The organism is Stutzerimonas kunmingensis (genome assembly GCF_002929225.1).
In the GTDB taxonomy this organism is placed as follows: Bacteria; Pseudomonadota; Gammaproteobacteria; order Pseudomonadales; family Pseudomonadaceae; genus Stutzerimonas.
The window spans coordinates 509,586-738,966 of sequence record NZ_PISM01000014.1 but is presented as its reverse complement, the minus strand read 5'-3'; the positions used below and the strand labels follow the sequence as shown (position 1 = coordinate 738,966).

The 229,381-nt window shown below is 62.9% G+C and carries 196 protein-coding genes, 1 rRNA gene and 4 pseudogenes (2 of these 201 only partly in view); 95 read left to right on the top strand and 106 right to left on the bottom strand.

Features of this window, described 5'->3' with window-relative positions; translation table 11 throughout:
• Nucleotides 1-698 carry the 5' portion of an NAD(P)H-dependent oxidoreductase gene (locus CW305_RS10010; RefSeq protein ID WP_104097796.1) on the bottom strand. The gene continues 85 nt to the left of window position 1, outside the view, so 698 of the gene's 783 nt are visible here — the first part of the coding sequence; it begins with the start codon at nt 696-698; its stop codon lies beyond the left edge, outside the window.
• A gap of 84 nt (nt 699-782) precedes the next feature.
• Here CW305_RS10010 and CW305_RS10005 point away from each other — a divergent pair, with 84 nt between their 5' ends.
• Entirely contained in the window at nt 783-1,673 is an 891-nt protein-coding gene (locus tag CW305_RS10005) for a LysR family transcriptional regulator (protein ID WP_181063876.1), read from the top strand.
• Here CW305_RS10005 and CW305_RS10000 read toward each other — a convergent pair.
• Nucleotides 1,670-2,053 carry a winged helix-turn-helix transcriptional regulator gene (locus CW305_RS10000; protein WP_046621758.1) on the bottom strand — a complete coding sequence of 128 codons (384 nt, stop codon included), beginning with the start codon at nt 2,051-2,053 and terminating at the stop codon, nt 1,670-1,672. The genes CW305_RS10005 and CW305_RS10000 overlap by 4 nt on opposite strands.
• An 88-nt stretch (nt 2,054-2,141) precedes the next feature.
• Between CW305_RS10000 and CW305_RS09995 the strand changes: the two genes are divergently transcribed.
• From CW305_RS09995 to CW305_RS09985, 3 genes are all read left to right on the top strand, one after another.
• Nucleotides 2,142-3,200 carry an SDR family oxidoreductase gene (locus CW305_RS09995; protein WP_104097794.1) on the top strand — a complete coding sequence of 353 codons (1,059 nt, stop codon included), beginning with the start codon at nt 2,142-2,144 and terminating at the stop codon, nt 3,198-3,200.
• A gap of 78 nt (nt 3,201-3,278) precedes the next feature.
• Nucleotides 3,279-3,746, top strand: coding sequence for an RNA methyltransferase (locus tag CW305_RS09990; protein WP_003281467.1), 468 nt, complete (start codon nt 3,279-3,281; stop codon nt 3,744-3,746).
• 136 nt (nt 3,747-3,882) lie between these two features.
• Nucleotides 3,883-4,305, top strand: a complete 423-nt coding sequence (locus CW305_RS09985) for a DUF2141 domain-containing protein (protein ID WP_042928039.1) — start codon at nt 3,883-3,885, stop codon at nt 4,303-4,305.
• 81 nt (nt 4,306-4,386) lie between these two features.
• Here CW305_RS09985 and CW305_RS09980 read toward each other — a convergent pair whose 3' ends face one another.
• The 4 genes from CW305_RS09980 to CW305_RS09975 form a co-directional block, all read right to left on the bottom strand.
• A complete protein-coding gene (locus tag CW305_RS09980) occupies nt 4,387-4,635 on the bottom strand; it encodes an FmdB family zinc ribbon protein (protein ID WP_023445531.1) in 249 nt (82 codons plus the stop codon).
• 142 nt (nt 4,636-4,777) lie between these two features.
• Nucleotides 4,778-4,906: a hypothetical protein gene (locus tag CW305_RS23890; RefSeq protein ID WP_023445530.1), complete on the bottom strand. Its 129-nt coding sequence runs from the start codon at nt 4,904-4,906 to the stop codon at nt 4,778-4,780.
• 130 nt (nt 4,907-5,036) lie between these two features.
• On the bottom strand, nt 5,037-5,180 hold the full coding sequence (locus CW305_RS23410; protein ID WP_181063875.1) for a hypothetical protein: 144 nt from the start codon (nt 5,178-5,180) through the stop codon (nt 5,037-5,039).
• A 129-nt stretch (nt 5,181-5,309) separates the two neighbouring features.
• Nucleotides 5,310-5,711: a MerR family transcriptional regulator gene (locus CW305_RS09975; RefSeq protein WP_014819972.1), complete on the bottom strand. Its 402-nt coding sequence runs from the start codon at nt 5,709-5,711 to the stop codon at nt 5,310-5,312.
• A 62-nt stretch (nt 5,712-5,773) separates the two neighbouring features.
• Between CW305_RS09975 and CW305_RS09970 the strand changes: the two genes are divergently transcribed.
• Nucleotides 5,774-6,421: a cation efflux transmembrane domain-containing protein gene (locus CW305_RS09970; RefSeq protein WP_104097793.1), complete on the top strand. Its 648-nt coding sequence runs from the start codon at nt 5,774-5,776 to the stop codon at nt 6,419-6,421.
• Between the two features lie 17 nt (nt 6,422-6,438).
• Here CW305_RS09970 and CW305_RS09965 read toward each other — a convergent pair whose 3' ends face one another.
• Nucleotides 6,439-8,349 carry a metallophosphoesterase family protein gene (locus CW305_RS09965; RefSeq protein WP_104097792.1) on the bottom strand — a complete coding sequence of 637 codons (1,911 nt, stop codon included), beginning with the start codon at nt 8,347-8,349 and terminating at the stop codon, nt 6,439-6,441.
• A gap of 142 nt (nt 8,350-8,491) precedes the next feature.
• Nucleotides 8,492-9,328 (bottom strand): CAP domain-containing protein, encoded by an 837-nt coding sequence (locus CW305_RS09960; RefSeq protein ID WP_104097791.1) that lies wholly within the window; start codon nt 9,326-9,328, stop codon nt 8,492-8,494.
• 153 nt (nt 9,329-9,481) lie between these two features.
• Here CW305_RS09960 and CW305_RS09955 point away from each other — a divergent pair, with 153 nt between their 5' ends.
• The 4 genes from CW305_RS09955 (at nt 9,482) to CW305_RS09940 (ending at nt 21,810) form a co-directional block, all read left to right on the top strand.
• The gene (locus tag CW305_RS09955; protein WP_014819968.1) at nt 9,482-9,883 is read left to right on the top strand and encodes a hypothetical protein; all 402 of its coding nucleotides are present in this window, start codon (nt 9,482-9,484) and stop codon (nt 9,881-9,883) included.
• A gap of 376 nt (nt 9,884-10,259) precedes the next feature.
• Entirely contained in the window at nt 10,260-18,809 is an 8,550-nt protein-coding gene (locus tag CW305_RS09950; protein ID WP_104097790.1) for a GH36-type glycosyl hydrolase domain-containing protein, read from the top strand.
• A gap of 247 nt (nt 18,810-19,056) precedes the next feature.
• A complete protein-coding gene (locus CW305_RS09945; RefSeq protein WP_104097789.1) occupies nt 19,057-21,057 on the top strand; it encodes a peptidase U32 family protein in 2,001 nt (666 codons plus the stop codon).
• A gap of 27 nt (nt 21,058-21,084) precedes the next feature.
• A complete protein-coding gene (locus CW305_RS09940; RefSeq protein ID WP_104097788.1) occupies nt 21,085-21,810 on the top strand; it encodes a hypothetical protein in 726 nt (241 codons plus the stop codon).
• Nucleotides 21,811-21,890: 80 nt separating this feature from the next.
• Here the strand turns inward: CW305_RS09940 and CW305_RS09935 are convergent, their stop codons facing one another.
• Nucleotides 21,891-23,081 carry a sugar transporter gene (locus CW305_RS09935; RefSeq protein WP_104097787.1) on the bottom strand — a complete coding sequence of 397 codons (1,191 nt, stop codon included), beginning with the start codon at nt 23,079-23,081 and terminating at the stop codon, nt 21,891-21,893.
• 361 nt (nt 23,082-23,442) lie between these two features.
• Here CW305_RS09935 and CW305_RS09930 point away from each other — a divergent pair, with 361 nt between their 5' ends.
• Together CW305_RS09930 and CW305_RS09925 are read left to right on the top strand one after the other, a co-directional pair.
• On the top strand, nt 23,443-24,306 hold the full coding sequence (locus tag CW305_RS09930; protein WP_023445519.1) for an SDR family oxidoreductase: 864 nt from the start codon (nt 23,443-23,445) through the stop codon (nt 24,304-24,306).
• A 179-nt stretch (nt 24,307-24,485) separates the two neighbouring features.
• Complete coding sequence (locus CW305_RS09925; RefSeq protein ID WP_102833062.1) at nt 24,486-25,082, top strand: hypothetical protein; 597 nt, start codon at nt 24,486-24,488, stop codon at nt 25,080-25,082.
• On the opposite strand, the gene CW305_RS09920 is transcribed toward CW305_RS09925, so the two are convergent.
• Nucleotides 25,079-25,828, bottom strand: coding sequence for a DUF72 domain-containing protein (locus CW305_RS09920; protein WP_104097786.1), 750 nt, complete (start codon nt 25,826-25,828; stop codon nt 25,079-25,081). The genes CW305_RS09925 and CW305_RS09920 overlap by 4 nt on opposite strands.
• Before the next feature lie 87 nt (nt 25,829-25,915).
• Between CW305_RS09920 and CW305_RS09915 the strand changes: the two genes are divergently transcribed.
• The 7 genes from CW305_RS09915 (at nt 25,916) to glpD (ending at nt 35,332) form a co-directional block, all read left to right on the top strand.
• Nucleotides 25,916-26,704, top strand: a complete 789-nt coding sequence (locus CW305_RS09915) for an ion transporter (RefSeq protein ID WP_090518962.1) — start codon at nt 25,916-25,918, stop codon at nt 26,702-26,704.
• 94 nt (nt 26,705-26,798) lie between these two features.
• Nucleotides 26,799-29,159, top strand: a complete 2,361-nt coding sequence (locus tag CW305_RS09910; protein WP_104097785.1) for an SUV3 family DEAD/DEAH box RNA helicase — start codon at nt 26,799-26,801, stop codon at nt 29,157-29,159.
• A 75-nt stretch (nt 29,160-29,234) separates the two neighbouring features.
• Nucleotides 29,235-29,999: a YoaK family protein gene (locus CW305_RS09905; RefSeq protein ID WP_104097784.1), complete on the top strand. Its 765-nt coding sequence runs from the start codon at nt 29,235-29,237 to the stop codon at nt 29,997-29,999.
• A gap of 233 nt (nt 30,000-30,232) precedes the next feature.
• Complete coding sequence (locus tag CW305_RS09900; RefSeq protein ID WP_104097783.1) at nt 30,233-31,114, top strand: MIP/aquaporin family protein; 882 nt, start codon at nt 30,233-30,235, stop codon at nt 31,112-31,114.
• Nucleotides 31,115-31,126: 12 nt separating this feature from the next.
• Nucleotides 31,127-32,635 carry a glycerol kinase GlpK gene (glpK, locus tag CW305_RS09895; RefSeq protein ID WP_104097782.1) on the top strand — a complete coding sequence of 503 codons (1,509 nt, stop codon included), beginning with the start codon at nt 31,127-31,129 and terminating at the stop codon, nt 32,633-32,635.
• A 133-nt stretch (nt 32,636-32,768) separates the two neighbouring features.
• Nucleotides 32,769-33,527, top strand: coding sequence for a DeoR family transcriptional regulator (locus CW305_RS09890; protein ID WP_104097781.1), 759 nt, complete (start codon nt 32,769-32,771; stop codon nt 33,525-33,527).
• A 269-nt stretch (nt 33,528-33,796) separates the two neighbouring features.
• On the top strand, nt 33,797-35,332 hold the full coding sequence (glpD, locus tag CW305_RS09885; RefSeq protein WP_104097780.1) for a glycerol-3-phosphate dehydrogenase: 1,536 nt from the start codon (nt 33,797-33,799) through the stop codon (nt 35,330-35,332).
• A gap of 9 nt (nt 35,333-35,341) precedes the next feature.
• Here the strand turns inward: glpD and CW305_RS09880 are convergent, their stop codons facing one another.
• A complete protein-coding gene (locus CW305_RS09880; RefSeq protein WP_023443783.1) occupies nt 35,342-35,629 on the bottom strand; it encodes a cell division protein ZapA in 288 nt (95 codons plus the stop codon).
• On the bottom strand, nt 35,626-35,853 hold the full coding sequence (locus tag CW305_RS09875; protein ID WP_044314139.1) for a hypothetical protein: 228 nt from the start codon (nt 35,851-35,853) through the stop codon (nt 35,626-35,628). The genes CW305_RS09880 and CW305_RS09875 overlap by 4 nt, the downstream gene beginning before the upstream one ends.
• Before the next feature lie 154 nt (nt 35,854-36,007).
• Between CW305_RS09875 and CW305_RS09870 the strand changes: the two genes are divergently transcribed.
• The gene (locus CW305_RS09870) at nt 36,008-36,289 is read left to right on the top strand and encodes a peptidylprolyl isomerase (RefSeq protein ID WP_104097779.1); all 282 of its coding nucleotides are present in this window, start codon (nt 36,008-36,010) and stop codon (nt 36,287-36,289) included.
• 96 nt (nt 36,290-36,385) lie between these two features.
• Here the strand turns inward: CW305_RS09870 and CW305_RS09865 are convergent, their stop codons facing one another.
• Nucleotides 36,386-37,981, bottom strand: coding sequence for a methyl-accepting chemotaxis protein (locus CW305_RS09865; RefSeq protein WP_104097778.1), 1,596 nt, complete (start codon nt 37,979-37,981; stop codon nt 36,386-36,388).
• Between the two features lie 296 nt (nt 37,982-38,277).
• Between CW305_RS09865 and CW305_RS09860 the strand changes: the two genes are divergently transcribed.
• Nucleotides 38,278-38,646 (top strand): SpoIIAA family protein, encoded by a 369-nt coding sequence (locus CW305_RS09860; protein ID WP_003299292.1) that lies wholly within the window; start codon nt 38,278-38,280, stop codon nt 38,644-38,646.
• Nucleotides 38,647-38,743: 97 nt separating this feature from the next.
• Nucleotides 38,744-39,203, top strand: a pseudogene (locus tag CW305_RS09855) (DUF3597 domain-containing protein).
• A gap of 39 nt (nt 39,204-39,242) precedes the next feature.
• Here CW305_RS09855 and CW305_RS09850 read toward each other — a convergent pair.
• The 3 genes from CW305_RS09850 to CW305_RS09840 form a co-directional block, all read right to left on the bottom strand.
• On the bottom strand, nt 39,243-39,656 hold the full coding sequence (locus tag CW305_RS09850; protein ID WP_014819948.1) for an HPF/RaiA family ribosome-associated protein: 414 nt from the start codon (nt 39,654-39,656) through the stop codon (nt 39,243-39,245).
• 311 nt (nt 39,657-39,967) lie between these two features.
• On the bottom strand, nt 39,968-40,228 hold the full coding sequence (locus CW305_RS09845; protein ID WP_014819947.1) for a hypothetical protein: 261 nt from the start codon (nt 40,226-40,228) through the stop codon (nt 39,968-39,970).
• A 187-nt stretch (nt 40,229-40,415) separates the two neighbouring features.
• On the bottom strand, nt 40,416-41,234 hold the full coding sequence (locus CW305_RS09840) for an inositol monophosphatase family protein (protein ID WP_104097777.1): 819 nt from the start codon (nt 41,232-41,234) through the stop codon (nt 40,416-40,418).
• A gap of 396 nt (nt 41,235-41,630) precedes the next feature.
• Between CW305_RS09840 and CW305_RS09835 the strand changes: the two genes are divergently transcribed.
• Nucleotides 41,631-42,026, top strand: coding sequence for a DUF3597 domain-containing protein (locus CW305_RS09835; RefSeq protein WP_104097776.1), 396 nt, complete (start codon nt 41,631-41,633; stop codon nt 42,024-42,026).
• 56 nt (nt 42,027-42,082) lie between these two features.
• Here the strand turns inward: CW305_RS09835 and CW305_RS09830 are convergent, their stop codons facing one another.
• Nucleotides 42,083-42,319 carry a DUF2789 domain-containing protein gene (locus CW305_RS09830; protein ID WP_014819944.1) on the bottom strand — a complete coding sequence of 79 codons (237 nt, stop codon included), beginning with the start codon at nt 42,317-42,319 and terminating at the stop codon, nt 42,083-42,085.
• Between the two features lie 117 nt (nt 42,320-42,436).
• Here CW305_RS09830 and CW305_RS09825 point away from each other — a divergent pair, with 117 nt between their 5' ends.
• A complete protein-coding gene (locus CW305_RS09825) occupies nt 42,437-43,369 on the top strand; it encodes a 2-hydroxyacid dehydrogenase (RefSeq protein ID WP_104097775.1) in 933 nt (310 codons plus the stop codon).
• Nucleotides 43,370-43,403: 34 nt separating this feature from the next.
• Here the strand turns inward: CW305_RS09825 and CW305_RS09820 are convergent, their stop codons facing one another.
• Nucleotides 43,404-44,612, bottom strand: a complete 1,209-nt coding sequence (locus CW305_RS09820) for an ammonium transporter (RefSeq protein ID WP_041013574.1) — start codon at nt 44,610-44,612, stop codon at nt 43,404-43,406.
• Between the two features lie 280 nt (nt 44,613-44,892).
• Nucleotides 44,893-46,389, bottom strand: a complete 1,497-nt coding sequence (dgt, locus tag CW305_RS09815) for a dGTPase (RefSeq protein ID WP_104097774.1) — start codon at nt 46,387-46,389, stop codon at nt 44,893-44,895.
• Nucleotides 46,390-46,496: 107 nt separating this feature from the next.
• On the opposite strand from dgt, the gene CW305_RS09810 reads away from it, so the two are divergent.
• The 3 genes from CW305_RS09810 (at nt 46,497) to CW305_RS09800 (ending at nt 47,857) form a co-directional block, all read left to right on the top strand.
• Nucleotides 46,497-46,694 carry a hypothetical protein gene (locus CW305_RS09810; RefSeq protein WP_041013572.1) on the top strand — a complete coding sequence of 66 codons (198 nt, stop codon included), beginning with the start codon at nt 46,497-46,499 and terminating at the stop codon, nt 46,692-46,694.
• Entirely contained in the window at nt 46,691-47,404 is a 714-nt protein-coding gene (locus tag CW305_RS09805) for an MOSC domain-containing protein (RefSeq protein ID WP_104097773.1), read from the top strand. The genes CW305_RS09810 and CW305_RS09805 overlap by 4 nt, the downstream gene beginning before the upstream one ends.
• Before the next feature lie 186 nt (nt 47,405-47,590).
• On the top strand, nt 47,591-47,857 hold the full coding sequence (locus CW305_RS09800) for a hypothetical protein (RefSeq protein WP_104097772.1): 267 nt from the start codon (nt 47,591-47,593) through the stop codon (nt 47,855-47,857).
• 38 nt (nt 47,858-47,895) lie between these two features.
• Here CW305_RS09800 and CW305_RS09795 read toward each other — a convergent pair whose 3' ends face one another.
• Nucleotides 47,896-48,780, bottom strand: coding sequence for an EamA family transporter (locus tag CW305_RS09795; protein ID WP_104097771.1), 885 nt, complete (start codon nt 48,778-48,780; stop codon nt 47,896-47,898).
• A gap of 201 nt (nt 48,781-48,981) precedes the next feature.
• Here CW305_RS09795 and CW305_RS09790 point away from each other — a divergent pair, with 201 nt between their 5' ends.
• Nucleotides 48,982-49,680, top strand: a complete 699-nt coding sequence (locus tag CW305_RS09790; RefSeq protein WP_014819936.1) for a YebC/PmpR family DNA-binding transcriptional regulator — start codon at nt 48,982-48,984, stop codon at nt 49,678-49,680.
• 93 nt (nt 49,681-49,773) lie between these two features.
• Nucleotides 49,774-50,118, top strand: a complete 345-nt coding sequence (locus tag CW305_RS09785) for a YajD family HNH nuclease (protein ID WP_003299313.1) — start codon at nt 49,774-49,776, stop codon at nt 50,116-50,118.
• 21 nt (nt 50,119-50,139) lie between these two features.
• Here the strand turns inward: CW305_RS09785 and CW305_RS09780 are convergent, their stop codons facing one another.
• Complete coding sequence (locus tag CW305_RS09780) at nt 50,140-50,571, bottom strand: universal stress protein (protein ID WP_003299314.1); 432 nt, start codon at nt 50,569-50,571, stop codon at nt 50,140-50,142.
• Nucleotides 50,572-50,706: 135 nt separating this feature from the next.
• Between CW305_RS09780 and CW305_RS09775 the strand changes: the two genes are divergently transcribed.
• The 3 genes from CW305_RS09775 to CW305_RS09765 all read left to right on the top strand — a co-directional run bounded on the left by CW305_RS09775 (nt 50,707) and on the right by CW305_RS09765 (nt 52,679).
• On the top strand, nt 50,707-51,147 hold the full coding sequence (locus CW305_RS09775) for a group II truncated hemoglobin (RefSeq protein WP_104097770.1): 441 nt from the start codon (nt 50,707-50,709) through the stop codon (nt 51,145-51,147).
• A gap of 185 nt (nt 51,148-51,332) precedes the next feature.
• Nucleotides 51,333-51,881 (top strand): non-canonical purine NTP pyrophosphatase, encoded by a 549-nt coding sequence (locus CW305_RS09770; protein ID WP_042925699.1) that lies wholly within the window; start codon nt 51,333-51,335, stop codon nt 51,879-51,881.
• A 6-nt stretch (nt 51,882-51,887) separates the two neighbouring features.
• Complete coding sequence (locus tag CW305_RS09765; RefSeq protein WP_104097769.1) at nt 51,888-52,679, top strand: SIR2 family protein; 792 nt, start codon at nt 51,888-51,890, stop codon at nt 52,677-52,679.
• A 113-nt stretch (nt 52,680-52,792) separates the two neighbouring features.
• Here the strand turns inward: CW305_RS09765 and CW305_RS09760 are convergent, their stop codons facing one another.
• Nucleotides 52,793-53,269, bottom strand: a complete 477-nt coding sequence (locus tag CW305_RS09760; protein WP_104097864.1) for a hypothetical protein — start codon at nt 53,267-53,269, stop codon at nt 52,793-52,795.
• An 80-nt stretch (nt 53,270-53,349) separates the two neighbouring features.
• Between CW305_RS09760 and CW305_RS24040 the strand changes: the two are divergent.
• The 5 genes and pseudogenes from CW305_RS24040 to CW305_RS09740 all read left to right on the top strand — a co-directional run.
• Nucleotides 53,350-53,487, top strand: a pseudogene (locus tag CW305_RS24040) (IS5/IS1182 family transposase); the annotation flags it as partial.
• 26 nt (nt 53,488-53,513) lie between these two features.
• Nucleotides 53,514-53,625: ribosomal RNA gene (gene rrf, locus CW305_RS23965) — 5S ribosomal RNA — on the top strand.
• A 335-nt stretch (nt 53,626-53,960) separates the two neighbouring features.
• Complete coding sequence (gene queD / locus CW305_RS09750) at nt 53,961-54,317, top strand: 6-carboxytetrahydropterin synthase QueD (RefSeq protein WP_014820063.1); 357 nt, start codon at nt 53,961-53,963, stop codon at nt 54,315-54,317.
• A 231-nt stretch (nt 54,318-54,548) separates the two neighbouring features.
• Nucleotides 54,549-55,865 (top strand): Na+/H+ antiporter family protein, encoded by a 1,317-nt coding sequence (locus tag CW305_RS09745; protein ID WP_014820064.1) that lies wholly within the window; start codon nt 54,549-54,551, stop codon nt 55,863-55,865.
• Nucleotides 55,866-55,987: 122 nt separating this feature from the next.
• Nucleotides 55,988-57,037, top strand: coding sequence for an AI-2E family transporter (locus CW305_RS09740; RefSeq protein WP_041013682.1), 1,050 nt, complete (start codon nt 55,988-55,990; stop codon nt 57,035-57,037).
• A gap of 53 nt (nt 57,038-57,090) precedes the next feature.
• Here the strand turns inward: CW305_RS09740 and CW305_RS09735 are convergent, their stop codons facing one another.
• The 11 genes from CW305_RS09735 to CW305_RS09685 form a co-directional block, all read right to left on the bottom strand.
• On the bottom strand, nt 57,091-59,085 hold the full coding sequence (locus tag CW305_RS09735; protein WP_104097768.1) for a PhoX family protein: 1,995 nt from the start codon (nt 59,083-59,085) through the stop codon (nt 57,091-57,093).
• A gap of 192 nt (nt 59,086-59,277) precedes the next feature.
• The gene (locus CW305_RS09730) at nt 59,278-60,873 is read right to left on the bottom strand and encodes an isocitrate lyase (protein WP_014820067.1); all 1,596 of its coding nucleotides are present in this window, start codon (nt 60,871-60,873) and stop codon (nt 59,278-59,280) included.
• 483 nt (nt 60,874-61,356) lie between these two features.
• On the bottom strand, nt 61,357-62,166 hold the full coding sequence (locus tag CW305_RS09725) for a secretin N-terminal domain-containing protein (RefSeq protein WP_014820068.1): 810 nt from the start codon (nt 62,164-62,166) through the stop codon (nt 61,357-61,359).
• Complete coding sequence (locus CW305_RS09720) at nt 62,163-62,792, bottom strand: DUF7931 domain-containing protein (RefSeq protein ID WP_044313935.1); 630 nt, start codon at nt 62,790-62,792, stop codon at nt 62,163-62,165. The genes CW305_RS09725 and CW305_RS09720 overlap by 4 nt, the downstream gene beginning before the upstream one ends.
• 6 nt (nt 62,793-62,798) lie before the next feature.
• A complete protein-coding gene (locus tag CW305_RS09715) occupies nt 62,799-63,224 on the bottom strand; it encodes a GNAT family N-acetyltransferase (RefSeq protein WP_014820070.1) in 426 nt (141 codons plus the stop codon).
• Nucleotides 63,217-64,383 carry a ribosomal protein uL16 3-hydroxylase gene (locus tag CW305_RS09710; RefSeq protein ID WP_023446961.1) on the bottom strand — a complete coding sequence of 389 codons (1,167 nt, stop codon included), beginning with the start codon at nt 64,381-64,383 and terminating at the stop codon, nt 63,217-63,219. Before CW305_RS09710 ends, CW305_RS09715 begins: the two co-directional genes overlap by 8 nt.
• A 76-nt stretch (nt 64,384-64,459) precedes the next feature.
• Nucleotides 64,460-65,830: an adenylosuccinate lyase gene (gene purB / locus CW305_RS09705; RefSeq protein ID WP_014820072.1), complete on the bottom strand. Its 1,371-nt coding sequence runs from the start codon at nt 65,828-65,830 to the stop codon at nt 64,460-64,462.
• 87 nt (nt 65,831-65,917) lie between these two features.
• Entirely contained in the window at nt 65,918-66,556 is a 639-nt protein-coding gene (gene hflD, locus CW305_RS09700; RefSeq protein ID WP_102831876.1) for a high frequency lysogenization protein HflD, read from the bottom strand.
• Nucleotides 66,553-67,680 carry a tRNA 2-thiouridine(34) synthase MnmA gene (gene mnmA, locus CW305_RS09695; protein WP_146067143.1) on the bottom strand — a complete coding sequence of 376 codons (1,128 nt, stop codon included), beginning with the start codon at nt 67,678-67,680 and terminating at the stop codon, nt 66,553-66,555. The genes hflD and mnmA overlap by 4 nt, the downstream gene beginning before the upstream one ends.
• Nucleotides 67,681-67,749: 69 nt before the next feature.
• Complete coding sequence (locus CW305_RS09690) at nt 67,750-68,190, bottom strand: NUDIX hydrolase (RefSeq protein ID WP_046618908.1); 441 nt, start codon at nt 68,188-68,190, stop codon at nt 67,750-67,752.
• A gap of 104 nt (nt 68,191-68,294) precedes the next feature.
• A complete protein-coding gene (locus CW305_RS09685) occupies nt 68,295-70,523 on the bottom strand; it encodes an NADP-dependent isocitrate dehydrogenase (RefSeq protein WP_023446958.1) in 2,229 nt (742 codons plus the stop codon).
• A gap of 362 nt (nt 70,524-70,885) precedes the next feature.
• Between CW305_RS09685 and icd the strand changes: the two genes are divergently transcribed.
• Complete coding sequence (gene icd, locus CW305_RS09680; RefSeq protein WP_014820077.1) at nt 70,886-72,142, top strand: NADP-dependent isocitrate dehydrogenase; 1,257 nt, start codon at nt 70,886-70,888, stop codon at nt 72,140-72,142.
• A gap of 60 nt (nt 72,143-72,202) precedes the next feature.
• Here icd and cspD read toward each other — a convergent pair whose 3' ends face one another.
• Entirely contained in the window at nt 72,203-72,466 is a 264-nt protein-coding gene (gene cspD, locus CW305_RS09675; RefSeq protein ID WP_003298830.1) for a cold shock domain-containing protein CspD, read from the bottom strand.
• A gap of 218 nt (nt 72,467-72,684) precedes the next feature.
• Here cspD and clpS point away from each other — a divergent pair, with 218 nt between their 5' ends.
• Together clpS and clpA are read left to right on the top strand one after the other, a co-directional pair.
• Nucleotides 72,685-73,047: an ATP-dependent Clp protease adapter ClpS gene (clpS, locus tag CW305_RS09670; RefSeq protein ID WP_003298832.1), complete on the top strand. Its 363-nt coding sequence runs from the start codon at nt 72,685-72,687 to the stop codon at nt 73,045-73,047.
• Nucleotides 73,048-73,076: 29 nt separating this feature from the next.
• Entirely contained in the window at nt 73,077-75,347 is a 2,271-nt protein-coding gene (gene clpA, locus CW305_RS09665) for an ATP-dependent Clp protease ATP-binding subunit ClpA (RefSeq protein WP_104097766.1), read from the top strand.
• A 131-nt stretch (nt 75,348-75,478) separates the two neighbouring features.
• Here the strand turns inward: clpA and infA are convergent, their stop codons facing one another.
• The 4 genes from infA to trxB all read right to left on the bottom strand — a co-directional run bounded on the left by infA (nt 75,479) and on the right by trxB (nt 78,237).
• Nucleotides 75,479-75,697 carry a translation initiation factor IF-1 gene (gene infA / locus CW305_RS09660; RefSeq protein ID WP_002553999.1) on the bottom strand — a complete coding sequence of 73 codons (219 nt, stop codon included), beginning with the start codon at nt 75,695-75,697 and terminating at the stop codon, nt 75,479-75,481.
• A gap of 100 nt (nt 75,698-75,797) precedes the next feature.
• A complete protein-coding gene (locus CW305_RS09655; protein ID WP_042928864.1) occupies nt 75,798-76,505 on the bottom strand; it encodes an arginyltransferase in 708 nt (235 codons plus the stop codon).
• A gap of 52 nt (nt 76,506-76,557) precedes the next feature.
• The gene (aat, locus tag CW305_RS09650) at nt 76,558-77,238 is read right to left on the bottom strand and encodes a leucyl/phenylalanyl-tRNA--protein transferase (protein WP_045665570.1); all 681 of its coding nucleotides are present in this window, start codon (nt 77,236-77,238) and stop codon (nt 76,558-76,560) included.
• Between the two features lie 51 nt (nt 77,239-77,289).
• Nucleotides 77,290-78,237, bottom strand: coding sequence for a thioredoxin-disulfide reductase (gene trxB / locus CW305_RS09645; RefSeq protein ID WP_041013688.1), 948 nt, complete (start codon nt 78,235-78,237; stop codon nt 77,290-77,292).
• Nucleotides 78,238-78,398: 161 nt separating this feature from the next.
• Between trxB and ftsK the strand changes: the two genes are divergently transcribed.
• From ftsK to cysG, 6 genes are all read left to right on the top strand, one after another.
• Entirely contained in the window at nt 78,399-80,852 is a 2,454-nt protein-coding gene (ftsK, locus tag CW305_RS09640; RefSeq protein WP_181063883.1) for a DNA translocase FtsK, read from the top strand.
• Between the two features lie 17 nt (nt 80,853-80,869).
• Complete coding sequence (lolA, locus tag CW305_RS09635; RefSeq protein WP_014820083.1) at nt 80,870-81,496, top strand: outer membrane lipoprotein periplasmic chaperone LolA; 627 nt, start codon at nt 80,870-80,872, stop codon at nt 81,494-81,496.
• 70 nt (nt 81,497-81,566) lie between these two features.
• Nucleotides 81,567-82,892 (top strand): replication-associated recombination protein A, encoded by a 1,326-nt coding sequence (locus tag CW305_RS09630; protein ID WP_104097764.1) that lies wholly within the window; start codon nt 81,567-81,569, stop codon nt 82,890-82,892.
• Nucleotides 82,889-83,263 (top strand): fluoride efflux transporter CrcB, encoded by a 375-nt coding sequence (gene crcB / locus CW305_RS09625; protein WP_044313925.1) that lies wholly within the window; start codon nt 82,889-82,891, stop codon nt 83,261-83,263. Before CW305_RS09630 ends, crcB begins: the two co-directional genes overlap by 4 nt.
• A 72-nt stretch (nt 83,264-83,335) precedes the next feature.
• A complete protein-coding gene (serS, locus tag CW305_RS09620) occupies nt 83,336-84,616 on the top strand; it encodes a serine--tRNA ligase (RefSeq protein ID WP_104097763.1) in 1,281 nt (426 codons plus the stop codon).
• A gap of 110 nt (nt 84,617-84,726) precedes the next feature.
• The gene (gene cysG / locus CW305_RS09615; RefSeq protein WP_104097762.1) at nt 84,727-86,121 is read left to right on the top strand and encodes a siroheme synthase CysG; all 1,395 of its coding nucleotides are present in this window, start codon (nt 84,727-84,729) and stop codon (nt 86,119-86,121) included.
• A 28-nt stretch (nt 86,122-86,149) separates the two neighbouring features.
• Here cysG and CW305_RS09610 read toward each other — a convergent pair whose 3' ends face one another.
• From CW305_RS09610 to CW305_RS09575, 8 genes and pseudogenes are all read right to left on the bottom strand, one after another.
• Complete coding sequence (locus tag CW305_RS09610) at nt 86,150-86,815, bottom strand: response regulator transcription factor (protein ID WP_104097761.1); 666 nt, start codon at nt 86,813-86,815, stop codon at nt 86,150-86,152.
• 53 nt (nt 86,816-86,868) lie between these two features.
• Nucleotides 86,869-87,432, bottom strand: coding sequence for a PQQ-dependent catabolism-associated CXXCW motif protein (locus CW305_RS09605; protein WP_014820089.1), 564 nt, complete (start codon nt 87,430-87,432; stop codon nt 86,869-86,871).
• 103 nt (nt 87,433-87,535) lie between these two features.
• Nucleotides 87,536-88,327 carry an ABC transporter permease gene (locus CW305_RS09600; protein WP_041013693.1) on the bottom strand — a complete coding sequence of 264 codons (792 nt, stop codon included), beginning with the start codon at nt 88,325-88,327 and terminating at the stop codon, nt 87,536-87,538.
• On the bottom strand, nt 88,324-89,181 hold the full coding sequence (locus tag CW305_RS09595; RefSeq protein ID WP_104097760.1) for an ABC transporter ATP-binding protein: 858 nt from the start codon (nt 89,179-89,181) through the stop codon (nt 88,324-88,326). Before CW305_RS09595 ends, CW305_RS09600 begins: the two co-directional genes overlap by 4 nt.
• A complete protein-coding gene (locus CW305_RS09590; RefSeq protein ID WP_014820092.1) occupies nt 89,178-90,149 on the bottom strand; it encodes a YVTN family beta-propeller repeat protein in 972 nt (323 codons plus the stop codon). The genes CW305_RS09595 and CW305_RS09590 overlap by 4 nt, the downstream gene beginning before the upstream one ends.
• Nucleotides 90,150-90,167: 18 nt before the next feature.
• Nucleotides 90,168-90,656 (bottom strand): tetratricopeptide repeat protein, encoded by a 489-nt coding sequence (locus tag CW305_RS09585; RefSeq protein ID WP_104097759.1) that lies wholly within the window; start codon nt 90,654-90,656, stop codon nt 90,168-90,170.
• Nucleotides 90,653-91,840, bottom strand: a complete 1,188-nt coding sequence (locus CW305_RS09580) for an ABC transporter substrate-binding protein (RefSeq protein WP_104097758.1) — start codon at nt 91,838-91,840, stop codon at nt 90,653-90,655. The genes CW305_RS09585 and CW305_RS09580 overlap by 4 nt, the downstream gene beginning before the upstream one ends.
• Nucleotides 91,841-91,978: 138 nt before the next feature.
• A pseudogene (locus CW305_RS09575) lies at nt 91,979-94,133 on the bottom strand (methyl-accepting chemotaxis protein).
• Nucleotides 94,134-94,522: 389 nt separating this feature from the next.
• Here CW305_RS09575 and CW305_RS09570 point away from each other — a divergent pair.
• The 5 genes from CW305_RS09570 to CW305_RS09550 all read left to right on the top strand — a co-directional run bounded on the left by CW305_RS09570 (nt 94,523) and on the right by CW305_RS09550 (nt 100,993).
• Nucleotides 94,523-94,960, top strand: a complete 438-nt coding sequence (locus CW305_RS09570; protein ID WP_014820096.1) for a cupredoxin domain-containing protein — start codon at nt 94,523-94,525, stop codon at nt 94,958-94,960.
• Between the two features lie 41 nt (nt 94,961-95,001).
• Nucleotides 95,002-96,267 carry a HAMP domain-containing sensor histidine kinase gene (locus tag CW305_RS09565; RefSeq protein WP_104097757.1) on the top strand — a complete coding sequence of 422 codons (1,266 nt, stop codon included), beginning with the start codon at nt 95,002-95,004 and terminating at the stop codon, nt 96,265-96,267.
• Complete coding sequence (locus tag CW305_RS09560) at nt 96,264-96,923, top strand: response regulator transcription factor (protein ID WP_023446938.1); 660 nt, start codon at nt 96,264-96,266, stop codon at nt 96,921-96,923. Before CW305_RS09565 ends, CW305_RS09560 begins: the two co-directional genes overlap by 4 nt.
• 367 nt (nt 96,924-97,290) lie before the next feature.
• On the top strand, nt 97,291-99,591 hold the full coding sequence (locus CW305_RS09555; RefSeq protein ID WP_104097756.1) for a TonB-dependent receptor: 2,301 nt from the start codon (nt 97,291-97,293) through the stop codon (nt 99,589-99,591).
• Between the two features lie 238 nt (nt 99,592-99,829).
• Nucleotides 99,830-100,993: an MFS transporter gene (locus CW305_RS09550; protein ID WP_104097755.1), complete on the top strand. Its 1,164-nt coding sequence runs from the start codon at nt 99,830-99,832 to the stop codon at nt 100,991-100,993.
• A 30-nt stretch (nt 100,994-101,023) separates the two neighbouring features.
• Here CW305_RS09550 and CW305_RS09545 read toward each other — a convergent pair whose 3' ends face one another.
• The 4 genes from CW305_RS09545 to exaA form a co-directional block, all read right to left on the bottom strand.
• Nucleotides 101,024-101,659, bottom strand: a complete 636-nt coding sequence (locus CW305_RS09545; protein WP_104097754.1) for a 3'-5' exonuclease — start codon at nt 101,657-101,659, stop codon at nt 101,024-101,026.
• Between the two features lie 106 nt (nt 101,660-101,765).
• Nucleotides 101,766-103,082, bottom strand: a complete 1,317-nt coding sequence (locus CW305_RS09540; RefSeq protein ID WP_104097753.1) for a methyl-accepting chemotaxis protein — start codon at nt 103,080-103,082, stop codon at nt 101,766-101,768.
• Nucleotides 103,083-103,204: 122 nt separating this feature from the next.
• Nucleotides 103,205-103,858 carry a pentapeptide repeat-containing protein gene (locus tag CW305_RS09535; RefSeq protein WP_104097752.1) on the bottom strand — a complete coding sequence of 218 codons (654 nt, stop codon included), beginning with the start codon at nt 103,856-103,858 and terminating at the stop codon, nt 103,205-103,207.
• 163 nt (nt 103,859-104,021) lie between these two features.
• A complete protein-coding gene (gene exaA / locus CW305_RS09530; protein ID WP_104097751.1) occupies nt 104,022-105,893 on the bottom strand; it encodes a quinoprotein ethanol dehydrogenase in 1,872 nt (623 codons plus the stop codon).
• 309 nt (nt 105,894-106,202) lie between these two features.
• On the opposite strand from exaA, the gene pedF reads away from it, so the two are divergent.
• Genes pedF through CW305_RS09510 form a run of 4 tightly spaced genes read left to right on the top strand, consistent with a single transcriptional unit; the run spans nt 106,203 to nt 109,334 of the window.
• The gene (gene pedF / locus CW305_RS09525; protein ID WP_023445273.1) at nt 106,203-106,640 is read left to right on the top strand and encodes a cytochrome c-550 PedF; all 438 of its coding nucleotides are present in this window, start codon (nt 106,203-106,205) and stop codon (nt 106,638-106,640) included.
• Nucleotides 106,640-107,554 (top strand): substrate-binding periplasmic protein, encoded by a 915-nt coding sequence (locus CW305_RS09520; protein ID WP_104097750.1) that lies wholly within the window; start codon nt 106,640-106,642, stop codon nt 107,552-107,554. Before pedF ends, CW305_RS09520 begins: the two co-directional genes overlap by 1 nt.
• 50 nt (nt 107,555-107,604) lie before the next feature.
• Nucleotides 107,605-108,351: a quinoprotein dehydrogenase-associated SoxYZ-like carrier gene (locus CW305_RS09515; RefSeq protein WP_104097749.1), complete on the top strand. Its 747-nt coding sequence runs from the start codon at nt 107,605-107,607 to the stop codon at nt 108,349-108,351.
• Between the two features lie 53 nt (nt 108,352-108,404).
• A complete protein-coding gene (locus CW305_RS09510) occupies nt 108,405-109,334 on the top strand; it encodes a quinoprotein relay system zinc metallohydrolase 1 (RefSeq protein WP_104097748.1) in 930 nt (309 codons plus the stop codon).
• 52 nt (nt 109,335-109,386) lie between these two features.
• Here the strand turns inward: CW305_RS09510 and CW305_RS09505 are convergent, their stop codons facing one another.
• Nucleotides 109,387-110,625 (bottom strand): substrate-binding protein, encoded by a 1,239-nt coding sequence (locus CW305_RS09505; protein ID WP_104097747.1) that lies wholly within the window; start codon nt 110,623-110,625, stop codon nt 109,387-109,389.
• 279 nt (nt 110,626-110,904) lie between these two features.
• Here CW305_RS09505 and CW305_RS09500 point away from each other — a divergent pair, with 279 nt between their 5' ends.
• The gene (locus CW305_RS09500) at nt 110,905-112,680 is read left to right on the top strand and encodes a PQQ-dependent methanol/ethanol family dehydrogenase (protein WP_104097746.1); all 1,776 of its coding nucleotides are present in this window, start codon (nt 110,905-110,907) and stop codon (nt 112,678-112,680) included.
• 102 nt (nt 112,681-112,782) lie between these two features.
• On the opposite strand, the gene CW305_RS09495 is transcribed toward CW305_RS09500, so the two are convergent.
• Nucleotides 112,783-113,652 carry a helix-turn-helix domain-containing protein gene (locus CW305_RS09495; RefSeq protein WP_090520435.1) on the bottom strand — a complete coding sequence of 290 codons (870 nt, stop codon included), beginning with the start codon at nt 113,650-113,652 and terminating at the stop codon, nt 112,783-112,785.
• Between the two features lie 251 nt (nt 113,653-113,903).
• Between CW305_RS09495 and CW305_RS09490 the strand changes: the two genes are divergently transcribed.
• Nucleotides 113,904-114,668: an SDR family NAD(P)-dependent oxidoreductase gene (locus tag CW305_RS09490; RefSeq protein ID WP_104097745.1), complete on the top strand. Its 765-nt coding sequence runs from the start codon at nt 113,904-113,906 to the stop codon at nt 114,666-114,668.
• Nucleotides 114,669-114,735: 67 nt separating this feature from the next.
• Here CW305_RS09490 and fabI read toward each other — a convergent pair whose 3' ends face one another.
• The 6 genes from fabI to CW305_RS09460 are packed head-to-tail and all read right to left on the bottom strand — an operon-like array spanning nt 114,736 to nt 122,983.
• Nucleotides 114,736-115,530, bottom strand: coding sequence for an enoyl-ACP reductase FabI (gene fabI / locus CW305_RS09485; protein WP_003282073.1), 795 nt, complete (start codon nt 115,528-115,530; stop codon nt 114,736-114,738).
• Nucleotides 115,511-117,172 carry an ABC transporter ATP-binding protein gene (locus CW305_RS09480; RefSeq protein ID WP_104097744.1) on the bottom strand — a complete coding sequence of 554 codons (1,662 nt, stop codon included), beginning with the start codon at nt 117,170-117,172 and terminating at the stop codon, nt 115,511-115,513. The genes fabI and CW305_RS09480 overlap by 20 nt, the downstream gene beginning before the upstream one ends.
• A gap of 1 nt (nt 117,173) precedes the next feature.
• Nucleotides 117,174-118,193 (bottom strand): ABC transporter permease, encoded by a 1,020-nt coding sequence (locus tag CW305_RS09475; RefSeq protein ID WP_003298887.1) that lies wholly within the window; start codon nt 118,191-118,193, stop codon nt 117,174-117,176.
• Nucleotide 118,194: 1 nt separating this feature from the next.
• Nucleotides 118,195-119,268, bottom strand: a complete 1,074-nt coding sequence (locus CW305_RS09470; protein ID WP_014820115.1) for a microcin C ABC transporter permease YejB — start codon at nt 119,266-119,268, stop codon at nt 118,195-118,197.
• 2 nt (nt 119,269-119,270) lie between these two features.
• A complete protein-coding gene (locus CW305_RS09465; RefSeq protein WP_104097743.1) occupies nt 119,271-121,157 on the bottom strand; it encodes an extracellular solute-binding protein in 1,887 nt (628 codons plus the stop codon).
• A complete protein-coding gene (locus tag CW305_RS09460; RefSeq protein WP_104097742.1) occupies nt 121,154-122,983 on the bottom strand; it encodes an extracellular solute-binding protein in 1,830 nt (609 codons plus the stop codon). Before CW305_RS09460 ends, CW305_RS09465 begins: the two co-directional genes overlap by 4 nt.
• A 139-nt stretch (nt 122,984-123,122) precedes the next feature.
• On the opposite strand from CW305_RS09460, the gene CW305_RS09455 reads away from it, so the two are divergent.
• Nucleotides 123,123-124,574, top strand: a complete 1,452-nt coding sequence (locus CW305_RS09455) for an HDOD domain-containing protein (RefSeq protein WP_046618956.1) — start codon at nt 123,123-123,125, stop codon at nt 124,572-124,574.
• An 11-nt stretch (nt 124,575-124,585) separates the two neighbouring features.
• Here CW305_RS09455 and CW305_RS09450 read toward each other — a convergent pair whose 3' ends face one another.
• Both CW305_RS09450 and gloB read right to left on the bottom strand, forming a co-directional pair.
• Entirely contained in the window at nt 124,586-126,142 is a 1,557-nt protein-coding gene (locus CW305_RS09450; protein WP_181063874.1) for a lytic transglycosylase domain-containing protein, read from the bottom strand.
• 100 nt (nt 126,143-126,242) lie between these two features.
• The gene (gloB, locus tag CW305_RS09445) at nt 126,243-127,022 is read right to left on the bottom strand and encodes a hydroxyacylglutathione hydrolase (RefSeq protein ID WP_104097740.1); all 780 of its coding nucleotides are present in this window, start codon (nt 127,020-127,022) and stop codon (nt 126,243-126,245) included.
• Nucleotides 127,023-127,131: 109 nt separating this feature from the next.
• Between gloB and CW305_RS09440 the strand changes: the two genes are divergently transcribed.
• The 7 genes from CW305_RS09440 (at nt 127,132) to nudC (ending at nt 135,048) form a co-directional block, all read left to right on the top strand.
• Complete coding sequence (locus tag CW305_RS09440) at nt 127,132-127,902, top strand: class I SAM-dependent methyltransferase (protein ID WP_023445286.1); 771 nt, start codon at nt 127,132-127,134, stop codon at nt 127,900-127,902.
• 38 nt (nt 127,903-127,940) lie between these two features.
• Complete coding sequence (gene rnhA / locus CW305_RS09435; RefSeq protein WP_014820122.1) at nt 127,941-128,396, top strand: ribonuclease HI; 456 nt, start codon at nt 127,941-127,943, stop codon at nt 128,394-128,396.
• A gap of 14 nt (nt 128,397-128,410) precedes the next feature.
• Nucleotides 128,411-129,136 (top strand): DNA polymerase III subunit epsilon, encoded by a 726-nt coding sequence (dnaQ, locus tag CW305_RS09430; protein ID WP_023445288.1) that lies wholly within the window; start codon nt 128,411-128,413, stop codon nt 129,134-129,136.
• A gap of 116 nt (nt 129,137-129,252) precedes the next feature.
• Entirely contained in the window at nt 129,253-131,505 is a 2,253-nt protein-coding gene (locus tag CW305_RS09425) for an Orn/Lys/Arg family decarboxylase (RefSeq protein ID WP_104097739.1), read from the top strand.
• A 180-nt stretch (nt 131,506-131,685) separates the two neighbouring features.
• Nucleotides 131,686-132,498, top strand: coding sequence for a crotonase/enoyl-CoA hydratase family protein (locus tag CW305_RS09420; RefSeq protein WP_014820125.1), 813 nt, complete (start codon nt 131,686-131,688; stop codon nt 132,496-132,498).
• Between the two features lie 37 nt (nt 132,499-132,535).
• Nucleotides 132,536-134,218, top strand: coding sequence for a FimL-related protein (locus CW305_RS09415; protein WP_104097738.1), 1,683 nt, complete (start codon nt 132,536-132,538; stop codon nt 134,216-134,218).
• On the top strand, nt 134,218-135,048 hold the full coding sequence (nudC, locus tag CW305_RS09410; RefSeq protein WP_104097737.1) for an NAD(+) diphosphatase: 831 nt from the start codon (nt 134,218-134,220) through the stop codon (nt 135,046-135,048). The genes CW305_RS09415 and nudC overlap by 1 nt, the downstream gene beginning before the upstream one ends.
• Here the strand turns inward: nudC and CW305_RS09405 are convergent.
• The gene (locus tag CW305_RS09405) at nt 135,016-135,801 is read right to left on the bottom strand and encodes a TSUP family transporter (RefSeq protein ID WP_104097736.1); all 786 of its coding nucleotides are present in this window, start codon (nt 135,799-135,801) and stop codon (nt 135,016-135,018) included. The genes nudC and CW305_RS09405 overlap by 33 nt on opposite strands.
• A 194-nt stretch (nt 135,802-135,995) precedes the next feature.
• Between CW305_RS09405 and CW305_RS09400 the strand changes: the two genes are divergently transcribed.
• On the top strand, nt 135,996-136,643 hold the full coding sequence (locus CW305_RS09400) for a hypothetical protein (RefSeq protein ID WP_104097735.1): 648 nt from the start codon (nt 135,996-135,998) through the stop codon (nt 136,641-136,643).
• 55 nt (nt 136,644-136,698) lie between these two features.
• Here CW305_RS09400 and CW305_RS09395 read toward each other — a convergent pair whose 3' ends face one another.
• The 4 genes from CW305_RS09395 to CW305_RS09380 all read right to left on the bottom strand — a co-directional run bounded on the left by CW305_RS09395 (nt 136,699) and on the right by CW305_RS09380 (nt 139,869).
• Nucleotides 136,699-137,466, bottom strand: a complete 768-nt coding sequence (locus CW305_RS09395) for an SDR family oxidoreductase (RefSeq protein ID WP_023445295.1) — start codon at nt 137,464-137,466, stop codon at nt 136,699-136,701.
• A 55-nt stretch (nt 137,467-137,521) separates the two neighbouring features.
• Nucleotides 137,522-138,589, bottom strand: a complete 1,068-nt coding sequence (locus CW305_RS09390; protein ID WP_014820130.1) for a phosphotransferase family protein — start codon at nt 138,587-138,589, stop codon at nt 137,522-137,524.
• Between the two features lie 207 nt (nt 138,590-138,796).
• Nucleotides 138,797-139,111 carry an SCP2 sterol-binding domain-containing protein gene (locus CW305_RS09385; RefSeq protein ID WP_014820131.1) on the bottom strand — a complete coding sequence of 105 codons (315 nt, stop codon included), beginning with the start codon at nt 139,109-139,111 and terminating at the stop codon, nt 138,797-138,799.
• Nucleotides 139,112-139,170: 59 nt separating this feature from the next.
• Nucleotides 139,171-139,869 carry a histidine phosphatase family protein gene (locus CW305_RS09380; RefSeq protein ID WP_104097734.1) on the bottom strand — a complete coding sequence of 233 codons (699 nt, stop codon included), beginning with the start codon at nt 139,867-139,869 and terminating at the stop codon, nt 139,171-139,173.
• A 179-nt stretch (nt 139,870-140,048) separates the two neighbouring features.
• Between CW305_RS09380 and sohB the strand changes: the two genes are divergently transcribed.
• Nucleotides 140,049-141,071: a protease SohB gene (gene sohB / locus CW305_RS09375; RefSeq protein ID WP_104097733.1), complete on the top strand. Its 1,023-nt coding sequence runs from the start codon at nt 140,049-140,051 to the stop codon at nt 141,069-141,071.
• Between the two features lie 13 nt (nt 141,072-141,084).
• Nucleotides 141,085-142,077, top strand: a complete 993-nt coding sequence (locus tag CW305_RS09370) for a YhdH/YhfP family quinone oxidoreductase (protein ID WP_014820134.1) — start codon at nt 141,085-141,087, stop codon at nt 142,075-142,077.
• Between the two features lie 269 nt (nt 142,078-142,346).
• Here CW305_RS09370 and CW305_RS09365 read toward each other — a convergent pair whose 3' ends face one another.
• From CW305_RS09365 to CW305_RS09330, 8 genes are all read right to left on the bottom strand, one after another.
• Complete coding sequence (locus tag CW305_RS09365) at nt 142,347-142,847, bottom strand: DUF934 domain-containing protein (RefSeq protein WP_003279803.1); 501 nt, start codon at nt 142,845-142,847, stop codon at nt 142,347-142,349.
• Nucleotides 142,831-144,489: a nitrite/sulfite reductase gene (locus CW305_RS09360; protein WP_023445300.1), complete on the bottom strand. Its 1,659-nt coding sequence runs from the start codon at nt 144,487-144,489 to the stop codon at nt 142,831-142,833. The genes CW305_RS09365 and CW305_RS09360 overlap by 17 nt, the downstream gene beginning before the upstream one ends.
• Nucleotides 144,490-144,834: 345 nt before the next feature.
• On the bottom strand, nt 144,835-145,050 hold the full coding sequence (locus CW305_RS09355) for a DUF2970 domain-containing protein (RefSeq protein WP_023445301.1): 216 nt from the start codon (nt 145,048-145,050) through the stop codon (nt 144,835-144,837).
• Nucleotides 145,051-145,216: 166 nt separating this feature from the next.
• Complete coding sequence (locus CW305_RS09350) at nt 145,217-145,747, bottom strand: Hsp20/alpha crystallin family protein (RefSeq protein ID WP_104097732.1); 531 nt, start codon at nt 145,745-145,747, stop codon at nt 145,217-145,219.
• 165 nt (nt 145,748-145,912) lie between these two features.
• Complete coding sequence (locus CW305_RS09345) at nt 145,913-146,362, bottom strand: hypothetical protein (RefSeq protein ID WP_014820139.1); 450 nt, start codon at nt 146,360-146,362, stop codon at nt 145,913-145,915.
• A gap of 24 nt (nt 146,363-146,386) precedes the next feature.
• A complete protein-coding gene (locus CW305_RS09340) occupies nt 146,387-147,703 on the bottom strand; it encodes a leucine-rich repeat-containing protein kinase family protein (protein ID WP_104097731.1) in 1,317 nt (438 codons plus the stop codon).
• Nucleotides 147,704-147,785: 82 nt separating this feature from the next.
• Nucleotides 147,786-148,826 carry an RNA methyltransferase gene (locus tag CW305_RS09335; RefSeq protein WP_104097730.1) on the bottom strand — a complete coding sequence of 347 codons (1,041 nt, stop codon included), beginning with the start codon at nt 148,824-148,826 and terminating at the stop codon, nt 147,786-147,788.
• A gap of 22 nt (nt 148,827-148,848) precedes the next feature.
• Complete coding sequence (locus tag CW305_RS09330) at nt 148,849-149,997, bottom strand: MFS transporter (protein WP_104097729.1); 1,149 nt, start codon at nt 149,995-149,997, stop codon at nt 148,849-148,851.
• 331 nt (nt 149,998-150,328) lie between these two features.
• Between CW305_RS09330 and CW305_RS09325 the strand changes: the two genes are divergently transcribed.
• Nucleotides 150,329-150,628: a DUF1883 domain-containing protein gene (locus CW305_RS09325; RefSeq protein ID WP_104097728.1), complete on the top strand. Its 300-nt coding sequence runs from the start codon at nt 150,329-150,331 to the stop codon at nt 150,626-150,628.
• A 41-nt stretch (nt 150,629-150,669) separates the two neighbouring features.
• Nucleotides 150,670-151,644, top strand: a complete 975-nt coding sequence (locus CW305_RS09320; protein ID WP_104097727.1) for a DMT family transporter — start codon at nt 150,670-150,672, stop codon at nt 151,642-151,644.
• A gap of 13 nt (nt 151,645-151,657) precedes the next feature.
• Here the strand turns inward: CW305_RS09320 and CW305_RS09315 are convergent, their stop codons facing one another.
• Both CW305_RS09315 and pnuC read right to left on the bottom strand, forming a co-directional pair.
• Entirely contained in the window at nt 151,658-152,182 is a 525-nt protein-coding gene (locus CW305_RS09315; RefSeq protein ID WP_104097726.1) for an AAA family ATPase, read from the bottom strand.
• The gene (gene pnuC, locus CW305_RS09310; RefSeq protein ID WP_044314525.1) at nt 152,179-152,742 is read right to left on the bottom strand and encodes a nicotinamide riboside transporter PnuC; all 564 of its coding nucleotides are present in this window, start codon (nt 152,740-152,742) and stop codon (nt 152,179-152,181) included. Before pnuC ends, CW305_RS09315 begins: the two co-directional genes overlap by 4 nt.
• 238 nt (nt 152,743-152,980) lie before the next feature.
• Here pnuC and CW305_RS09305 point away from each other — a divergent pair, with 238 nt between their 5' ends.
• On the top strand, nt 152,981-154,093 hold the full coding sequence (locus CW305_RS09305) for an acyltransferase family protein (protein WP_104097725.1): 1,113 nt from the start codon (nt 152,981-152,983) through the stop codon (nt 154,091-154,093).
• Between the two features lie 7 nt (nt 154,094-154,100).
• Here the strand turns inward: CW305_RS09305 and CW305_RS09300 are convergent, their stop codons facing one another.
• Both CW305_RS09300 and metH read right to left on the bottom strand, forming a co-directional pair.
• Nucleotides 154,101-154,427, bottom strand: coding sequence for a DUF5629 family protein (locus tag CW305_RS09300; RefSeq protein ID WP_104097724.1), 327 nt, complete (start codon nt 154,425-154,427; stop codon nt 154,101-154,103).
• Nucleotides 154,428-154,484: 57 nt separating this feature from the next.
• Nucleotides 154,485-158,177 carry a methionine synthase gene (gene metH, locus CW305_RS09295; protein ID WP_104097723.1) on the bottom strand — a complete coding sequence of 1,231 codons (3,693 nt, stop codon included), beginning with the start codon at nt 158,175-158,177 and terminating at the stop codon, nt 154,485-154,487.
• Nucleotides 158,178-158,340: 163 nt separating this feature from the next.
• Between metH and CW305_RS09290 the strand changes: the two genes are divergently transcribed.
• The 4 genes from CW305_RS09290 to CW305_RS09275 all read left to right on the top strand — a co-directional run bounded on the left by CW305_RS09290 (nt 158,341) and on the right by CW305_RS09275 (nt 163,418).
• The gene (locus CW305_RS09290) at nt 158,341-160,620 is read left to right on the top strand and encodes a fatty acid cis/trans isomerase (protein ID WP_104097722.1); all 2,280 of its coding nucleotides are present in this window, start codon (nt 158,341-158,343) and stop codon (nt 160,618-160,620) included.
• Between the two features lie 119 nt (nt 160,621-160,739).
• Nucleotides 160,740-161,324, top strand: coding sequence for a Fe-S biogenesis protein NfuA (gene nfuA, locus CW305_RS09285; RefSeq protein WP_003300421.1), 585 nt, complete (start codon nt 160,740-160,742; stop codon nt 161,322-161,324).
• Between the two features lie 151 nt (nt 161,325-161,475).
• A complete protein-coding gene (locus tag CW305_RS09280) occupies nt 161,476-162,459 on the top strand; it encodes a response regulator (RefSeq protein WP_023445313.1) in 984 nt (327 codons plus the stop codon).
• A 2-nt stretch (nt 162,460-162,461) separates the two neighbouring features.
• Complete coding sequence (locus CW305_RS09275; protein WP_023445314.1) at nt 162,462-163,418, top strand: sensor domain-containing diguanylate cyclase; 957 nt, start codon at nt 162,462-162,464, stop codon at nt 163,416-163,418.
• Here CW305_RS09275 and CW305_RS09270 read toward each other — a convergent pair.
• The 6 genes and pseudogenes from CW305_RS09270 to CW305_RS09250 all read right to left on the bottom strand — a co-directional run bounded on the left by CW305_RS09270 (nt 163,415) and on the right by CW305_RS09250 (nt 168,358).
• On the bottom strand, nt 163,415-164,524 hold the full coding sequence (locus CW305_RS09270) for a DNA topoisomerase IB (protein WP_104097721.1): 1,110 nt from the start codon (nt 164,522-164,524) through the stop codon (nt 163,415-163,417). The two genes, CW305_RS09275 and CW305_RS09270, sit on opposite strands and share 4 nt — an antisense overlap.
• Nucleotides 164,525-164,584: 60 nt before the next feature.
• Nucleotides 164,585-164,749 carry a hypothetical protein gene (locus CW305_RS23405; RefSeq protein ID WP_003300414.1) on the bottom strand — a complete coding sequence of 55 codons (165 nt, stop codon included), beginning with the start codon at nt 164,747-164,749 and terminating at the stop codon, nt 164,585-164,587.
• Between the two features lie 102 nt (nt 164,750-164,851).
• Nucleotides 164,852-165,544 carry a DUF421 domain-containing protein gene (locus CW305_RS09265; RefSeq protein ID WP_014820153.1) on the bottom strand — a complete coding sequence of 231 codons (693 nt, stop codon included), beginning with the start codon at nt 165,542-165,544 and terminating at the stop codon, nt 164,852-164,854.
• A gap of 74 nt (nt 165,545-165,618) precedes the next feature.
• Complete coding sequence (locus tag CW305_RS09260) at nt 165,619-165,900, bottom strand: hypothetical protein (protein WP_104097720.1); 282 nt, start codon at nt 165,898-165,900, stop codon at nt 165,619-165,621.
• A gap of 141 nt (nt 165,901-166,041) precedes the next feature.
• Entirely contained in the window at nt 166,042-166,311 is a 270-nt protein-coding gene (locus tag CW305_RS09255; protein WP_003300411.1) for a hypothetical protein, read from the bottom strand.
• A 403-nt stretch (nt 166,312-166,714) separates the two neighbouring features.
• A pseudogene (locus CW305_RS09250) lies at nt 166,715-168,358 on the bottom strand (methyl-accepting chemotaxis protein).
• Nucleotides 168,359-168,620: 262 nt separating this feature from the next.
• Here CW305_RS09250 and CW305_RS09245 point away from each other — a divergent pair.
• On the top strand, nt 168,621-169,451 hold the full coding sequence (locus CW305_RS09245; protein WP_023445318.1) for an undecaprenyl-diphosphate phosphatase: 831 nt from the start codon (nt 168,621-168,623) through the stop codon (nt 169,449-169,451).
• 93 nt (nt 169,452-169,544) lie between these two features.
• Nucleotides 169,545-170,504: an alpha/beta fold hydrolase gene (locus CW305_RS09240; RefSeq protein WP_104097719.1), complete on the top strand. Its 960-nt coding sequence runs from the start codon at nt 169,545-169,547 to the stop codon at nt 170,502-170,504.
• A gap of 93 nt (nt 170,505-170,597) precedes the next feature.
• On the opposite strand, the gene CW305_RS09235 is transcribed toward CW305_RS09240, so the two are convergent.
• Nucleotides 170,598-172,187, bottom strand: a complete 1,590-nt coding sequence (locus tag CW305_RS09235; protein WP_014820158.1) for an ABC-F family ATPase — start codon at nt 172,185-172,187, stop codon at nt 170,598-170,600.
• 403 nt (nt 172,188-172,590) lie between these two features.
• Between CW305_RS09235 and CW305_RS09230 the strand changes: the two genes are divergently transcribed.
• Nucleotides 172,591-174,651 carry a TonB-dependent siderophore receptor gene (locus CW305_RS09230; RefSeq protein WP_104097718.1) on the top strand — a complete coding sequence of 687 codons (2,061 nt, stop codon included), beginning with the start codon at nt 172,591-172,593 and terminating at the stop codon, nt 174,649-174,651.
• Nucleotides 174,652-174,693: 42 nt separating this feature from the next.
• Here the strand turns inward: CW305_RS09230 and CW305_RS09225 are convergent, their stop codons facing one another.
• The 3 genes from CW305_RS09225 to CW305_RS09215 all read right to left on the bottom strand — a co-directional run bounded on the left by CW305_RS09225 (nt 174,694) and on the right by CW305_RS09215 (nt 177,369).
• On the bottom strand, nt 174,694-175,674 hold the full coding sequence (locus tag CW305_RS09225) for a TAXI family TRAP transporter solute-binding subunit (protein WP_104097717.1): 981 nt from the start codon (nt 175,672-175,674) through the stop codon (nt 174,694-174,696).
• A 75-nt stretch (nt 175,675-175,749) separates the two neighbouring features.
• The gene (locus CW305_RS09220; RefSeq protein WP_104097716.1) at nt 175,750-176,103 is read right to left on the bottom strand and encodes a RidA family protein; all 354 of its coding nucleotides are present in this window, start codon (nt 176,101-176,103) and stop codon (nt 175,750-175,752) included.
• A 21-nt stretch (nt 176,104-176,124) separates the two neighbouring features.
• Nucleotides 176,125-177,369 (bottom strand): D-amino acid dehydrogenase, encoded by a 1,245-nt coding sequence (locus tag CW305_RS09215; protein WP_104097715.1) that lies wholly within the window; start codon nt 177,367-177,369, stop codon nt 176,125-176,127.
• A 121-nt stretch (nt 177,370-177,490) separates the two neighbouring features.
• On the opposite strand from CW305_RS09215, the gene CW305_RS09210 reads away from it, so the two are divergent.
• Nucleotides 177,491-178,399 carry a LysR family transcriptional regulator gene (locus CW305_RS09210; protein WP_104097714.1) on the top strand — a complete coding sequence of 303 codons (909 nt, stop codon included), beginning with the start codon at nt 177,491-177,493 and terminating at the stop codon, nt 178,397-178,399.
• A 41-nt stretch (nt 178,400-178,440) separates the two neighbouring features.
• Nucleotides 178,441-179,550 carry a cell division protein ZapE gene (gene zapE, locus CW305_RS09205; RefSeq protein ID WP_104097713.1) on the top strand — a complete coding sequence of 370 codons (1,110 nt, stop codon included), beginning with the start codon at nt 178,441-178,443 and terminating at the stop codon, nt 179,548-179,550.
• Between the two features lie 8 nt (nt 179,551-179,558).
• On the opposite strand, the gene CW305_RS09200 is transcribed toward zapE, so the two are convergent.
• Nucleotides 179,559-179,837 carry a peptidylprolyl isomerase gene (locus CW305_RS09200; RefSeq protein WP_003285081.1) on the bottom strand — a complete coding sequence of 93 codons (279 nt, stop codon included), beginning with the start codon at nt 179,835-179,837 and terminating at the stop codon, nt 179,559-179,561.
• Between the two features lie 176 nt (nt 179,838-180,013).
• Here CW305_RS09200 and CW305_RS09195 point away from each other — a divergent pair, with 176 nt between their 5' ends.
• The 4 genes from CW305_RS09195 to gntR all read left to right on the top strand — a co-directional run bounded on the left by CW305_RS09195 (nt 180,014) and on the right by gntR (nt 184,629).
• A complete protein-coding gene (locus CW305_RS09195; protein WP_104097712.1) occupies nt 180,014-181,144 on the top strand; it encodes a gluconokinase, GntK/IdnK-type in 1,131 nt (376 codons plus the stop codon).
• A gap of 51 nt (nt 181,145-181,195) precedes the next feature.
• Nucleotides 181,196-182,473 (top strand): TRAP transporter large permease, encoded by a 1,278-nt coding sequence (locus CW305_RS09190; protein WP_023445328.1) that lies wholly within the window; start codon nt 181,196-181,198, stop codon nt 182,471-182,473.
• Nucleotides 182,474-182,534: 61 nt separating this feature from the next.
• On the top strand, nt 182,535-183,551 hold the full coding sequence (locus CW305_RS09185) for a TRAP transporter substrate-binding protein (protein WP_104097711.1): 1,017 nt from the start codon (nt 182,535-182,537) through the stop codon (nt 183,549-183,551).
• Between the two features lie 58 nt (nt 183,552-183,609).
• Nucleotides 183,610-184,629 (top strand): HTH-type transcriptional regulator GntR, encoded by a 1,020-nt coding sequence (gene gntR / locus CW305_RS09180; RefSeq protein WP_104097710.1) that lies wholly within the window; start codon nt 183,610-183,612, stop codon nt 184,627-184,629.
• A 24-nt stretch (nt 184,630-184,653) separates the two neighbouring features.
• Here gntR and CW305_RS09175 read toward each other — a convergent pair whose 3' ends face one another.
• Complete coding sequence (locus tag CW305_RS09175) at nt 184,654-185,565, bottom strand: LysR family transcriptional regulator (RefSeq protein ID WP_011913327.1); 912 nt, start codon at nt 185,563-185,565, stop codon at nt 184,654-184,656.
• A gap of 146 nt (nt 185,566-185,711) precedes the next feature.
• Between CW305_RS09175 and CW305_RS09170 the strand changes: the two genes are divergently transcribed.
• Nucleotides 185,712-186,938, top strand: coding sequence for an acyl-CoA dehydrogenase (locus CW305_RS09170; protein ID WP_003285077.1), 1,227 nt, complete (start codon nt 185,712-185,714; stop codon nt 186,936-186,938).
• 93 nt (nt 186,939-187,031) lie between these two features.
• Here CW305_RS09170 and xylB read toward each other — a convergent pair whose 3' ends face one another.
• The 10 genes from xylB to xthA form a co-directional block, all read right to left on the bottom strand.
• Nucleotides 187,032-188,555 carry a xylulokinase gene (xylB, locus tag CW305_RS09165; protein WP_104097709.1) on the bottom strand — a complete coding sequence of 508 codons (1,524 nt, stop codon included), beginning with the start codon at nt 188,553-188,555 and terminating at the stop codon, nt 187,032-187,034.
• A gap of 11 nt (nt 188,556-188,566) precedes the next feature.
• Nucleotides 188,567-190,045 (bottom strand): mannitol dehydrogenase family protein, encoded by a 1,479-nt coding sequence (locus tag CW305_RS09160; protein ID WP_104097708.1) that lies wholly within the window; start codon nt 190,043-190,045, stop codon nt 188,567-188,569.
• A 105-nt stretch (nt 190,046-190,150) separates the two neighbouring features.
• Nucleotides 190,151-191,254 (bottom strand): ABC transporter ATP-binding protein, encoded by a 1,104-nt coding sequence (locus CW305_RS09155; RefSeq protein ID WP_104097707.1) that lies wholly within the window; start codon nt 191,252-191,254, stop codon nt 190,151-190,153.
• A gap of 38 nt (nt 191,255-191,292) precedes the next feature.
• Nucleotides 191,293-192,126 carry a carbohydrate ABC transporter permease gene (locus tag CW305_RS09150; protein ID WP_104097706.1) on the bottom strand — a complete coding sequence of 278 codons (834 nt, stop codon included), beginning with the start codon at nt 192,124-192,126 and terminating at the stop codon, nt 191,293-191,295.
• 10 nt (nt 192,127-192,136) lie between these two features.
• Nucleotides 192,137-193,081: a carbohydrate ABC transporter permease gene (locus CW305_RS09145; protein WP_104097705.1), complete on the bottom strand. Its 945-nt coding sequence runs from the start codon at nt 193,079-193,081 to the stop codon at nt 192,137-192,139.
• Between the two features lie 96 nt (nt 193,082-193,177).
• Complete coding sequence (locus CW305_RS09140; protein WP_104097704.1) at nt 193,178-194,485, bottom strand: ABC transporter substrate-binding protein; 1,308 nt, start codon at nt 194,483-194,485, stop codon at nt 193,178-193,180.
• Between the two features lie 298 nt (nt 194,486-194,783).
• A complete protein-coding gene (locus tag CW305_RS09135; RefSeq protein ID WP_104097703.1) occupies nt 194,784-195,689 on the bottom strand; it encodes an AraC family transcriptional regulator in 906 nt (301 codons plus the stop codon).
• A 66-nt stretch (nt 195,690-195,755) separates the two neighbouring features.
• A complete protein-coding gene (locus CW305_RS09130; RefSeq protein WP_104097702.1) occupies nt 195,756-196,688 on the bottom strand; it encodes a carbohydrate kinase family protein in 933 nt (310 codons plus the stop codon).
• A 99-nt stretch (nt 196,689-196,787) separates the two neighbouring features.
• Entirely contained in the window at nt 196,788-198,152 is a 1,365-nt protein-coding gene (locus CW305_RS09125) for a substrate-binding domain-containing protein (RefSeq protein ID WP_104097701.1), read from the bottom strand.
• A gap of 95 nt (nt 198,153-198,247) precedes the next feature.
• On the bottom strand, nt 198,248-199,060 hold the full coding sequence (gene xthA, locus CW305_RS09120) for an exodeoxyribonuclease III (protein WP_044314492.1): 813 nt from the start codon (nt 199,058-199,060) through the stop codon (nt 198,248-198,250).
• A gap of 253 nt (nt 199,061-199,313) precedes the next feature.
• Here xthA and CW305_RS09115 point away from each other — a divergent pair, with 253 nt between their 5' ends.
• From CW305_RS09115 to CW305_RS09090, 6 genes are all read left to right on the top strand, one after another.
• On the top strand, nt 199,314-199,949 hold the full coding sequence (locus CW305_RS09115) for a GNAT family N-acetyltransferase (RefSeq protein WP_042928139.1): 636 nt from the start codon (nt 199,314-199,316) through the stop codon (nt 199,947-199,949).
• 195 nt (nt 199,950-200,144) lie between these two features.
• Nucleotides 200,145-201,827 (top strand): autotransporter assembly complex protein TamA, encoded by a 1,683-nt coding sequence (locus CW305_RS09110; RefSeq protein ID WP_181063881.1) that lies wholly within the window; start codon nt 200,145-200,147, stop codon nt 201,825-201,827.
• Complete coding sequence (locus tag CW305_RS09105) at nt 201,827-205,504, top strand: translocation/assembly module TamB domain-containing protein (RefSeq protein ID WP_104097699.1); 3,678 nt, start codon at nt 201,827-201,829, stop codon at nt 205,502-205,504. Before CW305_RS09110 ends, CW305_RS09105 begins: the two co-directional genes overlap by 1 nt.
• Before the next feature lie 502 nt (nt 205,505-206,006).
• Nucleotides 206,007-207,350 carry an alanine/glycine:cation symporter family protein gene (locus CW305_RS09100; protein WP_023445343.1) on the top strand — a complete coding sequence of 448 codons (1,344 nt, stop codon included), beginning with the start codon at nt 206,007-206,009 and terminating at the stop codon, nt 207,348-207,350.
• Nucleotides 207,351-207,490: 140 nt separating this feature from the next.
• Nucleotides 207,491-207,991: a thiol peroxidase gene (gene tpx, locus CW305_RS09095; protein ID WP_023445344.1), complete on the top strand. Its 501-nt coding sequence runs from the start codon at nt 207,491-207,493 to the stop codon at nt 207,989-207,991.
• Between the two features lie 312 nt (nt 207,992-208,303).
• A complete protein-coding gene (locus tag CW305_RS09090) occupies nt 208,304-209,491 on the top strand; it encodes an NAD(P)-dependent oxidoreductase (protein ID WP_044314488.1) in 1,188 nt (395 codons plus the stop codon).
• A 103-nt stretch (nt 209,492-209,594) separates the two neighbouring features.
• Here the strand turns inward: CW305_RS09090 and CW305_RS09085 are convergent, their stop codons facing one another.
• On the bottom strand, nt 209,595-211,061 hold the full coding sequence (locus CW305_RS09085) for a lipid II flippase MurJ (RefSeq protein ID WP_104097698.1): 1,467 nt from the start codon (nt 211,059-211,061) through the stop codon (nt 209,595-209,597).
• A gap of 282 nt (nt 211,062-211,343) precedes the next feature.
• Here CW305_RS09085 and CW305_RS09080 point away from each other — a divergent pair, with 282 nt between their 5' ends.
• From CW305_RS09080 to CW305_RS09065, 4 genes are read left to right on the top strand one after another with little or no spacing between them, the layout of a single operon-like run.
• Nucleotides 211,344-212,585, top strand: a complete 1,242-nt coding sequence (locus CW305_RS09080; protein ID WP_104097697.1) for an MdtA/MuxA family multidrug efflux RND transporter periplasmic adaptor subunit — start codon at nt 211,344-211,346, stop codon at nt 212,583-212,585.
• A complete protein-coding gene (locus CW305_RS09075; RefSeq protein ID WP_104097696.1) occupies nt 212,582-215,662 on the top strand; it encodes an MdtB/MuxB family multidrug efflux RND transporter permease subunit in 3,081 nt (1,026 codons plus the stop codon). Before CW305_RS09080 ends, CW305_RS09075 begins: the two co-directional genes overlap by 4 nt.
• A gap of 28 nt (nt 215,663-215,690) precedes the next feature.
• Nucleotides 215,691-218,795 (top strand): efflux RND transporter permease subunit, encoded by a 3,105-nt coding sequence (locus tag CW305_RS09070; RefSeq protein ID WP_104097695.1) that lies wholly within the window; start codon nt 215,691-215,693, stop codon nt 218,793-218,795.
• Nucleotides 218,792-220,285: an efflux transporter outer membrane subunit gene (locus CW305_RS09065; RefSeq protein WP_104097694.1), complete on the top strand. Its 1,494-nt coding sequence runs from the start codon at nt 218,792-218,794 to the stop codon at nt 220,283-220,285. Before CW305_RS09070 ends, CW305_RS09065 begins: the two co-directional genes overlap by 4 nt.
• A gap of 84 nt (nt 220,286-220,369) precedes the next feature.
• Here CW305_RS09065 and CW305_RS09060 read toward each other — a convergent pair whose 3' ends face one another.
• From CW305_RS09060 to CW305_RS09040, 6 genes are all read right to left on the bottom strand, one after another.
• Nucleotides 220,370-221,362 (bottom strand): TRAP transporter substrate-binding protein, encoded by a 993-nt coding sequence (locus CW305_RS09060; RefSeq protein WP_041013756.1) that lies wholly within the window; start codon nt 221,360-221,362, stop codon nt 220,370-220,372.
• Nucleotides 221,363-221,533: 171 nt separating this feature from the next.
• Nucleotides 221,534-222,916 (bottom strand): efflux transporter outer membrane subunit, encoded by a 1,383-nt coding sequence (locus CW305_RS09055; protein WP_104097693.1) that lies wholly within the window; start codon nt 222,914-222,916, stop codon nt 221,534-221,536.
• On the bottom strand, nt 222,913-226,083 hold the full coding sequence (locus CW305_RS09050) for an efflux RND transporter permease subunit (RefSeq protein ID WP_104097692.1): 3,171 nt from the start codon (nt 226,081-226,083) through the stop codon (nt 222,913-222,915). The genes CW305_RS09055 and CW305_RS09050 overlap by 4 nt, the downstream gene beginning before the upstream one ends.
• A 97-nt stretch (nt 226,084-226,180) precedes the next feature.
• Nucleotides 226,181-227,410 carry a multidrug efflux RND transporter periplasmic adaptor subunit MexE gene (gene mexE / locus CW305_RS09045; protein ID WP_104097691.1) on the bottom strand — a complete coding sequence of 410 codons (1,230 nt, stop codon included), beginning with the start codon at nt 227,408-227,410 and terminating at the stop codon, nt 226,181-226,183.
• A 55-nt stretch (nt 227,411-227,465) separates the two neighbouring features.
• Nucleotides 227,466-227,711, bottom strand: a complete 246-nt coding sequence (locus CW305_RS23190) for a hypothetical protein (protein WP_146067142.1) — start codon at nt 227,709-227,711, stop codon at nt 227,466-227,468.
• Nucleotide 227,712: 1 nt separating this feature from the next.
• The gene (locus CW305_RS09040; protein ID WP_104097690.1) at nt 227,713-228,630 is read right to left on the bottom strand and encodes a LysR family transcriptional regulator; all 918 of its coding nucleotides are present in this window, start codon (nt 228,628-228,630) and stop codon (nt 227,713-227,715) included.
• 253 nt (nt 228,631-228,883) lie between these two features.
• On the opposite strand from CW305_RS09040, the gene CW305_RS09035 reads away from it, so the two are divergent.
• A protein-coding gene (locus tag CW305_RS09035; RefSeq protein WP_104097689.1) for a zinc-dependent alcohol dehydrogenase family protein crosses the window boundary here: on the top strand, nt 228,884-229,381 show its 5' portion. The gene runs 519 nt beyond the window's last position; the window shows 498 of its 1,017 coding nt (coding positions 1-498); the start codon lies at nt 228,884-228,886; the stop codon falls past the right edge of the window.

The window sequence follows — 229,381 nt, the reverse complement described above, 5'->3', positions numbered from 1 at the left end:
CCGCCGTTCTGTTTGCGATAGGCAATGGGCTCAGTGCACCAAAGGTCGTCCAGTCGCTTGCCCAGCTCTTCGCGGAGCGTGTCGAATCGGGCCCGGTCGATGCGGCTGGTGCGGTGCACCAGAAACGGTGGCTGCACATCGAAGCCCGGGTAATGCAGGATGCCGTGATGGATGGGGAACAGCAGGTCCTCGATGGGCCCGTTGATTCCCCGCGGGCTGTAGTGTGATTCCCAGCCGCCGGTAGTCACGATCAGCATCGCCCGTTTGCCGACCATCGAGCCCTCGCCGTAGCGATCGCCCCAGCGCGCATCCGAGTGCTCTCCGACGCCATAGGCGAAACCGTAGGCATATACCCGGTCGACCCAGCCCTTGAGGATCGCCGGCATCGAAAACCACCAGAGAGGGAACTGCAGGATCAGCGCATCCGCCCAGCGCAGCTTGTCCTGCTCAGCCGCAATGTCAGAACTCTGCCGGCCACTGGCGAACGCGCGTCGGGAATCCTCGGAAGCATCGAAACGCGCTTCGGGGTCGCGATCCAGGCTGTCGCCGGCATCGATCACGGCCTTCCAGCCCATGGCATACAAGTCGGAAACCTGGACCTGATGGCCAGCCACCTGCAGACGATGGACGGCAAATTCCTTCAGCGCGCCATTCAACGAGCGCGGTTCGGGATGGGCATAAACAAGCAGAACATTCATGGGAAACCTCCGTAGCGGGACGGCTGCAGAATGTCGCTTGCCCAGGTATGTTTGAAATGAATAACCCACATGCCAGGTATTGCCGTGAATAATCTCAGACGTCTTGATCTGAATCTGCTGGTGACCCTGGACGTGTTGCTGGCTGAGCACAATGTCACCCGCGCCGCAGAGCGCCTGAATTTTTCCCAGCCCTCGGTGAGCGTGCACCTGGCCAAGCTGCGGGACATTTTCGATGATCCTCTGCTGATACCCGGGCCGCGAGGCATGCGCCCGACTGCACGGGCTGAAGCGTTGCGCGAGCCCCTGCGCCTGGCGCTGGAGGCGCTGGAGCAAGCCGTCGCCCCAGCCAGCCCGTTCGACCCTGGCGCCGCGCAGAACGTCTGGCGCATCGCAGCCAGCGACTATGGCGAGTCGGCCATTGTGCTACCCGCTCTGGCAGGCCTGCGGTCCGCGGCACCGGGCACCCGCATCGCCGTGGTCGAGATGCAGCCTTCGCGCATCGCCCGCCAGGCTGAACAGGGTGATATCGACCTCGCCTTGCACACCGTCGACGGATCGCCATCCAGCCTGCGCCGCCGCGTTCTGTTCACCGAGCGCTACGTACTGGCCGGCCGTGCCGGGCATCCGCGCCTGCGGCGACGGCCAACGCTAGAGCAGTTCTGCGCACTGGATCAGGTGATCGTCTCGCCGGATGGCGGCGGCTTTCACGGTGCCACCGACGATGCCCTGGCCACGCATGGCCTGCAACGGCGCGTGGTGCTGTCGGTGCCGCATTTCCTGTTCCTGCGCTCGGTACTGGAAAGCACCGACCTGGTGGCCATGCTGCCCGAAAGGCTGGTTGAAGGCGCTGCACTGCAGGTCGTCGAGGCGCCGCTGGAGATTCCAGGCTACGAAATGGCCATGCTCTGGCATGAACGCGCCCATCGCGACCCGGCCCATCAATGGCTGCGCGAGCAGATCGTCAACGCGATCTAGCCCCGCCTGCGCGACGTGCTTCTGGGCTGCAGCTGATCCAGCGCGCCGGAGTTCTGCCTTGCCCAGTCGTAGATCAGTTCGATGGGTTCAACCATCAGCTGGCCCAGCGGCGAGAGCGCATAGCTCACCGCCGGCGGCACCGAATCAAGCGTGTGGCGCTCGATCAGGCCGCTTTGCTCCAGTTCGCGAAGCGTCTGGATCAGCATTTTCTTGGAGATGCCAGGCAGACTCCGATGCAACGCGCCGCTGCGTGCGGTGCCATCGTGCCGGGCATGCAGCGTGTGCAGAATCATGCTGGTCCACTTGGTGGAGAAGAGCTCGAGCACGCGTCTTGGTGCGCAGTCTTCGCGCCATTGTTCTTCGTCAGAGCCCGGTTGCATGGGGGATGGTCACCATTTGGTGCCGACTTGGATCGGCATTTTCGAGTGGGTAAGGTGCAGGCCTGTTTCGCTTTGTGGGGGTCTGCACATGACAAATCAAGCACTGGTGGTCGGCGCGAGCGGCATTGTCGGCAGCGCGCTGTCGCGCCTGCTGGCCGATGAAGGCTGGAACGTGGCGGGACTGGCTCGCCGGCCGAATACCGAGGTGGGTGTCACGCCGATCAGCGCCGACCTGCTGGACCCCAAGGCGCTCGCCTCGGCGCTGGCCGGCGTTTCACCCACTCACGTCTTTCTCACCACCTGGGCGCGCCAGGCCAGCGAGGCGGAGAATATCCGCGTCAACGCGCAGATGGTACGCAACCTGCTCGAAGCCGTCCGGCCGGCTGGTACGCTGCGCCATGTCGCCCTGGTCACCGGCCTCAAGCACTACCTCGGCCCGTTCGAAGCCTACGGCAAGGGTGCGCTGCCGCAGACGCCGTTCCGCGAGGAACAGGGGCGGCTGGATGTCGAGAACTTCTATTACGCCCAGGAAGATGAGGTGTTCGCCGCGGCGGAGCGCGATGGCTTCAGCTGGAGCGTGCATCGCCCGCACACCATCACCGGCGTCGCGGTCGGCAACGCCATGAACATGGCCACCACGCTGGCCGTGTACGCCTCCATCTGCCGCCATACAGGGCGGCCTTTCCGCTTTCCGGGCTCGGACGTGCAGTGGAACAGCCTGACCGACATGACCGACGCCGCTCAGCTCGCCCGGCACCTGCGCTGGGCCGCCAGCACGCCGGCAGCCGCCAACCAGGCCTTCAACGTCGTCAATGGCGATGTGTTTCGCTGGAAATGGATGTGGTCGCGCATTGCCGAGTGGTTCGGCATCGACGCCGCGCCGTTCGATGGTCCGGCCCCATTGGAGCAGCAGATGGCGGGCGACGCGGCAATCTGGAGCGACATGGCGAAGCAGTTCGGTCTCGCCGAGGCGGACATCGGCAAGCTCATCTCGCCGTGGCACACCGATGCCGATCTGGGCCGCCCGATCGAGGTGGTGACGGATATGTCGAAGAGTCGCAAGCTCGGCTTTCTGGATTACCAGGCCAGCGACGAGGCGTTCTTCGATGTCTTCGCTAGGCTGCAGGCGAGCAAGCTCATTCCCTGACCCGGTCGCGCAGCTAAAAACCCTTTGCCGACCAAACCGTCCCGTATACTCGCGCGTTTTCCGCGCGAGTCCCCTTCCGTGAGCAACAAACGCTATGCCTGCATCGGCCTGAGCAACCCGAAATCGCCGTCCAACGTGGGGGCGATCATGCGTGCCGCAGGCTGCTATGGCGCCGCTTCGGTGTTCTACACCGGCACCCGCTACGACCGCGCCAAGGACTTCGTCACCGACACCAAGAAGGTCCATCAGGACATTCCGCTGATCAACATCGACGACCTGCGCAAGATTCTCCCGCTCGGCTGCGTGCCGGTTGCGGTGGAGCTGGTCGAAGGCGCCCGCTCGCTCCCCGAGTACACGCACCCGGACCGCGCGCTGTACATCTTCGGTGCCGAGGACGGCTCGCTGAGCAAGGAAATCCGCGACTGGTGCGAGGACGTGGTGTACATCCCCACCAACGGCTGCATGAACCTCGCCGCGACGGTGAACGTGGTGCTCTACGACCGCCTGGCCAAGGGCAACAACACCCGCTCCGGGCCGCAGTTCTGATCGAACGATGGATGCGCTACACGCCGCACGTGGACAACGCTTCGCTTGTTCGCTGAAGATGGCGGCGATCGACTCCAAGCGTCGCCGGCCACGTGTGAATCCGGCGATTTCCGCATCTCGACTTCAAGAGCACAGCATGAAAGCACTTCCGATTCTGGGCGCTGCCCTCGCACTCTTGGTCCCCTCGGCCTATGCCGAGGAACTGCAGGTCACCCTCGACGGCCTGCAACACGACAAGGGCCAGGTGGCCGTAGCGGTATATTCCAGCGCGAAAACCTTCCGCAAGGACGACCAGGCGTTCGCCGCGCAGAAGGCCAAGGCCGAGCAAGGCGCCGTGACCCTGGTGTTCAAGGACCTGCCGCCCGGACGCTACGCGGTGCTGGCCTACCATGACGAGAACGGCAACGGCGAGCTGGACCGCCGCTTCGGCATGATCCCAACGGAAGGCTACGGGCTGTCGAACAATCCCAAGGTGATGGGCCCACCGTCCTTCGAGGACAGCGCATTCGAGGTGCCCGCCGGCGAACCGACCCGGGTCACGCTGGAGATGCGTTACTAACCAAACAACCCGGGAAACCGCGTGGAAAAGGCTTCGCCGTTTGCCGCCCTAGCGACGCCGCATCCATGTCCGCGGCTGAACTCAGCGGCAGTTGCCGGCACAGCCGCCGCGGGCACATGCCGGCGCTTCCGGATTCTTCAATACGCGGCTGTTGACCACCCCGGCAGCCGTCATCAGTTTGGTCACCGGCGCGTCGTCCGGAATGTTCGAATCTTCGGCCAGCGCGCCGGCCGCGCGCAGTTCGCCCCAGGTTTTCGGCCGTAGCGCCATGGCATGGCGAACTTCATAAACCTGACCATTGGCTTCGCAGCGGTAGTCGTAGGTCGGCATGGTATTCCTCTCGTGATGATTCGGTGCCGGCAGCCCGCGCGGACAGCCGCGGGCTGTCTGCTGCACACGGGGCGTTATTGTAAGAGCACTGTGCTTTTCAGCAGCGTCGTGAGCCGCTACGGAAACCGCCGGCACGTACTGGCTATGCCGATTTCATCATCACCAGCGCGAAACCCACCACGATGCCAGCCAGGGCAATCAGCCAGCCGATGCGATGGGCGCGGTTCTTCTGGGCTTGGCGGACGGGGTCTACGGGCTTTTTCTTTCTCACGATTCACCTGCTTCTGGACGCTGCTACCGGTTGGCGCCTGCGCCTCCGGGCGCAGCGCGCCTTTTTAGGCCGGGCGGCTCGAATTGTCCAGCGATGCAGCCTTTGCATGACGTCCCGCCGGTGCCGGCGTCTATCCGAGCGGGCTCTGATCGGCTTCCGGCTGGTCGTTCGAATCGGTGCCTGAATCGCTTTCGCCCGAGTCCGGCACATCGCCGTACTCGTCGTAATCCGGCGGGGTCAGGCCGTCCTTGAGCGGGTCGTCTGGATCGATCATGGCAGCTGTCCTCTGGCAACAATGGGCTTTGGTGACATTGCCTTGGAACCCGAAGGCAGACCGTGCGTTTCGTCAGCGCTGGACATCTCGATGTGCGGTGCGTGCGCACCGAGTCGCGCAACCGCGGACCTACGGCCGACGCACTCCCGTCAGGGTTTCGATGATGCGGCACTCGCGGACCGACGATTCGCTGCAGCCCGCCAGGCGCTGCAGCTCCGCTTCGAGCCGCTGCAGATCGGCGATGCGCTGGCGCACTTCGACCAGATGCGTCTGCACCAGGCGATCGACATCGGTGCAGGCATGCTCGGGCTGGTCGGCCAGCTCGACCATGGTGCGGATCTCGTCGAGGGAAAACCCCAGCTCCCGCCCACGCTTGATGAAACGCAGCCGCGCGGCGTCCTGCTCGCTGAAAGTGCGATAGCCGGATTCGGTGCGCGACGGTGCCGCAAGCAGCCCGATGCGCTCGTAATAGCGGATGGTCTCCACGTTCACTGCCGTGGCCTTGCTGAGTTTGCCGATGGTAAGTGGCATCGCTTGACCCTGTAGTGGCTACAGGGTTTAGCGTAGCGCCATCGACAACTGGAGGCGATGTCATGGCGGGAAATTGTTGCAGCGGCGGCTGCGCCACCGCGGCGGCACGCGGACGCTATCGGCGCATTCTCTGGATTGCGCTGCTGATCAACCTGGCGATGTTCGGCGTCGAGATCGGCGCAGGCGTGCGCTCGGGGTCGGTATCGCTGCTGGCGGACTCGCTGGATTTCTTCGGCGATGCGGCCAACTACGGCGTCAGCCTGTTCGTGCTGGGCCTGGGCGTGGTGATGCGGGCGCGGGCGTCGCTGGCCAAGGCGCTGACCATGGGCCTGTTTGGCGTGTTCATCCTGGTGGTCGCGATTGGCAATTTCGTCGATGGCAGCGTGCCGCATGCCTCGACCATGGGCGTCGTCGGCGTGATCGCGCTGCTGGCCAATATCGCGGTGGCCGCCATGCTCTACGCCTACCGCGAAGGCGACAGCAACATGCGCAGCGTCTGGCTATGCAGCCGCAACGATGCGCTCGGCAACCTGGCGGTGATGCTGGCCGCGCTGGGGGTGTTCGGCACCGGTGCCGGCTGGCCCGACCTGATCGTGGCGACGATCATGGCGTTGCTCTCTATCAGCGCGGCGGTACAGATCACCCGCCATGCCCTGGAGGAGTTGCGATCCGAACGGATGGCGGTCAGCGATGTGGAGCGACGCGCGTGATCCCGCGGGGCACGCGGCTACGCCTCGCCACGACGGCGAGCGCGCTCGGCAAGAAAAGCCACTGGTGCCGTGCCATCGGCATTCAACTGGTAGATCTCACGCGGCCTGCCCTGCTCGTCGAGCAGCAGCAGGCCGATACCCGAGCCGTTCCATAGCCGTTCGCCGGCGTTGCTGCGGTCAGGCACGCGCGGCACGACTTCCAGCCGGCGGCGCTTGGTCAGCCAGTTCAGTGGCGACCAGGGCGCGTAGAGCCAGCGGTTGAGGCGATCGAACCAGTCCAGCAGGCGCCGCGGAAACTCGTTCTTCACGCCGCTGCTGGTGATCTGCCACAGCTGGGGCGCCGTATCGCGACCGCGAATGTGCACTTCGTAGACGAAGGAGTAATGCACGTCGCCGGACAGCACCACATAGTTTCCCGGCGTTCGCGTGTGGCGAAAGATGTTCATCATCACGTGGGCGGCGCCGCGATGGGCCATCCAGTTCTCCGCATCGACCAGCAACGGCTGGCCGGCCCAGCTGAACACGCGCTGCACCGCCTCGATCAGCTTGACGCCGAACATCGGTGCCGGCGAGACGATCAGCACCGACGGCTTGTCGAGAATGTTCTGCTGGAATTCGCTCAGCGCTTCCCAATCCATCAGGCCTGACGGGCGACTGAGGTTGCGCTCGCTGCGCCAGCGCCGGGTGCGCGTGTCCAGCACCACCAGCGGCGGATCGGTGGGCAGCTCGTAGCCCCAGCCGTCGAGCCTGAACAGCGTATCGATCAGCTGATCCTGCGCCGCGCAATCCAGCCAGCCATCGCTCGCCGTCGCCAGCAGCTCACGCACCGGCAGCAGCAACTCGGCGAAACGCGTCGGATCGTTGCCCCAGGCCTGACACAGCAGATAGGCGAGCAGCGCGTTGCCAATGATGCGCCGCGACAGCGGATGGCCGTAGGCAGTCTCTTCCCAGCGCGCGGAGAGATTCCAGTCGTCGGTGATGTCGTGGTCATCGAAGATCATCAGCGACGGCATATGAGCCAGGGCGCGGGCCACCTTCGGCAGTCCCGCGATAAAACCTTGCAGGCAGGCCTCTTCACTCCGGTAACGCTCGGCCTCGGCTGGCTCCAGCGCGGGCATCTGCGGGGCGATCAGCGACCAGGGTGTCGGCGACCAGACGAGCAGGTACATCGCCATGACCTCGCCCAGGCTGATCAGATGGTTCTGCCCGTTGGCGGTGGTGAACACCGGCTTTTCCACGCCACCGAAGAAGCGCTCGCGCAACGCCTCGTTAGACTTGAATGCGGGCAACAGCTGCTCGCGACGGTAATAGCTGGCCGGATGGGTCACCAGCTCATCGCTATTGTTCACCACCGCACCTTCGAGCTGTTCGCCATAAAGCCCCAGCCGGCGCACCAATGCGTGGATCGCCACCAGCATCGGCCCGGCGACATCATCGGCATAGACCTGATCGCCCGTCATCAGCAGCACGGCCGGGCGCTCGGCCGGACTGTCCAGCGCGTCACTCAGCCGTTCGTCGACACACAGCAGACCATCTGTCGCGGCGTGGTGCGGCTTGCGGCAGGAACCATGCAGCACGCGATCGAGCCTCGACTTGATGACGAAGCTCGGCCGCGTCGCGCCGTCGTAGAGCAGGTGCGGCGCCCAGCCGGCGATGCCCTGCTCCACTGCACCATCGTGGATGCGCAGGTCGTACTCGATCAGGCAATCGGTGGGTAGCGGTGCGTCCGGCACCAGATGAATCAGGTGTACCACCGCGTGTCTGCCGATGGGCAGGCGCTGGCAGCTCAGCTCGCCGAGCGACACAGATTGTTGCAGTCCGACCGCCGGGCTTTCGAGAATCAGCGACAGCTCGAGCGGCCGCGAGCCAACCAGCCAGAACGTCAGAAGGCCAGGCTCGGTACGCCGCAGCAGCGGGCCCGCCAGCACGGCAGGTAGTTGCTCGGGGGTAGGGATATCGCTCAAGGGCAACCCTGCTGATGGGAACAGGTCTGTCTGACAGCGCGCTCGGCCGGATCGCTCAACAATCCAGCCAACGCCGGCTTTGCGGGGGCGGTCGCTGAACGACTGTTCAAGGCGCGCCGAACATCGCCGTCCAGTAGATGGCCGCGTCGCTCTGCGGATCGACCGCGTAGGCCGCGCCAAGCTCGCTGAACTGCGGATTCATCAGATTGGCGCAATGGCCGGGGCTGGCCAGCCAGCCGTCCAGCACTTTGCGGGTAGTCGGCAGCGCCGCGGCGATGTTTTCGCCGACCTGCCTGCCGGCGTAACCCGCCAGCTCGGCGCGGTCGCCTGGGGTGCGGCCGTCCTCGCTCAGATGACTGAAGAAGTTGCCATTGGCCATGGCCCGGCTGTGGGCTTCGGCGGTACTGCCCAGCGTCTCGTTCCAGCTGAGCGGCCCGGCTGCGGCGAAGTCCTGCTTACCGCAACGGCGGGCGGAGGCGCGGGCCGTGTTGATCTGCTCCAGCAGCTTCTGCCCTTCGGCCTGCCAGTCACCCAGACGACCATCGAGCAACGGCCGCGCCACAACGATGCGCCAGTCACGGTCATTGCGGCTCACACCGATATCGGCGAACTGCGGATCGAGGATCACCCGACAGAAGCTCTCGCGCAGCGCCTGCATCGCGGCCTGGGCATCCCGCGGGCCGGACAGCGTAATCGCCTGCACGGTTACCATCGGATAGCCCGCGCGGGACAGCGCCTGCTGCAAATCACCCGCACTATCGACCGGCAGATTCAGGCGCGAGTCGGCGGTAAGCGGCGGCAGCTCTTCGCTCGCCTTGTCGCCACAGCGCTGCACTTCACCACGGTAGGCATTGATCGCCTCGACCAGGCGGGCCTCCTCGGCCACAGCAGCGCCAGCAACGCACAAGGTTGCGATCAGCAGGACGGATGACAGAACACGCATGACAGTTCTCCAGCTAAATCCCTGACGGAACGAGGCGCACCCGGCGCAGAAATGAAGCGCCATGGTGCGCGACGCTGCCACGCTTGTCATCTCCGCGCAGGCACAACGCCACTGGCTGTGCGCATTGCGCCGGCTTGGCTATGATCGAGAGCCATGAATAGCCTGCCGCCGCTTCGCCCATCCTGCCCGCCCGGCACCTGCACCTGTCGGCGTGACGAGCTGCTGGAAACAGCCGGCGCCGACGTGCGCATTCTCATGCTGACCCGTCACGAGGAACGCCGCCTGCTCGAACGTCTGGAAAACGTGCAGAGCCTGGACGATCTTGAGCGCGTGCAGAAACGCATGCTCGACCAGCTCGGCATCCGCATGACCGTCGCCCCCGGCCACAACGAGGTGCGCAGCATGCGCGGCATCGCCATCGAGTTTGCCGAACAGCCCGGCCTCTGCCGCAAGACCCGCCCCGCCATCGCCGCCGCCGTACGCCGCGGGCTGGAGAAACAGCCGGAAATCGCCTGGCGTCTGCTCGATGCGCACGACCTGCTGGGTGGCCTCTGACAGGGGCAACACAAGCCTCGCCCAAACCGGTCTCGCCCCCTTGATTCGCCAGAGCCGGCATGCCGATCGCGCCTGAGGGCCAGGCGGCGAAGCACCGACAATAAAAGTGCCTATGCTGTATCGTGGAGCAATTGCTGCGACAGCATTCTTCCTGCAAACGGAGTGGCCGAAGGGCCCTCCGCTTTCATGGCGCCGATTCTTGAAGCCTCTGCCATACCGCCACGCGGTCTGGTGCATGCACGAGGCCGTACGGCGATTTGGCAGAAACCGGCAATCGGTTTCCCGTTGTTCCGAAAGCTTGCCGCCGTGGTTCCTCCCGACAGGAGCCGGCGCACTAACGCCTGTTCCCCTATCTCCGCTAGTCGGACAGGCGCTCATGACCTCAGTTTTCCGTCACATCCTCGGGCGCCATCAGCGTTCGCCCGTCTGGAGCGATCTCGCTCCCGTTCGCGACGAGTTGTTCGGCCCGGAGCGGCTCGAGCATCACGCCCGGAGCCTGGCCGCCGCCCAGCCGGTCACCCCTCGCCCTCGGGCTGTGCTGCCGCTGCACGCGCGCTTGAACGACAACGCGACGGTGCTGCTGGCGGCTTACCGCGCCAGCGCCGCCGAGCTGGAAAGTGGTCGCAGCGTGGTACCCGCCGCAGAGTGGCTGCTGGACAACTACCACCTGGTCGAGGCGCAGATCCGCGAGATTCGCGACGACCTGCCGCCAGGCTTCTACCGCCAACTGCCCAAGCTGGCTGACGGGCCTTTTGTGGGCTATCCCCGCATCTTCGGCCTGGCCTGGGCGTTCGTGGCCCATACCGACAGTCATTTCGATCCCGAGACCCTGCGCCGTTTCATCAATGCCTACCAGCAGGTCCAGCCGCTGACGATCGGCGAGCTGTGGGCCGTGGCCATTACCCTGCGCATCGTCCTGATCGAGAACCTGCGTCGTCTGAGCGATCAGATCACCGATGGCCGGGCAACCCGAATGGCCGCCGACGAGATGGCCAACCGGCTGCTCTCGGCCAGCTCGCCGGAAAAGGCGCTGGACGATGAAATTGCCGCGCGTGGCACGGCGCCGTTGTCCGAGGTCTTCGCCGCGGAACTGGCCAAGCGCTTGCGCGACCAGGACCCGCGCACCACGCCGTCACTGGGCTGGCTGGAAGAACAGCTGGGCCGCCAGGACACCTCCATCGAACAGGTGGTACAGCACTCGCAGCAGCGTCAGGGCGCCTCCAACGTCAGCGTGCGTAACGTCATCACCAGCATGCGGTTGATCTCCGATATCGACTGGACCGAGCTGTTCGAAGACGTCAGCCTGGTGGATGAGCGGCTGCGCGGCGGCAGTGCCTTTGCCGCCATGGACTTCCCGACACGCAACCTCTATCGCAGTGCCATCGAGCAACTGGCACGCGGTTCCAGCGCCAGCGAACTGGAGATAGCCGGCGCCGCGCTGGACGCCGCCAACGCCGCCAACGCCGCACCTAGCCGTGACATCGCCGACGACGAGCGCGTGGCCGACCCCGGCTACCACCTGATTGGCGAAGGCCGTCTCGGTCTCGAACGCAGCCTCGGCTTCCGCCCACCACTGGGGCTGCGCCTGAGCCGTTTTCACGTGCAGCTGGGCATCGTCGGCTATGTTGGCGCCATCCTCCTGGTTACCACCCTGCTGCTGTCCCTCGGGCTGCAGGCCATGGGCGGCGCTGGCGTGGGCGCGGGCTGGCTCGCGCTGCTGGCTCTGGTCGCCTTTCTGCCGATCACGGACCTGGCCTCGGCGCTGGTCAACCGCGTGGTCACCTGGCGTTTCGGTGCCAGCACGCTGCCGGGCCTGGACCTCACCGCCGGTGTGCCGCAGTCGATGCGCACCCTGGTCGCGGTGCCGACGCTGCTGACCAATGAAGCGGACCTGCTGGAACAGATCGAGCGAATCGAAGTGCATCACCTGGCCGGCGCCGGGGGCGACCTCACCTTCGCCCTGCTCACCGATGGCCTGGACGCCGACCAGGAAACTCTCGACAGCGACGCCCGGCTGCTGGAGGTCGCGGTCGATGCCATCGCGCGACTCAACCAGCGCTACGGCCCGGCGCCCGGCGGCAGCCGTTTTCTGATTCTGCATCGGCGCCGGCAGTACAACCCCAGCGAAGGCTGCTGGATGGGCTGGGAGCGCAAGCGCGGCAAACTGCATGAGCTGAACCAGCTGTTACGTGGCGCGACCGATACCAGTTACATGCCCCTGGCCGGCTGTACGCAGCGGATTCCCGCGGATGTGCGTTACGTGATCACCCTGGACGCGGACACGCGCCTGCCGCGTGATGCCGCCATGCGCCTGATCGGCAAGATGGCGCACCCGCTGAATCGGCCGCGATTCAGCGTACCCGAACAGCGGGTGATCAATGGCTACGCGATTCTTCAGCCGCGTGTCACGCCGTCGCTGCCCGTGGGCCGCGAAGGCTCCTTCTATCAACGGGTGTTCTCCAGCCCCGGCGGCATGGACCCCTATGCCGCCGCCGTATCCGACGTCTATCAGGATCTGTTTGGCGAAGGCTCTTACACCGGCAAAGGCATCTACGACATTGACGCCTTCGAGGCAGCGCTGGCCGGACGAGTTCCGGAAAACAGCATGCTCAGCCACGATCTGTTCGAGGGTGTGTTTGCCCGCGCGGGACTGGCGACCGACGTCGAGGTGGTGGAAGAGTTTCCCTCGCGCTACGACGTATCGGGCAAGCGCCAGCACCGCTGGACCCGCGGCGACTGGCAGCTGCTGCCGTGGATCTTCGGCGCGCGCCGCGGCCCCCAGGCATTGCCCATCATCGGGCGCTTCAAGATGCTCGACAACCTGCGCCGCTCGCTGCTGGCACCGCTGAGTCTGCTGGCACTGGCCCTGTGCTGGATGCTGTCGCTGCCGGCTGCTCTGATCGGCATCTTGCTGGTGCTCGGAGCGCTGGCGATTCCCGGTTTCCTGCCACTGTGCTTCACGCTGCTGCCGTCTCGCAGTGGCGTCAGTGCGCAAAGCCATCTGCACCGGCTGCTCGGCGACCTGCGCATGGCCGCCTCGCAAACCTTGTTGAACCTGGCGTTTCTGCCGGACCAGGCCTGGCGCATGAGCGATGCCATCATCCGCACCCTCTCACGGCTCTATGCGACTCGCAGCCACCTGCTGGAATGGACCACCGCCGCGCAATCGGCCATCAGTCCGCGGCTGAAACTGAGCGGGTTCTACCGCGGCATGGCCGGCGGCACCGTGCTCGGTGTCGGCGTTGCACTGCTGGCGCTGCTGGTCGCACCGGCGTCATGGCCGCTGGTGCTGCCGTTCGCCCTGCTCTGGCTGGGTGCTCCGGCGCTCGCGCTGTGGGCCAGCCGCTCACCACGCGTCGCCCCCAGTCAGAAGCTGGCTGATGCCGATGCCCAGGAGCTGCGCCTGATTGCACGGCGCACCTGGCGCTTCTTCGAAACCTTCGTCACCGTCGCCGACAACATGCTGCCGCCGGACAATTTCCAGGAAGACCCGAAGCCTGTAGTCGCACGCCGAACCTCGCCCACCAACATGGGGCTGTATCTGCTCTCCACCGTTGCCGCACGTGATTTCGGCTGGGCCGGCACGCTGCAGACGCTCGAGCGAATGGAAACGACGCTGGACAGCATGAGCCGGCTGCAGCGACACCGCGGCCACTTCTTCAACTGGTACGCCACCGAGGACATGCGCGCGCTGGAACCCGCCTATGTCTCGGCCGTGGACAGCGGCAATCTCGCCGGCCACCTGATCGCCCTCGCCAATGCCTGCGAAGAATGGCTCGACCAGCCCCAGGCGCCGCATGCCCGTCAGGGCCTGCACGACAACCTGATCCTGGCGCGTCAGGCCATCGCCGCGCTGCCGGCAGCCAATGGCGAGCGCGGCCAGCCGTTATTCGGCGTGCTCGATGAGATCGCCACGCAAATAGGCGACACGCAAGCCCTCGACACCCGTTCGGCAACACTTCGGCAATTGGCCGAGAAAGCCGCTCGCGTCGCCCAGGAAATCTGCCCATCCGCTACGGATGACGAAGATGCCCAGGCGCTTCACTTCTGGATCAACGCCCTGTGCCAGGCGCTGGCCGAACACGGCCGTGATCGCCAGCAATCCGCCGAGTCGCTGGCTGCAATGCAGGCACGCCTGCGCGGTGTCGCCGCCAACGCGCGGCAGATGGCGCTGGATATGGACTTCGCCTTTCTGCTCGACCCCGAGCGCAAGCTCCTGTCGATCGGCTACGGGCTGGCCGACAACAGCCTGGACCCCAGCTGCTACGACCTGCTGGCCTCCGAAGCACGCCTGGCCAGCCTGTTCGCCATTGCCAAGGGCGATGTCACCACGCGGCACTGGTTCCGCCTGGGCCGCACGGCGACACCGCTGGGTAATGCATCCGCGCTGATTTCCTGGTCGGGCTCGATGTTCGAATACCTGATGCCGTCACTGGTCATGCGTGCCCCGGCGGGCAGCCTGCTGGAGCAGACCAATCGACTGGTCGTGCAGCGCCAGCAGGAATACGGCAATGACCACCACGCGCCCTGGGGCGTTTCGGAATCGGCCTATAACGCCCGCGATATGGAGTTCACCTACCAGTACTCCAACTTCGGCGTGCCGGGCCTGGGCCTCAAGCGGGGGCTGGCAGAAAACCTGGTCATAGCCCCCTACGCCACCGGGCTCGCGACCATGGTCGACGCAACCGGTGCGCAGGCGAACTTCCGGCGCATGACGGAGATGGGTGCGCTCGGGCGCTACGGCTTCTTCGAAGCGCTGGACTTCACCCCGACACGCCTGCCGGATGGCCAGGCGTTCGTCATCGTGCGCAACTACATGGCGCACCATCAGGGCATGACCATCGTCGCCATCGCCAATACCTTGCAAGACGGCCAGATGCGCGCACGCTTCCATCGCGAGCCGATGATCCAGGCCTGCGAACTGCTGCTGCAGGAACGCATGCCGCGCGATGTCGCGATCGCCCACCCGCGTGCCGAAGAAGTGAAGATTCGTGCCGTCGAGGGCGGCGGTGATCCGCAATCACTGCGCCGCCTGAAAGGCTCAGCCGCGAGCGGCGCGCCGGTTACCCATCTGCTCAGCAACGGCCGCTACGCCGTGATGCTCACCGCAGCCGGTGCCGGCTACAGCCGCTGGCGCGACCTCGCGATCACGCGCTGGCGCGAGGACGTCAGCCGGGACGACTACGGCTCCTTCGTCTTCCTGCGCGATACCGAGGACGGCAGGGTCTGGCCCGCAGGCGGACAGCCGCTGGGCAGCGATGCGCTCAGTCACGAGGTGATATTCGGCGAGGATCATGCCGAGTTCATTCGTCACGATCTGGACCTGACCACCACGATGGACGTGCTGGTATCCGGAGAGGACGACAGTGAAGTGCGCCGCGTCTCGCTCGCCAACAGCGGTCGCGAGGCGCGGGACATCGAACTGACGTCCTACAGCGAAGTGGTGCTGACCACCCCCGCCACCGACAACGCGCATCAGGCGTTCGCCAAGCTGTTCGTGGTGACCGAATACCTGCCCGAGTTCGGCGCCTTGACCGCCACCCGCCGCCTGCGCAGCGAGGGCGAGCAGCCGATCTGGGCCGCGCACTTCGCCGTGGTAGAAGGCGAAATCCTATCCGACCCGCAGTATGAGACCGATCGTGCCCGCTTCATCGGCCAGCGACCGAGCGTGGCCGCTGCCGCGGTGGTCGCCGAAGGCCAGCCGCTGTCGAACAGCGTCGGCACCGTGCTCGACCCGATCTTCTCGCTCAAGTACCGGATCAGGGTGGCGCCGGGCAAGGTCGCCCGCGTGGCGTTCTGGACCCTGGTCGCCGACTCGCGTGACGAGCTGCTGAGCCTGATCGAGAAGCACCACGACCGCAGCGCCTACGACCGCGCCAAGACCCTGGCCTGGACGCAAGCGCAGGTGCAGCTGCGCCATCTCGACATCAAACCGGCCGAAGCCGCCGACTTCCAGCGCCTGGCCGCGCCCATTCTCTATGCCGATCCGAAATTCCGCGCGCCGTCGGCTGCGATCATCCAGGGTGCCGGCGCTCAATCCGGCCTGTGGCCGCACGCGATTTCGGGCGATCTGCCGATCGTGCTGCTGCGCATCGACGATATCCAGGACATCGCCCAGGTCCGCCAGTTACTCCGCGCCCATGAGTACTGGCGGATGAAGCGCCTGGCGGTGGACCTGGTGATTCTCAACGAGCACGCCAGTTCCTATCTGCAGGATCTGCAGATCGCCATCGAAACCGCGGTGCGCAGCAGCCAGTCGCGTCCGCGCTTCGGCGCCGAGCTTGCCCAGGGATCGGTGTACATGCTGCGCGCCGACCTGTTGAGCGGCGAGGCACGCGCCCTGCTGCGCAGCGTCGCTCGCGTAGCACTGATAGCCCGCCGCGGGCCGATCGACAAGCAGCTGGCCAACACATTGCTCCTGGGCGACGCCGTGGCAGCGCATTTCGCTACCCCGCCCTCGCGGCCGGTCGTTGCGGCACCGGGCCCTACCGGCAGCGAACTGGCGCAAGGGCTGGAGTTCTTCAACGGCCTCGGCGGTTTCGACAAGGACGGCCGCGAATACGTGACACTGCTGGAGTCGGGCAGCACGACACCAGCGCCGTGGATCAACGTGATCGCCAACCCGCGCTTTGGCTTTCAGGTCTCGGCGCAGGGCAGCGGCTATACCTGGGCGGAAAACAGCCGGGAAAATCAGCTCACGCCCTGGTCCAACGACCCGGTCACCGATCCCTGCGGCGAAGCCTTCTATGTACGCGACGAACGCAGCGGCGCGCTGTTCAGCCCAACCGCCCAACCGATTCGCGATGACGGCCTCTATGTGGCGCGGCACGGCCACGGCTACAGCCGCTTCGAGCACCAGGCCGAAGGCATTGCGCTGGATCTGCTGCAATACGTCGCCCTTGGCGACCCGATCAAGATTTCCCGACTGACGCTGCGCAACCTGTCATCCAAGCCTCGCCGACTGTCGGTCACCAGTTATAGCGAATGGGTGCTCGGCACCGCCCGCGGCACCTCCGGGCCTTTCATCGTCACCCAGCGCGACGCCAGCAGCGGCCTGTTGCTGGCGCACAACCCCTGGAGCAGCGCCTTTCCCGGGCGTATTTCATTCGCCGATCTGGGTGGACGACAAACGGCCTGGACGGCTGATCGCAGTGAATTCCTTGGCCGCAACAGCGGCCCCGCCACGCCGGCGGCGCTGCTTACTGGCAAACCGTTATCCGCCAGCGTCGGCGCAGGCATGGACCCTTGCGCGGCGTTGCAGTGCGGCGTCGAGCTGGCGCCCGGAGAGAGCATCGAGATTGTCGCCTTCCTCGGTCAATGTGCCTCGGCCGATGAGGCGCGCGCGCTGGTCGAGCGCTATCGCCAGGCCGATCTCGATGCAGTGCTGCGCGAAGTCACGGAGCACTGGGACCGCGCCCTTGGCTCGGTGCAGGTGAAAACGCCGGACCGGGCGATGGACATCATGCTCAACGGCTGGCTGCTGTATCAGACCCTCGCCTGCCGCATCTGGGCGCGCTCGGCCTTCTACCAGGCCAGCGGCGCCTATGGCTTTCGCGATCAGCTGCAGGACGGCATGGCACTGACCTTTTCCCAGCCCGAGGCCACCCGCAGCCACATCCTGCGCGCGGCCAGTCGCCAGTTCCCCGAAGGCGACGTGCAGCACTGGTGGCTGCCGCACTCCGGCCAGGGCGTGCGCACGCGCATCTCCGACGACCGTGTCTGGCTGGCGTTCGCCACCGCGACCTACATTCAGGTTTCCGGCGACGCAGCGATTCTCGAAGAGCCGGTGAGCTTTCTCGAAGGACCGTTGCTCAAGCCCGGCGAGCACGATGCCTTCTTCCAGCCGATGATCGCGGACGAGGCTGCCTCACTGTTCGAACACTGCGCCCGCGGACTCGATCAGTGCCTGGAGCTGACCGGCGAACTCGGCCTGCCGCTGATCGGCGGTGGTGACTGGAACGACGGCATGAACCGCGTCGGAGAAGATGGCAAGGGCGAGAGCGTGTGGCTCGGCTGGCTGCTGCTGCGCACCATCGAACTCTTCGCGCCGCTGGCTGAGCAGCGAGGCAGCATGGCTGGCGCCCAGCGCGCCGAACGCTGGCGCGAACACGCCCTGGCACTTGCTGATTCGCTGGAAGAAAAGGCCTGGGATGGCGAGTGGTACCGCCGCGCAACCTTCGACGACGGCACCTGGCTGGGCTCCAAAGACAGCGACGAGTGCCGCATCGACTCCATTGCTCAGTCCTGGGCGGTGTTGTCCGGCGCAGCGGACCCCGCCCGCGCGAAACAGGCCATGGCTTCCGTGCAGCACCACCTGATCCGCGAGCATGACGGTCTGGCCCTGCTGTTCACCCCGCCATTCGACAAGACGCCGAAGGAGCCCGGCTACATCAAGGGATATCCGGCGGGCCTACGCGAGAACGGCGGTCAATACAGCCACGCTGCGATGTGGGCCATGCTCGCCTTTGCCAAGCTCGGTGATGGCGATGCAGCGTGTGGGATGTTCAAGCTGCTGAACCCGATCAATCACGCGCTGACACCGAAAGAAAGCCAGCGCTACAAGGTCGAACCCTACGTGGTCGCGGCGGACGTCTATGGCGTCGCACCGCACAACGGCCGCGGCGGCTGGACCTGGTACACCGGCGCTGCCGGCTGGATGTATCGCGCCGGCGTCGAAGGCATCCTCGGCATCCGCCGCGAAGGTGAATGGCTGATCGTCGATCCGTGCATCAGCAGCCACTGGCCGGCGTTCGAAGCCACCATCACCCTGGGCGAAACGCGCTACGCCATCCGCGTGGAAAACCCAGGCCAGGCCAACCGCGGCATCCAGCACGCGCGGCTGGATGAAGGCCCGCTCGATTGCATGAACGGATACGTACGACTTGCGCTGGATGGAGGGCAACATCAGGTCGTATTGACGCTGTAGAACCAGCCCGGTAGCCGTCCGGGGCTCGTTGCGCTGCTGCCGGGCGGTCAAAGACTGCCATGGCACCAGCGCAAGCCTGCGCAACACCAAGCTGGCGCGCGGATCCGAGCCGTCGGGGTGGGGTAAACCTCACCTCGACACCCTTCCGGCTAACCGGCCATCACGCCCCAACTCGCCCGGCGGCCAGTCCCAAACCGGCCGCAAGCCATTACAATGCGCGACTTTCGATTCAAATCCGGTCCGCGCCATGTCCCTGCCCAAGCACCATCTCGAACTGCTCGCCCCCGCCCGGGATGCAAGCATTGCCCGTGAAGCCATCCTGCATGGCGCCGATGCGGTGTATATCGGCGGCCCGAGCTTCGGTGCGCGGCACAACGCCGAGAACAGCGTGGCGGACATTGCCGAGCTGGTGAAATTCGCCCACCTGTTTCATGCGCGGGTGTTCGTCACCATCAACACCATCCTGCACGACGACGAGCTGGAAACCGCGCGCACGCTGATCCACCAGCTGTACGAGATCGGCGTCGATGCGTTGATCGTGCAGGACATGGGCATCATGGAGCTGGATATTCCGCCCATCGAGATTCATGCCAGCACCCAGACCGACATCCGCACGCTGGAACGGGCCAAGTTCCTCGACAAGGCCGGTTTCTCGCAGTTGGTCCTCGCCCGCGAGTTGAACCTGCAGGAAATCCGCACGATTTACGATGAAGTGGATTCGACGCTGGAGTTCTTCATCCATGGCGCGCTGTGCGTCGCCTTTTCCGGCCAGTGCAATATCAGCCACGCGCAGACCGGGCGCAGCGCCAATCGCGGCGACTGCTCCCAGGCCTGCCGCCTGCCCTACACGCTGAAGGACGATCAGGGCCGCGTGGTGGCCTTCGAAAAGCATCTGCTGTCGATGAAGGACAACAACCAGAGCGCCAACCTTAGCGTCCTGGTCGACGCCGGCGTGCGTTCGTTCAAGATCGAGGGGCGCTACAAGGATGTGAGCTACGTGAAGAACATCACCGCTTACTACCGCCAGCGCCTGGACGGCATCCTCGCCGAACGCCCTGACCTGGCCCGCGCCTCCAGCGGCCGCACCGATCACTTCTTCGTGCCGGACCCGGACAAGACCTTCCACCGCGGCAGCACCGACTACTTCGTTACCGACCGCAAGATCGACATCGGCGCCTTCGATTCGCCGACCTTCACCGGCCTCGCCGTCGGCGAAGTACTCAAGGTCGACAAGCATGATCTGACTGTGCAGACCCGCGAGCCGCTGTCCAACGGTGACGGCCTCAACGTGCTGATCAAGCGCGAGGTGGTGGGTTTCCGCGCCAGCGTGGTCGAGCCGCTGAAGCAGTTCCAGGAGGACGGTCAGTCGCGCTACGAGTACCGCGTCGAACCCAACGAAATGCCCGCCGCCATGCGTCAGGTGCGCCCGAACCATCCACTCAACCGCAACCTGGACCACAACTGGCAGAACGCGCTGCTCAAGACCTCCGCCGAGCGCCGCATCGGCGTACGTTGGCTGGCAAAATTGCGCGCCGATGAGCTGGAGCTGCACGTCACCAGCGAGGAAGGCGCCTATGCCAGCGTGTCGCTGGCCGGCCCGTTCGGCGAAGCGAAGAAGCCCGAGCAGGTGCCCGGCCAGATCGCCGATCTGCTGAGCCAGCTGGGCACCACCATCTACCACGCCGAAGAAGTCGAAGTGGATGCACCGCAGGCCTTCTTCATCCCCAACTCGCAACTCAAGGCGCTGCGCCGCGAAGCCATCGAGGCGCTGGGCGAAGCGCGCGAAGCCATCCGTCCGCGCGGTGGGCGCAAGCCGGTCAGCGTGCCGCCGCCGGTCTACCCGGAGTCGCACCTGTCGTTCCTCGCCAACGTCTACAACGAGAAGGCCCGCGCCTTCTATCACCGTTACGGCGTGCAGCTGATCGATGCGGCCTACGAGGCCCACGAGGAAACCGGCGAGGTGCCGGTGATGATCACCAAGCACTGCCTGCGCTTCTCCTTCAACCTCTGCCCGAAGCAGGCCAAGGGCGTAACCGGGGTGCGCACCAAGGTCGCGCCGATGCAGCTGGTGCACGGCGATGAAGTGCTGACCCTGACCTTCGACTGCAAGCCCTGCGAGATGCACGTGGTGGGCAAGATGAAGGGCCATATCCTCGACCTGCCGTTGCCGGGCAGCGGCAGCAGCGTGGTCGGACACATCACGCCGGACGATCTGATGAAGACAATCCGCAACAAGCCGCACGCCTGACGTCCATACATCCGGGGAGGCGCTGCCGTGACTGTACTTGCGACATGGGCAGAGATCCGCTCGCTCTATCGACAATGCCAACCCGGCGTGTTCACGGCGAGCTTCACGCATGGCGGGCTGCGCATGGTCTGGCCTTCCTGGGCGCTGACGCTCGCTGTCGGCATATTGCTGGTTGGGACCTTGCTCAATAGCCAGTCACCTTTGCAGGGGTTGGCTGCCATGGCCGGCGCACTGCTTGCTCTGTTTGGCATGCTGCTGGCCCGGGAGCGCTATTGCGCGTGGTACTACCGGGATATCTATGCCCGTGAAACGCTGAACCGCTACGGTTTTCTACGCCGCGAAGAACTGCTGCGCTACGCCCTGTTCCGAAATACCCTTGTAGAGCGCGGGCTCAACGCAGCGGACATTCAGGAGTTGGCGCGCATCGCCGAGATCGCCGGCCCGCCATCTCAGGAACGCTGGGTCTCCCAGAATCTCGTCATCGTCATGCTGGTTTCGGCGATCGTCAGTCTGTCGACGGACGTCATCAAGCTGACCGATACCTGGATCGCCGGAAAAGGAATCGTATTCGTGCTGGCGTTAGCCACGGTTACATATGTGGTTCTAGCCCTGTTAGATGGCATCCGCAGCAACCAGCATCGTGACCGGGTAATCGGCCGCTGCCTGGAGCGTGCGGCATTGGATATCGCACGCACCCAGGCCGCCCACAGCACACCGCAGCCATCTTTCGAAAGCACCGCTACGCATGAATAGCCACAGCTTTTCAAGCTAACTCTGCGGAAGCCGATCCCACCGCAACAACCAAGCCCGGCAGCGGATCACACGTAGCCCAGCTACACCGCCGTGCCGCTGGCAGGCCTGGCTAAGCGATAGGTCGCAAGGCTGCAAAGCAACAGGCCGGCGACCGCGAGCAAGCCGGCGGCGACGCCGATCTCACGCAACCCCAGATGGCTGACAACGAGGCTGCCGAGCAAGGCGCCGCCGCCGATTCCGACGTTGTAGATGCCGGAGAACATGGCCATGGCAACGTCGGTCGCGTCCGAAGCCAGGTTCAGTACCTTCGATTGCACGGCCAGGCCGAAGCACATCCCGGCGATACCCCAGATCACCACCACCGCACCGAGCAGCGAACTCTCGCGCGAAGCCGGCAGCAAGAGCAGCAGACAGATCGCCATGACCGCGATCGCCGCGATCAGAAAGCCCCTCGGATAGCGCGCGCTGTATCGGCTGAACAGCAACGAACCTAGCAGACCGGCACCGCCGAAGAGCAACAGCAGGACGGTGGTCATGTCGCCGCTCAGGTGCGCGACGGTTTGCGCAAAGGGCTCGATGTAAGTGTAGGCGGTGAATTGCGCGGTGATGACCAACGCGGTCAGCACATAGGCGGTCAACAGCGCAGGGCGTTTGAACAGCACCGGCAGGCTGCGCAACGAACCGGAATTCTGGCTCGGCAGCGATGGCAGCGCCCGCGCCAGGACGACCAGCACCAGCGCGGCGATCACGCCGATGGCCAGGAAGGTGGTGCGCCAGTCCAGTGCCTCGCCCACCACTCGCCCCAGCGGGATGCCCAGCACCATCGCCAGCGCACTGCCGGTCGCCAGCAGGCCCAGGGCTTGCGCCTGCTTGCCTGCGGGCGCGACACGCACCGCCAGCGATGCGGTGATCGACCAGAACACCGCGTGCGCCAGGGCGATGCCAATCCGGCTGAGCATCAGCATGCCGTAGCTCGATGCCACGCTCGAAACCAGATGGCTGCCGATGAACACCACGAAGACCAAGACGAGCAGTGTGCGCCGCTCGAAATTGCGCGTCAGCAGCATCATCGGCAGTGACATCAAAGCAACCACCCAGGCGTAGATGGTCAGCATCAGCCCGACCTGGGATGGCGGCATGTCGAACGAGCGGCCGATGTCACTTAGCAGCGCCACAGGGACGAACTCGGTGGTGTTGAAGATGAAGGCGGCCAGCGCCAGTGCGATCACGCTGAGCCAGCTCCCGGCCGGGGAGCTTTGCAATTCGTTCATGGAGAAGTGGGTCTGGTATCGATTCAGTCGAAGCAAAGCGCGACGAATGAGGGTGTAAGGGCGACGGTTCCTGCCCGAATGCCATGACACACGCGGCCCGCACGCGCGAAGCGAGCAGGAAGGCAGCGGGAGCGGATGGAGTGAGGGACGGGACAGTCGAAGCGGCGCGGATTCTACGCCCGCCATCCGCTGATGTCAGGTCGCAAACGTGCGCCACGACGAGCGGCCGCAAAGGCGTCGGCGCTGCCGGTGGTTCGTCACTGCGCTCTGCCGCTGCCTGACTTCCGTTCGGCATCCTGGCGAAACTTTCCAGGCGAGCGCCAGCCGTACCTACAGAACCCATTTCAGGACTGGAGTACGTATGGCTTACCCGAAAATTCCCGCTCAGCAGCAGGACCGCCTACCCGGTCGCGAAACCGAAATGCACCCGCAGGCCGAGTTCATCCGCGACAGCTACAAGGGCAGTGGCAAGCTGGCCGGAAAGGTCGCGCTGATCAGTGGCGGCGACAGCGGCATCGGTCGCGCGGCAGCGGTGCACTTCGCCCGTGAAGGTGCGGACGTCGCGATCATGTATCTCGACGAACACGAGGACGCCGAAAACGCCAAGCGGATGGTGGAGGCCGAAGGCCAGCGCTGCCTGTTGATCGCTGGCGACATCCGCGACAGCCGCCACTGCAACGATGCCGTCGAACAAACCGTGAAGGCCTTCGGCCGGCTGGACGTGCTGGTCAACAATGCCGGCCGCCAGGAGGTGCAGACCCGCCTCGAGGACATCACCGACGAGCAGTGGGAGAAGACCTTCGCCACCAACATCCACGGCTACTTCTATCTCACCCGTGCCGCCCTGCCCCATCTGCAGGCCGGCGCCTCGATCATCAACACCACCTCTATCAACTCCTTTATCGGTCACCCGCTGCTGGTCGACTACACCTCGACCAAGGGCGCGATCGACGGGTTCACCCGCGCGCTGTCACAGCAGTTGATCGAGCGCGAGATCCGCGTCAACCAGATCGCGCCAGGCCCGATCTGGACGCCGCTGCAGCCACCGTCGCTCGGCAAGCACGACCCGCAGATGCTCGAAGACTTCGGCAGCCAGATGCCCATGGGCCGCTGCGGCCAGCCTTCCGAACTGGGTCCGGCTTATGTCTATCTGGCCTGCGAGGACTCGTCCTATGTCAGTGGCCAGACCATTCATATCAATGGCGGCAAGGTGGTCAACGGCTAGCCAGCGGCCGGAAGCCGCGCCGGGGTCGAGTCGGGGGCCAGCCCTAAGCGAAGCATCGGGTAATGAGTCCGCACGGAACCATCGTGCGGCTCGCCGCGCCCAACGATCTACCCATGCGTTGACCGCTATCGGTCCAGACGCCCGCCACCGCAGCCTCGCTGCATATGAAAGGTGAAGTCATGACCCAGATTCTAATTGCCGCTTTCGACCGCTATGCCGAAGCAGAGAAAGTGAAAGCCCAACTCGTGAGCGAGGGGGTGTCCAGCGACGACATCCAGATATCGGCATCCTTCAACAGCGACACCGTCGACAGCAGCCGTGTGGAGGTGGTCGGCGAAGAGCCGGGTGAAGACGCAACAGTGGCCGACAAGATCGGCAGTTTCTTTCACAAGGTCTTCGGCGACGGATCGAGCCAGCATGCCGGTCGTTACCCCGAAGCGGCTCGCCGCGGATCGACCATCGTCACCGTAACGCTGGAGGACGACAGCCGGGTTTCCGCAGTCGAGCGTGTCATGGAGCGCAACGGCGCCATCGATATCGACGAGCGCAGCGCCAAGTGGGGCGACGACGATGCCACCCCGGTTACCGCCAGCACCGAGACGCTGACCACCGGCTACCCGGACGCCACCTCGATCAGCGTCGACGAGCGCGAACTGGACGGCAGCTCGACACCGGATCGCGGTGCGGATTTCGGCTCGATTCCCGGCCGCGCGGAAAACGAAAAGGCTGCTCGGCGCGACAACACCGCGGGTCGCGTACGCATCATCCCGCGCTAGGGCGACCAGGCGGTTTCGTCTGCCACCAGCGCCTGCAGTGCCAGCGCATTGCTCACCGCAGCGCCGCTGGCGGTATTGTCGAAGATGCACCAGCACGGCACGTCGGACCGAGCACAAGTCCGCAACTTACCAGCCAGCCGCTCCAGCCATTCGGCCGAGTACGCAGAATGGTAGATGCGTGGCGACCCGTGCAGTCGGTAGTAGCGCATGCCCGACCAGCCGCCCGCCTGCTCTCCTCCTGCAATTGGCGAAGGATCGGCCGCCACCCGTGCGATACGCCAACGCTCGAGCAGCTCACCGGCGTCCAGCCAGCTCGCATGCCGCGGTTCGAGTACCAGCGCACCGTCGTAGCGTGCGCGCATGGCAGCGAAGAAGTCTTCCGCCGTTGAAGGATCGAAGGTCAGCGATGGCGGCAATTGCAGCAACAGGCAGCCGAGCTTTTCAGCCAGCTCGGTCGATTCGTCGAGAAAGCGCTCGAGCGCCTCGTCACACTCGCGCAAGCGCAGCTCATGGCTGATCTGCCTGGGCATCTTCACGCAAAAGCGGAAGTCCTCCGGCACGCTCGCCGCCCACTTGCGATAGGTGGCCGGACGATGCGGTCGGTAGAACGAGCTGTTGATCTCGACCACCGATAGCTCTCCGCTGTAGCGCTGCAGGTGCGTACCTTGCTCAGCGAATGCCGGCCACGCCTCGCGCGGCAAGCTCCAGCCGGCACAGCCGATACCAATCATCTTGCGCACTTCCATCCCCAACATTCCTGCCCATCGTTCCGGCCCGATTACCGCGGTGTGCTTTAAACTCGCGCCCACCTGCCCCACGAACCCGGTTGACTCATGAAGCAGCGCGCCATCACACCCTTTCAGATCTTCATCCTGCTGCTATCGGTCTACGTGATCGGTGCGCTGGTGGCCGATCTGGTGTTCGACTTACCCGACGACGTATCGACTTTGCTCGGGTATCTGGACAACATCGTGTGCTTCTTTTTCTTCATCGATTTCTGGATGCGCCTGCAGGAAGCCGACGACAAGCTGCGCTTCATGCGCTGGGGCTGGATCGACTTGCTGGCCAGCGTACCGGCGGGCGGGTTGCAGGCAGCCAAGCTGTTTCGGGCTTTCCAGATTCTGCGGGTGCTGCGGGCGATCAAGTCGCTGCGGCTGATCTGGCGCATCCTGTTCCGCAACCGCGCCGAAGGCATCGTCGCCTCCGCCGCCACGGCAACCATGCTGCTGGTAGCGTTTGGCGCGCTGACCATGCTGCTGGTGGAAGCGCCGAACCCAGAAAGCTCGATCAACACGCCGGAAGAGGCGCTGTGGTGGGCGTTCGTCACCGTGACCACGGTCGGCTACGGCGACTTCTATCCGGTCACCACCCTGGGCCGTATCGTCGCAGTGCTGCTGATGGTGTCCGGAGTCGGTCTGTTCGGCAGCTTCGCGGCCTACATCGGTTCGCTGTTCGTCGCCGACCGGAACGAGGAAGACAACCGTGACCAGCTGGCCGACCGCGAAACCCTGCAGCGACTACTGGTACAGGTGGAATGCCTGACTGAAGAAGTGCGCAGCCTGAAGCTGCAGCTGGGGGACGATCGCCGTGACGATGGCGATGCCGTAAAGCGAGGGGTTTGATTTGTACGTATCGTCGACCAAGGCGCACAGTCTGGCGAGCAAACGAGCGCAACGCGAGTCGTACAAAGAAGACTGATCAGCAAAGGTGTCGATCATGGCCAAGACCGGGGGCAAGCAGTTCAAATCCATCAGGCTCGAACGTCTGGCGCGCTTCCTCGACTGGGCAACGGCGCGATATCCGGAATTCACCGCGAAGAAGCATCACCAGGAAAAGTGGTTCACCCCGTACGTCGGCTATCCCATCGTCGGATTGGCTCGCGCGGCCAAAGCGTTCTGGTTGGGGCTGCATGGGCAGGCGGTGGATGAACTGCTGGCGGCACCTGCTGCAGACGAGTTGCTCGATCGGGTCGTCAGCCGTGACCTCGGCGAGATCCACTGCAGCGTGGATGTGTTCGGCAGCGAGAAGACCTTCAGCCTGGGCTCGCCGGTCCATCTGCTGGAGCCGGACTGGGCGCTGCGTCTGGACGATAGCCCGCGGCGCGACGATTTCGCCGACAACCTGAAACAGGCCGTGCAGCGCTATGTGCGCAATCGGCTGCAGGTGCTCGAACGGCCCTTCGCCGAAATGGACGAGGACGAGCGGCAGCGGTGTCTGGCGCGCATCCGCCCAGAACTGCCACGGGTCGATGAATTTCTGCCGCACGCCGTCGCCACGCTCAACGAGATCCGCCACGAGCTGCGCTACCTGGTGCCGTTGCAACACGGCAGTCTCGTGGTCGAACTGCAGCGCCGTATCCCGGCCGGTCAGGATCACCTGCTCAGCGTGGCGGAAGTCGAGGCGTGGAAGCGCCAGGATCGCGACGAGCTGCAGGCCACTTTCGAACGCATGCTCGAGCTGGCCGGCGATTTCGACCTGCAGCTGCTCGGTCACAAGCGACTTACCGAACTCCTCACCCTCGAACCCGGCCGCATGCGCAAGGCGATTCGCGCCGCCCGCCGCGAGCATGAGGAGAAGATGGCGTTCGCCGTGCTGCTGGAGAACAACCCGCGCTTCGTCCACTACCACAAGCTCTACCCGGCCCGGCGCCTGACGCGGCGCTGGATCGCCCTGCTCGGCCCGACCAACAGCGGCAAGACGCATCGATCCATCGAGGCGATGGCCGCCGCCGAGCATGGCATCTACCTGTCGCCGCTGCGCCTGATGGCGCTGGAAAATCAGGAGCGTATCGAATCCATGGGCGTGCCCTGCTCGCTGGTCACCGGCGAGGAAGAAATCATCCGCGAAGGCGCCACACACTTCTGCTGCACCGTGGAGGAGTTTGCCCGCTTCCGCCACCAGCACTGGGATGTGGTGGTGGTCGACGAAGTACAGATGATGGCCGACCCGCAACGTGGCTGGGCCTGGGTCGATGCGCTGGTCAGCGCCCATACGCCGAAGCTGATGATGACCGGCCCGGCGCTGATCGAGCCATCGCTGCGCACGCTCTGCGAACTCTGCGAGGACCAGCTGCAGGTGCAGCGCACCAAGCGCCTGTCGCCAGTGGAGGTGGCCAGGCACGCCACCACGCTGGAGCGCCTGGAGCCCGGCTCGCTGCTGGTGGCGTTCAGCCGCAAGCTGGTGCTGGAGCTCAAGGGCATGCTCGAGAGTGCCAGCAAAAGCGTCTCGGTGGTCTACGGTGCGCTCTCACCCGAGGTGCGTCGCGAGCAGGCGCGGCGCTTCCGCGAAGGCGAGGCGGACATCATGGTCGCCACCGACGCGGTGGGCATGGGCCTCAACCTGCCAGCGCACACGCTGTGTTTCTATACCGATGAGAAATTCGACGGCATCCAGAATCGCCAGCTCAAGGTGCAGGAGGTCAAGCAGATCGGCGGCCGCGCCGGGCGCTTCGGTCACCACGACAGCGGCGAGATCACCGCACTCGACCCGCAGACGCTCAAGTCCATCCGCCGCCTGTTCAACAGCCCGGATGCGCCGGTGGACCTGAATCAGTTCCAGGTGCGCCCGTCCATCGATCACCTGTCCGCCATTTCCGAACTGATGGGCGAGCCGAGCCTGCTGCGGTCCTGGCTGACCTTCAACCGCAACATCAACTACGGCGAGGCGTTCATATCGGTACTGCCGGACGAACTGGCCGAGTGGATCGAGCTGATCGACGATCCGAAGATTCCGCTGTGGCTGCGCTGGACCTTCGCCTGCACGCCGATTCGCGGCGGCTTCGACAGCCCGGCCAGCCAGCATGCACAGCGCTGGATCAAACGGGTCGCCGAAGGCCACGCCATCCCGATGCCCAAGCTGCTGCTCGGCAGCGACCTGGCCAGCCTGGAAAGCACCCTGCATGTGGTGGAAACCTACCTGCATCTGGCCCGCAGCCTGCCCGAGCACTTCCCCGAACACGAGGATGGTGAAGACGCCCGCCAGCTGCTCAACGACGCCATCACCCGCGAACTGTCGCGCCAGCGCAAGCCGCGGGCTGCAAGACGTGGTGGCGGGCGCAAAGCGGGACGGCGACGCTGAGCATGGTCGCCGGCGACCATCCCACCCGATCGGGCGCTTTATAATCGCCGCTTTGCTGCCGAGCGCGAGCCTGCCATGCCGATCAACTATGCCCGCCGCCTGACCGACCGTCGTCGGTCCGCCCATGGCAATCGTCAGCTCGGCCTGTGCCTCGCCTTCGTCGCCGGAGCCGCCAATGCCGGCGGGTTCATCGCCGTCCAGCAGTACACCTCGCACATGACCGGTATCGTGTCGGCCATGGCCGACAACCTCGCCCTCGGGGCCATCGATCTGGCGCTGGCTGGCTTCGGCGCCCTGCTCTCGTTCGTCCTTGGCGCCATCTGCTCGACGCTGATGATCAACTTCTCGCGGCGCCGCCGCCTGCACAGCCAGTACGCCCTGCCGCTGGCGCTGGAAGCCTCGCTGTTGCTGCTGTTCGGCATCCTCGGCGCACGGCTGATGACGGTTCCGGGTTTCTTCGTGCCGCTGACCGTGGTGCTGCTGTGCTTCATCATGGGCCTGCAGAACGCGATCATCACCAAGCTTTCCAACGCCGAGGTGCGCACCACCCATATCACCGGCATGGTGACCGACATCGGCATCGAGCTCGGGCGGCTGATTTACTTCAACCGCAAGCATGACGACGACCTGCCCCCAGTTCGGGCCAATCGACAGCGCCTGCGCACCAACCTGCTGATGGTGATGAGCTTCTTCGTTGGCGGCTTGAGCGGCGCCGTCGGCTTCAAGCATTTCGGCTTTCTTGCCACGGTGCCGCTGGCCGCCTTGCTGTTGGCACTGGCGCTGGTGCCAATGGCCGACGATCTGCTGCTCGGCTGGCGTCTCTGGCGGCGTCGGCGCTAAGACACCGACGGTTTCCAACGCCATCCAGGTCGGCAAGGCTTCATCGGTCACGGCGAAGACTCGGGACCGCGGCGACAGCAAGCACCCTCATTTGTTCCCGCAGCTCGCCCGTAAAATGTTCGAATTTTTACTTTGACAGCTGCATTCTTTGCCTCTAAGTTTTCGTTTCCGAACAATTCCGAACCAACGCAGTGCTCGGAATAAAACAAAAACAAACGAACGAGGCTCCGCGCATGAGTACGCCCATCGTCCCGACGCTCAAGGGACAATGCATCGCCGAATTTCTCGGCACTGCCCTGCTTATCTTCTTCGGTACTGGCTGCGTCGCAGCGCTCAAGCTCGGCGGTGCCGACCTGGGGCTGTGGGAAATCAGCATCATCTGGGGCATCGGCGTTTCGATGGCGGTGTACCTGGCCGCCGGCGTCTCCGGTGCCCATCTGAACCCGGCCGTCACTATCGCCCTGTGGCTGTTCGGTACCTTCGAGCGGCACCGCGTTCCGGCCTACATCCTGGCGCAGGTGGCCGGCGCCTTCTGTTCCGCAGCATTGGTCTACGGGCTGTACAGCAGCCTGTTTTTCGATTTCGAACAGGCCCAGCAGATGGTTCGCGGCAGTGTCGAGAGCCTCGAACTCGCGTCGATCTTCTCCACCTACCCGCACGCCTCGCTGTCCTTCGGCCAGGCGTTTCTGGTGGAGGTGGTCATCACTGCCATCCTGCTGGGGATGATCATGGCCATCACCGACGACGGCAACGGCTTGCCAAGCGGCCCGCTGGCTCCCCTGCTGATCGGCCTGCTGATCGCCGTGATCGGCGGCGCAATGGGACCGCTGACCGGCTTTGCGATGAATCCCGCTCGGGATTTTGGGCCTAAACTGATGACCTTCTTTGCCGGCTGGGGTGACGTGGCCTTCACCGGTGGGCGAGACATCCCGTATTTCCTCGTCCCGATCTTCGCCCCGATTCTCGGCGCCTGCCTCGGCGCCGCAGGCTACAAGGCACTTATCTGCCGGCACCTGCCAGGGGTTGGCTCGGCCGCCTGCGATGTACCAGAACCCAAGGAAAAGGCCTCTGCCGAAATGCGCGCAGCCCAGCCCGACATCAGCAAAGTTCGCTAAGGAAACGTCGCCATGAGCAATCAGAACAAGCAATTCGTCGTCGCCCTCGACCAGGGCACCACCAGTTCCCGCGCCATCGTGCTGGACCGCAACGCCAACGTGGTGACCATCGCCCAGCGCGAATTCGCGCAGATCTACCCGCAACCGAGCTGGGTCGAGCACGATCCCATGGAGATCTGGGCGACCCAGAGCGGCGTGTTCGTCGAAGCCCTGGCCCAGGCCGGCATCACCAACGAGCAGGTGGCGGCGATCGGCATCACCAACCAGCGCGAGACCGCCATCGTCTGGGACAAGATCACTGGCCGGCCGATCTATAACGCCATCGTTTGGCAGAGCCGCCAGAGCACGCCGATCTGCGACCAGCTCAAGCGCGACGGGATGAACGATCACATCCGCCAGACCACCGGACTGGTGATCGACCCCTACTTCTCCGGCACAAAGATCAAGTGGATTCTCGATCACGTCGAGGGCAGCCGCGAGCGCGCCCGCCGTGGCGAGCTCCTGTTCGGCACCGTCGACTGCTGGCTGATCTGGAAGATGACCCAGGGCAAGGCCCACGTCACCGACTACACCAACGCCTCGCGCACCATGCTCTTCGACATCCACAAGCTGGACTGGGACCCAGTGATGCTCGAAGCGCTGGATATCCCCCGCGAAATGCTGCCAGAGGTGCGCTCGTCGTCGGAGATCTACGGCCACGCCTACATCGGCTCCGGGCAGAGCACCGGCATTCCCATCGCCGGTATCGCCGGCGACCAGCAGGCCGCGCTGTTCGGCCAGATGTGCGTCGAGCCGGGCCAGGCCAAGAACACCTACGGCACCGGCTGCTTCCTGCTGATGAACACCGGCACCAAGGCGGTGCAATCCGAACATGGCCTGCTGACGACCATCGCCTGCGGACCGCGTGGCGAAGTGAACTACGCACTGGAAGGCGCCATCTTCAATGGTGGCTCCACCGTGCAGTGGCTGCGTGACGAGCTGAAGGTGCTCAACGAGTCGCTGGATTCGGAATACTTCGCCACCAAGGTGCCGAACAGCAACGGCATTTACCTGGTGCCGGCGTTCACCGGCCTTGGCGCGCCCTATTGGGACCCGCGTGCCCGTGGCGCACTGTTTGGCCTGACCCGCGGGGTCAAGGTTGATCACCTGATCCGAGCAGCATTGGAATCCATCGCTTACCAGACCCGCGACGTGCTCGATGCCATGCAGCAGGATGCCGGCGAGCGCCTGCGCGCCCTGCGCGTGGACGGCGGCGCAGTGGCCAACAACTTCCTCATGCAGTTCCAGGCCGACCTGCTCGGCACCCAGGTCGAACGCCCGCAGATGAAGGAAACCACCGCCCTCGGAGCGGCCTACCTGGCCGGGCTGGCGACCGGTTTCTGGAGCGATCTCGACGAGTTGCGCAGCAAGAGCAGCATCGAGCGGGTGTTCGAACCGGCGTGCGGAAGCGAACAGCGCGAAGCGCTCTATCGCGGCTGGCAGAAGGCGGTCGACCGTACGCGCAACTGGGCCGAGGACTGATCCGACGGACAACAGGCCTGCCTCTGGAGGCGTTCGGAGACAGGCCTGGCATGTGCGAATTCGAACAGCCGGCGCTTTAATCGAACGCCAGACTACGGCATGCTTCCCGCACAACAGCGAACAAGGAAGCCTCATGAGCCTGGCGCCCCGACAGCAGAACATTCTGGAACTCGTGCGCGAGCGCGGCTACGTGAGCATCGACGAGCTGGCACGGCACTTCGCCGTCACGCCGCAAACCATCCGCCGCGACATCAACCAGCTCGGCGACGCCGGCCTGCTCCGGCGCTACCACGGCGGCGCGGCCTACGATTCCAGCGTGCAGAACACCGCCTACAGCCAGCGCGCGCACCAGATGCGCGACGAGAAACTGCGTATCGCCGCCGCCATGGCCGCGCGCATCCCCGACCAGGCTTCGCTGTTCATCAATATCGGCACCACCACCGAGGCGATCGCCCGCGCCCTGCTCAACCACCGTGACCTGAAGATCATCACCAATGATCTGCACGTGGCGAGCATTCTCAGCACCAAGGAAGACTTCGATGTGCTGATCGCCGGCGGCAACGTACGCAGCGACGGCGGCGTGGTGGGCCAGGCCACCGCCGATTTCATCAGCCAGTTCAAGGTCGATTTCGCCCTGATCGGCATCAGCGGTATCGACGAGGACGGCACCCTGCTCGACTTCGATTATCAGGAAGTGCGCGTCTCCCAGGCGATCATCCATAACGCGCGCAAGGTCTTCCTCGCCGCGGACTCCAGCAAATTCGGCCGCAGCGCCATGACGCGCCTGGGCTCGCTGGAACAGATCGACTGCCTGTTCACCGACTCGGCACCTTCCGAGGTGTTCGCCGAGCTGCTGTCCCGCCACAAGGTGCAGCTGGAGATAGCCGAGTAGTTGGGCGGCAGTTCGTTTCGCAGACAACTCCGCTTCGATAGTTAAGACAGAACGCTCGTAACGAATTCGAGCCCTTGCGGGCAGGCGAAATCTGACGGCGATCGGGATAACAGCAGCACAACAGTCGAAACAGCGACATTCAATCAGAAACCCAGCGTTCGAATATTTTCCTTTTTATCTATTTTCGAACATTTTTTCTTTCGTACGGATTCTTTTGCGAATAACATGTTCAAAACCGAACATGACCTTTCGTTTTCGAGGAGAAGCCCGTGCCCCATTCCGCTCAGCCCGTCTCCGAGCTTTATGACGTCGCCGTGATCGGCGGCGGTATCAATGGCGTCGGCATCGCTGCCGATGCCGCCGGCCGCGGGCTGTCGGTGTTCCTTTGCGAACGCGACGATCTGGCCAGCCATACGTCGTCGGCCAGCAGCAAGCTCATTCACGGTGGCCTGCGCTATCTGGAGCACTACGAATTCCGCCTCGTCCGCGAGGCGCTGGCCGAGCGTGAAGTGCTGCTGGCCAAGGCGCCGCATATCGTCAAGCCGATGCGCTTCGTCCTACCTCACCGTCCTCACCTGCGTCCGGCGTGGATGATCCGCGCCGGCCTGTTCCTCTACGACAACCTGGGCATGCGCAAGAAGCTGCCAGCTTCGCGGGGCCTGCGTTTCGGCAGTGAGAGCCCCCTGGAGCCAGCCATCACCCGCGGCTTCGAATACTCCGACTGCTGGGTTGACGACGCGCGGCTGGTAGTGCTCAACGCCATGGCGGCGCGGGAGAAAGGCGCGCATATCCATACCCGCACCCAATGCCTGAGCGCCAAGCGTGCTGGCGGCATCTGGCACGTCGAGCTGCAGCGTGAGAACGGCAGCCGCTTCTCACTAAAGGCCAAGGCACTGGTCAATGCGGCCGGTCCCTGGGTCGCACAGTTCATCGGCGAAAACCTGCAGCAGCGCTCACCCTACGGCATACGCCTGATCCAGGGCAGCCACATCATCGTGCCCAAGCTGTATGAAGGTGAGCAGGCCTACATCATGCAGAACGAGGATCGGCGCATCGTTTTCGCCATCCCCTATCTGGACCGTTACACCATGATCGGCACCACCGATCGCGAGTACCGTGGCGACCCGGCCAAGGTGAGCATCAGCGAGGAAGAGGTCGCCTACGTATTGGGCGTGGCCAACACGCATTTTCGCAAGCAACTCGAGCCCAGGGACATCGTGCATACCTTCGCCGGCGTCCGGCCGCTATGCGACGACGAATCGGATAACCCGTCGGCTGTCACCCGCGACTACACCTTGTCGTTGGCGGCGGAAGAAAAGCAGGCACCGCTGCTTTCGGTGTTTGGCGGCAAGCTGACCACCTATCGCAAGCTCGCCGAGTCGGCGATGGCGCAGCTCAAGCCGTTCTTCCCGGCTATGGGTGAAAGCTGGACGGCGCTAGCGGCACTGCCTGGCGGTGAAGGCATGAGCACGGCCGATGCACTCACCGAAGAGCTGGTGGCCAAGGTACAGGGGCTGAAACTGCCGCTGGCCAAGCGCTGGGCAACCCTCTACGGCAATCGGGTATGGCGCATGCTGGGCGAAGCGCGCTCGCTCGATGCACTGGGCGAAGACCTCGGCCAGCAGCTGTATGCGCAGGAAGTCGACTACCTGCGGCGCGAAGAGTGGGCAACCCAGGTGGATGACATCCTCTGGCGCCGCACCAAACTCGGGCTGGCCTTCAGCGAGCCGGAAAAGGCTCGCCTGCAGCGTTACCTGACAGAGCGCCCGGTCAGCGAAACCACGCGCAGCAGCGACGCAGCCTGAGGCAGCCGCTCAGCCCTGCGCCGCGAGCTGCTGATTGATACGGGCGACGCTGGCGGCGATGCGTTGCTCGACATCCTGCATCTGCTCGTTCTGTTGCAGCAGCGGCACGCAGAGATTCAGTGCGGTCAGCACCAGTAGCTTGTCGCCCGTGGCGTTGGGAAACTGCCGCTGGCTGTCGGCCAGATGCTGCTGCAGCAAGGCCGCCGCCTCCTGCAGCAGAGCGTCCTGGCTGGGCGGCGCGCGGAACGAGTATTCGCGGCCGAATACCCTGAGCACCTGAACGCCATCCGCCGTCATGCGGCGCTACTGCCAGCTGCACGTTCCACCAGCGCCTGCAGCCGCGCCAGGGTAGCGCCCTGCCTGTCTTCCTGCTCCAGCGCAGCCAGTTGCAGATTGTCGTTTTCCTCACGCGCCTGCTGCAGCTGCTGCTCGAGCAAGACACAGTGCTCGCTCAGGTTCTGGTTGCGTTGCAGCAGATCATTGATGACGTTTTCAAGTTGCGCAAGGGTGGTATCAAGCATGGAGCGTTTTCCGGGTCCGATGAAAAAGCGCGCGAGAGTACCCGAAAGGAAGGCCGCCGGGGGCCTTCATTAAGCCTTCAATGCCACGCGGTCCGGTCGCCAATGCCACCGGTTTGCGGTAGCCTCGGCAGCCTATTTGAAGAGGAGAGTCCCCATGGCACGCGCTACCGCCCGCCACATCCTGGTTTCCACCGAAGCCAAGTGCAACGAACTGAAAGCCGCTATCGAAGGCGGTGCCGACTTCGCCGAGGTCGCCAAGGAAAACTCCAGCTGCCCATCCAGCCGTCAGGGCGGCGACCTGGGTTCATTCGGCCCGGGTCAGATGGTCATGGAATTCGACACCGTCGTATTCAGCGCCCCGCTCAATCAGGTGCAAGGCCCGGTGAAGACCCAGTTCGGCTATCACCTGCTGGAAGTGACCAGCCGTCAGGACTGATTACCCCCAGTCCCCGCCCCTCATGGGCGGGGATGCCCTAGCGCCGGACAGGCGCCCTCCGCCAGCATTCCCCTCCCCCGATTCACGCCGACCTGATCACGCCTCGAGACGGAAACGCCCGGTCAGTGCCTTGAGGCCTTTCATGCTCTGCATGATGGTATTGCCCGACGCAGCCGTGTCGTGGGTAACCCCGGCAGCCTGATCGGCGACCTGAGCGATGCGCGTCAGCGACTGGTTCATGTCCTCGGCCACCTGCGACTGCTCCTCGGCCGCCGTAGCGATCTGATTGGTCATGCCGCGGATGGTCTGCACCGCGCCGACGATCTGCCCCAGCGCATGCTGCGCCGCTTCGATCTGGGTGAGCGTCACCGAGCTGCTCTGACGCGACGCATCCATGGCCGTACCCGCGCGGGTGGCCTGGCTCTGCAAGCGCTCGACCAGCACGCTGACCTCCTTGGCCGAGCTCTGCGTGCGGCTGGCCAGGCTGCGGACTTCGTCGGCAACCACCGCGAAACCGCGGCCCTGCTCGCCAGCACGCGCCGCCTCGATGGCCGCATTCAGCGCCAGCAGGTTGGTCTGCTCGGCGATCCCGCTGATCACGTTCAGCACCTTGCCGATCTCGTGACTGTCCTGCACCAGCTGCTGCATCACATCGGACAGGCTGTCGACATGACCGCTCAAGGTGCGGATGGCGCCGACCGACTCATTCATCACCGCGCTGCCAGAGTTGGTCTCCTGCTCAGCGACATCTGCGGCATTGGCGGCCTCGACCGTGCTGCGCGCGACTTCCTGGGAGGTGGCGAGCATTTCGTTCATGGCGGTGGCGACCTGATCGATCTCGGCTTGCTGCCCCTCGACGTTGCGCGCGCTGTCCCCGGCCAGATCCGCCATGCGCACGCATTGGCCATCGGCTTCGTCAGCGGCCAGACGCACACCGCGGATCATCTCTCCAACCTGCCCCAGCAGGCGGTTGTACGCCAGGGTGATCATGCCCATCTCGTCATCGGCGTGCCGCACCTGCAGCGGCGCGGAAAAGTCGCCCTGGCTGACCCTCTCCAGACGCCCCCGCAGCTCGTCGATCTGCAGCATCAGCCAGTTCATGCCGGCGACCCGTCCCAGCACGACCATCAGCAGGATGCACAGGGTCGAACCCAGGGCGACCCAGAGCTGCTGCGACGCGCTGCGGTTGGCTTCAGCGGAAATCAGCAGCACCACTTCGTTGGAAGCGGCAAGGATGTCGTTTGAGTCGGTGGCAATGGCGTTCACGTCAGCGCTCTGACCTGCGGCCAGTGCCTGTACGGCGGGCCGATAACGCTGCCAGATCTGATCGACGCGCTGCAGGTGCGGTTGTGCACTAGTCAGCTCCACCGGTGCGATGCCCTGGGCGCGGTCGCCGTTGAGCAGCAGCCGATGCGACTGCTCGAAGCGTTGGATGGTCTTGTCGACGGCGGTCTTGTCGCCGACGCCCTGCGCCGCCAGCAGCGCTTCCTTCATCATCTTCTGGCTGAGCATGCGCTGGGCTCCGGCCATGTCGATCTGGCTGGCGTCTTTGGCGGACATGAACAGCACAGCGGCAGTCAGGGCCGCACACAGGAAGATCAGGCTGTAGGAGAAGAAGAACTGATGGTTGATGGTGCGCAGACCCAGTCCGCGCAAAAGGGACTGAATGACGTTCGCCAAGGTGCTGGTCATGGGGGTATCCACTACAGGGAGAGAAAGCGATGCCAGCGTCGAATGGCGTCGCAGCTAACACTGTTCTCGGCGGCGCCAGGGGCAACTTGATACCGTTTATCAACTATCTGCAAGCCGCGCCATTGCTGGCTTTGCGCGCCTTTGTTGGCGCTCACGCAACGCAGCCCCACGCACTGACGCAGATCAACGAAAACGGCACTTGCGCACCTGTTTTTTTGGCCCGGTCGCGACGCAGCGTCTATGGTCAGGTATGCGGGGTAACTCGCATAAAACACAGATCAATCGAGGGTCTGCGCATGTTTCACGTATCGCGCCGAGGCGAAAACCGCATCGATATCGACTTCTCCGGCAAATTGGACAGTCAGGCCATGCGCGCTGCGCTGGATGACCTGCTGTTTAAATCCGAAGGTATCAGCCATGGCCGCATGCTCTATCGCATCGGCGACTTCGACCTGCCTACGCTCGGCGCCGTCGGCGTGGAGCTGTCACGGCTTCCGCATTTGTTCCGCTTCATACGTCGTTTCGATCGCTGCGCGGTGGTCGCCGGCAAGGAATGGCTGCGCAAGGCCAGCGAGGTGGAAGGCGCGCTGATCCCCGGGCTGACCATCAAGGCCTTCGACCTGCACCAGGAAGCCGAAGCCAGCGCCTGGCTGGAGCACGGCTGAGGGGCCACGCCAGGCCGACAATTACCCGACCTGCGGGAGCGAATGGTCTGTCCTGGGTTGCTGTCGAATATGGACATCAACAGTCAGGAGAACGGACATGGGACTTTTCGATACGATCAAGGCCAAGCTCGGCCTGGGTGATGCTTCCAACGAGGCGCAACAAGGCTGATGCACCACCAGCCGACGCCACCCGCTCGAGCGCCGAGGGCATCACGCTAGGAGAAAGGCCTACCGCCACCGACAACGCGACTATCGCGCCGCACCAGGACTTGAATCAGTCATCAGCCACGACGAGTGGCGTGGATGTGGTGGCACAACTGGAAGCCAAGGCGGCGGCACACCCGGAAGCGCTGAACTGGCGCACCTCGATCGTCGATCTGCTGAAGTTGCTCGGGCTGGACAGCAGCCTGGAAGCACGCCGGGAGCTTGCTACGGAACTAGGCTGCCCGCCGGCAGAGATGGCGGACTCGGCGCAGATGAACATGTGGCTGCACCGGGCGGTGATGAAGAAGCTTGCCGAAAATGGCGGCAGGATTCCGCCGGAATTGCTGCACTAGATGTGTGAAGGGCCTTCCGAGGAAGGCCCTTGCTTACGGTTATGAATTGCGGACCTGCTCGTCCGCGAGGAAATCTTCCTCCAAGAGCGCGTCACGCTCGGCCACCGCGCCATCGATCATCTGCGGCTGGGCTCCGGAGCGCTTGCTACGCAACTTGCCAAACTGGTGAGCGAGCGCATTGTTCAGCTTGTCCACCGCGCCGTCGATCGCCAACTCCAGCGATTCGGCCTTGTGGGTGACGGAGATCGGCTGCAGCCCCTTCGGCCGCGCTTCGATCTGGCAGCGCTTGTCATGGGCGCCGGCCTTGTCACCGTTTTCGTCGTTGAGGTGCACGACGACGCGTGTCAGCTCGTCGTCGAACCGGTCCAGCCTGCTTGCGACACTGGCACTGACCCAATCAGCCAGACGGGCACTGCCTTCGATGTGGTTATCGCTGTGAACCTGGATTTGCATAAGTCGTCCTTACTTCCGCTTATGAGCACCACCGTTTCCGGTGGCTTGGTGATAGCTATGCCACCGTTTCACTTATTAAGCAACGGGCAAAATGCCGCCGAAGCTGTCCTGCCCGTCAGCACTTTTCGCTTTGCTATCCGAAACTTAGCCGGTTCGCCGGCGTTCCTGCCGCAAACGGTACAGATTCGTGCGCTGACAACTGTGAAGAGAATTGTGTGTGCAGGTGACGCATGCTGCACGCCCATCTGACGCGCTCAAGGCATGCGTCGGACGATGGACATCCGACGCATGAAAAGACGCTTCGAGCAGTGCTAGGCGGCCTTCTGGAACAGCTCGCGGCCGTGATCGAGATGCTGATCGACCAGCCACTTGCCATGGGCGATGGACAGTCGCTGGGCCTTTTCCAGCTCATCCATGAACGCATGCTCGAGCGGTAGCGGCATACGGCGAGTCACGTGCCCGGCGGGATCGGTAATCCGGCAACCGCCAGCCCAGGGTGTCGGAGTGCCGGGATATTCCATCACCTCGGCGGTGATGAGGTGGTCGCGGTGGGTGCATTGCATCATGGTCATGATCGTTACCTCGCTTCTCTGCGGGCAGCCATCAGATCACGCAGGTTGGCTCAGGCTGATGGGCCGCCGATTGTTCCCCCCTGATGAACAGGGCCGTTTCGCCGGCCCCAGCGCGTCAGAACGGTATAGCACAGGCTGCCCGACTCGGGTCTGGCAGTGCACGGTCGACTGACGAACGCGCAACGCCTCAGCCATCCAGCGAAGGGCCGATCAGCTCGGCCAGCTGTCGATACACGCCGGGCGCCGCCACCAGATAGGGGTTACCCCTGAGCAGCCCATCGTTGCGGAAGAAATCGTTGCGCAGCCCGCCCGCCTCGGCCACCAGCACCAGCCCGGCCAAGCAATCCCAGCTCTTGAGTTCGGTCTCGTAGTAACCGATCAGTCGCCCTGCGGCGACGTAAGCCGTCATCAGCGCGCCGGAGCCATTGCGGATGAACATGCCGCCTTCGGACAGCAGCTTTTCCAGAAACGGAATGAAATGCTCCTTGCCGCGCGGATGAAAGGTGCCCGCGCCGGTCAGGCCATCACGCACATGGCTGGCGGCGCTGGCCGTGATGGGCGTCTCGTTGACATAGGCACCGCGGCCGAGACAGCCATGGAAGAGTTCGTCATGGTTGGGGTCGGCGATCGCGCCGATGTGGGGTTCCCCGTCGATCAGCAGCCCGATGGAAACGCACCAGTTGTGCAGACCGTTGACGAAACAGGCGGTGCCGTCGATGGGATCGATCACCCACACACAGCGGGCCTTGAGGTCGGCCGAGCCGCTTTCCTCGCCGAGAAAGCCGTCCTGCGGGAAGCGCTCGGCCAGGCGTGCGCGAATGAAGTCTTCGATGTTTTTGTCGGCGATGCTGACCACATCCTGCCGGTCGCTGCCCTTGTGCTCGACATCCAGCGTCTCGCGTTGCCGATAGAAATCCATGCCCAGCTGCGCGGCTTCCAGTGCGAGGCTCCTGGCACAGGCGTAGCGGGCATCGATATCGAGGTCTTGCTGGGTCGACTCGCTCATGATCGGTTCCTGAAACAAAAGCGGCATTCTAGTGGACTGTTTGGTGAGTTGGTTGAGGCAAGTTCGGATGAGCAGGGCTCCGAGACAAGGCGCTGCAACGAGAGTCATAGCGGGGCTATGGCAAGCAGCAACGCAGTATCGGGGGGCATGAGCGCCGGAATTGACCATCTGAACGTGCCAAACAGGCCACTCGAGATGCACCTGTTACAGCACGAGCGATGCAGGGGGGTCGGCTGAGCAAGACCATGAATGACACCAGCCACACAGCCCCCCAAGGCCCAATTCACCCACGCCACTCGCCGGAAAGCCCCGTTCAGTACGGAGGCGACGAATCGATACACGCGCGGTCCTAACCTGCGAGCCACGGCTCATCACTCACGCAGACAGGAGACTCCCATGGGCTTGTTCAACTCGATACTGGAAAAGATCGGCCTCGGCCAGGCGCATGCCGCACCTGACAGCACCGCGCCCACCACACCACCCGAAGCCTCGACAGGCGGTGCCAGCGCACCCACAGGCCCTGCGGTCGACCAGGTGGACGTTGCGGCCAAGCTCGACGGCATGGCGCAGAACCATCCGGAGAAGCTCAACTGGCGCACGTCCATCGTCGATCTGTTGAAGTTGCTCGGCCTGGACAGCAGCCTCACCGTGCGCAAGGAACTGGCCACCGAGCTGGGTTGCCCGGCTGACAAGATGGGGGATTCGGCGCAGATGAACATGTGGTTGCACAAGGCGGTGCTGAACAAACTGGCCGAGAATGGCGGCAACGTACCAGCCGATCTGCTGGACTGATCTGCCTCGAGGGGCGACAGGCGAGCTGCAGCGATTGCGGCAGCTCGCGCTGGTGATCAATGCTCGTGCATGCGCACGTTCAGCTCGTCGACAATCGGCGCCCACTCCGCATCCTCGACCCACTCATCGCGCAGCAGCGCGCGCTGCGACTCGTTCCAGACCGGCGCATCGGCCAGCCGAACGTCTTCCGGCAGGTGCCCATGCTTGCCGATGAATGCATCGATACTCGCCGGGTCTGACGCCAGACCCAGCTGCTCGAACAGAGTACCGAGGTCTTTGTTGGGTAGTTCCATGATGTTCTCCTTAGGCTCGTCAACAGGCTGAAAGGCGCGTCGCGCGTTCCGCTACTTGCCTATTCAGAGACTCTGCGGCTGACTACAGTTCCGCCTGGACCGATGAGGAATGACTGCATGGACATCCTGCTCTGCGGCAGCTTCGACGATAACGAGCGCGACGCCTGGCTCGCAGAGCTGCAGCGCGCCTTGCCGCAAGCCCGCTGGCACCTGTCCGCGACGGCGGAGAACGCGGGGCTGATCACCGCGGCGGTGGTCGCGAACCCACCCGCGGGATTGCTGCAAGGCTTGCCCAACCTGCGGCTGATCCAGTCGCTCTGGGCCGGCGTGGACCGCCTGCTCAGCGACCCGAGCCTGCCGGACGTGCCGGTGGCACGCATGGTCGATCCGGCCATGAGCGCGGCCATGGCCGAAACTGCGTTGTGGGCAACACTCTCGCTGCATCGGGGTTTCTACGATTACGCCCGGCAGCAGCACGCCTGCGATTGGCGGCAACTGCCGCAGCGGCGGGCTGACGAAATCCAGGTGACGCTGCTGGGCATGGGCCAGATGGGCCGGACATGTGCCCAGCGCTTGGTCACCCAGGGCTACCGCGTGACCGGCTGGAAGCTTCGCAGCGGCGCTGCCGAGGGCGTCGCGCTGGAGCACGGTATGGATGCCCTCTGGCCGCTGCTGGCATGCAGCGACATCGTCATCAACCTGCTGCCACTGACGCCACAGACTGGCGATCTGCTGGACCGGCGTTTCTTCGAAGCTCTGCGCCCCGGCGCCGGGCTGGTCAACCTCGCACGGGGCGGGCACCTGGTCGAGGCTGATCTGCTGCAGGCGCTCGAATGTGGCCAGGTCGGCCATGCGGTGCTCGACGTGTTTCGCAGCGAGCCGCTGCCGGCAGAGCATCCGTTCTGGAAGCATCCACAGGTGACCGTGCTGCCCCACATCGCAGCCGCAACGGACATGCGCAGCGCGGCCCGGATCGTCGCCGCTAACCTGCAAGCGCTGCGTGACGGCGAACCGCTGCATGATCTGGTGGAGCGCAGCCGCGGCTACTGAGCGAGACTGCGACAACCCGGCATAAACAAGCGGCTCAATCCTGGCTGAGCGCGCCGATCCGGTGGATGGAAAGATCGGCGCCGTTGAACTCTTCCTCCTGGCTCAGGCGAATACCTGTGGTCAGCTTGAGCAGGCCGTAGACGCCGAAGCCGCCGAGTAGCGCCACCAGCATGCCCATGCCGCTGCCGATCACCTGACTGATCAGGCTCACGCCGCCCAGACCGCCCAGCGCGGACTGGCCGAAGATGCCGCAGGCCACCCCGCCCCAGATCCCGCACAGGCCGTGCAGTGGCCAGACACCCAGCACATCATCGATCTTCCAGCGATTCTGCGTAGCAGTGAACGTCCAGACGAACAATGCTCCGGCGATCGCACCAGTAGCCAGTGCGCCGACCGGATGCATCAGATCGGAGCCGGCACAGACCGCCACCAGGCCAGCCAGCGGGCCGTTGTGCAGGAAGCCCGGGTCGTTGCGCCCGGCGAGCCATGCCGCTGCAGTTCCCCCAACCATCGCCATCAACGAATTCACCGCAACCAGCCCGCTGATACCCTCGATGGTCTGCGCGCTCATGACGTTGAAGCCGAACCAGCCGACGATGAGAATCCACGAGCCCAGCGCCAGGAACGGAATGTTCGACGGCGCGAAGGCCACCAGCCTGCCGTCCCGGTAGCGACCGTTGCGCCGCCCCAGCAGCACTACCGCGCCGAACGCCAGCCAGCCGCCCATGGCGTGCACCACCACGGAGCCGGCGAAATCATGGAAGGACGCACCGAACTGGTGCTCGAGCCAGCCCTGGAAGCCGAAATTGCCGTTCCAGATAAGGCCCTCGAAGAACGGATAGACGAACGCGACGATCAGCAGCGTGGCGCACAGCTGCGGGCCGAACCGCGCGCGCTCGGCGATACCGCCGGAGATGATCGCCGGAATGGCCGCGGCGAAGGTCAGCAGGAAGAAGAACTTCACCAGCGCGTAGCCGTGGTCCACCACCAGCTGATCGGCCGGCTGCATGAAGGTCACGCCATAGGCGACCCAGTAGCCGATGAAGAAATACGCCAGGGTCGACACTGCGAAGTCGGTGATGATCTTCGATAACGCGTTGACCTGATTCTTCAGACGTACCGTACCGACTTCGAGAAAGGCGAAGCCGGCGTGCATGGCCAGCACCATCACCGCGCCCATCAGGATGAACAGGGTATTCGAACCGTGGACCAGGGTTTCCACGGCGCTGTTGAGGTTTTCCATGGGTTACTACAGCCTCAGCGGATAAATCGCACCAAAACGGTTATCTCCGCCAGACGCATGCACCGAGATGCATCACCGCGCCATGTCGGGCCACCGTCACCTGCAGCCGGAGCTTGCTTGCAGCGAGACGCTGAAGCGCCATGAAACCTTTGATATCAACAGGTTAAGGAAACTACCGGAAATCCGTCATGCGCCATTGCGGGGCTCGCACGACGACTGCTGCACCAAGCAAAAGCAAGGCGCGTACCAAGCGCAGCGGCAGTTCTGGTGCAGCGCACCCTCAGAGGGCGGAAAGGGCCCGATACTCGTCCTGAGCCAGTTGGTCGGTCATGCCGCTGATGTAGTCCTGCAGCATCCGGTTGCGGTAGTAGAACTCCCACAGAGGCCAATCCGCCGATTGCTCAGCATGCTCCTTGAGCGCTTCGTGGTAGGCCTTGACCAGCTGGTTGGGCAGGCGTCGAGCCAGCATCTGCAGGTGAGGTTCGCTGCGGCAGGTGCCGAGGCTGAGTGCATCGAACACGGTGGCCGGCACGCGCAGCAGCGGCGCATAGAAGTCGAGCAGGCCCTGGAGAATGCGATAGCCCTGCAGTTGCAACGTTTCCACCTCGCGGTGGCAGAACACGTGCTCCATCGCGACATCCTTGAAGGTCTGCACGATGGCGTTGGGCAGGCTGTCGTCCTCCAGCAACGCGCGATCCAGGGTGCCGTGATAAACCGCGTCGATGTTGTCGATGAACTGCCGCGCAGCGTGCTGCACCAGCGGGTGGATCATGTTCACCCGCAGCCAGATGAAGAACTCGCCGGCCTTGTTGATCGGCTCCTTCTGTGCGCGTTCCAGCGCATAGTTGACCATGCCCCGGAAACTGCGCTCCGGACCCGGCACCGGGGCATCGACCGAACCATGCAGCGCGAACTTGGCGAGCAGCAGCTGCGCCAGCTGTTCGATGCTGAAGATGCCCTTCTCCACCGAATCCTCGATGTCGGCAAGGCAATAGGCGATGTCGTCGGCGGCCTCCATCACGTAGGCCAGCGGGTGACGCCTGCACGGCTGCAGATCGAGCGCCGCCTGCAGCGCACGCACGAAGGGTTCCTCGGACAGATAGAAGCCGGGCTTCTTCAGCAGGTAGGCGCCTGGGGTGCCCTTCGCGGGCTTGGCCTGATAGGCCGGACGGACGTACTTGAGCAGTCCGGCGGTCTGCGTATAGGTCAGGTTGAGGCGTTGCAGCGAGACCACCAGGCGAACCGCCTGGGCATTGCCTTCGAAGTGCTTGAGATCGACCAGCATCCGTTTGCGCAGCTCGGCATCGCCCTGCCCCGGCGTCACGGCGGCCGTGAACAGCGCGTCGAGATTGCGCTCGAACCACTCGCCGATGGCGTACTCGCCGAAATGGCCGAACGGCGGATTGCCGATATCGTGCATCAGGCAGGTCATCTCGACCAGGCTCTGCAACGCCGGCTCGAGTCCGTCCAGGCCGAACTCCGCGGCGCGGTGGCCGAGCTGCTTATACAGGGTGCGAACGATGAAACGGCCGGTCTGCTGCACTTCCAGCGAATGGGTGAGGCGGCTGCGCACCGCGGCATTGCGCTCCAGCGGAAACACCTGCGTCTTCTGCTGCAAGCGGCGCACCGCGGCCGAGTTGATGATGCGCCCGCGATCGCTCTCCAGCTGGTCCAGCACTGCGTCGAGGCTGCCATCGCTGGCCCGCAGGCCCGCCTCGGCCTTGCCATAGGGGCGCTGGCGGGAGATTTTGTGCTTGAAGTTCATGGACACCGGCATGCATCGTTCTCGCGGCGCAAAAAGAATAGCCATCGAGCCTAACGCGAGCGTTCCGGGTTTACCATCGCTGCCCCTTTCATCGCCGAGTACGGCGACGGAGACGATTCGTGAGTCGAGCAGATTTTCATCAGAACAATGCCGAGCGCGCCCGCGCCGAAGCCCAACGCCTGCTGGACCAGCAAGCGGCCCTGGGCTCGCGCTGGCTGGCCTGGGTTGCCACCGAGCTGTATCAGCTCAGCCCACCGGAATACACCGCCATGGTCCGCCGCGAACTGGAACAGCTCAACCGAGCACAGCAGCCGTGACCCAGCAGGCGCCACGCACCTTGCTCGGAGCCTGGACCGTCGACGGCCCATTGCTGTGCCGTCAGTTTTCGCCGCTGCCGGATAGTCGCAGAGCCACCGCCATGGACAAGCAAGCCAGCGACGGCCCGTTGTGGCTGGGCCTGGATGGCCTGCAGGGTGATCGGATCGCCGATCGGCGTTTTCATGGCGGGCCGGATCGCAGCCTCTGCCACTACCCGACCCAGCATTATCAGTATTGGTCGCAGCGCTTCCCGCCGCTGCGCGCGCGGCTTGTTCTCGGCGCCTTCGGTGAGAACCTAGGTAGCCAGGCGCTCGACGAAGAGCAGGTATGCATCGGCGATCTTCTTCGCTGGGGCACCGCGCTGATCGAGATCAGTCAGCCGCGCTCGCCCTGCATCAGGCTGGACAACCGTCACGGTGTGCGTGGCCTGGCACGGGAGCTGTCGGCGAGCGGCCGCACCGGCTGGCTCTATCGGACCATCGAGCCAGGCACCGTGCGCCCTGGTGAAACGTTGCAGTTGCTCGAGCGCCCGCACCCGCAGATCAGCGTCGCGCACCTGTGGCGCTGCTTTCTCGATCAGAACCTGACTGAAGACAACCTGCAGCAACTGGCGAAGCTGCCGCGTCTGGCCATGCATTATCGGGCGATTTTCCGCCAGCGTTACGACGCCCTTCGCGCCCAGCGCGACCAGCACAGCCTGTTCGACTGATACCTCGGGGCTGTTCCCGTTTCGTGCGCGGCAAATGGCGCCATACAGCGTTGTGGGACTTGGCAAGGGAACCACCATTACCTGCGTCCCGCGCCTGCGGAACGCTGTCCGGCCATGGCGCTATTTGGCGCAGCAACGCGGCTTGCGACGAAACGGGAACAGACCCTAAGCAAAGCAGTGCGTGCAATGCAGCCCAGCAGTGCCATACTGCAGCGGTCATGGAAGGCACAGGCCGGAAACAGGCTTCGCTCCAGCAGCGACAGTCAGGCCTTCGCACATCAGGACATGTCCAGCCAGCAATCAGAGGTGAACACCATGAGCAAGGGAATGGACGCAAAGAAGAACGGCAAGAAAAAGCCGATGAAAACGGCGCAAGAAAAACGGATGGCCAAGCGCGACAAGAAGAGTGGCTCGGGCACTACGCTGCTCGGCGCTCACGCCGCCACCCATTGAGCCTTATCGCTGCGACGCCCGGTCTGATGCCGGGCGTTTCAGACCCTGGCCAGACGCAACCGACCGAACAACCAGCTACCGCAAACATTCACCCCCAGGCCGAGCATCACCAGCAACGCCCCACCCAATTGCAGCGTCCCCAGCCGCTCGCCCAGCAACATGCTGGCTGACGTCAGCCCGACCACCGGCACCAGCAGCGAGAACGGGGCCACCTGGCTCGCCGGGTAACGCGACAGCAAGCGACTCCACAGGCCATAGCCGAGAATCGTCGCGCCGAATGCCAGATAGGCCAGCACCAGAATCGTCTGCCAACCAATGCCGCGCAGCGCCGCCTCGATCACCGCCGGCCCCTCGAGCCATAGCGACAGCGCCAGGAATGGCAGCGGCGGCACCAGACTGCCCCATACCACCAGCCCGACCAGGTTCACCTTGCCGACCTTGCGCGTGACAATGTTGCCCAGCGCCCACATCGACGCCGCGCAGATGGTCAGCACGAAACCGCTCAGGGTCATGCCCAGGCCGGTCTGCGCGCCGATCATCGCCAAACCGCAGGCCGCGATGACCAGTCCCAGCAAGTTGGCTACGCGCAATCGCTCGCCGAGAAACAGCGCTGCGAAGAACAGCGTGAAGAACGCCTGCGACTGCAGCACCAACGAGGCCAGTCCGGCCGGCATGCCATGTTTCATCGCGGTGAACAGAAAGGCGAACTGCCCGAGCGAGATGGTCAGTCCATAGGCCAGCATCCAGCGCAACGGCACCTGCGGACGCTTGATGAAGAACACCGCCGGCACGGCCGCCAGCATGAAACGCAACGCACCCAGCAGCATCGGAGGCACGTCGTGCAGGCCGACCATGATCACCACGAAGTTCATGCCCCAGACGACGATGACGACCAGCGCGAGCAGCAGATCCCGAGGCGACATGGCGACGCACCCTGTTGCGTAAAAGATGCATTAAAGACGCCGCTTCCGATGAGCGCTCCATACAGTGATCGCCAAAATGAGCGGCACAGTGCGGAGCAACCGCCCATCGCCCTGGCACGGGCAGCACCGCCATCGGCGACGCAAGGCCGGAATACGCTATAGAATCCGCGCCTGACTTCATCACTTCAGACGGGGACGAGCATGGGCGCACAGTGGAAAGCGAAGCATAAGGAAGCGGCGGCGAACGCCAAGGGCAGGATCTTCGGAAAGCTGTCGAAGGAAATCATGATCGCAGCCCGCAGTGGTGCCGACCCCGACATGAATCCGCGCCTGCGCCTGGTCGTCGAACAGGCGAAGAAGGCCTCGATGCCCAAGGACACCCTGGAGCGCGCCATCAAGAAAGGCGCAGGCCTCAGCGGTGAGGTGGTCCACTACGAACGCACACTCTACGAAGGCTTCGCGCCGCATCAGGTGCCACTGATCGTCGAGTGCCTGACCGACAACGTCAACCGCACCGTTGCCGAAATCCGCGTGCTGTTCCGCAAAGGCCAGTTGGGCTCCTCCGGCTCGGTGAGCTGGGACTTCGACCACGTCGGCATGATCGAAGCCGCGCCTGAAGGCGACGCCGATGCGGAAATGGCCGCGATCGAGGCCGGTGCGCAGGATTTCGAAGCAGCCGACGAAGGCAGCACGCTGTTCATCACCGAACCCACCGATCTCGACGCCGTGTGCAAGGCGCTGCCGGAATTCGGCTTTACCGTGCAGTCCGCACAACTGGGCTATCGTCCGAAGAATCCGGTCAGCCTGTCCGGTGCCGAATTGGAAGAAGTCGAAGCCTTTCTCGAGGCCATCGACGCCCACGATGACGTGCAGAACGTCTACGTCGGCTTGGCGGGCTGACAGCCATCGACTTTACTTGGGGCTGTTCCCGCGCGTGGCGATGCCGACGCGGGGGTGGGCCCTGACGAACAACGAACCCGGCGAGCATTCACCATGAGCAGCAGCAAACCGACCACGCCCTACAGTCAGCGCGAACAAGGCTATCGGGAAAAAGCACTGAAGATGTATCCCTGGGTCTGCGGTCGTTGCGCGCGGGAATTTTCCGGCAAGCGCCTGAGCGAGTTGACGGTCCACCACAAGGACCACAACCACGACAACAACCCCGAGGATGGCTCGAACTGGGAGCTGCTCTGCCTGTACTGCCACGACAACGAGCATTCCCGCTACACCGACAACCAGTACCAGGCCGAAGCCAGGCCGGGCAGCGACCTGGGCCCGAAGGAAACCTTCAAGGCCTTCGCCAACCTGGCCGATCTGCTCAAGGGCAAGCAGGACTGATCGGCCAGACCGACATTCAGCTCACTTGACCAAGAGCACCGGGACCGATACCTCATGGATCACCCGGTTCGCCACCGAGCCCATCAGCATCCCGGTGAAGCTGCCTAGACCACGGGTGCCCATCACCACCGTGTCGCAGCCCAGCCGCTTGACCGCGTCGTTGACCTGCTCGGCAACATTGCCCAGCAGCGCATGGGTTTCGCAGCTCAGGCCGCCGGCCTGCAACACGGCTGCCGCTTCGTCGAGCACGGAGCGCGCCTTGGCCATCAGGCCGTTGTTGAGTTCATCGATCATCGCCGACGTCACGTATTCGCCGTAGATGATCGGTTCGTGCTGAACGTTGACCACATGCACCTGTAGCGCGATCCCGGTATCCCGCGCCAGATCGACGACATACTGCAGGGCGCGCTTGGCGTTGTCCGAACCATCGTATGCAACCAGAAGCCTGCGCATTTCCTGTCTCCGCTGTTGTGTGGACCTTCAGCTTAGACCAGCTGCCTGCGCGTTGCGGGCGCTGCTCGCACTTGTTTTGATCTGGCACAAGCGCGCATCATCTCGCGCCCTTTCAACGAGCCAGAGACGAGTCTGATGAACCCCAATCAAGGTCCCGCGTTCGGCGTCGGCGACGCCTCGTTCCAGGCAGCCGGCGGCGAACCGGGCCTGCAACAGCTGGTCGCGGACTTCTACCAGGTGATGGACCTGGCGCCAGAAGCCGCGGGCGTTCGTGCAATGTATCCGGCAGACGTGAGCGACGCCCGGGACCGGCTGGCGAGCTTTCTGAGCGGCTGGCTGGGTGGCCCGAAGCGATACGCAGAGAAGTATGGCGGCATCAGCATTCCGCAGTTCCATACCCGCTGGCAGGTCGGCGAAGCCGAACGCGATGCCTGGCTGTTCTGCATGCAACAGGCCATCGCCCGTCAGCCATTCACGCCGGAATTCGCCGAGTACCTGCTACGGCAGCTGCGCGTCCCCGCCGAGCGCATCCGTCAGGTGCAGGCAGTCTGCCCGATGCGTCCGGGCCGGAGCTGAAGCGCCCTCCCCGCCAGAGTCTGCAATGTCATTCCTTTAAGACGTGGCGCTGCAACGTCCATAGGCGCGCCTGATCGATTAATCCGCTGGGCAGGAGAACCGAGCCACTCACCTTGCGTCATACAGACAAGGGCGGCCGTCGTGGCGGCAGCATTCATCCGTCGAAACCGGAGCTGGCTCGTTCCATGAAAATCCGCTTCGCGTCCATCAACCCGCAGAAGATCCTCGAGGTTTGCGAGATCCTCCAGCCCAGCGGGATCGAGGTGAAGCCCTTTCCCATCCGTATCGAGGAGCTGCGTACCGAGGACCTGCACCAGCTGGTCAGCGACAAGCTGCTGGTCGCCTTCAAGATGATCGGTAAACCGGTCTTCGTCGAACACACCGGGCTTTTCATCAACAGCCTCAACGGCTTTCCCGGCGGGCTGACGCAGATCTTCTGGGACCGACTGCAGGCCGAGCGATTCTCGGAGCTGATCGGGCGGCTGGACGATCCGGCCGCCGAGGCGCGGACCCTGATCGGCTATTGCGACGGTCGCAAACGGCATTTCTTCGAAGGCGTGGTCGCCGGGCGCATCGCACCGTCGCCAGCCGGGCATGGCGGCTTCGAATGGGACGACGTGTTCATTCCCGAAGGCCAGACCCAGACGTTCGCGCAGCTGGGCACGCAAAAGAACGGCCTTTCCATGCGCCGGCGCGCACTCGACGCCTTCGTCGCCTATCTGCGGGAGTCCTGAGCAACCATGGACCAGCTCCACGAAGCGTACCGGACCAATCGCCTGATCCTTTTTGTCGGTTCCGGCGTATCCGCCAACATTGGCTTGCCGCCGTGGAAGGAGCTGATCGACGAGATCGCCGTGCAGCTCGACTACGACCCGGAGGTGTTCAACACCTACGGTAATTTCCTCGCTCTGGCCGAGTACTACCGGATCAGGAAAGGCAGCATCGGCCCGCTGCGCAGCTGGATGGACCGTGAGTGGCATCGCAACATCGAAGTACGTGACTCGGAAATTCATCGACTGATCGTGCGTGGCCGTTTTCCGGCGATCTATACCACCAACTATGACCGTTGGCTGGAGTACGCCCATGACGCCCATGCGGTGGACTACATCAAGATCGCCAACGCCAGTGACCTGACCAAGGCCCGTGATGGCGTCAGGCAGATCGTCAAGTTCCACGGTGACTTCGATGATGACGCCTCGATCGTGCTTGACGAGACCAGCTACTACCAGCGCCTGCAGTTCGAAACGCCGCTGGATATCAAGTTACGCGCCGACACATTGAGCAAGGCCGTTCTGTTTATCGGATACAGTCTTTCCGATACCAATATACGTCTGCTATTTCACAAGCTGTCGAAGATATGGAACGAACACGAGACGCTCGGTGTCCGGCCCATTTCATATGTGTTCTCACACAAGCCGAACCCGGTTCAGGAAGAAGTGTTGAGGCAATGGGGAATTCGCATGATTGCATCGGAAGACGATGAACCCGGCGTTGCGCTGAAGAACTTCCTGCAGCAACTGGTTGAAACCTGAGAGCCTTTTTCCAAAAACAAGCGAAGCGGCATTAAAACAAGCGAAACGGCACTTTGACGAAGACACAGGCAATTTAGCATGCGCGATGTCGGGTGACATCGCGCATGTCCTGCTCAGTAGTTGAAGCCAACACCGATGCTGTAGAGGAACACTCCGTCATCATATCGATCCTGTGCATCGCTGCCGCTCTTGAACAGGAACTGATATTCCGCCATCGCGGTAATGAACGTCTTGTCCTGAACCCAGTACTTGAAGCCGACTTCCGGCCCCGCCATGAACGTCTCGTCTACCCGGTCACCGTAGACACCACCAATGCTCGCACCTATGAAAGGCCGTGCCTTGCCGGTGCCGAAGTGATAGTCATAGAAGACGCGAGTCGAGCCATCGAACTTGACACTTTCTCCCTCGGTATCACGCGCATTGACAGTCTGCCGGACACCCCAGAGAGAAGATTCGCTTAAATACTGGCCCCAACTTCCCTGTACGGAAAACACAGTATCGTCAAAGTCCTTGTCGCTGCTTCCTGCGCCACCCAATGTGATTTCCTTGTCACCGGTCATGGGAGCCGCACCGGCAACAGCCGGAAGCATGGCGGCGACCATTAAGGAAACTCTGAAGAAGACTTCCAGATTTTGGCAAAATACCCGGATTCCACCCGCTGAGTTTCCCCATGAAGCAGATGACCTTCGCTGACGCCGAGTACGCCGGCAAGCGCAAGCAGACCCGCAAAGAGTTGTTCTTGATCGAAATGGATCGGGTGGTGCCGTGGAAGGGTTTGATTGCCTTGATCGAGCCGCATTATCCCAAGGGTGAAGGCGGTCGTCCGGCCTATCCGCTGATGGCGATGCTGCGCGTGCACCTGATGCAAAACTGACTCAGTAGTGAAACGACGCATCGCCGATGGTAGTGTGGGGTCTCCCCATGTGAGAGTAGGTCATCGTCAAGCTCCTTTCCCAAACCCCCGACCCGCGTAAGCTGGTCGGGGGTTTGCTTTTGGGGCAGAGAAAAGCACAAGGCGCTAAGGCGGTGCTGGAATTGCCGATAGTGCAGCTGAACTGCAGTTATCTTGTGCTGTTTTCGTCTGCCTGGAGCCGGGGGGCGACCAACCACGTAGTCCTTTGCAGTTTTCCGGCTCCGCCGTGTGCCGTTAGTGCTTCAGCACTTCCACAGCCATTCATTCGCTCATCGCCCAGCATCTACAGCTGGTGTAATGCATGTGCCACGCTGTCAAAATGCGTAAAATCGCCCCTCAATCTGGCGACCAGACTGTGAGTCTATCTAGTGGAAATATTCAAAGAGTTTACGTTTGAGTCAGCACATCGTTTGCCGAATGTACCGCAGGGACACAAATGTGGCCGACTGCACGGGCATTCTTTCCGGGTAGCGTTATATATCAGCGGTACGGTGGATCCGCATACGGGCTGGATCCGCGATTTTGGTGAAATCAAGTCTGTCTTCAAGCCGTTGTATGAGCTGCTGGATCACAATTATCTGAACGATATTCCTGGGTTAGAAAACCCCACAAGCGAGAATCTTGCGAAATGGATCTGGACTGAGCTCAAACCGCTTCTGCCTGAGCTTTCGCGCATCCGTATTCATGAAACCTGTACAAGCGGTTGTGAATACTGCGGCGATTAAGCATTGCCCAGCGCGAATCACTAAGTGCGGTCTGATCATTGCTATGCTTGGTATCTATACAGACAAAGGTGGGCTAAGTAGGCATTTGGGTAAAGCATTCTCGTGCAGCGCGTTGCCCAGGTAGATACGTGTAAGTTGCTTATCGTGCAGATCTGCTTTTGACACCCCAGTTCCGTTATTGCAGAGTACGGCGTTTTTTTCGCGACGTTTGTCGTTTGTATGGAGAGTTCAATGAACGCAGTTGTTGCGGCTGTTGGCATCATGCTGATCCTGAGTCTGTGCCGCGTGCATGTAGTGGTCGCGCTCATCGCTGGAGCCATGGCTGGCGGTTTGATTGGTGGCTTGGGAATTGAGGGTAGCTTGGCGGCATTCAACAAGGGGCTAGGCGGTGGCGCAACAGTTGCCTTGTCTTATGCGTTGCTGGGTGCGTTTGCCGTTGCCATTGGAAAAAGCGGGTTGGCTCACGCCCTTGCTGACAAGGCGCTAGCTTTGGTTGGAAAGCAAGGGGCGCAAGGGGGCGGAGCGGTTAAGTGGATGATGATCGGCTTGCTGCTTGCCGTTGCTGTTTCATCACAGAATATCCTTCCTATTCATATCGCATTTATTCCCCTACTGGTTCCCCCGCTGCTTTTTGTGCTGTCGAAGATGAAGATTGATAGGCGTTTGATTGCATGTGTGCTCGCGTTCGGTCTGATTACCCCGTATATGTTTCTCCCGGTCGGGTTCGGCAATATTTTCTTGAACGAGATCTTGCTGGCAAACGTTGCTAAAAGTGGCGTGGATGTAACTGGAATCAAAGTCACGCAGGCAATGCTGATCCCCGCAATCGGGATGCTCGCGGGATTGCTGATTGCTTTTTATAGCTATCGAAAGCCCCGCGAATACGACCTCGTGCGTGTCGAGCAGCTTGAAAAAACTACAGTGACCTACAGTCCCCTCACGCTGCTGGTGGCTGCTGTCGCAGTTGCAGCGGCCTTCGTGATTCAGCTTTGGCTGGACTCGATGATACTTGGCGCGCTTGCTGGGTTCGTGATCTTTTCCGTTTCCGGCGTGGTGCGCTGGCGCGAAGCGGATGACCTGTTCACCGACGGGATGAAGATGATGGCCATGATTGGCTTCATCATGATCGCGGCCGCTGGTTTTGCCGAGGTGATGCGTGAAACGGGCGAGGTCAAGTTGCTGGTAGACGCTTCGACTCAATGGATCGGCGACAGCAAGGCTGTCGGCGCGCTGTTGATGCTCCTGGTGGGATTGCTGGTAACCATCGGAATTGGGTCTTCTTTTTCCACAGTGCCGATCATTGCCGCGATTTTTGTTCCCCTAGGTGTCGAGCTTGGCTTCAGTCCGTTGGCGATCGTCAGTCTGGTCGGGACTGCCGGTGCTCTGGGCGATGGCGGTTCTCCCGCATCGGACTCCACTCTCGGTCCGACCGCCGGGTTGAATGCGGACGGCCAGCACAATCATATCTGGGATACTGTCGTGCCGACGTTTCTACATTACAACCTGCCACTTCTGGCATTTGGTTGGTTGGCGGCAATGACGCTGTAACGCATCAAATTCAGTGTCAGCTGTACGCCTAACCCCGGCCTGACACTGAATCATCTGCCAGACCCGCACTCGTACCGTCGCTCGTTGACTAAACAGAACCAAACGCAGCGACAGGGTCAACAATGGACAATTCGAGGCTCGAGCAGAAGGTCTTTCTTGCGCTGCTGGTGGTGGTGTCTCTGGCTTTTGGCTGGATCCTGCTGCCGTTCTATGGGGCAGTCTTCTGGGCGGTGATACTGGCGATCATCTTCGCCCCCTTGCAGCGCTATCTTTACAGACGGTTTAGCCAGCGACGCAACCTGACAGCTCTGATCACCTTGCTAGTTTCGTTGCTGGTCGCCGTACTGCCGGTGATTCTGATCGCCGGGATGCTGGTTCAAGAGGGTGCGATCCTCTACAAGCAGATCGAAAGTGGCGAGCTGGACATCGGCAGCTGGGTCGTCAACTTCCGCGAGCTCCTGCCTCAATCGATCCAGCTGCAGCTTCAGCGCTTCGGTTTCGGTGACCTCGATTCCATGCGTGAACGGCTGGCCTCTGGGGCGCTCGAGGGAAGTCAATTCCTCGCGACAAAAGCGTTCAGTTTTGGCCAGGGGACGTTCCAGTTTCTGGTCAGCTTCTTTGTCATGCTGTACCTGCTGTTCTTCTTGATTCGCGACGGGCGTGATCTGGTGGCGCGTATCCGGAAGGCCATTCCGCTCAGCGATGCTCAGAAGCGGCGCCTGTTCAGCAAGTTCACGCGAGTCGTACGCGCGACGGTAAAAGGAAACATTGTCGTCGCCGTTACCCAAGGAGCGCTCGGCGGAATCATCTTCGCCGTGCTCGGGATCTCCGGGGCGCTGCTGTGGGGCGTGCTGATGGCATTCCTGTCATTGTTGCCCGCTGTCGGGGCGGGCCTGATATGGACGCCGGTAGCCATCTATTTCCTGATGACCGGCGCGATCTGGCAGGGCGTGATACTCACGCTTTATGGTGTGTTGGTAATCGGCCTGGTGGATAACATCCTCAGACCAATTCTGGTTGGAAAGGATACAAAGATGCCGGACTACGTCGTGCTTATCTCGACGCTGGGGGGGCTGGCATTGTTCGGACTGAATGGTTTCGTGATCGGCCCGCTGGTCGCGGCGCTATTCATATCGACCTGGGGCCTTTTCACCTCACCAGATGAGCCTTGAGTGTGGTCAGTGGATTGATGGGGGGCCAGCCTTGCGGCTTGGCCCCTCCGCAGTTACATCAGGCGCTTTCCGTCGTCCCGCGTGACGATGACGGTTGCTGAGCGGGGTCTGCGACCCGGCCCGTCCGGCCACGTGCTCGTGTAGTTCGTCGCGGTCGAGTCTTCGCCAGGGTGCTGGATGTTGACGAACAGGGTCCGGAAGTCCGGTGTAGCTGTGATTCCGGTTACCTCAGCGCCCTGAGGCCCGACGAGAAACCGTTTGGTCTCACCGGTTCTGGGATCGGAAACCAACATCTGATTGTTACCAAACGGCCCGCTGCGCAGTTGGCTACCGCTCATGTCAGTCTGAATCCACAGTCGACCCTCGTCGTCGAACCACAACCCATCCGGGCTGGCCATGATGTTGCTTTCATCCAGCGCTCGACCCTTCGGCCCTCGGCTGTTGTCCTGTGGCCCGGCAAGCAAATAGATATCCCAGTTGAATCGCGTGCCTGCAAAGTCGCGGCTCGCTTCACGCCAGCGAATGATGTGACCAAATGCGTTTGGTGCTCGCGGATTGGAGGCGTCGGTTTCCGTGCGCCCGCTGTTGTTGGTGAGGGTGAAGTAGACCTCACCGCTATCTGGGTTAACCGCCCCCCATTCTGGGCGGTCCATCTTGGTGGCTCCGACGATGTCGGCGGCCAGACGGGTGTTGATCAGGACTTCACCTTGATCTGCAAATTGAACGCCGGCGGTCTCGCAGGCCCGCTGGAAGGCCGGATCGGCATGATCGAGAGCGAGCCAGTCACCACTGCCGTCGGTGTTGAAACGCGCGACATAGAGAGTCCCCTCGTCCAGCAGCCGCCCATCGCTTCGCTGCGGCCGATAGCGGTCGCGGCTGACGTACTTGTAGATATATTCGTTCTGTGAATCGTCGCCGGAATAACAGACAACGGGGCGGCCCGGCCTGACGGGGGCAAACACCAGTCCTTCGTGGGCGAAACGGCCGAGGGCCGTGTGCTTGACTGGTGTTGAGTTCGGATCGAACGGATCTATCTCGACGATCCAGCCAAAGGTGTTGGGCTCGTTACGATAATCCGCTTGTGGATCGGTCGCGATGCGCGAGGCGTTGAAGCGCTCGAACTCATCGCCGGCAACTGTCTCCCAGCCATAACGACCGCTACCGCGCACACCATAGCGGCTAAGTTCACGAGGTAGGTCGCTGTCGGCGGTGGCGAAGTAACCTGCCCAGTTTTCCTCACAGGTGAGGTAGGTACCCCAAGGCGTATGCCCGTTGGCGCAGTTGTTAAGGGTTCCGCGGGTTGAGGTGCCGCTCGGGCTGTAGCGGGTGCGCATCAGCGCATGGCCGCGCGCGGGGCCTTCAAAGCGCATCGGCGTGGCACCCGTAATGCGGCGGTTACGGGCTGTCGGCAAGACCGACCAATCGCCACGCGGGCCCCGGCGGATTTCTACTACCGAAACGCCGTGGGCGTTGATTTCCTTGCGGACCTCGTCGACATCGACACGCTTACCATCGACCACCGTCGGGCCGTTGGGGTGGAGCAGAGGCGCTTGAATGTATTCGTGATTTAGCACCAGCAAGCCGTGATCGCTCTGGCGCCCGCCGAGTTTTGCGTTCATCGGGAAGAAATGCATTCCGTCGTGATGCATGCCGACTTGTTGAGCCTGGTCTTCGGCGCTATTGCTCGCGTCTTCCATCCAGGTCGGATAGCTACCGGTAATCGGGGTGCCCCATGGAATGAAAGTGGTCGCGGAATAGCCAGCAGGAACGGTAATAGCATCGGCCCGCGTTACCGCCACTGGCGAAAACGGCAGACGGGTACGGCGTCGGAAGGGGAGGTCCTTGAGTCCTTGCGCGGATGGTTCAGCCGCTTGCGCAAGTCCGGGAATAGCCGCACCTAGAAAGGCCATGGCTCCCAGGGCTGCGCCGCCAACCACTACCTTTCGACGGCCAGCAGAGATCACATCCTGAATGTGTGGGTTCGTCGAGTGGTTACTGGGCAACTCGTCCCCGTTGCCAAACAAAATGTCGTTGTTCTCAGTAGTCACGGCGCAGCTCCATTACGATTTTTGTCGGAGCCATGACGCTAAATTCGATATGCGACAACAGAATGACAGGTAGGGGTCGTGCCGACGAAATGTGGCCTCGTCTACGCAGTCTGCTTGCTCGCAAAAAAAAGCCTCGGCAGATGCCGAGGCTTTTTGTTAACACCTGCGGCCGGTGAGGCCGCGAACCGATTTTTAGTGGAACTGGTTCATGGTGTTGTCTTTACCGCTTGCCTTCAGAGCGGCTTCGCCAGCGAAGTACTCCTTGTGGTTGTCGCCGATGTCGGAACCAGCCATGTTCTGGTGCTTGACGCAGGCGATGCCCTGACGCAGTTCCTGACGCTGAACGCCCTTCACGTACGCCAGCATACCCTGGTCGGCGAAGTAGCCCTTGGCCAGGTTGTCGGTGGACAGCGCGGCGGTGTGGTAGGTCGGCAGGGTGATCAGGTGGTGGAAGATGCCGGCGTGAGCTGAACCGTCGCGCTGGAAGGTGCGGATCTTCTCGTCTGCAACCTGGGCCAGTTCGGTTTCGTCATACTCGACGCTCATCAGCTTGGCGCGGTCGTAGGCGGAAACGTCTTTGCCTTCGGCGACGAACGCATCGAAGACCTGCTGACGGAAGTTCAGGGTCCAGTTGAACGACGGACTGTTGTTGTAGACCAGCTTGGCGTTCGGGATGGTCTTGCGGATTTCGTCAACCATGGCCGCGATCTGACCAACGTGCGGCTTCTCGGTTTCGATCCACAGCAGGTCAGCACCGTTCTGCAGCGAGGTGATGCAGTCCAGTACGCAGCGTGCTTCACCGGTGCCAGCGCGGAACTGGAACAGGTTGGACGGCAGACGCTTCGGACGCAGCAGCTTGCCTTCGCGGTTCAGAACCACGTCACCGTTGTTCAGATCGGCAGCGGAGACTTCTTCACAATCCAGGAAGGAGTTGTACAGGTCGCCCAGGTCGCCCGGCTCTTTGGTCACGGCGATCTGCTTGGTCAGGCCGGCACCCAGGGAGTCGGTACGAGCAACGATCACACCGTTGTCGATGCCCAGCTCGAGGAAGGCGTAACGCACAGCTGCGATCTTGGCGAGGAAGTCGGCGTGGGGAACGGTCACTTTACCGTCCTGGTGGCCGCACTGCTTCTCGTCGGAAACCTGGTTCTCGATCTGGATGCAGCAAGCGCCTGCTTCGATCATGCGCTTGGCCAGCAGGTAGGTGGCTTCCGGGTTACCGAAGCCAGCGTCGATATCTGCGATGATCGGTACGATGTGGGTTTCGTAGTTGTCGATCTGGTTCTGGATCTCGGCAGCCTTGGCGCTGTCGCCAGCTTCGCGAGCGGCGTCCAGAGCGGTGAACAGCAGGTCCAGCTCGCGGCTGTCAGCCTGACGCAGGAAGGTGTACAGCTCTTCGATCAGGTCGGAAACGGCAGTCTTCTCGTGCATGGACTGGTCCGGCAGCGGGCCGAACTCGGAGCGCAGAGCAGCAACCATCCAGCCGGACAGGTAGAGGTAACGCTTGTTGGTGGTCTTCAGGTGCTTCTTGATGGAGATCAGCTTCTGCTGACCGATGAAGCCATGCCAGCAACCGAGGGACTGCGTGTAGACGGACGAGTCGGCGTCGTACTCGGCCATGTCCTTGCGCATGATGTCGGCGGTGTACTGAGCAATTTCCAGACCGGTCTTGAAGCGGTTCTGGGCGCGCATGCGAGCGACGGACTCAGGGTTGATGGCGGCCCAGCTGCTGCCGTATTGCTCTTTCAGGGCGGCAACTGCCTTGATGTCGTCTTGATATGCGGACATGTTCAATCCTTCAAAAATGAGTGTGGTTGAGCACCGACTTTTCCCACCGAAACCTACGTGCTATCGCTGATCATTGCGGGCAACACGCGGCAGAGCGTCGAAATATCGACCGGGACGAGGATTGAACCAAGAGAAGGGGGGATACGACCGCCGGGCTGGTTCCGGTTGCTGCGCCCACAGCCGGCGTGGCTGCCGTGTGCGCTACAACAACGAGAAGCTTTCAGTCTGGCTGATGCGTCAATCGCTACCCCGTCCCTCAGGACGACTCGTTCCAGTCGCAACCTCGTCAGTCCGCCTTGTGGGCAGTACAGTCACGGAACGGCTCGGCTGGTTGGCTTGAGCACGCCCCGGAGACCCTTGCCAGGGCCCCTGGTTAGCGGGAGCGGGGCAATAATGCTCCGCTGAAATTGCATCGTCAATCGTTTTGTAGTGTTTTTTTCGGGGCACTACATCGTGGCGTGGCTGTCAGGGACCTGCTGATGTTCAGTCCAGAACATCGACCTTGAGGCGCATCGACAGGTTCTGGCCGCCCTGGGTGGAATAGCGACGTAACGTGCCTTGCTGCTCGGAGCTCGCGCTTTCATCGACGCCGCCGATGGTGATCCATTCACCGATACGACCGCTTACCCGAGTGTCCGCGTTCTGAACCTCCACCACGCCACCACGGCCTTGCGCAAGCCGGTCTCGGGTACTGCTTATGGTGACTTGCACCCGGTCGCCGTGCACTGTGGCGGTGGCGTAGAAGCCGCGGAGAACGTCGCGATATTGCGTCTGCTGGTAGATCTGGCCGTAGCCATCTGTGCCCTGGGTGGTCAGCGGCACACTCTGGCCCACCTGAATCAGCGCCGGATAACCCTCGCTGGCCTGAACCTGCTGAACGCCGCCATCCCTGCTGTTCGTGCTGCGGCGGATGATTCGCACCCGATCACGCCCACCAATCTCTCCGCGTCCGCTTTCAAACTCCACGTCGCCGGAGCGTACCGAGCCGTCCACCTGATAACCGCCTGCGGAGCTGCTGGCCGAGTCCTGAGTATCGACACTGATAAGCAGACGCTTGGGCTCGACGTCCAGCTGATCGATCACCTGCCGCAGTTCGCTGATGAGCGCGTCCGGTGCATTGACGATCAGCTGGCTGCCGTAGGCTGTGACCCGCCCCTGGCCACCGAGCACCGACTCCGCTACGGGAATAACGTCTTCGGCCATGCGGTTGTCGAGCTGAATGACTTCGGTCGCCGCTTGTAACGGAAGACAGATGCTGACAGCAACGGACAGCAGAAAGATTCGAGGGCTCATAGCAGAAAACTCCGCAGGTTTGCATCCGCTAATCCATGTTCCCAGGCCCTGTCGAATTCCGCTTGGCGTATGCGCACCCGGGCGAGGTCGTGGTACAGGGCATAGCCGGCGTATTGGTCAGCCTTGGGGCGTTGCAGCAGACCACAATCATCGGCGATCAGATAGGCGCCGTTCTGCTCGGGATAATCGGGGTTCAGCTTGCGGATATGTACATTGCTGGTCAATCGCCGAGCAAGCTGCAGAAGACGGTGGCCTTCTTTGATCGCTCGTGTCGGGTCGCCGATCAAGATACGCAGGCGGTTGCGCGGGTGGGCCAGCAGTAGGCGAGTGCACGCCTGCTGAACGCTGCTGTGATGATAAAGCCAGGGTTCCAGATCCGTGCTGTAGATGCACAGCGAGCGAGTCGCCTGCTGCAGCATGGCCAAAGCATGCTGGCGAACCTCGTTGGGTTCGCTGAAGCGTTGCAGTTCGGTGTCCTGTCCAAGCTCAAAGGCGGCCGCTCTCCAAGCGAGAGGCTCGGGAAGGTCGGCTTGGGGGTTGTGAACGGCAAAACGCCCCGGAGAGTGAAAGTCTATGGCCGGGAGTTCGGCCTGATCGCTACTTTCGTCAGGGGCGCTGTCGCTCATACGGCCTCAGTGGCTCCGGCGGAGCATGTCGACGTGGGGGATTCCGGCTTCGAGAAACTCATCGCTGACCACTTCAAAACCAAGTCGCTCATAGAAGGCGGTGGCGTGAACCTGCGCAGTCAGTGTCTGCTCCGTCAGGCCCCGGCGCTCCGCCTCCGCAAGGACGGCGCGCATCAGCGCATCGCCCACGTTCATGCCGCGCCAGTCGCGCAGGACTGCTACCCGGCCAATCTGCCCGTCGGCCAGCAACCGTGCGGTACCGATCGGATAGTCGCCCTCGAGGGCGAGAAAATGCACGGCTTCGTTATCGTCGGCATCCCACTCCTGCTCGGGCGGAACGGCCTGCTCGGCAATGAACACGGCCTCCCGAATGCGCCGCAGTTCGGCGTTGTCCTGCTGCCAGTCGGCGATCCGTACCTGAACGCTATTCATCAGCAAACTCCAGACTTCCTTGTTTGACCAGTTCGCACAAAAGCCCCCGGCCATCGTCGTCGCTCAGCCAGTCGCCGATGTTATCGGCGTGCAACGCATCAGCCGAGCAGATCAGTTTCAACAGTTCGCGCAGCTTAGAGGGAAGCAGGCGACTCTGGCCACTGGCGAACAGTAGCAGGCCGATGTCGACTTCGCTCCAGGCCAGGCGTGCCGCCGGGTTGCGGACCAGCAGGGCGCCATCTTCGATTGCCGAGCGCAGATCGATCTCCTCCAGCTCAGGCCCCTCCACCCGCTCCGGATAGCGCGGCTCGGTCATGAACTGGCCGAACCAGGTGAGCAACAAACGCTCGTCGCTCATGTGCTCGGCAAGCAGCGCTTTCAATCGGTCCAGAGCGTCGCTCTGGATCTGGTAGGGGTCGTCGCTCGGTTGTAGATCGGCGTCGCTGTAACGATCCTCGTCCGGCAGGAACTGCGCCAGGAAGTCGGTGAAGTGGGTCAGTACCTCGGCAGCGCTAGGGGCACGGAAACCGACCGAATAGGTCATGCAGGCATCCTCTGCGGTGCCGAAGTGGGCCAGGCGAGGCGGAAGGTAAAGCATGTCACCGGGTTCCAGCACCCATTCATCGGTGCCTTCGAATTCGGCCAGGATGCGTAGATCGCCGTGGCTCAGCATGGGGCTTTCGCTGTCGCACATCTGCCCGATGCGCCAGCGGCGCTGACCATGCGCCTGCAGCAGGAATACGTCGTAGTTGTCGAAATGCGGGCCGACACCGCCGCCCGGTGCGGCATAGCTAATCATCACATCGTCGATCCGCCAGTTGGGAAGGAAGCGGAAGTGCTCGATTAGATCGGCGACTTCCGGTACCAGCTGGTCGACGGCCTGGACCAGCAGGGTCCAGTCACGCTCGGGCAGCTGCTGGTAGGTGTCTTCGGCAAAGGGACCGCGACGCAACTCCCAGGGGCTTTCGCCGTGCTCGATGATCAGGCGGGATTCGACTTCCTCTTCCAGCGAAAGGCCAGCCAGTTCGTCCGGCGAGATGGGGCTCTGAAAGTCTGGGATGGCCTGGCGAATGAGCAGCGGTCTCTTCTGCCAGTAGTCGCGCAGAAATTCCCGGGCGCTGATGCCGCCCAGAATTTGAAGTGGAATATCAGAAGTCATGCGTAACACCTTGCTCTATATACAGAGCTGAAAATAAAAACGCCCGGCACAGCCGGGCGTGCATACATGGTCGAACTCAGATGCGCTTGGCCTGGGCAACGGCGTTGCCGATGTAGTTGGCCGGCGTCAATTTGCGTAGTTCGGCCTTTGCTTCGGCAGGAATATCCAGACCGTCGATGAAAGACTGCAGGGCTTCGGGGGTAATGCCTTTGCCGCGGGTCAGGTCCTTCAGTTTTTCGTAGGCGTTTTCCACGGCGTAGCGGCGCATGACCGTCTGTACCGGTTCGGCCAGCACTTCCCAGCAGGCGTCGAGGTCTTCGGCGATGCGGGCGATGTTGAGCTCCAGCTTGCCGATACCCTTGAGGCTCGCTTCGTAGGCTATGACGCTGTGGGCAAAGCCGACGCCAAGATTGCGCAGCACGGTGGAGTCGGTCAGGTCACGCTGCCAGCGGGAGATCGGGAGCTTGCTGGCCAGGTGCTGGAACAGTGCATTGGCGATACCCAGGTTGCCTTCGGAGTTCTCGAAGTCGATCGGATTGACCTTGTGCGGCATGGTCGACGAGCCGATCTCGCCAGCAACGGTCTTCTGCTTGAAGTAACCGAGCGAGATGTAGCCCCAGACGTCGCGGTCGAAATCGATGAGGATGGTGTTGAACCGGGCGATGGCATCGAACAGTTCGGCAATGTAGTCGTGCGGCTCGATCTGCGTGGTGTAGGGGTTCCATGTCAGGCCGAGGTCGCCTTCGATGAACTCGCGGGCGTTGGCTTCCCAGTCGATCTCAGGATAGGCGCTCAGGTGGGCGTTGTAGTTGCCCACTGCGCCGTTGATCTTGCCCAGCAGCGGAACGGCGGCGACCTGGGCGATCTGGCGCTCCAGCCGGTACACCACGTTCGCCAGCTCCTTGCCGAGCGTCGTCGGCGACGCCGGCTGGCCATGCGTACGCGAGAGCATCGGTACGTCAGCGAATTGCACGGCCAGGCTGCGAATCGATTCGGCAAGTTGGCGCATCAGCGGCAGCAGAACGCTGTCGCGGCCTTCACGCAGCATAAGCGCGTGGGAGAGGTTGTTGATATCTTCGCTGGTGCAGGCGAAGTGGATGAATTCGTTGACCTTGGCCAGTTCCGGCAGCTGCTTGGCCTGCTCCTTGAGCAGGTACTCAACGGCTTTTACGTCGTGGTTGGTGGTTCGCTCGAATTCCTTCACGCGCTCGGCGTGCTCCAGCTGGAAGTTCTCGGCCAGCTGGTTCAGCACCGAGTTGGCTTCGGCGGAGAAGGGGGGGACTTCCGGAATGCCTGGGTGGGCTGCCAGGCGCTGGAGCCAGCGGACTTCGACCTGGACGCGGCAACGAATCAGGCCGAATTCGCTGAAGATCGGGCGCAGGGCGCTGGTTTTGCCGGCGTAGCGGCCGTCGACGGGTGAAACCGCCGTGAGCGAGGAAAGCTGCATAGAGGGCATTCTCGGACAGTCAGGCAACGAAAAGAGGGCGCAGATTATACACGAATGGACCGGGTCGGCCCGGTACATTCGCCACCGTTAGCGGTCGTCATCCTGGGTCGAGCGCAGCCGTGGATAGAGCGCATCGAGCAGCTTGCGGCGGCTGAAGATCATTTGCCAACGGTGCCCGCCGAGCTGGCGCCACAGACGTGCCGAGCGAATTCCGGAGAGCAGCAGGGCGCGAATCTTGGCTGCATTGTCCGTCTGCTGCAGGTGCCGCATGTCGCCTTGAACCTGAATGCGCTGGCGAAATGTGCTCAGGGTGTCCTGGTACAAACCGCCGAACGAGGCCACGACATTTTCGTGGGTGATGCCGAAGTGCTCGACCTGCTGTTGAATCTGATCCAGACGGCTGCCAATGACCTGAAGCATGTCGTCGCGCTTGTCCAGCTGGCGCTCCAGACCGATCATCGCCAGTGCGTAACGCAGTGGTTCTCGCTGCAATGTGCTGCTGTCGCGCTCCAGGGCGCCTACGAGCGCTCGATAGCCGTCACGCAGATTGAGGTCGTCGCCGCCGTAGATTTCCAGCGTGGTTTGCGGATTGCGGGCCAGCAGGCTGCCCAGCATGCAGCCGAGCGAGGCGTTCGGAACCTGGCCGGTGCGAGCGATGCGGTCCACCAGCGTTGCGGCTTCGAACACTGCGCCGAGTGCAATCAGTTGTTCGTCGAGCGCATTCATGCTCGACCCTCGAACCAGGGTTCGGCCTGCTCGATCACGCCGCCGCCAAGGCAGACTTCGCCGTCGTAGAACACGACCGACTGGCCCGGTGTCACCGCCCGTTGTGGCGCTTCGAAGACGGCACGATAGCCGTCTGCCGTCTTTTCCAGCGTGCAGGCCTGATCGCTCTGGCGATAGCGGACCTTGGCGGTCAGCTGGAGCGGAGCGCTGAGGTCGATGGGGTTCACCCAGTAGATTTCCGATGCCAGCAACGCGCGCGAGAACAACCACGGATGATCGTTGCCCTGGCCGACCACCAGCACGTTGCGCTGCAGGTCCTTGCTCAGCACGTACCAGGGCTCGTCGGAAGCATCCTTGAGGCCACCGATGCCCAAGCCCTGGCGTTGACCGATGGTGTGATACATCAAGCCGTGATGACGGCCGATCACTTCACCATCGATGGTTTCGATATTGCCGGGCTGGGCCGGAAGGTATTGCTTGAGAAAGTCGCTGAAGCGCCTTTCGCCGATGAAGCAGATGCCGGTGGAATCCTTTTTCTTCGCCGTGGCAAGCCCGTACTTTTCGGCGATCGCCCGCACTTCGGGCTTTTCCAGCTCGCCGACAGGAAACAGCGTCTTGCTCAGCTGTTCACCGCCGACCGCATGCAGGAAGTAGCTCTGATCCTTGTTCGGGTCCAGCCCTTTGAGCAGCTCGCTACGATCATTCACGTCGTGACGACGCACGTAATGGCCGGTCGCGATGAGGTCCGCCCCCAGCATCAATGCGTAGTCGAGAAAGGCTTTGAACTTGATCTCCCGGTTGCAAAGGATGTCCGGGTTCGGCGTGCGTCCCGCTTTGTATTCGGCAAGGAAGTGTTCGAAGACGTTGTCCCAGTATTCGGCTGCAAAGTTCGCCGTATGCAGCTTGATGCCGATCCGATCGCACACCGCTTGGGCGTCGGCCAAGTCTTCCTTGGCGGTGCAGTATTCCGTGCCGTCGTCCTCTTCCCAGTTCTTCATGAACAGGCCTTCGACCTGATAGCCCTGCTCGAGCAGCAGGAGGGCGGAAACGGAGGAGTCCACTCCGCCGGACATGCCGACGATGACACGTGTTTTTTCCGGGGCAGTGAGGGTGGTTACAGGCATAGGAACACGCTGAGGCTCTGCAAAGGGGCGGAATTCTATCAGGCTGCAGCAGGCATGACGAAGCCGCGTTCAGTTGCGAATCACGTCAAGCGAATGCAGCGGCCCGGTCAGATAATCATCGATGCAGCGGGGCACCAGTTCGCTGCGCCAGCGTTCAGGTTGCGCCTCCAGCTCGTCGCGGCTCAGCCACCGAGCCGCGACAATGCCCTCGTCGAGATGACGCTGCGGATCATGCTGCAGGGCTCTGGCGGCGAAGCATACGCGCTGATAGGTCACGCCATTGCTGGGCGCGGTGTACAGATAAATTCCCACAACGCCAATGAGCTCGACCTCCCAGCCGGTTTCTTCGAGGGTTTCCCGTACAGCCGCCTGGCGCAGATTCTCATTGGCTTCGAGATGCCCAGCAGGCTGATTGAGTACGAGTCGGCCCGCCTTGAGCTCTTCTACCAACAGAAAGCGTCCCTGGTCTTCGATAACGGTCGCGACGGTGATATGCGGTTGCCAGTCCATAAGAGCTGCCTTGTGTAAAGGACGGGATGATAACAGCCACCTCCGTTCAGAAAGCACGAACCCCGGCACCAGGCCGGGGTTCGTGATAACACTCAAGCGTCGATTCAGGCGTTCAGCGCGGCCAGGGCTGCGTTGAAGGTTGCGCTGGGGCGCATCACCTTGCTGGTCAGTTCCGGGTTGGAGCGATAGTAGCCACCGATATCCACCGGCTTGCCTTGCACCTCGGCCAGTTCGGCGACGATGGTTGCTTCCTGCTCGGTCAACTGCTTGGCCAGCGGGGTGAAGTGGGCCTTCAGTTCGGCGTCTTCATCCTGCGCGGCCAGAGCTTGCGCCCAGTACAGAGCCAGGTAGAAGTGGCTGCCGCGGTTGTCCAGCTGACCAACCTTACGCGCCGGTGACTTGTTGTTGTCCAACAGTTTGCCGGTGGCCTGGTCAAGGGTCTTGCCGAGGATCTTGGCCTTGATGTTGTCGGTCTTGATGCCGGTTTCTTCCAGGGACACAGCCAGAGCAAGGAACTCACCCAGGGAATCCCAGCGCAGGTAGTTCTCTTCTACAAGCTGCTGCACGTGCTTTGGTGCGGAGCCGCCGGCGCCGGTTTCGTACATGCCGCCGCCCGCCATCAGCGGAACGATTGAGAGCATCTTGGCCGAAGTGCCCAGTTCCATGATTGGGAACAGGTCGGTCAGGTAATCGCGCAGAACGTTGCCGGTCACCGAAATGGTGTCCTGGCCACGAATCATGCGCTCCATGCTGACGCGGATGGCTTCGTTGTAATCCATGATGCGGATGTCCAGACCGCTCAGGTCGTGATCCTTGAGGTAGGTTTCGACCTTGTTCTGCAACTGACGATCATGGGCGCGCTCCGGGTCAAGCCAGAAGATCGCCGGGGTGTTCGACTGGCGAGCACGGGTCACGGCCAGCTTGACCCAGTCGCGGATCGGAGCGTCCTTGGTCTGGCAAGCACGCCAGATGTCACCTTTCTCGACTTCGTGCTGCATCAGCACGGTGCCGTCGGCCAGAACGACGCGCATGGTGCCGTCGGCCTGCATCTCGAAGGTCTTGTCGTGCGAACCGTATTCCTCGGCTTTCTGTGCCATCAGGCCGACGTTCGGGACGCTACCCATGGTTACCGGGTCGAAGGCGCCGTTGGTCTTGCAGAAGTTGATCATCTCCTGGTAAATGCGGGCATAGGTGCTCTCCGGCATTACCGCTTTGGTGTCCTTCTGCTTGCCGTCCTTGCCCCACATCTGACCGGAGTTACGGATCATCGCCGGCATCGAGGCGTCGACAATTACGTCGCTCGGGATGTGCAGGTTGGTGATGCCCTTGACCGAGTCGACCATCGCCATTTCAGGGCGGTGGCTGTAAACCTCATGGATGTCATGCAGGATTTCTTCCTGCTGCGAGACCGGCAGCGACTTGATCTTGTCGTAGACGCTGCTGATACCGTTGTTCGGGTTGACGCCCAGTTCCTTGAACAGCTCGCCGTACTTGTCGAACACATCCTTGTAGTAAACGCTGACCGCATGACCGAAGACGATCGGGTGCGAGATCTTCATCATGGTGGCCTTGACGTGCAGGGACCACATCACGCCGGTTTCCTTGCAGTCCTGCAGGGTGTCTTCGAAGAAGGCGCGCAGCTTGTTGCAGCTCATGAACATGCCGTCGAGCACTTCGCCTTCCTGCAGAGACAGCTGCTTCTTGACCTCGACCTTGCCGTCCTTGCCGACGAACTCAATGCGCACATCACCAGCTTTGTCCATGGTGATCGACTGCTCGCTGGAGAAGAAGTCGCCACCACGCATGTAGTCGGCATGGGACTGCGAAGCCTTGCTCCACTTGCCCATCGAGTGCGGGTGCTTGCGAGCGTAGGCTTTCACGGCGGCCGGCGCGCGGCGGTCGGAGTTGCCTTCGCGCAGCACGGGGTTCACGGCGCTGCCGAGTACCTTGCCATAGCGGGCGCGGGTATCTTTCTCCGCATCGGTCTGCGGGTCTTCCGGGAAGTTGGGGATGTTGTAGCCCAGGGCCTGCAATTCGGCGATGGCGGCCTTGAGCTGCGGCACGGAAGCGCTGATGTTGGGCAGTTTGATGATGTTGGCATCGGGCTGAACGGTCAGCTCGGCAAGCTTGGCCAGGTCGTCGTCGACTTTCTTGTCAGCGTCGAGCTGGTCGGCAAAGCTCGCAAGAATGCGCCCTGCAAGAGAGATGTCGCGTGTTTCGACGGCTATGTCAGCGGAGGCGGCGAAGGCTTCTACAATAGGAAGAAGCGAATAGGTAGCCAGCGCAGGGGCTTCGTCGGTGAAGGTATAGATGATCTTCGAAGGGGTGGACATTTAGCGATAACTCTCTTCTTGCAGGGCGTGCACAGAATCCCGAGTGCGCCGGGTAGGCGCTCTGGCTCTCCGTCTAGATGAAACCAGAAGGGGGATTCGCCGCGGTGATGATGGATGCACCAATAGAGTGTCGAGCATTTGAACCGCCGAGCCGCGGTAGCGACTCTGAGGTTTCAAGGGGCGGGACTTGTACAAGACAGGTTCGTCCCTTATGACTTGTGAGTCATCGCGGCAGTATACCATCGAGCCAGCCTCGGGCAGAACGGCATTGCGCATACGACGAACGAACATGTAGTTTCAGGCAATTCGAGTGGGTTACCCTCAAAGATGATCGATGTCTAACCACGAAGACGGAGTCCAGCATGGGATACCAAAAGATCCAGGTGCCATCCAGCGGTGACAAAATTACCGTTAATGCCGATAACACCCTGAACGTCCCCGACAACCCGATCATCCCTTATATAGAAGGGGACGGTATCGGCGTCGACATCAGCCCGGTGATGATCAAGGTCGTGGATGCCGCTGTTCAGAAGGCCTATGGCGGCAAGCGCAAGATTGCCTGGATGGAGATCTACGCGGGCGAGAAGGCTACGCAGGTCTACGATCAGGACACCTGGCTGCCGAAGGAAACCCTCGAAGCTGTCCGCGATTACGTCGTGTCGATCAAAGGCCCCCTGACCACTCCGGTCGGCGGTGGCATCCGCTCCTTGAACGTTGCGCTGCGCCAGGAGCTGGATCTCTACGTCTGCCAGCGTCCGGTTCGCTGGTTCACCGGTGTGCCGAGCCCGGTCAAGAAGCCGGGCGACGTGGATATGGTGATCTTCCGGGAGAACTCCGAAGACATCTACGCCGGTGTCGAGTGGAAGGCAGGCTCCCCGGAAGCGGAGAAGGTCATCAAGTTCCTTACCGAGGAAATGGGCGTCAAGAAAATCCGTTTTACCGAAAACTGCGGAATTGGGGTCAAGCCGGTTTCACTGGAAGGTACGAAGCGTCTCGTTCGCAAGGCGTTGCAGTACGCCGTCGACAATGACCGCAGCTCCGTCACCATTGTCCACAAGGGCAACATCATGAAGTTCACCGAGGGTGCCTTCAAGGAGTGGGGCTATGAAGTGGCCCGCGACGAGTTTGGCGCCGAGCTGCTGGATGGCGGGCCCTGGATGCAGTTCAAGAACCCTAACACCGGCAAGAACATAGTAGTCAAGGACGCCATCGCCGATGCCATGCTTCAGCAGATACTGCTGCGCCCGGCCGAGTACGACGTCATCGCAACACTCAACCTGAACGGTGACTACCTGTCCGACGCGCTTGCCGCTGAGGTCGGCGGTATCGGTATTGCCCCCGGGGCAAACCTTTCTGACACGGTCGCCATGTTCGAAGCTACGCACGGTACCGCGCCGAAGTACGCCGGTCAGGACAAGGTCAATCCGGGCTCGCTGATTCTCTCGGCTGAGATGATGCTGCGCCATATGGGTTGGGTGGAAGCGGCAGACCTGATCATCAAGTCGACCGAGAGCGCTATCGCCGCCAAGACCGTCACCTACGACTTCGAGCGTCTCATGGAGGGCGCCCAGTTGATGTCATGCTCGCAATTTGGCGACGCGATGATCAGCCATATGTAAGGTGTGGAATGAAAAAGGCCGATCAGATGATCGGCCTTTTTTGTTTTGTTTCAGGACAAATCAGGCATCTACCGTCGAGACGCCTTGGGCAGCAGCAGGGGTCGTCGCCTCGGACACGGCCTGCTGTGGCCTGATGTCGGTTGCGTGAAGGCCTTTCGGACCCTGCAGGATGTTGAACATGACCGCTTGCCCAGCTTTCAGAGTTCGATAGCCTTCCATCTGGATGGCCGAGTAGTGGGCGAACAGGTCCTCATCGCCGCCGTCTGCTACGATGAACCCGTAGCCTTTGGCGTTGTTGAACCACTTGACCTTACCGCTTAGCATGCTGTTATCCCTCTGCAAAGGAGTCCATTACTGGAGTAACATCCATTTCATTCCGCGCTTATGCAGCCCGAGGCCTCATGTTGCGCAACCCGTTTGCCCTTGTAGGCACATACTGTTTGTATCACCGTTTTGCCGATAGTCAAGGCGACTCGTCAGCTGGCTGCGAAGCTGTCCATATTTATCTGGCCCCCGCGCCACGACCTAGAACCGTTATGCGCATGCATGCATTTGCTCAGATTCGACTAACATTCAATCAGGACCGGCCTCAACGGGACGAAGACGACGCATCTGGTCTCGCTGTCCAGGAGGCCAAGCCGGAATTAAAGGCACCACCGATGTATAAAGTTGTCATGTTCAATGACGACTACACACCGATGGATTTCGTCGTCGAGGTGCTGGAAGGCATTTTCAATCACAGCAGGGAGCAGGCCACCAAGATCATGCTGGCCGTCCATACCGAGGGGCAGGCCGTCTGCGGGCTCTATACGCGCGACGTAGCCGAAACCAAAGCGATGCAAGTGAATCAATATGCAAGGGAATGCCAGCACCCGCTGCTCTGTGAGATCGAGAAGGACGGTTAACTCCGACTGCTGGAGAAGAGGTGAAAGCTATGTTGAACCGTGAGCTCGAAGTCACTCTGAATCTGGCTTTCAAAGAGGCACGTACCAAGCGTCATGAATTCATGACGGTTGAACACCTCCTGTTGGCCCTACTGGACAATGAAGCGGCAGCCACCGTGCTGCGGGCCTGTGGCGCGAGCCTGGACAAGCTGCGCCATGATCTGCAGGAGTTCATTGATTCCACCACTCCACTAATTCCACAGCACGATGAGGAGCGCGAAACCCAGCCTACGCTTGGCTTTCAGCGCGTACTACAGCGTGCCGTATTCCATGTCCAAAGCTCTGGCAAGCGGGAAGTGACCGGGGCAAACGTGCTGGTCGCGATTTTCAGCGAGCAGGAGAGCCAGGCCGTATTCCTTCTCAAGCAGCAGAACGTCGCGCGTATCGACGTCGTCAACTACATTGCTCACGGTATTTCAAAGGTGCCTGGCAATGCTGGTAGCCCGGAGAACGATGCGGAGATGCAGGATGAGGACGGTGGCGAGCCGGGTGCGTCAGGCAATCCTCTGGATGCCTATGCGAGCAATCTGAACGAGCTGGCGCGTCAAGGACGGATCGATCCGCTGGTTGGGCGTGAGAACGAAGTCGAGCGTGTCGCGCAGATTCTCGCGCGTCGGCGTAAGAACAATCCGCTTCTCGTAGGTGAAGCTGGCGTCGGTAAGACCGCTATTGCTGAAGGCCTGGCAAAACGCATAGTGGATAATCAGGTTCCGGACCTGCTCGCTGATAGCGTCGTCTACTCGCTAGATCTGGGTGCGCTGCTGGCGGGTACGAAGTATCGAGGTGATTTCGAGAAGCGCTTCAAGGCGTTGCTCGGAGAGTTGCGCAAGCGGCCGCATGCCATTCTTTTTATTGATGAGATCCATACGATCATCGGTGCCGGAGCTGCGTCTGGCGGCGTGATGGACGCGTCGAACCTGCTCAAGCCCTTGCTTTCTTCCGGTGAAATCCGCTGCATCGGTTCTACGACCTTCCAGGAATTCCGTGGGATCTTCGAGAAGGATCGCGCCCTCGCGCGTCGCTTCCAGAAAGTCGATGTCAGCGAACCTTCAGTCGAAGACACGATCGGCATTCTGCGTGGCCTTAAGGGACGTTTCGAGCAGCATCACAACATCGAATACAGCGATGAGGCGCTTCGTGCCGCGGCAGAACTGGCCTCGCGCTACATCAATGATCGGCATATGCCTGACAAGGCCATCGACGTGATCGATGAGGCGGGCGCCTATCAGCGCCTGCAGCCGGAAGAGCAGCGGGTCAAGTGTATTGATGTCGAACAGGTCGAAGACATCGTGGCAAAGATTGCGCGGATTCCTCCGAAGCACGTCAGCAGTTCGGACAAGGAGCTGCTGCGTAACCTCGAACGCGATCTGAAACTCACGGTTTTTGGCCAGGATGATGCGATCGACTCGCTGTCGACAGCCATCAAGCTTTCACGGGCTGGATTGAAGGCTCCGGACAAGCCGGTTGGATCGTTCCTTTTTGCTGGGCCCACCGGCGTGGGTAAGACAGAGGCTGCACGCCAGCTGGCTCGAGCGCTGGGCGTCGAGCTGATCCGTTTCGACATGTCCGAGTACATGGAGCGTCACACCGTATCTCGTCTGATCGGTGCGCCTCCGGGATACGTTGGGTTCGACCAGGGTGGCTTGTTGACTGAGGCCATCACCAAACAGCCGCATTGCGTGCTGTTGCTGGACGAAATCGAAAAGGCGCACCCTGAGGTCTTCAACCTGCTGCTGCAGGTCATGGATCATGGCACGCTCACGGACAATAACGGTCGCAAGGCCGACTTCCGCAACGTGATCATCATCATGACCACCAATGCTGGTGCGGAAACCGCGGCGCGGGCTTCTATCGGTTTTACCTTGCAGGATCATGCCTCTGACGCGATGGAGGTCATCAAGAAGAGCTTTACGCCAGAGTTTCGCAATCGTTTGGATACCATTATCCAGTTCGGCCGTCTGAGTCACGAAGTCATCAAGAGCATCGTCGACAAGTTCTTGATCGAGCTGCAGGCGCAGCTCGAAGACAAGCATGTGACGTTGGAGGTGTCAGATGCTGCGCGCAGCTGGCTGGCGGAGCATGGCTACGATGCGCAGATGGGTGCTCGGCCGATGGCACGGCTTATTCAGGACAAGATCAAGAGGCCGTTGGCCGAGGAGATCCTGTTCGGTGAGCTGGCCGAACATGGTGGCGTGGTTCACATCGATATTCGGGGCGGCGAGCCGTTCTTCGAATTCGAGACCACTGCAGAGCTGGCCTGACCCTTGATGGTATCGAGCGCCCGGCTTCGGCCGGGCGTTTTTCGTTCCGGCATTACGTGCGGCTGTTTCCGGCTGTTTGCTGCTGCAACAAAAAAGCCCGGCATAAACCGGGCATTTTTCTCGCGGCTCGCTTAGCGGGCGCGGTAGGTGATGCGACCCTTGCTCAGATCGTAGGGGGTCAGTTCCACGCGAACCTTGTCACCGGTAAGAATCCGGATGTAGTTCTTGCGCATCTTTCCGGAGATGTGCGCAGTAACGACGTGCCCGTTTTCCAACTCCACACGAAACATGGTGTTAGGCAGGGTGTCGACGACAGTACCTTCCATTTCGAAGCTGTCTTCTTTCGACATTCAGTAAAGTCCTCGGTGTCCAAATGAGTGACCCGGCGCATGCGTGCGCGGGCAAAAGCGGCAAGCATTGTGCCCGAAATGGGTCGATGAGCCAAGGACTTCAGCTGAGCGTCACCCAGCGCTGGTTGACCAGCAGTTCGATGGGGCGATATTCGGTCTTGTAATTCATCTTCCGGCAGTTCTTGATCCAGTACCCGAGGTACACGGCCTTCAGGCCGAGACGCGCTGCTTCGCCGATCTGCCAGAGAATCGCGTAGCGCCCCAGGCTGCGCCGTTCTTCTTCGGGATCGTAGAAGGTGTAAACGGCGGACAGTCCATTGGGCAGTACATCGGTGACGGCGACTGCGAGCAGTCGTCCATCCAGCCTGAATTCGTAGAATCGACAAAACGGTAGGTCGCGCACGAGGAAGGTATTGAACTGCTCGCGGCTGGGGGGGTACATGTCGCCGTCCGCATGGCGCTTTTCGATGTAGGTCGCGTAGAGCGTGTAGAGCTCCTCGCTGAACGCCGGGCGAACACAACGTACCTGCAGGTCAGCGTTGCGTTTGAGGATTCGTTTCTGTTGCCGGCTGAGCTCTGGCGAGCTTGCCGGAATGCGAGCCGGAATGCAGGCCGAGCACCGCTGGCAATGGGGGCGGTAGAGGTGATCGCCGCTACGCCGGAAGCCCATCTCGGAGAGTTCCGCGTACACCTGCGCGTCCATCGGCTGGCTAGGGTCGAGGAACAGCGTGGTGGCCTGTTCATCGGGCAGATAGCTGCACGCATGGGGCTGTGTGGCGTAGAACTTGAGGCGAGCCAGTGAAGTCATGGTCAACTCTCAGAAATCATGAGCTGAGTGTAGGTCAGCTTGCGGTAGCCGACTAGGCGCGCCAGTCGGCTGCGCTGGGCTGATCCAGATGCTCGGCAAGTGCGGCGGCGAATTGCTCACGCGCAATGCTGCGGGCACCAAAGCTTTCCAGATGACGTGTCGGCATCTGGCAGTCAATCAGGACAAAACCCCAGTCACGCAGCTGTTCCACCAGTGTGACGAATCCAACCTTGGACGCATCGGTAGCGCGACTGAACATCGACTCGCCGAAAAATAGCTTACCGATTGCCAGTCCGTAGAGTCCGCCGACGAGATGCTGCTCCTGCCAGACTTCTACCGAATGCGCGACACCCATTTCGTGCAACTGAACATAGGCTTGCTGCATCGGTGTGGTGATCCAGGTTCCGTCCGAATAGCTACGAGGCCCGGCACAGCCTTGGATCACGTCGGTAAACGCTTGATCGAAGGTCACCTGAAATTCGCCCTGACGGATGCGCTTGCGCAGGCTGCGCGACACATGCAGTTCGTTCGGGAACAGCACAGTTCGCGGATCGGGAGACCACCACAGCAACGGTTGCCCATCCTGGTACCAGGGAAAGCAGCCGTGGCGATAGGCGGCCAGCAGGCGTTCATGGCTAAGGTCACCCCCAGCAGCCAAAAGGCCGTTGGGTTCTCGCAAAGCCGCTTCGAGAGGGGGGAAGCAGAGATCGTCGCGCTTTAGCCAGGTCAGCATGTCGCCACGCAAATGCAGGTAGGGAAGGGCGGGCCGAGGCCCGCCACTAGATCAGTTGTCGAGGTACTTTTCTGCGTCCAGAGCGGCCATGCAGCCGGCACCGGCCGAGGTGATCGCCTGGCGATAGACGTGATCAGCCACATCACCAGCAGCGAAGACGCCAGGGATGCTGGTGCAGGTGGCATCACCCTCGCCGCCACCTCTAATCTTCAGGTAGCCATCCTTCATTTCCAGCTGGCCCTGGAACAGGTCGGTGTTCGGCTTGTGGCCGATGGCGATGAATACGCCGGCGAGGTCCAGCTTGTTCTCTTCGCCGGTGAGAGTGCTCTTCAAGCGGACACCGGTCACGCCGCTGGCATCGCCGAGTACTTCCTCGAGGGTATGGTTCCAGTGCAGGCGGATGTTGCCGTTGGCCGCCTTGTCCATGATCTTGTCCTGCAGGATCTTCTCCGACCGCAGTTTGTCGCGGCGGTGGATCAGGTGGACTTCCTTGGCAATGTTGGACAGGTACAGCGCTTCCTCGACCGCAGTGTTGCCGCCGCCGATCACCGCGACGACCTGGTTGCGATAAAAGAAGCCGTCGCAGGTGGCGCAGGCCGATACACCACGGCCAGCGAACGCCTCTTCAGAGGGCAGGCCGAGGTATTGTGCCGAGGCACCGGTAGCGATGATCAATGCGTCGCAGGTATAGACGCCGCTGTCGCCGCGTAGGGTGAATGGGCGCTGCTGCAACTCTGCGGTATGGATGTGATCGAAGACGATCTCGGTGTCGAAGCGCTCGGCGTGCTTCTGCATGCGGACCATCAGGTCCGGGCCGGTCAGACCTTCGACATCGCCGGGCCAGTTGTCGACTTCGGTGGTGGTGGTCAGCTGACCGCCGGGCTGGATGCCGGTGATCATCAGTGGCTTCAGATTGGCGCGGGCAGCGTATACCGCAGCGGTATATCCGGCCGGGCCGGAGCCGAGGATGATCAGACGCGAATGCTTGACTTCACTCATAAAAAGCCCTCATAAGCCTTTGTTGCAAATAGAGAAGCGTGCTCCAGTCGAGCCGCGTCGGGAAATCGGGCGTTTATGCTACACCGAAGCATCGGCAAAAGCCCAAGCCGCCGCGGAACCTGCATGCCATCGAATCGACAAACCCGTACAATGCCGGGGTTCTGGCTGACTACGGTTCATCGCGCCGCAGGCGCAGGAAAGAAAGCGTTTTGAAGAATTCCTCATCTACCGCGCCGGCAACCGTCTGGCGACAACAATTGCACTATCGCCTCAAGGAAGGCGCGTTGATAGCGCTCGGTGCGCTCTGCGTCTACCTGTGGATGGCGTTGCTTACCTACGATCCGGGCGATCCTGGCTGGACCCACACCAGCAATGTCGATCAGGTCCGCAACGCTGCCGGCCGTGCCGGCGCCTGGTTTGCCGATGTTCTGTTCATGGCGCTGGGCTATTTCGCCTATTTGTTTCCCCTGCTGCTTGGCGTCAAGGCCTGGCAAGTGTTCCGCGCGCGCCATCAGCCCTGGGTGTGGAACGGCTGGCTGTTCTCCTGGCGCCTGATCGGTCTGGTGTTCCTGGTCCTGTCCGGGTCCGCGCTGGCCTATATCCATTTCCAGGCCGCTCCTGGCTTGCCCGCGTCTGCCGGCGGTGCGCTGGGAGAGAGCCTCGGTCAGTTGGCCGTTCTGTCCCTTAACGTACAGGGCAGCACCCTTGCGCTGTTGGCGTTTTTCCTGTTCGGCCTAACGGTGTTCACCGATCTGTCCTGGTTCAAAGTGATGGACATCACCGGCAAGATCACTCTCGACCTCATCGAGCTGATCCAGAGCTTCTTCAGTCGCTGGTGGAGCGCCCGCGCCGAGCGCAAGCAGATGGTCGCCCAGTTGCGAGAAGTCGACGATGTCGTGAGCGAGGTGGCTGCGCCGATGGTGCGCGACCGTCGTGAGCAGGCCAAGGTCAAGGAGCGCATCATCGAACGTGACGAGTCGCTGGCCAGGCACATGAGCGAGCGCGACAAGCGCGTGGCTCCGGTGATCGCTCCGCCTGCTCCTGCCAAAGCCGCCGAACCGAGCAAGCGCGTGCTGAAAGAAAAGCAGGCCAACCTGTTTGTCGATCCGCTGATCGAGGGCAGCCTGCCGCCGATCTCGATACTTGATGCTGCCGAGAAACAGCAGAAGCAATACTCGCCTGAGTCGTTGGAAGCGATGTCGCGGCTGCTGGAGATCAAGCTGAAGGAGTTCGGTGTAGAGGTCATCGTCGAGTCGGTACATCCAGGCCCGGTGATCACCCGCTTCGAAATCCAGCCGGCAGCCGGTGTGAAGGTAAGCCGTATCTCCAATCTGGCCAAAGACCTTGCGCGCTCACTGGCAGTGATCAGCGTGCGGGTGGTCGAAGTGATTCCGGGCAAGACCACTGTAGGCATCGAGATTCCCAACGAGGATCGTCAGATCGTGCGCTTCTCCGAGGTGCTGTCTTCGGCCCCCTACGACGACGCCAAATCACCGGTCACCCTGGCACTCGGCCATGATATCGGCGGTAAGCCGGTCATCGCCGACCTGGCGAAGATGCCGCACCTGCTAGTGGCTGGTACCACTGGTTCCGGTAAGTCGGTGGGCGTTAACGCGATGATTTTGTCGATCCTGTTCAAGTCCACGCCGGAAGAGGCGCGGTTGATCATGATCGATCCCAAGATGCTGGAACTGTCGATCTACGAAGGCATTCCGCACCTGCTTTGTCCCGTCGTCACGGACATGAAGGAGGCGGCCAACGCACTGCGCTGGAGCGTCGCCGAGATGGAGCGGCGCTACAAGCTGATGGCGGCCATGGGCGTGCGTAACCTCGCGGGCTTCAATCGCAAGGTCAAGGAAGCCGAAGAGGCTGGCACACCGCTTACCGATCCGCTGTTCCGTCGTGAGAGCATGGATGACCAGCCGCCGCCGCTGAAATCCCTGCCGACCATCGTCGTGGTGGTGGACGAGTTCGCCGACATGATGATGATCGTCGGCAAGAAGGTCGAAGAGCTGATCGCGCGTATCGCACAGAAGGCACGCGCGGCGGGTATTCACCTGATCCTTGCCACCCAGCGTCCATCGGTGGATGTGATTACCGGCCTGATCAAGGCCAACATTCCCACCCGAATGGCATTCCAGGTATCCAGCAAGATTGATTCGCGCACCATCCTCGACCAAGGTGGTGCCGAGCAGTTGCTGGGGCACGGTGACATGCTCTACCTGCCGCCGGGCACCGGCCTGCCGATTCGTGTCCATGGCGCGTTCGTTTCCGATGAGGAAGTGCACCGGGTGGTCGAGGCCTGGAAGGCCCGTGGCGCGCCTGACTACATTGAAGACATTCTTGCTGGCGCCGAAGAGGCGGGTAGCGGCTTCGATGGTAGCAGTGGCGAAGGCAGCGGAGAGGGCAGCGAAGAAGACCCGTTATACGACGAGGCGGTTCGCTTCGTCACTGAAAGCCGCCGTGCGTCGATTTCCGCCGTGCAGCGCAAACTCAAGATTGGCTATAACCGCGCCGCGCGGATGATCGAGGCCATGGAAATGGCTGGCGTGGTGACATCCATGAACACCAATGGTTCGCGCGAAGTCATCGCGCCGCCGCCTATGCGCGATTGAATCGCTTCGAGGGCTAAATGCAATTGATCCGTTTGCTGTGTGCATCTGTCCTGATGGTTGCCCTGGCCCCGGCACACGCCGACCAGGCTGCATCCACCAAACGACTGACTGATTTGCTGAACCAGGCTGAAACCCTGACCGGCCGCTTCTCGCAGCTGTCGCTCGACGGCAGCGGCACCCAGCTGCAGGAAACCTCCGGTGAACTGGCGCTCAAGCGCCCCGGGCAGTTCCGCTGGCACACCGATGCACCGATGGAGCAGCTGCTGGTCTCCAACGGCGAGAAGGTCTGGCTGTATGACCCCGACCTGGAGCAGGTCACCGTCCAGCAACTCGACCAGCGCTTGACGCATACCCCGGCGCTACTGCTCTCCGGTGACGTATCGACCATCAGCGAGAACTTCGAGGTTTCCCACAAGGAGGCCGGTGAGGTTGTGGATTTCACCCTCAAGCCCAAGGCCAAGGACACGTTGTTCGATAATCTGCGCCTGTCGTTCCGTAGCGGCGTGATCAACGACATGCAGCTGATCGACAGCGTCGGTCAGCGCACCAACATCCTCTTCATGGGCGTGAAGATGAATCAGCCGCTCAAGGCCGACACGTTCACCTTCGAGATTCCTGAGGGTGCCGACGTCATTTCCGAGTGACCCTCATCTGACATTCGTATCAGGCGGCCTGCGCAGCGGCTGGCCGCTGCAATCGAGGTAACCGTCCGCAATGGACCTGTTCAGCCGCGAGCCTGTCGCTCAACCCCTTGCCGCGCGTCTGCGTGCAGCCAGCCTCGACGAGTACGTCGGGCAGGAGCACCTGCTCGCGCGCGGTAAGCCGTTGCGTGAGGCGCTGGAACAGGGCGCGCTGCATTCCATGGTGTTCTGGGGGCCGCCCGGGGTTGGTAAGACCACTCTGGCGCGGCTCCTGGCAAAAGTCTCCGATGCCCATTTCGAGACGGTTTCCGCCGTGCTCGCCGGGGTCAAGGAGATTCGCCAGGCGGTCGAGATCGCCAAGCAGCAGGCCGCCCAGTACGGACGGCGCACCATCCTGTTCGTCGATGAAGTGCATCGTTTCAACAAATCCCAGCAGGACGCCTTCCTGCCTTACGTCGAAGACGGCACGCTGATCTTCATCGGTGCGACCACCGAGAATCCCTCCTTCGAACTCAACAACGCCTTGCTCTCGCGCGCCCGCGTCTACGTGCTGAAAAGTCTCGACGAAGCGGCGCTGCGTAAACTTGTCGCCCGTGCGCTGATTGATCCAAAAGGGCTGGGTGACTTGCATCTGGAGCTGCCGGAAGAGAGCTTCCAGATGCTGCTGGCTGCTGCCGATGGTGACGGTCGTCGGTTGCTCAACCTGCTGGAGAACGCATCGGACCTGGCCGAGGAGGGCGGTAGCATCAGCACCGACCTGCTGCAGGACCTGCTGGGTGATAGCCGACGCCGTTTCGACAAGGGCGGTGAGGCGTTCTACGACCAGATTTCGGCACTGCACAAGTCCGTGCGCGGCTCCAATCCCGACGCGGCACTGTACTGGTTCGCGCGTATGCTCGATGGTGGCTGCGACCCGCTGTACATCGCCCGGCGCGTCGTGCGCATGGCCAGCGAGGAGATCGGCAATGCCGACCCGCGCGCGCTACCGCTGTGTCTGAACGCCTGGGATGTGCAGGAGCGTCTGGGTAGCCCGGAAGGGGAGCTGGCCGTGGCGCAGGCGATCGTCTATCTCGCCTGCGCGCCGAAGAGCAACGCCGTCTACACGGCGTTCAAGGCGGCCATGCGTGATGCCGCCGAGAACGGCTCGCAGGAAGTGCCACTGCATTTGCGTAATGCACCGACCAAGCTGATGAAAGAACTCGGCTACGGCAACGAATACCGCTACGCCCACGACGAACCGGATGCCTATGCTGCAGGCGAGGATTATTTTCCCGAAGCGATGCAGCCGCGGCGTTACTACCATCCGGCCCCGCGCGGGCTGGAAAGCAAGATCCGCGACAAGCTCGAGCACCTTGCCCGGCTCGACCGCGAAAGCCCGAAACAACGGAGAAAGGAATGATCCGCATGGCCTTCGCCGTCGCCTGTGGCGGCGTGATCGGGACTCTGTTGCGCTTTGCCCTGGCTACCTGGGTCAGCAATCAATGGCCACGGCATTTCTATCTGGCCACGTTGGCCGTGAACCTGCTGGGGTGCCTGCTGATCGGCTATCTCTATGCAACCTTTCTCGCCCGACCGGACATTTCACCCGAGCTGCGTGGCGCACTGATCATCGGTTTTCTTGGCGCACTGACGACCTTCTCTAGCTTCTCACTTGACGCACTGCGGCTGCTTGAAAGCGGTCAGCTGGCGACTGCCTTCGCCTATGTCGGCGGCAGCGTGTTCGGTGGCCTGTTGGCGGCCTGGACCGGTCTGGCGCTCGCCAGGTTATGAACCGGCGCGCGTTCACAGTAAACTTCGCTCCCTCTTCGCCCTTCATCCAAGCTTTCACAGACGAGACCCACCATGCTTGATTCGAAACTGGTACGCACTCAGCTACAGGACGTGGCGGCCCGCCTGGCCACCCGTGGCTACCAGCTGGACGTGGCGCGCATCGAAGCGCTGGAAGCTCAGCGCAAGACCGTGCAGACCCGCACCGAACAACTTCAGGCCGAGCGCAACGCGCGCTCCAAATCCATCGGCCAGGCCAAGCAGCGCGGTGAGGACATCGCGCCGTTGCTCGCCGACGTGGATCGCATGGGCTCGGAGCTCGACTCCGGCAAGCAGGAGCTGGACCGCATCCAGAGCGAACTCGACCAGCTGATGCTGAGCATTCCCAACCTGCCGCACGAGTCGGTGCCGGTGGGTGCGGACGAGGATGAGAACGTCGAGGTTCGCCGCTGGGGGACGCCGAAGACTTTCGACTTCGACGTTCAGGATCACGTCGCCCTGGGCGAGCAGCATGGCTGGCTGGACTTCGAGACCGCGGCCAAGCTGTCCGGTGCGCGCTTCGCCCTGATGCGCGGCCCGATTGCCCGCCTGCATCGCGCCCTGGCGCAATTCATGATCGACCTGCACACCCGCGATCACGGCTATGAAGAGGCCTACACGCCGTATCTCGTACAGGCGCCGGCGCTTCAGGGTACCGGTCAGTTGCCGAAATTCGAGGAAGACCTGTTCAAGATCAGCCGTGAAGGCGAAGCGGACTTCTACCTGATTCCGACCGCCGAGGTATCGCTGACCAACATCGTGTCCGGCGAGATTCTCGATGCCAAGCAGCTGCCGCTGAAGTTCGTCGCCCACACGCCGTGTTTCCGCAGCGAGGCGGGTGCGTCGGGCCGCGATACCCGCGGCATGATCCGTCAGCACCAGTTCGACAAGGTCGAGATGGTGCAGATCGTCGAGCCGTCCAGGTCCTTCGAGGCGCTGGAAGAGCTGACCGGCAACGCCGAGAAGGTGCTGCAGTTGCTGGAGTTGCCTTACCGTGTGTTGTCGTTGTGCACCGGTGACATGGGTTTCGGCGCGACCAAGACCTACGACCTGGAAGTCTGGGTGCCGAGCCAGGACAAGTACCGCGAGATTTCTTCCTGCTCCAACTGTGGCGACTTCCAGGCGCGGCGCATGCAGGCGCGTTACCGCAATCTGGAAACCGGCAAGCCGGAGCTCGTGCACACCCTCAATGGCTCCGGCCTGGCGGTCGGTCGTACCCTGGTCGCCGTACTGGAGAATTACCAGCAGGCTGACGGAAGCGTTGTGGTGCCCGACGTACTGAAGCCATACATGGGTGGTATCGAAATCATCGGCTGAGGCTGCAGCAGCGGTTCGGCATCAGGCCGGATCCTTGATATTCGACAAGGGGCATCGCGGCCGTAATGGCTGTCATGCCCATACCACCAACGACCCTCCAGGATTCGCCCATGGAATACCTCCCGCTGTTCCACAACCTCAAAGGCCGCACGGTGTTGATCGTCGGGGGTGGCGAGATTGCGCTGCGCAAGGCTCGGCTGCTGAGCGAAGCTGGAGCAAGGCTGCGGGTGGTGGCGCCGAGCATCGAGGCGCAACTGGCCGAACTGGTAGAAGCGGGCGCTGGCGAATGCCTCGATCGCGGCTATGACCCGCAAGACCTGCAGGGCTGTGTGCTGGCCATCGCCGCCACCGATGACGAGCCGCTGAATGCCGCGGTTTCGCAGCATGCCAACGCGCTGGGTATGCCAGTCAACGTGGTCGACTCGCCGCAGCTGTGCAGCGTGATCTTTCCGGCGATCGTCGACCGCTCGCCGCTGGTGATTGCGGTTTCCAGTGGTGGCGATGCTCCGGTGCTGGCGCGGTTGATCCGCGCGCGTATCGAGACCTGGATTCCAGCGGCCTACGGGCAGCTGGCTGGGCTGGCCAAACAGTTCCGCGCTCAGGTCAAAGCCAAGTTCGCCAATGTTCAGCAGCGGCGGGTGTTCTGGGAGGAGACCTTTCAGGGGCCGATCGCCGAGCAGGCGCTGGCTGGGCGCAGTGCCGAAGCCGCGCGCCTGCTCTCCGAAAAGCTCGCTGGTGCTGCGCCGCGCGCGCTGGGTGAGGTCTATCTGGTAGGTGCCGGCCCAGGCGACCCTGACCTGCTGACCTTCCGCGCCCTGCGCCTGATGCAGCAGGCCGACGTGGTGCTCTACGATCGCCTGGTGGCGCCGGCGATCATCGATCTGTGCCGGCGCGATGCAGACCGCATCTACGTTGGCAAGCAGCGCTCGGAGCATGCAGTGCCGCAGGAGCAGATCAACCAGAAGCTGGTGACCCTGGCCAAGGAAGGCAAGCGCGTTCTGCGGCTCAAGGGTGGTGATCCGTTCATCTTCGGCCGCGGTGGCGAGGAGATCGAGGAGCTGGCAGCCAACGGTGTGCCGTTCCAGGTCGTGCCGGGTATCACTGCCGCCAGCGGCTGTGCAGCCTATGCCGGCATTCCGCTCACTCATCGCGATCATGCGCAGTCGGTGCGTTTTGTCACCGGACATCTGAAAGACGGCAGCTGCGATCTGCCCTGGGCGGAACTCGCCGCGCCGGCACAGACGCTGGTGTTCTACATGGGCCTGGTGGGTTTGCCGGTGATCTGCCAGCAACTGATAGCCCATGGACGTTCGGCGGATACGCCGGCGGCGCTGGTGCAGCAGGGCACCACCACCAATCAGCGTGTCTTCACAGGGACGCTGGAAACCCTCGCCCAGCGTATCGCCCAGGAGCAGGTCCAGGCTCCGACCCTGCTGATCGTCGGTGAAGTGGTTCAGCTACGCGAGAAACTGGCCTGGTTCGAAGGCGCCCAGGCGAGCGCCTAGCAGAAGATCGACGCTATCTGCGCCGTTTTCAGCGGCGCAGATAGGCGGTGAAGTCGATGTCCCCGGCAGAAAGGATCGCCTGTACACAGTTGTGCACGTTGAGCTTGCGCAGAATCGCCGAGACATGTGCCTTCACGGTAGTTTCGGCGATGTCGAGGTTGTAGGCGATCTGCTTGTTGGATTCACCCTTGGTCATGCGCTCCAGTACCAGTAGCTGCTTGCGGGTCAGCGCCTGCAACAGTTCCGGCGGGATCGATTGCTCGTTGTGATGGGAGTGGCGGCTGCTGGGCTTCTGGCTGCGGATGATGTCCGAAGGCAGGTAGACGTTGCCGTTGAGGATCTGCTCGATGGCGTCGGTCATCTGCGCACGCGGCGAGGATTTGGTGATAAAGCCTACGGCGCCGTAGGTAATGGCCTGCAGCACGATCTGCTTGTCCTGCTCGGCCGAGACGATCACCACCGGAATGGTCGGTGCTTCGTTGCGCAGATTGATCAGGCCGTTGAGGCCGTGCATGCCGGGCATGTTCAGGTCCAGCAGCACCAGATCGAGATCGTCGTGTTCCAGGGTCAGCGCCAGCGCGCTGTCGAGGTCGGCAGTTTCTAGGATTTCGCTGTCGGGGAAGCCGTCGCGGATGACGTTATGGATGGCTTCACGGAACAGCGGATGGTCGTCCGCAATCAGGATCTTGTACAAGGCCGGTCACCTCTTTGTTGTGATTATGGTGGGGGCATGCTGGTCAGGTGATGCTACTCATCGCCAGGCAGAGGCTCCGGAGTAGCAGGGTGCAAGGGCAGGCCCGCCTGTTCCCAACCGTCCACCCCATCGCGATACCAGTACAGTCGTTTGTAGCCCAGCGCATGGGCGCGCCTGGTGGCGTTCCAGCCGAGCCAGCAGTCAGACCGGCAGTAGAACACGATTGGCTGCTCGAGATTGCCCTGGCTGGCGCGGGCAAGATTTTCGCTGAGGTAGCTTGCCCATTCGGGTTGCAGATCTCCATCGCCGGTGTTCGCCAGCCAGATGCTGCCGGGCAGGTTTGCATGGGGTTCGCTGTCGATGAAACGGCCGGCGAGCCACTGGCTCCGATACACGTCCACCAGCACCACATCGGATTGTTCTTCCAGCAAAGCCTTTAACGCGGCCGTATCCAGCGTCTGTGCACCGTCGATGGAAGGCGGTGTCGGGCTGCGGTACTGCGTCTGGCGATAGCCGTCGGTGGAGAACAGGGCGAGCTGCTCTTCGGCCGCGGCAATCGTGGGCAGGCAGACCCCAGGCAGCGCGGCGATCAGCAAGGGCAGCAGCGACCTGAACATAGTCCGTATTCCATGGCGTTTCGATAGGTCGATTACAGAGCAAAGGGCCTGTCTTTTAAATCCTACGATGGAGGGGAAAACCGATACCAAAGTAGTAGATCGCTCAGGCTGAGCGGCGCAAGGCCGCATGTTGTGGGTTGAAACTGATTACTGCGAGAAGACTGAACAGCAGCGTCAGTCCGAGGCAAACCATCAGTGCGGTCGGTGCCAGGCGCAGATAAAGCGCATGACGAACCAACTCCACAGCGTGGGTGAAGGGGTTGAGGGCGCAGATCCAGTACAGCCACTCGCTCGCCTCACGCATCTTCCACAGCGGGTAGAGCGCCGACGAGAGAAAGAACATCGGAAAGATCACGAAATTCATCACGCCGGCAAAGTTCTCCAGCTGACGAATGCCGTTGGAGAGCAGCAAACCCAGGGCGCTGAGCAGCAGCGCCACCAGCAGCAGGGCGGGCAGGGCGGCGATCAGCCCAAGCGGTGGAGGCTGTACGCCGTAGAACCAGGCGATGGCGAGAAACGCATAGACCTGCAGCAAGGAGATCAACGCCGTGGCGACGAGCTTGCTGGCCAGCAGAAAGCTGCGCGGCAACGGGCTGGTCAGCAACACGCGCATGCTGCCCATCTCGCGGTCGTAGACCATCGAGAGTGAACCCTGCATGCCGTTGAACAGCAGGATCATGCAGGCCAGCCCCGGCACGATGTAGGTTTCGTAGGTAATGTAGGTGTCGTACGGCTCGATGATCGCGATGCCGAGCGCCGCCCGAAAGCCTGCGGCAAACACCACCAGCCAGAGTAGCGGCCGCACCAGCGCGCTGAAGAAGCGCGAACGCTGTTGCACGAAGCGCAGCCATTCGCGCAGAACGATGCCGCGCAGGCATTCCCAGTAGATGATCATGAACTTTTCCGCCTGGAATCGAGGGTCGCGCGCGTGCCGGGAGCAGCCCCAGGGTTGGAGGCCGGCGTCGCAGACGCCGCGTGCCCGGTTTCGACTGCTCGCGGCGTGCTGTCGAGCAGGGCGCTCTGGTGATCGAGGCCGCTGCCGGTCAGCCGTGCAAAGCTCGCGGCCAGGTCTTCGCCTTTGGTGGCCAGGGTTGCGGCACGCCCCTGAGCCACCAGGCGGCCGCGGTTGAGTATCAGCAGATCGTCGTCGTCTCGAACTTCATCGAGCAGGTGCGTGGTCCACAACACGCTCATACGCTGGTTCTGGCAGAGCATGCGGACATGCTCGTTGAGCGCCTGGCGGCTGGCGGGATCGAGACCGGCGCTGGCCTCATCGAGCAACAGCAGCTCAGGCCGATGCAGCAGGGCGCGGGCGATTTCGACACGGCGACGGTGACCGCCATTGAGTTCGCGCACCTTGCTGCGTCGCCGCTCGCCGAGCTGCTGGCGCTGCAGTTCCAGCTCGATACGTTCGTTCGCCACGGCCCGCGGCATACCATGCAGCGCGGCGTGGTAGCGCAGGTTCTGTTCGACCGTGAGGTCCAGGTCCAGTGTGCTCTGCTGGAACACCACGCCAAGGCGCGCAAGGGCCTTGCGCGGCGTTTCGCGCAGATCGAAGCCGGCGATACGGATCTGCCCCTGCTGCAGGTCGTACAGGCGGGTCAGCAGCGCAATCAGCGTCGATTTGCCGGCTCCGTTCGGACCAAGCAACGCCGTGAAACGCCCCTGCGCTGCGCTAAAGCTCACCCCATCCAGCGCCAGCCGCTCACCATAGGCGAAGGCGACGTCGCTGACCTCCAGTGAGTTCATGGGCTGACCACCACGCCCCAGGGATAGCGGCCGACCTTGATCGACTTGGTGACCTTGAGCTTGTCGACGTCGATCACCGAGACGTCGCCGCTGACACCGTTGGTGGTCAGCAGCAGGCTCTCGTCAGGGTTGAATGCCATGTGCCAGACACGGCGACCCACCAGCAGGTAGTCGAGCACCTCGTAGGTTTTGGCATCGACTACGGCGATGTGATTGGCCGGGCCGAGTGCAACGAAGGCGTACTTGCCGTCGGAGCTGAGTTTGATGCCCACCGGCTGGACCTTGTCCGGGTGCACGCCCTTGATCTTGAACGTCAGGGTCTTGAGGATCTCGCGCTTGTCCACGTCCACCACGCTGACCGTGCCGCCGATCTCGGCCGAGGCCCATAGCTGCTTGCTGTCCCTGGTGAACTCTACGTGGCGGGGGCGCTGGTCGACCAGGGTGTTGTCGACCAGTTCGTTGGTGCTGGTATCGATCCAGTGAAGCATGTTGGTGGTTTCGCTGGTGTTGACCGCCCACTTGCCATCCGGGCTCACCCCCATGCCCTCGGGCTCGACGCCGACGTCGATCTGCGCCAGCACTTCTTCCTTGTCGACGTCGACCACGGTCACCAGCGCGTCGTCCTCATTGGAGATGTACAGCCACTTGTTGTTCGGGTGCAGGGCGAACTGCTCGGGATCTGCTCCCGATGGCAGCTGCTTGATGATCTGCCGCGTGGCCAGGTCCATCACCTGCACGGTGTCCGAGTCGCTGGCGCAGATGTACAGCAGCTTGTTGTCATGGGAGAGCGTGAGGCCGCGCGGGCGCATGCCGACTTCCAGGGTCTCGACGGTTTCCATCGTGTCCAGGTTGATCACGCTGATGCTGTCGTCTTTCTCGTTGGAAACGTAGGCCGTGGCGGCGGCAGCTGAACCTGCGGCAAGGCTGAGGGCAATGGCGATGGCGGAGGCAAGGGCAGTTCTGGGCATGGTTGGGGTCTCTTGTCGTTATTGTGTGATGGGGGCAGTGGTGTCGCTGTGGTCCAGCTGGCGCAGGTATTCTTCGGCTTCTTCCTGGCCGCCGGCGGCTGCTCGCTGCAACCAATGGCGTGCTGCGACGGCATCGGCTTCGACGCCACGCCCTTCGGCCAGAGCGACGCCCCAGTGGTAGCGCGCCAGGCTGACGTAGCTGGCGTCGTCCGGTTGCTCCGCGCCTTTCTTCAGTAGCGCGGCGGATTTGCTCAGATCCGGCTCCATGCCGCTGCCGCTCTCGTACATTTGCGCCAGCGAAATCATCGAGTAGACGTCGTTCCAGCGCGCCACGCAGTCTTCGAAGATGGCTTTGGCGGCATCGAAGTTACCGGTCTTCGCCGTCACGTAGCCGTAGAGGCATTTGATGCGCTTGGGGCTGTCGACATAGGCCTCATAGCCCAGCTCGTCGGCGCTGGCGGGCAGAGTGGCAAGGCCGAGCAGGGTGGCAGCAGCGAGACGGATCATGGGCGCACCTCGCTCAGGCGGCAGCTGCTTTCCGGTGCGTCGAAGCCCAGGGTGTCCAGTTCGCTGGTGGGATGCAGAAAGCCGTCCTGCGGCGAGTTCGATACCAGCGCCCGCGGGTGTACCAGCGGGATCGGCTGGCGTAGCTGGCCATTCCACGGGCGGAAGCTCAGCTTGCGGCCCTTAAAACCATCCAGCGGCAGCTCACCGCTAAGCGACAGCTGACGGATTGCCGCGGCGTCCGTGCTGCGCAAGCGAGTGACCGCCGCTGCAAGGCTGCGTACGCCCATCCAGGCGGCGAAATCGCGGTCGTTCATCCAGCGCTTGGCATGCGCCTCGAAGCGTTTCTGCAATTGGGCGGCGCCGTAGGTTTCCACCGTCTTGTGCCAGCCGGTGGCCGTCAGGCCCTGGGTGCCTGCCACCGGGCGCGGCAACCAGGTGTGATATGGCACGTATTCACCGAAGTCGCCACGTTCGTCGGCCACCAGCACCACGTCGTATTCGGCACCCTGGGTGAACAACGGCATCTCGGCCTGGGCGCTGCGGCGCTGGTCGTTATCGAAGCTCCAGGGCTTCTCCACAACGACGCGGTGACCGAAGCGCTTGGCCGCGCGGCGCAAAGCATCGGCATAGGCCTTATCCTCAGCGGTCGGACCGACGATCAGCATCCAGCGATTCCAGCGGCGTGCCGCGAGGAACTGGCCGAGCGCATCGGCGAGCATGCTGCGGCTGGGCAGGGTGTGCAGGACATTCGCCAGGCAACTCTGGCTGCGCAGTGCATCGTCGGCACTGCCGGCGTTGATCAGCAGCGCTTCCGGCATGGCGTCCGACAGCTGGCGCAGGGACGCAGCCGGAGCGTTGACCACGAACAGGCGCAGACCGTCGGCGTATTGCTTGCCCGCCTGTTCCAGAAGTTCTTCCGACGTTTCGCTGGTGGCCGCTTCGAGCACATAGCTGTGCTTGAGAAAACGTCCCGTGCTGTTGCTGTCGGTGATCGCCAGTTCGGCGCCGCGCAGGCCGGCGTCTTCGGGCTCAGGAATGACGTTGGAGAGCACCGGGCCGGTGTCTGGGCGATAACCGAGATAACCGATGCGTATCGCCAGCTCCGTGCTGGCAGCCGCTGCAGCGAACTGCGTGCAGCAAGTGAGGGCGATCAGGAAACCGGCTCGTCGTAATACGTGGCTCATGGGCAGCTCCTGTGACGTTGCAGGCAGCATAGGAACCATGGCAGAGCGGGGGAATATGCAGAAAGTACCAGTCGCTGTGTACCAAGGTCGTAGAAGTGACGATGAAAAGGCGGCGCAGGCCCTGCGCCGCCCCGGCCCTTAGCGGACTCGCCTGACCTTGAATCGGCCGACCTGCACGATCATCTGCTGCGCTTGCTGCGTCAGCTCCTGTGCGGCCTGCGTCGATTGCTCGGAGTTGCTGTTGTTGTGGTGCACCACTTCATCGATCTGGCCGATGGCCAGGCTGACCTGTTCGATACCGGACGCCTGCTGGCTCGACGCCGAGGCGATCTCGTCGACCAGCTGCGAAACCTGTGCCGCGCCCTGAACGATCGCTTCCAGCGCCCGTGCCGTGTCGTCGGTGAGCTCCATGCCCTTGATCGTCCGCGCATTGGACTCCTGGATCAGACGGGTAGAGCGCTGTGCGGCCTCGGCACTGCGGGCTGCCAGCTGACGGACTTCATCGGCGACCACCGCGAACCCGCGGCCATGCTCGCCGGCACGGGCCGCCTCGATGGCCGCGTTCAGTGCGAGGAGGTTGGTTTGCGTGGCGATCTCTTCGATTGCCCTGATGATGTTGGTGATATCCAGGCCCGACTGGTTGATCTCCTGCATTGCCGCTTTCAGGGTGACCATCAACTCGTTGCCACCGCGGGCCGAATGCTCGGAATCGCGCGAGAGGGCGTTGGCTTCGCTGGCGTATTCGGAGGTCTGGCGAATCTGCGCAGCCATCTGGTTGATGGTGGCGCTGATCTCAGTCACCGCGGAGGCCGATTCCGTTGCGCCGCTGGAAAGATCTTGGCTGAGGCTCGTCACCTGGCCGGCCTTGTCGTTGATCAGCCCTGAGCTCTGCTGGACCTGGGATACCAACTCGTTAAGGTTGTCGACCATTCGCCTGAGCGCAAGCCCGAGCTGGTCGTGCTCCGAGGCCAGACGGACTTCCACCGCCAGGTCGCCCTGGGAGATGCGTTCGGCCACGTGTACCTGCTCCTGCAGGCTGTCGGCCATTCGGTCGAGGCTGGCGGATAGCTGGCCGACTTCGTCCGCGGACTGGTGCGCCAGGCGCTGGGAAAAGTCGCCTTTCTGAATGGCACCGGCCAGCTGCGCGGCTTTGCGAATGGGCAGGGCGACCGAGCGGGAAGAAAACCACAGCGCAAGCACGGCGAGGATCGAGATGAGCACGCCTGCGCCGATCTGCTGCAGCATGCTCCGATCGCTCTTGGCGTCCATCTCGGTCTTCAGCTCGTTGGCCTTGGCCAGCACGATTTCCTTGTTGATCTTCAGCATCATCGACCAGGGTTTGCCGGTACGACCCAGCTCGATAGGCGCGAACACCACGATCGTGCCGTCCGCGTCCAGACGGGCGAGTTCTTCGCCTTTCTGCACGGCGCTCAGGGCGGTCTGCCACTCGTTTGGCAATACCTTCTGGAAGTGCTGGCCAATCAGGTCTGGCGAGCGGCTCTCCGCCACGATCAGCCCCTGGTCACTGATGATCGCCACTTCGCCTCGGCCCTCGAACAGCTTGCCGGATACTTCCTGGCTGATCTTCTGCACGAAGTCGAGGTTGTAGTCGGTGCCCGCCACACCCATGAAGCGGCCATCGACGATGATCGGAACCGAAAGCGTCGCCAGCCATACCTGCTTGCCCTGCACGATGTAGGGCAGCGGGCCAAGCACGCTCTCCCTGAGCGTTTCCCGCGGCCCGATGTACCAGCCGCCCTTGAGTACGCCGTTGGGGTGCTTGTCCATGGTGTCGTACTCGACCAGCGGCTGCTGCGCCCCGCGTCCAGTAGGGCGTGAAGCGACCGGTCTGCTCGTTGTTACCGTTCTGGCCACCAGTGAATAGGAAATCCTGGCCGTCGATTGCGTCCGGCTCCCAGCACGAGTAGGTGCCGTTGAAGTCCGGATAGCTTTTCAGCACGTTGAGCAGAATCGAGTTCACCTCGTCCCGGCCAATCTGCAGCCCACCCGAACCCACTGGGTTCAGCTTGCCGACCGCGAAGGTCGTCGCCATGCCCCGCGCCGCTTCCAGCGCCTCGGTGAACTCGGAGCGGATTTCTCCGGCGTATTTCCCGCCGAGGTGCTGCAGGGTCTGCAAGGCATCTTCCTGCGCCTGCTGACTGACCCGGTCGGACACCATGCCCTGGGTCGAGCTGGCAAGGTAGACGCTGTAGCCAATCAAGATGCCAGCGGTTGCCAGCAGGCATAAGCCGCCGGTGATCGCTATTCGCTGCTGTATGGATTTGAGAGACATCACGGTTCCTACTCCTGATAACGCAAAAGAACCAGCGGTGGCGGCCCAGGGACGCTGACGGTCTCACGTGGGGCGGCCAGAGATCGGATGATGTCCAATCGGCATCATGCATACCTGGATATTGCGGCCGCGCTGGCCGGAAGTTGATCGGTACCTTGGTACTGCGACCTTGGTACTGATTCGGCTCGCACGGCACGCGGGATTTGCGCCGCCAGGCTGCCGCCGCGGGCGGCGCAGCCGGTATTCGGCTGAATTCGACTCGCCACAGCTGCCATGAAAGTGGCCGCCGCGCCCGATTCATCGGCACCAGAGCGCTACCAAGGTAGGAAGCTGGGCAGGGCGGGGCGCCTTAGGATGGCGACACCGAAAACAATAACGAGGCCATTCCCATGCCCACTTACAAAGCGCTGTTGCTCAACCTGCTGTTCGTTGGCAGCCTGGTCGGATTCGATCACAGCCACGCCGCTGGCGACCTGACCCGTCGTACGCAGGCTTTGCCGGATCTGAAGTTCGGTTCCGAGCAGAGCGACTACGCGGTGTCGCAGAAGGAATATCAGCTGGAAACCGGCGTCGCCTACCAGCTCAAGGTCAGCTCCGATGGCCAGAAGGAGTGCGCGTTCCAGGCGCCCGAGTTCGCCCAGTCGATCTATCTGCGCAAGGTCGAGGCCGGTGGTGTGGAGATCAAGGCGATCACGCTGGTCGAGCTGGAGTTCGAGGATGCCGGCGAGGCGGAAATCTTCTTCCTGCCCGTCAAGCCGGGCAGCTACCCGTTCTACTGCAAGGGGCTGCAGAACAAGGGCATGGAAGGCCGGTTCGTGGTCAAGTGAAGCGGACTGGCGCTCGGCGCTGATCACGGGGAGTTGCCGATATGTCCGCACTTTGGCGAATCAATCTGCTGGTCACGTTGCTCTTCACCCTGATCACCATGGTCTGTCTGGCGGTGTTGCTGCGCCAGGCCGCCCACGATGTAAAGCGTGAGCTCGATGCCGCGGCGGCGGTGGTTGGCTATCTCGGCGAGATGGCCGAGCGCGATCCCGACTCGCTGCGCCCGGGCCTGACCGATAGCCTGCGCCACATTCGTGTGCGCTGGCTGGACGCCACTGAATCGATGCCCGTCGGGGTCGATCCAGCGCTCGACGACTGGCTCGGGTCCTGGCTGTACCCCGCCGAACTGTCGTCACCCAGCGTCCTTCAGCTTTCCAACGGCCAGCGGCTGCACATCAGCGTCGATCCGCATGACGAAGTCGAAGAGGTCAGCGATTCGTTGTTGCAGTTGCTGGTGCTGTTCGGCCTGGCGCTGCTGCTCTGCCTGCTGGCGATCCGCTGGGCCGTGCGTCCGGGCATGCGAGTGCTCAGCGAGTTGCTTGGTGCACTGGTGAGCATCGCCGACGGCCGACTCGACACCCGCCTGCCATCGCATCGCTTCGCCGAGTCGCGCAGGCTCGCCGAACGCTTCAATCACATGGCCGCTGCACTCGAAGATGCGCGGGCCGACAATGAGCAACTGACCCAGGCGCTGCTGGCGCTGCAGGAACGTGAACGCACCCGTCTGGCGCAAGCGCTGCATGACGACCTCGGCCAGTACCTGGCCGGCATCCGCGCGCGCGCCTGTCTGCTGCGCGTCCAGGCGGACCAGCCCGACGCCGTTCGCGATACCGCGGCCCACCTTGAGCAACATAGCCTCGATCTGCAGAACGGATTTCGCACGCTGGTGCGTGACCTGTATCCGGTGATGCTCGATCACCTGAACCTGGAAGACGCCATTGGGCAACTCGCCGAGCAGTGGCAGAGCACCCAGGGCATCGAGTGCGAAGTCCGGCTGCGTGGACCGATGCCAGCGCTGTCGATGGACGCCAAGGTGCATCTCTATCGCATGGTGCAGGAGGCGCTTACCAACGTGGCGCGGCATGCGCGCGCGACTCGCGTGTGCCTGCATCTGTTTGGGGATCACAACGGGCTGCGCCTGTTGCTACGGGACGATGGCCATGGGCTGCCGCCAGAACGGCCGGGCGTCGGTCTGCGTTCGATGGTCGAGCACGCGCGCTGTCTGGGTGCCCGGCTGCGCGTGCGCCACCGCGCCGGCAAGGGTTGGGCGCTCTATCTCAAGTTGCCTTTGCAAGGAGCCACGTCATGAAGATTCTGCTGGTGGATGATCACGCAGTAGTGCGTCAGGGCTACGCGAGCCTGCTCAAGGCTCTGCTTCCCGAGGTGACAGTCAGTGAAGCCGCCAGCGGTGAGCAGGCGCTGGAGCAGGTGCAGGAATCGATTCCCAGCCTGGTCGTGCTCGACCTCGGACTGCCGGGAATCAGCGGACTGGAAACCTGCCGGCGCCTGCGTCAGCGGTTGCCGCTGCTGCCGGTGCTGGTGTTCAGCATGCACGACGAGCTGGCACTGGTCCGGCAGGCGCTGGATGCCGGTGCCTCCGGCTACCTGACCAAACGCTGCGCGCCGGACGTGCTGGTGGAGGCGGTGCGCAAGGTGCTTGCCGGGCAGACCTTCATCGAGCAGCCGCTGGCGACCGATCTGGCCTGCCAGCGGCCTTCGCAGTCGCCAATCAAGGGGCGACTGGGCGAAATGACACCTCGTGAGATGGAAATCTTCATCATGCTCGCGCGTGGCATAGGCAATCGGGAGATTGCCGAGCGGCTGTGTATCAGCAGCAAGACCGTCTCGAACCATATGGCCCTGCTGAAAAGCAAGCTGGAGGTCAGCTCCCAGGCCGAGCTCGTGCACCTGGCCATCGACCAGGGCTTGCTCCGCGTCGGTGACCGCATGGTGTGCGAGGCCTGATCGGCCCACAGCTGTTTCGGCTTCCTGCCGCGCTGCCTCTGTATGCAGCGCGACATGTCCGTGTGCTGAAGCCGCAGCACCTCTCCAATTTTTCCCAAGCACCTGCCCGCCTGTAACAGGCGGACGGGGCGCTTGTGCCTTGCGAAAGTCGTGGGCCCGAGCTAGTGCGCTGGTCGTAAGACCAATCTCCATGCGGCCGGGAATTTTTCCCGCTAGAGCCGGGAATTCTTCCCTGTCGGCATCGCGCCGCGGCTCTTGATAATCGCGTCTGGCAGGTTGCCAGCATGCGGTTGTCCGCGGTTCTTGCCGCGTTGCTAATGCGGGTGGCCTGGCCAGTCCGATTGGCCAACAAGAACAAGGACCACCCATGCCGTACCAGCTCTGTTGCAGCGCGACGCCCCGACGTACGCTGCTGTCCCTCGCCATCGCCGCGCTGTTGCCGGCGTCCGTTCATGCCGAGCAGACGCTCGATCTCGGCAGTCAGGAGGTGATCGGTACCACACCGTTGCCGGGCATCGAGCTGCCGAAGGATCAGGTACCGTCCAACATCCAGTCGCTGGATGACGAGGACCTGCGGCGGCTCGGCGGCCAGTCGCTGGCCGAGAAACTGCAGCGCGGGTTGCCCAGCGTCAACATCAACGAGATCCAGGGCAATCCGTACCAGGCGGACCTCAACTATCGTGGCTTCACGGCCTCGCCGCTGCTCGGCACGCCACAGGGGCTTTCGGTGTTTCTCGACGGCGTGCGGGTCAACGAAGCGTTCGGCGATGTGGTGCACTGGGACCTGCTCCCGAATACCGCCATCGCCAACATGGCCCTGGTGCCGGGCTCGAACCCGCTGTACGGCCTGAACACCCTGGGCGGCGCGCTGGCGCTGCAAACCAAGCGTGGCGATACCCATCCCGGTGGCTCGGCGGAGCTCTACGGCGGCTCGTTCGGACGCCAGGGTGGTGCCATTGAACAGGGTGGCAGCCATGAGGAATTTTCCTGGTACCTGGCCGCCGAGGGCATGGACGAGGACGGCTGGCGTGACCACTCGCCATCCGAGGTCCGCCAGCTGTTCGGAAAGTTCGCCTGGACCACCGATACCACCGATCTGGCCCTGACGCTGGCGCACGCCGACAACGACCTGATCGGCAACGGCCTGATCCCGGAGAGCATGTACGACCAGCGGCGCGAGTCGATCTTCACCTATCCCGACCAGACCGAGAACCGCAGCCACCTGATGGCCCTGTCCGCCAGCCACTGGCTCAACGACAACGATCGGCTTTCCGGCACGATCTATCTGCGCCGCACACGTACCGCGACGCTCAATGGCGACGGCAACGATGAGTACGAGGACGAATACGAGGCGTGGGAAGACGGCGGCTTTATCGGCGAAGGGCCGGAAAGCGGCGTGCTGAACCGTACCCGCACCGCGCAACGTGCCTACGGTCTGGCGCTGCAGTGGGCGCGGCATGTAGGTGCGCATCAGTTCGCCTTCGGACTGTCCCACGACAACACCCGCGCCAGCTTCCACCAGAGCGAGCAGGGCGGCGAGCTGACCGACGAGCGCGGAATCGCCGCCAGCGAAGAGGAGGAACAGGCCAACAGCCTGCTGGGGCGCACCCGTACTTCCAGCCTCTATGCCACCGACACCTGGGCGCTGACCGACGCGCTGCAGCTGACCGGATCGCTGCGCTACAACCGCACCCGCGTGGTGAACACCGATCGCATGGGCGATGCGCTGAATGGCGACTTCACCTATCGCAAACTCAATCCCGCGCTGGGCTTTGCCTGGCAGCTGCGACCGGCGCTGACGGTCTACGGCGGCTTCTCTCAGGGCAACCGCGCGCCGACGCCAATCGAGCTGGGCTGCGCGGACCCTGCAAACCCGTGCAGCCTGCCAAACGCTATGGCGGCCGACCCCTTCCTCGAGCAGGTTGTCACCCGCACGCTGGAGGTCGGTGTACGCGGCGAACTGGCCGGCGGTACCCGCTGGAACCTCGGGGCTTTCCGCAGCGTGAACCATGATGACCTGCTGTTCGTCGGCACCGGCGGCAGCATGGGCTACTTCACCAACTTCGGTCGCACCCGCCGCCAGGGCATCGAACTGGGTCTGGCCGGCGAGCAGGGGCCATTCGACTGGCGGGTGGACTACACCTTCCTGCACGCCACCTTCCGCTCCGGGGCCTGCATTCTCGCCGAGAACAACAGCACCGAAGGCGAGGGCGGCTGCCCGGACGACGAGATCCGCGTGTCCAGCGGTGACTATCTGCCAGGCCTGCCGAAGCACAACCTCAAGCTGGGGCTGAACTTGAATCTCAATGAGCGCCTGCGAGTAGGCACCAGCGTCCTGGCGTACTCGTCGCAGTACGTGCGCGGTAACGAGAACAACCGTCATCAGCCCAACGACGAGGTAGAGGGCAGCGGCAAGCTGCCAGGTTACGCGGTGGTCAACCTCACTGCCGATTACCGCTTCGCCCGTGACTGGACGCTGTTCGGCCGGGTCGACAACCTCTTCGACAAGCGGTACGCCACCGGCGGTGCGTTGGCCGAGAACTCCTTCGTCGGTGCTGGCAACGCTTTCGAGTCGGACCCGGATGAATGGCGCCACGAGCAGTTCATCGCCCCAGGCGCGCCCCGGGCGGGCTGGGTGGGCGTGCGTTATCGCTGGGATGCGCTATAACCGATCAGTCGCAGCACCACCGAGCATGCCGGGCCTTTGCGCCCGGCATGTTCGCGTCCGGCCTGGCTGCGGTGTTCGGTGTGCTCGCTGTTCAAGGTTCTGACGTGAAATCGTCACGGGCGATTGCGTATCCTGGCGAGCTTGGCCGATTGGTTGACGGCAGCACAGGAGCACGGATGAACCGCGTCCATCATTACCCCCTCGTCTCGCAACGTGCCGCTGGCGGGTGCCGCTGAGCATGCGGTCACGTCTGCGCATCGTTCTTGCACTCGGCAGTGCACAGACCCTGGCCTGGGGCTCGACCTACTACCTGCCGGCCATTCTCGCCGAACCGATGGCGAGCGAGCTGGGCATTTCCACCGGCAATGTATTCGCTGCATTTTCCCTGGCACTGATCGTCACGGCCGTCCTCGGGCCGCTGTCGGGCAAGCGCATCGACCATCATGGCGGGCGCTATGTGCTGGCGCTTTCCAGCATCGTTTTTGCCCTCGGCCTGGCCCTGCTCGGCCTGGCCAACGGACCGCTGATGCTCTGGCTCGGCTGGTTGGTGATCGGCATCGGCATGGCGCTGGGCCTTTACGAGTCGGCCTTCTCCACGCTTGCCGGCATCTACGGTCGCAATGCACGCGGCGCGATCACCGGCATCACCTTGCTCGCCGGCTTCGCCAGTACAGTCTGCTGGCCGATCAGCGGCTGGCTGAATGCCGAGTTCGGCTGGCGCGCCACTTGCCTCACATGGGCCGGGGCGCACCTGCTGTTCGGGCTGCCATTGAACCGGCTGCTGATTCCGGTTGGCGTGCAGCCGGCCCCGTCCCCGGCAGAGCAAGCGCAGACAAACGATCGTTCGGGTGCTGGATCGACCATGGCGCTGCTGGCCTTCGTCTTCGCCGCCACCTGGTTCACCAGCACGGCGATGGCGGCGCACCTGCCACGTCTGTTGCAGGAGTCCGGGCTGTCAGCGGCCGCGGCCATCGGAATCGCGGCGCTGGTCGGACCGGCCCAGGTCGGGGCGCGCTGCCTGGAGTTCGTCCTGCTGCAGCGCTTCCATCCACTGATCTCGGCCCGTCTCGCCGCTATCGCCCATCCCATCGGCGCGGCTGGCGTGATGCTGGTGGGTGCGCCTGCGACCACCGCATTCGTGCTTCTGCATGGCGGCGGCAACGGCATTCTGACCATCGCCAAAGGGACCTTGCCGCTGGCGATATTCGGCCCCCATGGCTATGGCCTGCGCCAGGGGCTGCTGATGGTACCGGCACGTTTCGCCCAAGCGTTTTCGCCGCTGGTGTTCGCGCTGCTGATCGACGACTTCGGTACGCGGGCGCTGTGGCTGTCGGCGGCGCTGGGCGTCCTGGCGTATGCCGCACTGACCTTCCTGCAACGCCGGGCGCATGGGCTGGCCTGACTCCTGTTGACTGCCGCCGCCGAAGCCCTGTCAGCGCGGTAGCGCTGCGAGCAGCATCGCTTGTTGGTCTGCGCTCAGACCGAGAAATACGCACAGCGCGGCGTAGGCGTCGTTGGCCGCGTAGGCCTGCTGTGCCTCGGTCAGCTCGGGATTCGCCCAGTTTGAGGTGGCCACGCTGCGGGATTTTTCGATCCGTGCGTCGAGCACTGCGGCCACCGCACCGCGCAGGCCGACCTGACCCTTCTTGCCCTGATAGCGAAGTACCGAGCCCAGGTCCAGCAGCCTGATCGGGCGGATGCCCAGCTTGCCTTGCAGCCTGGAACGATCCGACTTCAGCCCGAAACCGATCTTCGCCAGCGCGGGCGATTGCAGGATTGCGCTGGCCGCTTCGATGCAGCCGGGCATGCCGATCCTGAACAGGTAGGCCTTTGCCGGGGTGGCGAACTGGATCAGGTGCGGACCGCTGGAGACTTCGCCCACCTTGAAGGTCGGTTTGGATTCGGTATCGAAACCGATGCAGGCAAAGCTCATGATTTCCTCCACCGCCGCGTGAAACTCGTCCGCTGTCGCGGGGGTGACGATGCTCGGCGACGTCAGCCCGTCGAAGCGCGGCAGCCCGTCGACATTCGGATGCTGGCGGATATGAATGATCAGCTTCTGCGTCAAGCTGGCGTCCTCCGAACGCTGATGATCGAGTCAGCCTGCAGCGGTGCCGACTCGGCTGTAGCGCGGCCATCCCTCATGTGCCGATCTGCTGTGGACAGGCTCGCCATCAGTTCTTCAACTGGCTGGCGAACTGCCCGACCGCGCCGACCACGCGCTGCGCGCCGTCCTGGATCTCGACGATCACCGCGCCGGCCTGGTTGGCGAATTCCAGTCCCTGCTCGGCCTGGTCACGGCTCGCGCTCATGCTGTGCACGGCGGCTTGCGCCAGGTCCTGGTTCTTCTGCACCACGCCGACGATCTCTTCGGCGGCCTTGCTGGTGCGGGCCGCCAGCTGGCGAACCTCGTCGGCCACCACCGCGAAGCCACGGCCCTGATCACCGGCCCGTGCGGCTTCGATGGCGGCGTTGAGGGCCAGCAGGTTGGTCTGGTCGGCAATGCCGCTGATGGTCTTGAGGATCGCGCCGATCAGCTGCGATTGCTTGTCCAGCGCCTCGATACCGTCGGAGGCTTCCTGCATCTGCTGGGCGATGCGATGCATCACTTCGACCGTCTGCTGGACCACTTGCGCGCCGCGCTGGGCGCTGAGGTCGGTGTGCTGGGAGGTGTCGTAGGCAATCGTTGCGGCGTCGGCCACGGCCATCTCCCGGCTGACCTGGTCGGTGATGACGGTGGCGAACTTGATCACTTTGTACAGCTTGCCGTAGGCATCGAGCACCGGGTTGTAGGAAGCCTCGAGCCAGACGGTCTGGCCGTGGGCATCAATACGCTTGAAGCGTTCGGCGATGTACTCGCCACGGTTGAGGCTAGCCCAGAATTCGCGATAGGCCGGCGACTCGCTTTCCTCACGCTCACAGAACATGCGGTGGTGCTTGCCCTTGATCTGCTCGAGGCGGTAGCCCATGCCGTCGAGGAACCGCTGGTTGGCGGTGATGACATGCCCGCCGAGGTCAAACTCGATCACCGCGGTGGAGCGCAACAGCGCGTTGATTACGCTCTCGTGCTCGCGTGAGGTCTCGATGGTGCGGGTCAGGTTGGTGGCGCATAGCGTGAAGTGGTGCAACGTGCCATCCGAGCCCGTGATCGGCTGCCAGATCGAACGCAGCCAGGCTTCCTGGCCGTCAGCCTGCAGCAGTCGGTAGGCGCCGCTGATGTGCTCCGCGCGCTGCATGGCGGTCTTGAGGCGTGAGTAGTTCGGTTCGGTACGAAACTGCTGGCTGAAGAAGTCGTCGACGGAGCGGCCGATGAGATCGTCGCGGCGATAACCCATTTCGCTGAGGAACAGCTCGTTGGCGTGCTGAATGCGTCCTTGCGGGTCCAGTTCCAGGACCATCATCTCCCTGTACAACGAGTTCTTGATCTGCTGATTGACTGCGGCTTCCTCGCGCAATTCAGCCAGTTCCCGTTTCAGGTTCTTGTTGAACATTTATTGGCATCCGGTGAAGGGCAAGACAGCCCAGTCACTTGATCGGCGCCTGAGTCATTTTCCTGAAGTTGCCAGCCAATGGTTTGCTCTATACCGGCGATTGAATTGGCCTATCGGCGGTTTCATTTCTCCCAATCGACCGGGCAGTCCTTGCAGCCTTCCATGTTGGTGCCTTGAAACGTCGCGTAGTGCCGGCGCGCGCCGGTTAGCACGGCGTTGCCCAGGTTGGCGTCGTTGAGCTTGGCTTCCTGCAGGTTGGCGTCGGTCAGATCGGCACCCTCGAGATCGGCCTTGCTCAGCCAGGTCATTTCCAGGTCGGCGGCGTGCAGCGTGCTGCCGTGCATCCTGGCGCCACTCATGCGGGCGAACTCAAGGTAGGCGCCAGTGAGGTCGGCTCCCTTGAACTGGGCGGCCTGGGCGAACAGGCCCCAGCCCTGGATGGCGATCAGCCGGGCATCGGTGAAATTGGCCAGGCGCAGGTTGGCCTGTTGCAGGCTGGCGCGGTTAAGCGTGGCAGCGGTTAGGTTGGCTTTTTCCAGATTGGCCAGGTCGAGGTTGGCGTGGCGCAGGTTGGCGCCAGAGAGGTTGGCACCGGCGAGGTTGATGCGGCGCAGGTCCTGATTGCTGAGGTCGGCGCCGCGCAGATCGGCGTTGGCACATTGGCTCTCGGGCTGGAGCACGCAGCCGTTGATCGTCAGAGGACCGTCATCCGCAGCGAAGGCGGACGCGCTGGCGAACAGGGCCAGTGGCAGGAGCAAGCGGTTAGGGCTGTTCATGGGAAGTCACCTGGGGCAGGGCAATAGAGAAAAGCGGTCGCGTGGCGTTTCTGGCCTGTCGACGAGAGCGCCAACCCGGAGCCGGCTGGGCCAGACGCGCCACGCGAGCCGCTGTACGTTGAAAACAAGAGGCGTGCCCGCGCGGTGGCGGGCACGGCTCGGCTCATCGCTTGGCGGTCTTCTTCTCCCAATCCGGCAGCTTGAATACCCAGAAGGAACCACCCTGGGCGACCGGCTTGGTCAGTACGGCCATGTCGCCGCCCCACAGCGGCACGGCGCCGCCGTAACCGACCGTCACGCCGATGTACTGCTCGCCGTCCTGCTCCCAGGTCACAGGCGGGGAAATCACGCCGCTGCCAGTCTGGAATTTCCACAGCTCGTCACCGGTTTTTGCGTTGAAGGCCTTGAAGTAGCCGTCGCTGGTGCCGGTGAATACCAGGTTGCCCTTGGTTGCCAGCACGCCGGCCCACAATGGCAGTTTTTCCTTGTGTTCCCAGGCCACCTTGCCAGTGGTCGGGTCCATGGCGCGCAGGATGCCGACGTGGTCGTCGTACATGCGCTTGATGCGGAAGCCCTGGCCGAGATAGGCCGAGCCCTTCTTGTAGCTGACTTCCTCGGTCCAGTAGTCCTCTTTCCAGTGGTTGGCCGGTACGTAGAACAGGCCGGTGTCCTGGCTGTAGGCCATGGGGTTCCAGTTCTTGCCGCCGAGGAAGGGTGGGGATACTTCAACCGATTTGCCGTGCTTCTCGCCCGGCTCCGGTTTGGGTGGGCGCTGGCCCTCGTTCTCCACTGGTCGACCGGTTTTCAGATCGATATGGCTGGCCCAGGTGATGCCGTCGACGAAGGGGAAGGCGTTCTGCAGCTTGCCGTCCTTACGGTCGACAACATAGAAGAAGCCGTTGCGGTCGGCGTGGGCCGTGGCCTTGACGGTCTTGCCGTTCTTGTCCTTGTAATCGAACAGCACCAGCTCGTTGTTGCCGGAGAAGTCCCAGGCATCGTTCGGGGTGTGCTGGTAGAACCACTTCACCTCGCCGGTGCTCGGGTCGACACCGACCTGCCCGGAGGTGTAGAGACTGTCGTAATCCTTCGGGTCGCCGCCATCGCTGGTGCGCTCCCAGCCGTTCCACGGGGCGGGGTTGCCGGCACCGACGATGATGGTGTTGGTTTCCGGGTCGAAGCTCGCACTCTGCCACGGCGCGCCGCCGCCCTGACTCCAGGCTTCCTTCTTGCCGGTCGGGTGGTTGGGATCGTCCGGCCAGGACGGCGCCTTGATGTCGCCGGTCGGCGTGCTGTCCTTGCCGTTGAGACGACCCATGTGGCCCTCGACGAAGGGGCGCATCCAGACTTCTTCGCCGGTATCCGGGTCGCGGGCGAACAGTTTGCCGACGATGCCGAACTCGTCACCGGAGCTGCCGTGTACCAGCAGCACCTTGCCGGTCTTGGCGTCTTTGACCAGCGTCGGTGCGCCGGTCATGGTGTAGCCGGCGCCGTGATCGCCGAACTTCTTGTTCCAGACGACCTTGCCGGTGTCCTTGTTCAGCGCCACGACACGGGCGTCGAGGGTGCCGAAGTAGATCTTGTCGCCGTAGATGGCGGCACCGCGGTTGACCACGTCGCAGCACGGGCGGATGTCGTCGGGCAGGCGATGGGCGTAACTCCACAGGCGCTTGCCGGTCTTGGCATCGAGGGCGAAGACGCGCGAATAGGAGCCGGTCACGTAGATCACGCCATCATGGACGATGGCCTGGGATTCCTGGCCGCGCTGTTTCTCGTCACCGAAGGAGAACGACCAGGCCGGGGTCAGCTTGAATACGTTGTCTTCATTGACCTGTGCCAGCGGGCTCCAGCGTTGCGCACTGGTGCCCATGCCGTATTGCAGGACGTTCTCGGTGGACAGGTGATCGTTGGCGATGTCTTCCCAGCTGACCGGCTTGGCCTGGGCGGCTGCGGCCAACGCGAGGCTGCCGGTCAGCGCCAGGCATTGCACGGCAATGGCGAGGGGGCGTTTGCTGCCGGGGTGCGATCTTGTTGTCATGGTTGCGATTCCCTTGGTCGATTCGGACGAGGCCGCCGTATGCCGGTGGCCTGGCGATTCGATTATTGGGAGCGCGCCATGGGCGCCGACACGGAAAAGCTCCCGCCGATACCGGGAATCCTTCCCGAACCCTGCTGATTTAGCCTTGCTACCTCTGGGGGGCGGGAGGCGGTAGCAAAACCCAGTACCAAGGGAGGAGATGCAGGCATCCAAAGCAGGATTCTGCCGATGCACTGACACGGCCAACATGACCACCATGCGCTCCGATGGGGCTGCCTTGCACAGGTTCTCGAATAGAGGGTGGTAGTCATGAATAACAAGATCTTTTTGCGCTCACTGCTGGCAGCGGGTGTTCTCGGTATGTCCGGCCTGGTTCTGGCGCATGGCGACGTGACGCCGCAAGCGGTCAACACCAAGGGCCTGCCGCAACTCGGTGAAGAATGGCTGGACGAGAACCCCTATCGTGCGCCCAACGAGCACCACGACCTGGCGGTCGAGATCGGTTCGTCCGCTTACAACCAGAACTGCGCGCGTTGCCACGGTCTGGAAGCCATTTCAGGCGGTATCGCCCCCGACCTGCGTGAGCTGGAAGCCAGCTACGACGGCGACGAGTGGTACAAGGAGCGCGTGATCAATGGCGCGGTCCGTGACGGTGCCGTGTACATGCCGCGCATGGCCGACACCCTCAGCCAGGAAGCGCTGTGGGCGATCCGGACCTATATTGAAAGCGAAGCGGCCAAGCAGTGATGAACGCCGTCCGGCTGGTTCTGTCGCTGTGGCTGGCCCTGTGCTGCGCACTGGCGCAGGCGGACGTGGTCAAGGTGCGCGCCTTCGATGACATCATCGAATCCGGCGTGCTCAAGGTGGCGATGTACGAGAATTTCCCGCCGTACAGCTACCAGCAGGATGGCCAGCCGCGCGGTGTCGATGTGGAACTCGCACGCAAGCTCGCCGAGGGGCTGGACCTGAAGCTGGAAGTGCTGTGGGTAACGCCGGACGAAACCCTCGACGACGACCTGCGCAACTTCATCTGGAAGGGCCACTACCTGCGGCCTGGTGTGCTGGCAGACGTGATGCTGCGTGTGCCCTACGACCGCGAGTTCGCCTACAAGCGCAACGAGCTGGGGGAAGTGATCAACGAGCTGGTGGTGATGTTCGCGCCCTACCAGCGCGAGCGCTGGCAGACCGCGTATGACGACCGCCGCATCGACGAGGTGCCGAGCGTGGCGGTCTTTCAATATCACCCGATCGGCGTCGAAGTGGACAGCGTGCCCTCGTTCTACCTGTCTTCGGTATTCGAGGGCCGACTGGCGAAGCACACCCACCACTACCCGAGCATCCGCGAGGCATTCGCTGCGCTGCAACAGGGCGAGGTGGACGCCACCATGGCCATGCGCGCGGAGATCGAGTGGCTGCTCGATCAAGCCGACGACAAGCACCTGAAACTCGCCGAGAACGCTTACCCGAACATGGGCAAGCAGGTATGGGATCTTGGCATGGCGGTGCACGAATCCAACCGGCAGCTGGCGTACGCGCTGGAAGAAGTGCTGGAGCCGCTGATTCTTGAAGGCGAGCTGGAAAAGCTCTACGCCAGCTACGGCTTGAGCTACGAGCTGCCCGGGTTGTACCAGGATGTAGAGAGCGACGTGGCCGGGCGCTGACCGGTCGCGCCATGCCGATCCCGCTGCGGATCGCTGTTCGAGGAGTCGACATGAGCGTCCGAGTCTTGCTGCTGCTGATGGTCTTTCACGCGCCGAGCGCCCTGGCGGCGGAGGCCGATCCGCTGCAATCGGTGATGTGGGAATACCACCACAAGGGCTTGCTCAACAGCGAGCCCTATGTGTTCGACGAGCGCGTAAAGGTCCAGATGCCGCCATTCGCCGAGGATTCGCGACAGGTGCCGGTGCACATCGATGCCAGAGCCCTCGGTGACGAGGTGGTGCGCATCGAGGCCTGGGCCGACCTCAATCCCATCCCACGGATTTTCACCTTCACGCCTGGCGAGCAGGTCGTGCCGCTGGTCGCCATTCGCATACGTGTGGAACAGGCGACACCGATCCGCGCGGCGGTGCTGACCCGTGACGGTGTCTGGCACATCGGCTCGGCCAAGGTCGATGCTGCCGGTGGCGGCTGTACGGCGCCGAGCGTGGTGCGTGCCCAGCCAGGCTGGGAAGACCGCCTCGGTGAGGTCATCGGTGGGCGCTTCGCCCGTGGCGATTTCAGTCGTTTGCGCCTGCAGGTCTCCCATCCGATGGATAACGGCCTGGTCGGCGGCATTCCCGAGTTCTTTCTCAACCAGGCCGAGCTGCGCGATGCCGACGGTCAGGTCTTGGCGGAGCTGGAACTGTATCCGGCGGTCGCCGAAAACCCGAGTCTGAGCCTGGAAGTGAACGGCGCGCAGGACACCCGCCTGTGGCTGCGTGACAACAACGGCAACGAGTTCGAAGCCGCGCTCTGAGCTGACCAGCTCGCGTTCTCTCCGAGAGCCAGCAACCAAGCCAAGGAGGCGTCATGCGCCTGTTGCTCCTGATGTTCGCGTTCTGTCTGACCCTGCCCGCACACGCCGAGCTGCGTTACACGCTGCAGCCGCGGCAGATTGCCGATGACGTGTGGCTGCTGGAAGGCTCGACCGACAACTTCGACAAGGCCAACGGCGGCAATATCGTCAACACCGGCTTCATCGTCACCGCGGCCGGCGTGGTGGTGATCGACAGCGGCCCGTCGCGGCGTTATGGCGAGGCGATGCGCGCGGCTATCGCGAGCGTTACCGATCGTCCGGTCATCAAGCTGCTGCTGACTCATCATCACCCCGACCACGTCCTCGGCAACCAGGCATTTGCCGATGTGCCCATCGCCGCGCTCGCCGGTACGACCGAGCTGTTGCGCGAGCAGGGCAATGCCATGGCCGAGAACATGTACCGCCTGGTAGGTGACTGGATGCGCGGTACGGAGGTGGTGCTGCCATCCGAGACCCTGGCGCCCGGCACGCTGGAGATCGGCGGGCGCTCCCTGCGCCTGCTCGCCCTGCGCGGTCACACCGGTGCCGATCTGGCCATTCTCGACGAACGCAGTGGCGTGCTCTTCGCCGGCGACATCCTGTTCTACCAACGCGCGCTGACCACGCCCAACAGCCCAGGCCTGGATGTCTGGCTGGAAGACCTCGATACCCTAGAGGCGCTGCCCTGGAAACGCCTGGTCGCTGGCCATGGCCCGGTGGCCGATGATGCCGAGCCGTTCGTGCAGATGCGCGACTACCTCGGCTGGCTGGACGGCTTGTTGCGAGAAGCCGCCAACGGCGGGGCGGACATGAACGAGGTGATCCAGAGCCCGATTCCCGAGCGCTTCGCCGGCATCAGCCTGACCCGCTATGAGCTGATCCGTAGCGTCAGCCATCTGTATCCGCGCTATGAAGCGATGGCGCTGCAGCGCGTCGACGAGTGAAGGCGCGCCCGCGGCGCGCCTATTGGTGTTCCACTCCAGTCGCTGCATCCGGTCACTGCAGCTGTAGCTGATCGCCGCGCTCCTGCTGCCAGTCGTCCAGGCTAGGCGCGGCTTCCTCGCCATCCATGCGATGGATGATGGTGAAGTAGTCCTGCTTGAAGCGATCCTGCATGATCTCGTTGCGCTCGCGTACCCGTACCGCGTAGATGCTCTGGACGTTCTGGTGGTCGAAGTCGCGCCAGTACTGCTCGTCCTTCAACAGGCTGTAGCGATGGTTCTCCAGCGCGGTGATGACGGCTTCGCTATCCAGGCGGCCCGCCCGCCGCACGGCATCGGCCCACTGCCGGACGATGCCGTAGGCCGACGCCGCGGTGCTGCCGGGGTAGGCCTGATGCAAGGCGATGTAGCGCTCGACGAACGCCTGACCGGTTTCGCTTTTCTCGCGCTGCGGTACCCGCCAGGTCCAGGCTTCGGTGCCGATCACGTTTTCCATCACCAGCGGTCCGGCTTGCTCGACGATGCTCTGGTTGAGGTTGGGCGCGATGATCTGCATGTGCTTGCCCAGCTCCAGGGTGTGCGCCAGGCGCATGGTCTGCACCAGATCCTGGCCGAGCAGAACGATCACCAGCACATCCGCATCACTGGCGGCAGCCTTCTGCAGTGCGCTCAGGTAGTCATCGCGGCGGGCACCTCGCGCGGCGATCTTCGAGTAGCCGTGGCGTGCGCGGTCGCGGCTCTTGGTCGCTTCACGCAGGGCCTGCTCCATGCTGTGGCCCCAGGCATCGTCGAGGCTGATGTAGTGGTAGCGGCGATTGGGCATGTGCCAGCTGAGGTACTCGCCGAGTACCCGCGCGCTCATCCAGGCACTGTTGGATTCGCGGAATAGATGCCGATGGCCGTCTCGTCCGGTGATCTCGTTGGCGTAGCCGAGGGTGGGGAAGTACAGCAGTCCGAGTTCGCGGGCGCGCTGGCCGGCGCTCATCGCCTCTTCGCTGTTGGCGCCGCCGAAGATCATCGCTGCGCCCTGTTTGGCGAAACGGTCGACGTTGGCACGCGCCTTTTCCGCGCGCGCTGCCGAATTCAGGCTGACCAGCTCCAGGCGTCGGCCCAGCAAACCACCACCCTGGTTGATCTGGTCGACGGCAAGCAGGGCGCCACGGCGTAGCTCCAGACCTTCGGACTTGTAGTTGCCGGTGCTCGGGTAATTGAGACCCAGACGGATCGGTTCGGCCGCATGGGCGCTTTGTAGTGTGAAGACGAGGAAGGCGATGATCAGGGTAGGGCGAAGCATGGCTCTTATCCTTCTGAGCGAGGGGGCATCCGTTTTAGGGGGTAGGGTGGGCCTGGCGGAATTGTCTTTTCCGGCCGAATAGGTGCGACTTTCGGTGCCGCCCGGCATTGGCAGCTGGCGGAATCACGCGTCTTTCGTGGGCCGCGGCGGCGTATTGCTACCAAGGGAGGAGGAAAATCGGTACTGCGGGCAATTGTTGGCGAGGCGGTGCAAACCAAGAATCAACAACAGACCGGGAAAATTTCCCGGCATAACAATGAACCCGCAGAGGTAGCCGCAATGAAGCACACCGGTCTTCGCAAGCCCTTCGCCTTGACGGCGCTATGCGCCGCGGTGGCGATGTCCAGCCTGCACGCCTGGGCCGTAACCGACCAGGAAATCCTCAACGATGCCAAATCCACCGATCAGATCGTCACCAACGGTCTGGGTTTGCAGGGCCAGCGCTACAGTACGCTGGACACGTTGAATACCAATAACATCAATCAGTTGCGACCGGTTTGGGGCTTCTCTCTCGGCGGTGAAAAGCAGCGCGGTCAGGAAGCGCAGCCGCTGATCAAGGACGGCGTGATGTACATCACCGGCTCCTACTCGCGTGTATATGCACTGGACGCCCGTACCGGCAAGGAACTGTGGCAGTACGATGCCCGCCTGCCCGACGGCATCATGCCGTGCTGTGACGTGATCAACCGTGGTGTTGCGCTGTATGGCGATCTGGTGATCTTCGGCACCCTGGATGCCAAGCTGGTCGCCCTGAACAAGGACACCGGCAAGGTGGTCTGGAAGAAGACTGTCGCCGACTACAAGGCCGGTTACTCGCTGACCGCCGCGCCGCTGGTGGTGAACGGCAAGCTGATCACCGGCGTCTCCGGTGGTGAGTTCGGCGTGGTCGGCAAGGTCGAGGCCTACGACGCGAAGAATGGTGAGCTGCTGTGGACCCGTCCGACCGTGGAAGGACACATGGGTTACGTCTGGAAAGACGGCAAGAAGGTCGAGAGCGGCATCTCCGGCGGCGAAGCCGGCAAGACCTGGCCGGGCGACCTGTGGAAGACCGGCGGTGCCGCTCCATGGCTGGGCGGCTACTACGATCCGGACACCGACTCGCTGCTGTTCGGTACCGGTAACCCGGCGCCGTGGAACTCGCACCTGCGCCCTGGCGACAACCTGTACTCGTCCTCGCGTCTGGCGCTGGACCCGAATGACGGCTCGATCAAGTGGCACTTCCAGTCCACCCCGCATGACGGCTGGGACTTCGACGGCGTCAACGAGCTGATCTCCTTCGACTACAAGGACGGCGGCAAGACCATCAAGGCTGCCGGCACGGCAGACCGTAACGGCTTCTTCTACGTGCTAGATCGCACCAACGGCAAGTTCATCCGTGGCTTCCCGTTCGTTGACAAGATCACCTGGGCCAAGGGCCTGGACAAGGCTGGCCGTCCGATCTACGACGAAGCCCACCGCCCGGGCAATCCTGCCGACGCGGACAAGGGCAAGTCGGTGTTCGTCGCACCGTCCTTCCTCGGTGGCAAGAACTGGATGCCAATGGCCTACAGCCAGGACACCGGCCTGTTCTACGTGCCGTCCAACGAGTGGGGCATGGACATCTGGAACGAAGGCGTATCCTACAAGAAGGGTGCCGCCTACCTGGGTGCTGGCTTCACCATCAAGCCGCTCAACGACGACTTCATCGGTGTGCTGCGCGCAATCGATCCGAAGACCGGCAAGGAAGTATGGCGCTACAACAACTACGCTCCGCTGTGGGGCGGCGTGTTGGCCACCAAGGGCAATCTGGTGTTCACCGGCAACCCTGAGGGCTACCTGATGGCCTTCGACGCCAAGACCGGCAAGAAGGTCTACGAGTTCAACACCGGCTCGGGCGTCATCGGTTCTCCGGTCACCTGGGAAATGGATGGCGAGCAGTACGTTTCCGTTCTCTCCGGCTGGGGTGGTGCGGTACCGCTGTGGGGCGGCGAGGTCGCCAAGCGCGTGAAGGACTTCAACCAGGGCGGTATGCTCTGGACCTTCAAGCTGCCGAAGGATCTGGTCGCCAAGCGCTGATCAGCCTGCGTTATGCAAACCCGGCGACCGTCGGGTTTGCGCAAACAGAACCCCGGTCGTCATGGCCGGGGTTTTGTCGTTCTGGCGCCAGGGAAAGGCAGCTCATGCCTGGCGATAGGCGCTGGGGGTAACGCCCACCTCGCGGCGGAAAACTTGGGAGAAGTGGCTCGGGCTCGAATAGCCCACTTCCAGCCCGATATCGATGACGCTGCGCTGCGTTTCAATCAGCAACCGTCGCGCCCGTGCCATGCGCAGGCCGATGAAGTACTGAGACGGCGAAAGCCCGGTGGCTCGTTTGAACATCCGGCTGAAGTGGTACTCGCTCAGCTCGGCGGTTCGTGCCAGCTGAGCAAGACTGAAATCGTCGGCCAACTGCGCATCCATCGCCTCGACGACCCGGCGCAGCTTGTAGGCCGGCAAGGCGTTGCTGCGCCGGACGGCGTCTTGCCGATCCCGATAGTGGCGCACCAGATGCACGGCCAGTGCCTGGGCCAGGCCGCGAACGCAGAGCGGGCTGGGCTGGCGCTGCTCGACCAGCTCGTGGTGCAGCTTCTCCATCAACCAGCGAACCGTGTCGTCGTGGGCGCCGGAGACGTCCCGCAAGGCAACCGCTGTGCTCTGCGGCCCGAGCAGTTCCCGTGCGGCCTGGTCGATGAGCGGCAGGCCGAGATACAGGTGCATCACCTCGAATTGCTCACCTTCCAGCGTCTGCCAGCGCATTTCGTACGGCTCGTGGGTATCGGTCAGGAAGAAGTCGCCGGCGCTGACGGTTGCTGCGCTCCATTGCCCACCCGGCGCACGTTCCTCGACTCGTGCCGCACCGGCCAGTACCAGCACCAGCAGCGGCTCCAACACTGCCGGTACCTGTATCGGCTCGACGATCGTGCGATGGCTGAACAGCTGCACCACCACGTCCTGCATCGGCGGCTGCTGTGCGGTCGCGCGCGCTTCACCAGGCAGGTAATGGCTCATCGACTGGGGGCTGGTCTGCCCCGCATGGGGTCGTGGCGGCGGTTGTGATGACCGCGGCATGACGTGCTCCTGGCAAACATTTGAAAGCGTTCAGCGCGGAAAGTTTAGCGCAGGACCCTGCGCGCCGGCAGATCACTGCTGCGCGCAAAACCGCAACAGCCAGCGCAAGCGTGCGAAAGCCCGGCCTCCGGCGATGGGAGACAGTTAACCCATCGCGCCTCGTGGCGCAGCCCGAAAGAGAGGAGAGCACCATGACTGATTCGAATCACATCGTCGTTCAGGAAGTTGCAGGCAAGGTCGCGCTGGTCACCGGCGCCGCCAGCGGCATCGGCAGGGCGATTGCCTTGTTGTTGCACGATCGGGGTGCCAAGGTCATCGCCGAAGACATCAATCCGGCTGTCGAGGATCTCGCTCGGCCGGGGCTGGTGCCGCTGCTGGCGGACATTACCAAGGATGGCGCAGCCGAACGTGCGGTCGGCCTGGCCATCGAGCATTTCGGCCGGCTGGATGTCCTGGTCAACAACGCCGGCATCATCATCAACAAGCGAGTGGTGGACATGAGCCGCGAGGATTGGGAGCGCATCCAGGCGGTCAATGCCACGGCGGCGTTCCTGCATTGTCGCGAAGCGGTCAAGGCGATGATGCCCAACCGCTCGGGGGCGATCGTCAACATCGCTTCCTACGCGTCCTATTTCGCCTTCCCGACCATCGCCGCCTATACGGCATCCAAAGGCGCGCTGGCGCAGCTGACCCGCACGCTGGCGCTGGAGGCGATCGAGCATGGCATCCGGGTCAACGCCATCGGTGTTGGCGATGTGGTGACCAACATCCTCAACGACGTGGTCGAGGACGGGCCGGGCTTTCTTGCCCAGCATGGCGAAGCCGCACCCATCGGGCGCGCGGCGCAACCGGAGGAGATCGCCGAGATCGTCGCTTTTCTCGCCTCGGAGCGGGCCAGCTTCATGGTGGGCTCGGTGGTCATGGCCGATGGCGGCATGACGGTTACGGCCGGCTGAGCCGCTGCGCAGAAACACGAACCCCGCCAGCAGGCGGGGTTCGGTGCTTACGTAGACGGGCGCGGGATCAGTCTTCCAGCGAGCCCATTGCGGTGGTGTTGAAGCCGCCGTCGACGTAGAGGATCTCACCGCTAATGCCGGAAGCCAGGTCCGAGCAGAGGAAGGCGCCGGCATTGCCGACTTCGTCGATGGTGACGTTGCGACGCATAGGGGTCTGCTTCTCGTTGGCAGCCAGCATCTTGCGGAAGCTGGCGATGCCGGAGGCGGCCAGGGTACGGATCGGACCGGCAGAGATGCAGTTCACGCGAGTGCCTTCCGGGCCGAGGCTGCCGGCCAGGTAGCGAACGCCAGCTTCCAGGCTGGCCTTGGCCATGCCCATGACATTGTAGTTCGGCATGGTGCGCTCGGCACCCAGGTAGGAGAGGGTCAGCAGGCTGCCGTTGCGGCCCTTCATCATCTCGCGACCGGCCTTGGCCAGGGCTACGAAGCTGTAGGCGCTGATGTCGTGGGCGATCTTGAAGCCTTCACGGGTGGTGACTTCAGTGAAGTCGCCGTTGAGCTGGTCGCCCGGAGCGAAGCCGACCGAGTGCACGATGCAGTCCAGGCCGTCCCACTTCTTGCTCAGTTCTTCGAATACGCGCGCGATCTCTTCATCGTTGGCGACGTCGCAGGGGAAGCACAGCTCAGGGCTCGAGCCCCAACCGGAAGCGAATTCCTCGACGCGACCCTTGAGCTTGTCGCCCTGGTAGGTGAAAGCCAGTTCTGCACCTTCGCGATGCATGGCGGCGGCGATGCCGGAGGCAATCGAAAGTTTGCTGGCAACGCCGACGATCAGTACGCGCTTACCGGTGAGAAAACCCATGTGCTTGTCCCTCTTCTGGTTGTTCGGCAGTGCCGGGCGCCATGAAGGCGGATTCCAGCAGCTGCTGTGTATACGGATGTTGTGGTGCCGCAAAAATGTCAGCGGCCGCACCTTGTTCCACTACCTGGCCCTGCTTGACCACCATCATCTGGTGGCTCAGCGCCCTGACCACCGCCAGGTCATGGCTGATGAACAGGTAGGTCAGGTTGTACTTGGCCTGCAACGAGCGCAGAAGCTCTACCACCTGGCGCTGTACCGTGCGATCGAGCGCCGAGGTCGGCTCGTCGAGCAGTATCAGCGCCGGCTTCAACACCAGAGCCCGGGCAATGGCAATGCGCTGCCGTTGTCCGCCGGAAAACTCATGGGGATAGCGATGCCGGGTTTCCGGATCGAGGCCAACCTCCACAAGCGCGTCAATGATTGCCTGCTCCTGCTCCTTGGCATTGCCCATCCGGTGGATGTGCAACCCTTCGCCAATGATCTGCCCGACCGACATACGCGGGCTCAGGCTACCGAAGGGGTCCTGAAAGACCACCTGCATCTGCCGCCGCAACGGCCGTACCTGGCGCTGCGACAGGCTTTGCAGTTGCTGACCCTGGAAGCGGATCTCGCCCCGACTACCCAACAATCGAAGGATAGCCAATCCAAGCGTGGACTTGCCGGAGCCGCTCTCGCCGACGATACCCAGCGTCTGCCCCTTGGGCAGGCTGAAGTTCACTCCGTCCAGCGCCTTGATATGGTCGACGGTGCGACGCAGCAAGCCCTTCTTTATCGGGAACCACACCCGCAGGTCGTCCACTTCCAGCAATGGCGCCGCTTCTTCGACCGCCACCGGACCGCCACTGGGCTCGGCCGCGAGCAGTTCCTGGGTATACGGATGCTGAGGTGCGCGGAACAGATCTTCACACAACGCCTGTTCGACGACGCGACCGCGCTGCATGACACATACGCGATGGGCAATGCGCCGAACCAGGTTGAGGTCGTGGCTGATCAGCAGCAGTGCCATGCCCAGGCGTGCCTGCAACTCCTTTAGCAGTTCGAGGATTTTCAGCTGCACGGTGACGTCGAGGGCCGTGGTCGGCTCGTCGGCGATCAGCAGTTCAGGCTCGTTGGCCAGCGCCATGGCGATGACCACCCGTTGCCGCTGGCCGCCCGACAGCTCGTGCGGGTAGGCGCGGATGCGCTTGCGCGGCTCCGGGATACCGACCAGTTCCAGCAACTCCAGGGTGCGAGCGGTTGCGGCCTTGCCGCGCAGGCCCTTGTGAATCTCCAGCACCTCGTTGATCTGCTTGCCCACGGTGTGCAGCGGGTTGAGCGAGGTCATCGGCTCCTGGAAGACCATGGCGATGCGATTGCCACGGATTTTACGCATGGCCTTTTCGTCGGCCTTGAGCAAGTCCTGCCCGTGGAAGAGGATCTGCCCTTGCGGATGGCGAGCGAGCGGGTAGGGCAGCAGTCGCAGGATGGAATGAGCCGTCACGGACTTGCCCGAGCCGCTTTCCCCGACCAGGGCCAGGGTTTCGCCCTTGCGAATGTCGAATGTCACGCCTTCGACGACACGCTGGACCTGTTCGCCGGTGACGAACTCGACGGCCAGATCGCGGACCTCGACCAGATTCTCGGCTATCGGTTGTTCGGCCATGTTATTTCCTTGGGTCGAAGGCATCGCGCGCCGCCTCCCCGATAAACACCAGCAGGGTCAGCATGACCGCCAGCACCATGAAGGCGCTGATGCCCAGCCAGGGCGCCTGCAGATTGGCCTTGCCCTGGGCGACCAGTTCACCGAGCGACGGCGAGCCGGCCGGCAGACCGAAACCGAGAAAGTCCAGCGCGGTGAGCGTGCCGATGGCGCCGGTGAGGATGAACGGCATGAAGGTCATGGTGGAAACCATGGCGTTCGGCAGGATGTGGCGGAACATGATGGCGCCGTTCTGCATGCCCAGCGCACGAGCGGCGCGCACGTACTCGAGGTTGCGCCCACGGAGGAATTCGGCACGCACGACGTCCACCAGGCTCATCCAGGAGAACAGCAGCATGATGCCCAGCAGCCACCAGAAGTTCGGCTGCACGAAGCTGGCCAGAATGATCAGCAGATAGAGCACCGGCAGCCCGGACCAGATTTCCAGCAGGCGCTGACCAACCAGGTCGACCCAGCCGCCATAGAAGCCCTGCAGGGCGCCGGCGATGACGCCGATCACCGAGCTGATCAGGGTTAGGGTCAGGGCGAACAGCACCGAGATGCGAAAGCCGTAGATCACCCGGGCGAGCACATCGCGGCCCTGGTCATCGGTGCCCAGCCAGTTCTCCAGTGACGGCGGCGCAGGGGCGGGCACCTGCAGTTCGTAGTTGATGCTCGAATAGTTGAAGGGAATGACCGGCCAGACCATCCAGCCGTCCTTCTCGGCAATCAGTTCCTGGATGTACGGGCTCTTGTAGTTCGCCTGCAGCGGAAACTCGCCGCCGAAGGCCGTTTCCGGATAACGCTTGAACACCGGGAAGAACCATTCGCCGTCGTAGCGCACCACGATCGGCTTGTCGTTGGCGATGATCTCCGCGCCAAGGCTGAGTACGAACAGCGCGAGGAAGATCCACAGCGACCACCAGCCACGCTTGTGTGCCTTGAACAGCGCCAGCCGGCGCTGGTTGAGGGGGGACAACTGCATCTCAGGCCTCCCTGCTTTCGAAATCGATGCGCGGGTCGACCAGGGTGTAGGTCAGGTCGCCGATCAGCTTCACCACCAGTCCGAGCAGCGTGAAGAGGAAGAGGGTGCCGAACACCACCGGATAGTCGCGGTTGATTGCCGCCTCGAAGCTGAGCAGGCCGAGCCCGTCAAGGGAGAAGATCACCTCGATCAGCAGCGAGCCGGTGAAGAACATGCCGATGAAGGCAGACGGAAAGCCGGCGATGATGATCAACATGGCATTGCGGAACACGTGGCCGTAGAGCACGCGATTCTTGCTCAGGCCCTTGGCCCGCGCCGTGATCACGTACTGCTTGTTGATCTCGTCGAGAAAGCTGTTCTTGGTCAGCAGCGTCAGCGTCGCGAAGTTGCCGATCACCAGCGCGGTGACGGGCAGGGCCAGGTGCCAGAAGTAGTCGATGATCTTGCCGGCCAGGGTCAGGTCATCGAAGTTGGCCGACGTCAGTCCGCGCAACGGGAACCAATTCCAGTAACTGCCGCCAGCGAAAAGCACGATCAGCAGAATGGCGAACAGGAACGCCGGTATGGCGTAGCCGACGATGATCGCCGAGCTGGTCCAGACGTCGAACTTGCTGCCGTGACGCGTGGCCTTGGCGATGCCCAGCGGGATCGAGGCCAGGTACATGATCAAGGTGCTCCACAGACCCAGCGAGATGGAAACCGGCATCTTCTCGATGATCAGGTCGGTCACCTTGGCGTCACGGAAGAAGCTCTCGCCGAAATCCAGCCGCAGATAGTTGCTGAGCATGATCCAGAAGCGCTCTGCGGGTGGTTTGTCGAAGCCGTACAGGCGCTCGATCTCGGCGATCAGCTCGGGATCCAGACCCTGGCCACCCCGGTAACTGGTGCCGGCGACCGCGACTTCCGAGCCACCGCCAGAGATCCGGCTGGTGGCGCCTTCGAAGCCTTCCAGCTTGGCGATTGCCTGCTCCACCGGGCCGCCAGGTGCGGCCTGGATGATGATGAAATTGATCAGCAGAATGCCGAACAGCGTGGGGATGATCAGCAGCAGTCGGCGAACGATGTAAGCCAGCATGCTTAGCGCTCCGCCTCGACGCTATCAGCCGGGACCGCAGCGCTAGCTTCCTCGGCCTTCTTCGCTTCGACGGGATCGGCGACAGGTGTCTTGGCGTCGGGTTTGCGCCACCAGGTCATCAGGCCGATATCCTGCCGGGGCGTCACCTCTGGATGCGCGAGGTGATTCCAGTACGCCACGCGCCAGGTCTTTATGTGCCAGTTCGGCACCACGTAATGCCCCCAGAGCAGCACACGATCGAGCGCGCGGGTGTAGCTGATCAATTCCTTGCGCGAATCGGCCCCTATCAAACCTTCCACAAGGCTGTCGACTGCCGGGTCCTTGAGGCCGATGAAGTTACGGCTGCCCGGGTTGTCGGCGCTTGCCGAGTGCCAGTACTCGCGTTGCTCGTTGCCGGGCGAGTTGGATTGGCCAAAGCCGCTGACGATCATGTCGTAGTCGCGCGAACGCAGGCGGTTGATGTATTGCGAAACGTCGACCCGACGAATTTCCAGTTCGATTCCGAGGTCGGCCAGATTGCGCTTGTAAGGCAGCAGCACCCGTTCAAACTCGGCCTGGACCAGCAGGAACTCGAGCTTCACCGGCTTGCCGGCAGCGTCCAGCATGCGGTCGTTCTCGACCTTCCAACCTGCTTCGGTGAGCAGCCGGTATGCCTTGCGCTGCTGTTCGCGGATCACACCATTGCCTTCGGTACGTGGTAGCTCGAACGGTTTGTCGAACACCTCGTCCGGGATCTTGCCGCGAAGCGGCTCGAGCACCTTCAACTCGTCGTCATTCGGCAAGCCGGATGACGCCAGCTCGGAGTTGTCGAAGTAACTGCGGGTGCGGGTGTAGGCACCGTTGAAAAGCTGGCGATTGGTCCATTCGAAGTCGAACAGGAGCCCGAGGGCTTCACGGACGCGGCGGTCCTCCAGCTGCGGGCGGCGGATATTGAAGATGAAGCCCTGCATTCCCGCAGGGTTCTCGTTCGCAATTTCGTCACGAACGATCCGACCGTCCCTCACCGCTGGTATGTCATAGGCGGTGGCCCAGCTTTTGGCTGTGCGCTCCTCCCAATAATCAAAGTGCCCGGCCTTGAACGCCTGCAAGGCGACGGTGTTGTCGCGGTAGTAATCGAAATTGATGTGATCGAAGTTGTAGAAACCGCGATTCACCGGGAGGTCCTTGCCCCAGTAGTCCGCTACGCGCTCATAGCGGATCGAGCGGCCGGCCTGGACCTTCTCGACGCGGTATGGGCCACTGCCCAGAGGCGGTTCGAGGCTGCCCGAAGTGAATTCCTTTCCTTCCCACCAATGCTTCGGCAACACTGGCATCTGCCCGAGGATCATCGGCAGTTCGCGATTGCCATCGTGCTTGAAATCGAAGCGCACCCGCCTCGGGCTTTCCGCTGTCACTTTCTCCACATCGGCGTAGTAGGCGCGGTATTGCGGGGCACCCTGGCTCATAAGGGTTTCGAAGGTGAACACCACATCCTCGGCCTTTACCGGCTCGCCGTCATGGAAGCGTGCCTGCGGGCGCAAGTGGAAGCGCACCCAGCTGTTGTTCGGTCCCTTTTCTATCTTTTCCGCGAGCAAGCCGTAGACGGTGAAGGGTTCGTCCAGGCTGTTGGTCGTGAGGGTGTCGTAGATCAGACCGATATCGTCGGCTGCAACGCCCTTGTTGATGAAGGGGTTGAGCGAGTCGAAGCCGCCGAAACCAGCCTGTCGCAACGTCCCGCCCTTGGGAGCGTCGGGGTTGGCATATTCGAAATGCTGGAAATTGGCCGGGTACTTCGGCTTCTCGTCATACAGCGTCAGGGCATGGCGAGGAGCGGCTTCGGCGATAGCAGCGAGGCAGAGCAGCCCCAGCAGCCCGGCGCGGAGCAGCGGATGGCGCGCGCGATCATTCATTTGGTCTTCTCCAGGCTCTTCAGCCACCAGGCGCGCAAACCCAGCGTATAGGGTGGCGTGGTGACGTGGGCGAACCGATTGCGGTACGCCAGGCGGTGGTTACTGATGAACCAGTTCGGAATGGTGTAGTGGTTCCACAGCAGCACGCGGTCGATTGCGCGGGCGGCGGCGACTTGCTCGTCGCGGGTTTGCGCGGCGAGCAGCTTGTCGATCAGGTCGTCGATGATCGGATTGGCGATGCCGGCATAGTTGCGACCGCCCTTGACGTCGACCTGACTGGAATGAAAGTACAGATACTGTTCGATCCCTGGGCTGAGGCTCTGGGCCAGCGTCATCAGGATCATGTCGTAGTCGTAGTGATCGAGGCGCTGCTTGTACTGTGCGCTGTCCACGGTACGCAGACTGGCCTGAATGCCGATGCGTGCTAGATTCTCGACGTAGGGCTGAAGGATGCGCTCGAGCCTCGGGTTGACCAGCAGGATCTCGAAGCGCAGCGGCTGTCCGGCGCTGTTAAGCAGGCCGGCATCCGAGGCTTTCCAGCCTGCGTCGGCGAGCAGTTTTAGCGCGTGGCGCAAGGTTTCCCGCGGAATCCCGCGGCCTTCGGTCTGCGGAAGCTGGAAGGGCTCGGTGAACAGTTCGGGTGGGAGCTGCTTGCGGTACGGCGAAAGCAACAGCCACTCACCGCCTTCGGGCTTGCCTGTCGCTGTGAAGTCGCTGTTGGGGTAGTAGCTTTCGCTGCGGCGGTAGGCGCCGTAGAACAGGGCACGATTGGTCCATTCGAAGTCGAACATCAGGCCGAGCGCTTCGCGCACACGATTGTCGGCGAAGGTCGCGCGGCGCCCGTTCATGAACAGCGCCTGGGTCTGGGTCGGAATCTGGTGGGGGATTTCAGCGCGAATGATGTCGCCGCGCATCACCGCCGGAAACTGGTAGCCATTGGCCCAGTTCTTCGCCTGGTGCTCGATGAAGAAGTCGAACTCGCCGACCTTGAAGGCTTCGAAGGCCACCACGCTATCGCGATAGAACTCGACCGAGACTCGGTTGAAATTGTATTTCCCCTGATTGGCCGGCAGCTTGGCGCCCCACCAGTCCCGCACTCGCTCGAAGACTACCTGCCGGCCCGGCTGCACATGCGTGATGCGGTAGGGGCCGCTGCCCAGTGGGGGTTCGAAGGTGGTCGCGCTGAAGTCTCGATTCTTCCAGTAGTGCTGTGGCAGCACAGGCAGTTCGCCGAGACGCATGATCAGCAGCGGATTTTTCGGTTGCTCGAATATGAAACGAATGCGATGTCGGTTGAGGATGTCGACCCGCTTCACCCCCTGCAGGTTGGAGCGGTACTGGGGGTGCCCATCCTTTATCAGGGTGCGATAGGAGAAGGCGACGTCATAGGCGGTAATCGGCTTGCCGTCATGAAAGCGGGCTTCCTTGCGCAGGTTGAAAACCACCCAGCTGTAGTTATCGCTGTGCTCCACCGACTCGGCAATCAGACCGTAGCTGGAGGCAGGTTCGTCGCCGGACGGGTCGTAGATGCCGGTGCCGACCATCAGTGGCTCGTTCAGCTCGCTGATGCCGTATTGCAGAAAGCCGGGTGCCGAACTCAGGCTGGTGCCCTTGAAAGTGTAGGGGTTCAGGGTGTCGAACGTTCCGGAGGCCATCAGTTTGATCTGGCCACCCTTCGGCGCGCGCGGATTCACCCAATCGAAGTGGGTAAAGTTGGCCGGATACTTAAGAGTGCCGAACTGCGCATAACCATGGCTTTCGCTGATGGTGGCGAAGGCGGGAAAGCTCAATGCCAGGCAGGTCAGTAACGGTAGCAGGGCTCGCATCAGACGGGAAATCCGATCCTTGGCGCTTAGGGGCTTCTCGGGCCGGTACAGTAACAGCTTGTATGCGCTGGAAAAAGGCCGGGCAACTCGGGCAAACTGCCGGTCATTTCCCGTAATGGCATTGTGCAGAGGTGACCTCTTGGATGTACGTGCCCAGGGTCTTCAGGCATGGATAGACCGCCTGAATCAATCGGAGCTGCCTGCGTTGGCGTCCGTGGTCAAGGATCTGCAGCGCCTTGCCGTGCATGAACATGCTTCGGTGCAGCAACTGGCCGATGTACTGCTTCGTGATGCCTCGCTGACTTCCAAGGTGCTGAGGGTCGGCAATAGCAGCTATTACAACCCCTCCCAGGAGACCATCAAGACGATTTCTCGGGCCATCGTGATGATCGGCTTCGAGAACGTGCGCCTGATCAGTCTGTCGGTCACGCTGATCGACAGCCTGCTTGAGCGCGCCCCGAGGGAGCAGCTGCTGGAACTGCTGGCTCGTTCGTTTCACGCCGCGGTGCAAGCCCGCAACATCGCCGGCTATGTGCTTTCGCGTCACGAGGAAGAAGTATTCATTGCCGCGCTGCTCTACAACGTGGGCGAGCTGGCGTTCTGGGGCTGCGGTGGAGAGCAGGCGGATGAGCTGGCCCTGCTGCTGACGCAGCCGGGCATCAAGCCTGACGATGCGGTGCAGAGCGTGTTGGGCACCAGCTTCCGGCAGCTCAGCCTGGGTCTGGTCAGAAGCTGGAACCTGGGAGAGTTGACCAGTCTTGCACACACTCAGGTGGCCAGCAGCGATCCGGCCGCTCGCGCGGTCGCGCTGGGCGTACAGATCAGCGAAGCCGCACTCGGAGGCTGGGAGTGCGAGCGGATGACGTCACTGACCAGGGCCGTGGCCGAGTTCACCGGCGTGGATGAAGCTGATGCGTTGCAGCAGATACTCGCCAGCGCCGATGAAACCGTGCAGGTGGCGACCACATTTGGCGCAAGTCGTCTGGGCCGGCTCATTCCCAGTACCGATCCCGAGCAGATCCGCCTGCAGCAGGCCCAGCGTCAGGCAGCCTTGCTGCAACCGGATCTGTTGCTGATGCAACAGGCGCTGCAGGACCTGGGGCTCATGGCCTCAGGCGGCGGCGATGCCACGTTGATTCTGGATACGCTGCTGAAGGGGCTGCACCGCGGGGTTGGCCTGGAACGTGTGATGGTGGCGGTGCTGGCCGATCAGCAGACGCGTTTCAAGGTGCGTTGCGCCGTCGGTGAAGGGACCGAGACCTGGATTCAGGGCTTCGTGCTTCCCGCTGACCAACCCGAGCAGCCGAACGTGTTCAGTTACGCACTGCGCCATCGGCAGTCGCTCTGGATGGGCGTGCCGGCAAGTTATGACTTGGCCGACCTGGTGACCCAGCCGCTGCGAAAGTGGTTTGGCAATGGCATGTTCTTCATCGCACCGCTGATGGCGGGGACGCGTGAAATAGGTGTGATCTACGGCGATTGCCGGCTTTCGGGGCGGGCGCTGAAACACGAACAGTTCGTCGCGTTTCAGCGCTTTACCCAGCTGACTGGACGCTGCCTGGAGTCCCTGAGCAAGCGTCCGGCTGGGTGAATGGCGGAGGGCTAGTTGGCGAGGTATAGCGTCAGCAGCTGGCCAGGGCGCAGCACGCTGGTGCCTTTCGGGTTCCAGGTCTTCAGGTTGTTCAGCTGTACGTTGAAGCGCTTGGCGATCTGGTACAGCGAGTCGCCTTTCTGCACTTTGTAATAGGTAGGCGAATTTCCCTTGCTCTGCGCTTTGGCTACTGCCGGGCCCTGCAGGAACAGCGCCTGGCCCACTTTGAGCTGGCTGCCGGAGAGCTTGTTCCAGCGCTGCAGGTCGGGTACCGAGACGCGCTGAGCCTTGGCGATGTCCCAGAGATTGTCGCCAGATTTGACCCGGTAGCTGCGCGGCGTGGCGGCCGGCTGACGCGCTACAGCGTGCAGCAACTCCCGCGAAGCGCCGGCATCACCGCTGGTTGGGAGGCTGAGGACCTGCCCGATCCGCAACGTGTCGCTCTTCAACCGGTTCACGTCGCGGATGATGTTGACGGTCAGATGATGACGGTTGGCGATGACGCCCAGGGTGTCTCCTGCGCGCACCTGATACTGCTGCCAGTCGACCAGGTCCTGCGGCTTCATCAGCGCCAGGTTGGCTGCCAGCATTTCAGCCTTTTCCATTGGCACCAGCAGCTGCTGCGGACCATCCAGGGTAATTCGGCGGGTGAAGGCAGGATTCAGCTGGTAGAGCTCGTCCTCGTCCAGGTCGGCGAGTTTGGCGACCCGCGCCAGATCCATGCGCTGCTTGAGCGCGATGACTTCGAAGTAGGGCTCGTTGGCGATCGGATTGAGATTGATGCCATAGGCCTCCGGGGCCTGGATCAACTGCGACAGGGCCAGCAGCTTCGGCACGTAGGCGCGGGTTTCCTGCGGCAATGGCAGGTTCCAGTAGTCGGTCGGCAGGCCTAGCTTCTGGTTGCGTTCGATGGCCCGGCTCACGGTGCCTTCACCCGAGTTGTAGGCAGCCAGTGCCAGCAGCCAGTCACCGTTGAACAGGCCGTGCAGGTAGCTCAGATAACGCAGGGCAGCATTGGTCGAGGCGGTGATGTCACGGCGGCCGTCGTACCAGCTTGTCTGCCGAAGATTGAAGTGCCGGCCGGTGGCGGGAATGAACTGCCAGAGCCCGACGGCATGGGCGGGCGAATAGGCGAAGGGATCGTAGGAGCTTTCGATGATCGGCAGCAAAGCCAGTTCCAGCGGCATGTCGCGCTCTTCGAGGCGCTCGACAATGTAGTGGATATAGGGGCTGCCGCGCTCGCTGGCGATTTCGATGGATCTTGGGCGACTGGAGAACAGCAGGCGCTGTTGCTCGATGCGGGGGTTGCTGTCCAGATGATCCTGAAGCTTGTAACCCTCGCGAATTCGCTCCCAGATGTCCTGGTGTTCGGTGATGACGGGGGTGTCGTTCAGCCAGATGGGCTCTTCTGCCACAGGCGCCGTGGTGCGGCTTGCCTGATCGCGTGCATCATCACGCACGGCGTTGCTCTGACAGCCCGCTAGGGCGACGCAAACGGCTAGAGCCAACGCCCGACCAGAGGCTGCCAAGGCGTCCGGTTCGAGGCGTTTCTTGGGAGCTGGCGGCATTGGCTGGAATCTTCCCCGGAAACAAAATTCGGGGGATTCTAGGAACGCCCCCTGGTGGGGTCAAGGCTGCATGCCGCGTTTCGGGAACCTGTCGACCTTGTCAGAAGGCGTCCTTCCAGGCGCGCAAAGCCGCGAAAACCGCCACATCGCCGTCTAGCTGGCCGCCGCTGCGCTCGCTTGCCGCATGCTGAACGGCGGCGACACCACAACGCAGAAAAGGGTTGGTCGCGCGCTCGATATCCATTCTGCTTGGCAGGCTGAAGCGGTTCGATTCGCGCAGTTCGGTCACCTCGCGCATGCGTTTTCCAATGGCCGGGTTGTCCGGTTCCACTGCCCGGGCAAAGCGCAAATTGCTCAGCGTGTATTCGTGGGTGCAGTAGACGAGGGTGCTATCCGGTGTATCGGCCAGGCGCTGCAGCGAGCGGAACATCTGCTCGGGCGTGCCTTCGAACAGACGCCCGCAGCCGGCGGCGAACAGCGTATCGCCACAGAGCAGCCAGGGCTGCACGGGGTCGGCATTGAAATAAGCGATATGGCCAAGCGTGTGGCCAGGGACGGCGATGACCTGCAAGTCCGTCCCGAGTACCTCGAGGTGCTGGCCGTCGCTCAGCGCCTCGTCGCGCGCGGGAATGTTCTCGGCCGCCGGTCCATGAACGCGCGCGCCGGTCTGTGTCTTGAGCCGTTCGACGCCGCCGACATGGTCGTGATGGTGGTGGGTAATCAGGATGTCACTGAGCTGCCAGTCCGAGTGGTCGCGCAGCCACTTCAGGACTGGCGTGGCATCACCGGGATCGACGGCAGCGCAGCGTTGAGTGGCCTCGTCCAGAAGCAACCAGATGTAGTTGTCGGTGAAGGCGGGCAGGGCTTCGATCTTCAACATGGGCGGGTCGCCAATTGAGTGACAAAGGCGCATCCTAGCAGTCCCATGGGAAAGTTGAACCCGAGCGAACTCAGCGCCGCGCAGATCGCGCGGCGAACGGAGCCGAGCGATGAACGATCGACCGTCCACCCAAGGCAGCGACCATTGGCTGTCCATGATCAATGAGGCGTCCGCCTGGTTCGAGGGGCCGCTGGGCCAGCAGCTGCTGGTTCAGGAGAAGCAAGTCCTTACCGAAGAGCTGGCGCGTTGTTTCGGCAGCTATCTGGTGCATAACGGCCCGTTCAGCGGCGAGCCGGTGCAACCACAGAACATCAAACGCAGCGTTCGCCTCGGTGCGCCACTTCCTGGTGTGGAGATTCATTGCGAGGAGCAGGCCTGGCCGCTCGGCGAGCATGCTGCTGATGTCGTCGTGCTGCAGCATGCATTGGATTTCAGCCTGTCGCCCCATGGGTTGTTGCGTGAAGCGGCGCGTGGCGTTCGTCCGGGCGGGCATCTGCTGATCGTCGGTATCAACCCTTGGAGTGCCTGGGGCCTGCGTCATCTGGTCTCTCGCGAGGCGTTTCGGCAGGCGCGTTGCATTCGTCCGTCAAGGGTAGGGGACTGGCTGAACCTGCTGGGATTCGCGCTGGAGAAACGTCGCTTCGGATGCTATTGTCCGCCGCTTTCTTCGAGCGACTGGCAGGCGCGGTTGTCTCGTCTGGAGTCCGTCGGGCAGCAGTTGCAGGCGCCAACTGGCGGTTTCTATCTGCTGGTCGCGCGCAAGTTGATGATCGGCCTGCGGCCCTTGCGCCAGGAGCGCCGCGAACGCATGGGCAAGCTATTGCCGATGCCCGTCGCCAAAGTCAGCCGCCGCGAAGCCGAACAACACCGACTCCCTTGACGCCCCGAGCCTGTCGGCAAACAGAGTAAGCAATCCACATGAGCGACGATTGGGTCGAGATCTACACCGACGGTGCCTGCAAGGGCAATCCCGGCCCAGGCGGCTGGGGGGCGCTACTTATCTATAAGGGCGTCAAGCGTGAGCTCTGGGGCGGCGAGCCCGACACCACCAACAACCGCATGGAGCTCATGGCGGCAATCCGCGGGTTGGCGGAGCTGAAGCGCTCGTGCAAGGTTCGTTTGGTGACCGACTCGCAGTACGTCATGCAGGGCATCAACGACTGGATGCCCAACTGGAAGAAGCGCGGCTGGAAAACGGCGAGCAAGCAGCCGGTGAAGAATGCCGACCTTTGGCAGCAGCTCGACGAGCAGGTCAACCGCCATCAGGTGAGCTGGGAGTGGGTTCGCGGTCATACCGGCCATCCCGGTAACGAGCATGCCGACCTGCTTGCGAATCGCGGCGTAGTACAGGCCAAACGACAACCGATTGTGTAAGTGAGCTAAACGATATGCGCAGCGTAGTGCTGGATACCGAAACGACCGGCATGCCGGTGACCGATGGCCACCGGATCATCGAGATTGGCTGTGTCGAAGTCATCGGCCGCCGCCTGACCGGGCGGCACTACCACGTCTATCTGCAACCTGATCGTGAAGTGGACGAGGGCGCGATTGCCGTTCACGGCATCACCAACGAGTTTCTTGTCGACAAGCCGCGTTTCCGCGACATCGCCGACGAGTTCTTCGAGTTCATCAAGGACGCGCAGCTGGTCATCCACAACGCCGCGTTCGACCTTGGCTTCATCAATAACGAGTTCGCGCTGCTCGGTCAGCAGGAGCGTGCCGAGATCACCGACCACTGCTCGGTGCTCGATACCCTGCTGATGGCTCGGGAGCGTCACCCGGGCCAGCGCAACAGCCTCGACGCCTTGTGCAAACGCTACGGCGTGGACAACTCGGGCCGCGATCTGCACGGCGCTCTGCTCGATGCCGAGATTCTCGCCGACGTCTGGCTGACCATGACCGGCGGGCAGACCAATCTGTCCCTCGCGGGTGATGGTGAAAGTTCCGACGGCGGTCGCCCCCAGCCCACGCCGATCCGCCGGCTACCCGCCGATCGGCCGCGCACTGCGGTGCTGCGCGCTACCGAAGAAGAGGTTGCCGCGCACATGGCGCGAATGGCCGCGATCGAGAAAGCCGCCGGCGCAGCTCCGCTCTGGGCTCAGCTCGAAGTCTGAATGGCTCGGCATTGCCGCCAACTTGCGACGCTGCCTCACAACCGCTCGTTTCAATGCGCTGTTCCTTTGCTGCGGACGCTTCTACCCTGTAGGTGGATCGTTCGCAGAGAGTGCGCATGTACAAAGACCTGAAATTCCCCATCCTCATCGTTCACCGTGACATAAAGGCCGATACCGTTGCCGGTGAGCGAGTGCGTGGCATCGCTTCCGAACTGGAGCGCGACGGCTTCAATATCCTGCCTACAGCAAGCTCCAACGAGGGACGAATCGTCGCCTCCACGCACCATGGGCTGGCCTGCATCCTGGTTGCGGCAGAAGGCGCCGGTGACAATCAGCGCCTGCTGCACGACGTGGTGGAACTGATCCGCGTCGCTCGTCGCCGCGCGCCGCGTCTGCCGATCTTTGCACTGGGCGAGCAGATCACCATCGAGAATGCGCCTGCCGAGGCAATGGCCGATCTCAACGAGTTGCGCGGCCTGCTTTACCTGTACGAGGACACCGTGCCGTTTCTTGCGCGCCAGGTCGCCCGGGCCGCACGCGGTTATCTCGAGGATCTGCTACCACCGTTTTTCAGCGCGCTGGTACGCCATACCGGCGAGTCGAACTATTCCTGGCATACGCCGGGACACGGTGGGGGCGTGGCCTACCGCAAGAGTCCGGTCGGCCAGGCGTTCCACCAGTTCTTCGGTGAAAACACCTTGCGCTCGGACCTGTCGGTTTCGGTACCCGAGCTTGGCTCGTTGCTCGATCACACCGGGCCGGTAGCGGCGGCGGAAGCCCGCGCCGCACGCAACTTCGGCGCTGATCACACGTTCTTCGTAATCAATGGCACCTCGACGGCGAACAAGATCGTCTGGCATTCGATGGTCGCGCGGGACGACCTGGTACTGGTGGATCGCAACTGCCACAAATCGATTCTGCACGCCATCATCATGACTGGCGCGATACCGCTGTACATGAGTCCGACGCGCAACGAGCTGGGCATCATCGGCCCGATTCCGCTGGAAGAATTCACCCGCGAGTCCATCCAGGCGAAGATCGCCGCCAACCCGCTGGCGCGTGGCCGGCCGCCGAAGGTCAAGCTGGCGGTGGTGACGAACTCGACCTACGACGGGCTCTGCTACAACGCCAACCTGATCAAGCGCACCCTGGCTGACAACGTAGAAGTGCTGCACTTCGACGAGGCCTGGTACGCCTACGCGGCATTCCACGAGTTCTATGACGGCCGCTACGGCATGGATACGCGGGAGCAGGGTCCGCTGGTGTTCACCACCCACTCGACGCACAAGCTGCTGGCGGCGTTCAGTCAGGCCTCGATGATCCATGTGCTCGACAGCCAGACACGGCAGCTCGACCGCGATCGCTTCAACGAAGCCTTCATGATGCACATCTCCACCTCGCCGCAGTACGGCATCCTCGCATCGCTGGACGTGGCGTCGGCCATGATGGAAGGCCCGGCGGGACGCTCGTTGATTCAGGAAACCTTCGATGAGGCGCTGAGCTTTCGCCGGGCGCTGGCCAACCTGCGCCAGCACATCGATGCCGACGACTGGTGGTTCAGCATCTGGCAGCCGCCACTGGTCGACGGCGCCGAGGCGCTGGTGACCCCGGACTGGCTTCTCGAGCCAACGGCTGACTGGCATGGCTTCGGCGATATCGCCGACGATTACGTACTGCTCGACCCAATCAAGGTCACGCTCGTCACTCCGGGCCTTACCGCATCCGGCGCACTGGGTGAAAGTGGCATACCGGCGGCGGTGGTCAGCAAGTTTCTCTGGGAACGTGGTCTGGTGGTGGAAAAAACCGGGCTGTATTCGATGCTGGTGCTTTTCTCCATGGGCATCACCAAGGGCAAGTGGAGCACCCTGCTGACCGAGTTGCTGGAGTTCAAGCGTCACTACGACGCCAATATCCCGCTGGTCGAGGCCCTGCCATCGATTGCGCGCGCCGGTGCAGCGGCCTATGCGGGTATGGGGCTGCGTGATCTCTGCGATGCGCTGCATGCCTGTTATTGCGAAAACGCCACGGCGCGGGCCATGCGCAGGATGTACACGGCGTTGCCGGAGCCTGCGATGACTCCGGCCCAGGCCTATGACAAGCTGGTTCGCGGCGAGGTCGAAGCGGTGCCGATCGAGGCACTGCAGGACCAGATCGCGGCGGTCATGCTGGTGCCGTATCCGCCGGGTATCCCGTTGATCATGCCGGGCGAGCGCTTTACCGAAGAGACTCGCTCGATTCTCGATTACCTTCGTTTCGCCCGTGATTTCGCCGAGCGTTTCCCCGGGTTCGATGCCGACGTTCATGGCCTGCAACATGAGGCAGGCGCGGATGGATGTGTGTACACCGTCGACTGTATCCGCGAAGAATGATGCGTCGATGCTCGCCACCGTCTACAACGGCATGAACAGGTCGTCTGGCGGCGTGGTCTGTATCACATCGTCTGCATCGACATTCACTCGTCGTGGTGGCAGTTGTTATAGTTGCCCGCCGTCGTACGGGTTTGCCCGCCACGGCGCTCCCCATGCGCCCTTGCTGTCGAGGATGATAGCGTGACCGAATACAAAGCCTTCCGCGTAGAGTTGGCAGACAAGATTGCCCGCGTCGTGATCAATCGGCCTGAAAAGATCAATGCGATGGACGCTGCGTTCTGGTCGGAAATCATCGATATCTTCAACTGGATCGATGCAACCGACGAAGTGCGCGTAGTCGTCCTCAGTGGCGCCGGTGACCACTTCTCTTCCGGTATAGACCTGCAGATGCTGGCTTCGGTCGGCAGCCAGCTTGGTAACGACGTCGGCCGCAATGCCGAGCAGCTGCGGCGCAAGATCCTCTCTCTGCAGGCATCGTTCAATGCCGTTGACAACTGCCGCAAGCCGGTCATCGCCGCGATCCAGGGTTACTGTCTGGGCGGCGCCATCGATCTGATCTCCGCTTGCGACATGCGTTACAGCACGGCGGACGCGAAATTCTCGATCAAGGAAATCGACATGGGCATGGCGGCCGATGTCGGCACCTTGCAGCGCCTGCCTCGCATCATCGGCGATGGCATGATGCGCGAACTGGCCTTTACCGGCCGCACCATCAGCGGCGAGGAAGCTCGCAGCATCGGGCTGGTCAATCGCACCTATGCCGATCAGCAGATGCTGATGGACGCCGTGCTGGAGCTGGCCCGTGACATCGCCAGCAAATCACCGCTCGCCATTCGCGGCACCAAGGAGATGATCCGTTACATGCGCGATCACCGGGTCGACGATGGTCTCGAGTACATCGCCACCTGGAATGCGGCCATGCTGCAGTCGGCCGACATCAAGGTCGCCATCGCCGCTCATATGAGCAAACAGAAGCCGGACTTTGCCGACTGATGCGTCACCACACGTTTGCGCGGGAGGCGCACTAGGCATGGTTACTGGAGCTACTTCACTCGGTCTGGTACGTGACGAACTGTTCGCCACCATGGAAGAAGCCGAGCAGAGCCTCGAGCATTTCATCATCGATCGCAACAACGGCGGCCTGTTGCAGCAGGCCGTGGAGAACCTCAAGCAGGTGCGCGGCACGCTCAACCTCATCGAGCTGACCGGCGCCGAGTTGCTCGCGCAAGAAATACTGCAGCTGGCTACCGACATCCCGGTCGGCGCCGGCGAGGACCGCGACGTGCAACTCGCCGCGCTGAGCAACGCGCTCTACGTGCTGCGGCGTTATCTGGAAAGCGTCGATGCCAGCCGCCAGGAAATCCCCGAGCTGCTGCTTCCAGCCATCAACGCGCTGCGCCAGGCGTGCGCGCAGCCGCCGTTGCCGGAAAGTTTCTTTTTCAGCGTCCGGCTCGACCATGCCCGTCCTGCGTTGGACGTGCCGGTTCGTTCGGGAGCCGCGCCAGTTGCCGAGGCCCGGCGGTTGCGTCAGATGTATCAGGTCGGGTTGCTCGGCTTCATTCGTGAAGAGAATCTGCCAGCCAGCCTGAAACTCATGGGCCGCGCTTTGACGCGGCTGGATCATCTCTTCGTCGAGTCGCCAGGAGGTCGGCTGTGCTGGATCGGCAGCGCCGCTGTCGAATCGCAACTGGACGGCCAGCTATTGCCGCGCAAGTCGCGCAAGCAGCTGTTTTCCCGTCTGGACCGGGAACTCAAGCAGGTCATTGGCAACCCTGCATACGAGGCGTCACGCAGCCTGCTCAAGGAGCTGCTATACGTCGTCGCGCTGGCGGACACCCATGGGCTTATCGCCAGCCATGTCCGTCAGGTGTTCTCGCTGGGTTCGCTGCCGTTCACCGACCACCTGCTGGAAGATGAATCCCAGCGCCTGGCCGGCCCGGGCCAGGCCGTCATGCGTTCGCTGTCCTCGGCGATCCGTGAGGAACTGGCGAGCTTGAAGGATCTGCTGGATCTGATCGAGCGAGGTACCGCCCAGGCGGAAGCCTACTCGAACCTGCATAACCTGCTCGGGAAGATGGCCAAGACCCTCGGCATGGTTGGCCTTTCATCTGCGGCCAGCACGCTGCAGGCGCAGCTGGGCGACGTGTCTGGCTGGAGCCTGGAGCATGCGCCGGAACCGCATGTCATCCAGCGTCTCGCCGATGCCGTGCTGTATGTCGAGAGCATGGTCGCCAGCCTCGAGCGCGGCGATCGACGCGATAGCAAGCCTCAGGTCGCCCGACCCGGAATGGAAGCGGAAGCCTTTGCCAATCACCAGCTCACCGAAGCGTGCATCGTGGTAATCGACGAGGCGACCGCAGGCTTGGCGCTGGCCAAGCGGGCGATCACCGCTTATCTCGAGTCCAACGGGGAGAAATTGCACCTGGCCAACGTGCCGTTCAGCCTGCAGGCCGTGCGCGGCGGTCTGCGTTTCCTCGAGCAGGAACGCGCGGCGGACCTGATCGGCGCCTGCGCTGATTTCATTCAAAAGCACATGCTCGAATCGAACCAGATGCCCCCCGAGCAACTGCTGGAAACTCTGGCCGATGCGCTGACCAGCCTGGAGTACTACCTTGAAGGTGGTGCGGTATTGCGACGTGACGACTCGCGCGTGAGCGTGCTTGATCTGGCCAGCGAGAGCGTACGCGCGCTGGGCATGCCGGTAGCCGCCTGATGAGCTTGCGCTGGCAGGCGGCGCTGCTCGATCCCTTGATGGCTGGGGGCTGGGCGGTGGTGCACTGCCGGCAGCAGTTTCTGCTCGATGGCGACGGTGCGCTCTTTCCGCGGGACTGGCTCAAGCGCCTGGATCTGCCGCTGCTCAGCGAACAGGGTCTGGGGCACTTCGACGGAGAGCCGGTGTTTCTTTTCGAACTGGACTTTCCGGCCGATGTGCCAGGCGCGCGCTGGCAGGGCCTGCGCCAGTTCATGCAGGAGGACGATCGCGATCTGTTCCGGCTCCTCGGCTATGCCACGCAGATCGGTACCTGGGTCAGCCAGCATCGTTTCTGTGGCAGCTGTGGCTCGCCCATGCAGGCGCGAGCCGGTGAGCGTGCCATGTACTGTCCAGCCTGTGGAGTTCAGCACTACCCGCGGCTTTCACCGAGCATGATCGTCCTGGTCACCCGTGGAGACGAATTGTTGCTGGCGCGCTCACCGCGTTTCGCGCCTGGTGTCTACAGCACGCTGGCCGGTTATGTTGAGCCGGGTGAGTCGGTGGAGCAGTGCGTCGCACGCGAGGTAAGAGAAGAAGTCGGTGTGGCCATTCATGCGCCGCAGTACATCGCCAGCCAGGGCTGGCCGTTTCCCCATTCCCTCATGCTCGGGTTCCACGCGGAATATGCCGGTGGCGATATCGTGCTGCAGCCCGAGGAAATCGAGGATGCCCGTTGGTTCGCCATCGACAACCTGCCGGCGTTGCCCGCGCGCCAATCCATCGCCCGCTATCTGATCGAGCTTTATCTGGCCCGTCGGCTAGGCCACCCCGAACCAGTGTTGCCAGGCTAGCCGCAGACTCATCGCCAGTACTACCAGAATGAATACCGGACGGATGAACCGCGAGCCACCGCGGATCGCCGTGCGCGCGCCGAAGTAGGCGCCTGCCATCAAGGCCAGCCCCATCCCAATGCCCAGCACCCAGGCGACGTGACCGCCGATTATGAATACTGCAAGCGCCATGGCATTGCTGACGAAATTCATCGTCCGCGCCACGCCGCTCGCTCTCAGCAGGTCGAGCGGGTAGAGCAGCATGCTGCTGACCGTCCAGAAGGCGCCGGTTCCCGGGCCTGCTACGCCGTCGTAGAAGCCCAGTGAAAGGCTCTGTGGCCATTGGCGTCTGCGGCCGATGGCCACTGCATCGCTGGCTGATTTGGCCGGCATATGGCTGAAGAGCAGATAGATCCCGCAGGCAGAAACCACCAGCGGCAATAGCTGGTTAAGCCAGCTTGCCGGCATGAACTGCGCGACTACTGCGCCAACTGCGGCGCCGATCGCCGTGCCTGTGAGCGCTCGTCGCCACAGGCACGGCTCGAATAGTCGGCGGCGATAGAAGGTGTAGCTGGCTGTGGCCGAGCCGAATGTGGCGCAAAGCTTGTTGGTGCCCAGCACGAGATGCGGTGGTAGGCCGGCAGTCAGCAGGGCAGGAATGGTCAACAACCCGCCGCCCCCGGCGATGGCGTCGATGAACCCGGCAGTGAAAGCTACGGCGAACAGAATCACCAACGTGGCAGGATCGAGCGCGAGCTCAAGTGCGAAGGGCATGCGGGCCTCAATAGGCAGAACGGCAGCGGAGGATAATGCGACTGGCCACGTCGGCGAAAGAGGTTGCTCGTATGACCGAGATCCACGTCCTGATAGACAAGAGTGTCAGCGCGTGATGGCCGTCCCATGCAGATGCTGGCTGCTCTGATTGCTCCTGCGGATAATGTCGCACCCAATTGAAAGGACGCATGGTTATGCAATATCTCGGGCTTGCGATCGTGATCGCACTGCTGGCTGTGATCGTATTGCTGGTCGCGCTGCGCTTGCTACTGGGGGGGCACTGGCTGATGGGATGGTTGCGCGGGACGTGCGGCTTTTTGGTTCTGTTGTTCGCCGGATTGATTGGCCTGATTGGCTATGACGTCAGCACCTACGCTGCGCTGCCTGACAAGAAGCCGCTGGTCACTGTGAGTTTCCATGCCCAGGGTCCGCAGCGTTACGAAGTCAGCCTGGAACAGGGCAACGAGACGCGAACGGTGATGCTGGAAGGCGATCTATGGCAGCTCGATCTCCATCTGCTTCGCTGGAAGAGCCTGGCTGAGCTGATAGGTCTGGAGTCAGGGTATCGACTGGAGAGACTTTCCGGACGATATCTCGCCGTGGAGCAACAGAACATCGCCCGCCATGGTCGCGTTGTACTGAGCGAGAACCCTCTGGGCGTGGATATATGGGACGCGCTGCAGCTCGAGCGCCGCGATCTGCACTTCCTAGAACCGCAAGTGCTGCATGTCGAGTACATGCCGATCGCCGATGGGGCCGTCTATGCCGTGGAACTGACGCCTACGGGGCTACTGGCGAAACCGGTGAATGCCGCTGCGACCGAGGCACTGAAGAACTGGTAAGCGTGGGCAGACAAAAAAGGGAGCCGCTTGGCTCCCTTTTTTGTGCGGCGAACGATCAGGCCAGATAACCACCGTCGACGTTCAGCGACACGCCGGTGGTGTAGCTGGACGCGTCGCTGGCCAGGTAGAGCACCGCACCGGCCATTTCGCTCGGCTGGGCGACCCGGCTCAACGGGATGTGCTGCAGTGCCATCTCTAGGATGGACTCGTTCTTGACCAGCGCTGAGGCGAATTTGGTATCGGTCAGGCCTGGCAGCAGGGCATTGCAGCGAATACCGAACTGCGCGCATTCCTTGGCGAAGGCCTTGGTCATGTTGATCACGGCGCCCTTGGTGATCGAGTAGATGCCCTGGAAGTTGCCGGGCGTTACCCCGTTGATGGAAGCGACGTTGATGATGCTGCCGCCGCCGTGTTCGCGCATCAGCTTGCCGGCTTCGATGGACATGTAGAAGTAGCCGCGGATATTCACGTCGACGGTTTTCTGGAAGGCCGAAACATCGGTATCCAGCACGTGGCAGAACTGGGGATTGGTCGCCGCATTGTTGACCAGAATATCGAGGCGGCCGAACTGTTCGCGGATCTGGGCAAACACTGACTGGATCTGTTCCATCTCGCCGATGTGACAGGCGACCGGGGTGGCCTTGCCGCCTTCAGCGATGATCGCGTCGGCTACCGCCTGGCAGCCTTCGATCTTGCGGCTGGATACGATCACATGGGCGCCTTGCTGCGCGAGCAGTTTGGCGATGGCTTCGCCGATACCGCGGCTGGCGCCGGAAACGAAGGCGATTTTGCCGTCTAGGTCGAACAGGGTTGTCTTGGACATGGTCGTTCCTCTTTTCTTGTTCGGTCCTGTGGCGTGCCACAGGGTTTGGATAACTTCAGAGCGTCGATTGCCCGATCACTTGCAGCGCCTTGTGTTCGAGCAACTTGTTCATGTGGATGAATGAGGCGAAACGCTGGTCCTGGGTCTGACCGTGATAGAAGCGGTAGTAGATCTGCTGAACGATTCCAGCCAGGCGAAACAGGCCATAGGTGTAGTAGAAATCGATGCAGGGAATCTCGATCCCGGCTCGTTGCGCGTAGTAATCGACGAAGCCCTGCCGGGTATGCATGCCGGGTAGATGACTCGGTTGGCGACGCATTGCCTGCATTGGCTGGGGATCAGCGGCTTCGATCCAGTAGGCCAGCGTATTGCCCAGATCCATCAGCGGATCGCCGATGGTGGTCATTTCCCAGTCCAGTACGCCGATGATCTCCATCGGGTTATCCGGGTTGAGGATGACGTTGTCGAAACGGTAGTCGTTGTGAATGATTCCCGGCTTAGGGTGATCCGCCGGCATCTTGTCCTTCAGCCAGGCCTTCACCGCCTCCCAGGCGGGCGCATCGGGAGTGATGGCGCGTTCGTAGCGCTCGCTCCAACCCTCGATCTGGCGCTTCACGTAGCCTTCCGGCTTGCCCAGGTCGCCGAGGCCGCAGGCCTGATAGTCGACATTGTGCAAGTCGACGAACTTGTCGATGAAGCTCTCGCAGAGGGCACGGGTCTGGCCTTCATCGAGGCTCAGTTCCGGCGGCAGCTCCGAGCGCAGGATGATGCCGTTGACGCGCTCCATCACGTAGAACTCCGCGCCTATCACTGAATCATCGGTGCAGTACACGTACGCCTTCGGGCAGTAGGGAAAGCCTTCGTTGAGCTGATTGAGAATGCGAAATTCGCGGCCCATGTCGTGGGCTGATTTAGCTTTGTGTCCGAAGGGAGGGCGGCGCAAGACCAGATCGCGATCGGGGTACTGCAGCAGGTAGGTCAGATTCGATGCGCCGCCGGGAAACTGGGAAATCTGCGGTGTACCGTTCAGGCCAGGGATATGCGCCTTCAAGTATTGGTCGATGATATCGACCGGCAATTCCTCGCCTGCACGGACGCGGGTGGTTTGATCTGTAAGCGCCATTGTTATCCCTTCTACTTATGTTCGGTGCCCAAGATGATTCAGTAATCTAATGCTCGAGGTTGCGTAGACCAAGCGATGCGCGCTGTTATTGGCCGGAGTGTTGCTGGTTAATCAAGCTCCCTGATTCGTCCGCGTATGAATCGCTGGCATAAAAAAACCGAAGTCTGAGACTTCGGTTCCTTTGCATCTCAGCAATCAGCTTTCGCCTCAGGCTGGGAACAGTTCGCTGAGCTTCATGGCCAGCATCATGTCGCCTTCGGCGCGCAGCTTGCCGGCCATGAAAGCCTGCATGCCGTCGGTTTCGCCGCTGACGATGCCCTGCATGGTTTCGCTGTCCATGATCAGAGTGACGTTGGCGTCGCTGGAATCGCCCTGCTGCAGATCGCAGGTGCCATCCTTGACCACCAGGTAGTAGTTTTCGGCATCAGTGATGTTGAACTGGAAGACCAGATCCAGGCCGGCAGCGGCGCTGGGGTTGAACTTCGACTGCATGCCTTTGAAAGTCTCGGCGACGTTGCTCATGAGGGTTTCCTTTTTGGTCGTTATGGGTACACGCAGCTTTTGGCCGCTTGGGGCTGGGCTCATCTATGGGTGACGAGCTCCGGATTCTTCAGGAGTTGCAGGTGCGCATGGCTGTTGAACGAAGCCAGTGCGACATCCCGATCACGAAATTTCAACAGGCTGAGCGAGGTGTTGACGATCTGCCAGTTCATCTCGAACGCCTTGATCGGCGGCACGCCTATGATCAGTTGCAGCAGCGCGGTGATAGTTCCACCGGAGGTGAAGATGGCGATACGGTCGCGCTTGCCGGCTTGATCGAGAACGCGCTCCAGGCCACCACGTACACGGTCGAGAAAGTGCTGCCAGCTCTCCAGTTCGTCCTTCTCATGCTCACCGGATATCCAGCGATGCACTACATGGGTGAACAGGCGCTGAAAGTCGGCACGATGATCGGCGGCGTTGCGCAGGATGTGCATCGCATTCGGCTCCGCCTGGAGCAGGTCGGGAAGATGCGCGCGGATAACCGCATCGGCGTGAAACTCATTGAAGGCAGCATCGACTTCAAGCTCAGGCTGAGCGCCTAGTCTCGCCAGCGTGGCGCGGGCGGTATTCTGCTGGCGATCCAGCTCGCCGCTCAGGCATCTATCGAAAGACACATCGAGTTGCGCCAGGTAGTCACCCAAGGCTTCGGACTGGCGATATCCCAGCGGGGACAGCACGTCGTAGTTTTCTGCGCCGAAAGACGCCTGACCATGCCTGATCAGGTAGATACTGCCCATGCTGCTGCTCCGGCCGGCACTGTTTTTCGCGAGGGTAGGGACATCGTTCGGGAGTGTCAACGATAATTCGAACGTTTGTTTGAATCGCTCGCGCTGGCTCCGCCACAGGCCCGCCGGTATGCTGGCGGCATGCCGCCGAAGGTAGTTTGTCGGCGACCGGAACTCATCGAGGGGGATACGTGGAATTTCTTGTCGACTATGCCAGCTTCCTGGCAAAGACCGTCACGTTGGTCGTGGCGATTGTGATCGTGCTCATCGCGCTGGCTTCGATGCGGCGGGGACGCAGCAAACAGAGTGGTGGGCACCTCGAGGTGCACAAGCTCAACGAATTCTACAAATCCATGCGTGAGCGCCTGGAGCAGGCCGTGATGGAGAAGGACGCGTTCAAGGCATTGCGCAAGCGCGAAGCTAAGGCGGCCAAGCAGAACAAGAAGGCCGAGTCTCCAGCTCGAGTTTTCGTCCTCGATTTCGATGGCGATATTCGCGCATCTGCAGTAGACAACCTACGCCACGAGATCACCGCATTGCTGACTATGGCGACGCCGCAGGATGAGGTTGTGCTGCGCCTGGAAAGTGGTGGCGGCATGGTCCATGGCTATGGCCTGGCTGCCTCGCAGCTGGTCCGCATTCGTGATGCCGGCGTGCCGCTGACCGTCTGTGTCGACAAGGTCGCAGCCAGCGGCGGCTACATGATGGCCTGTATCGGCAATCGCATTCTCACCGCACCGTTCGCCATCCTCGGTTCAATTGGCGTGGTGGCACAGCTGCCGAATGTGCATCGACTGCTGAAGAAGCATGATGTCGATTTCGAAGTGCTGACTGCTGGCGAGTACAAGCGCACGTTGACCGTGTTCGGCGAGAACACCGAGAAGGGCCGCGAGAAGTTCCAGGAAGACCTGGAGACGACCCACGAGCTGTTCAAGAACTTCGTCGCGCGTTACCGGCAGAACCTGTCGATAGATGACGTGGCGACGGGAGAGGTGTGGCTGGGCATTGCCGCGTTGGGCAAGCATCTGGCGGACGAACTCAAGACCAGTGATCAGTATCTCGCCGAGCGCGCTCAGGAAGCGGAACTGTTCCAGTTGCATTACATACAGAAGAAAAGCCTGCCCGAGCGCTTCGGTATGGCGGCCAGTACGGTTATGGAGCACGGCTTGCTGAAAGGCTGGAGCCGGCTGAACGAACAACGTTTTTGGCAATGACAAGGGGAACCGCATGAGCAGCTTCAAGGCACTACAAGTCAGCGAGACGACCGAGGGTCGTTTCGAAACCCGTATCGTCGAACGTACTACCGACGAGCTGCCAGCCGGTGAGGTACTCATTCGGGTGCATTACTCCTCGCTGAACTTCAAGGATGCGCTATCGGCGAGCGGCAATCGCGGCGTGACCCGCTCATTTCCCCATACGCCAGGCATCGACGCCGCGGGTGTCGTGGCTTCGTCCAGCGTCGGTGAGTTCGCCGAAGGCGATGAGGTGATTGTCACGGGCTACGACCTGGGCATGAACACCGCCGGTGGCTTCGGCCAGTACATCCGCGTTCCGGCGGCCTGGGTGATCAAGCGCCCGCAGGGGCTTTCGTTGCGCGAGGCTATGATCCTCGGCACGGCCGGGCTGACCGCGGCCCTCTGCGTCGACAAGCTGGAACAGGCGGGTCTTGAGCCAGGCGAAGCGCCCGTGCTGGTCACCGGCGCGACGGGTGGCGTTGGCAGCATAGCTGTGGCGCTATTGGCCAGTCTTGGCTACAAGGTTGCGGCGGTCACGGGCAAGGCTGATCAGGCGGACTTCCTTACTCGCCTGGGGGCTAGCCAGATCGTCGAGCGCGCCGCACTGCAGGCTGGTGTGGAGAAGGCGTTGCTCAAGGAACAGTGGGGCGGGGCGGTGGACACCGTTGGCGGAGACATCCTGTTCAACGTGGTGAAGTCACTACAGCGCGGTGCCAGCGTGGCCTGTTGCGGGCTTACCGCCGGGACGCATTTCCAGGCCAGCGTGCTGCCGTTCATTCTTCGCGGCGTGAATCTGCTGGGTGTTGATTCGGTGGAGATCCCGCTGGTAGTCAAGGCTTCCATGTGGGACAAGCTATCGCTGCAGTGGAAGCTGGCCAATCTGGACGACCTCTCGCAGGAGGTCGGGCTGGAGGAGTTACCGACGGCGATCGAGCGCATTCTGGCCGGCGGCCAGGTGGGTCGAGTGCTGGTCCGCGTGGACTGAATTCCACACGTGCTGGCTTATCGCCGCGATAGTGGCAATGAATTTCCTCGGTAGCGTTAATTGGCGGAATCTAGCGCCACTCCTGATCGCAACCGAGGAAATGGTTCATGAAGAAGCTTGCCGAAAAGATCAAACAGATCGCAGCCGGAAAAAAGGCCGATGTAGTCACCACGCCGGTCGAACACCCCAACTTCTGGATGTATCAATGAAGCAATGAAAAGCCCGCCAATAGGCGGGCTTTTCATTTGTCGCAATCGACCGGGCTGGTATCAACCCTGGCGACGGCGGAACAGCGGGCGCTCATCGTCGGCCGCGGCCTGATAGGTCACCGAAAAGTCCTTCAAGCCTTCCAGCGCGTCGACCGGGTCCCGATCGGCGCGAATGGCGAACGCATCGAAGCCGCAGCGACGCATGTAGAACAGCTGGTCCCGCAGCACATCGCCGATGGCGCGGATCTCGCCTTTGTAGCCGTAGCGCTCGCGCAAAAGGCGGGCACTGGAGTAGTGGCGGCCGTCGGTGAAGCTGGGGAAATTCAGCGCGATGACCTGGAAGTGCGCCAGGTCGTCTGCGATGTCCTCGACCTGCTCGTTGGCATCGAGCCAGACCCCGAGGCCGCCGTCGCGGGCTTTCAGCGCATGGGCATGGTCCAGCCAGAGATGCAACGGCACGATCAGATCGTCGCTATTGCACAGGTCGTCGAGCGTCTGTTCCTTGGGCAGCAGGTGCCAGGTCTCATCGACCAGTTGATCGTTCTTAATGATTCGCTGCATAGACGCGCTCCTTGAAGGGATCAATGCCGATGCGGCGGTAAGTGTCGATGAACTGTTCATCTTCGGTACGCTGCTCCACGTAAACGTTGATGATCTTTTCGATCACATCTGGCATCGAGTCCTGGGCGAAGGATGGGCCGAGGATCTGGCCGAGGCTCGCGTCACGGCCGGAACTGCCGCCCAGCGAAACCTGGTAGAACTCCGCGCCCTTCTTGTCCACGCCCAGAATGCCAATATGGCCGACATGGTGGTGACCGCAGGCGTTCATGCAGCCTGAGATGTTCAGGTCGATGTTGCCCAGGTCGAACAGGTAATCGAGGTTATCGAAGCGACGCTGGATGGATTCGGCGATTGGGATCGACTTGGCGTTGGCCAGCGAGCAGAAGTCGCCGCCAGGGCAGCAGATGATGTCGGTCAGCAGGCCGATGTTCGGCGTGGCCAGACCCAATTCGCGCAGTTCATGCCAGAGCTCGAACAGCTTGGCCTGCTCGACATCGGCCAGAATCATGTTCTGCTCGTGGGAGTTGCGCACCTCGCCGAAGCTGTAGCGATCGGCCAGATCGGCGATGGCATCGAGCTGCTTGTCGGTGACGTCGCCGGGCGCCACGCCAGTGCTCTTCAGCGAGAGGGTGACTGCCGCGTAGCCGGGCTTCTTGTGTGCGACCACGTTGCGCTGGCGCCAGCGGGCAAAGCCCGGATGCTCTGCGTCCAGCTGGGCGAGCGCAGCGCTCTGGTCTTCCAGGGCTTTGTACTCCGGATCGACGAAAAACTTGCTGACACGCTGAACTTCAGCTTCGGTCAGCGTCGTCGGGCCGTCCTTGAGGTGCGCCCATTCGGCATCGACGCGCTCGGCAAACACTTCTGGTGTGAGGGCCTTGACCAGAATCTTGATGCGGGCCTTGAACTTGTTGTCACGACGTCCATAGCGGTTATAGACCCGCAGGATGGCGTCGAGATAGCTCAACAGGTGCTGCCAAGGCAGAAATTCGTTGATGAAGCTGCCGACGATGGGGGTCCGCCCGAGGCCGCCGCCGACCGAAACACGGAAGCCCAGGTCGCCGGCCTCGTTCTTCACCGCTTCCAGGCCGATATCGTGCACCTCGATGGCGGCCCGGTCGCTGACCGCGCCGTTGACGGCGATCTTGAACTTGCGCGGCAGGAAGGCGAATTCGGGGTGGAAGGTCGACCACTGGCGAATGATCTCGCACCACGGGCGGGGATCGATCAGCTCGTCCTTGGCGACACCGGCGAACTGGTCGGTGGTGGTGTTGCGGATGCAATTGCCGCTGGTCTGGATGGCGTGCATCTGCACGGTGGCCAGCTCGGCAAGAATTTCCGGCACGTCTTCCAACTCGGGCCAATTGAACTGCACGTTGGTCCGGGTACTGATGTGCGCGTATCCCTTGTCGTAATGACGTGCGATCTCGGCCAGCTTGCGTACCTGGGTGGAGGACAGTAGCCCGTAAGGCACGGCTACGCGCAGCATCGGCGCGTAGCGCTGGATGTACAGGCCATTCTGCAGACGCAGCGGGCGGAATTCTTCATCAGCGAGTTCGCCAGCCAGGAAGCGGCGAGTCTGGTCGCGGAACTGCCGGACCCGATCCTCGATGATGTGTTGGTCGTACTGATCGTAAACGTACATAAATGTCCTGTTTTCAGGCTGTCTACAGCATTCGCGCGCACGGCCGCGCACCCATTAAGGGAGGGCGGCACGATACCAGCTCGTGGTTATACGCAAAAGTGATGTTTGGGAATATGTTTAGAACCAAACCAAGCGAAATGGACTTATAACCCGCTGCCCTTGAGCAACGCACAACAGTGGTCTTAACTGCCTCAAAGAAGCTGTCGATATCATCGAACCGCTAGAGGAGAACTTCCGTGAGAAACGAACAGCGCGACAGTGTGGTGGACGCCGCGGCTATCTTCAGTCTGATCATGCTCGCGGTGGGCACCGCGATCTTCTGGGTCAGCCATCAGTAGTAAAAGCTCAGCTCCCAACCAGATAGAGCACCAGTTTCACCAACCCCAGGATCACCAGCACGAACAGAACGGTGAAACCCACGCCGAGAATGATGAAGTGGCTGGGTTTTCCATGGCTGAAATCCCGGGCTCTGTTCTTGCCGCTCTGTACGCCCAGTGCCGCAGCCAGAACGCTGCTCAGCATTTCGCGAAGCGTCAGAGTCTTTTCCTGATCGTCTTTCATTGGTGTCTCGGACATGACTGCCTCCAATCGCGGTTTCTCCGGAGTCTAGTCGTACAAAGGCATTGCCAGCGCAAAGACTTGATGCGGTAAAGAGAGCCGAGCGAGGCGAGCGCACAGGCTATTTTTGAAATACAGGACCGGCTGTACTACAAACCGGTCCGTCGCATTACTCTGCCTTGATGGAGATTTTCTTCGTGTTGTCGGCGGTGCCCGGCTGCTTGGGCAATGACAGACGCAATACACCCTTGCCGAACGTGGCGTCGATCTTGTCACGGTCTACGCCTTCGGGCAGCGCGAAACTGCGTTGGAAGCTGCCGAAGGATCTTTCGGATAGGTGGTAGCCGTCGCGTTCCTCCTTATGATCCTGGCGTTTTTCACCCTTGATGATCAGGCTGTTGCCAGCCAGCTTTACCTCCACATCCTTCTCATCCAGTCCGGGCAGTTCGGCTGTGATCTCGAACGAGTTTTCCTTCTCTACAACGTCCATCACCGGCATCCGATTGGGGCCACCCTGCCACAGGGGCGAGGTTTCCAGACCATGGCGGCTGAAGGGTAGATGCCAGGGACGTTCAAAGTCGTCGAAGAGGCGATCCACCTGTCGGCGCAGGGTGTCGAAGGGTCGCCAGGGCTCCTGAGACGCCGAAGGCACGTTTTTCTCGTTCGTACTGACTGAAGGCTTTTTCGAAGTATCGTTCATTTCGCAAGCTCCTCATTAGCTAGGGAAGTTCAAAGAAGGACTTTGCTCTGCCAGCTGCAGGACTGCGGATTGAAGCGGATCAACCAATACCCCACTATCTGTGCGTCATTTAGAGTAGTGCAGGGCTCTGGTCTGCGCACGGTCAGATGGAGCGTTTGGAGACGCTCAGATGCTCTCCTTCAGCCAATCCCAAAGCCCTAGCGAGAAGCCCGGGAAAAGATTGATCCCCAGCGCTGACTTGAGCACGTACAGGATCACCAGCCCTACCAATGCAGAAAACAGCAGGAACAAGGTCGCCAATGCAGCCTTGGCCATCAGCGAGAGATTTTGCTGGGGACGCGTCAGGTTTCGCTTGTTGCGACCGGCGACGATCGCGAAGTAATAGCGGTCGCGCCACACCTTCACCGTACCGCGCAGATCGACGCGGTGCTTGACCCATGACCGTGCGCCGAACACCCCACGCAGGGCATCGAGCTGCTCTTCGCTGAAGGATTCACGCAAGTGCTCGGGCAGGCGCTGTTTCAAACCACGGATGAACGGGTCCTGATCGACCGCCGCATCCGAGTAGGGTTTAGGGTAGGGCGTATGTTCTTCGTCTGCTTTGGGTGAGTTCATTGCGGGGTCGCTCCGGAAAGCGCGTCAGAGCGCGGCGAGAGTGGTGTGCAACTGACTGAAGTTTGGACGGCCTTCTGGCTGCGCTGACATGCACTGATTCTGTAACTCGAACAGAGTTTGCCGATGCGAATCGTTTTCGAGGTCTGGACAGCGTTGCAGCAACTCTTCCAGCAGACAACCGAAAGCGCGCGATTCGATGCGTTGCAGCGCTTGGCCAGTGGCACTGTCCGGCTCGAAGAACGAGGCAGCGCCGAAATCGCTGAGCAGGCATTCGCCCGTTGGGTCGACCAGCAGATTATGAGCGTACAGGTCGCCATGCAGGATGCCGCGCTGATGCAGGTGAGCGACCGCCGAGGCGGTGCCACGGGCAATCCGCAGCGCCTGCTCCACGGTAAAGGTTCGATCCTCGGCGTAGCAATCGCGTGTGCAACTGACCAGCGACGGCGGACCAGCGAGTGGCTGGAAGGCCGGCTCGACCAGATCCATCAGCAGACCCGGCGTTTGGCCCGGCTGATCGGCCAGCGGCCCGGCAACGTCTATAAGGTTCCGATGGGCGCCAGCGGATACGCAGGCTGCCATCTCACTGTGGGGCAGGCCGTCGCTGGTGACATGGCCCTTGAACAGCTTGGCGGCCATTAGCTTGGGCGACTGTCCGCTCGGCTGCCATGCGGCACGGTAGATGATGCCCGACGCACCTTGGCCCAGCTGCTCGTGCAGGACGACCTGTTCGCGCGGGATCGCCGGTAGCGAATGACGAGCGAGGCTCATCGCTTCGCTGGCGTCGCTGAAGGGGTTGCCGGCAGCGGCCAGCCAGCTGAGTCGCGGCAGTATCAGCAGCCACTCGGGCAGCGCTGGCAGGCGGTTGGCGGCGATTCGCAGTAGTTCGAGGTTGACGCAATTGGCCAGCGAATCCGGCAGCGAAGACAGCTGGTTGCCAGCGAGCATCAGTTTCTGCAAGTGGCGGCAATTGCCAATCTCGTCAGGCAACGCTTGCAGCTGGTTGTCGGTGAGGATCAGCCAGCGCAACGCCGGCGGCAACGCGGCGCCAGGCAGATGGCGGATCTGGTTGGCCTTGAAGCCGATCATCTCCAGCTGCTCGCAGTCGCCGAGGCAGTCCGGCACCTCGGTGAAGAGGTTGTCCGAGCAGAATAGAATGCGCAGCTTGCGCAGGCGGGACAGGTCGGACGGCAGGCTGTTGAGTCGGTTACCGGAGAGATTCAGTACTTCCAGCGTATCGGCGAGAGCGAAGATCGCCTCGGGAAAATGCTGCAGGTCGGCCGAGAGATCGAGACGGCGGATTCCTGTCAGTTCACCACGTTCAAGTTGTTCCAATGTGTGCATGCGGCTTGCGCTTTCCTTGCTGTATGAGGCCGGGCGGGCCATCAATCGTATTGCGCTGGGACAGTGACTGCGGCTTGCGGGTTCAGGCCCCGCGATCAACGCGTCGCTTGCGATCGAGCACCTGCTCGGCCCGGGCGCGGAGCTGGCCACAACCGCCATCGATGTCCTGGCCGGCCGAGTTGCGTACCTTGGTCAACACGCCGCGGCTGTGCAGATAACGCACGATCTGCACGATGCGCTCGCCATCGGGACGCTGGTATTGGTCATCTTCCAGGCTGTTGTAGGGGATCAGGTTCATCACCGCGTACTTGCCCTTGAGCAGGCGCAGGATGCCATCCATCTCATCCTGGTTGTCGTTGATGCCCTTGAGCAGTGTCCACTGGTACTGGATCGGGAATCCGGTCGCGCGGGCGTAGGCCTCGCCGAGGTCGACCAGTTCGTCGGGTGCGATCTGTGGCGCCCGCGGCAGCAGGGCCTGACGCAGCGCCGCATCGGTGCTGTGCAGGGACAGGGCCAGCGCCGGCTTGACCCGCTGCTGCGGCAGACGCTCGAACACGCGCATGTCGCCGACGGTGGAGAACACCAGATTCTTGTGGCCGATGCCGCCGTCCGTGCCAAGCAGGTCGATGGCCTCGAGGACGTTGTCGATATTGTGCGCGGGCTCGCCCATGCCCATGAACACCACCTTCTTCACCGGGCGGAAGCGTCGGGCGAGGGCAACCTGGGCGACGATTTCGGCACTGCCCAGCTGACGCAGCAGTCCGCTCTTGCCGGTCATGCAGAACACGCAGCCCACCGCGCAGCCGACCTGGCTGGACACGCACAGCCCGTCGCGCGGCAGCAGGACGCTTTCCACCATCTGCCCATCGGCCAGCTCCACCAGCAGGCGCGCCGAACCGTCGGCCGCCGGATGTTCGGAACGCAGCCGCGCCAGTCCGTCGATCTCGGCGCTCAGCGCCGGCAGCCCTGCGCGCACGCTCAGCGGCAGGAAGTCCTCGGCCTGTTGCTGGCGTCGGCCGACATCGAGCGGCAGGCCCTTGAGCCAGGCACGGGTCATTCGCCCGATGTGACGGGGCTTGGCGCCAATCTCGGCGAGGCGTTGCTGCAGGTCTGGGATTCGCATAGGGCGCGCATTCTATCCGGGGTCACGCGGTGAAGCGACGGCAGAACGGCACGATGCCGACAAGCAGGACGGCGAGTAGCGCGAAGGCCATGCCCAGCGAGCTGAAATGCGCGACCACGCCCATCATGGCCGGGCCGGCGAGGACTCCGGCGAAACCGATGGTGGTCGCCACGGTGACGGCCAGTTGCACCGGCATGCCGTCCTGCCGGCTCAGGGACGAAATCAGCACCGGCGAGACGTTCGCGCAGCCCAACCCGCACAATCCGTAGCCGATCAGCGCCACGGCCCAGTGTTCGGCGGCCAGGCTCAAGCCGATGCCGAACGCAGCGAGCAACCCGCCAAAGGCGATGACGCGGGCCGTGCCGAGTGCATTGACCAGCGGGCCGCCAGCGAAGCGCGCGATGGTCACCATGAGGGCGAAGGCTGCGTAACCCAGGCCGCCCTTGGCCACTTCGAGGCCTTTCTCACCGGTCAGGTAAAGCGCGCTCCAGTCCAGCACGGCGCCTTCGGCCAGATAGACGACAAAGCACATCAGGCCTACGAGTAACACCACGCCTGTGGGCCGCACGAAGGCGAAGCCGCCGCCCGGTGCACGATTCGGCAGAAAGCCGCGGGCCAGGCCGAGGTTCGCCGCAACGATCAGCCCGATCATCAGAAAGCTGCCGATCTCCGGCGCCAGGCCGAGGGTCAGCAGGCCGGTGAGCATCAGTGCGCCGCTGATGGCGCCAAGGCTGTACATGCCGTGGAAGTTCGACATCAGTCGACGGCCGACCGCAGTCTCCACCAGCACCGCCTGAATGTTCATGATTACGTCGATGACGCCCAGGCTGCCGCCGAAGCAGAACAGCGCCAGAGCCAGCAACAGCATCGAGTCGGTCAGGGCCATGCCGGCCAGCGCCAACGCCAGAAGCACGACGCTGCACAGCTGCACCGGGCGGATGCCCCAGCGGCTTACCAGCACGCCGGACAGTGGCATCCAGGTCAGCGAGCCGACGCCGATGCAGAGCAGCAAAAGGCCGAACACTGCATCTGTCATCTCTATGCGTTCGCGTACATAGGGCACCAGCGGCGCCCAGACGGACAGGCCGAAGCCGGCCATGAAGAAACCGCAACGGGTTGCGTTGCGCACGATAGGGGCGTCGATCTGAAGGGTGTTACGGACCGCAAGCATGGGCGGCATTCCTCGATGAACTGGGTTGGCGATGGGGTGAGTGCGCGGCGAGCCGCGTTTCACCACAGGGCCAGCAATCCGGTATCGAAGAGAAACAGCAGTCGGCTTCCCGCGGGCAGGCTTGAAGAGCAGGGGAGTGACGTGCTGGACATGGAAGGAGGGTAGCTGTTGGATAGGTACACAGAGGATACACAACCCGCGCTACTGAACAACCCGCGCGCAGGCCTGGCACGATGGTGCGTCTCCCGCGTGGTTCACAACCGGTCCGATTCGACGGGTGCGCATGCTATCGTTGGCCGCTTTGCCGCCACGTGCGCTGTCGGAGCAGTCGATGAAGTTCATACACCAGCGCGAGCACCTCAACGAGGACGACATCGTCGTCATCGAATGCTCGCAGACCTGCAACATCCGCCTGATGAACGATGCCAATTTCCGTAGTTTCAAGAACGGCGGCCGGCACACCTACCATGGTGGGGCGTTCGATAAATTCCCGGCGAAAATCGTCGTGCCGAGCACCGGCTTCTGGAACATCACCATCGATACGGTCACCCGGCGTCCGATCAGCGTGACGCGCAAACCGAACCTCAGTCACTCGATCAGGATCATTCGACGGTCCCCCTCGCGTCTGTAATCGTCCCATGGGCTGCGAGGCAATTCACAGGGAGCGAGCTTTTGAACCGCAGCCACCATCCGCACGCCATCAACACCAGCCTTGGCAACCACACGCCGGAGACGCGCATGAGCGATAGCCGTGGCGGAACCACCCGCGCGCATCTGGGCATGCTGCTCTGGGCGCTATTTGTCGGGTTGTCGTTCCCCGCGGTGGGTTTGCTCACTGACGGGTTGCCGCCACTGCTGCTGACAGCCATGCGCTTCAGCATTGCGGCATTGGTCCTGGCGCCGCTGGCCTGGCGCCAGAGCGAAGGACGACCGGGCTGGCGCCCCCTGTTGCTGTACGCCGCCATGGGGCTATGCCTGGCGGGCTTTTTCGGCACCATGTTCTGGGCGGCCCATCGGGTCAGCGCGCTGTCGATGGCGACGTTGTTCGTCAGCGTGCCGCTACTGGCGTATTGCCTGGGCCGCGGGCTTGGTGTCGAGCAGCCAGCCGGCCGTCTGTTGGCTATCCTGGCGCTTGGTGCGAGCGGGGCGCTTGGGTTGGCATGGGCCGAGAACGGCGGCGATTTCTCCGGCATGCAGCTCGGCCTGGGCGAGCTGGGCTTCTTCTTCGGATGTGTCGCGTCGGCGTTGTACCCGGTGCTCAGCAAATGGGGGTTGGCGAACGGCACGTTGCCGCGGCAGGCGGGTTTGCGCACCTTCTGGAGCCTGATCGCCGGCGCGCTGTTGATCGGCCTGATGGGCTTTATCTGGGAGCGACCGGCGTCGCTGCTGCGCATGAACCTGCTGGATTTGCTGCTGGTGATCTACCTTGGCGTGTTCTCCAGCGCGATGACCTTTTTCCTGCAGCAGCGCGCGACCGCCGTTCTCAGCCCCGGTGCGGTCACGGCGTACAGCTACCTGGTGCCTTTCGTCTCGATGCTGCTGCTGTTCTTCGATCAGCCGGCGCGCATGGGTGTGCACTGGTTGCCGGGTAGCCTGTTGGTCGTGCTTGCCATCGGCCTGTTGTTACGTCGTGACCGCCAGCCATAGGGCTTGCGGGCAGTCATTCGCCTAGCAGAGCGCGGGTGTGGGCGATCGCCTGCCTCTCGCGCTCGGTCCAGCCGCCGCTGACCTCGACGAAGGGCTGGTCCCGCTGCACCAACCAGCTGCGACATGCCTGGAAGAAGTCCATTCGTTCGCTGAGATCAGGCTGACAGCGCTGACCGTCGCCATGCCACTCGATTCCCTCGGGCGAGAGCAACAGATGTTGGTGGTAATCCCGCGCCAGCAGCTCGTCCTCGAGCCAGGCGGGGCAATCGCCGAACAGCGTATGACTCCAGAGCATGTTGCTTAGCAGATGGGTGTCGAGAATCAGCAGATGCGGTGCATGAATTCTCGCGGCGTCTTCCCAGTCCAGCTGGCCACGGGCAATCGCAGGAATGTCGGCAAGCGTCGTGTCGCGTTGCGTCTGCTCGATGTAATGGCGAACGTATTCGCCCACCATCATTCCGCCGAATGTGTGCAGCAGCCGCTGTGCAAGCCAGCTTTTGCCGGTGGACTCCGGACCGGTGAGCACCAGCACCTTCATCGCGTCGCCACCAGTGCAGTGCGCCACTCTCGCAGCCCCATGATCGCGAGCCCGGTGAACAGCGCGTAGAGGCCGGCCGTCAGCCAGTAGCCCTGATAGCTGAAGAAGCCAATGAACAGCACATCCACGACGATCCACAGGAGCCAGCACTGCAGGCGCTTGAGGGCCATCCACAGCTGTGCGAGCAGGCTGAATGCGGTGAGGGTGGCGTCGATCCAGGGAAAGGCGGCCTCGGTGAAGCTCGCCATGGCGCTGCCGAGCAGCAGGCTGCCGAGCGCTGCACAGGCAATGCCTATAGCCACCTCACGCGGGCTGGCGCCGGTCACGGGCCTACCGTGTTCGCCTGCGGCACCTCGCGTCCAGGCCCACCAACCGTAGAGCTGCATTGCGGCGAAAACACTATGCAGCAACACCTGTGAATACAGCCTGGCGTCGAGGAAAAACCAGGCGTACAGCGACACCATGCCCAGCCCGATCGGCCAGCACCATGGGTTCTGGCGCACCGTCAGCCATACGGCGATTACGCCAAGCAGCGAGGCGATCAGTTCGAGAGACGACATGGTGTGCAACCGGGCTTGCAGACGAGGGGCGCGATCATAGCGGACGTCTCCGCCGATAGCTGCATGTTGTGAGGCGCGCCAGGATTGAACGACGCCGGTATGGGCTGGTCATGGTTGAGGCGAGGGCGCAGCGGGAGGCTGGCCAGGTGTTGAACAAAGCCCCGAGGTAATGGAATCGATCCTGAGTGACCCAGGCAATGGCTGGTAGTCGCGGTGGCTTGCGAATATCGGACTGCTTATGAGTGATGCCGGAGCGCGGCACGGCAAGAATCGCAATATTCAATTTCTCCGTGGGCTGGCAATCGTGATGGTGCTGCTGGCCCATGCGTCGGTGATGCTGGTTGGTGCGGAGGCAGACTGGTGGGATGGTTTGCTGCAGCGCTTCCTGCCGGGCGTCGGGGTCGATCTGTTCTTTCTTATTTCCGGCTACTTGATGGGCGCGACCTTTCTGCGCAAGCAGCAGGATTTCGATGCCGAGGCTGTGTACGCCTTCTACAAGAAGCGCATCCGCCGTGTGCTGCTGCCGACCTGGTTCTGGGCGGCAGTGGTATTGCTGTTCAGCGTCATCGAGCCGCCGCGTGGGGCGCCGGCTTACTCGCTGGACACGCTGCTCGGTGTGACGGCGAGCGCGGCGTTTTTTCTCGCCAATGTCTTCAACGGGTTGCATGAGACAGATTTCGGCTATTTCTGGTCGATCGCTCTGGAGGTGCAGTTCTACCTGCTGTTCCCGTTGTTGCTCCTGCTGCGCCGGGCGTTCTGGCCGGCGGTGATCGGTATCGTGCTGTGGTTCAGCTTCGCCAATCCTTTCGCGCCCGAGTGGTTGTTCCGGGCGAACGGCCTGTTCATGGGGCTGCTGCTATGGAAGCTGTCGTCGCTGGATCAGTTTCGCGTCGTCGAGCGCGACATCGAGGCGATGACCGCCAGCAGCAAAGTGCTGGTGATCGGTCTGGCGGTGGTCTCGGCGAGCCTTCTGGCCATCGCGCTGGAACCGCTCGCGTCGTTCCGCTGGGCGGCGACGACACTGGTGCTGGCTGTTCCATTCATGCTGGCTGTCTGTTCCAGCGAGGCGATCTTCGGCGCCTTGTCGCGTCCGTTGGAGACAGTCGGGCAGCTGTCGTTCTCGCTGTACCTGTGCCATATACCGGTCTGGCTGCTGTGCATGAGCTGGCTCGATGACCAGCCGCTGCTGCCGCGCGTGGCGGTTTGCTTAACCATGTCGCTAATCGTTGCCGGCCTGAGCTATCGCTATATCGAACGGCCGCTGATGGAGGGTGCGAAGTCGGCGGCAGCCGCCGGAGAGGGGACGACTGCGAGTTCAATAGCCGTCGCCCGCGCAGGGCGAGGCGGCTAGAGACGCGTTACTCGTCCTCGTCCTCGCCGCCGATGGCGCTGAGGCACTGCAGGCGGTGCGGGCCTTCCAGTAGCCAGCTTTCGCCATCGGGCTGGCGCTGGGCTTCCATGATCTGGTTGTAGCTGAACTGCCACTGGCGGCGTGTGCGGCCGTCGACCAGATCGATCGTCAGCAGGATGTCCTCGCTGGCGAATGGCTGATTGGCCTCCGCGGCGGCGTCTGCATCGTCGAGCAGCGCCTCGTTCAGTGCGAACTGCCAGGCATGCAGGTCGTCGATGATCAGCATGTCGGCGGTTTCGAGTTCGTCGATCAGCAGCGGTGTTTCGGATGACATGGTGCAAGCTCCATTGAGCGGAACGACGGCGGGCGCTCACAAGCGCCCGCCGCGGGATCAGTTGTCGTAGCCCAGGTTCGGCATCAGCCAGCGTTCGCTGACGGCGATGTCTTCACCCTTGCGCTGGCTGTAGCTTTCCACCTGATCCTTGTCGATCTTGCCGACGGCGAAATACTGTGCCTCCGGATGGGCGAAGTACCAGCCGCTGACCGCCGCGGTCGGCAGCATGGCGTAGTGCTCGGTGAGGGTGACCTGGCTGATGCCGTCGGCATCCAGCAGCTGGAACAGCGTGCCTTTCTCGGTATGGTCCGGGCAGGCCGGGTAGCCGGGGGCAGGGCGGATGCCCTTGTACTGTTCGCGGATCAGCTCCTCGTTGCTCAGCTGCTCATCCTGAGCGTAGCCCCAGTACTGCTTGCGCACCTGTTGATGCAGCCACTCGGCGCAGGCTTCGGCGAGGCGGTCGGCGAGCGCCTTGACCATGATCGAGTTGTAGTCGTCGCCTTTGTCCTGATAGGCCTTGGCCAGCTCCTCGGCACCGATGCCCGCGGTGCAGATAAAGCCGCCTACATAGTCGGTGATGCCGCTGTCTTTCGGCGCGACGAAGTCGGCCAGGGAAAGGTTCGGCTTGGCGTCCGGCTTGATGATCTGCTGGCGCAGGTGGTGCAGGGTGGCCAGCTTCTCGCCGTTGTCGCCATACACTTCAAGATCGTCGTCCTGCACCTGATTGGCCGGCCAGAAGCCGAACACCGCACGGGCGCGGATCAGCTTCTCGTCGATCAGCTTGTTCAGCATCGCTTGGGCATCGCTGAACAGCGAGGTAGCCGCTTCGCCGACCACTTCGTCCTCGAGAATGCGCGGGTATTTGCCGGCCAGGTCCCAGGCAATGAAGAACGGCGTCCAGTCGATGTATTCGGCCAGCGTGCGCAGGTCGATATCTTCCAGCAGCTGGCGGCCGGTAAAGCTCGGCTTGACCGGCGTGTAGCCGGCCCAGTCGAACTGCGGCTTGTTGGCGACGGCCTGGGCGTAGCTCAGCCGTTCGGTGCGCGCGCTACGGTTGGCCGTGCGCTCGCGGATCATGGCGTATTCTTCACGGGTCTTGTCGACGAACGCCGGCTTCAGTTCTTTCGACAACAGGGTCGTGGCAACGCCCACCGCACGCGAGGCGTCGGTGACGTAGACCACCGCATCGTTGTGGTACTGCGGGTCGATCTTCACCGCGGTGTGTGCCTTGGACGTGGTGGCGCCGCCGATCATCAGCGGCAGGCTGAAGCCCTGGCGCTGCATTTCCTTGGCAACGTGGACCATCTCGTCCAGCGAAGGCGTGATCAGGCCGGAGAGGCCGATGATGTCGCACTTCTCGGCGATGGCGGTCTGCAGAATCTTCTCCGCCGGCACCATCACGCCCATGTCGACAACGTCGTAACCGTTACAGCCGAGCACCACGCCGACGATGTTCTTGCCGATGTCGTGCACGTCGCCTTTCACCGTGGCCATGAGGATCTTGCCCTTGGCTTCCGGCTTGTCGCCTTTTTCCGCCTCGATGAAGGGAATCAGATGGGCGACGGCCTGCTTCATCACGCGCGCCGACTTGACCACCTGGGGCAGGAACATCTTGCCGGCGCCAAACAGGTCGCCGACCACGTTCATACCGCTCATCAGTGGGCCTTCGATCACCTCGATGGGTCGCTTGCACTGCTGGCGGCATTCCTCGGTGTCTTCGACGATAAAGGCGGTGATGCCCTTGACCAGTGCGTGCTCGAGGCGCTTGTCCACCGGCAGGCTGCGCCACTCTTCGGTTTCGGCCTCCTTCACGGAGCCGTCGCCCTTGTATTTGTCAGCGAGCTCCAGCAAGCCTTCGGTGCCGTTGGCGCTGCGGTTGAGTACCACGTCCTCGACCGCGTCGCGCAGCTCCTTGGGAATCTCGTCGTAGATCTCCAGTTGACCGGCGTTGACGATGCCCATGGTCAGGCCCGCCTTGATCGCATGGAACAGGAATACCGAGTGGATCGCTTCGCGCACCGGGTTGTTGCCGCGGAAGGAGAACGACACGTTGGATACGCCGCCCGAAGTCAGCGCGTAGGGCAGGTTGTCGCGAATGAAAACGCAGGCCTCGATGAAGTCGACTGCGTAGTTGTTGTGTTCCTCGATGCCGGTGGCGATGGCAAAGATGTTCGGGTCGAAGATGATGTCTTCCGGCGGAAAGCCGACTTCATTGACCAGAATGTCGTAGCTGCGCTGGCAGATCTCGCGCTTGCGTGCGGCGGTATCGGCCTGGCCGGCTTCGTCGAAGGCCATGACCACCACGGCGGCGCCATAGCGCTTGCACAGGTGGGCGTGGTGCTTGAACTGCTCGACGCCTTCCTTCATCGAGATCGAGTTGACGATGCCCTTGCCCTGGATGCACTTGAGGCCTGCCTCGATCACTTCCCACTTCGAGGAGTCGATCATGATCGGCACGCGGGAGATGTCCGGTTCGCCGGCGATCAGGTTGAGGAAGGTGACCATGGCCGCCTTCGAATCCAGCATGCCCTCGTCCATGTTGATGTCGATCACCTGGGCGCCGGCTTCGACCTGCTGCAGGGCGACTTCCAGAGCCTCGGTGTAGTTCTCCTCGCGGATCAGGCGGGCGAACTTGGCGGAGCCGGTGATGTTGGTGCGCTCGCCGACGTTGACGAACAGCGAGCTGCGGTCGATGGTGAACGGCTCCAGACCCGAGAGTCGGCAGGCCTTGGGGATGTCCGGAATGACGCGCGGCGGGTATTTGCTGACAGCCTCGGCAATCGCCTGGATGTGAGCAGGCGTGGTACCGCAGCAGCCGCCGATGATGTTGAGAAAGCCGGAGGAGGCGAATTCCTCGACCACCGCGGCCATCTCTGCCGGGCTTTCGTCGTATTCGCCGAAGGCGTTCGGCAGGCCAGCGTTGGGATGCGCGGAAACGAAGGTTTCGGCCTTGCTGGAGAGCTCTTCCAGGTATGGGCGCAGGTCCTTGGCGCCCAGAGCGCAGTTCAGGCCCACGGAGATCGGCTTGGAGTGGCGCACCGAGTTCCAGAATGCCTCGGTGGTCTGCCCGGACAGCGTGCGGCCGGAAGCGTCGGTGATGGTGCCGGAGATCATGATCGGCAGTTCGACACCTTCGTCTTCGAACACCTGCTGCACGGCGAAGATGGCCGCCTTGGCATTGAGCGTGTCGAAGATCGTTTCGATCAGGATCAGATCGGCGCCGCCCTCGATCAGGCCGCGCGTGGCCTCGACGTAGTTCTCTACCAGCAGGTCGAAGGTGACGTTGCGATAGCCGGGGTTGTTGACGTCCGGGGAGATCGAGCAGGTGCGGCTGGTCGGGCCGAGTACACCGGCGACGAAGCGCGGACGGTCCGGTGTTTCGGCAGTCTTGGCGTCCGCCACTTCACGGGCCAGGCGCGCGCCTTCGACGTTCAGCTCGTAGACCAGCTCTTCCATGCCGTAGTCGGCCTGGGAAACGCGAGTGGCGTTGAAGGTGTTGGTCTCGAGAATGTCGGCGCCGGCATCGAGATAGGCTTTCTCGATGGCCTGGATCACGTCCGGGCGGCTGAGCAGCAGCAGGTCATTGTTGCCTTTGACATCCTGTGGCCAGTCGGCGAAGCGCGCGCCGCGGTAGTCCTCTTCCTCCAGTTTGTAGCTCTGGATCATGGTGCCCATGCCGCCGTCGAGAATCAGGATGCGCTCTTTGAGCGCTTGCTGAAGGGCCTGAAGACGGGAGCTGCGAGTGGACATGGGGACTACCTGAAAAGCTGGGACAAAAGAGCGCGAATGATAGCAAAGCTGCATGCTTTTTTAGCCTTCGCGCTTTTGCATGAAGATTATTCAGGTTGGCAGGCGTTGGCCGTGACCCGGCAGAGGCGAATAGAATACGCACTTATCTCAAGGCGTTCGATGCATGTCATTTCGTTTCTGGCTCGCTGGCTTTCTATTCCTCTCGTTCACCGCTGCGCGCGCCGAAGCCCTCTCTTATCAGCGTGATATCCAGCCGATATTCACCGCCAAGTGCGTCGCTTGCCACGCCTGTTATGACTCGCCCTGCCAACTCAATCTCGGCAGTGGTGAGGGTGCATCCCGCGGCGCGAACAAGCTGCCGGTCTACAACGGCGTACGGGTAAAGGCCCAGGAGCCCACGCGCCTGTTTCTCGACGCCGATCACGACGCCGCGTGGCGGCGCAAGGGCTTCAATTCGGTACTCAATGGCGAGGGCAACCAGGCTGCGCTGATGGCACGAATGCTCGAGCTCGGTCGCAGCCAGCCGCTGACGCCCAATGCCAAGCTGCCGTCAGCGCTGGAGATCGGCATCGGCCGGGAAAACACCTGCCCGCTGCCGGATGAATTCGACCGCTACGCCCGACGCAACATGCATGGCGGTATGCCTTTCGCCGTGACCGGGCTGAGCGATGCGGAGTACGCACTCCTACAGCGTTGGCTGGAGCAGGGCGCGTCAGTCGATGCGAGTTCGCCGCCCGAGCCTTCGGCAACCGAGTCCGTGCAGATCGACGAGTGGGAACGCTTGCTCAACACTCCCGGTGCACGCGGCAATCTGGTTGGCCGCTGGTTGTATGAGCACCTTTTCATTGCGCATCTGTACTTCGAAGGGGAGGGAGGCGGTCGTTTCTATCAGCTGGTGCGTTCGCGCACGCCCAGTGGCGAGCCGGTCGACGCCATTGCGACGCGACGGCCGAACGATGATCCGGGTACCCGGTTCAGCTATCGCCTGCGACCGATTACCGACGTGATCGTGCACAAGACGCACATCACCTATCCACTCAGCGCTGCGAAGCTGGCGCGGGTCCGTTCGCTGTTCTTCAGCGGTGACTCGACGGTGGATGCCATCCCCGGTTACGGCGCAGATCACAGAGCCAATCCGTTCAAGACTTTCCAGGCTATTCCTGCCGAGGCGCGGTACCAGTTCATGCTGGATAACGCCGAGTATTTCGTCCGCACCTTTATCCGCGGGCCGGTGTGCCGCGGGCAGATCGCCACGGACGTGATTCGCGACAACTTCTGGGTGTTCTTCCAGGACCCGCAGCACGATCTGTACATTACCGACCGGCGCTATCGCGAACAGACCACGCCGCTGCTGGCGATGCCCGGGCAGTTCGATGAAATGGGCGACCTGCTTGCGTTCTGGAAGAGCTACCGGGTCAAGCGCAATCAGTACGAACAGCTGCGCATGAATGCCTATGCGGGCAAGCCCGCGCAGTGGAAGCAGATCTGGTCCGGCAATGACAATGCCTTGCTGAGCATCTTCCGCCAGCATGACAGCGCCTCGGTGCGCAAAGGGCTGATCGGCGAGATTCCGCAGACGCTCTGGTGGATGGACTATCCGCTGCTCGAGCGCACCTACTACCAACTCGTGGTCAATTTCGACGTGTTCGGCAACGTCTCCCATCAGGGCCAGACACGGCTTTACTTCGACCTGATTCGCAACGGCGCGGAGCTGAACTTCCTTCGGCTGCTACCGGCCGCCTCACGCCAGGCCATCCTCGATGGCTGGTACGAGCAGGGTGGGCAGCTGAAGCTGCTCTTGGCCTACACCTCCATCGACGATTCCACACCCTCGCTGCTGACGCTGAACAGGGCTGATCCGAAGCGCGCGTTCGCTCGAGAGATGCTGGCAATGTACGCCGGCATCAACGCAGCCCCCGATCCGATCAATCGTTGCCAGGGTACCCAGTGCTACCGCGCAGGGCAGCCAGCGAGCCTGCAAGGGGCCGAGCAGGCGCTCAGTCGTCTGACCAACCGACTCGCCGGAGGCTTGCCGGCGATCCAGTATCTGCCGGAGGCCACGCTGCTGCGTATCGAGTACGACGGCGATCGGCGTGAGATATACAGCCTGCTGCGCAACCGCGCCCACAGCAACGTCGCCTTCATGTACGGCGAGTCGCTGCGCTGGCAGCCAAGGTTGGACACCCTGACGGTGTATCCAGGGGTACTCAGCAGCTATCCGAATTTCCTCTTCAATGTGCCTGCTGCCGAGGTGCCGGCATTTGTCGCAGCCCTGGAGAAGGTCAGGGGGAGTGATCAGCTGGAGCGCCTGGTCGACCGCTGGGGCGTGCGGCGCAGCCATCCGCGTTTCTGGGATTACTTCAACGATTTGACCCGCTATCTCGAAGAAACCGAGCCACTGGAAGCGGGCGTACTGGATATGAATCGCTACGAAAATCTCTGATTCGCCGCGAGCGGCGACTGCGGCCGGAACTCGACCACGTTTAACCCGACTAAAATACTAGGACTTAACCGCGGCAGTGGTTTGGCGTACACTGCGGCGCATGTCTGCGAGGAGTTCCCATGAGCGCGATCACCATTACCGAAGCTGCACACGATTATCTGGCCGACCTGCTCGAGAAGCAGAACACCACCGGCATCGGCATTCGCATCTTCATTACCCAGCCGGGCACCCCGTATGCTGAAACCTGCATCGCCTACTGCAAGCCGGGCGAGGAGAAGCCTGACGACATTGCACTGGCGCTGAAGAGCTTCACGGCCTGGATCGATGGCACCAGCGAACCCTTCCTCGAGGATGCACTGGTCGACTACGCGACTGACCGGATGGGTGGCCAGCTGACCATCAAGGCGCCGAATGCCAAGGTGCCGATGGTCAATGAAGACAGCCCGATGAACGAGCGCATCAACTATTACCTGCAGACCGAGATCAATCCGGGCCTGGCCAGCCATGGCGGGCAGGTCACGCTGATCGATGTGGTCGAGGAAGGCATCGCAGTGCTGCAGTTCGGCGGTGGTTGTCAGGGCTGCGGACAGGCGGACGTCACCCTCAAGGAAGGTATCGAGAAGACCCTGCTGGCTCGGATTCCAGAGCTCAAGGGCGTGCGCGACGTGACCGATCACACCAACCGCGAGAACGCCTATTACTGATGCGAAACAGCCCGTCGGAGTAGCACCGCCGGGCCGCTCGGCAGTTTTTAAGGTGAAATGCCACTATTTTGCCTTCATGGTGCGCACAGCGCGCCTTTCCTGCGATAAGCTCTCGTGCCAAGGTTAATCGGGCAACGAGAGCTCGCACCACATGTCTGCCATTTCCCTGTTGATCTGCGATGACTCCGCGCTGGCGCGCAAGCAGCTTCTGCAAGCGCTGCCTGCCGGTTGGCCGGTCGACGTCAGTCAGGCGGCCACCGGCCTCGAAGCGTTGGAGCAAGTTCGCGAGGGTGGCGTCGACGTCCTCTTGCTCGACCTCACCATGCCCGAGCTGGATGGCTATCAGGTCCTCGCGCAGCTGCGCGAAGAACGGCTGCAGTGCAAGACGATAGTGATATCCGCCGACATTCAGGATGAGGCCGTGCGCCGTGTCCTGGCCCTCGGCGCGCTGGCTTTCATCAAGAAGCCCGCCGATCCGGTGCACCTGCATCAGACGCTGGCGAGCCTTGGCCTGCTGGATGATGTCTCGCCTCTGATCGCTAGGGTCGCCGGGGAAAAGATCGGTTTTCGCGATACCTTTCGTGAGGTGGTCAACATCGCCATGGGGCGGGCTGCGGCACTCCTGGCGCGGGTGCTGGGTGTGTTCATCCAGTTGCCGATTCCCAATGTAAATATTCTCGAAGTCGGCGAGCTGCATATGGCGCTGGCCGATGCCGCGCGCGGCGAGAAGTTGACCGCCGTCTGCCAGGGCTACATCGGTGGCGGTATCGCAGGCGAGGCGCTGCTGCTGTTCCATGACTCCGAAGTGGCCGACATGGCACGCCTGATGCGGCGGCAGGACTATCTGGAGATGGAGATGCTCCTCGATCTGTCGAGCCTGCTGATCAGCGCATGCCTCAGCGGAATCGCCGAGCAGATCGAAGTGGTGTTTTCCCAGGGGCACCCGCAGGTGCTGGGGCAGCACGCATCGATCGACGAGTTGATCCGGCTCAATAGTGCCCGATGGAAGAAGACCCTGGCGGTCGAGATCAGCTACAGCCTGGAAGGGCACGATATCCACTTTGACCTGCTGCTGTTGTTCACGGAAGATTCGGTCGAGCTGCTGACCCGCAAGCTTGCCCACCTGATGGATTGAGCATGAGCAATTCTGCCGAGTTGAACGAGCTTCACTGGTTGCTGGCGATCGTCCAGAGCATCGACGTGGGCGTCGTCGTGCTGGACCGCGACTACCGTGTCGAGGTCTGGAACACTTTCATGGAAAACCGTTCCGGTTTGCAGCCGGAGAATGCGCGCAATCGGTCGTTCTTCACGCTGTTTCCCGAAGTCGATGAAGACTGGTTCCGCCGCAAGGTGGAAAGCGTGATGACCCTCGGTACGCCATCTTTCACCATCTGGGAGCAGCGCCCTTATCTGCTGCGCTTCAAGAACTACCAGCCGATCACCGGGCTGGAAGACTTCATGTACCAGAACACCACGCTGCTGCCTCTCAAGGGCGTCAACGGCAGCATCGACCAGGTGTGCCTGATCATCTATGACGTCACCGATGTCGCCGTGAACCGCCGCCAGTTGCAGGCGGCGAATGCCGAGTTGCAGCGCCTGTCCAGCACTGACCGGTTGACCGGGCTCTACAACCGCGGGCACTGGGAAGAGATGCTCCGCCTGGATTACGCTCGTCATCGCCGCTATGACAGCCAGGCGGCTTTGGTCATGTTCGATATCGACCACTTCAAGGCGATCAACGATACCTATGGACATCAGGTAGGCGATACCGTGATTCAGCAGGTCGCGGAGCTGATTCGCGAGAATTTGCGCGATTCGGACGTGGCTGGCCGCTACGGCGGTGAAGAGTTCGTGGTACTGCTACCGGATACCGACAAACAGGGTGCAATGACCTTTGCAGAGCGTTTGCGGCATGCGGTGGAGAGCCGCGAGGTTCAGCACGAGCAGCACCGCATTCGCTTCACCATCAGTCTGGGTGTTGCGGACCTCAGCGTCCCCACCCACAGTCATGCGCAACTGATCGAATGGGCCGATTCGGCGCTCTATGCCTCGAAGGCGGCCGGTCGCAATCGCGTCACCCTGCATCAGCACTAGCGCTTCAGCCCCGCCGCTTTGCGGAGAAAAGCCAGCAACGCGACCTCTTCGGCGCTGAGCCACTTCCGTTTGCGCGCTGCGCGCAGATCAGCCAGCTCGCCTGCGCTGAAGGCTTGCAGAATCGCCGGGTGGATGTAGCACTGGCGGCAGACCGCAGGGGTGTTGCCCAGCTGGCTGGCGACCTGCTTCACCGTCTCGACCAGATTCTGCTTGGCGACGGCTTCCGTGGATGCGTCCAGCTTGCGTAGCCGTTCCAGTGCCAGCGCGCTTCCGGCCCAGGTGCGATAGTCCTTGGCAGTGAAGTCGCGGCCGGTCATCTCGCGAAGATAAAGGTTCACGTCGTTGGAGCTGACCGCGCGGCGCTGACCATCTTCATCCAGGTACTGAAACAGCTGCTGGCCCGGCAGCTCCATGCAGCTGCGCATCAGCCTGGCCAGCCGACGGTCGCGCAGGGTGACTTCGTGCTCCACGCCGCTCTTGCCTCGAAAGTGGAAGCGGATCGAGGTTCCTTTGACATCCACGTGACGCGTACGCAGGGTCGTCAGCCCGTAGGATCGGTTGTCCCTCGCATAGCGCGAGTTGCCGATCCGGATCAGGGTCGACTCCAGCAACATGACCACCAGGGCCATGACCTTCTCACGCGCCATGCCGGGTCTAGCCAGGTGTTTTTCCAGATCGCGGCGCAGTTTCGGCAAGGCTTCACCGAACTCGAGCATTCGTTCGTACTTGTCGCTGTCGCGAATCTCTCTCCAACGCGTGTGATAGCGGTATTGCTTGCGTCCACGGGCGTCGCGCCCGGTCGCCTGAAGATGCCCTTGAGCATCCGGGCATATCCATACGTCACGATAAGCGGGTGGAATCGCCAGCTTGTTGATGCGACGAATTTCCTCCTCGTCGCGAATGCGCTCGCCGTTCGGCTCGAAGTAGACGAACTTGCCGCGCAGTCGCCTGCGGCGGATGCCTGGCTGGGAATCATCGACGTAATGCAGGTCCGGCGGCAGTGTTGGGCACAGCAGCGTACCGGTGTCGCCGGTCTCATCGGCAGGAACAGGGCGAGTGCCCTCGGCCAGGGGCACCGGGTCGTCCATCAGGGTGTCGTTGCGCATGTATGACCGTTCCCGCTATGGCCTCGCCGGGGTAGCTACCGGCGAGGCTTTTGGATGGGCTCAACTATCCTTTTCGTTGCTGTTGCGCATCAGCAATCGAATGGCTGCGACCAGCTCGTCGATGGCTTCGCGATAGAGCTCGGGTTTGGCTTCGGTTTCAGCCTGATCGGCATGTTTGCGCGCGGTGTCGAGGTGGTCGTTGATCGATGAATAGTCGCCAAGCATGGTGTGCTCCTGCTGCAGTGAGTAGAGAAGGCGTATCCAGGAAGCGAATTCCGGCGCCTCTAACAACTGACCGGCCAGCAGGATGGCGGTTCTGACCGTGTATCAGCGCGATCTCTGTGTGGAAAGCGCCTTCGACCAGGTTGGATTGGAACACCGCGGGCATTGTTGGCTTTGCTGGCTCTCCAGCGCCTGGGGAAAACCGCAGCGGCTGCAGGCGTACATGCCGGCCGCCGGCACCTGGCGGAAGACCGGCCGGTATTCCGGCGGGAGGACGGACAATCCAGGGCGTACCGCATGGTCTTCATGGAAGAACAGGCTGACGTTGCCATCGTTCTCGAGAATGCCGAGCCTTACCTGGCCGAGGTGCTCGACCCCTTGCTGGCGCAGCTCCATGAAGAATTCATCGGCAGAAATGTTCAGGCTGTCGAGGCTGCGCAGCTCATAGATGCCATCGCGAATGATGGTGACGGGACGGCCTTCGAGCCAGGCTTCGAATCGCGGGCTGCGATTCATGAAGAACACCGTGAGGCGGTACAGCGCCAGCAGGGTGGCGAACACCGCTGCGACCGGCAGCAACGGCACGTCTTCGTAGAATGAAACGTCGCCCGCGGCGGAGCCGAGGGTCAGGATAATCACCAGCTCGAACACCGAAAGCTGGCGAATGCCGCGACGGCCGCTGACCTTGAGAAAGACGAATACGGCAACGAAGGCCAGCAGTGCCCGCAGCGCCACTTCGGCGACGAACATCAAGGGAAATTCGTGCAGAAGCATGCGCTGCATGTCAAAGGGGGTCATCTTGAATCGTCCTTCCAGGCATTCGGTGCGATTTCTTCAAGCTCGGCTTTGGCTGACGCCGACGTCCACCAGGGTCAATGCGCGGCTGCTATCTCGAATTCCAGGTTGATTCCGTCACCGCTGCCGTCGCCCACCACCGAGCCGGTTGCGGGCTTGTGGCTGACGGCTCGACCGTCATAGAAATCGCTCAGGTGCCGCTGTGCGATTTCGCCTATATGCGTGATCAGGCCCGGCATCTGGGCATCTCGCGGCACGATGAAGTGCAGTGTGACGGTATGGGCGCCCGGCTCTTGCGCAAGGTCGGCGAGGCCGCAGCTTTGCCATTGATCGTTGACGTACGCTTCTGCACCTTTCATGAGCTTCTCCTGTTTCACGTGTTGTTGTTTAGGACCGTTAAACACGCGAATGGATCAGTAGAGCAGTTGGCGTAGCCGAATTCGGGGCATGAAAAAAGGCCTGGGGCACCGCCGCAGGCCTTTGTTCGTTGCAAGCCATGGTTACTCTGGCATGTGCCAGGGCGACAGATGCGCGCCGTCGCGGCTCAGCTGTGCGCGAGTCTGTTCCAGGGTTTCGCCGAGCTTCACGGGATCGGTGAACACGCTGCTGGACATCTTGCAGCGGCCTAGCAGACGGGCCTCGTCGCGGTCGACGACGGTGATGCTGACTTCACCGTTTCCTTCGGGCAGCGTCCAGGCAACGCACTGGAAGGGCTTGAACGCGCGGTCGGTGATCAAAAGGGCTTCATTGATACGCAGCGGGGTGTGCATGGGGCATGTCTCTCTGTGTGATACCCAAAATACCTGCAGCCAAGCTCGTTGGCGTTGGCCTTACATTGCAGTTGATGTACCCAGAGGACTGACGAGTCACATGCGAGTTCGAAAAAATTTGAAGGGCTTTGCAATTAGCCAAAAGTATAACGTTGACGCCTGGCCGAGTCGGCTTAGTACGTTTGAGCTAACTCCCTGTAAATATTGAAGAACTTCGCAACGGCATGCGCAGCGTGAGGGAATCGGCGCGGGACGCAAAAAAAATCCCGTGCGACAACCTGTCGCGACGGGAAATGTATCGAATCTCTAAGGGCGTGCTCCGCGATGGAGCGTGGGGCGGGGCGCCTGCTTCGTCGAAGTGCCTGCGGCCTGCTCATCTGGCGGGCCGCAGGCAGAGGGTTTATCAGACCTTGAACTGGCTCAGCAGACGATTCAGCTGATCGGCGAGTTCGCCAAGGCGCTTACCAGCTTCACTGGACTGCTCGGCAGCCAGGGTGCTTTCCTGCGCCAGCCCGGCCGCCTGGGTCACGTTCTGGTTGATGTCCTCGACCACGTGGGACTGTTGTAGCGTGGCACTGGCGATTGATGCGTTCAGGCCTGAGAGGTTGCGCAGCGCCTGGGCAATTTCGCCAAGGCTCTCGCCGGCCTGGCTGGCTTGCTCTACGGTGAGCTGGGAGGCGCGATTGCTTTCCATGATCACGTTTACCGCAGCGCCGGAGTTCTTCTGCAGGCGTTCGATCATGCTATGTATCTCGGCAGTCGATTGTTGCGTACGCTGCGCCAGCAGACGAACCTCGTCGGCCACCACGGCGAAACCGCGGCCCTGTTCACCGGCTCGGGCAGCTTCGATCGCGGCATTGAGTGCGAGCAGGTTGGTCTGCTCGGCGATCGAGCCGATCACTTCCAGTACCGAACCGATCTTGGTGGTTTCATCAGCCAGTGACTGAATCACGTCGACGGCCTGGCCGATGGTCGCGGAAAGCTCGTCGATCTGCTGCAGGCTCGTTTCGATATTGCGCTGACCCTGGCCCGCCTGATTTTCGGCGTTGCCGACTTCGCTGGAGGCATGCTCGGCGTTCTTCGCGACTTCCTGTACGGCGTAGGTGACTTCGTTGACGGCGGTGGCGACCTGCTCCATTTGCAGCATCTGCTGCTGGCTCTGCTCATGGGCCTGACCGGAAAGCTGGCTCAGCGAACGGGAGGATTGGTCCAGCGCGCCGGCTGTCTCGAACAGCTGACCGACCACGGTGCGCAGTTTCTGGGTGAAGCGGTTGAAGTCACGGCCAAGGGTGCTCAGCTCGTCGTTGCCGGATACATCCAGAGTACGCGTCAGATCGGCTTCGCCACTGGCGATATTCGCCATCGCCGACATGGTGTGGCGTAGGGGGCGCACGATGCTGCGGATCAGGATCGCCACCAGCACGGCCATGATTGCCGAGATAAACAGGCCGATCAGGGAGAAACGAGTCAGATAGTTCCAGAATTCCTGTTCGACATCGTCCACGTAGATGCCCGAGCCGATGATCCAGCCCCAAGGCTTGAACAACTGCACGTAGGAGATCTTCGGCACCGGATCTGCCTCACCGGGCTTAACCCACATGTAGTCGACCAGACCAGCCCCGTCCCGCTGGGCGATCTTGACCATCTCGTTGAACAGTTCCTTGCCTTCCGGATCCTTGATCTTCGACAGGTCCTGGTCGTCCAGCTTCGGCTGCATCGGATGCATCGGATGCATGATCATGGTCGGGCCGAGGTCGTTGATCCAGTAATAGTCCTGACCGTCGTAGCGCAGCAGGCGGATCTGCTCCATGGCCGCCTTCTAGGCTTCACTCGTGGTCATGGCGCCACTGGTCTCCTGTGCCCGGTAGTACTCGAGCACGCCGGATGCAGCCTCGACTATGTTCCGAGTTGCCTCCTGCTTGCCACGATACAAATCGGAGCGGACCTGCTGAATCATCAGCATGCCGAGGATGAACAGCATGACGACGGCGACCACGGGGATCAGCCAGAGGCGCTTGCTAATGGGAACGTTGCGCAGCAGATTCATGAATAGGGCTCCTGATGGACTTTCTTATCGTTTTGTTCTGGCTGATCGGTGGGTCTGTCGCGCCGCTGTCGACCTTCTGAATGCGGTCGTTTCGCGGCACCCTGTATAGCTTTTCGGCCGCCCGTGGCTAAAAATGAGCCCCGTTTCGTTTGCAGAGGAATTTAGTTCTCTCGAACGAGTCAGAACAGCCGGCCAGATGGCTTTCTGACATATACCTTGGTTGCATTGAGTCGCGATGGGCTGCATCGCTTTAGGGGAATAGATGGATCTTTGGGTTGCGATTCAGGCGTTGATTCTGGGCGTGGTCGAGGGTGTAACCGAGTTTCTGCCGGTATCCAGTACCGGTCACCAGATCATTGTTGCGGACCTGATCGGTTTTGGTGGCGAGCGGGCGCTGGCCTTCAACATCATCATTCAGCTCGGGGCAATTCTCGCGGTGATCTGGGAGTATCGGCGCAAGATCCTGGACGTAGTGATTGGCCTGCCCAAGGAGTCTCAGGCACAAAAGTTCACCTTGAACCTGCTGATCGCCTTCATGCCTGCAGTTGTCCTCGGTGTCGCTTTTGCCGACCTGATCCACGAATACCTGTTCAACCCCATCACCGTAGCCACCGCGCTGGTGATCGGCGGTGTCGTGATGCTCTGGGCCGAACGGCGTGATCACACCATTCGTGCCGAAACCGTTGACGACATGAACTGGGCATTGGCACTGAAAGTCGGCTTCGCCCAGTGCCTGGCACTGGTGCCCGGCACCTCGCGGTCGGGGTCGACCATCATTGGCGGCCTGCTGTTCGGCCTGTCGCGCAAGGCGGCTACCGAGTTCTCGTTCTTTCTGGCCATGCCGACCATGGTCGGCGCGGCGGTGTACTCCGGCTACAAGTACCGCGAGCTCTTTCAGCCGGGCGATTTCGCCGTGTTCGCGGTCGGATTCGTCACCTCGTTCATCTTCGCGATGCTTGCCGTGCGGGCGCTGCTCAAGTTCATCGGCAATCACAGCTACGCGGCGTTCGCCTGGTACCGGATCGGCTTCGGCCTGCTGATTCTGGCTACCTGGCAGTTCGGGCTGATCGACTGGGCCAGCGCCCAGGGCTGATCCATCGGCGGGATGTCGCGGCCTTCGCCCTGCTGATACAGCGCACACGCGCGCCTGGCTTTGCCATAGTGAGGCCTCCAGTCAGGAGGCCTCATGAACAGTACTGCGGACCATTTCCAGCTCGACCTGAACGGTATATCCCTCAGCCTTTATAGCGCCGGACCCGAAGAGGGCAGGCCTGTTTGGCTGCTGCATGGCTTCCCCGAGTGTTGGTATTCCTGGCGCAATCAGATCGATTCACTGGTGGCGGCTGGTTATCGCGTGTTCGTTCCCGAGATGCGTGGCTACGGGCTCAGCAGCGCGCCAGTGGACGTCTCGGCCTACGATGTGCTGACGCTGTGTGGGGACGTTCGTGCGGCCATGGATCATTTCGGTCACCGGCAGGTGGCGCTAATCGGGCACGACTGGGGCGCAATGGTCGCCTGGTATCTCGCGTTGCTGGAGCCGGAGCGGGTCACCGCGCTGGTGACCATGTCGGTGCCCTTCGCCGGAAGACCGCGGCGGCCTGCGACCGAAATCATGCGCGAAGCCAGCGGTGATCGATTCAACTACATCCTCTATTTCCAGCAGCCCGGTCGCGCCGAGCGTGAACTGGATGCCGACATTGATCGTACCCTGCGCCTGTTGATGTATTACCAGGAAAGGAACCTGTTGCTGCAGAACAAGCCTGCCGACGGCACCTTGTTCGAGGACGACATGCAGCCGGGGCCGTTGCCCGACTGGTGCTCAGAAGACGATCTGGCGGTGTATCGGCAGACGTTCGCCGAGCACGGTTTTCGCGGGGCGCTGAACTGGTATCGCAACTTCGAACGCAACTGGCAGGTTACCGAGCCGCTGCAGGGGCGCAAGATCACGCAGCCGACCATGTTTCTGATCGGCGACCATGACCCGGTTGGTGAGCTCGAGGCCTATACGCTGAAGAAGATGCCGGAATGGGTGCCAGATATGGAGCGGCACGAACTGGCGCCGTGTGGCCACTGGATTCAGAACGAACAGGCGGGGAGGGTGAATACGCTGCTACTGGACTTCCTTGCCCGCCGCTTTGCCAGCTGATGCGTGGCACGGCGAGTTGCTGAGGCGTTGTCTATGAGTCTGCAGCGCCGTCTCCGAAGAAAGAGGCGCTGCGATACGCGGGCAGGGTGAGGATCAGACGATTACGCCCTGGCTGCGCAGGTAGTCGTCGTAGCTGCCGCTGAAATCGGTCACGCCGTTCTCCGACAGCTCGATGATGCGGGTCGCCAGTGAGCTGACGAACTCACGGTCGTGGCTGACGAAGATCAGCGTGCCCGGGTAGTTCTCCAGGGCGAGGTTCAGTGCCTCGATGGATTCCATGTCGAGGTGGTTGGTTGGTTCGTCCATCACCAGCACGTTGGGCTTCTGCAGGATCAGCTTGCCGAACAGCATGCGGCCCTGTTCGCCACCCGAGATGACCTTGACCGACTTGAGGATCTCGTCGTTGGAGAACAGCATGCGGCCGAGGGTGCCGCGCACCAGCTGCTCGCCGCCCTGAGTCCACTGGCTCATCCAGTCGAACAGACTGACGTCATCCTCGAAGTCATGGGCATGGTCCTGGGCGTAATAGCCGTAGTCGGCGCTTTCGGTCCATTTGACGCTGCCGCTGTCCGGGGTCAGTTCGCCAACCAGGGTGCGCAGCAGGGTGGTCTTGCCGATGCCGTTCGGACCGATGATCGCCACACGCTCGCCGGCCTCGACGGTGAAGCTGAAGTTCTTGAACAGTTCCTTGTCGTCGAAGCCCTTGGACAGGCGCTCGACGGTCACTGCCTGGCGGTGCAGCTTCTTGGTCTGCTCGAAGCGAATGAACGGGCTGATACGGCTGGACGGCTTGACCTCGGCCAGCTGGATCTTGTCGATCTGCTTGGCGCGGCTGGTGGCCTGCTTGGCCTTGGAGGCGTTGGCCGAGAAGCGGCTGACGAAGGTCTGCAGTTCGGCGATCTGCGCCTTCTTCTTGGCGTTGTCCGACAGCAGCTGCTCGCGCGACTGGGTCGCCGCGGTCATGTACTCGTCGTAGTTGCCCGGGAACAGGCGCAGCTCGCCGTAATCCAGGTCCGCCATGTGGGTGCAGACCGAGTTCAGGAAGTGGCGGTCGTGGGAAATGATGATCATGGTGCTGTTACGCGCCGTCAGAATCGTTTCCAGCCAGCGGATGGTGTTGATGTCCAGGTGGTTGGTCGGTTCGTCCAGCAGCAGCACATCCGGATCGGAGAACAGCGCCTGGGCCAGCAGCACACGCAGCTTCCAGCCGGGAGCGACTTCGCTCATCGGGCCGAAGTGCTGTTCCAGCGGAATACCCAGGCCAAGCAGCAGTTCGCCGGCACGGGATTCTGCGGTGTAGCCGTCCATTTCGGCGAACTCACCTTCGAGTTCGCCGACTTTCATACCATCCTCTTCGCTCATTTCCGGAAGCGAATAGATGCGGTCGCGCTCCGCCTTGACCTTCCACAGTTCCTCGTGGCCCATGATCACCGTGTCGATCACGTTGAATTCTTCGTAGGCGAACTGATCCTGGCGCAGCTTGCCCAGGCGCACGTTCGGCTCGAGCATCACTTGGCCAGCGGACGGTTCCAGATCGCCACCGAGAATCTTCATGAAGGTCGACTTGCCGCAGCCATTGGCGCCGATCAGGCCGTAGCGGTTGCCACCGCCGAATTTGACGGAAACGTTTTCGAACAGCGGCTTGGCACCGAACTGCATGGTGATGTTGGCGGTGGAGATCAAGGGCGTACCTATCAATGACGTGTGGCTGCGTGAATCAGGCTGATACCGATCCGATACCAATACTCAGCGGTCCAGCTCGCTCCGACAGGGAGCTGGTCGATCCAGCGATTCTTGAGGTGAATGACAACGGTGGGCGTTTGCGCCTGCTGCCGGATGAATGCGGGGTGGCTACCGAACTTCAGCCGCGCATTGTCGCATAGCTGCACTCGCCGGCGTAAGGACGGGCTGACAGGCAAACAGGAATCGCGCGGTAGCGGTCGTCGAGCTCGAGCGGATGCGAATCGTTCCATTGACACCCGGATGCCAAACAGAGAGCATTGTTACGATATAACATCGGTGTCTGAGTTAAAGCATGAATAACGCAAGTGCGGTAGTGAAATGGGCGGGTTGCGGAGCGGCATTGATGCTGGCGGGTGCGCCGCTGGCTGTGGCAGAGGACGCGGCGGTACTGGATTCGGTCATCATCACGGCCGATCAGGAACGCGCCGATGGACCGGTTCAGGGCTACCGTGCCAACCGCTCGCGCAGCGCGACGAAAACCGACACGCCCATCGAGGAAATACCTCAGTCCATCAGCGTCGTTCCAGCATCCGTGCTGCAGGATCTGGACAGCCCACGCGTCGAAAAGGCGCTGGATTTCGCCGGCGGCGTCGCCAGGCAGAACGATTTCGGCGGCCTGACCATGTACGAATACAGCGTGCGCGGGCTGACCACCGGAGAGTTCTACAAGGACGGTTTCAGCGTCAACCGCGGCTTCATGAACCCACCGGACGTCTCCAACATCGAGCGGGTCGAAGTGCTCAAGGGGCCTTCGGCCAGCCTTTACGGACGCGGTGATCCGGGCGGCACCATCAATATCGTCAGCAAGCGGCCGCAGCTGGACAGCTTTGCCCGTCTCGATCTCAGCGCCGGTCGCTGGGATCGCTATCGCACTGCGCTGGATGTGAACACGCCGCTCGATGAAGACGGCAACATGCTCTATCGCATGAACATTGCAGTCGAAGACGGCAATAGCTTCCGCGATCATCGCGAGGCTGAGCGGCAGTTCGTCGCGCCGTCCTTCAGCTGGGAATTGAGCCCGGATACCCGATTACTGGTACAGGCGGAGGTGGTGCGCAACCGCCAGACCTTCGATCGCGGCGTGGTTGCACCCGGCGGCGACCTGGGCAAGGTGTCCCGCTCAGCGTTCTATGGCGAACCCTCGGATGGACCGATCAGCAACGACAACGAAACGCTGCAGGCCGAACTCGAACACGACCTCAACGAAGTCTGGACGTTGCGCCTGGCCAGCCACTACAAGCAGGGCCGGATGGATGGCTACGCGACCGAAGCGGCAGAGGTCGCAGCAGACGGCCGCACGCTGACCCGCAACCTGCGCTATCGCGACTATGACTGGCAGGACGCGATCACCCAGCTGGAGCTGCGCGGGCGTTTCGATACCGGCTCGATTGAGCATCAGCTGTTGATCGGCACCGAGTACGAGCGTTACGCCTTGAGCGAATTCATGCTGCGCTCTAACAATCTGCGCAACATCGATCTCTACAACCCGGTCTACGGTGCGTCGCGTCCGGCGTTCAATCCCGCGCGTACGGTCGACCGTAATGAGCTGGTGCATAGCCGCGCACTGAATCTGCAAGACCAGATTCGCTTTACCGACAAGCTCTTTGGCGTCATCGGCGCCCGCTATGATCACTACGAACAACGCCTGGACAATGAGGTTGCTGGCCGGCGCACCGAGCAGACCCACGAAAAGGTCACGCCGCGTGTTGGTGTGCTCTATCAGCTGGTGCCGGAGGTCGGGCTGTTCGCCAACGCCTCGCAGTCATTCAAACCGAACAACGGTGCGGACGTCAGCGGCGCCACTTTCGATCCGGAAGAAGGCGTGGGTTATGAGGCAGGGGTCAAACTTGATCTGTTCGATGGCCGTTTGGGGCTCACCGCCGCCGCCTTCCATCTGACCAAGGAAAACGTGCTGACCAGCGATCCGGCGAACGACGGTTTTCAGATTGCCGCCGGCGAGGTGCGCAGCCGCGGGATTGACCTGCAGCTGGCCGGGCAGCTGACCGACGCGATTCGCGTGATCGGTGGCTATGCCTACGTGGATGCCAAGGTGACTCGCGATAACACCCTGGCCAGCGGCAGCCGGCTGCTCAACGTGCCACGCCACAGCGGCAGCCTGCTGACTACCTACGAATTCCTCGATGGCGATCTCAGCGGGCTCTCCCTTGGCGGCGCGGTGAACTACGTGGGTGATCGGGCAGGGCAGGCCGATAGCGACTTCGAGTTGCCGTCGTACACCACCGTGGATCTGCTAGCGCGCTACAAGGCGACGGAAAAGCTGACCCTCGGCGTGAACCTGAACAACGCCTTCGACCGGACCTACTACGAGCGTTCCTACAGCAATGTCTGGGTCATGCCGGGTGAGCCGCGCAACCTGAGCGTTAGCCTGTCCGTGGAACTCTGAGCCTGTACTCAGCGGGCGGTGACGCCCGCTGATCTCGTTGTCCTACAGCCAACCTTTCTCTTTGTAATAACGCTCGGCGCCCTCGTGCAGTGGCGCAGTCAGTCCGACGCGAATCATGTCTTCGGCCTTTAGATCGGCAAATGCCGGATGCAGGCGCTTGAACCTGTCGAGGTTGTCGAACACCGACTTGACCAGCTGATAGACGACCTCCGGATCGGTCTTGCTGGTGGTCGCCAGCACGGCCTTGCCGCCAATCGACGGAATGGCGCCTTCCACGCCCGGGTAGAGCCCGGCGGGGATTTCCACTGCGCTGTAGTAATCGGCCTTGGCCAGCAGGCTGTCGATCTCTGCGCCCTGCACCGGAATGATCCTGGCCTTTACATTAGTCAAGGCTTCCTGGATCGCACCGCTCGGATGGCCGACTACATAGGTGATGGCGTCAAGGTTGTTGTCACCCAAGGCGGAAGCCATTTCCGCCGGTTTGAGTTCCGCGGCCAGGGCGAAGCTGGCATTCGTCCAGCCCTTGGCCTGCATGACTTCCTCGAAGGTGTCGCGACTGCCCGAGCCGGGCACGCCGATGTTCACCCGCTTGCCTTCGAGTCCAGCCAGATCGGTGATGCCGCTGTCGTTGCGAACGACCACGGTGAGAATCTCCGATTGCAGTGAGAACACCGCGCGCAGTTCGACGGCGCCTTCCTTGTCGAAGGGCGCCAGGCCCTGCAGCGCCTTGTGCTGATGGTCGGATTGGATGAAGCCGAAGTCGTACTCGCCTTTGTGCAACGACACGATGTTGGTCACGCTGCCCGCGGTCGAGGGTGCGTTGCATTTGATGGCGGGCTTCACCTCGGCACGATTGAGGAAGCGGCACACCGACTGGCCGGCGGTGTAATACACGCCAGTCTGCCCTCCGGTGCCGATGGTGACGAAGCGCTCCTGTGCCAGCACGCTGGTGCTTGCCAAGGCGCTGGCGAGCACGCCGACCAGGGTGATGCCGAACAGGCCGTTACGGATCTGGTGGTTCATTGCGATTCCCTCTTGTTTGTATTTTGGGTGGTTGCAACTGTGGTTGGCCGGCGCAGGAACGATAGACCGCTGTGGTCAGGCGCGCGCAGCGATCACCATGATCTCGACCAGCACCTCGGGTGAGGCCAGACGCGCCTGCACCGTCGCGCGTGCCGGTGCGCAGCCTGCTGGCAGCCAGTCGATCCATACCTCGTTCATGGCGGCGAAGTCGGCGTCGATGTCTTTCAGCCAGATCTGCGCGCTGAGCAGGTGCTCGCGACTAGAGCCGGCGGCGGCCAGCAACCGGTCGATCTTCGCCAACACCTCGCGGGTCTGTCCGGCGGCACCTAGGCCGCGGTCGTCCGGGACCTGGCCGGCGAGGAACACAAGATCTGCATGAACGACTGCGGCTGACATGCGTGGATTGCTCTCGATGCGTTGCAAGGTCATATCGGTTTCCTCTTTGAGTGGTCAGGCGGGCAGGCTCAAGCCGTCCAGGGAGACAGCGGGTGGTGATCCGCCGATTACGCTGGTGAGCAGGTCGGCGCTGCCACAGGCCAGGGTGAAACCGAGGCTGCCGTGGCCGACGTTGAGCCAGAGATTGTCGAAGCCGCTGCGGCCAAGCAGTGGTGTGCCTTGGGGCGTCGCCGGACGCAGGCCTGCCCACTGCCGCGCGTGTTGGTAGTCGCCGGCGCCGGGGAAGGTCGCACCGGCCAGACGTTGCAGGGTGGCGATGCGCTGCTGGTCGAGCCCGGCGTCCCAGCCGGCGATATCCACCATCGCCGCGACGCGCAGCTGGTCATCGAGGCGGGCGTAGACGACCTTGTTGTCGTAGTCGGTGACGTTGGTTTGCGGCACGCGGTCCTGGTCGGCCAGCCCAACGGTCAGGCTGTAGCCCTTGAGCGGGTAAATCGGCAGGTCGATACCCAGTGGCCGAAGCAGCCAGACGCTGCCGGTGCCGGCCGCGACTACCAGATGGTCGACGGCGATTTCATCGCGCCCGAGCACGACCGCGCGGACGCGCTTGCCTTCGCTGCGCAATGCGCTCACCGATTGGCCGGTATGCAGATGAAACGCAGGTGATGCCCGCAGTCGCCGCAGCAGTTCGGTGCAGAACAGATGGCAATCGGCAACCTCGTCGCCGGGCGAATAGATGCCGCCGTGCAGCGATGCCGCCAACGGCGCCAGCGCCGGCTCGACGTCGACGCATTGCGCGGCGTCCAGCAGGCGCTGCCCGGAATCGTCGTCGATGGCCGCCGCGCCCTTGTGCAGGCTGTGTTGATCGCGATAGATCACCAGTTTGCCGTTGGCGCGCCAGGCGAAGCCGTCCAGCTGGTCCTGCTCGCGCCAGCTGCGCAGGATCTGCTGGCTGTGCAGGGCCAGACGCAGCAGATGAGCCGCGTTGCGCCGATTGACCGAACGCCGGCATGCCAGCAGGAACTGCAGGCACCAGCGCCACTGATGCAGGCTCGCCTGCGGTCGGAAGCGCAACGGGGCATCGGCTCCGCGCAGCATCCAGCCAATCGCCTGCAGCGGCACGCCGGCATCGGCCAGGGGCGAAACGTAGCGATAGCTGAGCTGCCCGCCATTGGCGAAGCTGGTTTCCAGGGCAACATCGTCGCGCCGTTCGATCAGCTCCACGCTGTGCCCCTGGCGCACCAATGAATAGGCCGTGGCAAGCCCGATGACCCCTGCGCCGATGACTGCTACCCGCATGCAACCGCTCCTCCGACTCGATCAGCCCAGCCTAGGCCGCGGGCCAGCAGGGCGGCCAATGAAAGGATGGAGCGCTCCCATAACCTGCGGTTATGCTCGATCGACTGAAGGAGGGACATGCATGCGGCTGCGTCATATCGAACTGTTCCAGGCGATCCTGCAAACCGGCAGCCTGACGGCCGCGGCCGAGCTGCTGCATATCTCCCAGCCGGCGGCGAGCAAGATTCTCAAGCATGCCGAGCAGCAGCTGGGCTTTGCACTGTTCGACCGAGTGCGCGGCAAGCTGCAGCCCACCGCCGAGGCACGCGTGTTGCAGCAGCAGACCGAACGCCTGGCCATCGACCTGCAGAATCTGCGGCGGCTTGCAGACAACCTCGGCCGGGGCGAGGAGTGCGCACTGCGCCTGATCTGCACGCCGGCGCTGGCTCAGGCGCTGCTGCCACAGGCGTTTCGCGCCTGGCGCGAGCGATTTCCACGGACGGTCTGTCAGCTCGCCACGCAGCACACGGCGGAAATCGTCGAAGCCCTGTTGCTGCGTGAAGCCGATCTCGGGCTGACGTCGCAGGCGGTAGAGCATCCGGGACTGAGCAGTCAGTTATTGGCCGAGGGACGCATGCGCGTGATCGCGCCGCCTGGCTGGTGGCCGCCGGATGAACTGCACAGCCCGCTGCGGCTGCAGGCCTTGGCGGGTAAAGCGCTGATCGGCATCGACGCCCGCGATGCACTGGGCAGCCTGTTGCGCGGCCACATCGAGGAACTCATTCCGCCGCCGCGCGTCGTTACCTGGGTGCAGACCTATCAGCTGGCGCGACAGCTGGTGTCCGCGGGGCAGGGCGTGGCGCTGGTCGATCCGTTCACCGCGCTGGCCGCCACTGGCGGCGAGGTGCAGGCCCGTCTGCTCGAGCCGGCCATCAGCGTGCCGGTCTATGCGTTGACCCGTGTTCACGAGCAGCTGCTACCGGCGCAGGCGATGCTGGTGGAGCAGCTCGGCGCCCAGGCCGAGCGACTGCTGCAGGACGGGCACAACTGAGCGGTCGCGCGCTACCATGGCGGCTTTTGCGCCGGACGATCATGCACGTCGACTCGCCCCTTGAACGTTATCAGCAGGCCATTACGCAAGACGGTTTCGTGCCTGATGCGGCACAGCAGCGCGCTGTCGAACGGCTCCAGGCCTGTCATGAGGCACTGGTTTCAGGTGCGGACCTGCCGCTTGGTGTCTATCTCTGGGGCCCGGTCGGGCGTGGCAAGACCTGGCTAATGGACCTGTTTCACGCAAGCCTGACGATTCCGTCGCGGCGGCAGCATTTCCATCACTTCATGCGCTGGGTGCATATCCGGCTGTTCCAGCTCAACGGCACGGCGGACCCGTTGCAAGCATTGGCCAAAGAGCTATCGGAAGAAATTCGCGTACTGTGCTTCGACGAGCTGTTTGTCGGTGACATCGGCGACGCGATCATCCTGGGACGCCTGTTCCAGGTGCTCTTCGAGCACGGCGTGGTGATCGTTGCTACCTCCAACCAGCCGCCGGAGCAGCTGTACGCCGACGGCTTCAATCGCGAGCGTTTTCTGCCGGCCATCGATGCCATCGTGGAGCACATGCATGTGCTGAATGTGGATGGTGGCGCCGATCACCGCCTGCGTCCTGGCGCTGCGCTGCAGCGCTACTGGATCGCCCCGTCCGACAGTGGCAGCGCACTGGTCGCGACGTTCGAGGCGCTGGTCGATGGAGCGTACAGCATCGAGCCACTGGTCCTCAGCCGTCGCCAGCTCGACGTCGTGCGGCGCAGCGAATCGGTGCTCTGGTGCCGCTTCGCCGATCTCTGCGAGCAGCCGTTCTCGGCTCTGGATTTCATTGAACTGTGCGACCGCTTCGCAGCGATCCTGATTGGTGACGTGCCTAGGCTCGGCGGCACGCAGCGCGATGAGCGCATTGCCCGCGGCACCGAGGATGGAGCCGCGCGGGTGGCGGCGGGTGACCGCCAGTTGCCCAGGCTCGCCGCGCGGGATGATGCCGTGCGCCGCTTCATCGCGCTGGTGGACGAGTGCTACGACCGGCGGATTCCTCTCTATATCGAAGCCGAGGTGGCACTGGACGAGCTGTATACCGAGGGCTATCTGGCATTCCCGTTCCGCCGCACGCTCAGCCGTCTGCGGGAGATGCAGCTGCAGCGCTTTGGCTGAGCGCTGGCTCAGTCGCGGTAGAACACCTGCACCAGGTGGTAGCCGAACTGGCTCTTTACCGGGCCGTGCACTTCGCGCAGCGGCTTCTTGAAAATCACCTGATCAATGCTGCGCACCATCTGCCCCGGGCGCACTTCGCCGAGGTCGCCACCTTTCTTGCCGGACGGGCAGGTCGAGTATTTGCGCGCCAGCACGTCGAATGCTTCGCCATTGGCGATGCGCTTTTTCAGCTGCGCGGCTTCGGCCTCAGTCTTGACCAGAATGTGGCGGCACATGGCTTTGGGCATGCTCGGTGTCCTCGATTGCACAGGGGCGCGATTGTAGTCTTGCCGCCGCGAATGTCGACCGCAATGCCGTGCGAAAACAGCCGTTTCGTGACCGTATGGTCGACGAGCGGTAGTTCTATCGTGATGCGTGATAGCGCTAACATTGGGCCAAACAAGCAAAACAATGGATTCCTCGCATGCCTTCAGTGCATACCTCAAAGGCTTCCGCGCTTCCGGTTCTGGTCGTCATGGGCGTCAGCGGTTCCGGCAAGACGGACACCAGCCACGCCGTAGCCGACGCGCTCGGCCTGCCGCACATCGAAGCGGACAACTTTCATCCGGCAGAGAACGTGGCGCGCATGCGTGCCGGCACGCCGCTGTCCGATGCCGATCGCGTGGAGTGGCTGCACGCGCTGATCGCCGAAATGCAACGCACCCTGGCGGCGGGCAGCGGCTTCGTGCTGGCTTGCTCGGCGCTCAAGCGCAGCTACCGGGAGTTGCTGCGCAGCGCGGTCCCGGAGCTGCGTTTCGCCCATCTGGCCATCGATTACGAAACCGCCATACAGCGAGTCGGTGGCAGGGCGGGGCATTTCATGCCGATTTCCCTGGTCGACAGCCAATTCGCCACCCTCGAATCACCCGAGGGCGAACCCGGCGTACTGACGGTGGATGCCAGTCAACCGCGCGAGGTCGTCTTGCGCCAGATCGTCGAATGGATGCAGGGCGCCGGTCTGGATGAGCTGATCGAAACCCGTGTCGATCTTTCTTCGCGTCCGTTTGATAGCGCTACCACGGCGCCGCCTTTGACCAACGAGCCGATCTACAGCGGCACGGTCGCGCAACACTTCGACCGTCTGACCGACTGGCTGATGGCCGCGCTGATGGCCTTCATGGTCATCGTGGTGTTTTCCAGCGTGGTGCTGCGTTACGCCTTCGGCACCGGTTGGACCGGCGCCGAGGAGCTGTCGCGGCTGGCGTTCGTCTGGCTGGTGTTCGTCGGCGTCGCTTCCAGCATGCGCCGCGGCGAGCTGATGAGCTTTTCCATGCTGCGCGACCGTTTCCCGCGGCTGTTCCGCCGCGTCGTCGACTCTCTCAGCTGGCTGCTGGTGGCAGCTGCGAGCTGCCTGGCGGCCTGGGGTGGTTGGAATCAGATGCAGTTCGGCTGGACCATCAACAGCCCGGTAGTCGGCTATCCGCTGGGCCTGGCGATGTTGCCCGTGGCCGCCAGCATGGTCGCGCTGGCGGTACTGGCGCTGGTGCAGCTGGTCAATGTCTGGCGGCGCGATCAGCCATCGGCCACCGCCGCTGCGAATGTCACCGCGGACTGAAGCGACGCCGCATTCAGAACAATACGGGCACTGCCCAACCGAGGACCTTGTATGACCGTCGTCGTCTTCCTTTCATCGCTGCTGGGCTTCATGACGCTTGGCATGCCCATCGCCTTCGCGCTGCTGCTCACCGGCTCGGTGCTGATGTGGTACCTGGATTTCTGGGACGTGCAGCTGTTGGCTCAGAACCTTCAGGCCGGCGCTGACAGCTTCCCGCTGCTGGCGGTGCCGTTCTTCATCCTTGCTGGCGAGCTGATGAATGCCGGCGGCATCTCGCGGCGCATCATCGCCATGGCGCAGGCCTATTTCGGTCACAAGCGTGGCGGCCTGGGTTACGTGGCGATTGCCGCTTCGGTGCTGCTGGCCAGCATGTCCGGCTCGGCCCTGGCCGATACCGCCGCGCTGGCGACGCTGTTGCTGCCGATGATGCGCGAGCGCGGCTACCCGCTGAGTTCGTCATCGGGCCTGGTGGCGGCAGGCGGGATCATCGCGCCGATCATTCCGCCGTCGATGCCGTTCGTGATCTACGGCGTGGTCACCGGTACTTCGATCAGCCAGCTGTTTCTCGCCGGCATGGTGCCGGGGCTGATCATGGGCATGGGCCTGATCGTTGCCTGGACGCTGATCGCCCGGCGGATCGACGAACCGAAACAGGAAAAGGCCAGCGCCGCCGAGCGCCGTCGTGTGCTGGTCGACGGTGCTGCCGCGCTGATGCTGCCAGTGATCATCGTCGGCGGGCTGCGTGGCGGCCTGTTCACCCCGACCGAAGCGGCGGTGGTCGCCGCCGTCTATGCCCTGGCCGTTTCGACCCTGCTGTACCGCGAGCTGAACTGGGCCGGGCTGGTCGAGGTGCTGACCCGTGCCAGCCGCACCACGGCCTCGGTGATGTTCCTCTGCGCCGCCGCGACGGTGTCGGCGTACATGATCACCCTGGCGCAGCTGCCCGACGAGATCGCTGCAATGCTCGGCCCGCTGGCGCAGGACCCGAAACTGCTGATGATCGCCATCATGCTGCTGATGATCGCCGTCGGCATGGTGCTGGACCTGACCCCGACCATCCTGATCCTCGGTCCGGTGCTGGCGCCGATCGCGATCAAGGCCGGCATCGATCCGGTGTACTTCGGTGTGATGTTCGTGCTGATCGGGTCCATCGGGCTGATCACGCCGCCGGTGGGCACGGTGCTCAACGTGGTCGGCGGCATCGGCCGGCTGCGCATGGAAACCCTGGTGCGCGGTGTCATGCCGTTCTTCCTTATATATCTGGTGATCGTCGGGCTGCTTATCGCCGTGCCCTCGATCATCACCGTACCCCTGGCCTGGCTGCGGTAACGCCGGTCGTGCAACCAAGCGCTCAACAACCCAACGTCCAACAACAAGAAGGTAACGCGACATGAAACGACTTCTCATCAGCACCCTGGCCGCCGCCGTGCTCGGCAGCACACTCAGCCTCGGTTACGCGCAGGCGGCGGACGACATCCGCCCACGCATGATCCGCTTCGGTTACGGCCTCAACGAAGACAGCAATCAGGGCAGGGCGGCCAAGCTGCTGGCTGAGGAAGTGGCCAAGGCCTCCGGCGGCAAGCTGAAGGTGCGCACCTTCGCCTCCGCCAGCCTCGGTTCGGACGACCAGATGCAGAACGCGCTGATCGGCGGCGCGCAGGAGATGATGGTCGGCTCGACCGCGACGCTGGTCGGCATCAGCCAGGAGATGGCGGTGTGGGATACGCCGTTCCTGTTCACCGATCCGCGCCAGGCGGATCAGGTACTGGACGGCCCGGTAGGCAGGCAGGTGATGGACAAACTCGAGGAGAAGGGCCTGGTCGGGCTGGTGTACTGGGAGAACGGTTTTCGTAACGTGACCAACAGTGCGCGGCCGATCGAGAAGCTCGAGGACTTCGAGGGCATCAAGCTGCGCGTGATGCCCAATCCGGTTTTCATCGACACCTTCAAGCGCATGGGCGCCAATGCGGTGCCGCTGCCGTTCTCCGAGCTGTTCACCGCGCTGGAAACCAAGGCGGTCGACGGCCAGGAAAACCCCTACAACACCATCCTCTCGTCGAAGTTCTATGAGGTGCAGAAGTACCTGAGCGTGACCAATCACGTCTACAGCCCCTGGATCGTCACGGTGTCCAAGCGCTGGTGGGACGGGCTGTCCGCGACTGAGCAGGGCATCCTCATGGACGCTGCGGAAAAGGCCCGCGATGCCGAGCGCGAGGACACCCGTCGCGAGGCCAGTCAGGCGTTGGCGGCGCTGAAGGAGCGTGGCATGCAGATCAACGAGGTCAGTCCCGAGGAGATCCACCGCATGCGCGAGAAGGCGCAGCCGGCGATCCAGACGGTGATCGATGCGGTCGGCCAGGACCTGTTCGATCAGGTGCAGGCCGAAGTGGAAAAGGCCGCACTTTAGGAAGCGCCCCCAGAATGCCCGCTGCTAGAATCCGCCGCTTTCGACCAATGGAACGCGCATGACCACACGCCGACGCCGCTCTGCCGAGCGGGTAACCCTCTCGGATGTCGCACGCAGTGCCGGCTGCTCGCTGATGTCGGCATCGCGCGCGCTGTCGCAACCGGATCTCGTTTCCGATGCATTGCGTGAGCGTATCGAGCAGGCGGTCAAGGCGCTCGGCTACGTGCCGCATCCCGCGGCGCGCAGCCTGGCCAGTTCGCGTTCCAATCTGGTGGCGGTGATCATCCCTTCGCTGTCCAACGCAGTGTTCGTCGACACCGTCGAGGCTATCCAGCGCGTGCTGATGCCGGCGGGTTACGAAATGATGATCGGCGTCAGCCACTACCGGCCCGAAGAGGACGAGCGGCTGCTGCGTGCCTATCTGGCGCATCAGCCGGCCGGCTTGCTGATCACCGGGTTCGAGCGCAGCGATGCCGCCCGTGCAGTGCTGGCCAACTACACCGCACCGATGGTTACGCTGATGGAGCTGAGCGAGCGGCCGGATGACTATTGCGTCGGCTTCTCGCAACTGGAAGCTGGCGTCGCCATGACCCGCACGCTGTTGGAGCGTGGCTACCGTCACGTCGCCTTCGCCGCCGCGCAGCTCGACCCTCGGACCCTGCAACGCGCCGAAGGCTACCGTCTGGCCATGCGCCAGGCCGGACGCTATGAGCCAACACTGGAGTTGCTGACGCCGCAGCTGTCGTCCATTGGGCTTGGCGCGGAGCTGCTGGATCGGCTGCTGGCGCAGCATTCGGAAATCGACGCAGTGTTCTTCAACAACGACGACCTGGCTCTGGGGGCGCTGTTTCGCGCCCATCAGCTGGGGCTCGACGTGCCGGGGCGTTTGGCGATTGCCGGTTTCAACGACCTGCCGGCGGCGGCCTGGATGCATCCGGCGCTGAGCACGGTGCGCACCCGGCGTGGCGAGATCGGCGAGCTGGCGGCGCAGATGCTGCTGAGCCTGATGCGAGGTCAGCAGCCTGCCGAGCGTTGTATCGATGTGGGTTTCGAAGTGGTGATGCGCGACAGCGCCTGAGGCGGGCTTTCACCCGCCAGCGCGTCAAAGATCCTGCTGCGCGGTGACCTGCTGGGCGATCTCGATCATCTGCTCGCGCATCCAGCGGTTGGCCGGGTCCTGATCGGTGCTTTCATGCCAGTAGATGTGGGTTTCCAGCGGCATGATGTCCACCGGCAGATCGACCTGATGCAGGTTGTGGCGGCGGGCGAAACGCTCGGGAACGGTCACAGCCATGTCGGTCTGGTCGATCACCTGGGTCGCCATCAGGTAGTGCTGTGAGCGCAGGGCGATCTTGCGCTGCAGACCCATCTTGCCCAACGCCAGATCCACCAGACCGAGCCCGCTGCGGCGGCTGGAAATATGGATGTGCGACAGCGACAGGTACTGCTCCAGGGTCAGCTTGTCCTTGGCCAGCGGGTGGCCACGGCGCATGGCGCAGATGTAGCGATCTTCCAGCAGCTTGACGTGGCGCACCTGCGGGTCGGTATTGAGCGGTGCATCCATGGCGAAATCCAGGCGGCCGGCAGCCAGTTCCTTGGTCGTCTCGCGACGCTTGGCCAGCATGCTCTCGATCTTCACGTTCGGTGCCAGACGGCGCAGGCGCTGGAACAGCGGCGGCAGCATCACCGCCTCGGTGAGGTCGGTCATGCTGATGCGGAAGGTCTTGTTCGCCTGCGCCGGGCTGAAGGTCCGGCTTTCCTGCACCGACACCCGCAGCAGCTGCAGCGCATTGCGCACCGGGCCGATGATGTTCTGCGCCATTGGCGTCGGCACCATGCCCTGCGCGGTGCGCACGAACAGCGGGTCGTTGAAGGTTTCGCGCAGGCGGGCGAGGGCGTTGGAAACGGCGGGCTGGGTGATGCCGACGATCTGCCCGGCGCGTGTCAGGTTCGCTTCGGTGTAGATGGCATCGAAGACGATGAATAGATTCAGATCGACCTTGTTCAGGTTCATTGTTGTGCTCTCCGGCGTGTATCGGAATTCGCCGATCATATATCGGTGATGAATGTTTATACACGAGGAAAATAGCTTAGATAAATCACCAGGCCTCCTCTAGCATTCAAAACTACAAAACATTACCTGCCAGAAGGTTGTCGCCCATGAATTTCGCCTACTCCCCGAAGGTTCAAGAGCTGAGAGAGCGCGTGCAAGCGTTCATGGATGCTCACGTCTATCCCGCCGAAAAGGTGTTCTACCAGCAGGTCGCCGAAGGTGACCGCTGGCAGCCGACCGCTATCGTCGAGGAGCTCAAGGCCAAGGCCAAGGCAGAAGGGCTGTGGAACCTGTTTCTGCCGGAATCGGAACTGGGCGCCGGCCTGACCAACACCGAATACGCGCCGCTGGCGGAAATCATGGGTAGCTCGGGGCTTGGCCCGGAGGCGTTCAACTGCTCGGCGCCGGATACCGGCAACATGGAAGTGCTGGTGCGCTACGGCAGCGAGGCGCAGAAGCGCGAGTGGCTGGAACCGTTGCTGCGCGGCGAAATCCGTTCGGCCTTCGGCATGACCGAGCCGGGCGTGGCTTCGTCCGACGCCACCAACATGGAAGCCCGCGCGGTGCGCGAGGGCGACGAGTGGGTCATCAACGGTCGCAAGTGGTGGACCTCCGGTGCCTGCGACCCGCGCTGCAAGATCATGATCTTCATGGGCCTGACCAACCCGGACGCGCCGCGCCATGCCCAGCACTCGATGATCCTGGTGCCGATGGACACCCCCGGCGTCAAGGTGCTGCGCCCGCTGCCGGTGTTCGGCTACGACGATGCCCCGCATGGCCACGCTGAGGTGCTGCTGGAGAACGTGCGAGTGCCCTACGAGAACGTCATTCTCGGTGAAGGGCGCGGCTTCGAGATCGCCCAGGGCCGTCTTGGCCCAGGCCGCATCCACCACTGCATGCGCTCTATCGGCGTTGCTGAACGTGCACTGAAGCTGATGTGCGAACGCGCCGTCAGCCGCACCGCCTTCGGCAAGCCGCTGGCCCGGCTGGGTGCCAACTTCGATTACATCGCCGAGTGCCGCATCGAGATCAACATGGCGCGCCTGCTGACGCTGAACGCGGCGTACATGATGGATACCGTAGGCAACAAGATTGCCGCCAGCGAGATCGCCCAGATCAAGGTGGTCGCACCCAATGTTGCGTTGAAGGTCATCGATCGCGCCATCCAGATTCACGGCGGCGCCGGTGTTTCCGAGGACTTCCCGCTGGCGCACTGGTGGGCGATGCAGCGCACGCTGCGCCTGGCCGATGGCCCGGACGAGGTGCATCGGGTGGCCATCGCCCGTCACGAGCTGGGCAAGTACGTGCCGCGCGAGGCGCTGCGCAGCCGCTGAGGCGTCGTCCCAGGCGCAGGACCAAAGGCAAAGCCACACGCCGTGGCTTTGCCTTTTTTATGAGCTATTTGCCTGCCGACCGAGCGCTGCGCATCAAGAGGTGACCGGCGTCAGGTCCGGTGCTGTCTGCTGACCGTAGATGCTGGCTACCAGTTGCCGATAACGCCGATAGGCCTGCTCGTAGGCCAGAACCGCGGCGGCGTCAGGCGCGACGGCCGTGGTCTCGTCGAGGCTGACACAGCGCTGGCACAGCTCGGCGAGGCTCGCCGCGGGATCGCGCTGTCTGGCATGGCACCACGCCGCCTGGATCGCGCCACCCAGCGCCGCGGCTTCGCTGTGGCGGGTGCAGACCACCGGCGTGGCCATCATGTCGGCGACGATCTGCCGCCAAAGCGGGTTCTTTGCGCCGCCGCCGATCAGCTGGATTCTTTCGCTGCGAATGCCGTTTTCGCGTAGCAGATCCAGCCCATAGCGCAGGCCGAAGGTCACGCCTTCGAGCACGGCGCGGCAGAGGTTGGCGCGGCTCAGGTTGTCGGCGGTCAGGCCGTGCAGGCTGGCGCTGGCCTGGGGCAGGGCGGGGACGCGCTCGCCGTTGAGAAACGGCAGCATCGTGACGCCTTCGCAACCGATCGGCGCCTGCGCCACCAGCGCGTTGAACGCATCGAGGTCCAGCTCCAGCAGTTCGCGTATCGCCACGTTGGCGTTGGTCAGGTTCATGGTGCATATCAGCGGCAGCCAGCCCCCGCTGGACGAGCAGAACGTCGCAACTGATGGCTGCGGACTGATCCGAGGTTCCCCGGAGAACGCGTAGAGTGTGCCGGAGGTTCCCAGGCTCATGGTGATCGCGCCGGGGCGGATGTTGTCGGTGCCGATGGCGCCCATCATGTTGTCGCCACCGCCGCTCGCCACGATGGCCTGGGAGTTCAGGCCCAGCCGGACGGCAAGTTCGGGGCGTAGCCGGCCGACCGGCTGATGGGGTTCGATCAGCTCGGGCAGCGCGGCCTCCAGACGACCCTCGGCATCGATATGGCGCAGGATCTCGGGTGCCCATTGCCGCGCGCGCACGTCGAAATAGCCGGTGCCGGAGGCATCGCCGTATTCGCTCGCGCACCGTCCGGTCAGCCAGTAGTTGAGGTAGTCGTGGGGCAGCAGGATATGGGCGATGCGTGCGAACAGCGCGGGATGCTGCTCCTTCATCCACAGCAGCTTGGACACCGTGTAGCCCGGTGCGATGACGATACCGAGGCGCTGCAGCGAACCCTGTTCACCGCCCAGCCAGTCGAGCAGGCGCTGATTCTCCGTAGCCGACTCCGTGTCGCACCAGAGCTTGGCCGGGCGCAACACGCGGCCCGCGGCATCGAGCGTGACCAGGCCATGCTGCTGCCCGGAGACACCAATGCCCAGCACGGCCCCGCCGTCGACTCCGGCCTCGGCCAGTGCCGCGGCGGTAGCACTGGCGAAGGCGGCGGTCCACTGCTCGGTGTCCTGCTCGCGCCGGCCATTGGGCCCGCTGATAAGATCGTGGCCGGCCGAGCCCTGGCCGAGCACGCGCCCGTTGCTGGCGTCGAGCAACAGCGCCTTGGTGCCCTGGGTGCCGCAATCGATCCCGAGAAACATGCCGTACCCCGTCACTGCGTCAGCAATAGATCAAGGGTGCCGCTGACCCCCAGCGTGCGCAGCCGCAGCAGGTTGCGCTCGAAGGCTTTGCGAAAGGCGAGTGAGCGCGGAATCTGCGTGCCGAAGATCTCCTCGCGCCCGAGCAGGCGTTCGGCGAGGCCGTCGTCTTCCTCGACGAGAGACTGGCAGAAATCTGCGCGCGGATCGGGGATGCGGTACTGCTCGCCGTTTTCATCGACGCCCCGCAGATACAGCGCCCAGGCGGCGACCACCAAGGCGGCCCGGTCCAGGCCAGCGTTATCGGCGATCAGGCGGTCGATGGTCGGCACGCTGAACTTGGGAAACTTCGACGAGCCATCGGAGCACACCCGTTCCAGCTGATCGGCGATGGCACGGTTGGAGAAGCGCTCGATCAGCGTCTGCTTGTAGCGAGCGAGATCGATGCCGGGCACGGGAGCCAGTTGTGGGGTGACGTCCTCGTCCATGTAGCGTCGGATGTACTCGACGAACAGCGGATCGGCCATGGTTTCGTGGACGAAGCGATAACCGCGCAGGAAGCCGAGGTAGGTCAGCGCGAGGTGGCTGCCGTTGAGCAGCTTGATCTTCATCTCCTCGTAGGGCGAAACGTCGTTGGTGAACTGCACGCCGACCTTTTCCCAGGCCGGACGGCCGGCGACGAAGCGGTCTTCCAGTACCCATTGCACGAAGGGTTCGCAGACCACCGGCCAGGCGTCATCGAGGCCGTGCTGACGCTCCAGGTCCTGGCGATGGGCCGCGCTGGTCATGGGCGTGATGCGGTCGACCATGGCGTTGGGGAAGCTGACGTTGCGCTCGATCCAGCCGGCTAGGTCGGGGTCGACCAGGCTGGCGAAGGCCAGCGTAGCCTTGCGGGTTACGTCGCCGTTGTGGGGGAGGTTGTCGCAGGACATCACCGTGAAGGGCCCGACGCCGCCGCCGCGGCGCTTGGCCAGGGCCGCGCAGAGCAGGCCAAACACGCTAACCGGGCTGCGCGGGTGCTGCAGGTCATGTTGGATTTGCGGCAGTTGCGCATTGAATTGGCCGGTGCTGTCGTCCAGGCAATAGCCGCCCTCGGTGATGGTCAGCGAGACGATGCGAATCGCCGGATCGGCCAGGCGGGCAACCACCGCCTCGGAACCATCCTCGCCCACCAGCAGCATGTCGCGAATGCTGCCGATCACCCTGACCTCGGTGTCAGGCCGGTCGTCGAGCTTGACCAGGGTGTAGAGGTAGTCCTGCGCGGCCAGTGCATCGCGCATCGCGCGCTCCTCGGCGCGTGTGCCGATGCCGCAGATGCCCCACTCCAGCCCCTCGCCGGTGTTCATCAGTGCATCGGTGTAGGCCGCCTGGTGGGCGCGGTGAAAACCGCCCACGCCGATGTGGGCGATGCCGGTGGTGATCTCTGCCAGGTGGTAGTCGGGGCGCGCGATAGGGCCCGGCAGCTGTGGCAGATTCGCTTCGTTCAACTTCATCTCGGGCCTCGCTGGGCTTGAATGTGGAAAAGCCGGGGCCGGATCGCTGCCATTGCGGGCGCAGCGATCTGCCGGTAAGTCAGGGATCGGGTGGCTATGGGTCGGTCAGGCCGCCTGCTGTAGCGACTGGCCGACTGCAACGCCATTGCTGTCGAAGAGGTGGCAATGGTCGGCTTCCAATGTCAGCGACAGCGACTCGCCATAGCGCGGGGTGAAGTCGCCGCGGATGCGCATGGTCAGCTGCTCGCTGTTGCCGGTGACCACGTGGCAGTAGGTGTCGCTGCCCAGCCGCTCGCTGACGTCGGCCTTCACGGTCAACTGGCAGTTGCCTTCGCTGCCACGGTTGAGGTGTTCCGGGCGGATGCCGAGGGTGACCGGATCGCCGGTCTTCAGCGTGGCGCCGCTCACCGGCAGGAACAGACGGCAACCGGCGTCGAGCTCGACTTCGCAGCCGCTGGCTTCGACACGGCTTGCGCGGCCCTTGAGAAAGCCCATCTTCGGTGTGCCGAGAAAGCCGGCGACGAAGAGGTTGGCCGGCTGGTGATAAAGCTCCATGGGCGAGCCGACCTGCTCGATTCGCCCGCCGTTGAGCACGACCACCTTGTCGGCGAGGGTCATGGCCTCGACCTGGTCATGGGTCACGTAGATCATCGTCGCCTGCAGTTCCTGGTGCAGGCGCGACAGCTCCAGACGCATCTGCACGCGCAGCGCGGCATCGAGGTTCGACAGGGGCTCGTCGAACAGGAAGACCTTGGGGTTGCGCACGATGGCGCGGCCAATGGCGACGCGCTGGCGCTGGCCGCCGGACAGTTGTCGCGGCTTGCGTTCGAGCAGCGGTTCCAGCTCCAGGGTGCGCGCGGCGGCTTCGATCTTGCGCGCCACCTCCTGCTTGTCCGCCCCGGCGAGATCCAGGGCGAACGACATGTTCTTGCGCACCGTCATGTGCGGATACAGCGCGTAGGTCTGGAACACCATGGCCAGGTCGCGCTTGGCCGGGCTGACATCGGTGATGTCGCGCCCGTCCAGTTCGATCCGCCCGCTGCTGACCTCCTCGAGCCCGGCGATCAGGCGCAGCAGAGTGGACTTGCCACAGCCGGAGGGCCCGACGAAGACCACGAATTCGCGGTCGCGGATGTCGAGGTCTATGCCCTTGATGATGTCGTTGCCGTCGAAGCCTTTCTTCAGGTTGTGGATCTTCAGGTCTGCCATGTTCGAATCCTCAGTTGTACTTGGTTGTCAGGCGGCGCTCATTTCACGGCGCCGAACGACAGGCCGCGCACCAGCTGCTTCTGGCTGATCCAGCCGAAGATCAGGATGGGGGCGCAGGCGAGGGTGGAGACGGCCGAGAGCTTGGCCCAGAACAGGCCTTCGGGACTGGAGTAGGAGGCGATCAGCGCGGTCAGCGGGGCTGCATTGGAGGACGTCAGGTTCAATGACCAGAAGGCTTCGTTCCAGCACAGGATCAGCGACAGCAGCATGGTCGAAGCGAGCCCGCCCTTACTGATCGGCAGAAGCACGCGAACCATTTCCTGCATCAGCGTGGCGCCGTCCATGCGCGCCGCTTCGAGGATGTCGCGCGGGATGTCCTTGAAGTAGGTGTAGATCATCCACACCAGGATCGGCAGGTTGATCAGCGTGTAGATGATGATCAGCACAGCGCGGCTATCGAGCAGGCCGAACTGCTTGGCCAAGAGATAGATCGGCACCAGCACGCCCACCGGCGGCAGCATCTTGGTCGAGAGCATCCAGAGCAGCGTGCCCTTGGTGCGCTTGGTCTCGTAGAATGCCATCGAGTACGCGGCGGGAATGGCGATCAGCATGCCCAGGGCGGTCGCGCCGAAGGAAATGGTCACCGAATTCCACGCGTACTTGAAATAGCCGCTGCGGTCTTGGATGTGCAGGTAGTTTTCCAGCGTGGGCGTGAAGATGAACTGCGGCGGCGTGGCGAAGGCGTCGATCTCGGTCTTCTGGCTGGTGAGCAGCATCCAGAAGATCGGGAAGAACAGCAGCAGCGCCACGGCCCAGGCGAACAGCCCGACCACCAGGGTGTTGAGGCGGCGACTTTGTTTGAGCGTCAGCATCGGTCTGTCCTCAATATTTTTCGGTGAGATTCTTGCCGAGCATCCGCACCAGGATGATCGCCGCGATGTTGGCGATCACCACCGCAATCAAGCCGCCGGCCGAGGCCATGCCGACATCGAACTGCAGCAGCGCCTGGTTGTAGATCAGGTAGGCGAGGTTGGTGGATGCGTAGCCGGGACCACCGCTGGTGGTGGTGAAGATCTCGGCGAATACCGAAAGCAGGAATATGGTTTCGATCATCACCACCACAGCGATGGGCCGGGCCAGGTGGGGCAAGGTCAGATGCCAGAAGATCGCGATGGGGCCGGCACCATCGAGGCGGGCGGCTTCCTTCTGCTCCTGATCCAGGGACTGCATGGCGGTCATCAGAATGAGGATCGCGAAGGGCAGCCACTGCCAGGACACGATGATCACGATGGACGCCAGCGGGTGCTGTGCAAGCCAGTCCACCGGCTGCGCGCCGAAGAACTTCCACACCGCCGCGAGAATGCCCGAGACCGGATGGTAGATGAGGTTCTTCCAGACCAGCGCGCTCACGGTGGGCATGATGAAGAACGGCGAAATGAGCATGACGCGAACGATGCCACGCCCGGCGAAGTCTGCCGCCTCGAGCAATGCCGAGATCAGCACGCCAAGCACTACGCTGATCAGCAGCACGCTGCCGACCAGGATCAGGGTGTTGACCATGCCGGGCATAAAGCCGGCATCGGTCAGGAAGTAATGGAAGTTCTCCAGCCCGACGAAATCGTTCTCACCGGGGTAGAGCAGGTTGTAGCGAATCACCGAGAAGTAGACAGTCATCGACAGCGGAACCAGCATCCACAGCAGCAACAGCGCAACGGACGGGCTGACGAGAAACCAGCTGGGGCCGAAGCGGCGTGGCTTGCGTTCGCTCGGCTCGCTTGCCGTTTCGGTGACAGGTGCCTTGGGCAAGGCTGCGGATGAGGTGGCCATGGGGGTGCTCCGGCTGAAAGAAGGCCATGAGGGCTCGAGCGAGCCCTGTCCGGTGTTCACCTTCGATTAGGAAGGGACATTGCCTACTTTGGATGCTTACTTGGGATAGCCGGCGCGCTTCATCTCGCGCGTGGTCGACTGCTGCACAGCCGTGAGCATCTGCTCGACCGGCATCTGCCCGGTTAGCGCCGCGGAGAACATCTTGCCGACCTGGGTACCGATGGCCTGGAACTCCGGAATGGTGACCAGCTGGATGCCGACATAGGGCACAGGCTTGGCGGAAGGCGAAGCGGGATCAGCCTGCTTCAACGACTCCAGGGTGATCTTGGCGAACGGCGCTGCGGCCATGTACTGCTCGTTGTAGGTGGACTCGCGCGTGCCCGGTGGCACGTTGGTCACGCCATCGGTTTCGGCAACGAGCTTGGCGTAGTCCTTGGAGGTCGCCCAGGCAGTGAACAGCTTGGCTGCGTCCTGCTGCTGCGAGCTGGTGGGGATCGCCAGTGCCCAGGAGTACAGCCAGGCCGAACCCTTGTCGGTCTCCTCCTGCGGGGCGAAGGTGAAACCGACCTTGTCGGCGACCTTGCTTTGTGATTCGTCAGTCACGAAGGAACCGGCGACCGTTGCGTCGACCCACATGGCGCACTTGCCGCTGTTGAACAGGGCCAGGTTTTCGTTGAAGCCATTGCTGGAAGCGCCTGGCGGACCGTACTTGCTCAACAGGTCCACGTAGAAGTTGGCGGCCTTGGTCCATTCGGGACCGTCGAATTCGGGTTGCCACTTCTCGTCGAACCAGCGCGCGCCGAAGGCGTTGGCGACGGTAGTGACCAGCGCCATGTTCTCGCCCCAGCCGGCCTTGCCGCGCAGGCAGATGCCGTACTGGTCCTCGCCAGGCTTGTGCAGCTTTTCGGCAAACTCGGCGATCTGAGTCCAGGTCGGGTGCTCGGGCATGTCCAGACCGGCCTGTTCGAACAGGTCGGTACGGTAGTAGGTCATCGAGCTTTCGGCATAGAACGGCAGGGCGTAGAGCGTCCCGTCGACCGAAAGGCCCTCACGTACCGAAGGGAAGACATCATCCAGATCGTAGTCTTCGGGAAGGTCCTTCATCGGCGCCAGCCAACCCTTATCGCCCCAGAGCGAGGCTTCGTACATGCCGATCGTCAGCACGTCGAACTGGCCGCCGTCAGTTGCGATGTCAGTGGTCAGGCGTTGGCGCAGCACGTTCTCTTCGAGCACCACCCAGTTGAGCTTGATGTCGGGATTCTGCTTTTCGAAGGTCTTGGATAGGCGCTGCATGCGGATCATGTCCGCGTTGTTGACGGTGGCAACGGTGAGCGTTTCGGCGGCCTGGGCCAGCGCAATCGAGGCCATGCAGGCGGTACCGAGCAGCAAGTTGAATGCTTTCATTCGTGGACTCCTCTTCCAGATCAGGGCCTGGAAGCACTTATTGTTTTTGTTGTTACCCGCGTACTGCGCTACGAGCGTCTGGCAGGCATTACAACGCCGGCAGTGGCCGCGCGACAAAGCCGTGACTGCACTCGCTTCGATACTTTTTTGCACTCGCTTGACCGCAGTGGGCTGCCCGCAGCGGCACCGTCCAGACCTGTCGCAGGGGCTCAAGAACGAGGCTTTGCCACGATCATAACGACGCGAGTAGAGCAGCGGGCGAGGAAGAGGGCGCTGGTGCCGGCCGGCCGGAAGCGTATCAGCTGGCCAGGTTCTGCTCGGTCAGGCGTTGTTTGACCAGGCGTCGATAGCACGATGGGGTCATGCCCTTGAGCTGCTGGAAGCGGCGATTGAAATTGGACAGGTTGTTGAAACCCGATTCGAAGCAGACATCCGTGACCGGCTTGTCTTGATCGAGCAGCAGTTCGCAGGATTTGCTGATGCGCAGGCTGTTGACGAACTCGACGTAGCAGCGCCCGGTGGCGCGCTTGAAGAAGCGCGAGAAGTAGGTGGGTTTCATGCCGAGATGGCTGGCGACTTCCTCCAGCGGCAGCTCGCGCATGTAGTGTTCGAAGATGTAGTTGACCGCCATGTTGGTCCGGTCGGCCTGCTGCTCGTCGCTCAACTGTGCCGAAGTGGCGCCGGAGAGCAGCTGGTAGTCGTCGCACCTGGCAAGCAGCTCGAGCATGATCAGGAAATAGCCGAGGCGGGTGGCGCCGCGGCTGTCGGCGATCTGCTGCATCAGCTGGCGTGCCTGGGCGATGGTCTGCGGACAGCGAAACTCGATGCCGTAGCGCGAGCGCTCGAGCATCGGCGTGAAGGTCCGCAGCTCGGAGAAGACAGCGTGGCCCGCTTCGAGCATCTCGTCCGTGAAGTTGACCAGCATGTCGCGTTTGGCCACGACCTCGCCGTCCTCGACCTGGCTGATCCAGTTGTGCGGCAGGTGCGGGCCGGTGAGGAACAGGCTGTCCGGGCCGAAATTACCTACGTAGTCGCCGACGAACACCTTGCCGGAGCTGGCGACGATCAGATGCAGCTCGTACTCCTTGTGGTTGTGCCAGCGCACCAGCGGGCAGGGGAACCCGTGCTCGCGATAGATCAGCGAGTTGCCGTGGTGGTCGTCCATCAGCTCGTAGGACGGGTCGGTAATCTTCAACGCTCTCATGCAGGGTCCGTTGTCGTGAAAGGCCACGAAGGGTTATAGCTGCTGAGGGCGCAACGGCCAAACCGGTCAGACAATTTCGTATCGGTAGGGCAGGTCCGGACCACGCCGGGAACAGGTGATGGCGGCAGCGCTGCTGGCGAAGGCGAGCATGGCCTGCAGTTGCGCAGGTCCCATCTGTGCGAGCCCGTGCGGCGAGTCAAGCTGCTGTTCGGCCAGGTAGGCGAGCAACGCGGCCTGGAAGGTGTCGCCGGCTCCCACGGTGTCACGCACCGTCACCGCATGCGCGGCCACATGCAGCTGGCCGTGCTTGCGGCTGAAGAGCTGTGCGCCGTCGGCACCGCGGGTTAGCACCACCAGCTCTGCGTGATGGTCCAGCCAGCGCTGGGCGATACTCGCTGGCGCAACGCCCGGATAGAGCAGGGCCATGTCCTCGTCGCTGACCTTGATCAGATGTGCGCGTTCGGCGAATGCCTCGACCCGCTCGCGCCAGCGTTCGAGGTTGGGCTCGACGTTGAGGCGAATGTTCGGATCGAGTGAAATCAGGCGCTGGGCATGCTCGCGATGTAGCAAGGCCAGCAGCGTATCGGCAATCGGCGGCGTCACCAGCGAATAGGAACCGAAATGGATGCCGCGAATGCCAGCAGGCAGCGGCTGCAGCTGTTCGGTATGCAACAGGCGATCGGCACAGCCTTCGCCGCGAAAGGTGTAGACCGGACTGCCATCGGCGCCGATGGCGACCATCGCCAGGGTGGTCGGCGCATCGAAGATGGCGAGATGCTCGGTGGCAACGCCTTCTTCCTGCAGCAGCTCTAGCAGGCGCTGACCGAAATGATCGCGGGAGAGCCCACCGAGCAGCGCGGCCTGCGCGCCCAACCGGGCCAGCCCGACGGCAACGTTGAACGGCGAGCCACCTGCAACGGCTTCGAGATGCAGGCGACTGCGGCTGTCGGTCGAGGCCGCGAACACATCGAAAAGCGCTTCACCACAGACGAGGTACATGGACGATTCCTGCTGGCGGAAATCGCCCGAGCTTAAACCCGCCGCCTGCACCGGGACAGTACGCCCGCGGCTGGCGGCCGATACGATCTTGCACTCGTTTCAGTACACCCAGACTTCGACGCGGCGATTCTTGATGCGGCCAGCTTCGCTGTTAGATGCCACTGGAAGTTGATCGCCCAAGCCATTGATTTCCTTTACAAGGATGCCACCACGCGCCAGTTCGCGACGCACCGCCATGGCGCGCAGTTTGGACAGCAATGCAGTCCGCGCGGGATCGTTGCGGGCGTCGCCGAAGCCGACCAGCACCGCAGCGTTCATCTGCTTGTCGTGGCTGTTGAGATAGTCGATCAAACGCTGCACATCGCGTTGGGCCTTGTTGTCCAGTTGCGCGCTGCCTTCGGCGAAGCGGAAGTTAACGGTCAGTCGCTGTGCCTCCTTGGCCAGCTGCTGATAGGCCTCGGGCATCGTCGTCTGTAGCGGCAGCCTGATCGGCGCGATGGCCTGGGCCACGTAACCGGATTTCTCGACGATGGCCTGTCCTTCCGGGCTGTGCACGAAGCTCAGGAACTCGCGGGTCCATGCGGACTGCTTCTGGGGATCGGCGTAGAGGAACAGCCGGCGCGACAGCGGGTAGTCCTCGGTGGCGACCAGCGCCTGGCTCGGCGGCATGGGCTGGGAATCGCCGTCGGTGATTGCCAGCGCTTTCGACTTGCCGACGGAGGCGAGACCGACGAAGCCGATGGCGCCGCTACGGCGGCTGACCGCCTGGGACAGGGCGTCGTTGGATTCATAGCGCACGGCGCTGGTGGCCAGTGCCTGCCCCTGACTGTTCAGCACCAGCTCCTTGAAGGTGTCGTAGGTGCCGGACTGGTCATCACGCGCGTGCAGCTCGACGGCAACGTCCGCGCCGCCCAGCTCCCGCCAGTTGGCGATCTGCCCGGCGAACAGGTGCGCCACCTGCTCCACGCTGAGGGACTGCACCGGGTTATCGGGGTGGACGATCACCGCCAGGCCATCGATAGCGATGACCTGTTCGCTCTCGGCGCTGCGCATGTCGCCCAGGGCGGAGAGGCTCTGCGCTTCGCTCTGTTTGATCGAACGCGAAGCAGCGGCGAGATCGGCAGTACCGTCTTTTAGCCCAGCGAATCCGGTACCGGTGCCATGCGCGGCGACCAGTGCCTGCACAGTCCGACCGCGCTCGTCGAGGGCAGTGATGCGCTGCTCGTTTTCCTTGCCGGCCGGGGCGATGCGGACCGACTGCAGGCTCTTGGCCTCGAACAGGCCCGCCACCAGCATCGGTGCCAGCTTGGCACCCACGGTGTTGGAGCCGTGAATGCGCAGTACGGCCGATCCGTCTGGCGGGGTGGGTGGGGCGGCGAAACTTTCGCTGGAGGCGCTGCCCAGCGTGACCAGCAGCAGGGGCAGTGCCCGATTCCAGAACCGTCCAAACACACGTGGCGTCATCTCGCGACCTCCTTGTAGAAGGTCGCGAGATTAAGACGGTTCGGTTACCAATAAATGACAGCGCGGGCGGCGCTGCCGGAATTGCGCAGCGGTCGTCAGCGCAGCTCGATCCACACCGGGCAGTGGTCGGAAGGTTTCTCCATCGCGCGGATGTCGTAGTCGACGCCGCACTCGATCACGCGTTGGTGCAGCGCTGCGGTGGTCAGGATGTAGTCGATGCGCAGGCCGCGGCGCGGGTCGTCCTCGAAACCGCGGCTGCGATAGTCGAACCAGCTGAAGCGATCGACCACTTCCGGGTTGAGGGTGCGGAAGCTGTCCTGCAGTCCCCAGCCCTTCAGGCGCTCGAGCCACTCGCGCTCCTCGGGGAGGAAGCTGCATTTGCCGGTGCGCAGCCAGCGCTTGGCGTTCACTTCGCCGATGCCGATGTCGCAGTCCTGCGGGGAGATATTGAAGTCGCCCATCAGCGCGAGCGATTCCTCGGGGCGGAACTGCTGTTCGAGCAACGCCTGCAGGTCAGCGTAGAACTTGGTCTTGGCGGGAAACTTCACCGGATGGGCGCGGCTTTCGCCCTGGGGGAAGTAGCCGTTCATCACGGTTACCTGCTGGCCACCGGCATCGGCGAAGCGGCCCCAGATGAAGCGCTTCTGCGACTCCTCGCCATCGCTGGGAAAGCCCTTGTGGATCTCCAGTGGTGCCTGGCGCGAGAGCAGGGCGACGCCGTAGTGGCCTTTCTGCCCGTGATAGTGGACGTGGTAGCCGAGCGCCTCGATCTCCGCCTGGGGAAACTGTTCGTCAGAAACCTTGGTTTCCTGAAGGCCGATGACGTCCGGCTGATGCTTTTCAATGATCGCAGAAAGCTGGTGAGGTCTTGCGCGTAATCCATTGATATTGAAGGAAACGATTTTCATGGGATTCCGTGAAGGCTGGCTGAGGCTCAAGGGGGAAGGACACCCGGCGCGGCGCTGCCGATGCCGATCTGTCGTGGGCAAAGAATGCCGATTCTAGAGCCGCGGCGCCGTGCATACCAAGTTTCGCGCTGAAACAGACAGCAACGGCATTGTCTTTGGAGCAGCGTGAACGGCAGGTGCTCCGGCGGCGTGGCGGGGCGGGCGAAGCGCTGCTAAGTTGCAAGCATCCCTCTGGAAAAAGCCGAGAGTTGCCATGCCGATGTCTGCCGAGGTTCGCACGCTCGATAGTGGTTATGACCGCGAAACCCGTTCGCTGCTGTATCACGCGTACCGTCACGAACCGACCTTTGCCTACCTGTTCGAGGCGGACCGGCCCGGCTATCAGCAGCGCGTGCGCGCGACTGTGCGGGAGCTGGTAAACCAGCATTTCCTGCAGCAGCAACCAGCACTCGGGCTGTTGCTGGACGACCGCCTGATAGCCGTCGCGCTGATCGCGCCGCCGCAACGGCGGCTGGATGTCACCGAAAGCTGGGCCTGGCGCGCGCGCATGCTGCTGACCGCCGGGTTCCGCTGCACCAGGCGCTATCTGGACTACCACGCGGCGGTACTGGCGTGTCTGCCGACCGGCGCGGTACATCTGCTGCCGTTGCTCGGTGTGCATCCGCAGTTTCAGGGGCAGCAATATGGTGAGCAGCTATTGCAGGCGGTGCACGAGTGGTGCGCCGAGGATGAAACTTCCCAGGGGCTGGTGATCGATACCGGCAACCCACGCTACCTGAATTTCTACCAGCGGCAGGGCTACGAGGAGATCGGCCAGATCGCCGTCGGCCCGGTGGTCGAACACATCTTCTTTCATCCGGCGCCCAGGCGGATGGAAGCGGCGCGTTAGGTGTGGCCGAATTTTATCCGGGCGGGCCAGTCTGACTGGTCTGAAGCCACGCGATGTCAGCCGATGCCCGCCCCACCGCAAGATCGCCTTACACACTGTCTAGCCCGCACGTTCGGGCTTGCTCGGAAACACGTGCTAGCATCGCTGGCCATGTGCAAATCGAACCGAATCGGCCCGCTGGTAGCCGCACTCGTGATGTTGAGCGGCATCCATGCCAGCGCCGCTGAACTCGACGTTCGCATCGAGCCCGAGAACCGGGCGCTCCGGGAAAATATCGAGAACTACATTGGCGACCTGGGCGACCGTGACGCGCGCGAGCTGCTGCGCTACAGCCGGGTCGCGCAGAGTCAGGCGGAAAAGGCGTTGCAAGCGCTGGGTTACTACCGCAGCCGCATCCGCACCGATGTGCGTGAGGGCGAGGAACCGGCGCTGGTGTTGCGTGTGCGAACCGGTGAGCCGGTGAAGCTGCGCAACATCACCGTCCGGCTGGACGGGCCTGCCGCTGAGTTCTCCGGCTTTCGCGTCGCCGAACGCACCCTGCGTCAGGGCGATGTGCTGAACCACGGACGGTACGAAGAGGTGAAGCAGCAGTTTCTCAACCAGGCCTCGCGCTTCGGCTATTTCGATGGCCGCTTCACCCAGCAGCGGCTGGCCGTCGATCCGCGGGAGAACGTCGCCGACGTCGAGCTGGTATTCGACAGCGGGCCGCGCTACCGCCTGGGCGACGTGCGCTTCGAGGGGGATTCGCCATTCGATGACGACCTGCTCGCGCGCATGGTGCCGTTCGAGACGGATACCCCGTACGACTCCGAACTGATCGCCGAACTCAGCCAGGCGCTGCAGTCGAGCGGCTATTTCGAGGGCGTGCGCGTCGATGCCAACCCGAGCGGCGCCAACCAGCAGCGCATCCCGGTTTCGGTCGCGCTCACCACGCGCAAGCCGCGCACCTTTGGCTTCGGCCTTGGTTATTCCACCGACGTCGGCCCGCGGGTCCGGCTGGACTGGACGCGCCACTGGGTCAACCCGCAAGGCCATAGCTACGGGGCCGAGGCGGAACTGTCGGCGCCGCGGCAGAACGTCGGGTTCTGGTACGACATCCCGCTGGACCCGCCACTGACCGACAAGCTGCGCTTCGTCGGCGGCTACCAGTATGAAGAGATCGCCGGCACCGACAGCCTCAGCCGCCTGCTCAAGGTCGGGCCGGAATGGCACAGCCAGCTGCCCAGCGGCTGGTTGCGCGTGCTGTCGCTGAAGTGGCAGCACGAGGAATATCGCCTCGGGGACGATTCCGGAACCAGCACCTTGCTCATGCCCGGCGCCGCCTACAGCTACCTGCGTAGCGACAACCGTATCGATCCGAGCCGCGGCTATCGCCTGCAGTTCGAAGTGGCCGCGGCGAAGGCCGGGGTGCTTTCCGACGCCGACCTGGTCCACGCCAACGTGCAGCTGCGGGGGCTGACCACCCTGGCCCAGCGACATCGTTTTCTCGGTCGAGTGCAGCTTGGCGGCAACTGGACCGATGAATATGTCAACGTGCCGCCGTCGCTGCGCTATTTCGCCGGTGGTGATCAGAGCGTGCGTGGCTACGATTACCAGAGCCTGTCACCGACCAACTACGATGGCGACAAGATCGGCGGCCGCTATCAGTTCGCGGTCAGCGCCGAGTATCAGTATTCGATCGCCGAGAAATGGCGTGTCGCGACCTTCGTTGATCAGGGCAACGCCTTCAACTCGCTGGAAATTCCCACGCTGAAAAGTGCCGTTGGCGTTGGTGTGCGTTGGGTATCGCCGGTTGGCCCGATTCGCGTCGATGTCGCTCATCCGCTGGACGGCGACGGTGGCGTCCGCCTGCATTTCTCCATGGGGCCGGAGCTGTGATGCGGCTACTGCGTGGGCTTGGCTGGACGCTGCTTGGGCTGATACTGCTCGTGCTCATCGTCACCGCCGTGCTGCTCGGCACCGCCAGCGGCAGCCGCTGGCTGCTGGGGCAGGTGCCGGGGCTGACGGTCGAAGCGTTCGAGGGCCGACTCGGCCAGCGCTGGCAGGCCGAGCGGCTGATCTGGGAGCAGGACGGCAGTCGTGTCGAAGTGCAACAGCCCCGTCTTGCCTGGTCACCGGCGTGCCTGCTAAAGCGCACGCTGTGCATCGACGAGTTGGTCACCGGCGACATCGTTCTCAGCTTCCCGCCCCGCGAGCCTGACCCGGCGGCGGAGCCCTTCAGCTTGCCTGAGCTCGATCTGCCGCTGGCGCTGCAAGTCGAACGCATCGAAATCGACCGGGTGACGCTCAATGAAAGCGAGCAGGTGCGAAACCTGTCTCTGCAGGCAAATTGGCGTGCGGATGGCCTGGATATCCAGCGCCTCGACCTGCGCAGGGCGGATGTGGACCTGTCAGTGACTGGCCGGCTGCAGCCCAGCGGCGATTGGCCGTTGACGCTGGACGGGCAGGCTGCGTTGCAGTCGCCGGACGAGCAGCCGTGGGCGCTGATGATCGCCGTGGATGGCGCCCTGCGCGAGCAGCTGCAGGTGCAGGTGCAAAGCCAGGGCTATCTTGACGGCACCCTCAGCGGGCAGCTGCGGGCCCTCGATGAGCAATTGCCGGCGACGCTCCGGCTGAACGCCGACGGGTTCAAGCCGCTGCCCGATCTGCCGGACACCCTGCGCCTGAACGATCTGGAGCTGACAGCGAGCGGCAACCTGCAGGACGGCTACCGGCTGCTCGGTACCACTGAACTGCCGGGCGAGGGCGGCGCAGTGCGCCTGGCGCTGGAAGGCGTCGTCAGTCCGAGCGGAGCGCAGATCGAGATGCTCGAGCTGGATGCGGGGCAGCAGCGCGATGTGCGGCTGAGTGGCGATGTCGACTGGCAGGACGGCCTGACCGCGAATGCCGATCTGCTCTGGCGCGATTTTCCCTGGCGCCGGCTCTACCCGGCGATCGAAGAGCCGCCGGTGACGCTGCGCGAGCTCAAGGCGCAGATTCAGTACGACGACGGCAGCTATCTCGGCAATTTCGAATCGGCCATGACTGGCCCGGCCGGGGATTTCACACTGAACAGCCCGGTCAGCGGCAATCTCGCAGCGGTGCATCTGCCGCAACTGCAGCTGCAAGCCGGGCAGGGCAGTGCGACGGGTTCGTTGAGCGTCGGCTTCGCCGCGGGCATCGACTGGAAAACCGACGTGACGCTGAGCGAGCTCGATCCGGCGTACTGGCTGGCCGAACTGCCGGGCAATCTCGGCGGTTCGCTGAAGAGCCAGGGCGCCTTGCGTGACGAGCAGCTGCAGGCCGAGGCGAGCCTCGACCTCGCCGGGCGCCTGCGCGGTCAGAATACCCGTCTGCAGCTGCAAGCCAACGGCGAGGGCGAGCGCTGGGATCTGCCGGTCATCGACCTGCGCATGGGCGATAACCGCGTACAGGGCAACGGCACCTGGGCACAGACGCTGGATGGTCGACTGCAACTGGAACTGGGCCGCCTGGCGCAGCTGTGGCCCGGTCTCAGGGGGCGAGTGAACGGTGAGGTCACGCTGGCGGGAACCGCAGCGGCGCCGAGCGCGCAGCTCGAGCTGAACGGTCGCAACCTAGCTTATGAGGACAACCGGCTGCGTCGCCTCAGCGTGCAGGGTCAGCTATCCGATGGGGAACGTGGTCGGCTGGCGCTGACCGCCGAGCGAGTCCGCGCAGGCGAGACGGACCTCGGCGCACTGCGGATCAATGCTGAAGGCACGGCGGAACGGCATCAGGCCGAGCTGCAGCTGCAAGGTCCCTTGCTCGACCTGGCGCTGGCTTTCGATGGTGGATTGCGCGGTGAGGATTGGCTTGGCCGGCTGACGCGCGGCGAGCTCAGCGCGCAGCAGCAAGACTGGGCCCTGCAACGGCCGGCCACACTGCAGCGTTTCGCCGATGGCCGACTGGAGTTCGGTGCGCATTGCTGGCGTTCCGGGCCCGCCAGCCTCTGCGCGGAGAATCAGCGTCTGCTGCCGGAACCGCAGATTCGCTATCGCCTGCGCGATTTCTCACTGCAGACCCTGGCCGACTATCTGCCCGAAGATTTCCGCTGGCAGGGCGAACTGAATGCCGATATCGAACTGGATCTTCCCGCTGGCGGGCCCAATGGCCGGGTTCGGGTGGACGCCGGCCCCGGCGTGCTGCGCATTCGCGATGTGGACGAGTGGCACGACTTCCCCTATCAGACCCTGGTGCTGAACAGCCGACTGCTGCCGGAGCGGATCGACAGCCAGCTGCGCTTTCTGGGCGGCGAGCTGGGCGAGCTTGACGTGCAGCTGAAGATCGATCCGCGGCCCGCGGCCAAGCCGATCGATGGCGAGTTTCGCCTGAGTGGTCTCGATCTGTCGGTGGCGCGCCCATTCGTGCCGATGGTCGAGCGTTTGCGCGGCGAACTGAATGGCAGTGGCCAGCTGGCCGGCACCCTGCGGCAGCCGTCACTCAACGGTCAGCTGCTGTTGAGTGAAGGTGAAATCGCCGGCAGCGAGTTGCCGACGACGTTCGAAGACCTGCGGGTGCGCATGCTGATCGAGGGTGAGCGGCTGAACATCGACGGCAATTGGCGTGCCGGTGAGCAGGGGCGTGGCAGTCTGGCCGGCTCGCTGGACTGGCGGAACGAACTGGATCTGGATCTGGCGATCAAGGGCAGTCGCCTGCCAGTGGTGGTCGAGCCTTACGCCGACCTGGAAGTCGAGCCCGACCTGCGCATCGTGCTTAGCGGGCAGGACCTGGCGGTCAGCGGTCGGGTCGAAGTGCCGCGAGGAGCTATCACGGTTCGCGAGCTACCGCCGGCGACGGTCAAGGTCTCCGAGGACACGGTGATCATCGGCCGCGAAGCCGAGGAGCCGGCGACCCCGCTGGCAGTGAAGATGGACATTGATGTCGAGGTGGGCCAGGACCGCCTGCGCTTCTCCGGCTTCGGCCTGACCGCCGATCTCGCCGGCTATCTGCACATTGGCGACAACCTGGATGCACGTGGCGAGCTGCAGCTGAAGAACGGCCGATACCGAGCCTACGGCCAGCGACTGACCATCCGCCGCGCCGAGTTGCTGTTCACTGGCGTGATCAGCCAGCCGTTCCTCAACATCGAGGCGATTCGCCGTATCGATGCGGAGAATGTGATCGCCGGCCTGCGCATCACCGGCAGCGCCGAGCAGCCACGCATCGACGTGTTTTCCGAGCCTGCCATGAGTCAGGAGCAGGCACTGGCGTATCTGGTACTGGGGCGGCCGCTGGGTGCCGATACCGGGGACAGCAACCTGCTGGCACAGGCGGCGCTGGGCCTTGGCCTGGCGGGTAGCTCGTCGATCACCGGTGGCCTGGCGCAGCGCCTGGGTATACAGGACTTCCAGCTGGACACCGAAGGCACCGGCGTTGGCACCAGCGTGGTCGCTACCGGGCGGCTGACGGAACGGCTGGCATTGCGCTATGGCGTCGGCGTGTTCGAGCCGTCGAATACCATTGCGCTGCGCTATCAGCTGACGCGGCGAATCTTCCTCGAAGCCGCCAGCGGATTGGCCAGCTCGTTGGACCTGTTCTATCGCCGCGACTTCTGATCGATTGCGCGGCGCCGGAACACCGCTGGTGCGCCATGATCGAGGAGGCGCAGAGGCATGATGAAGCATTCGCGCTGTCATCGGCCGGGCGCACCAAACTGCATCAATCCACACTGGCGGGCGCACCAGACTGGGCTACGCTGATTTCGCTTTCCATGCCATTCCTGGCTCGACTGAGTCGAGCTGTCGGGGTCTGACCGTTCGGTCTGGTTTTCGCGTCGATTCGATCATCGAATCTGGCGCGATTGCCCCGAGCCCAGTGGGCGAATGCAGTGGTAGCATCCACGCTTCCGAACGTCGCGGTCATAACCGCGCAACGCTCTAGCACGAGTCTTGCAAAGCGCTCGCGGACCTCAGAGCAGCGCAAGCTCCAGAGGCGTATCGGAATCGCCGTTACCTGGTCGCTGAAAAACCACCGCCACAAGCGTCATGTTTTTCAACGGCTCCACGGTAGCGCGACCCTAACGCGAGGGAACTCGCCTATAAGAAATAAGGTGCTCGAATGGAATTTCTGAATAACCTCGTCAATAGCGTCAACGGCCTCGTCTGGGGCCCACCCATGCTGGTGCTGATCCTTGGTACCGGTCTGTTCCTGATGATCTTCCTCAAGTTCATGCCGCTGACCCGCATCCCGACCGGCTTTGCGCTGATGTGGCGCGGACGCACCAAGGGTGACGAAGCCACTGGCGAAATCAGCCCTTTCCAGGCGCTGATGACCTCGCTGGCGGCGACCGTGGGTACCGGCAACATCGCAGGCGTGGCCACGGCCATCTTCCTCGGCGGGCCGGGTGCGCTGTTCTGGATGTGGTGCACCGCGCTGGTGGGTATGGCCACCAAGTACTGCGAAGTCGTACTGGCGGTCCACTACCGTGAGAAGGACGACCGCGGCGAGCACGTTGGCGGCCCGATGTACGCGATCAAGAACGGCCTGGGCAAGAAGTGGATCTGGCTGGGTACCGCCTTCGCCATTTTCGGTGGCCTGGCCGGCTTCGGCATCGGCAACATGGTGCAGGTCAACAGCATGGCCCACGCGTTGGAAACCACCTTCTCGGTACCGCTGTGGGCGACCGGCCTGATCACAATGGTGATCGTCGGCCTGGTGATTCTCGGCGGTATTCGCCGCATCGGTGTGGTCGCCGCGTCGCTCGTACCGTTCATGTGCCTGGCGTACCTGATCGCCGCTGCCGTGGTGCTGGTAGTCAATGCCTCGGCCATTCCGGCGGCATTCGACCTGATCTTCACCCACGCCTTCACGCCAATCGCCGCTACTGGCGGCTTCGCCGGCGCCGCGGTCATGGCGGCGATTCGCTTCGGTGTTGCCCGCGGCATCTTCTCCAACGAGGCGGGCCTCGGTACCGCCGGTATCGCTCAGGCGGCCGGCACCACCACCAGCTCGGTGCGCTCGGGCATGATCGGCATGCTGGGTACGTTCATCGACACCATCATCGTCTGCTCGATGACTGGTCTTGCGATCATCTGCACCGGGGTCTGGACCAGCGGCGAAAGCGGTGCGGCGCTGTCCGCGGCAGCCTTCGAGTCGGCCATGCCGGGTATCGGTGGCATCATCCTGACTATCGCGCTGGTGGTCTTCGCCTTTACCACAATCCTTGGCTGGAGCTATTTCGGCGAGAAGTGCTGGGAGTTTCTGGTCGGCACGCGAGCCATCTGGCCGTTCCGCGTGATCTGGGTTCTGGCAGTGCCATTCGGCGCCATTGCCCAGCTCGACTTCGCCTGGTTGTTGGCCGATACCCTCAACGGCCTGATGGCGATCCCCAACCTGGTTTCGCTGTTGCTGCTGAGTCCGGTAGTGGTCAAGCTGACCAAGGAATATTTCGCACGTAGCTGATGTCCGATAGCGACCGGTGCAGGCCAGCCAGCGCTGCATCGGTCGTGCAACAGGAACAAGCCCGTGTCGACCACCCAGGTCGTGGAGCCTGCGCGTTCCACGACCTTTTTTATGCCTGTTCATATCGAGGAGCGAAGCAAATGACTGAAATCACCCTGAAAGGCACACCGATCCAAGTGGCCGGTGACTTCCCCCAGGCCGGGCAGCAGGCCAAGGCGTTCCGCCTGGTGGGCGCTGACCTTTCCGATGTCGAGCTGTCGAGCCTTGCCGGCAAGCGCAAGATTCTCAACATCTTCCCGAGCATCGATACACCTACCTGCGCCACCTCGGTACGCAAGTTCAATGCTCAGGCCAATGCCCTGGAAAACACCGTGGTGCTGTGCATCTCCGCCGACCTGCCGTTCGCGCAGAAGCGCTTCTGCGGCGCCGAGGGGCTGGAGAATGTCATCAACCTGTCCACCATGCGCGGTGCCGAGTTCCTCAAGGATTACGGCGTAGCGATTGCCAGCGGCCCGCTGGCCGGGGTCGCAGCTCGCGCGGTAGTCGTGCTCGACGAACAGAATCGCGTCCTGCACAGCGAGCTGGTCAACGAGATCGGCAGTGAACCGAACTACGAGGCAGCCATCGCCTCGCTTGGCTGATCTGCCTTGCTACGACGAAACGGCGAGTGGCTTTCAATAGCACTCGCCGTTTCGTTTTCTGGCGACAGAAATCCATCGGTTGGTGCGAAACCGCCCGTCGTCGTCAATTAGCGTGAACCCTTCGAGACAACTACTTTCAGGCATGCCGCCCGGCTTCAGCGTCGCGGGTGTGGAGAAGTCTGCAAAAGTGGCAAATAGGCAGCTTTTCAAAAATCTTTTCGCTCAGCTGCTGTCATAGCGCTGATGCCCATTGAATGGATTCAGTTTATGCCTACCTCAGAGATCAAGAAAATCGGTGTTTCCGGAACCGGAATGATCGCCCGCGGCTTCGTGCGGTTAATCAAGAAACACTATCCGGACATGGAAATCTCGCGCGTCCTGACACGCCGACCCCTCTCAACGATGGCTGACTTCCCGTTGGCAGACGTCCTCACCAACTCGCTGGACGAGCTGATCGATCATTCCGATCTGATTGTCGAGTGCAGCGGTGACGTGTTCCATGGGACTTCAGTCATCGAGCGCGCTTTCGAAGCGGGCTTGCAGGTGGTGACGGTCAATGCCGAACTGCAGGTGACCACGGGCTCCTTCCTGGCTGGCAGGGGTTTCCTCACCGAAGCCGAAGGCGACCAGCCAGGTTCGCTTGCGGCCCTGCATGAAGACGCGCTGCAGATGGGCTTTCAGCCGCTGGTGTACGGCAACATGAAGGGCTATCTGAACCATGATCCGTCGCCGGAAGACATGGCCTACTGGGCCAATCGACAGGGGATCAGCGTCGATCAGACCACGTCCTTCACCGACGGCACCAAGGTGCAGATCGAGCAGGTGATCATCGGTAACGGCCTGGGCGCCACCATTACCCGTCAGGGCATGGAGGGGCTGGCCTCGACCAACCTGGACGACAGCGCCAGCCTGCTTGGCATGATGGCCGAGCGAGCAGGGCAGCCAATCGTCGACTACGTCATTCCTTCCGGCTACCCGGCCGGCGGCGTGTTCCTGGTGGGCAGGCACGACGAGGATCAGGCGCAGGCAATCGAGTACTTCAAGCTGGGCCGCGGGCCGTTCTACACGCTGGTGCGTCCGTTCCACCTCTGCTCGCTGGAAGTGGGCAAGACCGTGCGCCGCGTGCTGAATGGCGGTGGTGTGCTGCTCAACAACTCGACCGAACCGACCCTCGGCGTTGCGGCCATCGCCAAGCGCGCCATGAAGCCGGGTGAGCTGATCGAGCGCGGCATCGGCGGTTTCCAGTTCCGCGGCGAGGCGATCAAACTGGCCGAGCACCCGGATCACGTGCCGATCGGTCTGCTGCGCAAGACTGCGCTCAAACGCGCCGTCGAGCCTGGCCAGATCATCACCTTCGACGACATCGACATTCTGCCGAGTCGTGCACTGGATATCGTGCTGGAGCAGCGCAAGCCGCGCATGACCCAGGTCGAGAGCAAAGGGTCGGACTGGACCACACCTGGCATCAGCACCATGGGAATGCTCGCCTTCGGTGGTTGAACGACGCTCAAACAAAGAGGCCGCTGTCTGACGTCAGCGGCCTTTTTGTTTCTGTTGTCGGTGATGATCGAAAGAGCGGCGATGCAGGACCGCCGCGTTGCCGTCAGGCCTTGCGCATGGACCAGTAGCGTGGCTTGAACAGGTCGCGCTCGCCGAGCAAGGTCACGCCGGCGGCGAAACCGATCAGCACCAGGCCGATATAGACGCAGAGTTCGATAAAGCCTTGTGGCTGGGGCACGAAGTGCAGCGCGGCGGCCAGTACCGCTGCTGTCGCGGCCCAGCGCGCGAGCACAGCCACACCGGCGCCCTTGGGCGAGGCGCGATAGACGAACAACCCCATGAACAGCGCCTGCAGCGTGACACCGCTGGAGAAGGCCAGTGCCAGGCCTGCGGCGCCATAGTGCTTGTAAAGCGCGGCATCCAGGGCGACGGTCATGGCCGAGCTGATCAGCGTGATCACCAGAAACAGGCGAACCTGGTGCTGGGCGAGCAGGGCGCGGCCCCAGAGCAGGGCGAGCCCCATCGACGGCAGACCAAGCGCGTAGATGACCATCAGCGAGGCGGTTGCCTGGGTTTGCGTGGCGCCGAACTCGCCGCGCTCGAGCAGTACCGCGACCACCGCTTCCGGGAAGGAGCAAAGCACGACGGTGGCCGGCACGAGGAACAGCAACGTCGCCAGCAGCCCCTTGCGAATCACCGCGGCATGAGCGCTGTGATCCTGCTCGTTCCAGCTGGAGGAGAACTGCGGAAAGAGCACGGAAAGCACGGACATCGCGTACAGCGTCAGCGGGATGGTGACGATGCGGAAGGCGAACGACAGCATGGTGATGCTGCCTTCCTCAAGGAACGAGGCGAACATTCGCTCGGCCAAAATGCACGCCTGCTGAGCGCCAGCGGCCATCAGTACCGGGGCGAATGCCAGGCCGAACTGACTGCCGTGACCTTTTTCCAGCGGTTGCGCCTCTCCCCGCAGGTAATGAATACGGCGGTGCTGCACGACGATCAGGGCCAACTGCGGCAAAAGCATGCCGAGAAAGATCACCATGCCGCTGGGTTCGAACAGCAGAATCCCGATGATGGCCCCGGCATTGAGCAGCAGGGTTCGTGTCATCGGCATGACGAACACGTTGTCCATGTTGAGCAACGCGCCCTGGCAGTACAGCGCGGCCTGTACGCCGATCAGCAGCGCGCCGACGCAGAAGACCAGTTGTCCGTTGGCGACCTGTTCCGGTGTCCAGCCCGGTGCCAGGGCGTTCAGCACCCAGTAGCTGGTCAGCAGTATCAACAGGCAGGCCGCGCCACCGAGCAGCATGATGCGCCAGTAAAGCCAGCGCGCGACCGCCTCGAACAGCGATTGCGACTGGCTGCGCAGCTTCTGCAGGTAAGGGATCATGGCGTCGCGCAAGGCGAGGCCGAGAAAGTTCTCGAAGAACAGCGGCAGGATCAGAGCGACGAAGATGAGGTCCGCTTCCCAGCTGAGGCCGAAGGAGCGGGCGATGAACAGATCGCGAAGAAACCCGAGAAGAAAACTGGCGACGGTCAACGCCAGAATGACCAGCGATACATTCATTCCTTGATCCTTGCTGGCCATCGATGATGGCCCGTTAGCGACACGACAATGTCCGATTCGACGTGCTGGCAGACCACACGGCCTGCTTACAGCTCTTCCCCTCGCAGCTCGGTGCCCGAGAAGAACGCTAAATAGACTTAAGACCCGGCACATGGTTCCGACGCACACCGGCCTGTCTGGGGGCTCTTCATACATGCCGATACGTAAAAATGCCGTAAAGGCACTTTGCGAGCGGTTCGCGACTGCTTATGGTTCACGCTCCTTTTCAAGCGAACCCCGTTCATGATCGTGGCTCATCCTTCTTCCGCGCGTTCCAGCCTTCGTTGGCTGCTCATCATCCTCGCCGTAGCTGCCATCGGGCTGCTGGTCTGGTGGCTGTGGCCTGCACCTCAGGAAACCCCTCAGCGGCCGGGCGGGCGGCCGGGCTTCGGCGCGTTTGGCGGGCCAGTGCCCGTGCGCGTGGCCAAGGTGGAGCAGGGTCAATTCGAGGTCTTCAACAAGGCGCTCGGCAGCGTGACACCGTTGAATACCGTCAATCTGCGCAGCCGGGTCGGTGGCGAGCTGGTCGAGCTGCGTTTCGAGGAGGGGCAGCGTGTCAAGAAGGGCGATCTGCTGGCGGTGATCGACCCTCGCCCATACAAGGTCGCGCTGCAGCAGGCGGAGGGCACCTTGCAGCAGAACCGCGCGCAGCTGAAGAACGCGCAGGTGGATTTCGAGCGCTATCGCGGTCTCTACGCCGATGACAGCATCGCCAAGCAGACCCTGGATACCCAGGAAGCGCTGGTCAGCCAGTACCAGGGCACGCTGGCCGCCAATCAGGCGTCGGTCAACGAGGCGCGCCTGAATCTCGAGTTCACCCAGATTCGCTCGCCCATCGATGGTCGGGTCGGCCTGCGCCAGCTCGATGTGGGCAATCTGGTAGCTGCCAACGACACCACGCCGCTGGTGGTGATCACCCAGACCCAGCCGATGTCCATCAGCTTCACCCTGCCCGAAGGCGAGTTGCTGCCGGTGCTGACGCGCTATCGCCAGGGCGATGAGCTTGCAGTGCAGATCTGGGATCGCGGTGAAAAGATCCAGTTTGGCGAGGGCGTGCTGGAGAGCATCGATAACCAGATTGATGCGACTACCGGCACGCTGCGACTGAAGGCGCGTTTCGACAATGAAGCGGAGCTGCTGATCCCCAACCAGTTCGTCAACGTGCGCCTGCGGGTGGAGACCCTGCGTGACGCCGTATTGATTCCGTCTGCGGCGCTGCAGTTCGGCTCGCGCGGCACCTTCGCCTATGTCGTCGGCGACGACAACAAGGTGGAGCTACGGACGTTGCAGGCCGGGCCTACCAACGGCGCGACCACGGTGGTGCTCGAGGGTTTGAAGGTGGGCGAGCGGGTGGTGATGGAAGGCACCGACCGCCTGCGCGATGGCGCTGAAGTGGAGGTTGTCGGCAGCCAGCGCATGGCCGAGCAGGCTGCGGAAAACCCGGTGCTCGGGGGCGGTGAGGCTGCGGAGCGCGAAGAGCGATGAACATCTCGCGGTTGTTCATCCTGCGACCGGTTGCGACCACGCTGAGCATGATCGCAATCCTGCTGGCAGGACTGATCGCCTACAAGCTGTTGCCAGTGGCGGCATTGCCACAGGTGGACTACCCGACGATCCGTGTGATGACGCTGTATCCCGGGGCCAGCCCCGAAGTCATGACCAGCGCCGTTACCGCACCGCTGGAGCGCCAGTTCGGGCAGATGCCGGGGCTCGAGCAGCTGTCATCCACCAGCTCCGGCGGCGCTTCGGTGATTACCCTGCGTTTCTCGCTGGACGTGGCGCTGGATGTGGCCGAGCAGGAAGTGCAGGCCGCGATCAACGCGGCGAACAACCTGCTGCCCAACGATCTGCCGGCGCCGCCGGTGTACAACAAGGTTAACCCGGCCGACACGCCGGTGCTGACCCTGGCCGTGACGTCCGAATCGCTGCCGCTACCCAAACTGCATGATCTGGTCGACACGCGCATGGCGCAGAAACTGGCGCAGATCAACGGCGTCGGCATGGTCAGTATCGCCGGTGGCCAGCGGCCGGCGGTGCGTATCCGCACCAACCCGGAAGCACTTGCCGCGTACGGCCTTTCGCTGGCCGACGTGCGCTCGCTGATCACCAGCTCCAACGTCAACCAGCCCAAAGGCAACTTCGACGGCCCGACCCGGGTGTCGATGCTCGACGCCAACGACCAGCTGAAGACGCCTGAGGAATATGCCGAGCTGATCCTCACCTACGAGGATGGCGCCGCGCTGCGGCTTAAGGATGTCGCAGACATCATCGACGGCGCCGAGAACGAGCGCCTCGCGGCCTGGGCCAACGACAGCCAAGCGGTGCTGCTCAACGTCCAGCGCCAGCCCGGTGCCAATGTCATCGACGTGGTCGAACGCATCCAGGCGCTGCTGCCGGAAGTGACCGCCAGCATGCCGGCCGGCCTTGATGTGGTGGTGCTCACCGACCGTACCCAGACCATCCGCGCCGCCGTAACCGATGTGCAGCATGAGCTGATGCTCGCCACCTTCCTGGTGGTGATGGTCACCTTTGTCTTTCTCAAGAAGCTCTCGGCCACGGTGATCCCGTCAATTGCCGTGCCGCTGTCACTGGTCGGCACCTTCGCGGTGATGTACGTCTGCGGTTTCTCCCTGAACAATTTGACCTTGATGGCGCTGACGATTGCCACCGGCTTTGTGGTGGACGATGCAATCGTCATGCTGGAGAACATCGCGCGGCATCTGGAGGAGGGCGAGACACCGCTCAACGCCGCGCTGAAGGGCGCGAAACAGATCGGTTTCACCCTGATCTCGCTGACTTTCTCGTTGATCGCCGTGCTGATTCCGCTGCTGTTCATGCAGGACGTGGTCGGCCGGCTGTTCCGCGAGTTCGCCATCACCCTGGCGGTGGCGATTCTGATCTCGCTGGTGGTGTCGCTGACGCTGACGCCGATGATGTGCGCCAAGCTGCTCAAGCCGCAGACGGCCGTCGAGGCCAAGCCTGACTGGGTCGAGCGCCTGATCGGCGGTTACTCGCGCTGGCTGACCTGGGTATTGCGCCACCAGACGCTGACCCTCCTGGTCGCGGTTGCGACGCTTGGCCTTACCGTCGTGCTCTATCTCGCCGTGCCCAAGGGATTCTTCCCGGTGCAGGACACCGGCGTGATCCAGGGCATCAGCGAGGCGCCGCAGTCGATCTCCTTCCGCGCCATGAGCGAGCGCCAGCAGGCACTGGCGCGGGTGATTCTTGCCGATCCGGCGGTGAACAGCCTGTCGTCCTACATCGGCGTGGATGGCGACAACGTCACGCTCAACAGCGGCCGCCTGCTGATCAATCTCAAGCCCCACGGCGAGCGAGACCTGACTGCCAGCGAGATCATCGACCGGCTGCGACCGGAGCTGGCCAAGGTGCCAGGTATCGAGCTGTACCTGCAGCCGGTGCAGGATCTGTCCATCGAGGACCGGGTCAGCCGCACGCAATTCCAGTTCAGCCTCGAGACGCCGGACGGCGAGCTGCTGCAGGAGTGGACGCCGCGGCTGGTCGAGGCGCTGCGCGAGCGGCCGGAGCTGACCGATGTGGCCAGCGACCTGCAAAGCAGCGGCCTGCAGATCTATCTGGACATCGACCGCGACGCCGCGGCGCGCCTGGGCATCCAGGTCGCGGATATCACCGATGCGCTGTACGACGCCTTCGGCCAACGGCAGATTTCCACCATCTTCACCCAGGCCAGTCAGTACCGCGTGGTGCTGGAGGCAGAGGCGGGCAACCGCCTCGGCCCGCAGGCGCTGGAGCAACTATTCGTGCAGAGCGAAGGTGGCACGCCGGTGCGATTGTCGAGCCTGGCGACGCTGGAACAACGCAACGCGCCCTTGCTGATCAACCATATCGGCCAGTTCCCGGCGGTGACCCTGTCGTTCAACCTGGCCAGCGGCGTGTCGCTCGGTAAGGCGGTGGAAGTGATCGAAGCGGTGGAGCAGGAGATCGGCCTGCCGGCCGGCATCCAGACGCGCTTCCAGGGTGCGGCCGAGGCGTTCCGCGCCTCGCTGTCGAGCACGCTACTGCTGATCCTCGCCGCGGTGGTGACCATGTACATCGTGCTCGGCGTGCTCTACGAGAGCTATATCCACCCGATCACCATCCTCTCCACGCTGCCCTCGGCGGCGGTCGGTGCCTTGCTAGCCTTGTTGCTGACCGGTAACGACCTCGGGCTGATCGCAATCATCGGCATCATCCTCCTGATCGGCATCGTCAAGAAGAACGCGATCATGATGATCGACTTCGCCCTGGAGGCCGAACGGCAGCAGGGCATGAGTCCGCAGGATGCGATCTATCGCGCGGCGCTGCTGCGTTTCCGGCCGATCCTGATGACCACGCTGGCGGCGCTGTTCGGTGCGATTCCACTGATGCTGGCATCCGGCTCTGGTGCCGAGTTACGCCAGCCGCTCGGCCTGGTGCTGGTCGGCGGTCTGCTGCTCAGCCAGCTGCTGACGCTGTTCACCACACCGGTGATCTACCTGTTCTTCGACCGCCTCGGCCAGCGCTTCGGGCGTCGCCGCGAGCCGCTGGTGGAGGCTCAAGCGTGAGCCGGCCTGCGATCGTGCGGGGGCGGGCATGAACCTTTCCGCGCCCTTTATCGCCCGTCCCGTGGCGACCATGTTGCTCAGTCTGGCGATCCTGTTGCTGGGTGGCGTCAGCTTCGGCCTGCTGCCGGTATCGCCGCTGCCGAACATGGATTTCCCGGTAATCACCGTGCAAGCCAGCCTGCCCGGCGCCAGCCCGGAGATCATGGCCTCCAGCGTCGCGACCCCACTGGAGCGCTCACTGGGCAGCATCGCCGGCGTCAGCCAGATGACCAGTCGCAGCAGCCAGGGCTCGACGCGGATCATCATCCAGTTCGACCTGGACCGGGAGATCAATGGCGCCGCCCGCGACGTGCAGGCGGCCATCAACGCCGCGCGCAACCTGCTGCCCAGCGGCATGCGCAGCATGCCCACCTACCGCAAGATCAATCCGTCCCAAGCACCTATCATGGTGCTCTCGCTGACCTCGGACGTGCTGGACAAGGCCGAGCTGTACGACATCGGCTCGACCATCCTGGCGCAGAAGCTGTCGCAGGTGTCCGGCGTCGGCGAAATCCAGGTCGGCGGCAGCTCGCTGCCCGCCGTGCGCATCGAGCTGCAGCCGCAGCAGCTGGAGCAGTACGGCGTGTCGCTGGACGAAGTGCGCCAGACCATCGCCAACGGCAACGTGCGCCGACCCAAGGGCATGGTCGAGGACGCGGACCGCCACTGGCAGGTTCGCGCCAACGATCAGCTGCACGAGGCGGCCGACTACACACCGCTGATCATCCGCTACCAGGACGGTGCAGCGCTGCGCCTGGGTGATGTCGCAAAGGTGCGCGATTCGGTGGAGGACCGCTACAACAGCGGCTTCTTCAATAACGAGCAGGCCGTGCTGCTGATCGTCAATCGCCAGGCCGGCGCCAACATCATCGAAACCATCGAGGGCATCCGCCGCGAACTGCCAGCGCTGCAGGCGATCATGCCCGGCAGCGTCGATCTGAACATCGCCATGGACCGCTCGCCGGTGATCCGCGCCACGCTGCACGAGGCCGAACGCACGCTGCTGATCGCGGTGGCGCTGGTCATCGTGCTGGTGTTCCTGTTTCTCGGTCGCCTGCGTACCGCGCTGATTCCGGCGCTGGCAGTGCCGGTGTCGCTGGTCGGTACCTTCGCCGTGATGTACCTGTTCGGCTTCTCGCTGAACATCCTCTCGCTGATGGCGCTGATCCTGGCCGCAGGCCTGGTGGTGGACGACGCCATCGTGGTGCTGGAGAACATCGCCCGGCATATCGACGACGGCATGCCGCCGTTGAAGGCCGCCTACGTCGGCACCCGCGAAGTCGGTTTCACGTTGCTGTCGATGAACCTCTCACTGGTGGTGGTATTCGTCTCCATCCTCTACATGGGCGGCATCGTCGAGCGGCTGTTCCGCGAGTTTTCCATCACCCTGGCGGCGGCGATCCTGGTCTCCCTGCTGGTTTCGCTGACGCTGACACCGATGCTCTGCGCGCGCTGGCTCAAACCGCATCAGCCCGCGCAGGAAGGGCGCCTGCAGCGCTGGAGCCACCAGGCCCATCAGTGGTTGCTGCGTCACTACGACCGGTCGCTGAGCTGGGCACTGCGGCACCGTCGCATCACGCTGCTGAGCCTGCTGGCGACCATCGCGCTGAACGTTGTGCTCTACGTGCAGGTGCCAAAGACCTTCCTGCCGCAGCAGGACACCGGCCAGCTGACCGGCTTTATCCGCGGTGATGACGGCCTGTCCTTCCAGGTCATGCAGCCGAAGATGGAAGTCTTCCGCAAGGCGGTGCTGGCGGATCCGGCGGTGGAGAGCGTGGCGGGCTTCATCGGCGGGCAGGGCGGTATCAACAACGCCTTCATGATCGTGCGCCTCAAACCGCTGAGCGAGCGGAATATCTCGGCGCAGAAGGTCATCGAGCGCATCCGCAAGAACCAGCCCAAGGTGCCTGGCGGGCGCATGTTCCTCATGGCCGATCAGGACCTGCAGTTCGGCGGTGGCCGGCAGAGCAGCTCGGCCTATTCCTACACGTTGTTGGCGAGCGACCTGAACGACCTGCGCACCTGGGTGCCGCGGGTCACCCAGGCACTGTCGGCGCTGCCGGAATTGACCAGCATCGACGCCAATGACGGCGAGGGCGCGCAGCAGATCAGCCTGAAGATCGATCGCGATGCGGCCAAGCGTCTGGGCATCGACATGAGTACGGTGACCACGCTGCTCAACAACGCCTTCAGCCAGCGGCAGATTTCCACCATCTACGAATCGCTCAACCAGTACCAGGTCGTGATGGAGATCGACCCCAGCTACGCGCAGTACCCCGAGGTGCTGGAGCAGATCCACATCATCACCGAGGATGGCCGACGCGTGCCGCTGGCTGCTTTCGCCCGCTACGAGCGTAGCCTGGAGGAAGATCGCGTTAGCCACGATGGACAGTTCGCTGCCGAGAACATCGATTTCGACCTCGCGCCTGACGTCAGCCTCGATCAGGCGACCCTGGCCATCGAGCGCGCGGTAGCCGCCATCGGCATGCCGAGTGAGGTACAGGGCCGCCTCGGCGGCACCGGCAGCGCCTTCGAGAGCACCCAGCAAGGCCAGCCACTGATGATTCTCGGCGCCTTGCTGCTGGTCTACATCGTGCTGGGCATCCTCTACGAGAGCTACATCCATCCGCTGACCATTCTCTCGACACTGCCATCGGCCGGGGTCGGCGCGCTGCTGGCAATTATCCTTACCGGCGACCAGTTCAGCCTGATCTCGCTGCTCGGGCTGTTTCTGCTGATCGGCGTGGTGAAGAAGAACGCGATCCTGATGATCGACCTGGCGCTGCAGTTCGAGCGCAACGACAGGCTGTCGCCCGCCGATTCGATCCATCGCGCCTGCCTGCTGCGTTTCCGGCCGATCCTGATGACCACCATGGCGGCGATCCTCGGCGCGCTGCCGCTGCTGCTCGGCGGCGCGGAGGGCGCCGAGATGCGCCAGCCGCTGGGTCTGACCATCATCGGCGGTCTGCTGCTGAGCCAAATCCTCACGCTCTACACCACGCCGGTGGTCTATCTGTACCTGGACCGCCTGCGTCATCGTTTCAACAGCTGGCGCGGTGTTCGCACCGATGCCGCCCTGGAAAACCCGCTATGAATCCGTCGTCGCTGAACCCCTCATCGCTGAAGCATGCCCTACGGCCCCTCGCGGCTGCCGTGCTGGCCCTGTCGTTGGGCGCCTGTACCCTGGGCCCGGACTATCAACGTCCGGAGCTGCCCGTGGCTACCGAATTCAAACAGGCCGAAGGCTGGAAAGCCGCGGCGCCGGCCGATGTGCTGGAGCGTGGCGAGTGGTGGCGGCTTTATGGCGATGCCGAGCTGGACGCCCTGGTCGCCCGGCTGAATGTCGACAATCAGAACCTGGCCGCGGCCGAGGCCCAGTTCCGTCAGGCCCGGGCACTGGTACGTGGTGCACGCTCGCAGCTGTTCCCGATCCTTTCCGGCAGCGCCGGCGTGACCCGTTCGGCGCAGGGCAGCGGCAGCTCTGACACCAGCGGCGGCTCGTTCGGCAGTGGCGTCAGCGAAAGCTACGAAGCGGGCCTGAGTGCGTCCTGGGAGGCGGATATCTGGGGCCGGCTGCGGCGCAATCTGGAAGCGAACCGCGCCAGCATGCAGGCCAGCGCCGCAGATTTGGCCGCAGTGCGGCTGAGCCTGCAGGCCGAGCTGGTGCAGACCTACCTGCAGCTGCGGGTGATCGACGAACATCAACGCCTGCTCGACCAGACCGTCGCGGCTTACGCACGCTCGCTGCGCTTGACCGAGAACCAGTATCGGGCCGGCATCGTGCCGAAATCCGACGTCGCCCAGGCGCAGACGCAACTCAAGAGCACCCAGGCCCAGGCCATTGACCTGCGCTGGCAGCGGGCGCAGATGGAACATGCGATCGCCGTGCTCATCGGCGTTGCGCCCTCGGAGCTGGATATTGCGGTGCGCGAGGACATCCCGGCGCTGCCAGGCGTGCCGCTGGCCGTGCCGTCACAGCTGCTGGAACGCCGCCCCGATATCGCCGCCGCCGAGCGCCAGGTCATGGCGGCTAACGCCAACATCGGTGTTGCCGAAGCGGCCTGGTACCCGGACCTGACGCTTTCGGCGAGCGGTGGTTACCGTAACAGCAGCTTCAGCGACCTGTTCAGTGTGCCCAACCGTTTCTGGTCGCTCGGCCCGCAACTCGCGCTGACACTGTTGGACTTCGGCAGCCGGCGCGCCGAACTGGAGCGTGCCGAAGCCAGTTATGACCAGACCGTGGCCACTTACCGGCAGACCGTGCTCGATAGCTTCCGCGAGGTGGAGGATTACCTGGTGCAGCTGCGGGTGCTGGAAGAGGAGGCGGTTGTGCAGCGCGAGGCGCTGGAGGCGGCACAGGAGTCTCTGCGTCTGATCGAGAACCAGTACCGGGCAGGCACTGTCGATTTCCTCAGCGTTGCCACGGTGCAGACCACCGCGCTGAACAACGAGCGCACCAACCTGACCCTGCTGGGCGATCGGCTGACCGCCAGTGTGCTGCTGATCGCCGCGCTCGGCGGTGGCTGGGATAGACAGCAGCTGGATCAGCCACCGGCGGCTGCGACTTCGCCGGACGCGCCCTGATTGCGGCCGCGAAGCCAGCACCCCAAAAAAAGCCCTGCCGGATCGGCGGGGCTTTTGCGTTTTATGCGGCGTCGCTTTCGGCGGTCAATTGCGCTGCTTGCGATTGACGGTCTGGGCTGCCTTGATGATGTCCGCGCCGATCACCGGTTCGAACTGTTGCCAAACCGGACGCATCGCTTCGCGCCAGCGCTCGCGCTCTTCCGGGGTCAGGCTGACGATCTCGGTCGTTCCCGCCTGGCGAATGCGCTCGCGGTCGGCCTGATTAAGCTCCTCGGCCTCGCGGTTCACCATGTAACTCACTTCGTCGAGGATGGCTTCCAGCTCGAAACGGATCTTGTGCGGCATGCCCATCCAGAAACGGGTGTTGCTGACCACCATGTAATCGAGCACACCGTGGTCGCTCTCGATGATGTACGGCTGCACGGTATGCATCTTCTTGCTGTAGATGTTCGACCAGGGATTCTCCGCGCCCTGTACGGTGCCGGTACGCAGGGCGTCGTAGACATCGGCGAAGGCGATCTTCTGGGTCGATGCGCCGACAGCACCGAACTGCGCCTCGAGCACGGCCGACGGTTGAATGCGGAAGCTCAGCCCCGAGGCATCGCTCGGCAGGCGTAGCATGCGGGTCGCCGAGAGCTGCTTCATGCCGTTGTGCCAGTAGGCCAGGCCGGTGATGTTCTGGTCTTCCATCGAGCGCAGCAGCTGCTTGCCCTTGGTGCGCTTCTGGAAGCGGTTTACCGCGTCGATATCGTCGAACAGGAAGGGCAGGTCGAATACCTGCAGCTGCTTGGTGTATTGCTCGAACTTCGCCAGTGACGGTGCCAGCAGCTGCACTTCGTTGTTGCGCAATGCCTCCAGCTCCGTGGCATCACCGAACAGCGTCGAATTCGGGTAGACCTCGACGCTTACCTGGCCGGGCAGGCGCTCTTCGGCCAGGCGTTTGAACATCAGTGCACCCTTGCCCTTGGGCGTGTCTTCGGCCACTACGTGAGAAAACTTGATGACGATGGGCTCCGCCTGGGCGAATGCGCTGGTGACCGCCAGCACAAGCCCGGCAAGGGTAATGATCGGCTTCATGAAAGACTCTTTTCTTCTGGTTGGTTGGCAGCGCATCGCGCGGACCAGGGCCTGCGGACGCTTTCGGACTTTCAACCGCTTCTTATGCCAAAGACGGATGACAACCGAAAGCGCCCGGGACCACCAACCGGAAGGGACCTGCACCAGATCACAGTTTGGCCGGCGCGGGGCTCAGCTCTGCCAGCCGCCCCCCAGCGCCTTGTACAGCGCGACGATGCCGCGGTAGACCTCGACCTCCGCCTGCGCCTGGGCGTCTTCGGCAGCCAGGCGCTCGCGCTCGGCGTCGAGCAGCACGAGAAAATCCTCGCTGCCCTCGCGATAGCGAATGCGCGCCTGCTCGGCTGCGGCACGGCTGGCTTCGGACTGGCGCAGCTGTGCCAGCAGGCGCTGCTGCGCATGGCCGTAGTCGCTGAAGGCATTCTGCGACTCCTCCAGTGCCAGCAGCACCTGCTGCTCGTAGGCCGCCAGAGCCCCCTCGGCCTCGGCCTCGGCGCCGCGCAGGCGGGCGCGTACGCTGCCCAGGTCAAACGCCGCCCAGCTGATGCCCGGAGCCACGCTCCACGCCTCGGCTGCGCTGGAACCGAGCTGCGAGCCGCGCCCGGCGATGAAACCGAGAAAACCGGACAGGCTTACCCGCGGAAACAGGTCCGCCGTGGCCACGCCGACATTGGCGGTCGCCGCCGCCAGTTGCCGTTCGGCGGCACGGATGTCCGGCCGGCGGCGCAACAGTTCGCCCGGATCGCCGATCGGCAAGGCCTTGGCAATCGCCGGCAGCTCGCGTGGCGAGAGGTCGACACTGAGCCCGTCGGCGCGCTGGCCAAGCAGCGTGGCGATGCGATTGCGCGCACGCGCCTGCTGGGCCTGCAACTGCGGCAGCGTCGCCTCGGTCGCGGCCAGGCGCGCATCGGCGCGCAGCACGTCGAGGTCGCTGCCCAGGCCGCCGTCGCGCAGCTGTACCGTCAGCTCGCGCGAGCGGCGCTGGTTGTCCAGGTTGGCGCGGGCGATGCGCTCGCGTAGCTGGGCGCCGCGCAGCTGGCCGTAGGCATCGACCAGCTCGGCGATCAGGCTGACCTGCAACTGCTGCAGGTCGGCCTCGGCCGCCTCGGCCTGCGCCTCGCTGGCCTCCAGCCGGCGCTGGATGCGGCCAAACAGGTCCAGCTCCCAGGCCATGTCCAGCCCCAGGTCGTAGCGTTCGATGTCAACCCGGCGATCACCAAAACCCGGCTGCTGCGCCTTGCCGATTTCGGCACCCGCGCCTGCCGTGAGCGTCGGGAAACGGTCATTGGCCGCGTCGTCGCGGATCGCCCGGGCGTTGCCCAGGCGGGCGAAGGCGATACGTAGCTCGCGGTTCTCCGCCAGCGCATGGGCCACCAGGCGGTCCAGGGTGGGGTCCTCGAACTGCTGCCACCAGGCGCCCTCGAAGCGCGCACGGTCGAAGCCGGCCGCGGCAGCCCGCTCGATGCGCGCCGGCTCCGGTTGCGGCGCGCGGTAATCCGGGCCGACCGCGCAACCGGCGATGGTCAGAGCGAGCAGGGAAAGGGTGAAGAACTTCATGCGCGGGCCTCCTTGAATACTGCCTTGCGCGCTTCACGCTTCTCGACGAAGGCGCGAATCACCAGATAGAACACCGGGGTCAGCAGCAGGCCGAAGAAGGTGACGCCGAGCATGCCGCTGAACACCGCGACGCCCATGGCATGACGCATCTCGGCACCGGCCCCGCTGGAAAGCACAAGCGGCACCACGCCCATGATGAAGGCGAAGCTGGTCATCAGGATCGGCCGCAGACGCAGGCGGCAGGCTTCGAGGATCGCGGCCAGCCGGTCCATGCCTTCTTCCTGCTTGTCCTTGGCGAACTCGACGATGAGGATCGCGTTCTTGCAGGCCAGCCCCACCAGCACGATCAGGCCGATCTGGGTGAACACGTTGTTGTCGCTACCGGCCAGGATCACCCCGGTGATCGCAGAGAGCAGCGTCATCGGTACGATCAGGATCACCGCCAGCGGCAGGCTCCAGCTTTCGTATTGCGCCGCCAGCACCAGGAAGGCCAGCAGCACGCAGAGCGGGAAGACGAAGATTGCGGTGTTGCCGGCTAGGATCTGCTGGTAGGTCAGCTCGGTCCATTCGTAGCTCATGCCATTTGGCAACTCAGCCTTGAGCAGACGCTCCATGGCTGCCTCGGCCTGACCGGAGCTGTAGCCCGGTGCGGCGGCACCGTTGATCTCGGCGGTGAGAAAGCCGTTGTAGTGCATCACCCGATCCGGGCCGGCGCTGTCCGTGACGTTGACGAAGGTCGACAGCGGGACCATTTCGCCGCGGTTGTTGCGCACCTTCAGCTGACCGATCTGCTCCGGTGCCAGGCGGAACTTCTGGTCGGCCTGGACGTTGACCTGATAGGTGCGGCCGAAGCGGTTGAAGTCGTTGGCATACAGCGAGCCGAGATAGACCTGCATGGTGTCGAAGATCTCGTCGATCGGCACCCCGTGGGTCTTGGCCTTCTCGCGGTCGATGTCCGCATCCACCTGCGGCACGTTGACCTGATAGCTGGTGAACAGGCCGGCCAGCTCCGGATAGTCGGCGCTCTTGGCGATGACGTTCTGCACCTGGGTGTACAGCTCCTCGTAGCCGAGGTTGCCGCGGTCCTGCACCTGCACGCGGAAGCCGCCGATGGTGCCCAGGCCCTGTACGGGCGGCGGCGGGAAGATGGCGATAAAGGCATCCTGGATCTGTGCGAACTGGCCGTTCAGGTCCGCCGCGATGGCGTTGGCCGAGAGTGACGGGTCCTTGCGCTCATCGAACGGCTTGAGCAGAGTGGAGACGATGCCGCTGTTCGGGCTGTTGGTGAAGCCGTTGATCGACAGCCCCGAGAAGGCCTCGGTGTTTTCCACGCCGGGGTGCTTGCCGGCGATTTCCGACATGCGCTTGATCACGTCCTCGGTGCGGTCCAGCGTGGCGGCGTCCGGCAGCTGGGCGAAGGCGACCAGGTACTGCTTGTCCTGCGGGGGCACGAAACCGGTCGGCGTGCTGGCGAAGCCCATGTAGCCGAGGCCGACCAGTCCGACATAGACCACTAGCGCAATACCGCTGCCGCGCAGTATGCGCCGCACCAGGCCGACGTAACCGTGGCTGGCGCGGTCGAACATGCGGTTGAACGGCGCGAACAGCCAGCCGCCAAAAATCCGTTCAAGCAGACGCGAGAAGCCATCTTTTGGCGCGTCGTGCGACCTGAGGAGCGCAGCGGCCAGCGCCGGGGACAGGGTCAGCGAGTTGAACGCCGAGATCACCGTAGAAATGGCGATAGTCAGCGCGAATTGCTGGTAGAACTGCCCAGTGAGGCCGGAAATGAATGCGGTCGGGATGAACACCGCGCACAGCACCAGCGCCGTGGCGATGATCGGCCCGGTCACTTCCTTCATGGCCTGACGGGTCGCTTCCTCCGGCGACTTGCCGAGGCCGATGTTGCGCTCGACGTTTTCCACCACGACGATGGCGTCGTCCACCACGATGCCGATGGCCAGCACCAGGCCGAACAGCGACAGCGCGTTGAGCGAGAAACCGAGCAGGTGCATGACCGCGAAGGTGCCGATCAGCGACACCGGCACGGCGGCCAGCGGAATGATCGAGGCGCGCCAGGTCTGCAGGAACAGGATCACTACCAGCACCACTAGCACGATGGCCTCGAGCAGGGTGTGCACCACCGCCTCGATGGAGTCGCGCACGAAGATGGTCGGGTCGTAGACGATCTCGTAGTCCACGCCTTCCGGGAAGTCGCGTTTCAGCTCGGCCATGCGTGCGCGCACCGAGTCGGAGATCTCGATGGCGTTCGACCCCGGGCGCTGGAATACCGGAATCGCCACCGAGGGCTGGTTGTTCAGCAGCGAACGCACTGCGTACTGGCTGGAGCCCAGTTCGACACGAGCGATGTCCCGCAGGCGGGTGATCGAGCCGTCTTCGCTGGCGCGAATGATGATGTTCTCGAATTCCTCTTCGGTGACCAGACGACCCTGGGTGTTGATCGACAGCTGGAAGTCTGTCGCGCCCGGTGCCGGCGGCGCGCCCAGAGAACCTGCGGCGACCTGGCGGTTCTGTTCGCGAATCGCGTTGACCACGTCCGATGCGGTGAGGTTGCGCGAGGCGACCTTCTCCGGGTCGAGCCAGACGCGCAGGGAGTAATCGCCCATGCCGAACAGCTGCACATCACCAATGCCATCCAGCCGCGCCAGCTCGTCCTTGACGTTGAGTGCGGCGTAGTTGGACAGGTAGAGCATGTCATAGCGCTGATCCGGCGAGGTCAGGTGCACCACCATGGTCAGGTCCGGGGAGGCCTTGTCCACGGTCACGCCGAGGCGCTGCACCTCGGTGGGCAAGGTCGGCATGGTCCGCGTGACGCGGTTCTGCACTTGCACTTGAGCGTTGTCGAGATCAGTGCCCAGTCCAAAGGTAATGGTTAGGGTCAGCTGGCCGTCGGCGGTCGCCTGGGAGGACATGTAGAGCATGCCCTCGACGCCGGTGATGGCCTGCTCCAGCGGGGATGCGACGGTTTCGCCGATTACCTTGGGGTTGGCGCCGGGGAAGTTGGCGCGTACCACCACCGTGGGCGGGACGACTTCAGGGTATTCGCTGATCGGCAGCTGGAACAGCGAGATAGCCCCGCCGATGAGGATCACCAGCGACAGCACGGCGGCGAAAATCGGCCGTTTGATGAAGAATTGCGAGAAATTCATGGCGCACTCCGGGGTAGGGCGCGCGTCTGGCGCCCTGGCGGATCGATCGGATTGGCGCGGCAGGCGCGCCGGAGTTCAGGTCAGTTGCGGGAGGTACTCAGCTGCTTGGGCGCTGAGCGAGTGTGCGCTCGACGACCTGCGGTTTCATCGCCTCGCTGATCGCGCGGTTCTGCTGACGCAGGGTGGTCAGCGTCTTGGCGTCGGCCATCGGCACCGACTCGGGCTGCACCGGGCTACCTGGGCGTACGCGCTGCAGGCCGTTGACCACGATGCGCTCGCCCTTGGCCAGGCCATCGCGCACGATGCGCAGCCCTTCGAGCTTGGGCCCGAGCTCGACCGGCCGGTAGGCAACGGTGCCGTCCTCGGCCAGTACCAGGACGAACTTCTTGCCCAGGTCAGTGCCCACTGCCACGTCCTTGATCAGCACGGCGTCGTAGGTCGGGCTGCCAACCAGTTTGAGGCGCGCATACAGACCGGGGGTGAAGCTGCGGTCGCGGTTGTCGAACACCGCGCGGCCGCGAATGGTGCCGGTACGCGGGTCGACCTGGTTGTCCATGAAGTCCATGTGGCCCAAATGCGGGTGGCCGTCCTCGTCCGAGAGGCCGAGATAGACCGGGGTCGCCTCGCCGCGGTCGCCCTGACGCGCCAACTCGCGGTACTTCAGGTACAGACGTTCGTCCGCTTCGAAGTAGGCGTAGACCTTGTCGGTGGAGACCAGCGTGGTCAGCAGGGCCTCGCCGGCGTTGACCAGGTTGCCGGCCGTGATCAGTGCGCGGCCGGCACGGCCGTCGATGGGCGCCGTCACGCGGGTGAAGGAGAGGTCGAGCTGAGCGCGGTCCAGTTGCGCCTGAATCGCGGCGGTTGCCGAGCGAGCTTCGCTGGCAGCACTGACGCGGGCATCGGCGAGCTCTGCCGAGATGGCATTCTTCTGCCGCAACCGTTCACCGCGTTCGGCCTCGGCGACGGTGCGCTGCTGCGTTGCGCGCGCTTGTTGCAGCTGTGCCTGCAGGCGCTTGACCTCGGCCTGGAACGGGCGCGGGTCGATCTGGAACAGGAGGTCGCCCTTCTTCACCAAAGCGCCTTCCTCGAAGGCCACTTTGTCGATGAAACCCGACACCCGCGGGCGAATCTCCACCGACTCCGGCGCTTCCAGGCGGCCAGTGAGTTCATCCCACTCGGTAACCTGCTGTTCGATGACTTCCGCGACGCTGACGGCGGGTGGCGGCATGCCCGACTGGGTGGCCTCCGGTGCCTTGCCACAGGCGGCGGTAATCAGAACCGTCAGGGCGATAAGGGGAAAACGCAAGGCGTTGAACGGACGTTCCATGCTTGACTCCGCAAGTCGGATTTGTTGATGGCAGGAGTCTGCGGGGTCAAGCCGTTCAGCAAAAATCGAACGGGCCAAAGGTGAATATCATTGGCGGTGATGTTTGCGCATCGATCATCAGCAGCAGGCAATAACGGTAGGGGAGGAAAACGACCGCCAGGTGTTTTTCACCGAATCGCGGCATGGATCGGCTGCGTCGGCTGGCAGCCGGTGCTGCGTTAGCAATCGGCAATGACGTCGAGAAAGGCGTGACGGCGCGCAGGGGCGGGAGACGCGTGGAAAAGGCTGCGCCGTTTTCCACCCTACAGGCTGTCCGGGTCGCCGACGAACATCTGGATGCGCGAGCGCAGCCAGCGTTCGGCCGGGTCGTTGTCCTGGGCGCCGCGCCAGGCCATCGACAGTTCGAAGTCCTGGCTGGTCTCGAACGGCAGCGGCTCGGCGCGCAGGCCACCATGGGCCACCAGCGCGGCGGCGGCGTAATCCGGCACCGTGGCAACGATGTCGGTCCCGGCCAGCAGGTTGGACAGGCCATTGAACTGCGGCACCGCCAGCACCACCTTGCGCTGGCAGCCGTGCAGCGCCAGTTCCTCGTCGATATAGCTGTTGAGATCGCCGGCAAAGGAGACCATCGCATGCGGACGGCTGCAGTAGTCCTCCATGCTCAGCCGGCCGGGAATGCTGTCGGCGCGCAGCAGCATCGGCTTGGGCCGGCGCAGCACCTTGCGTTTGGCATTGGCCGGCAGTTCCTCGGTGTAGCAGACACCCACGGAAATCTCGCCGGAGCCCAGCAGGCCGGGCATCAACAGATAGTTGGCGCGGCGCACCACCAGCACCACACCAGGCGCCTCGGCGCGCAGGCGGCGCAGCAGCGGCGGGAGCAGGGCGAACTCGACTTCATCGGTCAGGCCAATGCGAAACACCTGGGTACTGGTTGCCGGGTCGAAGGTCGAGGCGCGGCTAACGGCGGTGGAGATCGAGTCCAGCGCCGGTGAAAGCAGCTGGGCGATCTCCTGGGCGCGAGCGGTCGGCTCCATGCTGCGCCCGGTGCGCACGAACAGCGGGTCGTCGAACAGGGTGCGCAGGCGAGCCAGCGCCGCGCTGATCGCCGGCTGGCCAAGGAACAGCTTTTCCGCTGCGCGCGTCACGCTGCGCTCGTGCATCAGCGTTTCGAAGACGATCAGCAGGTTGAGGTCGACGCGGCGAAGATCGTTGCGGTTCATGCCTGGTCACTTCGGTCCTTGAGCCATGCAGCGTAGAGCGGCTCGGCGAGAGAGGCGAGCATTCTAGTAGCCGGGGCGGCAAGCGGGTCAATGACAAATCGCGCTTTCGAAGTGGTGCCACCGCGCGATACATACAGCGCTCCATCATTTCGGCGCATGGCGACTATCGATGCGAATCCGGGTGCCTCGCTGGAGTTGTGCCCGCACTGACGATAGAGTCCACAGGCACAGTAGTAGTAAGACGAGGGTCGCGATGTCCCGCATCATCCGTTTCCACCAGTTCGGTCCGGCCGAAGTTCTGCGTTACGAAGAACGGCCCGTGCCCGTGGCAGGGCCGGGGGAAGTGCTGATCGGCGTGCGCGCCATCGGTGTCAGCTGGAACGACGTGCTCTGGCGCCAGGATCTGGCGCCGCGCCACGCGCGCTTGCCGGCGGGGCTCGGCAGCGAGGTCGCCGGCGAGGTGCTCGCTGTGGGCGAGGGCGTCGAGGGCTTTGTCGTCGGCGATCGGGTGGCCGGCTTTCCCGCGCATGATCTCAATCAGTACCCGCTCTATGCCGAGCATGCGCTGCTGCCGCAGCAGGCGCTGGTGCACTACCCGGACATGCTCGAGGCCGGCGAGGCAGCGATCCACTACACGCCGATGCTGGTCAGCTACTTCGCGCTGGTCGAGCTGGCGCAACTGGAGCCCGGCCAGCATGTGCTGATCAACCAGGCCGCGCATTGCACCGGCCCGGCTGCCGTACAGCTGGCC

What these genes read in the sequence shown, in the direction of transcription:
- CW305_RS10000 (WP_046621758.1), bottom strand. Translation starts at nt 2,053, where the DNA reads ATGCAACCGGGCTCTGACGAAGAACAATGGCGCGAAGACTGCGCACCA.
- CW305_RS09995 (WP_104097794.1), top strand. Translation starts at nt 2,142, where the DNA reads ATGACAAATCAAGCACTGGTGGTCGGCGCGAGCGGCATTGTCGGCAGC.
- CW305_RS09985 (WP_042928039.1), top strand. Translation starts at nt 3,883, where the DNA reads ATGAAAGCACTTCCGATTCTGGGCGCTGCCCTCGCACTCTTGGTCCCC.
- CW305_RS09980 (WP_023445531.1), bottom strand. Translation starts at nt 4,635, where the DNA reads ATGCCGACCTACGACTACCGCTGCGAAGCCAATGGTCAGGTTTATGAA.
- CW305_RS23410 (WP_181063875.1), bottom strand. Translation starts at nt 5,180, where the DNA reads ATGATCGATCCAGACGACCCGCTCAAGGACGGCCTGACCCCGCCGGAT.
- CW305_RS09975 (WP_014819972.1), bottom strand. Translation starts at nt 5,711, where the DNA reads ATGCCACTTACCATCGGCAAACTCAGCAAGGCCACGGCAGTGAACGTG.
- CW305_RS09970 (WP_104097793.1), top strand. Translation starts at nt 5,774, where the DNA reads ATGGCGGGAAATTGTTGCAGCGGCGGCTGCGCCACCGCGGCGGCACGC.
- CW305_RS09960 (WP_104097791.1), bottom strand. Translation starts at nt 9,328, where the DNA reads ATGCGTGTTCTGTCATCCGTCCTGCTGATCGCAACCTTGTGCGTTGCT.
- CW305_RS09955 (WP_014819968.1), top strand. Translation starts at nt 9,482, where the DNA reads ATGAATAGCCTGCCGCCGCTTCGCCCATCCTGCCCGCCCGGCACCTGC.
- CW305_RS09950 (WP_104097790.1), top strand. Translation starts at nt 10,260, where the DNA reads ATGACCTCAGTTTTCCGTCACATCCTCGGGCGCCATCAGCGTTCGCCC.
- CW305_RS09945 (WP_104097789.1), top strand. Translation starts at nt 19,057, where the DNA reads ATGTCCCTGCCCAAGCACCATCTCGAACTGCTCGCCCCCGCCCGGGAT.
- CW305_RS09935 (WP_104097787.1), bottom strand. Translation starts at nt 23,081, where the DNA reads ATGAACGAATTGCAAAGCTCCCCGGCCGGGAGCTGGCTCAGCGTGATC.
- CW305_RS09930 (WP_023445519.1), top strand. Translation starts at nt 23,443, where the DNA reads ATGGCTTACCCGAAAATTCCCGCTCAGCAGCAGGACCGCCTACCCGGT.
- CW305_RS09925 (WP_102833062.1), top strand. Translation starts at nt 24,486, where the DNA reads ATGACCCAGATTCTAATTGCCGCTTTCGACCGCTATGCCGAAGCAGAG.
- CW305_RS09920 (WP_104097786.1), bottom strand. Translation starts at nt 25,828, where the DNA reads ATGGAAGTGCGCAAGATGATTGGTATCGGCTGTGCCGGCTGGAGCTTG.
- CW305_RS09915 (WP_090518962.1), top strand. Translation starts at nt 25,916, where the DNA reads ATGAAGCAGCGCGCCATCACACCCTTTCAGATCTTCATCCTGCTGCTA.
- CW305_RS09910 (WP_104097785.1), top strand. Translation starts at nt 26,799, where the DNA reads ATGGCCAAGACCGGGGGCAAGCAGTTCAAATCCATCAGGCTCGAACGT.
- CW305_RS09905 (WP_104097784.1), top strand. Translation starts at nt 29,235, where the DNA reads ATGCCGATCAACTATGCCCGCCGCCTGACCGACCGTCGTCGGTCCGCC.
- CW305_RS09900 (WP_104097783.1), top strand. Translation starts at nt 30,233, where the DNA reads ATGAGTACGCCCATCGTCCCGACGCTCAAGGGACAATGCATCGCCGAA.
- glpK (WP_104097782.1), top strand. Translation starts at nt 31,127, where the DNA reads ATGAGCAATCAGAACAAGCAATTCGTCGTCGCCCTCGACCAGGGCACC.
- CW305_RS09890 (WP_104097781.1), top strand. Translation starts at nt 32,769, where the DNA reads ATGAGCCTGGCGCCCCGACAGCAGAACATTCTGGAACTCGTGCGCGAG.
- CW305_RS09880 (WP_023443783.1), bottom strand. Translation starts at nt 35,629, where the DNA reads ATGACGGCGGATGGCGTTCAGGTGCTCAGGGTATTCGGCCGCGAATAC.
- CW305_RS09875 (WP_044314139.1), bottom strand. Translation starts at nt 35,853, where the DNA reads ATGCTTGATACCACCCTTGCGCAACTTGAAAACGTCATCAATGATCTG.
- CW305_RS09870 (WP_104097779.1), top strand. Translation starts at nt 36,008, where the DNA reads ATGGCACGCGCTACCGCCCGCCACATCCTGGTTTCCACCGAAGCCAAG.
- CW305_RS09865 (WP_104097778.1), bottom strand. Translation starts at nt 37,981, where the DNA reads ATGACCAGCACCTTGGCGAACGTCATTCAGTCCCTTTTGCGCGGACTG.
- CW305_RS09860 (WP_003299292.1), top strand. Translation starts at nt 38,278, where the DNA reads ATGTTTCACGTATCGCGCCGAGGCGAAAACCGCATCGATATCGACTTC.
- CW305_RS09850 (WP_014819948.1), bottom strand. Translation starts at nt 39,656, where the DNA reads ATGCAAATCCAGGTTCACAGCGATAACCACATCGAAGGCAGTGCCCGT.
- CW305_RS09845 (WP_014819947.1), bottom strand. Translation starts at nt 40,228, where the DNA reads ATGACCATGATGCAATGCACCCACCGCGACCACCTCATCACCGCCGAG.
- CW305_RS09840 (WP_104097777.1), bottom strand. Translation starts at nt 41,234, where the DNA reads ATGAGCGAGTCGACCCAGCAAGACCTCGATATCGATGCCCGCTACGCC.
- CW305_RS09835 (WP_104097776.1), top strand. Translation starts at nt 41,631, where the DNA reads ATGGGCTTGTTCAACTCGATACTGGAAAAGATCGGCCTCGGCCAGGCG.
- CW305_RS09830 (WP_014819944.1), bottom strand. Translation starts at nt 42,319, where the DNA reads ATGGAACTACCCAACAAAGACCTCGGTACTCTGTTCGAGCAGCTGGGT.
- CW305_RS09825 (WP_104097775.1), top strand. Translation starts at nt 42,437, where the DNA reads ATGGACATCCTGCTCTGCGGCAGCTTCGACGATAACGAGCGCGACGCC.
- CW305_RS09820 (WP_041013574.1), bottom strand. Translation starts at nt 44,612, where the DNA reads ATGGAAAACCTCAACAGCGCCGTGGAAACCCTGGTCCACGGTTCGAAT.
- dgt (WP_104097774.1), bottom strand. Translation starts at nt 46,389, where the DNA reads ATGCCGGTGTCCATGAACTTCAAGCACAAAATCTCCCGCCAGCGCCCC.
- CW305_RS09800 (WP_104097772.1), top strand. Translation starts at nt 47,591, where the DNA reads ATGCAGCCCAGCAGTGCCATACTGCAGCGGTCATGGAAGGCACAGGCC.
- CW305_RS09795 (WP_104097771.1), bottom strand. Translation starts at nt 48,780, where the DNA reads ATGTCGCCTCGGGATCTGCTGCTCGCGCTGGTCGTCATCGTCGTCTGG.
- CW305_RS09790 (WP_014819936.1), top strand. Translation starts at nt 48,982, where the DNA reads ATGGGCGCACAGTGGAAAGCGAAGCATAAGGAAGCGGCGGCGAACGCC.
- CW305_RS09785 (WP_003299313.1), top strand. Translation starts at nt 49,774, where the DNA reads ATGAGCAGCAGCAAACCGACCACGCCCTACAGTCAGCGCGAACAAGGC.
- CW305_RS09780 (WP_003299314.1), bottom strand. Translation starts at nt 50,571, where the DNA reads ATGCGCAGGCTTCTGGTTGCATACGATGGTTCGGACAACGCCAAGCGC.
- CW305_RS09775 (WP_104097770.1), top strand. Translation starts at nt 50,707, where the DNA reads ATGAACCCCAATCAAGGTCCCGCGTTCGGCGTCGGCGACGCCTCGTTC.
- CW305_RS09770 (WP_042925699.1), top strand. Translation starts at nt 51,333, where the DNA reads ATGAAAATCCGCTTCGCGTCCATCAACCCGCAGAAGATCCTCGAGGTT.
- CW305_RS09765 (WP_104097769.1), top strand. Translation starts at nt 51,888, where the DNA reads ATGGACCAGCTCCACGAAGCGTACCGGACCAATCGCCTGATCCTTTTT.
- CW305_RS09760 (WP_104097864.1), bottom strand. Translation starts at nt 53,269, where the DNA reads ATGCTTCCGGCTGTTGCCGGTGCGGCTCCCATGACCGGTGACAAGGAA.
- CW305_RS09745 (WP_014820064.1), top strand. Translation starts at nt 54,549, where the DNA reads ATGAACGCAGTTGTTGCGGCTGTTGGCATCATGCTGATCCTGAGTCTG.
- CW305_RS09740 (WP_041013682.1), top strand. Translation starts at nt 55,988, where the DNA reads ATGGACAATTCGAGGCTCGAGCAGAAGGTCTTTCTTGCGCTGCTGGTG.
- CW305_RS09730 (WP_014820067.1), bottom strand. Translation starts at nt 60,873, where the DNA reads ATGTCCGCATATCAAGACGACATCAAGGCAGTTGCCGCCCTGAAAGAG.
- CW305_RS09725 (WP_014820068.1), bottom strand. Translation starts at nt 62,166, where the DNA reads ATGAGCCCTCGAATCTTTCTGCTGTCCGTTGCTGTCAGCATCTGTCTT.
- CW305_RS09720 (WP_044313935.1), bottom strand. Translation starts at nt 62,792, where the DNA reads ATGAGCGACAGCGCCCCTGACGAAAGTAGCGATCAGGCCGAACTCCCG.
- CW305_RS09715 (WP_014820070.1), bottom strand. Translation starts at nt 63,224, where the DNA reads ATGAATAGCGTTCAGGTACGGATCGCCGACTGGCAGCAGGACAACGCC.
- CW305_RS09710 (WP_023446961.1), bottom strand. Translation starts at nt 64,383, where the DNA reads ATGACTTCTGATATTCCACTTCAAATTCTGGGCGGCATCAGCGCCCGG.
- purB (WP_014820072.1), bottom strand. Translation starts at nt 65,830, where the DNA reads ATGCAGCTTTCCTCGCTCACGGCGGTTTCACCCGTCGACGGCCGCTAC.
- hflD (WP_102831876.1), bottom strand. Translation starts at nt 66,556, where the DNA reads ATGAATGCGCTCGACGAACAACTGATTGCACTCGGCGCAGTGTTCGAA.
- mnmA (WP_146067143.1), bottom strand. Translation starts at nt 67,680, where the DNA reads ATGCCTGTAACCACCCTCACTGCCCCGGAAAAAACACGTGTCATCGTC.
- CW305_RS09690 (WP_046618908.1), bottom strand. Translation starts at nt 68,190, where the DNA reads ATGGACTGGCAACCGCATATCACCGTCGCGACCGTTATCGAAGACCAG.
- CW305_RS09685 (WP_023446958.1), bottom strand. Translation starts at nt 70,523, where the DNA reads ATGTCCACCCCTTCGAAGATCATCTATACCTTCACCGACGAAGCCCCT.
- icd (WP_014820077.1), top strand. Translation starts at nt 70,886, where the DNA reads ATGGGATACCAAAAGATCCAGGTGCCATCCAGCGGTGACAAAATTACC.
- cspD (WP_003298830.1), bottom strand. Translation starts at nt 72,466, where the DNA reads ATGCTAAGCGGTAAGGTCAAGTGGTTCAACAACGCCAAAGGCTACGGG.
- clpS (WP_003298832.1), top strand. Translation starts at nt 72,685, where the DNA reads ATGCATGCATTTGCTCAGATTCGACTAACATTCAATCAGGACCGGCCT.
- clpA (WP_104097766.1), top strand. Translation starts at nt 73,077, where the DNA reads ATGTTGAACCGTGAGCTCGAAGTCACTCTGAATCTGGCTTTCAAAGAG.
- infA (WP_002553999.1), bottom strand. Translation starts at nt 75,697, where the DNA reads ATGTCGAAAGAAGACAGCTTCGAAATGGAAGGTACTGTCGTCGACACC.
- CW305_RS09655 (WP_042928864.1), bottom strand. Translation starts at nt 76,505, where the DNA reads ATGACTTCACTGGCTCGCCTCAAGTTCTACGCCACACAGCCCCATGCG.
- aat (WP_045665570.1), bottom strand. Translation starts at nt 77,238, where the DNA reads ATGCTGACCTGGCTAAAGCGCGACGATCTCTGCTTCCCCCCTCTCGAA.
- trxB (WP_041013688.1), bottom strand. Translation starts at nt 78,237, where the DNA reads ATGAGTGAAGTCAAGCATTCGCGTCTGATCATCCTCGGCTCCGGCCCG.
- lolA (WP_014820083.1), top strand. Translation starts at nt 80,870, where the DNA reads ATGCAATTGATCCGTTTGCTGTGTGCATCTGTCCTGATGGTTGCCCTG.
- CW305_RS09630 (WP_104097764.1), top strand. Translation starts at nt 81,567, where the DNA reads ATGGACCTGTTCAGCCGCGAGCCTGTCGCTCAACCCCTTGCCGCGCGT.
- crcB (WP_044313925.1), top strand. Translation starts at nt 82,889, where the DNA reads ATGATCCGCATGGCCTTCGCCGTCGCCTGTGGCGGCGTGATCGGGACT.
- serS (WP_104097763.1), top strand. Translation starts at nt 83,336, where the DNA reads ATGCTTGATTCGAAACTGGTACGCACTCAGCTACAGGACGTGGCGGCC.
- cysG (WP_104097762.1), top strand. Translation starts at nt 84,727, where the DNA reads ATGGAATACCTCCCGCTGTTCCACAACCTCAAAGGCCGCACGGTGTTG.
- CW305_RS09605 (WP_014820089.1), bottom strand. Translation starts at nt 87,432, where the DNA reads ATGTTCAGGTCGCTGCTGCCCTTGCTGATCGCCGCGCTGCCTGGGGTC.
- CW305_RS09600 (WP_041013693.1), bottom strand. Translation starts at nt 88,327, where the DNA reads ATGATCATCTACTGGGAATGCCTGCGCGGCATCGTTCTGCGCGAATGG.
- CW305_RS09595 (WP_104097760.1), bottom strand. Translation starts at nt 89,181, where the DNA reads ATGAACTCACTGGAGGTCAGCGACGTCGCCTTCGCCTATGGTGAGCGG.
- CW305_RS09590 (WP_014820092.1), bottom strand. Translation starts at nt 90,149, where the DNA reads ATGCCCAGAACTGCCCTTGCCTCCGCCATCGCCATTGCCCTCAGCCTT.
- CW305_RS09585 (WP_104097759.1), bottom strand. Translation starts at nt 90,656, where the DNA reads ATGATCCGTCTCGCTGCTGCCACCCTGCTCGGCCTTGCCACTCTGCCC.
- CW305_RS09580 (WP_104097758.1), bottom strand. Translation starts at nt 91,840, where the DNA reads ATGAGCCACGTATTACGACGAGCCGGTTTCCTGATCGCCCTCACTTGC.
- CW305_RS09570 (WP_014820096.1), top strand. Translation starts at nt 94,523, where the DNA reads ATGCCCACTTACAAAGCGCTGTTGCTCAACCTGCTGTTCGTTGGCAGC.
- CW305_RS09565 (WP_104097757.1), top strand. Translation starts at nt 95,002, where the DNA reads ATGTCCGCACTTTGGCGAATCAATCTGCTGGTCACGTTGCTCTTCACC.
- CW305_RS09560 (WP_023446938.1), top strand. Translation starts at nt 96,264, where the DNA reads ATGAAGATTCTGCTGGTGGATGATCACGCAGTAGTGCGTCAGGGCTAC.
- CW305_RS09555 (WP_104097756.1), top strand. Translation starts at nt 97,291, where the DNA reads ATGCCGTACCAGCTCTGTTGCAGCGCGACGCCCCGACGTACGCTGCTG.
- CW305_RS09550 (WP_104097755.1), top strand. Translation starts at nt 99,830, where the DNA reads ATGCGGTCACGTCTGCGCATCGTTCTTGCACTCGGCAGTGCACAGACC.
- CW305_RS09540 (WP_104097753.1), bottom strand. Translation starts at nt 103,082, where the DNA reads ATGTTCAACAAGAACCTGAAACGGGAACTGGCTGAATTGCGCGAGGAA.
- CW305_RS09535 (WP_104097752.1), bottom strand. Translation starts at nt 103,858, where the DNA reads ATGAACAGCCCTAACCGCTTGCTCCTGCCACTGGCCCTGTTCGCCAGC.
- exaA (WP_104097751.1), bottom strand. Translation starts at nt 105,893, where the DNA reads ATGACAACAAGATCGCACCCCGGCAGCAAACGCCCCCTCGCCATTGCC.
- pedF (WP_023445273.1), top strand. Translation starts at nt 106,203, where the DNA reads ATGAATAACAAGATCTTTTTGCGCTCACTGCTGGCAGCGGGTGTTCTC.
- CW305_RS09520 (WP_104097750.1), top strand. Translation starts at nt 106,640, where the DNA reads ATGAACGCCGTCCGGCTGGTTCTGTCGCTGTGGCTGGCCCTGTGCTGC.
- CW305_RS09515 (WP_104097749.1), top strand. Translation starts at nt 107,605, where the DNA reads ATGAGCGTCCGAGTCTTGCTGCTGCTGATGGTCTTTCACGCGCCGAGC.
- CW305_RS09510 (WP_104097748.1), top strand. Translation starts at nt 108,405, where the DNA reads ATGCGCCTGTTGCTCCTGATGTTCGCGTTCTGTCTGACCCTGCCCGCA.
- CW305_RS09505 (WP_104097747.1), bottom strand. Translation starts at nt 110,625, where the DNA reads ATGCTTCGCCCTACCCTGATCATCGCCTTCCTCGTCTTCACACTACAA.
- CW305_RS09500 (WP_104097746.1), top strand. Translation starts at nt 110,905, where the DNA reads ATGAAGCACACCGGTCTTCGCAAGCCCTTCGCCTTGACGGCGCTATGC.
- CW305_RS09495 (WP_090520435.1), bottom strand. Translation starts at nt 113,652, where the DNA reads ATGAGCCATTACCTGCCTGGTGAAGCGCGCGCGACCGCACAGCAGCCG.
- CW305_RS09490 (WP_104097745.1), top strand. Translation starts at nt 113,904, where the DNA reads ATGACTGATTCGAATCACATCGTCGTTCAGGAAGTTGCAGGCAAGGTC.
- fabI (WP_003282073.1), bottom strand. Translation starts at nt 115,530, where the DNA reads ATGGGTTTTCTCACCGGTAAGCGCGTACTGATCGTCGGCGTTGCCAGC.
- CW305_RS09480 (WP_104097744.1), bottom strand. Translation starts at nt 117,172, where the DNA reads ATGGCCGAACAACCGATAGCCGAGAATCTGGTCGAGGTCCGCGATCTG.
- CW305_RS09475 (WP_003298887.1), bottom strand. Translation starts at nt 118,193, where the DNA reads ATGCAGTTGTCCCCCCTCAACCAGCGCCGGCTGGCGCTGTTCAAGGCA.
- CW305_RS09470 (WP_014820115.1), bottom strand. Translation starts at nt 119,268, where the DNA reads ATGCTGGCTTACATCGTTCGCCGACTGCTGCTGATCATCCCCACGCTG.
- CW305_RS09465 (WP_104097743.1), bottom strand. Translation starts at nt 121,157, where the DNA reads ATGAATGATCGCGCGCGCCATCCGCTGCTCCGCGCCGGGCTGCTGGGG.
- CW305_RS09460 (WP_104097742.1), bottom strand. Translation starts at nt 122,983, where the DNA reads ATGCGAGCCCTGCTACCGTTACTGACCTGCCTGGCATTGAGCTTTCCC.
- CW305_RS09450 (WP_181063874.1), bottom strand. Translation starts at nt 126,142, where the DNA reads ATGCCGCCAGCTCCCAAGAAACGCCTCGAACCGGACGCCTTGGCAGCC.
- gloB (WP_104097740.1), bottom strand. Translation starts at nt 127,022, where the DNA reads ATGTTGAAGATCGAAGCCCTGCCCGCCTTCACCGACAACTACATCTGG.
- CW305_RS09440 (WP_023445286.1), top strand. Translation starts at nt 127,132, where the DNA reads ATGAACGATCGACCGTCCACCCAAGGCAGCGACCATTGGCTGTCCATG.
- rnhA (WP_014820122.1), top strand. Translation starts at nt 127,941, where the DNA reads ATGAGCGACGATTGGGTCGAGATCTACACCGACGGTGCCTGCAAGGGC.
- dnaQ (WP_023445288.1), top strand. Translation starts at nt 128,411, where the DNA reads ATGCGCAGCGTAGTGCTGGATACCGAAACGACCGGCATGCCGGTGACC.
- CW305_RS09425 (WP_104097739.1), top strand. Translation starts at nt 129,253, where the DNA reads ATGTACAAAGACCTGAAATTCCCCATCCTCATCGTTCACCGTGACATA.
- CW305_RS09415 (WP_104097738.1), top strand. Translation starts at nt 132,536, where the DNA reads ATGGTTACTGGAGCTACTTCACTCGGTCTGGTACGTGACGAACTGTTC.
- nudC (WP_104097737.1), top strand. Translation starts at nt 134,218, where the DNA reads ATGAGCTTGCGCTGGCAGGCGGCGCTGCTCGATCCCTTGATGGCTGGG.
- CW305_RS09405 (WP_104097736.1), bottom strand. Translation starts at nt 135,801, where the DNA reads ATGCCCTTCGCACTTGAGCTCGCGCTCGATCCTGCCACGTTGGTGATT.
- CW305_RS09400 (WP_104097735.1), top strand. Translation starts at nt 135,996, where the DNA reads ATGCAATATCTCGGGCTTGCGATCGTGATCGCACTGCTGGCTGTGATC.
- CW305_RS09395 (WP_023445295.1), bottom strand. Translation starts at nt 137,466, where the DNA reads ATGTCCAAGACAACCCTGTTCGACCTAGACGGCAAAATCGCCTTCGTT.
- CW305_RS09390 (WP_014820130.1), bottom strand. Translation starts at nt 138,589, where the DNA reads ATGGCGCTTACAGATCAAACCACCCGCGTCCGTGCAGGCGAGGAATTG.
- CW305_RS09385 (WP_014820131.1), bottom strand. Translation starts at nt 139,111, where the DNA reads ATGAGCAACGTCGCCGAGACTTTCAAAGGCATGCAGTCGAAGTTCAAC.
- CW305_RS09380 (WP_104097734.1), bottom strand. Translation starts at nt 139,869, where the DNA reads ATGGGCAGTATCTACCTGATCAGGCATGGTCAGGCGTCTTTCGGCGCA.
- CW305_RS09370 (WP_014820134.1), top strand. Translation starts at nt 141,085, where the DNA reads ATGAGCAGCTTCAAGGCACTACAAGTCAGCGAGACGACCGAGGGTCGT.
- CW305_RS09365 (WP_003279803.1), bottom strand. Translation starts at nt 142,847, where the DNA reads ATGCAGCGAATCATTAAGAACGATCAACTGGTCGATGAGACCTGGCAC.
- CW305_RS09360 (WP_023445300.1), bottom strand. Translation starts at nt 144,489, where the DNA reads ATGTACGTTTACGATCAGTACGACCAACACATCATCGAGGATCGGGTC.
- CW305_RS09355 (WP_023445301.1), bottom strand. Translation starts at nt 145,050, where the DNA reads ATGAAAGACGATCAGGAAAAGACTCTGACGCTTCGCGAAATGCTGAGC.
- CW305_RS09350 (WP_104097732.1), bottom strand. Translation starts at nt 145,747, where the DNA reads ATGAACGATACTTCGAAAAAGCCTTCAGTCAGTACGAACGAGAAAAAC.
- CW305_RS09345 (WP_014820139.1), bottom strand. Translation starts at nt 146,362, where the DNA reads ATGAACTCACCCAAAGCAGACGAAGAACATACGCCCTACCCTAAACCC.
- CW305_RS09340 (WP_104097731.1), bottom strand. Translation starts at nt 147,703, where the DNA reads ATGCACACATTGGAACAACTTGAACGTGGTGAACTGACAGGAATCCGC.
- CW305_RS09335 (WP_104097730.1), bottom strand. Translation starts at nt 148,826, where the DNA reads ATGCGAATCCCAGACCTGCAGCAACGCCTCGCCGAGATTGGCGCCAAG.
- CW305_RS09330 (WP_104097729.1), bottom strand. Translation starts at nt 149,997, where the DNA reads ATGCTTGCGGTCCGTAACACCCTTCAGATCGACGCCCCTATCGTGCGC.
- CW305_RS09325 (WP_104097728.1), top strand. Translation starts at nt 150,329, where the DNA reads ATGAAGTTCATACACCAGCGCGAGCACCTCAACGAGGACGACATCGTC.
- CW305_RS09315 (WP_104097726.1), bottom strand. Translation starts at nt 152,182, where the DNA reads ATGAAGGTGCTGGTGCTCACCGGTCCGGAGTCCACCGGCAAAAGCTGG.
- pnuC (WP_044314525.1), bottom strand. Translation starts at nt 152,742, where the DNA reads ATGTCGTCTCTCGAACTGATCGCCTCGCTGCTTGGCGTAATCGCCGTA.
- CW305_RS09305 (WP_104097725.1), top strand. Translation starts at nt 152,981, where the DNA reads ATGAGTGATGCCGGAGCGCGGCACGGCAAGAATCGCAATATTCAATTT.
- CW305_RS09300 (WP_104097724.1), bottom strand. Translation starts at nt 154,427, where the DNA reads ATGTCATCCGAAACACCGCTGCTGATCGACGAACTCGAAACCGCCGAC.
- metH (WP_104097723.1), bottom strand. Translation starts at nt 158,177, where the DNA reads ATGTCCACTCGCAGCTCCCGTCTTCAGGCCCTTCAGCAAGCGCTCAAA.
- CW305_RS09290 (WP_104097722.1), top strand. Translation starts at nt 158,341, where the DNA reads ATGTCATTTCGTTTCTGGCTCGCTGGCTTTCTATTCCTCTCGTTCACC.
- nfuA (WP_003300421.1), top strand. Translation starts at nt 160,740, where the DNA reads ATGAGCGCGATCACCATTACCGAAGCTGCACACGATTATCTGGCCGAC.
- CW305_RS09280 (WP_023445313.1), top strand. Translation starts at nt 161,476, where the DNA reads ATGTCTGCCATTTCCCTGTTGATCTGCGATGACTCCGCGCTGGCGCGC.
- CW305_RS09275 (WP_023445314.1), top strand. Translation starts at nt 162,462, where the DNA reads ATGAGCAATTCTGCCGAGTTGAACGAGCTTCACTGGTTGCTGGCGATC.
- CW305_RS09270 (WP_104097721.1), bottom strand. Translation starts at nt 164,524, where the DNA reads ATGCGCAACGACACCCTGATGGACGACCCGGTGCCCCTGGCCGAGGGC.
- CW305_RS23405 (WP_003300414.1), bottom strand. Translation starts at nt 164,749, where the DNA reads ATGCTTGGCGACTATTCATCGATCAACGACCACCTCGACACCGCGCGC.
- CW305_RS09265 (WP_014820153.1), bottom strand. Translation starts at nt 165,544, where the DNA reads ATGACCCCCTTTGACATGCAGCGCATGCTTCTGCACGAATTTCCCTTG.
- CW305_RS09260 (WP_104097720.1), bottom strand. Translation starts at nt 165,900, where the DNA reads ATGAAAGGTGCAGAAGCGTACGTCAACGATCAATGGCAAAGCTGCGGC.
- CW305_RS09255 (WP_003300411.1), bottom strand. Translation starts at nt 166,311, where the DNA reads ATGCACACCCCGCTGCGTATCAATGAAGCCCTTTTGATCACCGACCGC.
- CW305_RS09245 (WP_023445318.1), top strand. Translation starts at nt 168,621, where the DNA reads ATGGATCTTTGGGTTGCGATTCAGGCGTTGATTCTGGGCGTGGTCGAG.
- CW305_RS09240 (WP_104097719.1), top strand. Translation starts at nt 169,545, where the DNA reads ATGAACAGTACTGCGGACCATTTCCAGCTCGACCTGAACGGTATATCC.
- CW305_RS09230 (WP_104097718.1), top strand. Translation starts at nt 172,591, where the DNA reads ATGCTGGCGGGTGCGCCGCTGGCTGTGGCAGAGGACGCGGCGGTACTG.
- CW305_RS09225 (WP_104097717.1), bottom strand. Translation starts at nt 175,674, where the DNA reads ATGAACCACCAGATCCGTAACGGCCTGTTCGGCATCACCCTGGTCGGC.
- CW305_RS09220 (WP_104097716.1), bottom strand. Translation starts at nt 176,103, where the DNA reads ATGACCTTGCAACGCATCGAGAGCAATCCACGCATGTCAGCCGCAGTC.
- CW305_RS09215 (WP_104097715.1), bottom strand. Translation starts at nt 177,369, where the DNA reads ATGCGGGTAGCAGTCATCGGCGCAGGGGTCATCGGGCTTGCCACGGCC.
- CW305_RS09210 (WP_104097714.1), top strand. Translation starts at nt 177,491, where the DNA reads ATGCGGCTGCGTCATATCGAACTGTTCCAGGCGATCCTGCAAACCGGC.
- zapE (WP_104097713.1), top strand. Translation starts at nt 178,441, where the DNA reads ATGCACGTCGACTCGCCCCTTGAACGTTATCAGCAGGCCATTACGCAA.
- CW305_RS09200 (WP_003285081.1), bottom strand. Translation starts at nt 179,837, where the DNA reads ATGCCCAAAGCCATGTGCCGCCACATTCTGGTCAAGACTGAGGCCGAA.
- CW305_RS09195 (WP_104097712.1), top strand. Translation starts at nt 180,014, where the DNA reads ATGCCTTCAGTGCATACCTCAAAGGCTTCCGCGCTTCCGGTTCTGGTC.
- CW305_RS09190 (WP_023445328.1), top strand. Translation starts at nt 181,196, where the DNA reads ATGACCGTCGTCGTCTTCCTTTCATCGCTGCTGGGCTTCATGACGCTT.
- CW305_RS09185 (WP_104097711.1), top strand. Translation starts at nt 182,535, where the DNA reads ATGAAACGACTTCTCATCAGCACCCTGGCCGCCGCCGTGCTCGGCAGC.
- gntR (WP_104097710.1), top strand. Translation starts at nt 183,610, where the DNA reads ATGACCACACGCCGACGCCGCTCTGCCGAGCGGGTAACCCTCTCGGAT.
- CW305_RS09175 (WP_011913327.1), bottom strand. Translation starts at nt 185,565, where the DNA reads ATGAACCTGAACAAGGTCGATCTGAATCTATTCATCGTCTTCGATGCC.
- CW305_RS09170 (WP_003285077.1), top strand. Translation starts at nt 185,712, where the DNA reads ATGAATTTCGCCTACTCCCCGAAGGTTCAAGAGCTGAGAGAGCGCGTG.
- xylB (WP_104097709.1), bottom strand. Translation starts at nt 188,555, where the DNA reads ATGTTTCTCGGGATCGATTGCGGCACCCAGGGCACCAAGGCGCTGTTG.
- CW305_RS09160 (WP_104097708.1), bottom strand. Translation starts at nt 190,045, where the DNA reads ATGAAGTTGAACGAAGCGAATCTGCCACAGCTGCCGGGCCCTATCGCG.
- CW305_RS09155 (WP_104097707.1), bottom strand. Translation starts at nt 191,254, where the DNA reads ATGGCAGACCTGAAGATCCACAACCTGAAGAAAGGCTTCGACGGCAAC.
- CW305_RS09150 (WP_104097706.1), bottom strand. Translation starts at nt 192,126, where the DNA reads ATGCTGACGCTCAAACAAAGTCGCCGCCTCAACACCCTGGTGGTCGGG.
- CW305_RS09145 (WP_104097705.1), bottom strand. Translation starts at nt 193,081, where the DNA reads ATGGCCACCTCATCCGCAGCCTTGCCCAAGGCACCTGTCACCGAAACG.
- CW305_RS09140 (WP_104097704.1), bottom strand. Translation starts at nt 194,485, where the DNA reads ATGAAAGCATTCAACTTGCTGCTCGGTACCGCCTGCATGGCCTCGATT.
- CW305_RS09135 (WP_104097703.1), bottom strand. Translation starts at nt 195,689, where the DNA reads ATGAGAGCGTTGAAGATTACCGACCCGTCCTACGAGCTGATGGACGAC.
- CW305_RS09130 (WP_104097702.1), bottom strand. Translation starts at nt 196,688, where the DNA reads ATGTACCTCGTCTGTGGTGAAGCGCTTTTCGATGTGTTCGCGGCCTCG.
- CW305_RS09125 (WP_104097701.1), bottom strand. Translation starts at nt 198,152, where the DNA reads ATGACGCCACGTGTGTTTGGACGGTTCTGGAATCGGGCACTGCCCCTG.
- xthA (WP_044314492.1), bottom strand. Translation starts at nt 199,060, where the DNA reads ATGAAAATCGTTTCCTTCAATATCAATGGATTACGCGCAAGACCTCAC.
- CW305_RS09115 (WP_042928139.1), top strand. Translation starts at nt 199,314, where the DNA reads ATGCCGATGTCTGCCGAGGTTCGCACGCTCGATAGTGGTTATGACCGC.
- CW305_RS09110 (WP_181063881.1), top strand. Translation starts at nt 200,145, where the DNA reads ATGTTGAGCGGCATCCATGCCAGCGCCGCTGAACTCGACGTTCGCATC.
- CW305_RS09105 (WP_104097699.1), top strand. Translation starts at nt 201,827, where the DNA reads ATGCGGCTACTGCGTGGGCTTGGCTGGACGCTGCTTGGGCTGATACTG.
- CW305_RS09100 (WP_023445343.1), top strand. Translation starts at nt 206,007, where the DNA reads ATGGAATTTCTGAATAACCTCGTCAATAGCGTCAACGGCCTCGTCTGG.
- tpx (WP_023445344.1), top strand. Translation starts at nt 207,491, where the DNA reads ATGACTGAAATCACCCTGAAAGGCACACCGATCCAAGTGGCCGGTGAC.
- CW305_RS09090 (WP_044314488.1), top strand. Translation starts at nt 208,304, where the DNA reads ATGATCGCCCGCGGCTTCGTGCGGTTAATCAAGAAACACTATCCGGAC.
- CW305_RS09085 (WP_104097698.1), bottom strand. Translation starts at nt 211,061, where the DNA reads ATGAATGTATCGCTGGTCATTCTGGCGTTGACCGTCGCCAGTTTTCTT.
- CW305_RS09080 (WP_104097697.1), top strand. Translation starts at nt 211,344, where the DNA reads ATGATCGTGGCTCATCCTTCTTCCGCGCGTTCCAGCCTTCGTTGGCTG.
- CW305_RS09075 (WP_104097696.1), top strand. Translation starts at nt 212,582, where the DNA reads ATGAACATCTCGCGGTTGTTCATCCTGCGACCGGTTGCGACCACGCTG.
- CW305_RS09070 (WP_104097695.1), top strand. Translation starts at nt 215,691, where the DNA reads ATGAACCTTTCCGCGCCCTTTATCGCCCGTCCCGTGGCGACCATGTTG.
- CW305_RS09065 (WP_104097694.1), top strand. Translation starts at nt 218,792, where the DNA reads ATGAATCCGTCGTCGCTGAACCCCTCATCGCTGAAGCATGCCCTACGG.
- CW305_RS09060 (WP_041013756.1), bottom strand. Translation starts at nt 221,362, where the DNA reads ATGAAGCCGATCATTACCCTTGCCGGGCTTGTGCTGGCGGTCACCAGC.
- CW305_RS09055 (WP_104097693.1), bottom strand. Translation starts at nt 222,916, where the DNA reads ATGAAGTTCTTCACCCTTTCCCTGCTCGCTCTGACCATCGCCGGTTGC.
- CW305_RS09050 (WP_104097692.1), bottom strand. Translation starts at nt 226,083, where the DNA reads ATGAATTTCTCGCAATTCTTCATCAAACGGCCGATTTTCGCCGCCGTG.
- mexE (WP_104097691.1), bottom strand. Translation starts at nt 227,410, where the DNA reads ATGGAACGTCCGTTCAACGCCTTGCGTTTTCCCCTTATCGCCCTGACG.
- CW305_RS09040 (WP_104097690.1), bottom strand. Translation starts at nt 228,630, where the DNA reads ATGAACCGCAACGATCTTCGCCGCGTCGACCTCAACCTGCTGATCGTC.